The 228,246-nt window shown below is 46.8% G+C and carries 212 protein-coding genes, 1 other RNA gene, 3 pseudogenes, 1 riboswitch and 2 other annotated features; of the genes and pseudogenes, 43 read left to right on the forward strand and 173 right to left on the reverse strand.

All coding sequences use genetic code 11. The features are described from left to right. A pseudogene (locus QM657_RS06015) lies at positions 1-833 on the forward strand (collagen-like protein); the annotation flags it as partial. Positions 834-935: 102 nt separating this feature from the next. Here QM657_RS06015 and cls read toward each other — a convergent pair. Next, positions 936-2,486, reverse strand: coding sequence for a cardiolipin synthase (cls, locus tag QM657_RS06020; protein ID WP_415065680.1), 1,551 nt, complete (start codon positions 2,484-2,486; stop codon positions 936-938). Between the two features lie 192 nt (positions 2,487-2,678). On the opposite strand from cls, the gene QM657_RS06025 reads away from it, so the two are divergent. Next, positions 2,679-3,785, forward strand: a complete 1,107-nt coding sequence (locus tag QM657_RS06025) for a DUF362 domain-containing protein (protein ID WP_415065681.1) — start codon at positions 2,679-2,681, stop codon at positions 3,783-3,785. A gap of 56 nt (positions 3,786-3,841) precedes the next feature. Here QM657_RS06025 and QM657_RS06030 read toward each other — a convergent pair whose 3' ends face one another. The 6 genes from QM657_RS06030 to QM657_RS06055 all read right to left on the reverse strand — a co-directional run bounded on the left by QM657_RS06030 (position 3,842) and on the right by QM657_RS06055 (position 10,565). Further along, complete coding sequence (locus QM657_RS06030; protein WP_415065682.1) at positions 3,842-5,758, reverse strand: LTA synthase family protein; 1,917 nt, start codon at positions 5,756-5,758, stop codon at positions 3,842-3,844. A gap of 60 nt (positions 5,759-5,818) precedes the next feature. After that, entirely contained in the window at positions 5,819-6,283 is a 465-nt protein-coding gene (locus QM657_RS06035; protein WP_415065683.1) for a zinc-ribbon domain-containing protein, read from the reverse strand. Positions 6,284-6,355: 72 nt separating this feature from the next. Then, entirely contained in the window at positions 6,356-8,536 is a 2,181-nt protein-coding gene (locus tag QM657_RS06040; protein WP_415065684.1) for a DUF6449 domain-containing protein, read from the reverse strand. Further along, on the reverse strand, positions 8,511-9,410 hold the full coding sequence (locus tag QM657_RS06045) for an ABC transporter ATP-binding protein (protein WP_415065685.1): 900 nt from the start codon (positions 9,408-9,410) through the stop codon (positions 8,511-8,513). Before QM657_RS06045 ends, QM657_RS06040 begins: the two co-directional genes overlap by 26 nt. Further along, a complete protein-coding gene (locus QM657_RS06050) occupies positions 9,407-9,799 on the reverse strand; it encodes a GntR family transcriptional regulator (protein WP_415065686.1) in 393 nt (130 codons plus the stop codon). Before QM657_RS06050 ends, QM657_RS06045 begins: the two co-directional genes overlap by 4 nt. Positions 9,800-9,884: 85 nt before the next feature. After that, a complete protein-coding gene (locus QM657_RS06055) occupies positions 9,885-10,565 on the reverse strand; it encodes a DUF4397 domain-containing protein (protein ID WP_415065687.1) in 681 nt (226 codons plus the stop codon). A 350-nt stretch (positions 10,566-10,915) separates the two neighbouring features. On the opposite strand from QM657_RS06055, the gene QM657_RS06060 reads away from it, so the two are divergent. Together QM657_RS06060 and QM657_RS06065 are read left to right on the forward strand one after the other, a co-directional pair. Further along, positions 10,916-11,194, forward strand: a complete 279-nt coding sequence (locus QM657_RS06060; protein ID WP_415065688.1) for a zinc ribbon domain-containing protein — start codon at positions 10,916-10,918, stop codon at positions 11,192-11,194. Beyond that, positions 11,191-11,541, forward strand: a complete 351-nt coding sequence (locus QM657_RS06065) for a DUF2085 domain-containing protein (RefSeq protein ID WP_415065689.1) — start codon at positions 11,191-11,193, stop codon at positions 11,539-11,541. The genes QM657_RS06060 and QM657_RS06065 overlap by 4 nt, the downstream gene beginning before the upstream one ends. Positions 11,542-11,660: 119 nt before the next feature. Here the strand turns inward: QM657_RS06065 and nifJ are convergent, their stop codons facing one another. Further along, positions 11,661-15,200 (reverse strand): pyruvate:ferredoxin (flavodoxin) oxidoreductase, encoded by a 3,540-nt coding sequence (gene nifJ / locus QM657_RS06070; RefSeq protein ID WP_415065690.1) that lies wholly within the window; start codon positions 15,198-15,200, stop codon positions 11,661-11,663. Positions 15,201-15,402: 202 nt separating this feature from the next. Continuing rightward, positions 15,403-17,100 carry a VanW family protein gene (locus QM657_RS06075; RefSeq protein WP_415065691.1) on the reverse strand — a complete coding sequence of 566 codons (1,698 nt, stop codon included), beginning with the start codon at positions 17,098-17,100 and terminating at the stop codon, positions 15,403-15,405. 214 nt (positions 17,101-17,314) lie between these two features. Here QM657_RS06075 and QM657_RS06080 point away from each other — a divergent pair, with 214 nt between their 5' ends. Continuing rightward, positions 17,315-18,169, forward strand: a complete 855-nt coding sequence (locus QM657_RS06080; RefSeq protein ID WP_415065692.1) for a PHP domain-containing protein — start codon at positions 17,315-17,317, stop codon at positions 18,167-18,169. On the opposite strand, the gene hemB is transcribed toward QM657_RS06080, so the two are convergent. Continuing rightward, complete coding sequence (hemB, locus tag QM657_RS06085) at positions 18,170-19,153, reverse strand: porphobilinogen synthase (protein ID WP_415065693.1); 984 nt, start codon at positions 19,151-19,153, stop codon at positions 18,170-18,172. It lies immediately after the preceding gene. A gap of 134 nt (positions 19,154-19,287) precedes the next feature. Here hemB and QM657_RS06090 point away from each other — a divergent pair, with 134 nt between their 5' ends. Continuing rightward, on the forward strand, positions 19,288-19,542 hold the full coding sequence (locus tag QM657_RS06090; RefSeq protein WP_415065694.1) for a hypothetical protein: 255 nt from the start codon (positions 19,288-19,290) through the stop codon (positions 19,540-19,542). A gap of 160 nt (positions 19,543-19,702) precedes the next feature. On the opposite strand, the gene QM657_RS06095 is transcribed toward QM657_RS06090, so the two are convergent. Next, positions 19,703-20,740: a P1 family peptidase gene (locus QM657_RS06095; protein ID WP_415065695.1), complete on the reverse strand. Its 1,038-nt coding sequence runs from the start codon at positions 20,738-20,740 to the stop codon at positions 19,703-19,705. A gap of 110 nt (positions 20,741-20,850) precedes the next feature. Here QM657_RS06095 and QM657_RS06100 point away from each other — a divergent pair, with 110 nt between their 5' ends. After that, on the forward strand, positions 20,851-21,087 hold the full coding sequence (locus QM657_RS06100; RefSeq protein WP_158379126.1) for a polya polymerase: 237 nt from the start codon (positions 20,851-20,853) through the stop codon (positions 21,085-21,087). A gap of 52 nt (positions 21,088-21,139) precedes the next feature. Here the strand turns inward: QM657_RS06100 and QM657_RS06105 are convergent, their stop codons facing one another. Then, complete coding sequence (locus tag QM657_RS06105; RefSeq protein WP_415065696.1) at positions 21,140-22,291, reverse strand: AI-2E family transporter; 1,152 nt, start codon at positions 22,289-22,291, stop codon at positions 21,140-21,142. A 183-nt stretch (positions 22,292-22,474) separates the two neighbouring features. Between QM657_RS06105 and QM657_RS06110 the strand changes: the two genes are divergently transcribed. After that, on the forward strand, positions 22,475-22,729 hold the full coding sequence (locus QM657_RS06110; protein WP_415065697.1) for a chorion class high-cysteine HCB protein 13: 255 nt from the start codon (positions 22,475-22,477) through the stop codon (positions 22,727-22,729). A 56-nt stretch (positions 22,730-22,785) separates the two neighbouring features. Here QM657_RS06110 and QM657_RS06115 read toward each other — a convergent pair whose 3' ends face one another. After that, entirely contained in the window at positions 22,786-22,938 is a 153-nt protein-coding gene (locus QM657_RS06115; RefSeq protein WP_415065698.1) for a hypothetical protein, read from the reverse strand. Between the two features lie 76 nt (positions 22,939-23,014). Between QM657_RS06115 and QM657_RS06120 the strand changes: the two genes are divergently transcribed. Then, positions 23,015-23,551, forward strand: coding sequence for a hypothetical protein (locus QM657_RS06120; protein WP_415065699.1), 537 nt, complete (start codon positions 23,015-23,017; stop codon positions 23,549-23,551). A 53-nt stretch (positions 23,552-23,604) separates the two neighbouring features. After that, positions 23,605-23,892: a hypothetical protein gene (locus QM657_RS06125; RefSeq protein WP_415065700.1), complete on the forward strand. Its 288-nt coding sequence runs from the start codon at positions 23,605-23,607 to the stop codon at positions 23,890-23,892. A gap of 85 nt (positions 23,893-23,977) precedes the next feature. Here QM657_RS06125 and QM657_RS06130 read toward each other — a convergent pair whose 3' ends face one another. The 5 genes from QM657_RS06130 to QM657_RS06150 all read right to left on the reverse strand — a co-directional run bounded on the left by QM657_RS06130 (position 23,978) and on the right by QM657_RS06150 (position 32,756). Beyond that, the gene (locus QM657_RS06130; protein WP_415065701.1) at positions 23,978-25,309 is read right to left on the reverse strand and encodes a uracil-xanthine permease family protein; all 1,332 of its coding nucleotides are present in this window, start codon (positions 25,307-25,309) and stop codon (positions 23,978-23,980) included. Positions 25,310-25,661: 352 nt separating this feature from the next. Then, positions 25,662-28,076, reverse strand: a complete 2,415-nt coding sequence (gene leuS, locus QM657_RS06135; protein ID WP_415065702.1) for a leucine--tRNA ligase — start codon at positions 28,074-28,076, stop codon at positions 25,662-25,664. Positions 28,077-28,168: 92 nt separating this feature from the next. Continuing rightward, positions 28,169-28,421: a binding site (T-box leader), on the reverse strand. A 46-nt stretch (positions 28,422-28,467) separates the two neighbouring features. Then, positions 28,468-29,382 carry a type II CAAX prenyl endopeptidase Rce1 family protein gene (locus tag QM657_RS06140; RefSeq protein ID WP_415065703.1) on the reverse strand — a complete coding sequence of 305 codons (915 nt, stop codon included), beginning with the start codon at positions 29,380-29,382 and terminating at the stop codon, positions 28,468-28,470. A 141-nt stretch (positions 29,383-29,523) separates the two neighbouring features. Continuing rightward, complete coding sequence (locus QM657_RS06145; RefSeq protein WP_415065704.1) at positions 29,524-31,626, reverse strand: elongation factor G; 2,103 nt, start codon at positions 31,624-31,626, stop codon at positions 29,524-29,526. 212 nt (positions 31,627-31,838) lie between these two features. Further along, positions 31,839-32,756: an alpha/beta hydrolase gene (locus QM657_RS06150; protein WP_415065705.1), complete on the reverse strand. Its 918-nt coding sequence runs from the start codon at positions 32,754-32,756 to the stop codon at positions 31,839-31,841. 162 nt (positions 32,757-32,918) lie between these two features. Here QM657_RS06150 and QM657_RS06155 point away from each other — a divergent pair, with 162 nt between their 5' ends. From QM657_RS06155 to aroA, 4 genes are all read left to right on the forward strand, one after another. Next, positions 32,919-33,563 carry a TetR/AcrR family transcriptional regulator gene (locus QM657_RS06155; RefSeq protein WP_415065706.1) on the forward strand — a complete coding sequence of 215 codons (645 nt, stop codon included), beginning with the start codon at positions 32,919-32,921 and terminating at the stop codon, positions 33,561-33,563. 111 nt (positions 33,564-33,674) lie between these two features. After that, the gene (gene aroF, locus QM657_RS06160; protein ID WP_415065707.1) at positions 33,675-34,694 is read left to right on the forward strand and encodes a 3-deoxy-7-phosphoheptulonate synthase; all 1,020 of its coding nucleotides are present in this window, start codon (positions 33,675-33,677) and stop codon (positions 34,692-34,694) included. Then, positions 34,687-35,793 carry a prephenate dehydrogenase/arogenate dehydrogenase family protein gene (locus QM657_RS06165; protein WP_415065708.1) on the forward strand — a complete coding sequence of 369 codons (1,107 nt, stop codon included), beginning with the start codon at positions 34,687-34,689 and terminating at the stop codon, positions 35,791-35,793. Before aroF ends, QM657_RS06165 begins: the two co-directional genes overlap by 8 nt. 12 nt (positions 35,794-35,805) lie before the next feature. Then, positions 35,806-37,083, forward strand: coding sequence for a 3-phosphoshikimate 1-carboxyvinyltransferase (gene aroA / locus QM657_RS06170; RefSeq protein ID WP_415065709.1), 1,278 nt, complete (start codon positions 35,806-35,808; stop codon positions 37,081-37,083). A 136-nt stretch (positions 37,084-37,219) separates the two neighbouring features. On the opposite strand, the gene QM657_RS06175 is transcribed toward aroA, so the two are convergent. From QM657_RS06175 to QM657_RS06205, 7 genes are all read right to left on the reverse strand, one after another. Continuing rightward, complete coding sequence (locus QM657_RS06175; protein ID WP_415065710.1) at positions 37,220-38,566, reverse strand: L-fucose/L-arabinose isomerase family protein; 1,347 nt, start codon at positions 38,564-38,566, stop codon at positions 37,220-37,222. A gap of 66 nt (positions 38,567-38,632) precedes the next feature. Beyond that, complete coding sequence (locus QM657_RS06180) at positions 38,633-39,487, reverse strand: class II fructose-bisphosphate aldolase (protein ID WP_415065711.1); 855 nt, start codon at positions 39,485-39,487, stop codon at positions 38,633-38,635. 43 nt (positions 39,488-39,530) lie between these two features. Further along, positions 39,531-40,370, reverse strand: a complete 840-nt coding sequence (locus QM657_RS06185) for a carbohydrate ABC transporter permease (protein ID WP_415065712.1) — start codon at positions 40,368-40,370, stop codon at positions 39,531-39,533. A gap of 15 nt (positions 40,371-40,385) precedes the next feature. After that, the gene (locus QM657_RS06190; protein WP_415065713.1) at positions 40,386-41,282 is read right to left on the reverse strand and encodes a carbohydrate ABC transporter permease; all 897 of its coding nucleotides are present in this window, start codon (positions 41,280-41,282) and stop codon (positions 40,386-40,388) included. Between the two features lie 113 nt (positions 41,283-41,395). After that, complete coding sequence (locus tag QM657_RS06195) at positions 41,396-42,766, reverse strand: ABC transporter substrate-binding protein (RefSeq protein WP_415065714.1); 1,371 nt, start codon at positions 42,764-42,766, stop codon at positions 41,396-41,398. Positions 42,767-42,892: 126 nt separating this feature from the next. After that, a complete protein-coding gene (locus tag QM657_RS06200) occupies positions 42,893-44,326 on the reverse strand; it encodes a sulfatase-like hydrolase/transferase (RefSeq protein WP_415065715.1) in 1,434 nt (477 codons plus the stop codon). 108 nt (positions 44,327-44,434) lie between these two features. Beyond that, positions 44,435-45,445, reverse strand: a complete 1,011-nt coding sequence (locus QM657_RS06205) for a LacI family DNA-binding transcriptional regulator (RefSeq protein ID WP_415065716.1) — start codon at positions 45,443-45,445, stop codon at positions 44,435-44,437. Positions 45,446-45,948: 503 nt separating this feature from the next. On the opposite strand from QM657_RS06205, the gene QM657_RS06210 reads away from it, so the two are divergent. From QM657_RS06210 to QM657_RS06225, 4 genes are all read left to right on the forward strand, one after another. Beyond that, a complete protein-coding gene (locus tag QM657_RS06210) occupies positions 45,949-47,292 on the forward strand; it encodes an APC family permease (RefSeq protein ID WP_415065717.1) in 1,344 nt (447 codons plus the stop codon). 51 nt (positions 47,293-47,343) lie between these two features. After that, positions 47,344-47,582, forward strand: a binding site (T-box leader). 107 nt (positions 47,583-47,689) lie between these two features. Next, positions 47,690-48,778: an ABC transporter substrate-binding protein gene (locus QM657_RS06215; protein ID WP_415065718.1), complete on the forward strand. Its 1,089-nt coding sequence runs from the start codon at positions 47,690-47,692 to the stop codon at positions 48,776-48,778. Between the two features lie 23 nt (positions 48,779-48,801). Next, positions 48,802-49,686: an ABC transporter permease gene (locus QM657_RS06220; protein ID WP_415065719.1), complete on the forward strand. Its 885-nt coding sequence runs from the start codon at positions 48,802-48,804 to the stop codon at positions 49,684-49,686. Beyond that, the gene (locus QM657_RS06225) at positions 49,679-50,452 is read left to right on the forward strand and encodes an ABC transporter ATP-binding protein (protein ID WP_415065720.1); all 774 of its coding nucleotides are present in this window, start codon (positions 49,679-49,681) and stop codon (positions 50,450-50,452) included. The genes QM657_RS06220 and QM657_RS06225 overlap by 8 nt, the downstream gene beginning before the upstream one ends. A 74-nt stretch (positions 50,453-50,526) precedes the next feature. Here QM657_RS06225 and QM657_RS06230 read toward each other — a convergent pair whose 3' ends face one another. From QM657_RS06230 to QM657_RS06260, 7 genes are all read right to left on the reverse strand, one after another. Further along, positions 50,527-51,591: a LacI family DNA-binding transcriptional regulator gene (locus QM657_RS06230; protein ID WP_415065721.1), complete on the reverse strand. Its 1,065-nt coding sequence runs from the start codon at positions 51,589-51,591 to the stop codon at positions 50,527-50,529. Positions 51,592-51,702: 111 nt separating this feature from the next. After that, the gene (gene rbsK, locus QM657_RS06235; RefSeq protein WP_415065722.1) at positions 51,703-52,635 is read right to left on the reverse strand and encodes a ribokinase; all 933 of its coding nucleotides are present in this window, start codon (positions 52,633-52,635) and stop codon (positions 51,703-51,705) included. Further along, complete coding sequence (locus tag QM657_RS06240; protein ID WP_415065723.1) at positions 52,635-55,082, reverse strand: GH116 family glycosyl-hydrolase; 2,448 nt, start codon at positions 55,080-55,082, stop codon at positions 52,635-52,637. The genes rbsK and QM657_RS06240 overlap by 1 nt, the downstream gene beginning before the upstream one ends. Before the next feature lie 21 nt (positions 55,083-55,103). Next, positions 55,104-55,937, reverse strand: coding sequence for a carbohydrate ABC transporter permease (locus QM657_RS06245; protein WP_415065724.1), 834 nt, complete (start codon positions 55,935-55,937; stop codon positions 55,104-55,106). 11 nt (positions 55,938-55,948) lie between these two features. Beyond that, positions 55,949-56,818, reverse strand: a complete 870-nt coding sequence (locus tag QM657_RS06250) for a carbohydrate ABC transporter permease (RefSeq protein WP_415065725.1) — start codon at positions 56,816-56,818, stop codon at positions 55,949-55,951. A gap of 125 nt (positions 56,819-56,943) precedes the next feature. Further along, positions 56,944-58,242: an ABC transporter substrate-binding protein gene (locus QM657_RS06255; protein ID WP_415065726.1), complete on the reverse strand. Its 1,299-nt coding sequence runs from the start codon at positions 58,240-58,242 to the stop codon at positions 56,944-56,946. Positions 58,243-58,270: 28 nt separating this feature from the next. Continuing rightward, positions 58,271-59,122: a purine-nucleoside phosphorylase gene (locus tag QM657_RS06260; RefSeq protein ID WP_415065727.1), complete on the reverse strand. Its 852-nt coding sequence runs from the start codon at positions 59,120-59,122 to the stop codon at positions 58,271-58,273. A gap of 270 nt (positions 59,123-59,392) precedes the next feature. Here QM657_RS06260 and deoC point away from each other — a divergent pair, with 270 nt between their 5' ends. Beyond that, positions 59,393-60,055: a deoxyribose-phosphate aldolase gene (gene deoC, locus QM657_RS06265; protein WP_415065728.1), complete on the forward strand. Its 663-nt coding sequence runs from the start codon at positions 59,393-59,395 to the stop codon at positions 60,053-60,055. An 87-nt stretch (positions 60,056-60,142) separates the two neighbouring features. Here the strand turns inward: deoC and QM657_RS06270 are convergent, their stop codons facing one another. The 4 genes from QM657_RS06270 to QM657_RS06285 form a co-directional block, all read right to left on the reverse strand. Further along, positions 60,143-61,168: a sugar kinase gene (locus QM657_RS06270; RefSeq protein WP_415065729.1), complete on the reverse strand. Its 1,026-nt coding sequence runs from the start codon at positions 61,166-61,168 to the stop codon at positions 60,143-60,145. Between the two features lie 84 nt (positions 61,169-61,252). After that, positions 61,253-62,284: a PfkB family carbohydrate kinase gene (locus QM657_RS06275; protein ID WP_415065730.1), complete on the reverse strand. Its 1,032-nt coding sequence runs from the start codon at positions 62,282-62,284 to the stop codon at positions 61,253-61,255. An 83-nt stretch (positions 62,285-62,367) separates the two neighbouring features. Further along, the gene (locus QM657_RS06280; RefSeq protein ID WP_415065731.1) at positions 62,368-63,015 is read right to left on the reverse strand and encodes a bifunctional 2-keto-4-hydroxyglutarate aldolase/2-keto-3-deoxy-6-phosphogluconate aldolase; all 648 of its coding nucleotides are present in this window, start codon (positions 63,013-63,015) and stop codon (positions 62,368-62,370) included. A 108-nt stretch (positions 63,016-63,123) separates the two neighbouring features. Beyond that, positions 63,124-63,885, reverse strand: coding sequence for an IclR family transcriptional regulator (locus QM657_RS06285; protein ID WP_415065732.1), 762 nt, complete (start codon positions 63,883-63,885; stop codon positions 63,124-63,126). A 338-nt stretch (positions 63,886-64,223) separates the two neighbouring features. Between QM657_RS06285 and QM657_RS06290 the strand changes: the two genes are divergently transcribed. Continuing rightward, entirely contained in the window at positions 64,224-65,225 is a 1,002-nt protein-coding gene (locus QM657_RS06290; protein ID WP_415065733.1) for a LacI family DNA-binding transcriptional regulator, read from the forward strand. Between the two features lie 31 nt (positions 65,226-65,256). Continuing rightward, positions 65,257-66,654 (forward strand): glucuronate isomerase, encoded by a 1,398-nt coding sequence (gene uxaC / locus QM657_RS06295; protein ID WP_415065734.1) that lies wholly within the window; start codon positions 65,257-65,259, stop codon positions 66,652-66,654. A gap of 268 nt (positions 66,655-66,922) precedes the next feature. On the opposite strand, the gene QM657_RS06300 is transcribed toward uxaC, so the two are convergent. The 26 genes from QM657_RS06300 to QM657_RS06425 all read right to left on the reverse strand — a co-directional run bounded on the left by QM657_RS06300 (position 66,923) and on the right by QM657_RS06425 (position 95,320). Beyond that, positions 66,923-67,711 carry an RnfABCDGE type electron transport complex subunit B gene (locus QM657_RS06300; RefSeq protein WP_415065735.1) on the reverse strand — a complete coding sequence of 263 codons (789 nt, stop codon included), beginning with the start codon at positions 67,709-67,711 and terminating at the stop codon, positions 66,923-66,925. 53 nt (positions 67,712-67,764) lie between these two features. After that, positions 67,765-68,340 (reverse strand): electron transport complex subunit RsxA, encoded by a 576-nt coding sequence (gene rsxA / locus QM657_RS06305; RefSeq protein ID WP_415065736.1) that lies wholly within the window; start codon positions 68,338-68,340, stop codon positions 67,765-67,767. Between the two features lie 12 nt (positions 68,341-68,352). Next, entirely contained in the window at positions 68,353-69,048 is a 696-nt protein-coding gene (gene rsxE / locus QM657_RS06310) for an electron transport complex subunit RsxE (protein WP_415065737.1), read from the reverse strand. A gap of 11 nt (positions 69,049-69,059) precedes the next feature. Next, complete coding sequence (locus QM657_RS06315; RefSeq protein ID WP_415065738.1) at positions 69,060-69,674, reverse strand: RnfABCDGE type electron transport complex subunit G; 615 nt, start codon at positions 69,672-69,674, stop codon at positions 69,060-69,062. Position 69,675: 1 nt separating this feature from the next. Beyond that, on the reverse strand, positions 69,676-70,599 hold the full coding sequence (locus QM657_RS06320; RefSeq protein WP_415065739.1) for an RnfABCDGE type electron transport complex subunit D: 924 nt from the start codon (positions 70,597-70,599) through the stop codon (positions 69,676-69,678). Then, on the reverse strand, positions 70,596-71,936 hold the full coding sequence (gene rsxC / locus QM657_RS06325; protein WP_415065740.1) for an electron transport complex subunit RsxC: 1,341 nt from the start codon (positions 71,934-71,936) through the stop codon (positions 70,596-70,598). Before rsxC ends, QM657_RS06320 begins: the two co-directional genes overlap by 4 nt. A gap of 176 nt (positions 71,937-72,112) precedes the next feature. Then, positions 72,113-73,975, reverse strand: a complete 1,863-nt coding sequence (locus QM657_RS06330; RefSeq protein WP_415065741.1) for an ABC transporter ATP-binding protein — start codon at positions 73,973-73,975, stop codon at positions 72,113-72,115. Further along, positions 73,975-75,708, reverse strand: coding sequence for an ABC transporter ATP-binding protein (locus tag QM657_RS06335; RefSeq protein WP_415065742.1), 1,734 nt, complete (start codon positions 75,706-75,708; stop codon positions 73,975-73,977). Before QM657_RS06335 ends, QM657_RS06330 begins: the two co-directional genes overlap by 1 nt. 4 nt (positions 75,709-75,712) lie before the next feature. Further along, positions 75,713-76,225: a MarR family winged helix-turn-helix transcriptional regulator gene (locus QM657_RS06340; protein WP_415065743.1), complete on the reverse strand. Its 513-nt coding sequence runs from the start codon at positions 76,223-76,225 to the stop codon at positions 75,713-75,715. A 164-nt stretch (positions 76,226-76,389) separates the two neighbouring features. After that, positions 76,390-77,316: a M14 family metallopeptidase gene (locus tag QM657_RS06345; protein ID WP_415065744.1), complete on the reverse strand. Its 927-nt coding sequence runs from the start codon at positions 77,314-77,316 to the stop codon at positions 76,390-76,392. Next, the gene (locus QM657_RS06350; RefSeq protein ID WP_415065745.1) at positions 77,316-78,257 is read right to left on the reverse strand and encodes a M14 family metallopeptidase; all 942 of its coding nucleotides are present in this window, start codon (positions 78,255-78,257) and stop codon (positions 77,316-77,318) included. Before QM657_RS06350 ends, QM657_RS06345 begins: the two co-directional genes overlap by 1 nt. Beyond that, positions 78,254-79,045, reverse strand: a complete 792-nt coding sequence (locus QM657_RS06355) for a transglutaminase family protein (protein WP_415065901.1) — start codon at positions 79,043-79,045, stop codon at positions 78,254-78,256. Before QM657_RS06355 ends, QM657_RS06350 begins: the two co-directional genes overlap by 4 nt. A 10-nt stretch (positions 79,046-79,055) precedes the next feature. Beyond that, positions 79,056-79,724, reverse strand: a complete 669-nt coding sequence (locus QM657_RS06360; RefSeq protein WP_415065746.1) for an alpha-E domain-containing protein — start codon at positions 79,722-79,724, stop codon at positions 79,056-79,058. Then, positions 79,706-81,034 (reverse strand): circularly permuted type 2 ATP-grasp protein, encoded by a 1,329-nt coding sequence (locus tag QM657_RS06365; RefSeq protein ID WP_415065747.1) that lies wholly within the window; start codon positions 81,032-81,034, stop codon positions 79,706-79,708. Before QM657_RS06365 ends, QM657_RS06360 begins: the two co-directional genes overlap by 19 nt. A 108-nt stretch (positions 81,035-81,142) precedes the next feature. Next, positions 81,143-82,441: a LysM peptidoglycan-binding domain-containing protein gene (locus QM657_RS06370; protein WP_415065748.1), complete on the reverse strand. Its 1,299-nt coding sequence runs from the start codon at positions 82,439-82,441 to the stop codon at positions 81,143-81,145. Positions 82,442-82,707: 266 nt separating this feature from the next. Next, complete coding sequence (locus tag QM657_RS06375; protein ID WP_415065749.1) at positions 82,708-83,253, reverse strand: DUF4489 domain-containing protein; 546 nt, start codon at positions 83,251-83,253, stop codon at positions 82,708-82,710. A 190-nt stretch (positions 83,254-83,443) separates the two neighbouring features. Beyond that, positions 83,444-83,785: a transfer-messenger RNA gene (gene ssrA, locus QM657_RS06380) on the reverse strand. 85 nt (positions 83,786-83,870) lie between these two features. Then, positions 83,871-84,914, reverse strand: coding sequence for a ribonucleotide-diphosphate reductase subunit beta (locus QM657_RS06385; RefSeq protein ID WP_415065750.1), 1,044 nt, complete (start codon positions 84,912-84,914; stop codon positions 83,871-83,873). Positions 84,915-84,964: 50 nt separating this feature from the next. After that, positions 84,965-87,229: a ribonucleoside-diphosphate reductase subunit alpha gene (locus QM657_RS06390; protein WP_415065751.1), complete on the reverse strand. Its 2,265-nt coding sequence runs from the start codon at positions 87,227-87,229 to the stop codon at positions 84,965-84,967. 196 nt (positions 87,230-87,425) lie between these two features. Beyond that, positions 87,426-88,367 carry an ABC transporter permease gene (locus QM657_RS06395; protein WP_415065752.1) on the reverse strand — a complete coding sequence of 314 codons (942 nt, stop codon included), beginning with the start codon at positions 88,365-88,367 and terminating at the stop codon, positions 87,426-87,428. Between the two features lies 1 nt (position 88,368). Then, positions 88,369-89,400, reverse strand: a complete 1,032-nt coding sequence (locus QM657_RS06400; RefSeq protein ID WP_415065753.1) for an ABC transporter permease — start codon at positions 89,398-89,400, stop codon at positions 88,369-88,371. After that, complete coding sequence (locus QM657_RS06405) at positions 89,393-90,925, reverse strand: ABC transporter ATP-binding protein (protein ID WP_415065754.1); 1,533 nt, start codon at positions 90,923-90,925, stop codon at positions 89,393-89,395. The genes QM657_RS06400 and QM657_RS06405 overlap by 8 nt, the downstream gene beginning before the upstream one ends. Before the next feature lie 11 nt (positions 90,926-90,936). Next, positions 90,937-92,016 carry a BMP family protein gene (locus QM657_RS06410; protein WP_415065755.1) on the reverse strand — a complete coding sequence of 360 codons (1,080 nt, stop codon included), beginning with the start codon at positions 92,014-92,016 and terminating at the stop codon, positions 90,937-90,939. 42 nt (positions 92,017-92,058) lie between these two features. Beyond that, a complete protein-coding gene (locus QM657_RS06415; protein WP_415065756.1) occupies positions 92,059-92,817 on the reverse strand; it encodes a MerR family transcriptional regulator in 759 nt (252 codons plus the stop codon). A 36-nt stretch (positions 92,818-92,853) separates the two neighbouring features. Then, entirely contained in the window at positions 92,854-94,248 is a 1,395-nt protein-coding gene (locus QM657_RS06420; RefSeq protein WP_415065758.1) for an amidohydrolase, read from the reverse strand. 154 nt (positions 94,249-94,402) lie between these two features. Next, a complete protein-coding gene (locus QM657_RS06425) occupies positions 94,403-95,320 on the reverse strand; it encodes a tRNA dihydrouridine synthase (RefSeq protein WP_415065759.1) in 918 nt (305 codons plus the stop codon). 145 nt (positions 95,321-95,465) lie between these two features. Between QM657_RS06425 and QM657_RS06430 the strand changes: the two genes are divergently transcribed. After that, a complete protein-coding gene (locus QM657_RS06430) occupies positions 95,466-96,347 on the forward strand; it encodes an N-acetylmuramoyl-L-alanine amidase family protein (protein WP_415065760.1) in 882 nt (293 codons plus the stop codon). Between the two features lie 73 nt (positions 96,348-96,420). Beyond that, a complete protein-coding gene (locus QM657_RS06435) occupies positions 96,421-98,094 on the forward strand; it encodes a S8 family peptidase (protein ID WP_415065761.1) in 1,674 nt (557 codons plus the stop codon). Between the two features lie 84 nt (positions 98,095-98,178). Here QM657_RS06435 and rd read toward each other — a convergent pair whose 3' ends face one another. The 22 genes from rd to pepF all read right to left on the reverse strand — a co-directional run bounded on the left by rd (position 98,179) and on the right by pepF (position 119,790). Continuing rightward, a complete protein-coding gene (gene rd / locus QM657_RS06440; protein WP_415065762.1) occupies positions 98,179-98,340 on the reverse strand; it encodes a rubredoxin in 162 nt (53 codons plus the stop codon). Positions 98,341-98,433: 93 nt separating this feature from the next. Beyond that, positions 98,434-99,012, reverse strand: coding sequence for a 4Fe-4S binding protein (locus QM657_RS06445; protein WP_415065763.1), 579 nt, complete (start codon positions 99,010-99,012; stop codon positions 98,434-98,436). Further along, the gene (locus QM657_RS06450) at positions 99,002-99,232 is read right to left on the reverse strand and encodes a 4Fe-4S binding protein (RefSeq protein ID WP_415065765.1); all 231 of its coding nucleotides are present in this window, start codon (positions 99,230-99,232) and stop codon (positions 99,002-99,004) included. Before QM657_RS06450 ends, QM657_RS06445 begins: the two co-directional genes overlap by 11 nt. A gap of 78 nt (positions 99,233-99,310) precedes the next feature. Next, positions 99,311-100,927 (reverse strand): mannitol dehydrogenase family protein, encoded by a 1,617-nt coding sequence (locus QM657_RS06455; protein WP_415065766.1) that lies wholly within the window; start codon positions 100,925-100,927, stop codon positions 99,311-99,313. A 117-nt stretch (positions 100,928-101,044) separates the two neighbouring features. Beyond that, complete coding sequence (locus QM657_RS06460) at positions 101,045-101,719, reverse strand: GntR family transcriptional regulator (RefSeq protein ID WP_415065767.1); 675 nt, start codon at positions 101,717-101,719, stop codon at positions 101,045-101,047. A gap of 144 nt (positions 101,720-101,863) precedes the next feature. Next, positions 101,864-103,744 carry a DUF4914 family protein gene (locus QM657_RS06465; RefSeq protein WP_415065768.1) on the reverse strand — a complete coding sequence of 627 codons (1,881 nt, stop codon included), beginning with the start codon at positions 103,742-103,744 and terminating at the stop codon, positions 101,864-101,866. Positions 103,745-104,105: 361 nt separating this feature from the next. Continuing rightward, positions 104,106-105,392, reverse strand: a complete 1,287-nt coding sequence (gene purD / locus QM657_RS06470) for a phosphoribosylamine--glycine ligase (protein ID WP_415065902.1) — start codon at positions 105,390-105,392, stop codon at positions 104,106-104,108. Then, positions 105,389-105,991, reverse strand: a complete 603-nt coding sequence (purN, locus tag QM657_RS06475; RefSeq protein ID WP_415065769.1) for a phosphoribosylglycinamide formyltransferase — start codon at positions 105,989-105,991, stop codon at positions 105,389-105,391. The genes purD and purN overlap by 4 nt, the downstream gene beginning before the upstream one ends. After that, positions 105,985-107,010: a phosphoribosylformylglycinamidine cyclo-ligase gene (gene purM, locus QM657_RS06480; RefSeq protein WP_415065770.1), complete on the reverse strand. Its 1,026-nt coding sequence runs from the start codon at positions 107,008-107,010 to the stop codon at positions 105,985-105,987. Before purM ends, purN begins: the two co-directional genes overlap by 7 nt. Before the next feature lie 24 nt (positions 107,011-107,034). Next, the gene (gene purE, locus QM657_RS06485; RefSeq protein WP_415065772.1) at positions 107,035-107,553 is read right to left on the reverse strand and encodes a 5-(carboxyamino)imidazole ribonucleotide mutase; all 519 of its coding nucleotides are present in this window, start codon (positions 107,551-107,553) and stop codon (positions 107,035-107,037) included. A gap of 285 nt (positions 107,554-107,838) precedes the next feature. Then, a complete protein-coding gene (locus QM657_RS06490; RefSeq protein ID WP_415065774.1) occupies positions 107,839-109,647 on the reverse strand; it encodes a methyl-accepting chemotaxis protein in 1,809 nt (602 codons plus the stop codon). Between the two features lie 113 nt (positions 109,648-109,760). Next, positions 109,761-111,854 carry an aminopeptidase gene (locus QM657_RS06495; RefSeq protein WP_415065776.1) on the reverse strand — a complete coding sequence of 698 codons (2,094 nt, stop codon included), beginning with the start codon at positions 111,852-111,854 and terminating at the stop codon, positions 109,761-109,763. A 4-nt stretch (positions 111,855-111,858) separates the two neighbouring features. Continuing rightward, positions 111,859-112,176 (reverse strand): calcium:proton exchanger, encoded by a 318-nt coding sequence (locus tag QM657_RS06500; protein ID WP_415065777.1) that lies wholly within the window; start codon positions 112,174-112,176, stop codon positions 111,859-111,861. Beyond that, a complete protein-coding gene (locus QM657_RS06505) occupies positions 112,163-112,636 on the reverse strand; it encodes a VanZ family protein (RefSeq protein ID WP_415065778.1) in 474 nt (157 codons plus the stop codon). The genes QM657_RS06500 and QM657_RS06505 overlap by 14 nt, the downstream gene beginning before the upstream one ends. Before the next feature lie 92 nt (positions 112,637-112,728). After that, positions 112,729-112,878: a hypothetical protein gene (locus QM657_RS06510; RefSeq protein WP_415065779.1), complete on the reverse strand. Its 150-nt coding sequence runs from the start codon at positions 112,876-112,878 to the stop codon at positions 112,729-112,731. Positions 112,879-112,955: 77 nt separating this feature from the next. After that, positions 112,956-113,633 (reverse strand): orotate phosphoribosyltransferase, encoded by a 678-nt coding sequence (pyrE, locus tag QM657_RS06515; RefSeq protein WP_415065781.1) that lies wholly within the window; start codon positions 113,631-113,633, stop codon positions 112,956-112,958. 31 nt (positions 113,634-113,664) lie between these two features. Continuing rightward, a complete protein-coding gene (locus QM657_RS06520) occupies positions 113,665-114,567 on the reverse strand; it encodes a dihydroorotate dehydrogenase (protein ID WP_415065782.1) in 903 nt (300 codons plus the stop codon). Next, entirely contained in the window at positions 114,568-115,344 is a 777-nt protein-coding gene (locus QM657_RS06525; RefSeq protein ID WP_415065784.1) for a dihydroorotate dehydrogenase electron transfer subunit, read from the reverse strand. Between the two features lie 11 nt (positions 115,345-115,355). Continuing rightward, positions 115,356-116,273, reverse strand: a complete 918-nt coding sequence (gene pyrF / locus QM657_RS06530) for an orotidine-5'-phosphate decarboxylase (RefSeq protein WP_415065786.1) — start codon at positions 116,271-116,273, stop codon at positions 115,356-115,358. A 54-nt stretch (positions 116,274-116,327) separates the two neighbouring features. After that, positions 116,328-116,984 carry a YkgJ family cysteine cluster protein gene (locus tag QM657_RS06535; protein WP_415065787.1) on the reverse strand — a complete coding sequence of 219 codons (657 nt, stop codon included), beginning with the start codon at positions 116,982-116,984 and terminating at the stop codon, positions 116,328-116,330. Positions 116,985-117,151: 167 nt separating this feature from the next. Further along, on the reverse strand, positions 117,152-117,928 hold the full coding sequence (locus tag QM657_RS06540; RefSeq protein WP_415065788.1) for a nitroreductase family protein: 777 nt from the start codon (positions 117,926-117,928) through the stop codon (positions 117,152-117,154). 77 nt (positions 117,929-118,005) lie between these two features. Then, on the reverse strand, positions 118,006-119,790 hold the full coding sequence (gene pepF / locus QM657_RS06545; RefSeq protein ID WP_415065789.1) for an oligoendopeptidase F: 1,785 nt from the start codon (positions 119,788-119,790) through the stop codon (positions 118,006-118,008). A 162-nt stretch (positions 119,791-119,952) separates the two neighbouring features. Here pepF and QM657_RS06550 point away from each other — a divergent pair, with 162 nt between their 5' ends. Next, entirely contained in the window at positions 119,953-120,720 is a 768-nt protein-coding gene (locus tag QM657_RS06550) for a GNAT family N-acetyltransferase (protein WP_415065791.1), read from the forward strand. A gap of 160 nt (positions 120,721-120,880) precedes the next feature. Here the strand turns inward: QM657_RS06550 and QM657_RS06555 are convergent, their stop codons facing one another. From QM657_RS06555 to QM657_RS06580, 6 genes are all read right to left on the reverse strand, one after another. Beyond that, a complete protein-coding gene (locus QM657_RS06555) occupies positions 120,881-121,609 on the reverse strand; it encodes a YebC/PmpR family DNA-binding transcriptional regulator (protein ID WP_415065792.1) in 729 nt (242 codons plus the stop codon). A 151-nt stretch (positions 121,610-121,760) separates the two neighbouring features. After that, positions 121,761-123,149: a hemolysin family protein gene (locus QM657_RS06560; RefSeq protein ID WP_415065793.1), complete on the reverse strand. Its 1,389-nt coding sequence runs from the start codon at positions 123,147-123,149 to the stop codon at positions 121,761-121,763. 113 nt (positions 123,150-123,262) lie between these two features. Next, positions 123,263-123,610: a type II toxin-antitoxin system PemK/MazF family toxin gene (locus QM657_RS06565; RefSeq protein WP_158377333.1), complete on the reverse strand. Its 348-nt coding sequence runs from the start codon at positions 123,608-123,610 to the stop codon at positions 123,263-123,265. A 197-nt stretch (positions 123,611-123,807) separates the two neighbouring features. Next, positions 123,808-124,989 (reverse strand): alanine racemase, encoded by a 1,182-nt coding sequence (gene alr, locus QM657_RS06570; RefSeq protein WP_415065794.1) that lies wholly within the window; start codon positions 124,987-124,989, stop codon positions 123,808-123,810. Between the two features lie 4 nt (positions 124,990-124,993). Beyond that, positions 124,994-126,511, reverse strand: a complete 1,518-nt coding sequence (locus tag QM657_RS06575) for an NAD(P)H-hydrate dehydratase (protein WP_415065903.1) — start codon at positions 126,509-126,511, stop codon at positions 124,994-124,996. Between the two features lie 105 nt (positions 126,512-126,616). Further along, positions 126,617-127,291, reverse strand: a complete 675-nt coding sequence (locus QM657_RS06580; protein ID WP_415065796.1) for a redox-sensing transcriptional repressor Rex — start codon at positions 127,289-127,291, stop codon at positions 126,617-126,619. Between the two features lie 190 nt (positions 127,292-127,481). Between QM657_RS06580 and abc-f the strand changes: the two genes are divergently transcribed. Next, complete coding sequence (gene abc-f, locus QM657_RS06585; protein WP_415065797.1) at positions 127,482-129,395, forward strand: ribosomal protection-like ABC-F family protein; 1,914 nt, start codon at positions 127,482-127,484, stop codon at positions 129,393-129,395. Between the two features lie 83 nt (positions 129,396-129,478). Here abc-f and QM657_RS06590 read toward each other — a convergent pair whose 3' ends face one another. Both QM657_RS06590 and QM657_RS06595 read right to left on the reverse strand, forming a co-directional pair. Further along, positions 129,479-129,766: a YciI family protein gene (locus tag QM657_RS06590; protein ID WP_415065798.1), complete on the reverse strand. Its 288-nt coding sequence runs from the start codon at positions 129,764-129,766 to the stop codon at positions 129,479-129,481. A 212-nt stretch (positions 129,767-129,978) separates the two neighbouring features. Continuing rightward, positions 129,979-131,022 carry an N-acetylmuramoyl-L-alanine amidase family protein gene (locus tag QM657_RS06595; protein WP_415065799.1) on the reverse strand — a complete coding sequence of 348 codons (1,044 nt, stop codon included), beginning with the start codon at positions 131,020-131,022 and terminating at the stop codon, positions 129,979-129,981. Between the two features lie 166 nt (positions 131,023-131,188). On the opposite strand from QM657_RS06595, the gene QM657_RS06600 reads away from it, so the two are divergent. Further along, positions 131,189-131,413, forward strand: coding sequence for a hypothetical protein (locus tag QM657_RS06600; RefSeq protein WP_415065800.1), 225 nt, complete (start codon positions 131,189-131,191; stop codon positions 131,411-131,413). A 95-nt stretch (positions 131,414-131,508) separates the two neighbouring features. On the opposite strand, the gene QM657_RS06605 is transcribed toward QM657_RS06600, so the two are convergent. The 22 genes from QM657_RS06605 to typA all read right to left on the reverse strand — a co-directional run bounded on the left by QM657_RS06605 (position 131,509) and on the right by typA (position 155,455). Further along, a complete protein-coding gene (locus tag QM657_RS06605; protein ID WP_415065802.1) occupies positions 131,509-136,152 on the reverse strand; it encodes an S-layer homology domain-containing protein in 4,644 nt (1,547 codons plus the stop codon). Between the two features lie 336 nt (positions 136,153-136,488). After that, positions 136,489-137,382, reverse strand: a complete 894-nt coding sequence (gene murQ / locus QM657_RS06610) for an N-acetylmuramic acid 6-phosphate etherase (protein ID WP_415065803.1) — start codon at positions 137,380-137,382, stop codon at positions 136,489-136,491. A gap of 21 nt (positions 137,383-137,403) precedes the next feature. Next, positions 137,404-137,754 (reverse strand): PTS lactose/cellobiose transporter subunit IIA, encoded by a 351-nt coding sequence (locus QM657_RS06615; RefSeq protein ID WP_415065804.1) that lies wholly within the window; start codon positions 137,752-137,754, stop codon positions 137,404-137,406. Between the two features lie 24 nt (positions 137,755-137,778). After that, positions 137,779-138,087, reverse strand: coding sequence for a PTS sugar transporter subunit IIB (locus QM657_RS06620; protein WP_415065805.1), 309 nt, complete (start codon positions 138,085-138,087; stop codon positions 137,779-137,781). A gap of 19 nt (positions 138,088-138,106) precedes the next feature. Continuing rightward, positions 138,107-138,994 (reverse strand): N-acetylglucosamine kinase, encoded by an 888-nt coding sequence (locus QM657_RS06625; RefSeq protein WP_415065806.1) that lies wholly within the window; start codon positions 138,992-138,994, stop codon positions 138,107-138,109. Further along, positions 138,991-140,091, reverse strand: coding sequence for a DUF871 domain-containing protein (locus QM657_RS06630; RefSeq protein ID WP_415065807.1), 1,101 nt, complete (start codon positions 140,089-140,091; stop codon positions 138,991-138,993). Before QM657_RS06630 ends, QM657_RS06625 begins: the two co-directional genes overlap by 4 nt. Before the next feature lie 34 nt (positions 140,092-140,125). Then, positions 140,126-141,457: a PTS sugar transporter subunit IIC gene (locus QM657_RS06635; RefSeq protein ID WP_415065808.1), complete on the reverse strand. Its 1,332-nt coding sequence runs from the start codon at positions 141,455-141,457 to the stop codon at positions 140,126-140,128. A gap of 60 nt (positions 141,458-141,517) precedes the next feature. After that, complete coding sequence (locus QM657_RS06640) at positions 141,518-141,850, reverse strand: hypothetical protein (protein ID WP_415065809.1); 333 nt, start codon at positions 141,848-141,850, stop codon at positions 141,518-141,520. Positions 141,851-141,871: 21 nt separating this feature from the next. Further along, positions 141,872-142,708 (reverse strand): MurR/RpiR family transcriptional regulator, encoded by an 837-nt coding sequence (locus QM657_RS06645; RefSeq protein ID WP_415065810.1) that lies wholly within the window; start codon positions 142,706-142,708, stop codon positions 141,872-141,874. Positions 142,709-143,130: 422 nt separating this feature from the next. After that, positions 143,131-144,408: an adenylosuccinate synthase gene (locus QM657_RS06650; RefSeq protein ID WP_415065811.1), complete on the reverse strand. Its 1,278-nt coding sequence runs from the start codon at positions 144,406-144,408 to the stop codon at positions 143,131-143,133. A gap of 100 nt (positions 144,409-144,508) precedes the next feature. Continuing rightward, entirely contained in the window at positions 144,509-145,402 is an 894-nt protein-coding gene (locus QM657_RS06655; RefSeq protein WP_415065812.1) for a LysR family transcriptional regulator, read from the reverse strand. 68 nt (positions 145,403-145,470) lie between these two features. Then, entirely contained in the window at positions 145,471-146,901 is a 1,431-nt protein-coding gene (gene purB / locus QM657_RS06660) for an adenylosuccinate lyase (protein WP_415065813.1), read from the reverse strand. A 118-nt stretch (positions 146,902-147,019) separates the two neighbouring features. Beyond that, positions 147,020-148,462 carry an amidophosphoribosyltransferase gene (gene purF, locus QM657_RS06665; RefSeq protein WP_415065814.1) on the reverse strand — a complete coding sequence of 481 codons (1,443 nt, stop codon included), beginning with the start codon at positions 148,460-148,462 and terminating at the stop codon, positions 147,020-147,022. Positions 148,463-148,487: 25 nt separating this feature from the next. Next, on the reverse strand, positions 148,488-149,195 hold the full coding sequence (gene purC / locus QM657_RS06670; protein WP_415065815.1) for a phosphoribosylaminoimidazolesuccinocarboxamide synthase: 708 nt from the start codon (positions 149,193-149,195) through the stop codon (positions 148,488-148,490). Between the two features lie 146 nt (positions 149,196-149,341). Further along, a complete protein-coding gene (locus QM657_RS06675; protein WP_415065816.1) occupies positions 149,342-149,677 on the reverse strand; it encodes a hypothetical protein in 336 nt (111 codons plus the stop codon). A gap of 46 nt (positions 149,678-149,723) precedes the next feature. Then, on the reverse strand, positions 149,724-149,852 hold the full coding sequence (locus tag QM657_RS06680) for a hypothetical protein (RefSeq protein WP_415065817.1): 129 nt from the start codon (positions 149,850-149,852) through the stop codon (positions 149,724-149,726). Then, positions 149,853-150,119: a hypothetical protein gene (locus tag QM657_RS06685; RefSeq protein WP_415065818.1), complete on the reverse strand. Its 267-nt coding sequence runs from the start codon at positions 150,117-150,119 to the stop codon at positions 149,853-149,855. A 74-nt stretch (positions 150,120-150,193) separates the two neighbouring features. Continuing rightward, positions 150,194-150,952: a 4-hydroxy-tetrahydrodipicolinate reductase gene (dapB, locus tag QM657_RS06690; RefSeq protein ID WP_415065819.1), complete on the reverse strand. Its 759-nt coding sequence runs from the start codon at positions 150,950-150,952 to the stop codon at positions 150,194-150,196. A 29-nt stretch (positions 150,953-150,981) separates the two neighbouring features. Next, positions 150,982-151,866 (reverse strand): 4-hydroxy-tetrahydrodipicolinate synthase, encoded by an 885-nt coding sequence (gene dapA, locus QM657_RS06695; protein ID WP_415065820.1) that lies wholly within the window; start codon positions 151,864-151,866, stop codon positions 150,982-150,984. A gap of 109 nt (positions 151,867-151,975) precedes the next feature. After that, a riboswitch (Lysine riboswitch) is annotated at positions 151,976-152,150 on the reverse strand. A 29-nt stretch (positions 152,151-152,179) separates the two neighbouring features. Next, complete coding sequence (locus QM657_RS06700) at positions 152,180-152,683, reverse strand: cob(I)yrinic acid a,c-diamide adenosyltransferase (protein WP_415065821.1); 504 nt, start codon at positions 152,681-152,683, stop codon at positions 152,180-152,182. A 111-nt stretch (positions 152,684-152,794) separates the two neighbouring features. Beyond that, on the reverse strand, positions 152,795-153,424 hold the full coding sequence (locus tag QM657_RS06705; protein WP_415065823.1) for a single-stranded DNA-binding protein: 630 nt from the start codon (positions 153,422-153,424) through the stop codon (positions 152,795-152,797). A gap of 189 nt (positions 153,425-153,613) precedes the next feature. Beyond that, positions 153,614-155,455, reverse strand: coding sequence for a translational GTPase TypA (gene typA, locus QM657_RS06710; protein WP_415065824.1), 1,842 nt, complete (start codon positions 155,453-155,455; stop codon positions 153,614-153,616). Between the two features lie 130 nt (positions 155,456-155,585). Here typA and QM657_RS06715 point away from each other — a divergent pair, with 130 nt between their 5' ends. Beyond that, the gene (locus QM657_RS06715; RefSeq protein ID WP_415065825.1) at positions 155,586-156,707 is read left to right on the forward strand and encodes an Abi family protein; all 1,122 of its coding nucleotides are present in this window, start codon (positions 155,586-155,588) and stop codon (positions 156,705-156,707) included. A gap of 143 nt (positions 156,708-156,850) precedes the next feature. Here the strand turns inward: QM657_RS06715 and QM657_RS06720 are convergent, their stop codons facing one another. Next, on the reverse strand, positions 156,851-157,510 hold the full coding sequence (locus QM657_RS06720; RefSeq protein WP_415065904.1) for a YigZ family protein: 660 nt from the start codon (positions 157,508-157,510) through the stop codon (positions 156,851-156,853). Positions 157,511-157,700: 190 nt separating this feature from the next. Between QM657_RS06720 and QM657_RS06725 the strand changes: the two genes are divergently transcribed. After that, positions 157,701-160,364 (forward strand): transglycosylase domain-containing protein, encoded by a 2,664-nt coding sequence (locus tag QM657_RS06725; protein ID WP_415065826.1) that lies wholly within the window; start codon positions 157,701-157,703, stop codon positions 160,362-160,364. Positions 160,365-160,416: 52 nt separating this feature from the next. Here QM657_RS06725 and spoVAE read toward each other — a convergent pair whose 3' ends face one another. From spoVAE to QM657_RS06790, 13 genes are all read right to left on the reverse strand, one after another. Next, positions 160,417-160,773 (reverse strand): stage V sporulation protein AE, encoded by a 357-nt coding sequence (gene spoVAE, locus QM657_RS06730; RefSeq protein WP_415065827.1) that lies wholly within the window; start codon positions 160,771-160,773, stop codon positions 160,417-160,419. A 23-nt stretch (positions 160,774-160,796) separates the two neighbouring features. Next, positions 160,797-161,816 carry a stage V sporulation protein AD gene (spoVAD, locus tag QM657_RS06735; RefSeq protein WP_415065828.1) on the reverse strand — a complete coding sequence of 340 codons (1,020 nt, stop codon included), beginning with the start codon at positions 161,814-161,816 and terminating at the stop codon, positions 160,797-160,799. A 51-nt stretch (positions 161,817-161,867) separates the two neighbouring features. After that, entirely contained in the window at positions 161,868-162,320 is a 453-nt protein-coding gene (locus QM657_RS06740) for a SpoVA/SpoVAEb family sporulation membrane protein (protein WP_415065830.1), read from the reverse strand. Between the two features lie 33 nt (positions 162,321-162,353). Next, positions 162,354-162,782: a stage V sporulation protein AB gene (locus QM657_RS06745; RefSeq protein WP_415065831.1), complete on the reverse strand. Its 429-nt coding sequence runs from the start codon at positions 162,780-162,782 to the stop codon at positions 162,354-162,356. After that, the gene (locus QM657_RS06750; RefSeq protein ID WP_415065832.1) at positions 162,769-163,395 is read right to left on the reverse strand and encodes a stage V sporulation protein AA; all 627 of its coding nucleotides are present in this window, start codon (positions 163,393-163,395) and stop codon (positions 162,769-162,771) included. The genes QM657_RS06745 and QM657_RS06750 overlap by 14 nt, the downstream gene beginning before the upstream one ends. Further along, positions 163,392-163,553, reverse strand: a complete 162-nt coding sequence (locus tag QM657_RS06755) for a hypothetical protein (protein WP_415065833.1) — start codon at positions 163,551-163,553, stop codon at positions 163,392-163,394. The genes QM657_RS06750 and QM657_RS06755 overlap by 4 nt, the downstream gene beginning before the upstream one ends. Positions 163,554-163,621: 68 nt before the next feature. Next, positions 163,622-164,335, reverse strand: coding sequence for an RNA polymerase sporulation sigma factor SigF (sigF, locus tag QM657_RS06760; protein ID WP_415065834.1), 714 nt, complete (start codon positions 164,333-164,335; stop codon positions 163,622-163,624). Between the two features lie 5 nt (positions 164,336-164,340). Next, positions 164,341-164,775, reverse strand: coding sequence for an anti-sigma F factor (spoIIAB, locus tag QM657_RS06765; protein ID WP_415065835.1), 435 nt, complete (start codon positions 164,773-164,775; stop codon positions 164,341-164,343). 55 nt (positions 164,776-164,830) lie between these two features. Further along, positions 164,831-165,172 carry an STAS domain-containing protein gene (locus QM657_RS06770; protein WP_415065836.1) on the reverse strand — a complete coding sequence of 114 codons (342 nt, stop codon included), beginning with the start codon at positions 165,170-165,172 and terminating at the stop codon, positions 164,831-164,833. A gap of 182 nt (positions 165,173-165,354) precedes the next feature. Beyond that, entirely contained in the window at positions 165,355-166,671 is a 1,317-nt protein-coding gene (locus tag QM657_RS06775; RefSeq protein WP_415065837.1) for a tetratricopeptide repeat protein, read from the reverse strand. A gap of 11 nt (positions 166,672-166,682) precedes the next feature. Beyond that, positions 166,683-166,823 (reverse strand): hypothetical protein, encoded by a 141-nt coding sequence (locus tag QM657_RS06780; protein ID WP_333652567.1) that lies wholly within the window; start codon positions 166,821-166,823, stop codon positions 166,683-166,685. Further along, positions 166,816-168,141 (reverse strand): bifunctional folylpolyglutamate synthase/dihydrofolate synthase, encoded by a 1,326-nt coding sequence (locus QM657_RS06785; protein ID WP_415065838.1) that lies wholly within the window; start codon positions 168,139-168,141, stop codon positions 166,816-166,818. The genes QM657_RS06780 and QM657_RS06785 overlap by 8 nt, the downstream gene beginning before the upstream one ends. 222 nt (positions 168,142-168,363) lie before the next feature. Continuing rightward, positions 168,364-168,744, reverse strand: a complete 381-nt coding sequence (locus QM657_RS06790) for a RidA family protein (RefSeq protein WP_415065839.1) — start codon at positions 168,742-168,744, stop codon at positions 168,364-168,366. 236 nt (positions 168,745-168,980) lie between these two features. Between QM657_RS06790 and QM657_RS06795 the strand changes: the two genes are divergently transcribed. Beyond that, positions 168,981-169,595, forward strand: coding sequence for a DUF1836 domain-containing protein (locus QM657_RS06795; protein ID WP_415065840.1), 615 nt, complete (start codon positions 168,981-168,983; stop codon positions 169,593-169,595). Positions 169,596-169,640: 45 nt separating this feature from the next. Here QM657_RS06795 and QM657_RS06800 read toward each other — a convergent pair whose 3' ends face one another. Together QM657_RS06800 and QM657_RS06805 are read right to left on the reverse strand one after the other, a co-directional pair. Beyond that, entirely contained in the window at positions 169,641-169,946 is a 306-nt protein-coding gene (locus QM657_RS06800) for a YerC/YecD family TrpR-related protein (RefSeq protein WP_415065841.1), read from the reverse strand. A gap of 81 nt (positions 169,947-170,027) precedes the next feature. Next, positions 170,028-170,837 (reverse strand): Cof-type HAD-IIB family hydrolase, encoded by an 810-nt coding sequence (locus tag QM657_RS06805; protein WP_415065842.1) that lies wholly within the window; start codon positions 170,835-170,837, stop codon positions 170,028-170,030. 252 nt (positions 170,838-171,089) lie between these two features. Between QM657_RS06805 and QM657_RS06810 the strand changes: the two genes are divergently transcribed. Together QM657_RS06810 and QM657_RS06815 are read left to right on the forward strand one after the other, a co-directional pair. Further along, entirely contained in the window at positions 171,090-171,653 is a 564-nt protein-coding gene (locus tag QM657_RS06810) for an acetate uptake transporter (RefSeq protein ID WP_415065843.1), read from the forward strand. Positions 171,654-172,032: 379 nt separating this feature from the next. Beyond that, positions 172,033-172,845, forward strand: a pseudogene (locus QM657_RS06815) (ABC transporter substrate-binding protein); the annotation flags it as partial. A 77-nt stretch (positions 172,846-172,922) separates the two neighbouring features. Here the strand turns inward: QM657_RS06815 and QM657_RS06820 are convergent. The 6 genes from QM657_RS06820 to QM657_RS06845 form a co-directional block, all read right to left on the reverse strand. Continuing rightward, positions 172,923-174,623: a methyl-accepting chemotaxis protein gene (locus QM657_RS06820; RefSeq protein WP_415065844.1), complete on the reverse strand. Its 1,701-nt coding sequence runs from the start codon at positions 174,621-174,623 to the stop codon at positions 172,923-172,925. Between the two features lie 141 nt (positions 174,624-174,764). Further along, positions 174,765-176,609 carry a recombinase family protein gene (locus QM657_RS06825; RefSeq protein ID WP_415065845.1) on the reverse strand — a complete coding sequence of 615 codons (1,845 nt, stop codon included), beginning with the start codon at positions 176,607-176,609 and terminating at the stop codon, positions 174,765-174,767. A 23-nt stretch (positions 176,610-176,632) separates the two neighbouring features. Continuing rightward, complete coding sequence (locus tag QM657_RS06830; protein WP_415065846.1) at positions 176,633-176,797, reverse strand: hypothetical protein; 165 nt, start codon at positions 176,795-176,797, stop codon at positions 176,633-176,635. A gap of 158 nt (positions 176,798-176,955) precedes the next feature. Continuing rightward, positions 176,956-178,209, reverse strand: a complete 1,254-nt coding sequence (apgM, locus tag QM657_RS06835; RefSeq protein ID WP_415065847.1) for a 2,3-bisphosphoglycerate-independent phosphoglycerate mutase — start codon at positions 178,207-178,209, stop codon at positions 176,956-176,958. A 24-nt stretch (positions 178,210-178,233) separates the two neighbouring features. Continuing rightward, positions 178,234-178,971, reverse strand: coding sequence for a hypothetical protein (locus tag QM657_RS06840; RefSeq protein WP_415065849.1), 738 nt, complete (start codon positions 178,969-178,971; stop codon positions 178,234-178,236). 42 nt (positions 178,972-179,013) lie between these two features. Then, complete coding sequence (locus tag QM657_RS06845) at positions 179,014-180,501, reverse strand: SLC13 family permease (protein ID WP_415065850.1); 1,488 nt, start codon at positions 180,499-180,501, stop codon at positions 179,014-179,016. A 255-nt stretch (positions 180,502-180,756) separates the two neighbouring features. Between QM657_RS06845 and QM657_RS06850 the strand changes: the two genes are divergently transcribed. The 5 genes and pseudogenes from QM657_RS06850 (at position 180,757) to QM657_RS06870 (ending at position 186,561) form a co-directional block, all read left to right on the forward strand. Next, positions 180,757-181,656, forward strand: a complete 900-nt coding sequence (locus tag QM657_RS06850; protein WP_415065851.1) for a LysR family transcriptional regulator — start codon at positions 180,757-180,759, stop codon at positions 181,654-181,656. After that, positions 181,656-181,868 (forward strand): annotated as a pseudogene (locus QM657_RS06855) (ABC transporter substrate-binding protein); the annotation flags it as partial. The gene QM657_RS06850 and the pseudogene QM657_RS06855, both read left to right, overlap by 1 nt. Before the next feature lie 100 nt (positions 181,869-181,968). Next, positions 181,969-182,916 (forward strand): 2-hydroxyacid dehydrogenase, encoded by a 948-nt coding sequence (locus QM657_RS06860; protein ID WP_415065852.1) that lies wholly within the window; start codon positions 181,969-181,971, stop codon positions 182,914-182,916. Positions 182,917-183,049: 133 nt separating this feature from the next. Next, positions 183,050-184,780, forward strand: a complete 1,731-nt coding sequence (locus QM657_RS06865) for an ABC transporter ATP-binding protein (protein ID WP_415065853.1) — start codon at positions 183,050-183,052, stop codon at positions 184,778-184,780. Continuing rightward, positions 184,777-186,561 carry an ABC transporter ATP-binding protein gene (locus QM657_RS06870; protein ID WP_415065854.1) on the forward strand — a complete coding sequence of 595 codons (1,785 nt, stop codon included), beginning with the start codon at positions 184,777-184,779 and terminating at the stop codon, positions 186,559-186,561. Before QM657_RS06865 ends, QM657_RS06870 begins: the two co-directional genes overlap by 4 nt. 53 nt (positions 186,562-186,614) lie before the next feature. Here the strand turns inward: QM657_RS06870 and QM657_RS06875 are convergent, their stop codons facing one another. Next, positions 186,615-187,994, reverse strand: a complete 1,380-nt coding sequence (locus QM657_RS06875; RefSeq protein WP_415065855.1) for an MATE family efflux transporter — start codon at positions 187,992-187,994, stop codon at positions 186,615-186,617. A 240-nt stretch (positions 187,995-188,234) separates the two neighbouring features. Between QM657_RS06875 and putP the strand changes: the two genes are divergently transcribed. From putP to QM657_RS06890, 3 genes are all read left to right on the forward strand, one after another. Beyond that, complete coding sequence (gene putP, locus QM657_RS06880) at positions 188,235-189,794, forward strand: sodium/proline symporter PutP (RefSeq protein ID WP_415065856.1); 1,560 nt, start codon at positions 188,235-188,237, stop codon at positions 189,792-189,794. A gap of 126 nt (positions 189,795-189,920) precedes the next feature. After that, positions 189,921-191,594 (forward strand): S8 family peptidase, encoded by a 1,674-nt coding sequence (locus QM657_RS06885; RefSeq protein WP_415065857.1) that lies wholly within the window; start codon positions 189,921-189,923, stop codon positions 191,592-191,594. 61 nt (positions 191,595-191,655) lie between these two features. Next, positions 191,656-193,335 carry a S8 family peptidase gene (locus tag QM657_RS06890; protein WP_415065858.1) on the forward strand — a complete coding sequence of 560 codons (1,680 nt, stop codon included), beginning with the start codon at positions 191,656-191,658 and terminating at the stop codon, positions 193,333-193,335. Positions 193,336-193,409: 74 nt separating this feature from the next. Here QM657_RS06890 and QM657_RS06895 read toward each other — a convergent pair whose 3' ends face one another. The 5 genes from QM657_RS06895 to QM657_RS06915 form a co-directional block, all read right to left on the reverse strand. Then, entirely contained in the window at positions 193,410-195,101 is a 1,692-nt protein-coding gene (locus tag QM657_RS06895) for a sulfate adenylyltransferase subunit 1 (RefSeq protein ID WP_415065859.1), read from the reverse strand. Further along, positions 195,101-196,003, reverse strand: a complete 903-nt coding sequence (gene cysD, locus QM657_RS06900) for a sulfate adenylyltransferase subunit CysD (RefSeq protein ID WP_415065860.1) — start codon at positions 196,001-196,003, stop codon at positions 195,101-195,103. Before cysD ends, QM657_RS06895 begins: the two co-directional genes overlap by 1 nt. Positions 196,004-196,013: 10 nt before the next feature. After that, positions 196,014-196,325, reverse strand: a complete 312-nt coding sequence (locus tag QM657_RS06905) for a ferredoxin family protein (protein WP_415065861.1) — start codon at positions 196,323-196,325, stop codon at positions 196,014-196,016. After that, positions 196,309-198,006, reverse strand: coding sequence for an adenylyl-sulfate reductase subunit alpha (locus QM657_RS06910; protein ID WP_415065863.1), 1,698 nt, complete (start codon positions 198,004-198,006; stop codon positions 196,309-196,311). Before QM657_RS06910 ends, QM657_RS06905 begins: the two co-directional genes overlap by 17 nt. A gap of 200 nt (positions 198,007-198,206) precedes the next feature. Next, the gene (locus tag QM657_RS06915; protein ID WP_415065864.1) at positions 198,207-198,800 is read right to left on the reverse strand and encodes a lactate utilization protein; all 594 of its coding nucleotides are present in this window, start codon (positions 198,798-198,800) and stop codon (positions 198,207-198,209) included. Between the two features lie 226 nt (positions 198,801-199,026). Between QM657_RS06915 and QM657_RS06920 the strand changes: the two genes are divergently transcribed. Then, entirely contained in the window at positions 199,027-199,620 is a 594-nt protein-coding gene (locus QM657_RS06920) for a DJ-1/PfpI family protein (RefSeq protein WP_415065866.1), read from the forward strand. A 157-nt stretch (positions 199,621-199,777) separates the two neighbouring features. Here QM657_RS06920 and QM657_RS06925 read toward each other — a convergent pair whose 3' ends face one another. From QM657_RS06925 to cysT, 5 genes are read right to left on the reverse strand one after another with little or no spacing between them, the layout of a single operon-like run. After that, the gene (locus QM657_RS06925) at positions 199,778-200,314 is read right to left on the reverse strand and encodes a hypothetical protein (protein WP_415065867.1); all 537 of its coding nucleotides are present in this window, start codon (positions 200,312-200,314) and stop codon (positions 199,778-199,780) included. Positions 200,315-200,366: 52 nt separating this feature from the next. After that, on the reverse strand, positions 200,367-201,452 hold the full coding sequence (locus tag QM657_RS06930) for a sulfate ABC transporter substrate-binding protein (RefSeq protein WP_415065868.1): 1,086 nt from the start codon (positions 201,450-201,452) through the stop codon (positions 200,367-200,369). 34 nt (positions 201,453-201,486) lie between these two features. After that, positions 201,487-202,569, reverse strand: a complete 1,083-nt coding sequence (locus tag QM657_RS06935) for a sulfate/molybdate ABC transporter ATP-binding protein (RefSeq protein ID WP_415065869.1) — start codon at positions 202,567-202,569, stop codon at positions 201,487-201,489. Then, positions 202,553-203,389: a sulfate ABC transporter permease subunit CysW gene (gene cysW, locus QM657_RS06940; RefSeq protein WP_415065870.1), complete on the reverse strand. Its 837-nt coding sequence runs from the start codon at positions 203,387-203,389 to the stop codon at positions 202,553-202,555. The genes QM657_RS06935 and cysW overlap by 17 nt, the downstream gene beginning before the upstream one ends. A 19-nt stretch (positions 203,390-203,408) precedes the next feature. Next, positions 203,409-204,257, reverse strand: a complete 849-nt coding sequence (cysT, locus tag QM657_RS06945) for a sulfate ABC transporter permease subunit CysT (protein ID WP_415065871.1) — start codon at positions 204,255-204,257, stop codon at positions 203,409-203,411. Positions 204,258-204,507: 250 nt separating this feature from the next. On the opposite strand from cysT, the gene QM657_RS06950 reads away from it, so the two are divergent. Then, positions 204,508-205,374 carry a LysR family transcriptional regulator gene (locus QM657_RS06950; protein ID WP_415065872.1) on the forward strand — a complete coding sequence of 289 codons (867 nt, stop codon included), beginning with the start codon at positions 204,508-204,510 and terminating at the stop codon, positions 205,372-205,374. A 59-nt stretch (positions 205,375-205,433) separates the two neighbouring features. Here QM657_RS06950 and QM657_RS06955 read toward each other — a convergent pair whose 3' ends face one another. The 13 genes from QM657_RS06955 to QM657_RS07015 all read right to left on the reverse strand — a co-directional run bounded on the left by QM657_RS06955 (position 205,434) and on the right by QM657_RS07015 (position 214,737). Next, positions 205,434-205,850 (reverse strand): M67 family metallopeptidase, encoded by a 417-nt coding sequence (locus QM657_RS06955; protein WP_415065873.1) that lies wholly within the window; start codon positions 205,848-205,850, stop codon positions 205,434-205,436. 13 nt (positions 205,851-205,863) lie between these two features. After that, positions 205,864-206,670, reverse strand: coding sequence for a thiazole biosynthesis adenylyltransferase ThiF (thiF, locus tag QM657_RS06960; RefSeq protein ID WP_415065874.1), 807 nt, complete (start codon positions 206,668-206,670; stop codon positions 205,864-205,866). Further along, positions 206,670-206,879 (reverse strand): sulfur carrier protein ThiS, encoded by a 210-nt coding sequence (thiS, locus tag QM657_RS06965; RefSeq protein WP_415065875.1) that lies wholly within the window; start codon positions 206,877-206,879, stop codon positions 206,670-206,672. The genes thiF and thiS overlap by 1 nt, the downstream gene beginning before the upstream one ends. Before the next feature lie 23 nt (positions 206,880-206,902). Beyond that, positions 206,903-207,148 (reverse strand): sulfurtransferase TusA family protein, encoded by a 246-nt coding sequence (locus QM657_RS06970; protein WP_415065876.1) that lies wholly within the window; start codon positions 207,146-207,148, stop codon positions 206,903-206,905. Next, the gene (locus tag QM657_RS06975; RefSeq protein ID WP_415065877.1) at positions 207,141-208,004 is read right to left on the reverse strand and encodes a 4Fe-4S binding protein; all 864 of its coding nucleotides are present in this window, start codon (positions 208,002-208,004) and stop codon (positions 207,141-207,143) included. Before QM657_RS06975 ends, QM657_RS06970 begins: the two co-directional genes overlap by 8 nt. Before the next feature lie 3 nt (positions 208,005-208,007). Then, positions 208,008-209,246, reverse strand: coding sequence for an O-acetylhomoserine aminocarboxypropyltransferase/cysteine synthase family protein (locus QM657_RS06980; protein ID WP_415065878.1), 1,239 nt, complete (start codon positions 209,244-209,246; stop codon positions 208,008-208,010). A gap of 190 nt (positions 209,247-209,436) precedes the next feature. Further along, on the reverse strand, positions 209,437-210,384 hold the full coding sequence (locus QM657_RS06985; RefSeq protein WP_415065879.1) for a CAP domain-containing protein: 948 nt from the start codon (positions 210,382-210,384) through the stop codon (positions 209,437-209,439). A 315-nt stretch (positions 210,385-210,699) separates the two neighbouring features. Then, complete coding sequence (locus QM657_RS06990) at positions 210,700-211,131, reverse strand: RrF2 family transcriptional regulator (RefSeq protein ID WP_415065880.1); 432 nt, start codon at positions 211,129-211,131, stop codon at positions 210,700-210,702. A 103-nt stretch (positions 211,132-211,234) separates the two neighbouring features. Next, on the reverse strand, positions 211,235-212,395 hold the full coding sequence (locus QM657_RS06995; RefSeq protein ID WP_415065881.1) for a rhodanese-like domain-containing protein: 1,161 nt from the start codon (positions 212,393-212,395) through the stop codon (positions 211,235-211,237). A 4-nt stretch (positions 212,396-212,399) separates the two neighbouring features. Further along, complete coding sequence (locus QM657_RS07000; protein ID WP_415065882.1) at positions 212,400-213,170, reverse strand: ThiF family adenylyltransferase; 771 nt, start codon at positions 213,168-213,170, stop codon at positions 212,400-212,402. Between the two features lie 212 nt (positions 213,171-213,382). Beyond that, positions 213,383-213,931 (reverse strand): hemerythrin domain-containing protein, encoded by a 549-nt coding sequence (locus QM657_RS07005; protein ID WP_415065883.1) that lies wholly within the window; start codon positions 213,929-213,931, stop codon positions 213,383-213,385. Further along, positions 213,928-214,539 carry a hypothetical protein gene (locus QM657_RS07010; protein ID WP_415065884.1) on the reverse strand — a complete coding sequence of 204 codons (612 nt, stop codon included), beginning with the start codon at positions 214,537-214,539 and terminating at the stop codon, positions 213,928-213,930. Before QM657_RS07010 ends, QM657_RS07005 begins: the two co-directional genes overlap by 4 nt. A 15-nt stretch (positions 214,540-214,554) precedes the next feature. Further along, entirely contained in the window at positions 214,555-214,737 is a 183-nt protein-coding gene (locus QM657_RS07015; protein ID WP_415065885.1) for a DUF1858 domain-containing protein, read from the reverse strand. Positions 214,738-214,884: 147 nt separating this feature from the next. On the opposite strand from QM657_RS07015, the gene QM657_RS07020 reads away from it, so the two are divergent. Next, entirely contained in the window at positions 214,885-215,547 is a 663-nt protein-coding gene (locus QM657_RS07020; protein ID WP_415065886.1) for a Crp/Fnr family transcriptional regulator, read from the forward strand. A gap of 15 nt (positions 215,548-215,562) precedes the next feature. Here the strand turns inward: QM657_RS07020 and QM657_RS07025 are convergent, their stop codons facing one another. The 5 genes from QM657_RS07025 to QM657_RS07045 form a co-directional block, all read right to left on the reverse strand. Continuing rightward, entirely contained in the window at positions 215,563-216,948 is a 1,386-nt protein-coding gene (locus QM657_RS07025; protein WP_415065887.1) for an ATP-binding protein, read from the reverse strand. After that, positions 216,945-217,652 carry a response regulator transcription factor gene (locus QM657_RS07030; protein ID WP_415065888.1) on the reverse strand — a complete coding sequence of 236 codons (708 nt, stop codon included), beginning with the start codon at positions 217,650-217,652 and terminating at the stop codon, positions 216,945-216,947. The genes QM657_RS07025 and QM657_RS07030 overlap by 4 nt, the downstream gene beginning before the upstream one ends. A gap of 71 nt (positions 217,653-217,723) precedes the next feature. Continuing rightward, positions 217,724-217,933 (reverse strand): copper chaperone CopZ, encoded by a 210-nt coding sequence (gene copZ, locus QM657_RS07035; protein WP_333649900.1) that lies wholly within the window; start codon positions 217,931-217,933, stop codon positions 217,724-217,726. 39 nt (positions 217,934-217,972) lie between these two features. Continuing rightward, a complete protein-coding gene (locus QM657_RS07040; protein ID WP_415065889.1) occupies positions 217,973-218,698 on the reverse strand; it encodes a hypothetical protein in 726 nt (241 codons plus the stop codon). A gap of 10 nt (positions 218,699-218,708) precedes the next feature. Continuing rightward, complete coding sequence (locus QM657_RS07045; protein WP_415065890.1) at positions 218,709-221,180, reverse strand: heavy metal translocating P-type ATPase; 2,472 nt, start codon at positions 221,178-221,180, stop codon at positions 218,709-218,711. Positions 221,181-221,325: 145 nt separating this feature from the next. Here QM657_RS07045 and QM657_RS07050 point away from each other — a divergent pair, with 145 nt between their 5' ends. Then, positions 221,326-221,685: a winged helix-turn-helix transcriptional regulator gene (locus tag QM657_RS07050; protein WP_415065891.1), complete on the forward strand. Its 360-nt coding sequence runs from the start codon at positions 221,326-221,328 to the stop codon at positions 221,683-221,685. A gap of 15 nt (positions 221,686-221,700) precedes the next feature. Here QM657_RS07050 and QM657_RS07055 read toward each other — a convergent pair whose 3' ends face one another. From QM657_RS07055 to hcp, 8 genes are all read right to left on the reverse strand, one after another. Beyond that, entirely contained in the window at positions 221,701-222,258 is a 558-nt protein-coding gene (locus tag QM657_RS07055) for a DUF2318 domain-containing protein (RefSeq protein WP_415065892.1), read from the reverse strand. Positions 222,259-222,398: 140 nt separating this feature from the next. Next, positions 222,399-224,261 carry a sulfite exporter TauE/SafE family protein gene (locus QM657_RS07060; protein WP_415065893.1) on the reverse strand — a complete coding sequence of 621 codons (1,863 nt, stop codon included), beginning with the start codon at positions 224,259-224,261 and terminating at the stop codon, positions 222,399-222,401. A gap of 155 nt (positions 224,262-224,416) precedes the next feature. After that, positions 224,417-224,863, reverse strand: coding sequence for a chemotaxis protein CheX (locus QM657_RS07065; RefSeq protein ID WP_415065894.1), 447 nt, complete (start codon positions 224,861-224,863; stop codon positions 224,417-224,419). Continuing rightward, entirely contained in the window at positions 224,856-225,281 is a 426-nt protein-coding gene (locus QM657_RS07070) for a bacteriohemerythrin (protein WP_415065895.1), read from the reverse strand. The genes QM657_RS07065 and QM657_RS07070 overlap by 8 nt, the downstream gene beginning before the upstream one ends. A 5-nt stretch (positions 225,282-225,286) precedes the next feature. Next, positions 225,287-226,093 (reverse strand): shikimate kinase, encoded by an 807-nt coding sequence (locus tag QM657_RS07075; RefSeq protein ID WP_415065896.1) that lies wholly within the window; start codon positions 226,091-226,093, stop codon positions 225,287-225,289. Between the two features lie 121 nt (positions 226,094-226,214). Further along, positions 226,215-226,727: a dihydrofolate reductase family protein gene (locus tag QM657_RS07080; RefSeq protein WP_415065898.1), complete on the reverse strand. Its 513-nt coding sequence runs from the start codon at positions 226,725-226,727 to the stop codon at positions 226,215-226,217. Between the two features lie 171 nt (positions 226,728-226,898). Further along, a complete protein-coding gene (locus tag QM657_RS07085) occupies positions 226,899-227,087 on the reverse strand; it encodes a ferredoxin (protein WP_415065899.1) in 189 nt (62 codons plus the stop codon). Positions 227,088-227,315: 228 nt separating this feature from the next. Next, positions 227,316-228,246: hydroxylamine reductase (gene hcp, locus QM657_RS07090; protein WP_415065900.1), on the reverse strand; the 931-nt coding region annotated here is incomplete at its 5' end.

Below are 228,246 nucleotides of genomic sequence, written 5' to 3' on the forward strand. Positions count from 1 at the left end.
CACAAGGACCTGCCGGCGCAACTGGCGCTCAGGGACCGCAAGGACCTACCGGACCTACTGGCGCAACTGGTGCTACCGGCGCTACCGGCGCTACCGGCGCTCAGGGACCACAGGGACCCGAAGGACCACAAGGACCTGCCGGCGCAACTGGCGCTCAGGGACCGCAAGGACCTACCGGACCGACTGGTGCTACTGGCGCAACTGGTGCTACCGGCGCTCAGGGACCAATTGGACCGACTGGACCCACTGGTGCTACCGGCGCTCAGGGACCACAGGGTCTGCAGGGACCTGAAGGACCTACTGGCGCAACTGGTGCTACCGGTGCTCAGGGACCACAGGGACCAATCGGACCTACTGGACCTACCGGCGCTACCGGACCTCAGGGACCGCAAGGACCTATCGGACCTACCGGACCTACTGGACCTGCCGCACAGTTAAGAGGCATTCAGATTCAGCTTACAGGAGCTTCCAGTGTTGCAGACGACGGCATTGTAATGTTTAATACCATTTTAAATGACCAGAGCCTTAACATTGATTACAACCCTGCAACCGGTATCGTAACCCTCAGCGCAGAAAAGAATTACTATGTATATTGGTGGGTATCCACAGACGGAGCCGGCCCATCCACTTATGTGGAATTTACTCTGAGAGTAAATACCAGCGGCAACATCTCAGCAAGCTCACCTATCGTTACAGGACAGTTAAATGGAATGGCATTCATAACCATTGGAGCAGTTCCAGCTACCTTATCTCTGCTTAATACCACGGGATCAACTGTATCCTACGCTCAGGTTCCGATTATGGCCAGCATGGTAGTCATCGAAGCTAACTAAACAGCATTTGCAACGATAAAGCCTTGTTTCAGTAACAAGCATAAAAGGCCACAAAATATGCCGGAGGCACCCGCCTCCGGCATATTTTTTTCCTCTACCCATTTACATAAGCGGTGCAAACAGCCGCAAAGCTCTGCCTGCCAGCCTCTCCTGCCATGGGTAGTTTTTATAATCCTCTAAGGTAACCCTGCGACACTGAACCAGGGTATCCTGAAAATCCCGTTCCACATCCCGGACAGCCTCATTCCGGTATAGATAAACGCCGCATTCAAAGTGGAGAAAAAGGCTTCGGAAATCCATATTAACGGTTCCCACCACTGCCTTGCTGTCATCGCTTGTAAATACCTTTGCATGGACAAAGCCGGGTATATACTGATAAATCTGCACTCCCGCCCTGATCAGCTCCCCATAATAGGAAATAGCCAAAAAGAACGCATACTTCTTATCCGGTATGCGGGGCATGATAATGGCAGTTTCCACTCCCCGCTTGGCAGCAAAGGTGAGGGCCTGGATCATTTCATAATCCAACACCAGATAAGGCGTCATGATATGGACATAATTCCGGGCAGAATTGATCACATCAAGATAAACCTGCTTCCCCACTGTTTCCTGATCCAGAGGGCTGTCCCCATAGGGAATGACAAATCCATCCATATTCAGCTCCAGAGGGTAATAATATTCCGGGTCTCTTAAATACTTTCCGTAATCCTCTGTCTCCTTTTCAGAAATATTCCACATCTGCAAAAACATCATAGTAAAGCTGGTGACAGCCTCTCCTTTCAGCATGATCCCCGTATCTTTCCAGTGGCCAAACCGCACCTTCCTGTTTATGTATTCATCCGCTAAATTGATTCCGCCTGTAAACGCCGTATGCCCATCCACCACCAGGATTTTTCTATGGTCACGGTTGTTCTGATACGTAGTGAGAAGGGGGACAATCGGAGAAAATGTCTTTGCCTTGATGCCCTTTTCCTGCAATTCCTTAGGATAATCATAAGGAAGAAGGCTCAAAGAGCACATCCCGTCATACATAAACCGGACCTCCACTCCTTCCTTTGCCTTCCGCTCCAGAATTTCTAAAATCCCGTCCCACATCTCTCCCCGTTCTACAATAAAATACTCCATGAAGATGAACCGTTTTGCTCCTTCCAGCTCCTTCTTCATCTCATCAAACATGATTTCCCCCAATGGAAAATACTTTGCATTGGTACTTCCATAAACAGGGTAACTTCCCGAATTCTTAAGGTAAAAAGCCAGATTGGCACTCTGCCTGCTGATCCTTGACAGATTTTCCAAAACCTTGGGATTCTGGGCCAAATAGCCCTCCGTATGCTCCATGTTGGCCCTCAGCTTTTTATCAATCAGTTTTCCCAGAATCTGAAATTCCACAAACAGATAAAAAAGCGTTCCAAATACAGGCACGATTGCAATCGGCACCATCCACGCCAGTTTAAAACTGGGATTTTCCTCTTTGTTCAGAATATAAATGATCACAAGCGCACTGAGAAGAGTAAAACTTCCGTAAACATACACCATGTAGCGGCTTAAAAATCGGTAAGCGGCAACCAGAATCATCACCTGAACAGCAAGAGAAATGACAGCAAACGCCGTCCTGCCAAATATAATCCGCAGCATTCCCCTATTCCGTTTCATCCTTTGTACCTCCCATGATTCATTTGACTATCCTCTCCATTATACAGCCTGTCCTCCCTTATGGCAACACCCTGAGACCCGGACAGTCCCCTTCCTTCTCCTTTTCCCGAAATAAATCAGGACTTCTTGAATTTCCCAATGACTTCCAGTATAATGAAATAATAATAAATTTTATCAAAAGGAGAGCCCTTCATGGAAAAATCAAAGGTTTACTACACAAGCTTTCGTACTACCTTTCAGGAAAACCTTCCCCAGAAGCTGAAAAGGCTTATAAAAACCGCTGGTATGCTGGAAGAAATCGACTTCCAGAACAAATATGCCGCCATCAAAATCCACTTCGGAGAATTGGGAAACTTATCCTTCCTCCGCCCCAACTATGCCAAGGTGGTGGTCGATCTTGTAAAGGAACAGGGAGGAAAGCCATTTTTAACTGACTGCAACACCCTGTATGTGGGAAGCCGTAAAAATGCCCTGGATCATTTGGAAACCGCTTATGAAAACGGTTTTTCCCCATTTTCCACCGGCTGTCACGTTCTCATTGCCGACGGCTTAAAGGGAACCGATGAGATTCTGGTTCCCATTGACGGGGAATACATCAAAGAAGCAAAAATCGGACGGGCCATTATGGATGCCGATATCTTCATCTCTCTCAACCATTTTAAGGGCCATGAAAGCACCGGCTTTGGCGGCGCTTTAAAAAACATCGGAATGGGATGCGGCTCCAGGGCAGGAAAAATGGAAATGCACAACTCCGGAAAGCCTCACGTCATCGAAAGTCTCTGCATCGGCTGCCGTGCCTGCTATAAAAACTGTGCGCACAGCGCCATTACATTCGAAGAAAGAATCGCATACATCAACCATGACCGCTGCGTGGGATGCGGGCGCTGCATCGGTGTCTGTCCCGTGGATGCTGTGGAATCAGACTTTGATGAAGCCAATGACATCTTAAACTACAAGATCGCAGAATACTCCCAGGCCATTTTAAAGGACCGTCCAAACTTCCACATCAGCCTTGTTATGGATGTCTCTCCTTACTGCGACTGCCATGCGGAAAACGATATCCCCATCATCCCGGATGTGGGCATGTTTGCTTCTTTTGATCCTGTGGCCCTCGATATGGCCTGTGCAGACGCCGCAAACAGACAGCCTGTTATGGCCGGCAGCATACTGGAAAAACACGGAAGCCACCATCATGACCATTTTAAGGACACCCATCCGGACACCAACTGGATGTCTTCCATCGAACATGCGGTAAAAATCGGGCTCGGCAGCTCTGAGTATGAGCTGATCACCATATAAAAAGCATACAAAAAGGAGAAGGCGCACCGTATCAATGCCTTCTCCTTTTTCAGCCCTCACCCCGGCTTTTTTATGAAATACCCCTCGCTCTCTCCAAGGGGAACCTTGTCTCTCCCGATCTGCCATACGGAAATCTCCGAATCCAGCACCTTTTTTTCCGGAACAGCCTTGGCTATGATCAGCTCCGGCCAGACAAAGATGGTTTCCACTGCTTTCCCGTCAAGGCAGATTTTTGAATACGGAGTAAAATTCTCCCCGTAAACCAGCAGATTGGAATCATTATACACCGCCTGATCAATGGTAATATCGTCAATTCCCATCTTCAGATCCGTCGCCTCATAGGGATTTTCCCCTCCATAGACCTGACGTCCGCCGTATAAAATATCATATTCCAGGCTTTTCATATCTTCCAGATAGCTGTCCAGCCCATCACTGGAGTCGTGAAAATACTTCTGATGAAACCGCATCATGGTTCCCTCGTGGATGTCCGCCATGTCCAGAACGTGAGCGGCAATCTGATAAGCTTCCACATCCTTCTTTTCCAGAGGAAGATTCATATTGTTCCAGACCACGTATTCCGTCTGAAACAGGGAATTATTCTTCATCTCATCCTGGGACCATTCAAAGCCCGGCAAATGATCTCCGTACATCACCAGCACAATAGGCTCTTCTCTGGTCCTTAAAGTGTTCACAAGAGAACGGATAAACTGGTCCATTTCCCCGATCTGCTGACAGTAATATTCAAAATCAGGATACTTTCCATGCCCCTGTACGGATATGGTGTAAATGAAATCAGGGCCTGCGGTGGAGTCCAGCGCCTTGATGATCTCCCCCGTAAGAATCTTGTCCCTGCTCCATCCCGTGGGGTTGCGCTCCACATGATTCATATATTCAATCGGAGTGAAAGTGTCAAAGCCAAGCTGGGCAAACACCGTATTCCGGTCATAAAAAGTGGCCTCATTGTTGTGAATGGCATGAGCCTGATATCCGATGTTCTTTAAATCAAAGGCAACACTCTCACAGGAGGTCTTTTTCAGCACCGTCTTATAAGGGTACTCACCGGGACCGAAAAAGTCCAGATTCATTCCCGTAATGGATTCAAATTCCGTGTTTGCTGTTCCTGCCCCCACAGAAGGCACACTTAAATAGCCTCCCGGATAATTCTTCTGAAGCAAATGGAAAAATGGGATGGGATCATAATCAACCGGATTGTTTTTCCAAAGAGAGGGATCAAAAAAGGATTCCAACTGAATCATGATCACGTTAGGCTTTGTATCCTCAGATAAATCAAAGGTGTTTTCAGGAATCAGCTCCTCCTCCCGGATGACTTCCATGGTCTCGCTTCCATATCCCTCCGGCTTGGATATGCCTGTATTAAAAAGGGAGTTGGAAAAGCAGTAAGGAAATCCGTAGGTCTGGAAAGCATCCCCAATATTTCCGAAATGCACCGCCACCAGCCCTGTTTTCATGGCTCCCTCGGTCATTCCCAGCACCAGTACCGTACTGACCGCAATCAGCCCTATTCCGGCCCTGTAGCGTACCTTTTCCCTGGTCACCGGGGCAATGCGCCATAAGATGATCAGAAGGGCCCCGCAGCCGGCAAAGGCCGCCCCCAGGAATATGATCTGCAGCCACGTAAAATAAAGAGTAGCCATGCTGACCGCATATTTTATCAGCCGCAAGTCTGCCGCCGTAAAAGGAGTTGTCCGAAAAATCAGCAGAATGCCGTTTACGATTCCCATAAAAATCCACAAGAAGGAAACCGCAATACAGGAAAAAAATCTGCGCTTTGTGACAAACACCACCGTAAAAGTCAGCAGAATGATCATCGTATTCAGCAGAAAAACCAGGGGACTGCCCCATATATATGATCCCAGGCCAATCAAAGACTTCCTGGAGGCAAGCTCGATAAAAATATTTATCAGGAAAGAAAGGAGAGATATCCTTCCCAGCCATTTGATACACGAATCCATGATACGCTCCTTTAGGTCTGAAAGACCGGCTTTTCACAAGCCGGCCTTTCCATTAATGTCTTATTCTTCTGTAGATTCAAATACGTCTTCACTCACCGAATTAATCCCTGATGCAGCAGTCTCTTCCTCTGTAAAAACAGCTTCCTCTGCCTCCGCTTCCTGGGCAGACGCAGCTTCCTTTACAGGTGCACCGCATTTTCCGCAGAAAAGGGAATCCTTGGAAACCTTTGCTCCGCATTCTGCACAGAGGCGGGTTCCTTCACTTTGGGTCAGTTCAATCTCCAGAGCGGCAATTCTCTCCCGGCAGGCTCTGACCGCTTCATAAGCCTTCTTATATTCTTCTTCCGGCTCCTTGTTGCTTTCATAAAACAGCTTGCCAATGACTGCATAAGCTTCTTCCAGCTTGGTTTTCTCCCCGCTGATCTGAGTCTTTAGCTGTATGGTTTCCGTCAGCGCCTTTGCTTTTGTTGCAACCTCTTTGCCGGTATCACTAAGTGTCTTTCCCAGCCCTTCAAAAAATGCCATCCGTGATTCCTCCTTTGACTTATGCTCCTATTATTTTAACTTCATCAGAGGAAAAAGTCAATGAAAGACTGCTCACCCTTCGTTTTTTCTCTTCTCGATCTCCGCCTTCACATCCTCAGGCAGTGCATTTAACGGGACGCTGTAGCGGACCTCCTGGCCTCTTTCTCCGGCACCGGTCATGACTCCAAAGAGAGCCAAGTCCTCTTCCCGCCTCTCCCAGAACGGATTCATGGAAGAAAACTCTTCCACAACAGCCTGGGACATGATCCGGCTGATCTCTTCCTGGTCTGTAATGGCGATGACCTCAAAGCCTCTCTGGTTATAGCCGTAGCCGTCAGAGGTATACTGCACTCCGTCAATGCTGATCTGTCTTACATCACTCCAGTCCTTCCAGCCATCCGTATCGATTCCGCACTCCTTTAACAGGCCCAGGGTCTTTTGGAAAGAAGGATAGACAGGATAGTAACCCCTTGAGGCAACCTCGCTGTACTTCCAGGAAATCTGCAGCTCCTCCCTCTTTGTCTCCGCCTCTGCCTGAAGTTTTGTCATGAACTGAATGGTAGCTATGGGATTTTCCCTTTTCATGGTTTCTGCATCCAGGTTCTTTAGTTCCTCCTGATATGCAAGAAGCAATTGCTCGGTCATGGCCTTATCTGTACCGTTTCTGTCACGGCTGACGATGTTGGTCTGTCCGGCCCGGCTCAGTCTCACCCAGGCAGTATCTTCCTTTGTCTGGGAAAGGATGGGATAAACGGTCTGAATGAAGTCAGGATTTCCAAAAATATCATTAATCTCCTGCTCCGCCTCTTCCTGAGGCAGCCAGTAGGAGCGGTAAACGCTCTTTCCGTTCTTTAAATTGTATTTTACAGAAAACTGATATTCCCTGCCGTCTGTGTACGGCCTGTAGGAAGCATCGTTTCCATGGTTTAATTCCTGGTTTCTTGCCACTGCCTTTTTCACCAGAGACATGACAGCCTCTCTGTCCTGCAGCTTCATATTGTCTAAGATGTACTGTCCGGAATTCACATACTCCCAGTAATACTCTCCCAGTTCATCCTTTCTGGGCTCTCCATAGTCTACCCAGTAAAAGGCGTTATTGACATCAACGGCAACGGATTCAATGGCGTTCTCCGCCGGAATATACCTGTCATACCCAAAGAGATCATAGCGGAAACCGCAAAATATGACTGCTGCCAGGACTGCGGAAACCACCATCTGCTTCCAGTGGGAAAACAGCTTTCTGAAATCAAAGTGGTAAATAATTTCAATGACTCCGTGCGACACCACCATTCCGCAAAGCAGTCCGAACAGGGACCAGCCTGCGCTGGAGTGGAGGCTCCAGAAGAACACGCTTCCGCTTAAAGCCGATAAGATGACAATAGGAATCCTTATAATCGGCATACTGATCTTAAATGCCATGGCCTTTCCTGCTGCCTCCAGCCCTCTTTTTTTATAGAGCCAGAAGGAAAACAGTGCCAAAACCACGGTCACTGCCAGAACACCAAAAATCCTGGCCCCCTGATCTCCTGAGGGGTTGCCCCGGTACAACTGATCCACATTTGTTACAAACAGGACAAAGGGGGAGGTCTTATGCATCCATTTTGTCAGGAAATACCCGCCCCCGCCGTAGCTGGTACGGAAAAAGGTGTCAAAACACACTTCCAGAATCAGAATCACGCAGGAAGAATAAAAATTGAGCACCAGATTGCCCAGAATTCCCACCACCACATTTCCCGTCAGAACCATGGAGGTTACGGTGAGGGAATACATCATGGCATAGTGCAGGATAAAAAGCGCAAATCCCGTAAAAGCAGCTCCTGATATGGCCAGAGGAGAGACACCGCTTACAGCGGCAATTCCTATGGTAACCAGTAAATTCAGGCCATACACTGCCCCAGGAATCCAGATTCCCTGAAAATAGCTGACCCAGAACAAGTGCTTTCTGCTGACCGGAATCCCATGGTAAAAATCCACCTTCTGCCTGGAATGTAAGTAAGAGAAACAGCTCACTCCCATGATCAGCGACATGAGCATGAGAAAACCTGCCACCAGCGCATTTTGAAATCCCAACCAGTCATTTAAAGTCGATACAATATACTTATAGTCCATCTCTCTCTTGGAATAATTGCTGAGAAGCAGAGCAATTCTCACCGGGAAAGTGAAGAAAAACAGCAGAAAGGACAAAGCGATGGACCAATGGCGCCGTTTCCCGTCCTCCCGGAACAGATTAAAATATAAGCTTTTTGATGTCATATCCTGCCACCTCCGTCTCACTGATAAATATTTCTTCCAGGGATAATGGAATGATCTCGTAAAATACGGGTTCATAGGCTTCCATGATCTGTTCCACCTCGGCCCTGGTTCCCCTCGCCGTTATGGTATAGAGTCTTCCCCTCTCTTCCGTCTTAATCCTCTGCAAAAGCCCTAAATCCTCTGCACTCATGCCATCCTTTAAAACACACTGGATTTTGTGGATATTGAGCTTCATATCATCCAAATCCCTGGAAAGCAGGATTCCGCCCCTGTGAAGAAGGCCTACATGATCACAGATATCCTCCAGCTCTCTTAAGTTGTGGGAGGCAATGATGGGAGTCAAATTCCTCTCAGCCATATCATTGGCGAAGATGCTCTTCACCGCCTGCCGCATCACCGGGTCAAGGCCGTCAAAGGTCTCATCACAGAACAGGTAATCCGTATTGGCGCAAATGCCGCACAGGACGGAAAGCTGCTTTTTCATTCCCTTTGAAAAGGTGTGAATCTTCCTTCTCCCCTCCAGACCAAAGCTTTTCAAAAGCTTCTGAAAGCGTTCCTTGTCAAATGCCGGATACACCCTGCTGTAAAATTCCATCATATCCAGAGGTGAAGCATTATTAAAGTAATACTGGTCATCGGAAATGTAAAAGAAACGGCTCTTCACCTTGACATTCTCAAATATCGGTTCCCCGTCTATGACAGCACTGCCCTCATCCGGCTTTAAAATGCCGCTGAGCATTCTCAAAAAAGTGCTCTTTCCTGCCCCGTTGGTTCCAATGAGGCCAAATACGCTTCCATCCCTGATTTCCGCATTCACGTGGTCCACTGCCACAATATCATCAAAATTTTTCGTCAGATTTTCTGCTTTTATCATAGTCTCTCCTCCCCTGTCTGATTTTCCGGGCTGACCCATTCTTCTGCGACCCATGTATGGGCCTTATCTTCCGTCAGCCCTGCCCTTTTGGCTTCTAATATCCAGCTTCCCAGCTCTCTTTTCAGTTCACTGCTTTTTAATGCCCTGAGGGAACCGGCATCAGCCACAAAGCTTCCCCTTCCCTTTACCGAATAAATAAATCCCCGCCTCTCCAGCTCTGCATAAGCCCGCTGTATGGTGTTCGGATTAATGGAGAGATCTGTAGCCAGAGTCCGGACAGAAGGAAGCTGTACATCCTGTTCCAATACACCGCACAGAATAAGATCCTTCATCTTCTCTATAACCTGCTCGTAAATTGGTCTGCGGTCTTTGTAATCAAGCAGTATCATATTTCTCCTCCTATAATTGTATTAACACACTTAGTACACTTACTATAGCAGAAAACCTCTGATCTGTCAACCAGAGGCTTTGACTCTAATTTCTCCTGTCCTCCACAATTAATACGCGAAGGTCATCCTGGGCACTGCTCCCGTTAAAAACGTACAAGGTGTAAGAAGTATTTCCCCTTATATAAACATTGGAATTTAAAATGATATTCATGGAATAAACGTGACTGCTGTAAACGGAAACCATGTAATAACCGGTCAGGAGATATTCAAATCTGGTCAGTTCTCTGTACCCCACTGCCCGGAAGGTAAGACCGGAATTTAAAGAAACATTGATTCTGCGGTTGGTTATGGATAAGTTGCACACCCGAAAGCATCCCGTATGAATGCCTCCATTGCAGAATATATCCCTGATTTCCATCAAATCCAGGCCGAAATCCGTATTGATGAATGCAATAGTAACGGCTCCATCCACTGGCACACAGATCTGCTTCTCCAGATAGACATAGCCTGCTTCGTCGGATATGGACACCATCTGCAGCCCCGCGGAAACGCGTCCATAATCGCTCAGACCTCCAGGAACCAGCCCGCTCACTGCCAACTGGTCACCGACAGAAATAAAAAACGGATTATATCCCACAGTTGTATTGAGAAACCGGACAAGGCCGATTTGACTGGAGGCACAGTAATAACAGGGAATGACCTCCTTGGGGGATACGGTAATGATGGAAGTCATGGAATTTCCACCGGTTTCCATATTATTTTGCATACAAGACAACCTGCCCATACAATTCCTCTTTATGATGGTTATATAATAAGTTTATTCCAACATAACTGCCCAGTGCCTGTCTTGTTTTAAATACTATGTTCTTCTGAAAGATTAAGCCATTTCACCGTAAATGGCCTTATTTTGCAAAAAAGATAATAGTATTGTTTATTCATAAAATACAAAATCATATGCATTTATCTAAGTTTTTTTCAGTAAATAACAAAGTTTTTCTTTTTTTTCAAAATCTATAGACTTTTAATTCTAAATATGTCATACTACAGGGGTATTTGGAAGTTATATCAATTAATTCCTTAATTTAGTCATTTAATGTATATACGGAGGACAAAAATATGAATTGTAAAAATTGCGGACAAGAAATTGATAACAAAGCGGTGATCTGCCCTCATTGCGGGGTTTCCCAGGCAGTTGATTCCGGCGGTTTTGGCTGGAGCCTCTTAGGCTGCTGCATTCCACTGGCCGGTTTGATTTTATTTTTAATATGGAAAGACACGAAACCTAAATCAGCAAAAGCTGCCGGAATCGGCGCCCTGGTTTCCGTGGGACTTGTCATTGTATTTTATGTGTTAATATTTGCCCTGGGAATCGGTGCCTCTTTATACGGGGTATGATGAATTTTCTCTACCGGTCACTCCCTATTGTTTTCGGCTGCCATTGCAGAGCGGACCGTTCCTTTTTCTTTCATGGAAAGCAGTTTCCCATCTGTGCAAGATGCACCGGTGAATTGGCGGGAATGGTTATTGTAACCATTACATACGCGATTTACCGCCTTCCTATCCTATATGCCATAGGTTTTCTTATCCCGATGGCATTCGATGGAGGCCTTCAATTGCTCACTGCATATGAGAGCACGAACTTCAAAAGGTTTTTTACAGGTATTCTTTTCGGATACGGCTTCTTCGATCTTCTCATTATGAGCGCAGTTGCCACATACCGGTATGGATACAACTTTTTATAAAAGCGCATCCCTGACAGCTTCCTGCCAGAGATGCGCTTTTTCTTTTCCATATCCATTGCAGCATGAAAAACAGCCCCGGATGAAACCATCCGGGGCTGCATTTATGATATAAATATTAATTAGTCGTTGCCGTATAAGGTAACCAGCTTCTGAAGGTGATTGTATTTCTCCTCAGCATACTTCTTATTCAGAGCGAACAGTTCGGCTGCTCTCTCCGGATTCTTCATAGCAAGAGAAGCATAACGAACCTCACCCTTTAAGAACTCATCATAGTTGTCCAGGTTAGGAGCCTTGCTGTCTAAGGAGAATCTCTTCTCAGCATCAGGATTGAAGCGGAAGTTATTCCAGTAGCCGCACTCAACAGCCAGTTTCTCTTCTGTCTGAGCCTTGGACATACCCTTCTTGATACCATGGCTAATACATGGAGCATAAGCGATGATTAAGGATGGTCCCGGATAAGCCTCTGCCTCAGCAATTGCCTTAACAGTCTGAGCGTAATCAGCACCCATAGCGATCTGAGCTACATATACATAACCATAGCTCATAGCAATAGCTGCCAGATCCTTCTTCTTGGTATCCTTACCGCCAGCAGCAAACTGTGCAACAGCACCTGTATTGGTAGCCTTAGAAGACTGTCCGCCGGTGTTGGAATAGATCTCTGTATCAAATACCATGATGTTGATGTCTTTTCCGCTTGCCATAACGTGATCAAGACCGCCGAAACCGATATCATATGCCCAGCCGTCGCCGCCGAATATCCACTGAGACTTCTTAGCAAGGAAATCCTTATCCCTTACAATAGCCTTGCAGGTATCGCAGTCAGCACCTTCTAATGCTGCAATCAGCTTGTCTGTTGCAGAACCATTGGTTGCACCGATAGCAAAAGTATCCAAATACTCTTTGCAGGCAGCCTTTACTTCCTCAGAAGCCTGATCAGAGTTCATAACTTCCTCAACCTTAGCCTTTAAGCCGTTTCTTAAAGAAGTCTGAGCCAGAAGCATACCGTAACCGAACTCAGCATTGTCCTCGAATAAGGAGTTGGACCATGCAGGACCCTGTCCCTTTTCATTTACGGTGTAAGGTGTGGATGGTGCGGAGTTACCCCAGATGGAGGAACAGCCTGTAGCATTTGCAATATACATTCTGTCGCCGAACAACTGAGTGATCAATTTTGCGTAAGGTGTCTCGCCGCAGCCTGCACAAGCGCCTGAGAACTCAAGGAGAGGCTTCTTAAACTGGCTTCCCTTAACGCTGGACTCTTTAAATTTATCAATAACATCCTGCTTAATGGGCAGAGTCTGACCGAAGTCAAATTCTTTCTGCTTTGCAGCAGCGTTAGCTTCCATATCTACCATAACAAGTGCCTTCTCGCCCTTCTTTCCAGGACAAACGTTAGCACAGGAACCGCAGCCTGTACAGTCAAAGCCTGATACAGTGATGCTGAACTGATATGCCGGCATACCTGTCATAGCAAGAGTCTGCATTCCTTCCGGTTTTGCAGCAACTTCTTCTTCAGTCATAGCTAAAGGACGGATAACTGCATGCGGACATACATAAGAACAGAAGTTACACTGAATACAGTTGTCAGGATTCCAGCCTGGGATGGTAACTGCAATACCGCGCTTCTCGTATGCGGAGGAGCCGGATGGTGTGGAACCGTCAACGTAATCGGTGAATGCGGATACAGGAAGTGTATCACCCTGCTGAGCGCTTACCTTTGTCTGTACGTTATTGACAAAGTTCACTACATCGCTTCTGCCTTCGCCAACCAGCATATAATCCAGACCTTCGTCTTCGCAGTTCTTCCAGTTTTCCGGAATTTCGATCTTAACGATGTTCTTTGCGCCTGCGTCGATAGCAGCCCAGTTCTTCTTAACAATTTCTTCACCCTTACGTCCGTAGGTTGCCTGAGCAGCAGCCTTCATCAGTTCGTTTGCCTTTTCAGCAGGAATGATTCCGGTCAGCTCAAAGAATGCGGACTGAAGGATGGTGTTGATACGGGTAGCTCCCATTCCTGTCTCAATACCGATCTTCACACCGTCGATGGTGTAGAACTGAATATTGTGATCAGCAATGTACTTCTTAACCTGTCCTGGAAGATGCTTGTCAAGGCTTGCTGCATCCCATGGGCAGTTGAGCAGGAAGATTCCGCCGTCAACAAGTTCCTGAACCATGTTGTATTTACGGATATAAGCAGGGTTATGGCAAGCCACAAAGTTAGCGCGACGGATCAGGTAAGTGGACTTAATCCTCTCATGTCCGAAACGAAGGTGAGACATGGTAACACCGCCGGACTTCTTGGAGTCATAGTCAAAGTAAGCCTGAGCGTACATATCTGTGTTGTCACCGATGATCTTAATGGAGTTCTTGTTAGCGCCTACAGTACCGTCTGCACCGAGACCCCAGAACTTACAGTTTGTGGTTCCTTCTGGAGTGGTAACGATAGGATCGCCAGCATCAAGGGAAAGGTGGGTTACATCATCCACGATACCGATGGTGAACGGAGATTTCTCCTTGTTGTTGTAAACTGCTACGATCTGAGCAGGTGTGGTATCCTTGGAACCTAAACCGTAACGTCCGGTTAAGATCTTCACCTGGTCAAACTTGGTTCCTCTGAGGGCAGCAACGACATCCAGGTATAAAGGCTCGCCTAAAGAACCTGGCTCTTTTGTTCTGTCCAGTACGGAAATAGTCTTAACTGTATCAGGAATTGCATCAATAAGAGCTTCTGCACAGAATGGTCTGTAAAGACGAACCTTTACAACACCAACCTTCTGGCCTGCTGCAGTTAAGTAATCAATGGTCTCATCAATGGTCTCATTAACAGAACCCATGGAGATGATTACATGGTCTGCATCAGCAGCTCCGTAATAGTTAAACAGTTTATAGTCAGTACCGATCTTTGCGTTTACCTTGTCCATGTATTTCTGAACAACTGCCGGTAAAGCATCATAATAAGGGTTACATGCTTCTCTTGCTTGGAAGAAAATATCAGGGTTCTGAGCGGAACCTCTCTGGCATGGATGGTTTGGATTTAAAGCATGGCGGCGGAATGCATCCACAGCGTCCATGTTCACCATCTCTTTTAAATCTTCATAATCCCATGATTCGATCTTCTGAATCTCATGAGATGTACGGAAACCGTCGAAGAAGTTGATAAAAGGAACTTTTCCCTCTAATGCTGCCATATGAGCAACCGGAGTCAAGTCCATAACTTCCTGTACGCTGGATTCGCAAAGCATAGCGCAGCCGGTCTGACGGCATGCATATACGTCGGAATGGTCACCAAAGATAGACAAAGCATGGCTGGCAATGGCACGGGCGGATACGTTGATTACGCCTGGAAGCTGCTCGCCTGCGATCTTATAAAGGTTTGGGATCATAAGTAACAGACCCTGGGAAGCCGTGTAGGTGGTGGTCAGCGCACCTGCTGATAAGGACCCGTGTACTGCACCTGCTGCACCTGCCTCAGACTGCATCTCTGTAATCTGTACCGTCTGTCCGAAAATGTTGGTTCTTCCGTCTGTTGCCCACTCATCTGAAGCCTCTGCCATAGGTGAGGATGGGGTAATCGGATAAATAGCCGCTACATCAGTAAATGCGTATGACGCATGAGCTGCTGCATGGTTACCATCCATGGTTTTCATTTTTCTTGCCATTCTTGATTTCCTCCTGCAAATGTGAATAATATATCAATTAGTATTCCCTTTAGGGAAAGTGACCTGAGATTATTATAACAATTATTTAACAAAATGCAAATATTAAAACTGGAAAATTAAGTATTATTTTAAAAACAATCGAAGAAAAACAGGACCGGAGTCAATATTTGTCCGGTCCTGTCCGTTTTTCTCTCACAAACCCTTAAAATGGATTCGGCTGAATGATGGAATCCCCGCCGTCTTCTCCAGGCCCCTGGGGTACAGGAGTCGTTCCCTGATCCGGCTTTTCCGTCTCTTTTGGAACGGTTGTAATGCCGCCTGTCGTTTCATTATTACCAGGACCCGGTGCCTGAGTTCCTGAGGTCGGATTCTCTCCGCTGCCCTCAGAAGCGCCCTCTGACCCGTCTGTAGCCGGTATGACCACGCCTGACGTATTGCGCTTAATGGTAGCAGGCTTTCCGCGGTAAGTGCTGTTATGGAAGAATTCATCGCTCACCACGACTCCATCCTTTTTCGTAACGAGATTGGTCACCCAGCGGCTTCCCTTTGTTTCAGCCTTCTCTATATTCTCCACTCCAGCCTCTAAGGTCTGGTCCTCTTCATAAACCGGTGCCGGAGCAGCCAGCTCTCCCGTCTTCTTGGAAGACATGGAAAGGGTGATGCCATCTTCCAGGATAGGGATTCCCACGATGGAAATCTTCAGCTTCCTGTCTGCAAAGCTGGTTCTTATGGCAATGGCGCTGGAGGAATTGTTGACGAATTTCATGTCAGGTCCGCCAAAGCTCACCATGGCATCCTCTCCCGGAGTTACATAAGCGGGCTCATAGCTGTGGGCATGGCGTTCTGTCGTAGTCAGGCCTGCAAACACCACTGCATTGTACAGGGTGGAGGATACCTGACAGACACCGCCGCCCGGCTCCTCAACCAGCACACCGTTTAAATATGCGCCGGCTGGGCGGTAGCCCTTTGCAGGGGAACGCTCTCCCGTAGCATTATTAAAGGAAAATGTCTCTCCCGGCTGGAGAATCATTCCGTTTAAAGCACTGGAAGCCAGCTCAATGTTCTTGTTTCTGTCCTGGTTGGCTGTGGTGGTGGTGGTATAGGTTCCGATGACCTTATACATCTCCTTGGCCTGTGCCTCGCTGATCTTGGGAGCCACTTCATTGGCAGAAGCAGGAATCTCTGCAGTGAAATTCTTTGCCTTAAGCTGGGCCTGAATATCAGCCGCCAGCTTGTCCTGGTCAATGACAACTCCGTTTTTCTCTCCTGAGTAGACAAATGATCCGCTGGCCTTGTCAAAACCTGAGATGGAGCCGTTTTTCGGAGCCACATCCCACTTGGCTGCAATGGCCTGCACCTCGATCCGGACTGCGTCTTCCAGCCCTGTCATATCAAGGGTATAGCTTTCCTTGGCCTCACCTGTATAAATCTCCTCCAGCAGGCTTTTCACCTTGCTGTCCAGCAGATTTTTCAGTTCGTATTCTTCCTCTTTGTAGGTGACCTTCACCCCCCACTGGTATTGCTTTTCAATGGCGGTCCGGGCTTCTTCTCTGGACATTCCCGTAATGGAAATCCCGTCTACCGTAACCTCCTTCTGCAGCTCTGTTTCCAGAGTGGCAGATGTCTCTGCAGACCCCTCTTTGGCTTTTGTGGCTTCCAAATACTTTGAGGTAGCCATAACAAGAAATATGGCGGACGCAGCGAAAAGAAGTATCCTCACTACTCTGGTAACATTGTATTCAGGTCCTCTTTTTCTCCTTCTTCCTCTTTTGTTCGGCGAACCGCTGCTCCGGTAGGACTGCCCCTGTCTGCGGCTTGTCCCGGACTGGCTTCTTGAGCCTGACGTGCGGGAGGAGGAGGTTCTTACTGCGCTTCTTTGTCTGTCATTCACTTGACTCATCTATCTTCACCTTTTTACATGATTATGTGGTATTACATGGACTAGTATACCATATTTTGTGGGAAATTCCATTACGATTTTATGAATTTTTAAATCCGCACCTTTAGTTACGCTGAATTTTACAAAATATAAAGAATATGTTACTATGTTATTGCTAAACCTTTTCACAAAACAGTCTCCGGACTTCACTGAAAATTTTCTCCAGGAGGTTCTTATGAAATTCATCGATCTGCACGTTCATTCAAATGCTTCAGACGGCACTTATACGCCCTCCCAGGTAGTGGCTCTGGCTGTGGAAAAAGGGCTTTCAGCCATGGCTTTGACCGACCACGACACCATTTCCGGCATCCCGCAGGCTCAGGCGGCTGCTGCCGGCCTTCCTATTGAAATCATTCCGGGAATTGAGATTTCCTGTGTATACCAGGGAAAAGAAATCCATATTCTGGGACTGTACGTCAACCCTGATGATCAGGAGTTTCGCGCGGCAGCAGACGGCTTGAGAAACATCCGGGACAAGCGCAACGAAACCATGATGCTCCGGTTTCAGGAGGCGGGCATGGACTTAACTCTGGAAGAAATCCTGGAAAAAAATCCGGGAACCGTCATCACCAGAGCCCATATCGCCCGGCTCCTCATGGAAAAGGGCTACGTAAAAACCATGGATCAGGCCTTTCGCAAATACTTAGACCACGGAGGCCCCTACTGCCCTCCCAAGGAAGATATCACCCCTGAATACGCCATGAACATCCTTACCGGCTCCAAGGCCTCCCCTGTTCTTGCCCATCCGTACCAGTACCGGCTGGGTGATAAGAAAACAGAGGAACTGGTCTGCTATCTGACCTCCCTGGGCCTTCACGGCTTAGAGGTCTACCACTCCTCCAACAACCAGCACGAAAGCGGAAAGCTGAAGAAACTGGCCCTCCAATACGGCTTATTTCCCACGGGAGGGTCCGACTTTCACGGGGACAATAAGCCCGATATCTCCATCGGAAGCGGACGGGGCGGCCTGCGCATCACTTCCCTGCTCCTTGACGATATCAAAGAGTTCCGCCGGGAAAGAGGGCTTTGATCAGCCGATTTTCCCCTGGTCTATGCATGCGGCAAGCTCCATGGCATAATAGGTGATGAGAATATCCGCACCGGCCCGGTATATGCTGGCGGCTGATTCGCACATGATTTTCTCTTCATCAATGTAGCCGGCCTTTGCCGCTGCCTTTATCATGGCATATTCCCCGCTGACGCTGTATGCTGCCACCGGAAGGTCGTGACGGTCAGCCACCTCCCTGATGATATCCAGATAAGAAAGAGCGGGCTTTACCATCACGATATCAGCCCCTTCCCCGATATCCAGCTTCACTTCCTTTAAGGCCTCTTTCCGGTTGTGGTAATCCATCTGGTAGCTTTTCCGGTCTCCAAAAGCAGGAGCCGACCCGGCTGCCTCCCGGAACGGTCCGTAAAAGGCAGAGGCGTATTTGGCTGAATAAGCCATAACAGGAACTGTCTCAAACCCTGCTTCGTCAAGGGCCTGCCTCATGGCGCCGATCCGCCCGTCCATCATGTCAGAAGGAGCCACCATATGGGCTCCGGCTCTCACATGGGATAAGGCAATCCGGTTTAAATATTCCAGAGTCTTATCATTGTCCACATACTCTCCATCTAAGATTCCGCAGTGGCCGTGAGAGGTGTATTCACACATGCACACATCCGTGATCACGTATACAGACGGGTAATATTCCCTGATGCAGCGGACAGCCCGCTGAATAATCCCGTTTTCATCGTAAGCCTGGCTTCCGCAGCCGTCTTTATGAGCCGGAATCCCAAATAACAGGACCTTTTCCACGCCGGACGCCATCAGCCGGTCCATAATGAGGTCAAGCCGGTCCACACTGTAGCGGTACTGACCTTCCATGGAAGGGATTTCTTCCACAATCCCCTCGCCATCTATTACAAACAGAGGATAGATCAAAGACTCCTTGGAAATCCTGGTCTCCCGGACCATTTTCCTCAGAGAATCCGAAGTTCTCAGCCTTCTGGGCCTGTTTAATAGATTCATGTCCAAATCCCTCCTTTTTATTCCTGTCCTATTATACACCCTCTTTAAGAAGATTCAAGTAGTTCTTGCGGCAGAGGAAAAGATTGCTTATAATAGTACGTGTATTCAATCAATGAGAGATGAGGTGCTGTTTTATGGAAGAGATTTACCAGGCCATTGAAGAAACAATCCGGGCCGCCGGCTATGAAGGCCCCATAAAAGGGGAAGATATCTACGAGGAAATCTGCGACGAAATTGAGGACAAGGAGCCTGGCGCTTACGTGTTTATGTCTAAGAAGACAGATGACACCTTCTTTGAATATAAAATCCAGATATTTGAAGACCAGTTCAACTTGAGCGCCATCGATATCCACACCCCAAACCGGATTTTCCACGCAGACTTTGATTAACGATTCAGAAGTGCAGAACTATTCGTAGAACTTGTGCGTATGAGCTCGCTCATTAAGCATAAGTTATATGAATAGTTCTATAGGGCGGGACGCCCTCATGAATAATTTGGCAGTATTTTCGCCAAATTATGAATGGCACTGCTTCCTGTTATAAATGCCCCTACAACTTGGAAAGCCATAAGTCTGTCAGGGAATGCTTCACATTCCCCTTATACCCTGTCACGGTTTCTGCCATGGCAAGAGAATTGAGAACCGCTTCCTCCGTGGCCTCTGCTGCGGCCTGAAAGGCCGTTTCCAGAGAGCTTTCCTTGAGCACCCGGAGAGTCAGCAGTTCTTTTTCTGTTTCCTCCGGTATCCGGTTTGCCGTGGTAAAGCCGATGACAATATCACCGCTTCCATGGCCCAGGAAAGACCCTGTTCTGGAAAGACCCACTCCGGCCCTCTTTAATATCCTCTTTAGCTGCCTGTCAGAAACAGGCAGGTCTGTCGCCACAATGACCATAATGGAACCCCTGTCCAGGATAGCAGGCTCTGTCAGGGAGACGATTTCCTTTCCCACCGGCCTTCCATCGATTATGAGATTTTCCGTACTTCCGAAATTGGACTGAACCAGCACTCCAAGTGTATAAGTTTCTTCCCCGATTTCAAAGCTTCTGGAGGCAGAGCCGATTCCTCCCTTTAAACCAAAACAGACCGTGCCGCAGCCCGCACCTACGGCCCCTTCTTGAAAGTCCTTTTCCGCCGCCTTAACAGCACGCTTCACTTCCTCTGTTCCCACAGGCCTGTCCTGGATTCGGTTTAAAACAGAGTCATTGCACTCTCCCACCACCGGATTGACGGAGGTGACCTCCGCCCCTTCTCTGGCGCATTCTTCTATCATCAAATCCACCAGGGCATCGTGAACCTTACCCACATTCAAAGTATTGGTCAGGGCGATGGGCGTTTCCAGAGTTCCCAGCTCTTCGATCTGAACAAGTCCCTGACTCTTTCCAAATCCGTTTAGAACAACGGCTGCTGCCGTCAGCTTCGTTAAAAAAGGGTTGTCCCTACACGGAAGAATGACCGTCACCCCTGTTTTGTAATGTTCCGTGTCCAAAGTTTCATGCCCTACCAAAACACCCTCCACATCCGTAATTTTATTGAGAGGCCCCGGCGCCATATCTCCTATTTTAATGCCGTATTCCCGAATTCTTTTCATGATGTTTTCCTTTCTTTTTCTTTTTGATGTTGTAGGTCAGGCCAAACCTTGCTATAATAAAAATGTGTTAAATAACATTTTTTACCGTTTTCCCAAAGGAGGCTATTGATATGAAGGTTCAAAACATTACAGATGTAGAGAAGTTCTTTAAAGTCATTGAGCAGTGCAAAGGGACCGTTGAACTGGTTTCCACCGAGGGAGACCGCATCAATTTAAAGTCCAAGCTCAGCCAGTATCTCTCCATGGCTACCATTTTCTCCAACGGCATCATCAACGAGCTGGAGCTGGTTGCCCATGAACCGGAAGACATGGAACGTTTGATCAAGTACATGTATCAGGGTGAATAATGGCAAAGAGGACATTCTGAAGTTGAGTCTGATTTCAGAATGTCCTTTGTATTTACGGCTGTTTGACAGCCTTTTGTCTCTTCTGCTTCCTTCTGTTTTCCAGTCTCTTATTCACAACCTCCCGAAGCACCGCATACAGTACGGAACAGAGGGGGATGAATACCAGCATGCCCACAATTCCCAGGGCGCTGCCTCCTATGGTCACAGCCACCAAAACCCAGATAGAGGGAAGGCCTACCGAATTCCCGACCACGTGGGGATAAATTAAATTTCCTTCAATCTGCTGGAGCACCAGGAATATAATAAGGAATATAAGGGCATCAAGAGGCTTTACCATCAGCATCAAAAATGCTCCGATAGCCAGACCGATAAATGCTCCAAACATGGGGATCAGCGCAGTAAAAGCGATCAACACCCCGATGAGCAGGGCATAGGGCAGGCGGAATATTGACAAAGCCACAAAAAACATGGTTCCAAGGATCACTGCCTCCAGGCACTGGCCTGCAAGGAAATTGGAAAAAGTGTCATTGGTCAGCTTTAAAAGCTCCAGGGTCCGCTCCATAACCTCCTCCGGAAGAAAAGCCGCCATCAGCTTCTTGATCTGATGTGATAAGGTTTCCTTCTGAAGAAGAATATAAATGGCAAAAACAAGCCCGATTCCAAAAGTGGTCACGCCGCTGATGATGGACATGGCGGCTGATAAGGTAGAGGATAAGACTGACCCTGCACCGGTGGTGACAAAGCCCACCACCCTTTCCAGAAAGGACTTCCAGTCCACCTGGATGGTGTTGATATAATTGCCGATCTCCGGATTGGAGGCAAACATCTTCTCCGCCTCCTCCCTGACTCCTGCCAGAAAGGCCGGAATGCTGTTTTGCAGGCTTAAAACCGTATGGAAAAGCTCAGGCATTACCACAAAGGTGACTAAAAGCAGAATCCCGATCACCAGAATCAGGGTCAGGCAAAGGCTTAAGGGCCTGCGCAGCCTGCTGTCTTCCTTTAATGGAAGCATCTTTTCTATCCATTTCATAGGAACATTTAAAATAAAGGCCATAACGCCCCCTACGAGAAAAGGAGTGATGAGCCCAAACAGCCTCACACCGAGAGCCAGCACCCGGCTGTAGTTCCAGCCGATCACCACCGCTGCCACAGCAAATACGATGAGGCCCCTTATTTTTTTAATTGTACTGTCATTTAATTCCATTCTTGTCTCCTTTTATACTCCATTACGGATAAAACCGGTCCGATTTTCCCTTTTTCTTTCATTATACACAACTTCCGGATAAGTTCAATCACATGATTTCTAAAATTTTAGAAAAATGTGGAAACAGTGGCAAGCCAATATTCATACACTTACAGTGTAAACAATTTAATTGGAGGAACCAATATGAGTGATCTGGCAGCAACTAACTGTGGATGCGGATGTGACAGTGGAGGATGCGGCAACAGCGGATGCGGCGGAAATTTAATCTGGCTGATCCTGATCCTTTGCTTCTGTGGCGGCGGCAATGGCTTTGGCGGTAGTTGTAACAGCGGATGCGGCGGAAATGATGGCGGCAGTTGGATTTGGATCATCATTCTTCTGTTCTGCTGCGGTGGCCTTGGCAGTGGCAATAATTGCGGAAATAACTTCTGCTGCTAAACAGAACATAAAACAACGCCCGGTCCTATTATTGGACCGGGCGTTGTTTTTTCCTCTTACCGGCTCTGGCCTTTATCCACTCCCTGCCTCGCAAGGGAACCCTGGCCATTTCCGCCTCTCGTATCCGGCTTTTTGTTCTGCTTTCTCTTCAAACATTCCTCGTCAATTTCGTATACTGCGTTTCCATCTATAATCAATCGGCTTCTCATATCTTAATCACTCTCCTGTAATACTAATATATGCAGATGCATATATTGTCAACAAGAAAAGTAAGGATGTCATGCTATGAACAATGAACAAAATCTCCAGGCAAATGACCTGGATTCCCTCATCGGCGACAACCATCTCCAGATGATGAAGGCCGCCCTGCCTTATATGAGTGTTCCCCAGCAGCGCTCTTTCTCCTTTTTCATCAAATTCAACGAGCTTCGCCGCACAATCAACTTATTTGAAGGCGGAGAAGTTGCTGCCATGGGACTCTCTGCCCCCACGGAAAGGGAGCAGTCTGACTTTCCCATTGACATGCTGAACACCATCAAGCCCTTTGGAAGCCCGTCAGAACAGGACCTCATCGATCTCATGATCAATTTCATGCAGGGATTTAAGCTGGCAGGCGCTTTCTCCGATGCTGTCCCAGGCTCCACCATTCCCGTCCAGGCCCAGTCAGACGGACAAAACAGGTCTCAGAACCACCAGCGCCAGAACAACAATCCCTTTGGGCGGCTGTCCTTAGATCAGATCAAGAACTTCATGCCCCCGGAACAGCAGTCCCGTTTTGAGACCATGCAGCTTATGATGTCTGCCATGCAGCAGATGAGCTAAAAGGTTTTCCCTTCCCCATTTACATATCCGCAAAGAAAGGACGTATTAAACCCATGAATGCCAACTGGAAACAGGACCCCAGATTAAAAAAAATGAATCCTCAGAAGATTTCCCTTTTGACTGAATTCGCAAAGCGGGTGGAATCCGCTCCCAAGGACCAGCTCCTCCCGACCCTTCTCAGCTTAAATGCCGAAGCCAGCAAAAAGGGCATTCAGTTCAACGACGAGGAAACAGATCTTCTCATGTCCATCATGAGCGCCAACATGAATGAAAACGAAAAGAAGCGCATGGAAACGCTCCGCCTTCTTTCCCGAAATCTCTCCAGGCGGGGAAATAAATAAAAAAAGGCCATTGGAACCGTTTTATCTCCGGTTCCAATGGCCCTTTTTATTCCTGCACGGCGCTCATAAGCGCCTGTTTCTTAAATTATTCTGCTTCTGCATCATCTACCGGAACGATCATGTTCAGGAAGAAGGATACCAGGAAGGACAGAACGATTGGAGAAGCTCCGATGATATTCTGAATATCCTGTGATGCAAACTGAAGAGATCTGGATGCTGTGGTAATACCTACACCAAGTGCAAGGGAGATACCAACGATCATTCTGTTACGGTAGTTCATAGGCTGTTCTGTGATCAGCTGAATACCGGACATGGTGATAGCAGCGAATACTGTAACGGTAGCTCCTCCCAAAACTGGGTAAGGAATAGTTGTCATAACAGCTCCGAACTTAGGACAAAGACCTGCCACGATCATGATACATCCTACGATCAGGAATACTCTCTTTGCAACAACCTTTGTAGTTACGATAATACCTACGTTCTGGCTGTATGGGTCAGTTGGAAGACCGCCAACAACAGCTCCCAGCATACCGCAGATACCCTGGCCCATGATAGCTCCGCCGATTTCCCTGTCAGTAGCTTCTCTGTTAAAGCCGCCGATTGCAGTGGAGGAAACGTCACCAATGGTCTGTACTGCCTGTACAACGTACATAATGATCATTGCCATAATTGCTGAAGGATGGAATTCCAGACCCCAGTGAACAAAGCTTGGAAGTGCAACCCAGCCAGCGTTCTTAACACCTTCAAAGTTTACCATACCGCCAAATGCGATGGAAATGATGTAGCCTACTGCAATTCCGATTAACATACCGGATACTTTTATGTATCCTTTTCCAAATAAGTTACATGCAAGAGTAACTGCAAGAGTAATTACTGCAATAAGCCAGTATTTAGGCTCACCAAAGTTATCAGCCTTGGCATTTCCGCCAGCCATGTAGTTGATTGCGGTTCCGTATAGGGACAAACCAATACTCAGAACCACTGTACCGCTTACGATTGGTGGGAAGAACTTACGGATCTTACCCATAGCCAGACCAATGAAGATAGAAGCAAATGCTCCCACAAGCTGTGCTCCAAAGATGGCGCGGATACCGTAACTCATACCGATAGCTGTTAAAATAGGCATGTAAGCGAAAGCAACACCCATAACGTTAGGAAGTCCCATACCAAATCCCATAATCGGGAACAACTGAATCAAGGTAGTGATACCTCCAATGATCATAGCTGCCTGGGTTAAGAGAATCATCTCTTCCGGGGGAAGCTTTAAAAGATTGGCAATTAACATTGGTGGAGTGATGTTTCCTACCAGCATGGCCAGTACATGCTGCATGGCCTGGGGTGTCGCCGCTCCCCAGCTCGGTTTTCCGTCCAGTTGGAACAGTGACGCATCTGTACCCTTTACTGACTTAGCACTCATAATTTTTCTTTCCTTTCCTGTTCTTTAATAGAATGTTGATTTGAATATAAAAATTTTTCATGCTCCAATCCTCTCGTCGCTACTCACTACGCTCTTTTTGAAGACATACGTATATAATACAACATATTTGTTAAATTGTATAGTCTTTTTTTAATTTTTACAAATGCTTATTCTATTTTTACCACATTTTTTCCTGATGCGCTCGTATTTCCCTGTGACTCCGCACATAAAAAAGCGGCCCTGACCGGGCTTAAATACCCGATTAAGGCCACTTTTTACCGCCTGATTGTTATGAGTTTTTTACCAAATCTAAAAATTTTTTAGGTAAAAGTTTGTTAAAACTTACTCCCTGTTATTTACACACAATATTGACAATTCTGCCGGGAACGTAAATTTCTTTTACAATCGTCCCTGTCATCTTATCCTGAATCAGGGCTTTTCCTGCCTCAATAGCATCTTCCTTTGACACATCTGCCGGAAGCTTTACCACTGCCCTGGTCTTTCCGTTTACCTGGACTGCGATTTCCACTTCGTCATCCTTCATGGCCTCTTCGTCGCAAACAGGCCACTGGACATGGAATACAGAACCGCTGCCGCCAAGCTGCTGCCATAACTCTTCTCCGATATGAGGGGCAAACGGAGCCAGAAGAATCACAAACGTCTTTAAAGTCTCCTTATCGATGCCGCCTGCTCTCTTTGCCAGGTCGATCAGTTTGTTGTTATACTCCATAAATCCGGAAATAACCGTATTTAAGTTAAACTGGTTAAAGCGCTGGTCAATATCAAAAATCAGCTTGTTGCGGATGCGAAGCATTTCCTTATCAGGCTCAATGTCCTTTCCGCAGCTCTCTGTGGCCAGATTCCAGAAACGGCCAAGGAAACGGCTGACGCCTTCAATTCCCCTGTCATCCCACTCTGCATCTAACTCCGGCGGTCCTACGAAAAGCTCATACATACGGAGGGAATCACAGCCGTAATCCCGCACCAGCTCATCAGGGGAAACCACATTTCCCTTGGACTTGCTCATCTTGATGCCGTTCTTTCCGGTGATCATACCCTGGTTAAACAGTCTGGTAAAGGGCTCGTCAAAGTCCACAACGCCGATGTCATGCAGGAACTTGGTGTAAAAACGGGAATACAGAAGGTGAAGAACCGCATGCTCCACGCCGCCGATATACATATCTACAGGAAGATACTTGTCAGCCTTTTCCCTGGATACCAGTTCCTTGTCATTGTGGCTGTCCACATAGCGAAGGAAGTACCAGGAAGAACCGGCCCACTGAGGCATGGTGTTGGTCTCTCTCTTTGCAGCAGCGCCGCACACCGGGCAGGTGGTATTGACCCACTCCTCAATATCTGCCAGCGGAGATTCTCCTGTGCCTGTCGGCTGGTAGCTCTCTACCTCAGGCAGAGTGAGAGGAAGCTGATCCTCCGGAACGGGAACATTTCCGCAGTGAGGACAGTGAATGATGGGAATCGGCTCACCCCAGTAACGCTGTCTGGAGAACACCCAGTCACGCAGTTTGAAGTTGACGGTCTTCTTTCCAAGGCCTCTCTCTTCGATCATGGCAGGAGCTTCTTTTTTCAAAACAGCAGACTCCATACCGTTCCACTCACCGGAATTGATCATGATTCCGCTGGCATCGGTATAAGCCTCAGTCATATCTTCAATTTCTTTTCCATCCTTTGAAATAACCTGGACAATGGGGATGTTGAATTTCTTTGCGAACTCAAAGTCCCTGTCATCATGGGCAGGAACACACATGATGGCTCCTGTTCCGTAATCGGCAAGAACGTAGTCAGAAAGCCAGATAGGGGCCTTTTCTCCGCTTAAAGGATTGATGGCATAGCTTCCTGTAAATACGCCTGTTTTTTCCTTATCCTGAAGACGGTCCACGTTGGATTTCATGGAAGCGTCGTAAATATACTTTTCAACAGCTTCTTTATTCTCAGGTGTGGCAAGTCCTGCTGCAAGAGCGTGTTCCGGTGCCAGAACCATAAAGGTTGCACCGAATAAGGTGTCAGGCCTTGTGGTGTAAACCGTAATGGCCTCTTCTCTTCCGTCTACCTTAAAGTCCACCTCAGCTCCGTAGGATTTTCCAATCCACTCGGACTGCATCTTTTTAACCTTTTCCGGCCAGTCCAGCTTGTCAAGGTCATTTAATAAACGGTCAGCATAAGCTGTGATCTTTAACATCCACTGTCTTAAGTTCTTCTTTGTAACCGCAGTTCCACAGCGCTCGCAGCTTCCGTTTACTACCTCTTCGTTTGCCAGTCCTGTTTTACAGGAAGGGCACCAGTTGATAGGGAATTCCTTCTCATAGGCCAGTCCATTTTTAAACATCTGCACAAAAATCCACTGCGTCCATTTGTAAAAGCCCGGATCTGTGGTGTTGACTTCCATGTCCCAGTCATAAATAGCTGCGATCTCATGAATCTGACGCTTGATGTTAGCCACATTTTCTGCTGTGGACTTGGCCGGGTGAACGCCCATCTTGATGGCGTAATTCTCTGCCGGAAGTCCGAAAGCATCCCAGCCCATGGGATGAATCACGTAATTTCCCTTTAAAATCTGATACCGGCTCCAGACGTCGGAGATAACGTAACCTCTCCAGTGTCCCACGTGAAGACCGCTTCCTGACGGGTATGGGAACATGTCCAGACAGTAATACTTCGGTTTTGTTCCGTCGTCCACATTGATGGGATTCTTTTCCCAGTTCTCACGCCATTTCTTTTCAATGGAACTGTGATTGTATGATGCTGCCATAATAAAAATTTCCTCCTTCTGCAAAGGGTTTTCCCCTGTTTCAAATGCTGCGGATAAAACAAAAAGCGTCTCAAGCCATCACCAAGGGACAGCATAGAGACGCAGGATATACCGCGTGGTACCACTCTATTTCATACAATGTGTATGCTCTCGCTGGATATGCCAAAAAATGACAAATCCGCCCGCTGTAACGGCCGGGGCGCCGGCGGTGCCTACCCAGAAAGTGATCTTTCCTTCAGCATGCTACTCAAAGGCGAGTTCAGCCATCCTCTACAACCGGCTTTCACCAGCCGCCGGCTCTCTGCATGTTTCAGAACGCTTACTATTCCTCTTCAACGTATTTTTGCTAAATCCAAATGTAACATAATTGGCGAAAAGTGTCAACTGCATTTTACGAAATCTCCGAAATAAGGAAAGCCGCCGCTGCTGTCAGGAAAAATATCGCCATTCCCAGATTTAAAAACATGACACGAAAGCCGCCCCTTCCCCATATTTCCTTTATTCCGGGCTCAAAATGAAGCTTTTTCCGGCTGGTTAAGAACACGACCAGCCCCACCGCCGCTCCTCCCAGGATGAACAGGGAGTAAATGGCTGAAATCCACAAGGAACCCACCGCATGAAGGGCCACAAAAGAACCCATGAAATTGATCACCATATGAAACAGGATGGTATACCGAAGCTTTCCTGTCCTGATGTAAATATACCCAAAAACCAGCCCGATTCCAAAGGCATAAAAGAACTGGTAAAAATTCCCATGGCTCAGCCCGAAGATAAAACTCGACACCAGAATGGCCGCCTTATCCCCATACTGACGGATTCTGCCGATGAGCACCTTCCGGTAAAGAATTTCCTCAAACACGGGAGCCATGACCACCATGGTGGCAATAATGGACCAGCCGCTTAAATTTTCCAGAACCGCGGAAAGGGGATTGATCATAGGTTTGCCTGTAATGGCAGAAACCATACTCATCAGCCCCAGACTGATCAGGTTTCCGAAAAATAAAGCGCTGATACAGACAAAAAAACCGGCTGTCAGCATTTTAGCCCCGGCTTTTTCCTCTTGCGGTTCCTTAAAAACCGGCATATCCCTTACAACCAGGTAGGTGAGCCCTCCGCCCAGGCAGTAAACAGCCAGGGAAGAGGCAGGCACATACCAGTCCTTAAAGCTTATATCTATCCCAAAACGAAACAGCACTGCTGTCAATATGCTCATCTGAACCTGAAGGGCAAACGTCACAAGCAAAAAGATTGCATACCCGCCTCCGATTCTTGAAAATGTTTTCCACCCTTCTCTTCTGTCATCCACGATATTACCTCCTGTTTCTGACAGTTTAGCATAATTCAGATAAAAGCGCAATTCCCGGCGGGACAAGGGATGAGAAGAACAAAAGCCCGCCAACCGGATTTTACACCAGATGGCAGGCTTTCCTGTTTATTGACTGATTCCTTACACTTCTTCTCTGTCAACCTTGGAAGCTCTCTCTTCCACTTCCTTCTTCTGGACATCACCAGGAGCCAGCTCGTAGCGGCTGAATTCATATTCGTAAACGCCCATACCGCCGGTCATGGAGCGCAGGTCCGTATTATAGCCGAACAGCTCAGACATTGGCACGTCCGCTTCGATCACCTGTTTTCCGAAGTGATTGGAATTCATACCCAGAACGCGGCCTCTTCTGCGGTTTAAATCTCCCATAATATCGCCGGTGAATTTATCCGGCACAGTGACCTTTAAGGAAGCAATGGGCTCTAAGAGAACCGGGTTTGCATCCATAAAGCCCTTTTTAAAGGCCATGGTAGCTGCCATCTTAAATGCCAATTCAGAAGAGTCTACCGGATGGTAAGAACCGTCTGTCAAAGTGGCTTTTATGCCCACTACCGGATAAGCGGCCAAAGGTCCCTTTAAAACGCACTCTGCAATTCCCTTTTCAACTGCCGGGAAATAGTTTCTCGGAACAGCTCCGCCAAAAACATTTTCCTCAAAGACATAAGGAGTTTCCAGATCACCGGAGGGCTCAAAGGTCATCTTTACATCGCCGTACTGTCCGTGTCCGCCGGACTGCTTCTTATACTTGCCCTGAACCTCCACTTTCTTGCGGATGGTTTCCCGGAAAGCGAATTTAGGCTTGCTCAGTTCAACGTCTACTTTGTAGCGGTTTAACAGCTTGCTCACCACAACTTCCAACTGCTGGTCACCGATGGCGTATACGAGGGACTGACGGTTTTCGGAATCATTGAGGGTCTTTAAGGTTAAATCCTCTTCCATCAGCTTGGAAAGAGCATTGGAAACCTTGTCATCGTCGCCTTTTGTCTTGGTCTTATAGCGCATATATGTGTATGGAGTCGATATTTCCGGTTTATGGTATACGATGGGAGCGGAACGCATGGCAATGGTGTCCCCTGTCTGGGTCACATTCAGCTTGGATACGGCTCCGATGTCTCCGGCCTTTAATTCCGGAACTTCAATGACATCTTTTCCTCTTAACAGATAAACCTTTCCTACCTTCTCCTCAGTGTCCTTATTCACATTATAAATAGAGGAATCGGGTTTTAAAACACCGGTACAGATCTTCATCAGAGAATACTTTCCGATGAACGGGTCCACAACGGTCTTAAATACACGGGCAGATAAGGATACCTGATCGTTGTATTTGGCTGTAAAGCGCTCGCCTGTGGAAACATCCACGCCGATGCACTCATAGTGGTCAGGTGCCGGGAAATAAATGTCAATGGCCTGAAGCACCATCTTGGCGCCCTGGGCGTTTATTCCGGAACCCAGCATAACGGGAACAATATTTCCTTCTGTCACGTGTTCTCTAAGAGCAGCAGAAACCTCTTCCACTGTAAATTCATCTCCTGAGAAATAACGCTCCATATATTCTTCACTGGTCTCTGCCACTGCTTCCATAAGAGCTTCCCTGGCAATTCCTAAGTTTTTCTGGCTGTATTCAGGAATCTCGCATACTTCATAATCACTGTTGGTGGTGAAGCGCCTGCCTGCCATCTTTACCACATTGACAAAACCTACGAACTTTTCATTCTCACGAATGGGGAGGTGGAACGGCGCAATCTTTCTTCCGAATTCTTTTTCCAGCTTAAGCAGCAACTCACGGTAGCTTGCATGGTCGTCGTCCATATTTGTTACAAAGAAAAGTCTGGGCAGCCTGTACTTTTCGCAAAGCTCCCAAGCCTTATAAGTACCGACTTCAATTCCTGCCTTACAGTTTACTACGATTACTGCTGCATCCGCAACGCTGATGGCCTCTTCGACTTCTCCAACAAAATCAAAGTATCCGGGGGTATCCAGCAGATTGATTTTAATAGGACCTTCTTCTCCTTGAAACTCCAAGGGAATCAGGGAAGTGGAGATAGAGAACTGTCTCTTGATCTCTTCTTTGTCATAATCGCTGATGGTATTGCCATCGGTAACTTTTCCCATTCTGCTGATGGCTCCGGTCACTAATGCCATGGCCTCAGCCAGGGTAGTTTTACCGGCGCCTCCGTGCCCAAGTAAGGCAACGTTACGGATTTGTTTGGTTCCATACACGTTCATAAACATTCCTCCTGTTCGGTATTTAAGTCTATGAGGATATTTTACTAAAAATGTCTTATAATTGCAAGCAAAAGGTGCAATTTGCACAAACATTTTTCACATATTTTTCATGGTCACAGGCTTTATCGTGATAAAACGGGAATTCTCCTTTATAAAAAGCGGCTATGCGCTTTTCGTTGTCCAGAAATAGCGCATAGCCGCCTGTTAATAGATTAAAGATTTTCGTTATAGAAAGCTGTCAGCTTTTCCACTGCCCTGCGGACCGGTTCCGGCTGGTCGTATAAATCGTAGTGGCTCACGCCTTCCAAAACCAGAATGTCCTTTTTCTCAGAAGCTGCCTTCTCATAAAGCTCATGTCCATCCTTATAAGAACCGAAAGCTCCCTGCTTGTCGCCCACAATGATCTGCAAAGGCTGGGTCAGAAGCTTGTCAGCCAAATGGAAGGCGTCAAAAGCCATCATATGAGCGATGCTGATGAAATTCAGCTTGTTGGGGGAGTTGACGCACTGTCCTCTTGGGGTTGTATAATAGTCAACTGCTTCCACGATGTCGATGTCAGTAATGCCTGCCTGTTTCCTCTCCTCATCGTTTCTGGGAATCCAGTTTACGATCATGGCCTCTGCGCCCCGTGCCTCTGCCGTGCGCTGGCCTCCAACGGCTTCCAGAGTCTTCACAGCATCTCCTTCACGCTGTATGCGCCCGATATTAGCGCCTACAACCGTTCCTACTGCCTTGATCCTGCGTTCGGTCATAGCAGCATTGGCAGCGTATCCGCCGCCTGCGCAGACACCAAGAACACCGATCCGGTTCTCATCCACACAGTCAAGGGTGGTTAAGTAATCCACTGCGGAGCGGATATCCTCCACTCTTGCGGCAGGGTCTTCAATATAGCGGGGCTCTCCCTCGCTCTCTCCCTGATAAGAGGCATCAAATGCAATGGTTATAAAACCCTGTTCCGCCATCTTTTCCGCATAAATACCGGCTGTCTGCTCCTTACAGCTGCTTCCGGGATGGGCGCAGACAAGAGCCGGATATTTTTTACTCTCATCCATATCAGCCGGGAAACGGAGAACTCCTGCCACCTTTAATCCACGTGCATCAAACTTCACATCTTTTTTTGTAATTGCCATATTATTACCGCCTTTCTCATTTTCAAATAATACACTTGCGTGTTTTATTACTCTTGTGTATACTTATAATAAATGATGAGTGAGCACATTTCAATTACCACATTTCTGATTGTGTTGATAAATATACACAAATCAAAATTTGTGTATTAAAAAGGAGTTATTATGATGGAATCTAAAATTGACAAGAGAATTATAAAATCCCAGGCAGCCATTCAATCCACATTTTTAGAGATGCTGGCAGACAGGGGATTTGATGAGATTACGGTAAAGGACATCGCTGATAAAGCCAATATCAGCCGAAAAACCTTTTATCTTCACTATGTAGATAAGTATGACTTAATGGACCGGATCGTAGACCAGCGTTTAATGGATTTAAAGGATATCTGCGAATTAAAAAAGGATATGAAGTTTGTAGAGGGTACGGTCATCTGGTTCCAGTACTTTGAAAGGCACCAGGCTTTCTTTTCAGCCCTGTTTATGAGCCAGAGCACCACCTTATTCCGGAAGCGGCTGTTAGACTTTATGGCCGACCAGTTGATTCCCAAAATCAAAAAAGACAATGGCGGGGATTATGACCTGATACTGAAGAAGTTTTTAAGCATGGCCGTATTGGGCATCCTGGAGTCTTATTTCTTAAATGAGTTAGGGGATGATTTAGAGCAGGTGGCAAAACGGGTGGGAAGGCTGGTGGAACAAAATCTTCTGATGAACGCCCAGGAAATGCCTGCTGACCGGAATGAAATGAAAAAGGCCGCTGCTGCCAAAGAAGAGGAAAACACGGCAGAAGTTTTCAAGCTCCGCGCTTAAAACGTTGTGATTTACGTTAAAGTGTCAAAGTTTAACGTGCAAAAGCGTTGACAAGTACCCTTCCATCTATTACAATGAGGTTTATATATTTGCAAAAGAGAGGGAAAACACATGATCATTATTATGAAACCTAACGCTTCCAATGAAGCTGTTGGTAAAATAAAGAACTTAATCGAATCAAACGGCCTTCAGGTTCATTTATCAGAAGGAACGGAAGTTACCATCGTAGGCGTGGTAGGTGATAAGACGAAGCTGCAGGGCGCAAACATCGAGCTGATGGAGGGCGTTGACAAGATTGTTGCAGTCACGGAAACCTATAAGCTGGTGAACAAGAAATTTCACCCCGATGACACGGTAATCTCCATCGGAAATGCCAAAATCGGCCCAGGACATCTGACCATGATGGCCGGCCCATGTGCCATTGAAAATCACGACATGCTTATGGAAACCGCTTTTGCCGTAAAGAAAGCCGGTGCTCAGTTCCTGCGGGGCGGCGCTTACAAGCCAAGGACTTCTCCTTACGCATTTCAGGGCCTGGAGGAAGAGGGCTTAAAATTCATGCAGGAAGCCAGGGAAGCCACAGGCCTTAACATTGTATGTGAGGTCACCAGCTTAAAGTCCCTTGAAACTGCCGTTAAATACGTGGATATGATTCAGATCGGCGCCCGCAACATGCAGAACTTTGAGCTTTTAAAGGAAACCGGAAAAGCAGGCGTTCCTGTTCTCTTAAAGAGAGGTCTTTCCGCCACCATCGACGAATGGCTCAATTCAGCCGAATACATCGCCTCTGAGGGCAACACCAACATCGTTCTCTGTGAACGCGGTATCCGCACATACGAAACAGCTACCAGAAACACGCTGGACATCAGCGCAGTTCCTGTCATCCGCGCCAAGAGCCACCTTCCGGTCATCATCGACCCAAGCCACGCCACCGGAGTGAGGGCTTATATTGAACCCATTTCCAAGGCAGCCATAGCAGTAGGCGCTGACGGACTGATCGTGGAAGTTCACCCATGCCCTTCCTGTGCCTTGTCTGACGGCCCCCAGTCCCTGACCTTTGAGCAGTTTGACAGTCTGGTGGAAGAATTAAAGCCTTACGCCAGGCTTGCAGGGAGGACGCTGGATGAATGATAAGGAAAGCGCCGTAATTGCCTTTATCGGGCTTGGTCTCATTGGCGGCTCCATTGCCAGAGGGATCAAGCGGGAAAAACGGGATACAAAAATCATGGCCTACATGCGGAGCCGTTCCAGGCTCTTAAAGGCCCAGGAAGACGGAATTGTGGATGTGATTTTAGACGGAATCGGGGAAGAACTGCGGGAATGCGACCTGATCTTTCTCTGCACTCCCGTGGAATACAACGCAAAATATCTTTCTGATATAAAACCCTTTTTAAAGCCGGGTGCCATCATCACCGATGTAGGCAGCACAAAAACCGATATCCATGAGGAAGTCATCCGGCTTGGCATGGAAGGCTGCTTTGTCGGCGGCCATCCCATGGCTGGATCGGAAAAAACCGGATACGAAAATTCCACAGACCATCTGCTTGAAAACGCTTACTACATCATCACTCCCACTTCCTCTTCCACAGAGGAACAGGTGGAGCGGCTGGTGCAGATCGCCGAAATGATCGGCTCTCTCCCCCTTGTTCTGGACTACCATGAACACGACTTCGTCACCGCTGCCATCAGCCATCTTCCCCACATCGTAGCTTCCAGCCTCGTCAATCTGGTGAAGGATTCAGACAACGAAGATGGACTGATGAAACGGCTGGCAGCAGGAGGTTTTAAGGATATTACAAGGATCGCCTCCTCTTCACCGGAAATGTGGGAGCAGATCTGCATGACCAACAGCAGTAATCTGGCCGTGATCCTGGATCGGTACATCACCTCTTTAAGCCAGGTTCTGGCTGAGTTAAATGCAAAGGACAACAAATACATTTACCGGCTCTTTGAAACCTCCAGGGACTACCGCGACTCTTTCTCGGAAAAAGTGGCAGGCCCCATTGCGCCGGATTACTCTTTCACTGTGGATATGGCTGACGAGGTCGGCGCCATCTCCACTCTGGCCGTCATCCTGGCTGCAAAGGGAATCAGCATTAAAAACATCGGCATCAACCACAACCGGGAACATGGGGAAGGCACCCTGCGGATCGCATTTTATGACAGGGATACCATGGACAGGGCCTGGGAAGTGCTGGAGCGGTATCATTACGATTTAATTTCTAACTAAGAGAGGAACCTTATGAAATTCACAAAATCCTCCCCATTAAAGGGTGAGATAACCATACCCGGCGACAAGTCCATCTCCCACCGCAGCGTGATGTTCGGCGCCATCGCAAAGGGAACCACGGAAATCAGCCATTTCCTCCAGGGAGCTGACTGCCTTTCCACCATCTCCTGCTTTCAGAAAATGGGAATTGAGATAGAAAACAGCAACGACACCGTCATTGTCCACGGCAAAGGGCTTCGGGGACTGAAAAGACCGGACTCCATCCTGGATTGCGGAAACAGCGGAACCACCACCCGCCTGATTTCCGGCCTTTTAGCTGCCCAGGACTTTGACGTGACCTTAACCGGTGACGAATCCATTCAGAAACGTCCCATGAAGCGCATTATGGAGCCCTTATCCATGATGGGAGCCGATATAAGAAGCTTAAAAGACAATGGCTGCGCTCCCCTTTCCATAACAGGGAAAAAGCTTCACAGCATCCACTACACCAGCCCGGTGGCCTCGGCCCAGGTGAAATCCTGTATTCTCTTAGCGGGATTGTATGCAGAAGGTGAGACAAAGGTGACAGAGCCTTACGTGTCCAGAAACCACTCTGAAATCATGCTGAAATACTTTGGAGCCAGTGTGAGAACAGAGGGAACCACTGCCTGTATCACTCCTGCGCAGGAGCTTTACGGAAACAGGATTGTGGTTCCGGGAGATATTTCCTCCGCGGCTTTCTTTCTTGCAGCAGGACTTATGGTTCCAGGCTCGGAAATTCTGGTGAAAAATGTGGGCATCAATCCTACCCGCGACGGAATCATTCACGTTTGCAGGGATATGGGAGCTGATATCACCTTATTGGGAGTGAATACGGATTCAGGAGAGCCCACTGCCGACATTCTGGTGAAATCCGGCCCTCTTCACGGCATTACCATCGGCGGGGCCATTATTCCCACTCTCATTGACGAACTTCCCATGATCGCCGCCATGGCCTGCTTTGCAGAAGGAGAAACGGTGATTAAGGATGCAGCGGAATTAAAGGTGAAGGAATCCAACCGCATTGATATTATGGTAAGAAACTTATCCGCCATGGGAGCCGATGTTGTGGAAACAGAGGACGGTATGATCATTAAGGGCGGCAAGCCTCTTCACGGCGCTGTCATTGACAGCAGGCTGGACCACCGGATTGCCATGACCTTTGCAGTGACCGGGCTGTGCGCAGAAGGGGAAACCGAGATTCTGGGAGCGGAATGTGTCAATGTTTCTTATCCTGGATTTTATGAGGATTTGAAGAAGCTGAGTCTATAATTGGAAAAAGAAACAGAATAAGAAACGGCACCGTGATCTCGGAACACAAAAACAGACTGTGTTTAACGATCAGGGTGCCGTTTCCCTTTTTATTTCATAGATAATGTGGAGAGAATTATCTTTCTATTCTGCTATGTCACATCTCAATAACCGGTATATTTAACAGCTTACAGACTTCAATCATGGAATCTGCCACATCATCCCATACAACGCTGTAATGGTGGGGAATTCCTTCTTCCATAATGCGCTCCACAATTTTTCTTACAGGCTGATCAACTTTAATGTTAGCCATAACACCCTTTGTATAGCGGTCTCTGTCAATTGCAGTTCCCCTCAAAAGGAAGAGTTTATAAGAATCGTCGATATTGCAGAATCTTGCTATGGTCACTTTTCCTTCTTTCAGAGCCCCATAAAACGCTGTTCCCTGTCCTGCAAGAGGATGATTATTGATGGTGTATTCATGCTTCGCGTTTTTTAAAGAGGGCGCCGCATTTCCGCAGTGCCAGAAAGTCATCACATTTTCTTCTTCATCGATATTGATCATATCGGTAATAAAGGTGGGAAGTCCGGTGAGATAATTCTGCACAATCTGGGCAAGCTCCGCATCGATATCACCTTCGCAGCCTATGCTCATGCCTTCGTCTGCCAATCTGCCCAATACGGCGCACGGTGTAGTATGCAGATTTCCCATTTCGGGCCAGCATTTGATCGTGGCAAAATCATAGGACTGTCTTTTCATAAGCTCTTTTAAAGCGAGATACAATTTGGAATGATTCTCTAAATGCCCCTCCGGGAGCCTGCTCACATCGTATTCATTTTCCACGTTTTTCATATCTGCTTCATACGCATCTTTGGATATACGGTCCATCTCATCAAATACTGCTTTTAAATCCGTCTCTTCCATTCTGATTCCGAAGGTTCTGCGGATTAAGCTTTCGCTGAAGCTGGAATTATAAAAGGCCGTAGGACGATAGCCAAACAATCCCAATACCGTACCTTTTAACTTCTTTAATACGCTATAGGCAGTTATCAGATTTATAACTCTTGAAGCAGTTTCCGCTTCTTCCTTATCACCATAAATGGAATAGCATTTGCTGCCCAGTTTTTTCAGTGATGCCGAGTTCATGGTAATTGCCACCAGAGCATTGGCATACAATCTGTCATTTTTATCAAAAGCGGGCTCATGGGGCGCCCAGAGAATAATCGGCACCTCCAGGTTTTCTGCAAGGCAGGTCGGTATGTCGTCTCCGGTAAATGCCCCGTAAACCATAACAATAATATCGACTGCTTCTGCTTTAAACTGCTGTGAAATCTCATCAACTGCTTTCGATGAATCCCCCAAAGCTTTCGCCTTAATGAGATTTACGCCGGGCAGATTTTCCTCCAGCCATTCCCCATACTCTTTCATTCTCTTTTCCGGAAGCTCTCTGGGCCATCTGCCTGAAAGCGTTGTTATAAATCCTACATTGAGTTGTTTCTTCATAAGAGTCCCTCTTTTCCATTTACAAATCTGTTTTTATGTAGTTCTGATCAGTCTCATCCATTACTATTAAGCCTTTCCCTCTGAGCCCGCCAAACGGATAATAGCCTTTACATCTTCCGTCAATTTATCGTTGGCATATTGGGACAGCTTCCAGGAGTGTCCCTGGTGATCCAGATTTTTGAGTCCGTCAGCATAGTGTTCCACATACCGATACCGTATTTCCGTGCCGAAATTAATTTTAGCCACTCCCAGTTTGATCGCTTCTTTGATAATGCTCTCTGACATGCCGGTGCATCCGTGAAGTACCAGCGGTATATCTGTGAACTCTCTCACGGCTTTTAAAATATCGAGTTTGATATCCGGTTTGCCCCTATAATAGCCATGGGCATTTCCAATTCCAATTGCCAGGGTGTCAGGCTTGCATAGGGAGAGATACCTTCTGACTTCTTCCGGATCAGCCACATTTTTATTTTCCACTGCATTTCCTTCGCCGTCCAGCCGGGCGAGTTCTCCAATCTCCGCTTCCACAATAACGCCGTATTTTCCGGCTTCTGCAATCACTCTGTTTGTGAGCTCCACATTTTCTTCGATAGGTCTTGTGGAACCGTCAATCATGACAGAGGTAAAACCCAGCTCCAGTGCTTCTTTGCATATTTCATAGCTGTCTCCATGGTCTAAATGAATGGATACAGGCACCGACACTTTGCCGGCACACCATTTTGCCACTTCTACAAACCAGTCATTTCCCGAATATGCACCGGTAGATACGTAATGAGCTAATATAATAGGAGATTTCAGTTCTTCTGCTGCCCGGCAAATGGCCCATATGATATCATAATTTCCACCCTGTGTATTGATTGCGGGAATAGCATATCCATTCCGGCTTGCACATTCCAGATTTTCTTTATTGGTTACTAACATCTCTTTTTCCTTCTTTCCTATTCAATATTCTGCCCTATCTTACTCATCCTTTTACTGCCCCCTGTACCAACCCTTTTACAAGATGCTTTTGAAAGAAAAAGAATAGAAGTAACATTGGAATAATGCCAATCACTGAAATCGTATTAACGAGCGACCAGTCGTAAGACAATTCTCCTAAATACCGCACGGAAACGCCTGCTGAAAGAGTCCGGAGTGAATCCGTCTGGATCAGTGTGGTTGCATGCAGATAATCATCCCAGGTCATTAATAATGAATAAATGCCAACGGCAACAATGCCCGGCTTTATTAACGGTATGATGACGGAAAATAAGATTTTAAGCCTGCCGGCTCCGTCAATAAAAGCGGCCTCTTCCAGGACTCTCGGTATGCTGTCAAAAAAGCTGGCCATCAGCATGGTAGTAAACGGGATCATTGCCGCCGTTAATGCCATAATCAATCCCTGTCTCGTATTGATCAAGTGCATCTTTCCCATAAGCCCGTACAGGGAAATCATACGGCTTACCACCGGAAACATCTGGGCCGAAGTAAAAGCGGCTATGATCCACTTATTCCATTTAAAATGAAACCTTGACAAGGCATATCCGGATATAATCGCCATGCATGTCGTCAATACGGCGCAGGAACCTGATACAATAAAATTATTGATGTAATAGCGGAAGAAATATTGATCCTCTGTAAACAGCTTGATATATGCAGCGGCTGTGGGCAATTTCGGGAAAAACGTAGGAGGGAATTTATATGCCTCCATATTCTCTTTAAATGATGTCATCAAAACCCAATATAAAGGGAATAACAGAAATAATAAAATAAGTGCAATGACTGTATAGCGAATGACGGAAAACATGATCTGCTTCTTCTTCATATCTATTATCCCCTCCTATTCCATGTCAGTTTCTTTAAATACAGTATTAAATAGTATGACCACCAAAATCATCAGCAGCATCCATATGGTTGTAACTGCAGCTCCTGATCCAAGATTGTTGGATACGAATGCTTCCCTGTAGCTTAAAATCGCCAATGTGCTGGTTGCGTTATCAGGACCTCCGCCTGTCATCGTCCAGATCAGAGGAAACTGTTTAAAGTTTTCTATAATTGACATTGATGTTGTAACTTTAATGATGCTTTTCATATACGGTATTGTGATGTGAAAAAAGCGGTTTACGGAATTGGCCCCGTCTACGGTAGCTGCTTCCAGGGTTTCTTCCGGCACATTGGCAAGTCCTGATACCAGCAGCAATGCCGTGAGAGGAATCTGTTTCCACAAAGCGGCAATTGCGATTCCCCAAAGAGCTGTTGCCGGATTATTTAACATTGCAAAGTCTGTTATCTTGCCAAAGCTGAATATTCTCACCACATATTTCAACAGCCCATACTGAGGCTGATATATCCACATCCATATGAGACCGGATATAATGGTCGGTACAATCCAGGGCGCCATCATAATACTTCTGATAAACCTGGCCCCTCTTAAATTGGAATTTAACACTAAGGCCATGGCCATGCCGAGAATGAACTGGGCCAGTACCACCCCGCCGACAAATATGAATGTGGTTTCTATTGACGATAACAGTTTGCTGTTGGAAAAGAGCTTCATATAGTTGGCAAACTCATTCCATTTTCCCGGCGTTCCGGCAATAATATTTTTAATTCTGTAATCCTGGAAGCTTCTTACAACAGAATCCAAAACCGGGACTAAAATAAACATAACTGTAACTATGATAGACGGAGTCAGTAATGCCAGAGCAAACAGCCTATCTCTTGTGATCCTTTTCATGAATGGTGTACCTCTTTTCCACTAAATCTGAAAGCATTCCCTGAAACATATTCCAAAACCTGTCAATGATTTAGTTTGGCAGAGGATTTTGTTCCTCTGCCAAATAATAGTTCCTAATTACTCAATATACCCTCTGCTGCTGTTTTAAAATCACTAATGGCCTGGTCTACATCTTTATCATTAACCGTAACTGCCTGTGCCAATGCGGCTAATTCCAGGTTGAAATCATTGATAGCAGGAACATTGGTTGCGCTTCTTGCCGTATCGAGAGACTTAACAGCGCCTGCTAAAACAGGTGACTCAGTAATTCCCGGAATTTCGCTCAACGCCATCATGGAAGGATATCCAGGAGCAACATTCTGCAAATAAGGAATCAGAACATCTTCTGTGAGTAAGTACTGGATGAATAATTTGGTCGCTTCTACCTGAGCTTCCCCGTTATTGCCCATCATAAGAGTATGAGCCTGGATCAGGCTTTCTCCTGTTCCTTCTCCGCCGGCTAAAGGAGCTGCGGATGCAACAAAATCAATGGCCTCAGGATTGATGCTGCGAACGCCGTTAAATCCCCAGGACTGGTCATAGTACATTGCAAGCTGGCCTAATGCGAATAAGTTTCTCAAATCTTTTAATTTACTCACCTGAGGATTATAGCCCTTATCATCTATGTCCTTTAAGAATTCAAAGGTCTGCTTAAATCCGGGATTGTCAATGTCTAACTGTCCGTCATCGGTTAATGTGTAGCCGCCAAATCCGTATATTAAAGAAGTGAGACATGATCCGGATACGGCTACGGATGCGGTTGTCATTCCAAATGGATATACGGCATTGCCGTCTGCGGTCTTTAATTCAGCTAATTTAGGTGCGATTTCCAGCATTTCGTCTATGGTTGTGGGAGGATTTTCAGGGTCTAATCCGGCCTGCTCAAACAGAGCCTTGTTATACAGCATAATGAAAGGAGATGCGTACATCGGTATTCCGTGAGGAACTCCGTCAACCTTCATGGCATCCATCATGGATGGATATATCTGTGATAAATACTCTGCCGGAAATGCTTCTGTAACAGGCATTAAAATTCCTGCATCCGCCAGGGTTGAAATCCAGGAAGCTTCACCGAGAACTAAATCCACCTTTTCTCCGCCTCCGACCCAGGTAACAACCTGAGTTAACATCTGGCCATACTCAGCCGTCATGAACTCAACTGTAATATCAGGATATTTTTCTTCAAAGCCCTTTTTTGCATCATTCCAGAACTTATCATAGCCAGCTTCCAAAACTGCATAGTTTGCAAATTTAATTGTGACCGGTTCTTTAAACTCGTAGTTCTCACTTGTTTTGGTTGTTTCCGCTTGTGCTGCCTGTGTTGCTGCCTCTGTCTGAGGTGTGTCTTTTTTGGTTTCTTCTTTTGCGGAACCCCCACACGCTCCCAAAGATACGGTTAATACAAAGGTTAACAATAGTGCCAATACTTTTTTCATTTTACTCATTCTCGTCTTCTCCTTTTAAAAATTTTATTAAGCTCCCTATAGCCCCATTCAAGCTCCCGGCACCTTCTCCGAACCAAGAAAACGAATGTTTTTATAAGGTTAACTTTCATTTAAAACGGTAAAGCATTAATGAAAAGAATCTCTTGGAAATAAGGTTGTGTTTAAACCGGGAAATCTGGATATATTCCGGTGAGAATTGATTTTTTCTCCGGCTGACAGTTTATTTCCATCTACCATATGAGGGGAAGTTTTTTTCATGTTCTCTATCATGTTCCCCTTAAGCTTTTCCTTAACGGAGTTATATTCCGGCAAAGCCGCCAGATTATGCTGCTCTAATGGGTCACTTTTTAAATCAAATAACAGTTCCTCTCCTCCATACCAGGTCCACATGTATTTAAATTGTTTATCCATGAAGGCAAAATATTTGTCTTCACAATTTCCATAAAAATCTTTTTCACTTTCATCTTCTATATAATGAAGCAAATCATTTCCATCCAGGTCCTCAGGAGAATTAATTTTGCAGATAGATAAGACCGTAGGCATGATATCCGCTAAAGTGGTCAATTTATCGCACTGCAATCCGGCATATCTGGCGTCAGAGCTTCCAAATGCAGCAGGCGGCTTGATTAACAGGGGAATGTGGGAGGAACCTTCTAAAAAGTTGGTTTTTGCACACATATTGTGATCTCCCAATAAGTCCCCATGGTCTGAGGTGAATATGATCCAGGTGTTTTCCAGCAGATTTAATTCACGCATTCTTGCAAACAGCAGGCCTAAGTTATAATCAATCTGGGAAATGCATGCATAATACGCTCTCTTAATCTGCTTTTTCTGGGCTTTTGACATGCGCCATACGTTATTCAGTTGAAAAGTCGGTTTATAAAATCCCAGGGGTGCCGTATCCATATCAGCGGACCAGTCTCCCATGACAGGGTCCTGCATTTCAATTCCGTTGTATATCTCCCAAAAAGACAAATTAGGATCAAGGGGAGAATGGGGTTTTGTGAAGCTGGTCCATAAAAAGAAAGGTCTGGTAGGGTCTCTGTTTTCTATAAAATCCATGGACTTATCCACCGTCCAATGAGTCAGCGAGTCCGCTTCATTTTGGGTATTGATAAAGGGCTCCACTTCATTTTCACCGACTCCATGGTGCCGTGTGGAATATTTCCCGTATTTTCTCATCTCATTAAAATAATCCATGGGTAAGTCCGCATGTTCGATCCCGTAAGTGGCTCTCATAGGGAAAAAATGCAGTTTCCCCTCAGCTCTTGTCTGGTATCCGTTTTCCGTCAGCAATTTGGGAAACGTCACATGGTCCCGCATGGGTAAACAATCATTGTTATTTCCTGTCAACCCGTGTGTATAAGCTTCCTTGCCGGTCATAATGGTAGCTCTTGCAGGCATGCACACAGGACATGCGGAATAACATCTGTTAAAGGTTATTCCCTCATCCGCCAGCCAATTGAGATGGGGCGTAAATATTTCTTTATTGCCTAACGCATGAATGGTGTCAAATCTTTGCTGGTCCGTGGTAATAAGCAGTATATTGGGTCTTTCCATGTTTTTCTCCTTTTGATTTCCATCATCCCGATCCATGTCAACACGTGTGTATATCGCAGTCAAAATCCTGTTGTGTCATCAACAGGCATGAGTAATATTCATTTCATTTCAAGTGCTCTCTCTTAAAATGAGATTCGTTTTAAAAGATGCTTTTAAATCCTCTTCTCTTCCATCAATAATCCTTTGGAGCATATCGATTGCCGCATGGCTTATCTCTTCCTGCTGCATCTCCATGGTGGTCAGTTTGGGACTGCAAAATCTGCTGATTGAAGAATTGTCATATCCTATGACAGATACGTCTTCCGGAACTCTTAAATTCATTCTTTTCACTGCGGACATGGCCACACAGGCCAGCATATCGTTTCTGCCGAATATGCCGTCTACTTTCAGTCCATCCTGGATTCTTTTTATGATCTCCGCTTCCACTTCTTCCTCTGAATAACAGCCTGCTATAATCTGCTTCTCCGTAAACTCCAGTTCACTTTCACGCATCTGATCAACAAAGCCGCTGAGCCTTAAATCATCCATGGTGCTTTTCGTTCCCTTTGAACTGATTCTGTCAATATATAAAATATGCTTTCTGCCTTTTGCCGCCAGATGCTTCACACATTCCCGTGCACCGCTGTACAGCCCGGAATTAATAATCCCCACATTCTTGGGTATATTGTGATATCTCCGGTTCATAAAGAGGACTAACGGAATATTGGCATCGATGAACTGCTGCACGTATTCATCGGGAAAACTGGTAGAGCTTATGATAATGCCGTCATACTGCCGGCTGATTACCTGGGAAACAAACTCCTGTGAATTCCGGTTGGCACACAGGGATATCAAATACCCGTGGTTGTAGGCAAACTTATCCATATTGCTGACAATACGGCTGAAATATTCATTGGTTATCTGATCCGCGATAAAGATAATCTGGTTGCTCTGCTTGCCTTTTAAAGTCCTGGCCACATTATTGGGACGGTAATTCAGCTCCCTGATGGCAGACTCCACACGCTCTCTTTTGTCTCTGCTCACATATCTGTTATTATTAATCACATAAGATACGATCGTTTCGCTGACATTCGCATGCTTTGCAACATCAGCTCTTGTCACCCGCTTATTATTGATCATTATGTGCAATTCCCCCTCGTATCAACACGTATGTATACTATATTTTTCATTATAACACGTTGCTTTCATTTGTCAATATATTATTGCTATTGATAATAATTTTATTTTTTCATGAGTTTTCAAGGTATTTTTGTGCATTATTACATTTCCTTCAATGTATATCCCCTCTGTCCTGATACGTACTTGCCCAAGGCAGAATTACCGGGGCCCGATGCTCCGTATATGGGAATCGCACGTTTATCCATATTTTCCCACTTGAAAATTCCACTCCGTTAAGCTGCAAAAAAATTTAAAAAATAAAAAAATTTTACTGGATTAAATTTGACTTTATGATAAAATGAAATAGCTGACAAATTTCACAAATGCACACATCATTTCGACAGAAATTTGTTCACAAAAGCAATACCAGAATATCATAAAATCTGATTTGGGGGAATCGTTTTATGATCGGTAAAAAATAATAAGCAAAAAGACTTTATTGTACAAGGAGAAGGGGTCAAACTATGGAACCGAAGTTAGAGAAAAAATACGGACTTTTTACGGCCATTGCAATGGTTATCGGTATCGTTGTAGGCAGCGGTGTTTTCTTCAAGGCGGAGAAAATCCTCACTGCAACAGGCGGAAATTTAAAACAGGGAATTCTCGCATGGGTCATTGGCGGTGTGATTATGATTTCCTGCGCCTATACGTTTTCTGTTATGGCTACGAAATACCAATATGTCAACGGAATCGTGGATTACGCTGAGGCAGCCATGGGAAAAACCTATTCCTATTATGTGGGCTGGTTTATGGCGATGATCTACTATCCTACCATTACTTCTGTACTGGCATGGGTTTCAGCCCGGTATACCTGCGTTATCTTTGGATTTCCCATTACAGGCGGGGAGTGCATGACCATTGCCTGCCTTTACCTGATTTCCAGCTTTACCATAAATGCCTTATCTCCGGTTCTGGCCGGAAAGTTTCAGGTGAGCACCACCATTATCAAGCTGATTCCTCTCTTTTTAATGGCCATTGTGGGAACCTTTACCGGAGTTAAAAGCGGAATGACGGTATATAATTTCACCCATTACGTATCTCAAACCAGCTCCAACGGGCTGTTCACCGCCGTTGTTGCGGCATGCTTTGCTTATGAAGGCTGGATTATTGCCACCTGCATCAATGCTGAATTAGAGAATGCAAAGAAAAACCTTCCTCTGGCTTTGATCGTGGGAACCTTTATCACCATGTCCGCCTATATCCTCTATTACATCGGATTAGCCGGAACCATTGAAAATGAGGTGATGATGGCCGGAGGCGAATCCGGCGCCAAGCTGGCTTTCCAGACGGTTTTCACATCAGCAGGCGGCTCATTGTTATTCGTATTTGTCATCATTTCATGCCTTGGAACCTTAAACGGACTGATGCTTGGCTGTACCCGCGGAATTTATTCCCTTTCCGCCAGAGGCCTTGGCCCTGCGCCTAAAATTTTCGTCCAGGTGGACCCGGTGACAAATATGCCTGTTAACTCCGCAATTTTAGGGTTATTCCTCTGCGGACTCTGGCTGTTTTATTTTTACGGGGCGAACTTAACCTCCGGCTGGTTTGGCTTTTTCAGCTTTGATTCTTCAGAGCTGCCCATTATCACCATATATGCCCTGTATATCCCTATTTTCATTATGTTCATGGTAAAGAGCAGGGAACTGAGCTTTTTTAACCGGATATTTATGCCATGTCTGTCACTTGCAGGCAGCATATTCATGGTCGTTGCCGCCTGGTTTGCTCACGGAATGGCTGCGATAGCTTATCTGGGTGTATTTTCTGTTATCATGTTCCTTGGAGTCCTGACTTTGAAAAAGACAAAATAACTGTTGACAAATCCACTCAAACGTATTAATATACTGTTTAAATGAAATAAAAATAAACCGTTGAAAAAGAGTAGTAAGCTTTCCGGCAATATTTCAGAGAGCCGCCGTTGGTGGGAGTGCGGTATAGAGCAGATAGCTGAATGGACTTTTGAGGGCGGCCCTGAACGCATGTTAGGGGCTGACGGAAACCACAACCGTTATTTGGGTGGCATATATGTTAGTATATGAAAAAGTGGGCTTTTACCAAGTCAATTTGAGTGGCACCGCGGATTGTATAATTCGTCTCAAGTACGTTTCTTTGCGTACTTGAGACTTTTTTATTTGCGAAAACAAAAAGCCCAACTGACCCACCTGTCCTTTGTCCTGTCAACGGAAACCATTTTAGGAGGAGAACATTATGAAAAAATCAATGAAAACCCTGTTACTTGCAGCCCTCGCTGCTGCCGCACTCTCCGGCTGTGCTTCTAATCCGGCTCCGGAAAAAACGACGGAAGCTGCGTCTTCCCAGGCTTCTTCTGAAGCACAGAGCACTGAAAAAAGCGCTGAGAGTAAAACAGAAACGGAAGGAGCATCCTATACCGTAGGAATCGCCCAGTTCGCTGAGCACGGCTCCCTTGACAACTGCCGGGAAGGATTTTTGCAGGGACTTGCAGAAGAAGGAATTGAAGAAGGAAAGAATTTGACCGTTCTGTTTGGAAATGCCCAGGCTGACGGAGGAACTGCAAGCCAGATTATCACCGACTTCACTTCCAAAAAGGCTGATCTGATCTGTGCCATCGCTACCCCAATCGCTCAAGCCGCTTACGGTGCCACCAAGAACAGCGAACTCCCCGTTATCTTTACTGCAGTTACTGATCCAGTAGCCGCTGCACTGGCTAACGCAGACGGAACACCTGTCGGAGAGATCACTGGAACCAGCGATAAGCTTCCTGTAGAAAAGCAGTTGGAAATGATCCGCACTCTTCTTCCTGATGCAAAGACCATCGGTATTCTTTACAGCACCAGCGAAGTGAATTCAGAAACAGCGATCAAAGAATATAAGGCGGCAGCTCCTGCTTACGGTTTTGAGATCGTAGAAGGTCCTGTCACTTCCACTGCAGACATCCCACTGGCCGCTGACAGCATTTTAGAAAAAGTGGACTGTTTAAACAACTTAACAGATAACACGGTAGTGAGCTCCCTTCCTGTCATCTTAGACAAAGCTGCAAAGAAAAACATTCCTGTATTCGGCAGCGAAGTGGAACAGGTAAAGATCGGCTGTCTGGCTTCCATCGGACTTGACTATGTGGACTTAGGAAAGCAGACCGGAAAAATGGCTGCAAAGGTATTAAAGGGAGAAGCAAAAGCGAGCGAAATCAATTTTGAAGTGATCAAAGAAGCAGCTTTCTATGGAAATGCAAAGGTGGCAGAAAACCTTGGAATCACGCTGCCAGCCGAGCTGACTGACACTGCTGCTGAGATCTTCACTGATATTGCTCAGAAATAAACACATTTGGAGGAATTGCAATCATGTCAATCATACTCGGCGTTTTGGAAGAGGGCCTGATCTATGCCATCATGGCATTGGGCGTATACATCACCTATAAGATTCTGGATTTTCCCGATCTTTCCGTGGATGGAACCTTTCCTTTAGGGGGCGCAGTCACTGTGACTCTGATTCTGGCAAATGTGCACCCAACGGCAACGCTTTTTATCGCCTTTGCCATCGGTGCCCTGGCCGGATGCATCACCGGTTTAATCCATGTAAAGTTAAAGGTAAGGGATCTCTTGTCAGGTATCATTGTCATGACTGCACTCTACTCCGTCAACTTAAGGGTTGCCGGGAAGTCCAATGTTCCTATTTTTAACAGCAGCACTATTTTTGAAAACCCGTTTATTGACCGGATTTTTTCCGGGAACCTTGCAAATGTGAGCGCTGTGGTTATCTTAGCCGTCATCGTTCTCATTGTAAAATTTTTACTGGATCAGTATTTAAAGACCCGCTCCGGCTACCTGCTTCAAGCCGTAGGCGATAACGAAGCTCTCGTCACCTCTCTTGCCAAAGACAAGGGAATGGTGAAGATTCTCGGTCTGGCAATTGCAAACGGCCTGGCTGCTCTGGCTGGTTCTGTTTACTGCCAGCAAAAGGGATTCTTTGAAATCAGCATCGGTACGGGAACCATTGTTATCGGTCTGGCCAATGTAATCATAGGCACCAAGCTGTTTAAAAAGATTGGATTTGTAAAGACTACCACTGCTGTTGTTGCAGGCTCCATTATTTACAAAGGCTGTGTCTCCCTGGCTATTACCATGGGAATGAAACCATCGGATTTAAAGATGATCACTGCTGTTCTTCTTTTAGTCATTCTGGTACTCAGCAACGGAAGGGGAAAGAAGGTGAAGACCCATGCTTGAACTTCGGTCCATTAACAAATATTACAACCAGGGAACCGTCAATGAGATGTGCCTGTTTGACAATTTCAGCCTCACCATTGACAATGAGCAGTTCGTATCTGTGGTTGGAAGCAACGGATCAGGAAAGACCTCTATGCTGAACTTGATCTGCGGAAGCATTCCTTTAGACAGCGGCTCTATCCTGATTGGCGGCAGTGACATCACCAATATGCCGGAATTCAAACGCCAGCGCCGCATCGGCAGGGTTTACCAGAATCCGGCCATGGGCACCTGCCCCAGCATGACCATCTTACAGAATATGGCCCTGGCTGACACAAAGGGAAAGCCCTTTAATCTCCTCCCCGGAACCAACAAGCAGCGCATTGACTTTTACAGGGAACAGCTCCGCTCTCTGGGCCTTGGCCTGGAGGATAAGCTGCAGGTGAAGGTAGGAGTCCTCTCAGGCGGACAGAGGCAGGCAATGGCCCTTCTCATGTCCACCATGACTCCCATTGAATTCCTGATCTTAGATGAGCACACCGCTGCTCTCGATCCCAAGACTGCGGAGATCATCATGGAACTGACCGATAAGATCGTAAAGGAAAAGCATCTGACCACCATCATGGTCACTCACAACCTCCGTCATGCAGTGGAGTACGGAAACCGGCTTGTGATGATGCATCAGGGAACTGCCATCATTGACAAGGCAGGAAAAGAAAAAGAAAACCTCAATGTAGAGGATATCTTAGATAAGTTCAATGAAATAAGCATTGAATGCGGAAATTAAAAGTGAAATGCGGCAGGAAGCAGATAATAGCCAGACATGGAGTATATCCAGTCTGGCTATTATTTTTTTTGAGATTATTTTATTGAGCGCTTTTGCCATTGGGTTTCCTCATTCTCCCCAACTGCACCCATCCTCTCCGACCCTTTTAACAAAAGCTGGGACTGTAACACAACACGCTGGTAAGACCGCTGTTTTTCCTGAACAATACGGTCAAGCACAAGCTGCATGGCGATTGTACCCATCTCACTGATGGCACGGGATACTACCGTTATCTGATATCCTAAGACATCCAATAGTTCCACCTCATCAAATCCAACCAGGGAGATTTCATCCGGTATTCTTTTATTGTGGGTTCGAATTGCCTGAATACAGCCAAGAGTCATCAGGTTGTTGCATGAAAAAACGGCTGTCGGCGGGTCTTCTGATTCCATGAGCTCCATCATAACCTGATAACTCTTGTCCGTTTTAAAATCCCCATATGTGATATACTCCGGCGGCACCTGAACGCCCCAATCCCTCAAAGCATTCATATACCCTAACATGCGTTCACGGCCTGGAATCGTATCCTGCGGCCCGGCAACGATTGCAATCTTTCTATGCCCTTCCTGAAGAAGGCGTTCTGTTGCCTCGTACGAACTCCGAATATTATCAACAAATACGCCATCACAGCTGACGCCCTTCATCTCACGGTCAACAAACACCACCGGAACACCGGAGCTTTGTATGTTATTCAAGAGCTCTGCATTGGCGTCATACTGATCTGAAACAGGAGTCATGATGATTCCGCTGACCCGGTAAGAAATCATGTCCTGCAAAGCAGACATTTCCGAGGCCATATTATCATCTGTATTGTACAAAATAACCCGGTAGTCGTTTTGTTCCGCTAACTTGCTGGCAGCATAAAAAATCTTGCTGAAAAATGTATTGCATATATCAGGGACAATGACTCCAATGATCTTTACCCTGTTTTTTGATAAACTGCTGGCCATCAAGTTGGGTGTATAATCTAACTCTTCTATGGCATCGAGAACCCTTTTTCTGACCGAATCACTAAAATAACCTTTATTATTCATTACCCTTGATACTGTAGCTGACGACACATTTGCCCGAATAGCAACGTCTTTAATCGTATATCCCATTTGATTCCCCATTTCCAATAGATATTTCTTCCAGTATAACAAAAATTCTCTTTAATCTCCATCTATTTTCTAAAGAATCTTATCTTCCTTCCTCTTAAGCAAATGCTCCGGCTATTTTAAGTTGTGTTTAAAAATCCGGTCAATTTCTTCTTCATAAGGCATGCCCGGTGCCGTACCGTAGCGTGTGACAGCAATACCTGCCACCGTACTTCCATATCGAATTGCCTCAAAGAAATCCATTCCCCTTGAAAGAGCCGCTGCCAGTCCGCCTGAAAAAGCATCTCCGGCGCCGGTTGTATCAACCGGTGTACCGCATGTTACAATATCAAAGAACCGTTCTTCATTCCCATCATTGGCGTAGACGCCGTCACCGCCTAAGGTGATAACCACTTTTCCAATACCTTTTTCCAGTAATCTGGCCGCCGCTTTTTTAACGCCTTCCCGGTTCGATGTATCCACGCCGGTAAGTGTCTGCGCCTCCGTCTCGTTTGGAGTAATAATATCTACGCACTGCAGGTACTCATCTTCCAGATGCTGTGCCGGAGCAGGATTTAGTATGGTCATAATTCCGCCTTTTTTTGCATGCTTTAACAGCATCTTTACAGGCTCTAGATTCGTCTCTAACTGCAGCAGCAGAATATGGGATTGTTCCAGCTTCTTTAAGATCTCCTGCATTTCTTCATCCTTAAAATTCTCACATGCTCCGCCAACCACAACGATTTGATTTTGAGCCGTAGCTTCATCTACAATGATCAATGCAGCTCCTGTTTGATGCTCTTTATCTATTATGACTCCATCCGTGCACAGTCCTTCTTCTTTATAAAATTCAATGGCAGCCTTGCCAAGTGCATCTGCTCCCAATCTTGTGACAAATGTAACTTCTGCACCTGCCCGCTTTGCTGCAACCGCCTGATTGGAGCCTTTCCCTCCGGGACCCATTTTAAAGGACTTGCCTTTAATGGTTTCTCCTGCCACGGGAAATGTATCAGTACGGGCACAAATATCCGTAACATAGCTCCCAAAAACAAACACTGATTTTCTCATTATCCCCCATCCTCTCCTGCTGTCAAAACAGGTGCCAACTCAAGGCCTTCGCCGTCACCGTATAAAATTTCAATCCTCCGGTCCAGCCTGCCGCTGTCCGGATTTCTGTTCTGGCTGTAAAGTCCCCAACATTTTGCAGTGCTGAAAAAGCATGTATAATCCTCCGTCTCCACCTTTGGATTGAATGACACCTGTCCTTTTGTGAGATCAAATTGATAACCGGAAGACGCAAGCAGTAATCCCCAGCTTGCCATGGAACGCACATAATGGTTCCCGCATTCTACTTCATTCCATGGATTTCTCTTTATTCCGTCATGCCTGTCACGGACCGCCCGGACGATGGATAAAGCCTTATCAAATTCATTTTCATAGATCAAATGAGAGGCTACCTGATATTCAATTCCCGACCACACTTCATCACTATAAACAAAGGGGAAACGGGGCTTATCACCGCCTGGCCACGTGCACAGAATAAGACCTGCCTCATCATTTAAGGCATAAACCCGCTGGATGTTAAGATGCTCTGAAAGATCTGGCCGAAAATTGTACTTGTACACACTGTTTACAGCCTTTTTCACATGTTCTTTTGGAAGAACGTAACCAAGCCCGGCCACATGTGCCAGTTGCTGCCCCAATACCTGATCGGAAAGACAACCGTCATAATATTGATACTGGTATTTACCGTCATTCTCCAATTTCTGTATATAGAATTCTCCATTCCACAGCTCCAAATCCATTCGCTCAGATCCTTCTTTACGAGCTTTGCCATAACTCATGGCCCGTTCCTCGTCGCCCAGATAAGCGGCCATTTCTTCTCCTGCCTTTAAGGCCGCATAAAAGATGGAATTGGTCATGGATGTTTTTCCATAAAATTCAATATCATAAGTATTATGCTGCTGTGCATCAAAAACGTAATCCTTATCCTGATCCCACTTGACAAATGCGTATTCTAAGGCTTTTACTGCCTGATCCCACACTTCACGCAGGAAATCATCGTCACCAGACAGCTTCCAATCACGGTAAAGCTGGATAATTGTTCCCATTTGACCGTCTGCCGCCGGAGGAATTTTTGTAAACCGCGGATATCCAAACACCGTATTGGAACGGTATGCCATCTCCCCATCTTCACAGGTTTCCTTGAGAAATTGTGTCCGCCGCATATTGCGCTCCAAATCCGGAAACAGAAACGCCATGGTCTGCTGATAATTCCATACATGGCTGCAATTTCCCTCACAGCATCCCCGGTGGTCAAAGGAGCCCTCGAATCCCAAAAATGTTCCGTCTTCAATCCGGAAACAGGTTGTGCTTCGAAGCACTGTAATATTCGCCCCCATTGCGTCCAGCATAACTGCCGGCAGGGTTGTTTTATAAAGTGCCTCCCGAAACAGACTTGTCTCACCTTCCAAACGGCTCATGTTATCATGCAGGTAATCCGATACAGCCCATGCATCCTGAAATGCCGCAGCATAATAATTTTTTACGATTTTATCAGTCTCAGGGTCTTTGAACATATGACCTGACCACTGTGCCGGCCGGTTGGGGAAATACCATGTCAAAATAAACTCTACTTCCTTTGACTCCCCTGCCTCCAATTCAAAATCAATGCACAAAGAGCCTGTTCTCAATTTTGCACTTCCAAAACTTGGATTCGTAACATTGTCAAACTCCGGCCTGGACTCTTCCAGTACCCCCTGCTTTTCAAATTCATACCAAAAATCATGAGGACCATTCACCCAGGAACTCTTCACCCAGTTGGCTTTAACAGTTGTGTTTTCCTCAGACGTACTCACAAGGGCCATGCTTCCATTTTTTAAATGCTCTTTTGGGAGCTTGGGATTGGTCATATACAGACCCCGCATCCCCTTCTCCTCTTTATATTCGTTCTCTGGCTCTCCCTCAGTATCCAGTGCCCCAAACAAACCGTGTCCCTTAAATCCCACCGGATTGCTTATGGACCCGGCTAAAGAGACATGAACACGCTCCGGACTCCTATTGATTACTTTATAACGCAATACTGCTCCAGGAATACTGGAATCATCGCTGTTTAAAGGAATGAGCGGTGTGAATGCCGTCAAATTCACATCCACCGGCATTTTTTCATCCTTAAGCTCTACGATGCACTGGCTGACCTCTCCAGCCAGCCTGGCCTTTGCAAAATGCGGAATCCCGGCATTATCAAACGAATCAAAACCATGGGAACGCTCATAAGGAGGCTTTACCCTGGATTCCAGCACTCTTACCTTCGCATCCTCATCCCCTTGCTGAGTTCGAATCGCAAAAAATGTATAAGAGAGCTTATTCCCCACATTGGGCTCGTTAAAGATTTCCCAATCACACAACTGGCCCCGGCTGCCCACTGAAACATTTCCCGTTCCAATACCGCCTAACAGGAACTTGGCAGCCGTGGCATCATCATCATACCATATCCGTTTTTCCTCTATACTCATTTCCAATTTCCCTTTCTATTGCTATCCTTTCTCCGCCCCAGCCGTCATTCCGCTCATGACCTGCCTGTTTAAGAAAAAGAATATAATCAGTGTTGGCAGCACTGTGGCTGCAACTGCTGCAAATGTAAGCCCCCAATCACGCATTCCATAGCTATTCACAAAATCGTTAAGGCCAATGGGAATCGTCTTCATTTCACTGGTACTGAGAAACGTATTGGCAAACGTAAACTCATTCCAGATACCGATAAATTGGAAGATGGCTACCGTCACAATGGTATTTTTTGATAAGGGCAGTATAATGCTTAAATAAATCCTGAATGACCCGCCACCATCCATATACGCCGCCTCAATCAGGGAATTGGGGATTTGATCCATAAACGCAATGAATAAATACATGGAAATCGGCAGGGCAAACCCAAATTGCGGAAGAATTACCGCCCAATGGGTATTAATAAGACCAAGCTCGTTGTAAATTCTAAAAAGCGGTATCAATGCCACAAAAATCGGTATCATCAGACCCATCATAATATAATTCCGGACAAATGTACGCCCTTTAAACTCCATCTTTGACAAGGGATAGGAGGCAAGGGAACCCATGGTAACAATACCGATCAGGGAAATCACTGTTACAATGATACTGTTTTTAAAATAAACAGGAATCATTGAGTCAAAAATTGCCTTGTAATTATCAAATGTCACTTTCATGGGAAACGCATATGCCGGAAGATTGATCTGATCATCTGGTGTCTTGATACTCGTTAGAAATATCCAAAACAAAGGATATAACATGATTACCATTGCCATTGCCAGAACGAGCCACAACAATACATTTTTAAATACTTTTTTAACGTTCATTGGCTCCCTCCTTAATCTTTCTCTTTCTTTAACCGATCCAGTATCAGATACGCTCCAATACAAATGACCGACATCAGAACCGCAAGCGCACTGCCGTATCCGTAATCCATCATATTAAAGGCCCGTTTATATATAAAGATTGACATCAACTCCGTTGCATAGCCCGGACCGCCATTCGTCATAATATACGGACCGTCGAAAGCCTTAAGTGTCCCCACCAAAGCCAAAACAATAGAATTAATAATTACGCTTTTTATCATCGGAAGCTGCACATAAAACAGCGTCTTTATGCTGGCAGCGCCGTCAATGGATGCCGCCTCCAGAACTCCTGAATCAACAGAAATCAAAGCTGTGTAGAAAATTACCATATACAGGCCTGCAAAACGCATGGATTCTATAAAAGCCAAAATAAACAACGTGATATGCACATCTGATAAAAAGGCCATTTTAAGATTCTCTAACCCCACCGCTCCAAGGAGTGCATTGACAACTCCATCCGGATTAATTGAAAGAAATCTCCTAAAGGTCTGTGCCATAGCCATACTGGAAATGACAACCGGTGTGAATAATAAAACACGAACAATGTTGTTTCCTATCTTTATGCGGGAAACCAGGATCGCTAAGAACAACCCTCCGCCCACTTGACATACTGTGGCTGTCAATGCATAAAGAAACGTATTCTTAAGCACCTGGCCAATATTAGGGTCCTGGAACATTTTTATATAATTAGAAAATCCGGCAAAAGTCACATTGGAAAATCCCGTCCAATTGGAAAAACTTAAGTAGATGGACGTAAATATAGGTACAATTACCACTGTCGTAAATGCCGCCAGGGGCAAGGCAAGAAATAACCACGGGTCTTTCTTATTATGCAGATGCATAACATACCTCCTCTCTATAAACAGGTACTCTCGGAATCCGCATAATAAGAGCTTCCGAGAGTACCAGGGCATGTTTAAAAAATCATTGCCCCAATCTGCACACCCGCTTTGGGGCTGTGAGAAAATTACTGCTTATCTGCTTTCAGCGCTTCATCAAGACGGTTGCAGAATTCTTCGGGAGTAATTTCTCCCATTCCCAGATTCACCTGCTCTTTCAGCATGACCTCTGCCGGACCTGCATTCAGGCGCACATCCCAAGGCTTAAGAAACTTCTCAATATGGCTGCTGTCATCAAGCACGCTCTTCCAAAACTCGGATATCTCACCCTTGCCTGTATCAAATTCTGCCGCCGGTAAAACGTTATTTTCCCAGAAAGCCTTATCCGGATACTCCGCTAAAACAAACTTAAGGAAATCTTTCAATGTATCATCATACTTTTCAGCATTTACCATGGTTCCTGTTCCTGCATGGGAAATCATATCTGTTTCTGCTGTCACTGAATCAGGTAATGTGGGCATATTAAAATGACCGTATTCCGGTTTCACTTCACCTTTTTCATCCAAAAAGCTGTTAAACTGCCATGTGCCAATCAAGTACATGGCGGCATTTCCGGAAAGGAAGGTTTCTAAGGCATTGGAGTAATCGCTTGTGGCCCAGCCTGGCTGGAAATATTCCTTTCCTAAGGTGGCAACAAATTCTGCCGCTTCTTTACCTGGCTCGTCCGTCATTTTGGCATTGCCGGAGATGATGCCCTCTAAGAAATCATTTCCCGTCATTCTGAATGGAATCATGGCCAGGAATCTTGAAACATTCCAGCCAGGAAATACGGAAATCGGTGTATAGCCTGCATCTTTTAATTTCTTACATACATCCAAAAATTCTTCAAACGTTTCCGGCTCTTTTGTGATTCCGGCTTTTTCAAACATGGATTTATTGTACCAGAAATACTCCACGTTATTTTCCCAAGCCATCTCATACAATTTCCCATCAGACAAACGGGCATATTCCAAACCAACGGGAAGTGCCTTATCATATCCCAGCTCCTTATAAAGCTCATCAATGTCCACAAGCGCTCCAGCGCCGGCAATCTCTTTTCTTAACTGCTCCGGTACTCCGTCAATTAAATCAGGCATGGACTTGCTTGTTGCAAGAATCTGCACCTTTTGATTATAGCTTCCACGGTCAGAGATGCGTTCGAATTCTATCTTCACATCCGGATGTTGCTTCATATAATCCTCTGCAATTTCATCCATCGTTTTCCAGGAGGAACGGGTCGTCATCCAGGTGATGGTTCTTTTTCCGTCCTTTCCGTCTTTTGAACCGCTATCAACTGACTTTTGATTATTTGATCCACATGCTGTTAAAAAAATCATACTTGAACACATAACACCTGCTGCTACGCGTTTCCACATTTTATTTTTCATCCTATCAACCTCCAAAGTCAACATTATTTTATATTTTTTCTACTATCCCTTTTATTAATGCAATAAATTTCTCAGAAACCTGATTTCCCACTTCTATTACATCCTCATGGTTTGTTCCATCTGTCCCGTATATACAGGTCATATTCGTAATGCAGGAAATACCTAACGTATTTAAACCGCAATGACGTGCCACGATTGCCTCCGGAACAGTGGACATTCCCACTACATCCGCCCCTAATGCCATAAAGCCGCGAATTTCTGCTGCTGTTTCAAAGGTAGGCCCATGCCAATAACCATACACGCCTTTTTGTAACTTTTGACCGAGCTCTTTTGCCGTATTCTCCGCCAGCTTCACCAGCTCCGGTGTATAAGCCGCGCTCATATCGACAAAACGTTCACCGAATTCATCCAAGTTTCCGCCTCTTAACGGTGATGGACAGAAAAATGAAAGATGATCTTCAATGACCATTAAATCCCCAGGGGCAAAATGCTTGCTGACTGCTCCACAGGCATTGGTAAGAATAATTGTTTTGATGCCAAGCCTGTCAAGCACTCTTACCGGGAACGTAATTTCTGCGGTATCATAACCCTCGTAATAGTGAACCCGGCCCTGCATGGCAGCAATGCATTGCCCTCCAAGTTCTCCTATTAACAACCTGCCGGAATGCCCTGCAATGGTGGGCGTGGGAAAATGAGGAATATCCCCATACGGGATACTGGTGACCTCCTCAAGCTGTTCCGCAAGAGGTCCCAGCCCTGTTCCTAACACAATACCAATTTGCGGCTGCCTGGTTGTTTTGCTTTTGATGTATTGAACCGCCTCGTTAATCTTTGTAACCAATGATTCTTTATCTGCCATTAATTCTTTACTGCTTTTCATAATCTTCTCCTCTCTGTTTTATTCCATCGTTCTGAAATCAATATGTGTAATCGTTTACCTACTTCTGATTCTACTCATTAATCGCTAAAATGTCAATATAATTCTCATTTTCGTAAATTTTTTACAAGTTTTAATCTATTTATTTGTAATATTCGACGAATATTATTTTATCTCTATGCAATCGCTTACACATTTGTTATAATCGAAATTACAAGAAAGAATACATGGGTGTGAACTACAATGCACCTTATAAATTCAGGAGGATCAGCAATGAATCATGAAACCATTTTTTCACATGTGGATCACACCCTGCTGGCAGCCAATGCTGCTGCAGAAGACATTTTGAAACTTTGCCAGGAGGCGGTCAGATACAACATGGCCTCAGTCTGCATTCCACCCAGTTATATATCCCTGGCAAGAACAAACCATCCGAATCTGAATCTTTGCACCGTAATTGGATTCCCCCTGGGTTATTCCTCTACCAATGCCAAGGTACAGGAAATCAAAGATGCTTTAAAGGATGGGTGCAATGAATTTGATATGGTCATCAACATCTCCTGGGCAAAAAACGGGGAATTTGATAAGATTACGGAAGAAATCGCTGCTTTAAAAGACGCTGTGGGAGATAAGGTTTTGAAAGTTATCATTGAGACATGCTATTTGAATGAAGAGGAAAAGCTTGCGCTCTGCAAATGTGTCACTGATGCCAAAGCCGACTACATCAAAACCTCAACAGGCTTTGGCACTGCCGGAGCTGTCTTAGAAGACATTGCCTTATTTAAATCAGCTATCGGCCCCGCAGTTAAAATAAAAGCTGCAGGCGGAGTCCGCACCAAAGAAGACATGATAGCATTCTTAAGGGCCGGGTGTGACCGGATCGGCACCAGCGGAGCTATCAAGGCTCTGTCCGGCGAAACCATCGAAGGGTATTAGAGCAGTCAGTAAAATATCAGCCCGATTATAATGAGAGCACCTCTAAGCATTGGCTTAAAGGTGCTCTCTGTCATGAAAAATATGGTTCTATCTGCTCATTTCACTTTGGGGACCTGTGGTGTTATGATCCTTAATAATGGTATTGACTTCGCTTAAATCAGAGGTGGGAAGGTCTCCCGGTATGGTGTTCTTTAAAGCTGCAGTCGCATTGCCGTACTGGACAGCCTTCATGCAATCGCCTCCGCTGCTTAACAGGCCGTAAAGGGCGCCTGCGATATAAGCATCTCCGCTTCCGATCCGGTCCACAACGTCAATGTTGCGGTACGGTTCTTCCTCGTAGTACTCATCTTTAGAGGCATCATAGATCACGGAACCAAAGGTATGGCTCTTTGGACTGTGTACAATCCGCTGTGTGGAGGCTACAACGGAAATGGGATATTCCTCTGTAAATTTCTTCATCATTTCTTTAACTGTGCCCTCTTTCTTAAAGGTCAGTCTGGCCGTTTCTTCTGAGCAGAAGAAGATGTCCACATAGGGAAGAATCTGTTCAATGCATTCCCTGGCCTCTTCTCCGGTCCAGAGATTTCCCCGGAAATTCACATCAAAAGAAATGATAGTCCCCGTCTCCTTGAATTTCCTGATCATTTCAATGGCAGTACTTCTGGTGTTTTCACACAGAGCCAGCGTAATGCCCGTGGTGTGGAAACAGGTGGTCGCCTTATACATTTCCTCCGGGAAGGAAGAAGTGCTGATCTGAACAAAGGAGCTGTTCTTCCTGTCGTAAATGACTTTGGGCTTTCTCGGATATGCCCCGTATTCGTAATAGTAAAGCCCAAGCCTTGCATTGGAGCTGTCGTCGTAAACGAAGTAGTCATCGCTGATTCCGTAGGAACGGACTTTATTTTTCACGAAATTTCCTATGTCATTAGACGGAAGCTGGGTGACCACGCCGGTGTGAAGCCCCAGTAAAGAAGCGCCCACGGCAACGTTTAACTCAGCGCCGCCCACCTGCTTTTGAAAGGAATTTCCCCGGATCAGACGCTCCACTCCCTCCGGAGAGAGGCGCAAAAGCAGCTCTCCTAAGCTCAATAAATCAAAAGGTCTGTCAATCATTTTGAACTCACCTCCATCATTTTTAAAAACATCTCTTTTAAAAAAGGGAGTCATTGATCAATGACTCCCATCTCTTTTTATAAATTATCTCTGAACACGTCCGGAACCGTCGCCGCCTGCTAAGGTGTCTACGTCTTCTCTGGTTACTAAGTTGAAGTCTCCAGGAATGGTATGCTTTAATGCAGATGCTGCAACTGCAAACTCCAGAGCGCTCTTGAAGTCCTTGCCGTCAGCCAGACCGCAGATCACGCCTGCTGCGAAGGAATCTCCACCGCCTACGCGGTCAACGATAGGAGTCACGCGGTACTTCTTGGAGTGGTAGAATTCACGGGTAGCGCCATCCATGATGCATGCAGACCAGCCGTTGTCGGAAGCAGAAAAGCTTTCGCGCAAGGAGCTCACTACATATTTGAAGTTGAACTTGTCTACCATCTGGTTGAAGATGTCCACATAACCCTGTAATTCCAGCTCGCCGGAGGTTACGTCAGTGTTGCCTGGCTTGAAGCCGAGAACCTTCTCTGCATCCTCTTCGTTGCCGATGCACACGTCAACGTACTGCATCAAGTTTGTCATGACCTTCTGAGCCTTCTCAGAGGACCATAATTTTTTACGGAAGTTTAAGTCTACGGAAACAGTTACGCCGTGAGCCTTAGCTGCCTTTAAAGCTGCTTCGGTCAGTTCTGCTGCTGCATCGCTGACTGCCGGTGTAATTCCTGTGAAATGGAACCACTCTGCATCCTTGAAAATCTCATCGAAGTTGAATTCTGCAGCAGTTGCTGTAGCGATAGAGGAATTAGCTCTGTCGTATACAACAGCAGATGCTCTCATAGCGGAACCTGTCTCTAAGAAATAGATTCCAAGTCTTTCGCCGCTTCTTGCGATGTGCTTTGTTCCCACGTTGTATTTTCTCAAAGCTGCTACTGCACAGTCACCGATGGGGTTCTTCGGAATAGCTGTTACGAACTCCACGTCATGTCCGTAGTTTGCCAGAGAAACAGCCACGTTAGCTTCTCCTCCGCCGTAGTTTACATCAAACTCATCTGCCTGGATAAATTTTTCATTGTTTGGGGTGGATAATCTCAGCATGATTTCGCCCATTGTCACAAGTTTTCCCATTTTTATTCTCTCCTTAAAATTTATGATTATTTTAATTATTTTCCTGCCCCCAGGGGGTCCCTCTCTGCCGGCTCTGCCGTCATTCACCTTGCTGCTGCTACTGCTTCCACGAACTCTTTTGCCTTTGCGGTAACTGCTGCATAATCGCCGGTGCTGGCGCCCTTTGTCAGGCTGCTTCCTGTTCCAACAGCATAAGCGCCTGCCTTGATCCACTTGTCCACGTTGTCCACGTCAACACCGCCGGATGGCATGAAATCACCCTGAGGAAGAGGTCCTTTGAAGGAGCTGATGGCTGCAGGTCCTACCAAGTTGCCTGGGAATACCTTAATGACATCACAGCCGTACTCCAAAGCGGTAATAGCCTCGGTTGGGGTCAAAACGCCCGGAAGCATGGGGACTCTGTAGCGGTTGCAAAGTTTGATGGTCTCCACGTTGAGGCCTGGGCTAACCACATAGTTTGCGCCTGCAAGGATAACTGCCCTTGCTGTTTCCGGGTCCAGAACAGTGCCTGCGCCAATCACAACAGCAGGATTGTCTCTGTATTTTTCAGACATCTTAGAAATGAATTCAACAGGATTTCCCTGGTCCATGGTCATTGTGATCTCAATGAAATTGATTCCGCCTGCGATGATGGCATCCACTACCTTCTCGCCCTGCTCCAAGTTCTTTGCACGGACAACGGCAACCAGACAATCTTCTTTCATTCTTGCTAAAACCTGTTCTTTTTTCATGATTGTTCTCTCCTTCTCTCAAATTCGCATATACGAACTGTTTTCATATTTACGATTCTTATACTTGAAATATTAATCGTTTCCTGCCGTTTTGTCAATAAGTATTCCTCATATTTTTCCAAGAAATCCTAACAATCCGGAAACCTCCGCTGCCTTGTCCCAAACCAGCTTTCCAAGAGCTTCATAATCCTCCGATGGCTTATAGAGGCTGGAGACGCTGATGGCGCCTAACACGTTGCCATCCCGGTCAAAGACAGGTGCTCCCACACACTGCATGTGCTCCTCCATTTCCCTGGCATCAAAGGCATAGCCCCGCTCCCGCACCCGTTCCAGCTCGTCCAGAAGCTGTTCCCTGTTTTTGACGGTGCGCTCCGTATACTGGGTGAATTTGATCCTGCTGATCATCTTCTCTCTTTCCTCTTCGCTGCTGTAGGCTAAAATCACCTTTCCAAGGGACGTACAGTACATGGGATTTCTGGAGCCCACGGTGGCTGTGGTGATAATAGGGTTCTCCGGTTCAAACTTACATATGTATACAACGTGATGATCCGAGGGTATTCCAAAGAAAACCGTCTTTCCCACTTCTTTTGAAAATGCCTTAAGCACAGGCTCAATGGTTCCGATGAAATCCAGGTTATTGGTATAATTGACTCCAATCCGGTATGCCATCAGTCCGATGGTATAGTTCTGCTTCTGCCCCTTTGCCACATTTACCATGTTCATTTCGACCAGGGTCGTTACGATATCGTAGGCGCTGGTCTTTGGAAGGTCCAGCTTTTTGCAGATGTCATCGAGGGTGGCTCCCTCCGGTGACTGGGAAATCAGTTTTAAAATCTCTATAGTCCTTTGTGTCGTTCTGTTCAGTTTCATGGTCCTGCCTCCATTTCTTGGTATCAGTATACCCTTGAGGGCGGAAAAAAAGCAAGTTGAATTTCGTATATGCGAAAGAATATGGAGTATGGGGCTGCAGAGGCACCCTGCGGGTATACCGTTATGTCCAAATAGCATGGACAAAAAAGTGGAAGCACCCTGCGGGTATACCGTTATGTCCAAATAACGTGGACAAAAAAGTGGAAGCACCCTGCGGGTATACCACTATGTCCAAATAACGTGGACAAAAAAGTGGAAATCGGGGATTGTATTATTTGGTGTAATTATGTATAATAAACTGGATATGTAAATACTTACAATTTCGGGAGGTGATGTTGTTGAATATCTATGATGTTTCCGAACATGCCCGCGTATCCATTGCCACTGTTTCCAGAGTTATCAACGGAAATCCCAATGTCAGCGAGAAAACCAGGAAAAAAGTTCTTGCCGTCATGGACGAGCTTGGCTATACCCCAAATGTATTTGCCAGAAGCTTGGGGCTCAATACCATGAAGACCATTGGAATCATGTGCGCCGACTCCTCCGACCCATGGCTGGCGGAGGCCATCTACTACCTGGAAAAGGAATTGAGAGGCAACGGCTATGATTCCCTTCTCTGCTGCACCGGACATCTTCCTGAGACAAAAAAGAAGTATCTGGAGCTGCTCCGTTCCAAGCGGGTGGATGCGGTCATTTTGGCGGGTTCCCATTATATTGAAGAAAGACCTGAGGACAATGCTTACCTTCTGGAAGCAGCCAGGGATATTCCCATCATGCTGGTAAACGGATATCTGGAGGGAAAACAGATTTACAGCACGGTCTGCGACGACCACGCCGCCGTCTACGATGCGGCTTCCAGGCTGTACCGCTCCGGGCGGTCTTCGGTGCTCTATCTCTATTCCGGGAACTCCTACAGCAGCCTGCGCAAGCTTTCCGGATACAGGGAAGCTGTCAGTGATGCGGGCTTCATCCTGCAGGAGGAGCTTATGGCCCTCTGTCCCAAGGACCCTGACGCCGCCATGGAACTGCTGAACCAGCTTTCCCATTCCGGAATTTACTTTGACGCGGTTCTGGCCGCAGAGGACATTCTGGCAGTAGGGGCCATAAAATATGCCGGAAGGTCAGCCCTTAAGGTTCCGGAGGATTTGAGCATTATCGGATATAATAACTCGATTTTATCCCGCTGCACCACTCCTGAAATCACTTCTGTGGACAATAAGGCGGAGGCGCTCTGCATTTCCACTGTAAACACCCTGATGAAGGTGCTGGAAGGGGAAGAAACGGAAAAAAAGACCGTCATCACCACAGAGCTCATAAAACGCGGCACTACTAATTTTTAATCAATATATATCTTAAGGAGGATTCTCGAATATGAAACAGTTTATGGACAAAGACTTTCTACTGTCTACTGATGCAGCAAAAAACCTCTATCATACGTATGGGGAGAACATGCCCATCGTAGACTATCACTGCCACATCAATCCCCAGGAAATCTATGAAGACCGCAAATTTGATACCATCACCCAGGTGTGGTTAGGCGGAGATCATTACAAATGGCGTCAGATGCGCTCCAACGGCGTAGATGAAAAATACATTACCGGCGATGCTTCTGACCGTGAGAAATTCCAGAAATGGGCAGAAACCATGCCAAAGCTGATCGGAAATCCTCTTTACCACTGGAGCCACTTGGAGCTGCAGAGATATTTCGGCTACACCGGCTACTTAAACGGCGACACCGCTGAGGAAGTCTGGAACTTATGCAATGAAAAGCTTCATCAGGATTCCATGAGCGTCCGCAACATCATCAGAAAGTCCAACGTAACCGTGATCTGCACCACCGATGATCCGGCTGATTCCCTCGAATGGCACCAGAAAATTGCGGCTGATACTTCCTTTGAAATCAAGGTTCTTCCTGCCTGGAGACCGGACAAGGCCATGAACATTGAAAAACCGGATTTCGCCTCCTATATGGCAAAATTATCTGCTGTAAGCGGCGTGGAAATCAAGGATTTCGCCTCCTTAAAGACAGCATTAAAGAACCGCATGGAATTCTTTGCAAGCCAGGGATGCAGCGTATCCGACCACGCTCTTGAATATGTGATGTACGCTCCTGCCGATGAGGCAGAGCTTGAGACCATCTTTGCAAACGGACTGTCCGGCAAAGCAGTTTCCAGAGAAGATGAGTTGAAGTTTAAAACCGCATTCATGCTGTTTGCAGCAAAAGAATACAACCGCATGGGCTGGGTGATGCAGCTTCACTACGGATGCAAGCGTGACAACAACGCCCTGATGTATGAAAAACTGGGAGCTGACACCGGTTACGACTGCATCAACAACTACGCTCCTTCCGCACAGATGGCTGATTACTTAAATGCCTTAAGCGCAACCGATGAGATTCCAAAGACCATCATTTACTCTTTAAATCCCAACGACAACGCTTCCATCGGCACCATCTTAGGCTGCTTCCAGAGCAAGTTCCCCGGCAAAATCCAGCAGGGTTCCGCATGGTGGTTCAATGATCACAAAACCGGCATGACAGAGCAGATGACCTCCCTGGCAAACTTAGGCTGCCTTGGAAACTTCATCGGAATGCTCACAGACTCCAGAAGCTTCTTATCCTATACGAGACACGAATACTTCCGCAGAATCCTCTGCGAACTCATCGGCGGCTGGGTGGAAAACGGAGAATATCCGGATGATCAGAAGGCTCTGAAAGAGATTATTGAAGGAATTTCTTATAATAATGCAATGAATTACTTTGGATTCTAAATAACGATTCCGCCTATACCGGGCGTATCAGAAGAGGCAGGCCGCAATTGGCCTGCCTCTTCTGATACACCCGGTATAGTACAATGTACATTTATTTTTTTCTCCGATAACGGCTTCTTCTCAAAGAATTTTTCAAGACAGCCCATTTCTCACATTTGAACTCTCAGGACTCATATGTGATATTAAAAAAAGCCAGTACTTTGTTCATGACAAAATACCGGCTTTTTCAGATTTATTCTATGAGACTTCATTTATAAAAGTATCAATACTATACAATTACCTTTACCGGACATTTCTCCGCACATTTGCCGCAGTTGGTACACTTCTCATAATCAATGACAGCCACATTGTTATCCATGTGAATGGCATCGAATTCACACTGCTTGATGCACAGCGTACATGCAATACAGCCCACTTCACATTTGGCCTTTACTTCCCTGCCCTTGTCGTGGGAATTGCACTGAACCAGATGTCTGGAACGGTAAGGAACCAGGTCAATGAGATTGCTTGGACAGGCTGTCACACACTTGCCGCAGGCAACGCATTTCTCCTTATCCACCACCGCAACGCCGTCAACCACATGAATGGCGTCAAACTCGCAGGCTCTCACGCAGGTGCCGTAGCCCATACAGCCATAAGCACATGACTTTTCCGTGCCGCCCGGCGCTGCGGAAGCCATCCGGCAGTCCTGGGCGCCGTAGTACTTATACTTGGTCTTTGTCTTATCACAGGTTCCCTTGCACTTGACAAATGCGATCTTTTTATCCATGGCTCCGGCAGAAACGCCCATGATCTCACCGATCTGCTCGGCCACCGGCACACCGCCTACAGGACAGGCCCCCACCGGTGCCTGGCCGTCTGCTATGGCCTTTGCCAGAGCATCGCAGCCCGCATAGCCGCAGCCTCCGCAGTTGTTGCCTGGAAGCACCTCACGTATGAGAAGCTCTTTTTCATCCACTTCCACTTTAAACTTTTCACTGGCAATTCCTAAGAACACACCGATTAAAATTCCCAGAATGCCCACCACGGCCGCCGCATATAAAATATTTATTATCATTCTTCCTCTCCTCCTTATAAACCGGGTATTTCCGTTCCTTATATGTCAAGCGGTTAAATCAATCCGGAAAATCCGAAAAATGCAATTGCCATAAGGCCGGAGGTGATCAGAACAATGGGGGACCCTTTAAAGGAATGGGGAACGTCATTGTATTCAATTCTCTCACGGACGCCTGCCAGCATGATGATGGCAATGGTAAAGCCTACGGATATGCCCACGCCGTTGATCACGCTTTCCAGGATGTTATACGATTTCTGCACGTTGGTCAGTGCCACACCTAAAACGGCACAGTTGGTGGTGATGAGCGGCAGATATACGCCCAGCGCTTCATAAAGGGCTGGCATGGACTTCTTTAAAAACATCTCTACAAACTGCACCAGAGCCGCAATCACTAGAATAAATACGATAGTCTGTAAAAATTCCAGCCCCAGGTTCACTAAGATTCCCTTATAAATAACGCTGGTGGCAAAGGCCGCAATGGTAATAACAAAGATAACGGCTGCACCCATACCGGCAGAAGTCTTCACATTTTTGGAAACTCCAAGGAATGGACAAAGGCCTAAAAACTGGCTGAGCACCACGTTGTTAACAAGGGCTGCACCAATGGCAATCAATAATAATTCTTTCATCTATCCACCCTCCTATTCTTCTTTTCCTGAATCCGTCTTGCCCGCTGCCGCATTTGTGCTGCCGCAGGAAGCACAGTGTCCGCTGCACCCTTCGGAAGAATCCGGTCCGTTGGTTGCAGAAGGTGCCTTCAGCTTATTCTGAAGAGCGGTCAGGATGGCCAGGACAAAGAATGCTCCAGGTGCCAGAACAAAGATTGCGATGTGATAATCCTCCGGGATGATGACACGCCCGAACACTGCCCCTGCTCCCAAAATCTCACGGACAAAGCCGATGCAGGTGAGGGCCAGGGTAAAACCGAGTCCCATGCCGATTCCGTCAAAGGTGGAATCCATGACGCCGTTTTTAGAGGCATAAGACTCCGCACGGCCCAGGATGATACAGTTTACCACGATCAGGGGAATGTAAATTCCAAGAGCTGAATAAATGCTTGGAACGTAAGCCTGTAAAAGAAGCTGCACAATGGTGACCAGGGTCGCCACAATAACGATATAAGCCGGAATTCTCACCCGGTCCGGGATGATCTTTCTGAGAGCTGCAATGATCATATTGGAAAATAACAGTACCACAGTGGTGGAAAGCCCCATGCCCACACCATTGACGGCTGAAGTGGTAACAGCCAGGGTCGGACACATACCAAGCATCAGGACGAAGGTTGGGTTTTCTTTTACGATACCGTTAAATAAACGTTCTGTATATTTGTTGTTCATCTTCCCGCCTCCTACTGATTGATATAATTATGAACATAATAAAGTGCAGCATTGACCGCATTGGTCACTGCGCTTGAGGTAATGGTAGCACCGCTGATGGAATTGATCTCAGCATCTCCTGCGTTTCCGGATTTGACAACTTTCAGAGACTGGGCATTCTTTCCCGCGTACTGATTCTTAAATTCCGGCTCCGCTGCCTTTAAGCCCAGGCCCGGTGTATCGCTGATTTCAAGGAGTTCCACTCCGTTTATGGAGCCGTCTGCCTTGATTCCCACGGATAAACGGACAAGACCGCTGTAGCTGTCCTCCGAATAAGCGGTAAGCACATAACCCGTTTCATTTCCGCTTGCGTCAACTGCCTGGAAAACCTGGTCCACGCCCACTTTTCCAAACTGTCCGGAAAGCAGATCCGCATTGCAGCTTTCGATATCTGTCTCGGAACTGTCAATCGGCAGGAAATCAGCCGCTTCCTGAAATACCATCTTATAAGCCTTCAAGTTGGCCGCCTGATTGGCCTTTTCAATGGGTTCCTTGGTGATCTGGTAAGCTCCTCCCAGCAAAAATCCGGAAATCAGGGTAATGACAAATAAAACAATTGCATCCTTCATATATCCGCCGTTTTTCATATTACCTGCCCTCCTTTCCAAATGCTTTCGGAAGGGAAATCTTTTCAATCAAAGGCACTAAAATATTGCTGAAAATAATCGCGTAAGAGACTCCCTCTGCCGTACCGCCGTAAAGACGGAATACACCCGTTAAGATTCCAAGCAAAATTCCGAACATGATCTTTCCTTTTGCTGTAATAGGGCTGGTCACATAATCCGTAGCCATGAAAAAAGCTCCGAAGATAAGGCCGCCGCCCAGCAAATGAGCCAGTACATAATTTAAATCTTGCTGTCCGAAAATGAATACAAACACACCTAAGGTGAGGATATAGGCCGCCGGAATATAAATGGAAATCACCTTTCTAACCAGCATATAAGCCGCTCCGATTAAAAGAGCGATAATGGAAACCTCGCCGATGGTTCCCGGAGTCATTCCAATGAACATGGCTGGAAGGTCCACGGCCTCGCCTGCCTTTAATGCGGCAAGAGGTGTCGCGCTTACAACCGCATCTTCGTATGTAAAGGTGGTCATCTTCCCTGCAAAGGAAATGACGAGAAAACATCTTGCCGCAAGAGCCGGGTTCATGAAGTTCTGGCCCAGGCCGCCGTATAACTGTTTAACCACGATAATGGCAAAGACACCGCCCAGGAAGGGAATCCAAAGAGGAATGGCCGGAGGCATGTTAAGGCCCAGAATCATTCCCGTTACAAGAGCGCTTCCGTCACTGATTGTAACCGGCTTTCCCATGAGGGATTCAAATATGTATTCACTGAGAACACAGGATATGACACTGATCAGTAAAACCAGAGCCGCATTGATTCCAAACTGATATACACCGTAAGCAGAAGCCGGAATCATGGCAATCGCAACATCCAGCATGATGTTTTTTGTTGTCAGATGATTCCTGGTATGAGGTGATGTGGATACATTTAATAATTTACTCATGCTTTCTTCCCCTCCTGCGCTTTTCTTCTTGCCGCCATTGCCTGCTTGCGCATTTCTTTAAATGACTGGGTGAGAGGCAGTCTAGCCGGGCAGATATAGGAACAGCAGCCGCATTCACAGCACTCCATTCCGTCTAATTTCAAAAATCTCTCAAGATCAGACTGTTCCGCCGCCTTCATAAGCATCTGAGGCACAACACGGCCAGGACAGACTGTCACACACCGGCCGCAGCGGATGCAGGCGGAGGCAGGCACCTCTGCCACCTCGTCCTTTTCAAAGCAGAGTAAAGAAGAGGATGTCTTGGTAACCGGAACGTTGAAATCAAACAGCGCCTGCCCCATCATAGGACCTCCGGAAATCACCTTTTCCGGCTCTGTCTTAAATCCGCCGGAAGCCTCTATCAGCTCAGAGTAACTGGTTCCTGTTCTCACGTTGTAATTTTGGGGATTTGTTATGACGTCTCCTGTCACCGTTAAAATACGGCGGATCAAGGGCGTACTTTTTGCAACTGCATTGTAAATGGAAATAACGGTATCCACGTTGTCCACGATGCAGCCCACGTCAGCCGGAAGCATGGAGGAATTGATCTTCCTTCCCGTCACTCCGTAGATCAGAGGGCGCTCACCGCCTTGAGGATATTTAGTCTTTAAGGAAAATACCGTGATTCTGGGTTCATTCTTTACAAGTTCTGTGATTCGTTTAATGGCCTCCGGCTTATTGTCTTCAATTGCAATGACCCCCTTTGCATTTTCAAACAACTGAAGGATGATGCCGAGACCTCCAATCAGGCTTTCAGGCTCTTCCATCATCAGCCGGTAATCAGCGGTTAAATACGGCTCGCATTCCGCACCGTTGACAATGATGGTATCGATCTTTGAGTCTTCCTTTGGCGACACCTTCACATGGGTCGGAAAGCCTGCGCCTCCAAGTCCCACAATGCCCGCTTCCTTTATGATGCTGCGAATCTCTTCTTTTGATAAGGTTTTGGGGTCACGCTGAACGCCAAAGCCTTCTACCGCCTGATATTTCTCATCATTTTCAACGATGACAGACAGTACTTCCGTTCCGCCGACGGTCAATCTCGGTTCAACAGTTTTCACGGTTCCCGAAACAGAACTGATCACACAGGCAGAAATAAACCCTTCTGCTTCTCCGATCTTCTGACCGACCAAAACCTGATCACCGGCCGCCACCAATGATTTTGCCGATGCGCCGATATGCTGGGACAGGGGGAACACCAGCTCGCCTTTCGGCTGCAGCACCTGCACAGGTTTATTCTCCGACAGTTCTTTCCCTTCAAAGGGATGAATGCCGCCTTTAAATGTAGCTAAACCCATTTAACTAACCCTCTTTCTCTACAATTCTTTGTATCTCAGCAAAATTTCATAATTTTGCCATCTTGTTCAGTATACCATAATATATAATTGGAAACAATGAAAAATTAAACTTTGTATACAAAAACCCGCCCTTCTCCAAAGTCAGAGAAAGGCGGGTTTTCAGACAGAAAAATGGCTTAATCGAGTTCTGCCGCTCCTGTATAAAGCTGGTAATATCTGCCCTTTTGGCTCAGCAGATCATCGTGGTCTCCCCTCTCAATGATCTCCCCGTTTTCCAGCACCATAATGGCATTGGCATTGCGCACTGTGGAAAGGCGGTGGGCGATCACAAAGGTGGTCCTGTCAGCCATAAGGCGGTCCATACCCCTTTCAATATGCTTTTCCGTTCTGGTATCCACAGAGCTGGTGGCCTCGTCAAGAATCAGGACAGGTGCCTTTGAAACAGCCGCTCTGGCGATGTTTAAAAGCTGCCTCTGCCCCTGGCTTAAATTGGCTCCGTCGCCCTCCAGCACCGTATCAAAGCCCTTGGGAAGCTTCATGATAAAGGAGTAAGCCGACGCTGTTTTGGCCGCCTGGATGACCTCTTCGTCAGTGGCCTCCAGCCTTCCGTAGCGTATATTTTCCATTACAGTTCCCGTAAATAAATGAGTGTCCTGCAATACCATCGCCACATTGCGGCGGAGGTTTTCCCGTTTGATGGAACGGATATTCTGCCCGTCAATGGTGATCTCCCCTCCCTGAATATCGTAAAAACGGTTCAGCAGGTTGGTGATGGTGGTTTTTCCCGCTCCCGTAGAGCCTACAAAAGCGATCTTCTGCCCCGGCTTGGCATAGAGGCTGATATCCTTTAAGATCACCTTATCCGGATCATATCCAAAGGTCACATGATCGAGGCGCACATATCCGCTCATGGGGTCCAGCTCCACAGCATCTGCCTCATCCGCAGGTTCCGGCTCTTCATCCATAACGGCAAAAACCCGTTCCGCTCCTGCAAGGGCGGAGAAAACATTGCTCACCTGCATGGAAATCTCGTTGATGGGGCGGCTGAACTGACGGGAAAACATCAAAAACACGGTCAAACCGCCTACGTCAAAGCCCTTGAGCACACAGAGAAGACCTCCTATGCATGCGGTTAAAATATAGTTTAACTGGCTTAAATTGCCCATAACCGGCATCATGATTCCGCCGAAGAACTGGGCGTGAATCATCTGGTTTCTCAAGTCTTCATTGAGGATTTCAAATTCCTCTTCCGCCGTTTCTTCATGGCAGAAGACCTTTACCACCTTCTGTCCGCTGATGGTCTCTTCGATATAGCCGTTGACCGCTCCCAAAGAGCTTTGCTGAGCGGAAAAATATTTCTGGCTCTTCGATGCGATAAAGCCTCCTGCCCTTATCATAAGGGGAACCATGACCACAGTCACCAGGGTCAGCCAGATGTTGGTATAAAGCATCAGCACCAGGGTTCCCACAATGCTGAGGGCTCCGGTAAAGAGCTGGACCAGGGTGCTGCTTAACATCTGCCCGATCACATCCACGTCATTACTGAACCGGCTCATCAAGTCTCCGGTGTTGTTGGTATCATAAAATTTTACGGGCAGCTTCTGCACCTTGCCAAACAGATCATTTCTTATTTTCTGCAGGGAATTCTGGGCAACCGTCAGCATGATTCTGGTCTGGGCATAATTGCCTGCCACAGCCACCAGATATACGGCTGCCATAAGCATAAGGCCTCCTGCAAGGCCCGCCGCACTTCCTTTTCCTCCGTCAACGGGGGTAATGTAGCGGTTGATAATAGGCCGCAGCATATAAGAGCCTGCCAGGTTAAACAGGGTGCTGACAATGACACAGACAAATGCTGCTGCCATGGAAAGCCTGTATTCATTTAAATAGGACATAAGGCGGCGTATGGTGATTTTGGAATTCTTTGTAAGTGCTGCCTTTGCAGGCACTCCGCCCCCGCCCATTTTAGGCTGTTTTCCCGGTGCCAGATTCCTGCCGTAGCGCCTTTTTAAGCTTTCAATTTTCTTCTGGTCATCCATCAGGCGCTCACCTCCTTGTCTCTCTGGGAATAATAAATTTCCTGGTAAGGCGCGCAGGAATTCATAAGCTCTTCATGACATCCCATTCCCACAATCCGTCCATCCTCCAGGACCAGAATCTTATCCGCATGTTCCACAGACCCGATTCTCTGGGCAATGATAAATTTAGTCGTGTCCTTTAAGGAAGTCTCAAAGCACTGGCGGATTTTCGCTTCCGTAGCCGTATCAACGGCTGATGTGCTGTCATCTAAAATCAGGATTTTCGGCTTTTTTAACAGGGTTCTTGCAATGCAGAGCCTCTGCTTCTGGCCTCCGGATACATTGGAACCGCCATGGCCTAAATCCGTATTGTAACCTTCTTTAAAATTCGAAATAAACCCGTCTGCCTGGGCATTTTCCGCCATGAGAACGATTTCCTCCATAGAGGCGTCTTCTTCTCCCCAGCGGAGATTTTCTTCGATGGTTCCGGAAAAGAGCACATTTTTCTGAAGGACCATTCCCACTCCCTGACGGAGGTTTTTAAGAGAATAGTCTTTTACATCAATGCCATCCACCAGCACCTGACCCTGATCCGCATCGTAAAGGCGGGGAATCATCTGAACCAGTGAGGTTTTTCCGCTTCCGGTAGGGCCGATGATTCCGATGGTCTCTCCCGGCTCTGCGGTGAAGCTGATGCGGTCTAAAACCATTTCCTCTGTTCCCTTTGCATACTGGAAACAGACATCTTTAAACTCCACCTTTCCTCTTGTAACCTGGGCGGATTTCTGGACTGCGTCATCATCAGTCAAGTCGATTTCTGCATCCAAAACCTCTCTCACTCTCTTTAAAGAAGCCATTGCCCTGGATGCCTGTATGAATACCATGGACAGCAGCATTAAAGATATGAGAATCTGGACAATATAGGTGATAAAGGCCGTCAGGTCGCCTACCGGCATACTTCCGGCGATGATCAAGTTTCCTCCGTACCAGACCACAGCCAGGGTGGTCAGATTCATGGCCAGCATCATGATGGGCATGGTGGCAATTACCACCTTCATGGCATCAAGGCTTCCCTTCTTTAAATCCTGGTTGGTGTCCTGAAATTTCTCCATCTCATAATCTTCCCTGACAAAGGACTTGATGACCCGCACATTGGTCAAAGCCTCTTGTACGCCGGAATTCAGACGGTCTATTTTTTTCTGCATGGCTTCAAAACGGGGAAATGCCGTTTTTAAAATTAAAAATATGGCCAGGGTCAGAAGGGGAATGACTGCCAGCAGGATCAGCACGAGCTGTCCGTTGATCAGATATGCCATCACCAGGCCTCCCACCATCATTCCGGGTGCCCTAAACATCAGACGCAGGCTCATCATCAGCACGTTTTGAATCTGCTGAATATCGTTGGTCAGTCTGGTGACCAGTGATCCGGTGCTGAAATCGTCAATGTTCTGAAAGGAAAACTGCTGAACCTTATGAAATACAGCCTTTCTTAAATCAGTGCTGAAGCAGATGGAAGCTTTGGAAGAAAAATAAGAACCTCCGATTCCTCCTGCCGCCATCACAAAGGCAATGATCAGCATCCTTCCTCCTATTTTTAAAATATAGCCCATGTCCCTGACTGCCACTCCGTTGTTGATGATCATGGAGGTCAGCTTGGGAAGCATGATCTCTCCCAGCACCTCTGTCAGCATCAAAAGGGGTGCCAGAATAAATGCCCCTAAATAGGGCCTTATATATTCCCAATATCGTTTCAAGTAGTTAATCCTCTCTTTCTGTCGTCTCTCTTTCTGTCTTTTCCTCTTGAATCCGGGACAGGTTTTCATAAATCCGGTCCAGATACTCCTTCATAGTTTCCAATTCCTGATTGGAAAATCCATGAAACATCTGCTTTTCCACATTCTGAAAAAATTCCCGGCTGTTTCCCACCATATTCTTTCCCTTTTCTGTCAGGCAAAGCTGGTTCATCCGGTTATCCTCCTGATCCATGATCCGGGTGATATAGCCTCCCTTTTCCAGCTTTTTTACGGATACTGCTATGGTGGCTGTGGAAACATACAGGCGCTTTGCAATCTCTTTCTGGGAAACATTGGAATGGTCCGACAGCATCATGAGAATCTGGTGCTGGCTGCGGTACACCCCTGTCTCTTTCAGACGTTCATCGAGAATGCAGCGATGCAGCTTCATAATCCGCATGTACCACATCATGACGGTATGCTGAGGGGAAACATCCTTTTTAAAGTTTTCCCCTCCCCATGAACACGTTGGTTTCATTCAAACGACCTCTTTCTGTTAGTTTATTAATTATTAGCTAATTAACTATATCGCAGTATATCACTTTCTGTTTTTTCATGCAAGAGGAAAATTATGAAAATTAAAAAAAGAATGAAAGCCTTCACATGCAGCAGGCTTTACACTCTTTTTATCATATTCTCTTCTTACGAAAGCAGCAGCTTGATCACTGCCGTAGACCCATAAACCATAGGCCTGTCATGTTCAAAGAAAACGACTCCGTCCTCCGGCGCCCTCAACTCCTCCACCACACTTCCCTCGCAGGCGTCTAAAATCACCGCCAGAAGCTGTCCTTTATGAACCTGTTCCCTGGCCTGTACCATGCTCCTGTAAATACCGGACTTTTTCGGCCTCAAAGACAGCAGCTCCCGGTCTGAAAACACACGGGATTCAGGGCATTCTCCCGGTTTGTCCTCAATCATTTTATTGGCAGTCATAAAACGCAGGACGCTTTCCACCAGCTCGGCAGCGCTGTCCTCTTCGATTCTGTCCGTAGCAGTGCCATACAAACTAAATGCATCGGTTTCCCATATCTGCCAGTTGTAGTTGAGCGTGGCCGTATCATAGGGCTTCGGTATCTTTAAGACGATGTAAGGCAGGCCGAACTGGCGGGCCTTTTCCACGTTTTCATAGCCAGTCTTCATGATTCTCACATGAGGGCAGAAACGTCCCGGCATATAGAAAGAAGAAAACTGTATTCCGTTTTCATAGGCTGATATGATTTTAAACACACCGGCTGCGATCCTCTGCGTGGTCTCTCCCAGCCCGTAGCCTGGAAACATGCGGTTGATATCCGTGTTGTCTGTGGGCCAGAACCGTTTTTCAATATTCATGGAGCAGGGATTTAAGGAAGGAATCACCAGGATTTCCTTATCTTTTGCAAGCCTGTTTTCCGCCTCCAGCTCCTTTAACCGCTTGATCAACTGGGAGCACGTATAAATCTGCTGGTATTCATTTCCCCTCATGCTTCCTACAATGCACAGTGCCTTTTTCCCGCTTCCAAACCGGTATCCCCTGATGCGGAAATCATCCCGGTAAAGGGACGGAATAGTGAAAATAATTTCCTTTTCCATCAGCCGTCCTCCTCCTGCTTTAAGATTCTGGCGATGAGGGAGCCTTCATCCACCACCGGATACTCCCGGATGGTGAACAGCAATCCGGTACAGGGAGCGGTGATCTGTTCCATCTCTTCCCCGGTAAAGGGATTGAGAATCGCTCCTACCTCATCACCGAGATAAACTCTGCTCCCATGCTCCTGTTTCTTTAGAAAAATACCGGATACAGGCGCATTGATATAACATACATCCTCCGGTCCCTCTGAAAGAACAGGCTTTTTCACGGAAATCTCCTCCCCCTTCCAGATGTGAAGCTTCTGCATCAGATGGAAAATCCCTTCTGTCAACTGAGAAGCATAAGACGGGGTCAGGCGCATTCCCACTCCCATTTCCGCCACAAGGGTAGGGACTCCCAGGCTGTTCATGCTGTGGGCAAGAGTGGATTCCAAAACCGTATTGGCCCCGTGAACCCACACAAAATCCACGTTGGCCTCCATAGCCAGGGGAACCAGCTTGTCCTTGTGCAGCTCATTGATCCGTATCTGGGGCAGCTCGGTCAGATAGATATTGCTGGCATGAATGTCCAGGCATAGATCAGACCCCACCAAATCCTCCACGATCTCCATCGCTATGTACTCGGTAAAGGAACCATCCCTGGTTCCGGGGAAAATCCGGTTCATATCGAGATCAAAGCCCGGAATCCCCCTGGTAATGGAATCAAGCCCCATGGGATTGAGGGCCGGATACAAATCCACTGTTCCAAGAAGGTGTTCCGGGTTTTCCCTGATCTTTTTTGCCATCTGAAAGCAGACGAGCTGTCCCTCCAGCTCATCTCCATGAATTCCTGTCACAATGCTGATTCGCTTTCCGTTTCCCCCGTCAGTTGGACAGAAACGGCTTTTCTTTATTTCCAGTGTCTCATCCACCGGCAGCGGCACGCTGGCCACGGAAATGATCATGTCCCTTCACCTGCTTCCTCTACGGTCACGGACACGGTTTGCTGCTGATTTGCCGTCCCGGTAAAGACTCCCTGGTTCAGCAGACAGTCTCCATAGTCCCTGCCATGTGATATTTTAATATGATTTTCCAGTACCCGGACGCCGTTGGTGGGGTCCAGCCCGTACCAGCGGCCTTCCTGGGCCACCTCCACCCAGGCGTGGCTGAGTCCCTCCCCGATCAGCATTCCAGCCGCATAGCGGGCCTGTATCCCGGCCATGCGGCATAGGGAAATCATGATATGGGAATAGTCCTGGCACACGCCGCAGCCGATTTCCCAGGCTTTTTCTGCCGTGGTCGATATGCCTGTCTTTCCCGGAACGTAAACATAGGCCTCTCTCAAAGCGTTCATAATGCAGAGGCTTTTTTCCAGATTCCCTTCTTTTTGCGGAAGCTCTAAACCGGAAAAAAACTCTTTCAGCTTCTCTCCGGGAGCCGTATACCGGGTCTGTCCGGCATACATGCCCAGCCGGTAAGACGGCTGGGCCTCCACACTGCCTTCAAGTCCGGTTCTGACAGTTCCCTCTGCCACCACCTCAAATAATGTGTGAGGCTCTCTGGCCCTTCCGAAAAAATAAGTGTTTCCAAAGGAATCCCCGTTCATGGAGAGAAATTCCCTTGGCAGAATGCGGGCATCCTGCCTTATGATTTCCTGTCTTCCATCTGAGGGAGGAGTGCAGCGGACTGTAAAGCTGTGGTTTGTCACCGGACTGTCGAATTCGATTTTCAGATAGTACCGGTAATTCAGCATCTTCAACGTATTAGACCTCCAGTATTCCTTCAATTACCCGGACTATTTCAGGATAGTCCAGTTCCTGGGCCTCAATTAAACGGTCCAGTTTTCCGGGCACTTCTTCATTGTAATGAAGGCCGGTGCGGCTGATACGGCCATTTAAGCGGTGGACCTCCCTGACCATGTCCGGCTTTGGTGCCTTAAGGCGCCCGTATAAGTCAATCCGTTCCACCCGTTTTCCTATCTTAATGATGTTTCTCGTCTCCTCATCCTCGATCTGGTCATCGACGATTCCCCAGAAAGCGAGAATATCATCCAGAATGTTCTGAAACTCAATCATAGGGGCATCGCTGAGCGCCGCCTTGTTCAGCTCATAGACGGCCATCTGTATGTACGCCAGTGTCTCGCTGCCGATTTCTTCCCTTAGCTCTATGGCATTGTCATAGGCTTTCATCAAATTGCTGTAAATGGAGTCGGGATTTTCCTTTCCAAAAGGGTATTCCTGCCGGAATGCCTCTGCGGAAGCATAGATGTTGGGAATCGCAAGGGAATGGCAAAACTCATCATATCCTCCGGCCCCTTCCTCCAGCATGCTGTCAAATCTCTGACCGTACAGCTTTAAGGTTGTATAGACTCTCTCTGAATATCTGCCCAGCCAGTACAGCCGGTCTGTATTTTCTACTGATTTAGCACCCATGTGTCCTTAAATCCTCCTCCCTGAGATGAATTGACGATAAAGGAATCCGGATTTCTGGAAAAACGGGTCAGTCCGCTCTTCCACACCACCGGCTTTTCCGCCGTCAGTACAAAGGCCCTTAAATCGGCCTTTCGATCCACCAGTGCGCCCTTTTCCATAATAGGGAGGTCGCAGAAATCAATGACCTCCTGGGCAATGAAACGGCGTGGTTCCTTTTTTAAGAGTCGGATGAAGGAAGACTTTTGCTCTGCACTCATGCTGCTTCCAAATACGACACCGTATCCTCCGGCCTCTGCAACATCCTTTAATACCAGGCTGTCAAAGTGCTCCAGCACATATTTCATATCTTCTTCATAATAAGGCAGATAAGTAGGGGCATTGTGCAAAATAGGTTCTTCCCCCAGATAATAGCGGATCATCTTGGGAACAAAGTAGTAAATCCCCTTATCATCTGCAATTCCGTTTCCGGGGGTATTGACCAGGGCCACATTTCCCTTTCTGTAAATGTCAAACATATGGGGGATGCCGATGACCGAATCCCTGTTAAACGTCATGGGGTCCATGTATTCATCGGATATGCGGCGGTATACCGCTCCTACCTGTTCCTTCTTTCCGCTGTAATTGATGAAGTACAGCCTGTCATTTTCCACCTCTAAGTCATGGCAGGTGACAAGGGGAACCTGCATCCGCTCTGCAAGATAAGAATGCTCAAAATAAGCCGCATTATACCGTCCGGGAGTCAAAACCACAGTTAAGCCCCCTGTATTGACGTGATCCAGGGTCATTTTTAACAGGTCCGCATAATTGCGGTTGTCCGCCACGGAAATGTTTTGAAAGGTTCTGGGACTGCTCCTGCGGCATAAGCCTCTGGCGATCATGGGATAAGAGGCTCCGGAGGGCACCCGTAAATTATCCTCCAGAATGTACCACACCCCATCCTTTCCAAGGACCAGATCGATTCCTGATATATGGGAATAAACTCCCTTGGGAGGCACGATCCCTTCGCATTCAACCAGATAGCCGGAGGAGGCATAGATAAATTCTTCCGGCACCACCTTATCCTTTAATATCTTTTTTTCATTGTAGATATCCCTCAGGAACAGGTTTAAGGCAGTTACCCTCTGTTCCAGTCCCTTTTCCAGATAAGCAAATTCATCTTTCCCGATCACTCTGGGAATTGCATCGAAGGGGAAAAGCTGCTCCTGAAAGGTATTGTCCTTATAAATCCCAAATTTCACTCCATACCGGGCCAGAAGTCCATTAACCGTATCTGTCCGTTCAAATAGATCCATTCCTTCTCTTATCTCCATCGCCCTCACCTCACTGAACATTTGACTTGACAGCTAATCGAAAAAAAGGCGCTCTGCAGCCTCGCAGAACGCCTTTGTATCTTAGGGGATATTGTAGCGGATTTCTCTTTATCTGTCAACCCCTAGAACCTTCTCTATGTAATATTGAGTATTGGTAATTAACCATATTTGAGCATCAAATCTCATAACAGTCCAAATAGACACACCCCTTAAATCATGTTCGTCTACCAGCCCGATTCTTGCGGCAAAACTTCTTGCATCTTTGCTCCACACGATATGCAGTGTACCGTCAATATCCTCATAGTAGAAGTAAGCTGCCTGTGCAGCTTCATTATACTGGATTGGTATGCCGTTTTCCGATGCAATCCGCACCGCACTGTCGTAAGTTATGGCAGCGGCCTCTGTTGCTCCGGGAACATAGGGCAGTGTCCAGTCATAGCCCAGTGTGGTGACTCCCAGAAAAAGCTTTTCAGGCGGAATAATGCTGAGGGAATAATCCAGCAATTGTTTTAAGACATTAACCGGGAAGATTAAGCTGGGGTAGCTGTAAGACCTTGCCCATTCATAAGAAGAAAACATGATGGCATCCGCAAACCGGGATAATTTGGAATAGTCTATTCTGTCAAAAATCACATTGGGCGTATCAATATTGACAACCGGTGTTATGGTGATCACTACCCGGAAACCTTCTGCATGAAATATTGCGGCAGCTTTTTCCAAATATGCTGAAAAGGCATCTATATTATCATAGGTGATGGTTTCGGCATATATATTTATACCATAGAACCCTTTTGTTCTCATTATATCGAGAGCATTATAAATAAGGAGGTCCCGCACGGAAGGATTCGTCAAAATGTCATAGGTCACTTCGCGGCTGATAACCCCCTCTTCCGTAATGGTGGAGACAAACATCATGGGTGCCACACCGTATTCTTTCGCTGTCTGGATGATCTCCGTGTCGTCAGAAATGGAGATAATTTCTCCCTGGCTCGTAGCCCTGTAATTGAATATGGCTAAATAAGTGAGAAATGGGAGTGTCTTTTTTAAAACGGATTTTTCGATGTGAGGAAAGATATAACCGCTTGTGGCAATCGTCTTTGTTCTATCAGTTTCATAACTTATGACTATGGTTTCACCGATATACAAAATTTCTCTGTCGGAAAGATAGGGATTATTTCTCAATAATTCCATCGGTGTCGTATTATGCCGCTTTGCAATGCTCTCTAATGTATCTCCTTCTTGGACAGTGCAAAGGACTTCCGGCCTGACAATGACAATGGTTTGACCAACTGCCAGATTGTCAGGGTTTATAATTCCATTTTCTAAAACCAGTCTGTCTGCAGGAATATCGTAATGCTCCGATATGGAGTCTATGGTCTCACCGGGTTGAACAACGTGGATGATCATGGCTTCCCCCAATGATCTTATTGGTTCTATTATATGCTGATGGTATTCACTCATAACATGATATTATAAAATTATAAGTGTCTTAAAAGTTAAAATCCTTTTATTTCAAGCGTATAACGGCCTTTGCACGGAATGGACAAACGGGGTTGAACCGGTAAAGGCAAAGGGCTGAAAACATCAGGAAACACCGGAATTCTGTATGAATACAAAGATTCCCGGTGTTTTTGCTTTTCTTGAAAGGTTATTGTTTTTCCAGCCCTGGTGCATTACATATTATCCACAATAATTGCGGAAAGAGAAACATTGTTAATAACAGTAGAGCCTATTGTTTCATTGATATCCGGTAAAACACCTGTTACTGATGCAACAACGCTGTATACGCAGCATCCGTCATCGCAGATATCGCAGTCGCAGGAAAAGAAGCGGAAAGAATCGCTTTCAGTGACTTCTATCAGCCGTGAAAATGTCCAGACAGGTCCAACAGGAACAGGGACAAGCTGGCCTTTGCACTGTTTGAATATCTGGAAGTTAAGGGTAATGGCAGCCCCGGTTACCGCGATGCTGCCTGCAAAATCAAATTTAATGCAGGGTCCCCGGTAACCTTTTGTATTCACGTTTACAACCGCCAGAGTAAACGTAGTGCCAGTTAAAGTTGCTGCTGGAATCGTTACGCTGCCATGGCTGCCGCATTTTAAAGTTGTTCTATTGGGTTTAACGTATTTTCCGGTTTTTTCACATACGCATCTGCAATCGCAATCCTGAATTTCTTCGCCGCAGTCGCATTCACATGTTCTTATATCTTGGTCATTCATGAAACTGCCTCCATTATAAATATATAGAAAAATAGCATTTGTACAAAAAGATATACTCTATTATATTAGGGGAAAAAGGATATGCTACACTTAAGAATATACATTTGAAGACATGGCTTTGCCGATCTGAAATTATGGTTATCTAAATGGCGGGCAAAAAATAAAAGGCCTGGTATTTACCAGACCTTTAAAATGGAGCAGACGGGAGTTGAACCCGTGTCCAAAAACCAATTCCCTGTTCTTCTACTATCATAGTCAGTTCTTTGACATTCCCTCCACTGACCGGGAACTAACACCCTGACAGCTTCAGTAGCTTCATATTACGTCCATATGCTCAAAGCTTTGCACATGACGTTTCTCACATAGTCGATGCCGGGATCTTAAAGTGTGAGTGCTCTAAGGCCGACAAGCAGCTTACGCTGCTAATGCTAATTCGTTATTGTTAGCGTTTATATTTATTTTTGCCATTTGACGCATCGCATGCGGATAGCTTCACCAGCTGCATGACCCCTGTCGAAACCAGTACTGCCCCCGACTGGTGCTCATTTTTTGAGCATCCTCATGTTAGCACGAATGAAGCCGATTGTCAAGACCGGCCTTGGACCGCTTACAAAGCCTTACAGATCATCGATCAAAGCGCTGCTCTTTGCATATGCCGTGCTTCTGGCTTCAAAAAAATCAGTTTTTATCATATTGGCATTGCTGTACTGGCCGACCCAGGCCATGTTTTCCGGTTCTCTGTCATGGCCTTCGTAAATGCTCTCCCAGCCAAGGCTTGCGCACCGCAAATTTCCCAGATATTTAATATAATCGGTAATCATTTCCTTGGTCAGTCCCGGCACCTCATCGCCGATGGCATAGCATCCCCAGGCAATTTCCTGTTCGCAGCCTTCTTTTATCATGCTGCGGTAAATTTCCACCCGTTCCGCCGTGAAAAGCTCCGGCTCTTCCTTTTCCAGTTCCCTGACGATATTGCAAAACAGCCAGAGATGGGTGTTTTCATCCCGGTTGATGTAACGGATTTCCTGAGAAGAACCTGTCATCTTGTGATTTCTCCCCAGATTGTAAAAGAACATGAATCCGCTGTAAAAATATACCCCTTCCAAAATCACATTGGCTACCACTGTTTTCATAAAAGCAAAGGGGCTTTTATCCTTTTGGAATTCGTTGTACAGATTTCCGATAAAGGTGTTGCGGGCCAGCAGCTTGGAGTCATTTTTCCACTGGTACAGCACTTCGTTTCTGGTCTGAGGCTCACAGATGGTATCCAGCATATAGCTGTAACTCTGGCTGTGAACCGCTTCCTGAAAGGTCTGTATGGAAAGGCATAGATTGATTTCATTGGCAGTCACATATTCCCCGATGGCCGGCAGGTTGGCAGTCTGAATGCTGTCCAAAAACACCAGAAAGGAAAGAATCTTATCGTAAGCCCTCCGCTCAGAAGCGCTTAAAAGGGGATAGTCCTTTCTGTCCCTGCTTAAATTGATTTCTTCCGGTATCCAGAAATTATTCATGGCCTGACGGTACCAGTCGCTGACCCATTTGTATTTCATATTGTTAAAATCATTGAGATTTGTTGTATTTCCGTTGATCATCCGCCTCTCTCTCACATCAATCTCTCCGTCCGGATTAAAGAGAGGCCTCTTTTTTAATGGTTCCATATCTGTGTTCCTCCGCTCTCCTGCTTTTTATTTCTGCTGCCAGAAGTTTCTTAAGTGGAACATACCTGGCATTCTTCCACCTCCAGGCTTCTGGATCGGATATAATAAACGGTTTTTACGCCCTGCTCCCAGGCCAGGATATAAAGGCCCAGCACCTGACGCAGAGTATAATCATTGGTGATGTAAAGATTCATGCTCTGGGCCTGATCGATGTGGCGCTGCCGGACTCCTGCCGCACGGATGGACCACTTCTGGTCAATGAGATGGGCATTTTTATAAATCCAGAAGGTTTCCGGCGATAAATCGGGAGCCACTCTCGGCACCAGCCCATTCTTTTTTTCCTCCAGGTAATAGCGGTCCATAATGGGGTCTAATCCTGCCGTAGTCCCTGCAATCATGCTGGTGCTGCTGGTAGGGGCAATAGCTATGAGCCAGCCGTTTCTCATTCCCGATGAAGCCACCTTTTCGCGCAGCCTGTTCCACTCCTCAGAGGCATATCCCCTCTGTTCAAAATAGGCCCCTGTCTGCCAGTCGCTTCCTTCAAACTTCTCATAAGCGCCCTTTTCCGCAGCAAAATCACTGCTCGCTTCAATGGCCGCATAATTGATACTCTCAAATACCTGATCCGCAAGCTCCAGATGCTTCTCAGATTCCCAGGCAATCCCCTTCTTTGCCAGCATGTGATGATATCCGCTGACTCCAAGCCCTATAGGCCGGTAACGGAGATTGCTGACCTTTGCATAGGGGACGGGGAAAAAGTTTAAATCAATGACATTGTCCAGAGCCCTTACTGCACTCCGGGTCAGTGACTGGAGCTCTTCTTTATCCGTCACATCAATTTTTCCCAAAGAAAGGCTGGCTAAATTGCAGACGACAAAATCTCCCGGCTTTGTAACGGTGACCACCACGGTTTCCCCGTCAACAGTTTCCATACGCTGGTCCACCAGCTCCACGCCGCTCATATTCTGGGCGATTTCCGTGCAGAGGTTGCTGCAATAGATGATGCCGCTGTGCTTATTGGGATTTGCCTCATTGACAATATCCCGGTTAAAGGCAAAGGGCGTTCCCGTTTCCACAGCGCTTTTTAAGATCAGGCGCACCAAATCCTTAATGGAAACCACCCGCTTCTGAATCCGGTCATCTTTCACACACTCCAGATAACGTTCCTCCCACTCTGCCCCATAAGAGTCTTCCAAAGCCCAGCCCTTCACTGTTAAAATCTCATGAGGGCACATGAGATGCCAGTCGCCTTCCAGGCTCTCCTTTGCCCGCCTCCAAAACAGGTCCGGATAGCAGACTGCCGGAAAGACGTCATGAGCCTTCATCCGGTCATCTCCGTTGTTGGTCTTTAAATCCAGAAATTCCGGCAAGTCCTTATGCCAGGCATCTAAATACACCGCAACAGCTCCCTGGCGCACGCCAAGCTGGTCCACAGCCACTGCCGTGTCATTCGCCAGCTTGATCCAGCGGATCACGCCTCCTGCCGCACCCTGAAAGCCCCGGATAGAGCTTCCCGCCGCCCGCACCTTTCCAAAGTAAAGCCCCATGCCGCCTCCGAATTTACTGACTCTGGCAAAGCTGTCAATGCTCCGGTAAATTCCATCCAGGCTGTCCGGCACCGTATCAATAAAACAGGAAGAGAGCTGGTGATAAGGCTTTCTGGCATTTGACAGGGTCGGTGTGGCCATGGTCACCTTTAAGGTACTGAGCATGTCGTAAAACCGTTTTACCCACATATCCCGGTCTGCCCCTTCCTTCATGGCAAGGTGCATGGCAATTCCCAGATACATTTCCTGGGGCGTTTCCAAAGGGGCATTCCTGCGGCTTCGGATGACGTAGCGGTTAAGAAGCAGCTCCAGGCCGGAATAGTTGAAAAGATGATTTCTGGACCCGTCCATATATCCCTCATACCGGTCAATTTCTTCCTTTGTATAATGCTCCAGAATATACTCCCCATAGAGCCGTTCTTCTGTCAGATAACATATTTTATCATAAAAGCTCTTGAGCTGGCGCTGATCCAGCTCTGCTTTTAAATCCGTTTCAAAGCGAAGCATCAAAAGCCTTGCCCCTATATACTCCCAATCCGCCGCTTCCTGGGTCGTCAGCTCCACAGCGGCCTGCAAAAGAGCGTTAAACCTCTGAGAAAGGCTCATTTCTTCCTTGCAGAAGGATTTGAATTTCAAAAAAAGATGTCCCAGATCATAAGAGGGAGACGTCCACTCCTTCTGAATTTCCCCTAAGACATGCTCCAGCTCCGGCACTTCCTGAAAATACTCTGAAAATTCCCTGTCCCCCCGGTTTCCTTTGATGTCCATATATGCTCTCCCGTTTCTATAATCAATATCAATAACTGTTATTAAATACTGCTTGTAAAAATATACCACAACATATAGTTTATTTCAACTATGCAATCACAAAATGTTCCATTTTTTCTTTCTTCCTCCAAAAAAAGAAGGAAAGAGACAAAGGGAAATATCTGTCTGTTTCCTTCTTTTGTTATGGTAAATAAACCTATCTGGCACCCCTCACATAAGACTTTCCAAGGCCTTCCGGAGCGTGATTCTTCCCAATGGAGCCCAAAAGAGCAGCCAAAGTGATCAAATAAGGCAGCATGGACAGCGCCTGGGACGGAAGGGGAACGCCGATGGCCTGAAGACGAATCTGCAGGGCATTGGCAGAGCCGAATAAAAAGGCTGCGCCCAGCATTCCGGCGGGAACGTAACGCCCTAAAATCACCGCTGCCAATGCGATATATCCCCGGCCTGAGGTCATATTTTCAGAGAAATTTCCCACCTGGACCAAAACGAGATAAGCACCGCCCATGCCTCCCAGCACTCCATTTAAAATCATGGATATGTACTGGTACTTATGAACCGGTATCCCGGCTGCATCGGCAGAACGGGGATTTTCCCCAATGGCCGCAAAGGAGAGCCCTTTGTTGGTCCTTTTATAAAACCAGCTCACCGCCAGCACCAGGAAATACATGACATAAGTGAGGATATCCTGATGAAACAGAGCGCTTCCGATCAAGGGAATATCAGCCAGAATGGGAATTCTGATTCTGGAAAGAGGCTCAATCTGCTGATAGGATTGTCCTCCTGACATCAGTTTATACAGAAAGCTGGTGACGCCCATGATGAAGATATTAATGGCGATACCGCTGACCGACTGATCCTTTGACAGTTTTATAGACAAAATTCCATGAATCATGCTGACAGCAGCCCCTCCGGCCATGCCGCAGAGAAGCCCGATGAAAATATTTCCCGAAAAAAATGTGCCTGCAAAGGAGAAAAATGCTCCGGAAAGCATGACACCTTCCATTCCGATATTCAGTATGCCGCCTTTTTCCGAAATCGTCTCTCCCAGACCGGCATAGGCAAGGGGCACAGCCATACGCACAGCCGCCGAGAAAAATGCCGTAAGAAAGCCAACGGTAAATATCTGCTCCAACATCCTATCCCACCTCCCCTTTTTTCTTCCTGGAAAGCAGTTCTCTTCCCAGGATGAGAAGCACAACAAAGCCGATTAAAAAGTTGACGATTGCAGAGGGAATTCCCATCTGTCTTTGCATGGAGTTGGCTCCCACCTCCAAGGCTGCAAAGAGAATGGCAGCCACCAGCACGCCAACCGGGTGATTGGAAGCCAGAAGGGTGATTAAAATAGCCGTATAACCGCTTCCTCCTGAGATTCCCTCCAGCAGCTTTTTCTGAACACCTAAAACCTCCACACAGCCGGCGATTCCAGCCAGCCCTCCGCTTAAAACAGCGGAAAGGATGATGCTTCTTCCAACAGAGATGCCGCTGCAGGCTGCTGCCCGTTTATTAAAGCCCACCACCTTGAATTCATAGCCTGCCGTCGTCTTTTCCATGAGAAACCATACGAGAAACACAGCAGCCAGGGCTATGAAGATTCCCATATGAACTCTGGTGGGTTTTAAAAACCGAAGCAGAGTGACGGAAGGAGGTATCTTTTCAGACTGGGGAATGCTTCCCGCCGGGTCCATAAGAAAGGTACGGACTGCAATGCCCAGAATATCCATGGCAATGTAGTTCAGCATGATGGTAACGATGATCTCGGATATCCCAAGCTTCGCTTTTAAGGCAGCCGCAATCAGCGCCCATACTCCTCCGAATAAAAAGCCTGCAAGGATAGAGAGAACAATCCTCAAAATTCCCGGAAGCCCATCCGTGTACAATGCCACACAGGCCGATGCCAGAGCTCCCATATAAAACTGGCCTTCTGCACCGATATTAAAAAATCCTGTCCGGAAAGCCACCGAACATCCGAGGCCTGTGAGAATCAAAGGTGTGGCCTTTACAAACACTTCTCCAAAACCATTGATGTTGCCGAATATCCCGTTAAAGAACATCCTGCTGGCTGCTAAGGGATCAGCTCCCGACAAAATGACCAGAAGAGCTGCCATGGCAACCGAAATTGCCCCTGCTTTTGCCATTTCTGCTGCCTTTGTTTTTTTGCTGCTACTCATGGCTTATCTCCTTTCCAGTCACTCCGCCCATGTAAAGCCCTATTTCATTGACACTGGCTTCCTCTCTGCCCAGAATTCCGATGATCCTGCCTTCAAACATCACGGCGATCCTGTCGCTTAAGGACATGATCTCATCTAAGTCCGCTGAAATCAGCACCACGCTCTTTCCCTGTTCCTTCTGGCGTATCAAGGTGTTATGTACAAATTCCGAGGCTCCCATATCCAGTCCTCTGGTAGGCTGGCTGGCCACAATCAGGCTGGCCTCCTCCGATATCTCCCTGGACAGTATGACCTTTTGCTGGTTTCCTCCGCTCATGAGCCTGACAAGAGTCTTGATCCCGCTCCTTCCGGAAGTCTTGATCCCGTACTCTGCAAGGGCTTCCTCCGCCCGTTTTTCCGCTTTTTTGTAATCCAGCAGCCGGTTTCTGGAGAAAGGAAGGCGGTTGTAATTGCGAAGGATCAGGTTCTCCATGACAGTCATATCCATGACCAGACTGTCCCTGTGGCGGTCATCGGACACATAGGAAATCCCCCGGTTAAACCGTTCCCGCACGCAGAGCTTATCGAGACACTCCCCGTCAAAGGATACGTTTCCTTCTGTATGCCTGCGGATTCCCGTAATCACCTCGGCAAGCTCCTTCTGTCCATTTCCTTCCACTCCGGCAATGCCCAGTATTTCCCCTTTTTTAACGGTAAGGCTGATGCTGTCTAAAACCTTTTTTCCGCCGTGTTTTTTGGAAATGGAAACATCCTTAAGCTCCAGCGCAGTCTGGGGAAGAGGTTCTTTTCTCTCCTCCTTTTTAGGGGAAAGAGGTCTGCCGATCATAAATGCAGAAAGCTCTTCCGGCGTGGTATCCGCTGTGACCAGATTTTTTACCGCCTTTCCATCCCGGAGAATGGTGACCCTGTCGCTGATTGCCATAATTTCACTTAAGCGGTGGGTGATAATGATGATACCGTAGCCTTCTTCCTTTAAGCGCCTTAACACGCCGAAGAATTTTTCCGTCTCCTGCGGGGTTAAAACGCCCGTAGGTTCGTCGAGAATCAGAAGGTTTACATTGCGGTACAGTGCCTTTAAAATTTCCACCCTCTGCTGCTCTCCCACAGACAGACCATTGATCCTGTCTTCAGGGTCTACTAAAAGTCCGTATTTTTCTCCAAGTCTTTTAACCTCTTCCCCTGCCGTCTTCCGGTCCAGAACCGCCTTGCTGCTGCCCAGTCCCAGGATGATGTTATCAAGAACCGTCATTTTGTTCACAAGGGAAAAATGCTGATGGACCATGCCGATGCCATTAAAAATGGCATCGGCTGGGGACTGAAACCGGACTGATTTCCCCTTGTAGAGGATTTCTCCCCCGTCGGCTTGATAAATGCCGAACAATATGTTCATCAGCGTAGTCTTTCCGGCTCCATTTTCTCCAAGGAGAGCATGAATCTCCCCCTGTTCCACGGATAAGCACACATCTTCATTTGCACATACACCGGAAAATGCTTTTGTGATATGTTTCATCTCCAATAATGGCATAATACTGCTCCCTATCTCACCTTTGTATCACAGGGTACGGTAAACTGTCCTTCTGCAATGGCTGATATTGTTCTTTCGATCTCGTCCTTTAATTCCTGGGGCACTTCACCCTCTAAATCGTGGTAAGGCGCAATGCTGACCGCGTCTTCTCTCATGCCCAGGTTGTAGATTCCGCCTTCAAAGTTTCCGGCTGCAACGGTCTGGTAAGCAGTTTCAATGACATTTGGAATGTGATATACAGAAGAGGAAACCACAGTCTGAGGGGCCAGCCCGTTCTGATCGTAGGAATCTCCCGTAGCCAAAGCTCCGGCTTCCTTTGCTGCGTTGATCGCGCCTGTGCCGGACTCATTGGCACAGTGTCCGATTACATCCACGCCGTTGTCGATCATGGCCTGAGCTGCTTCTTTTCCAAGAGCTGTATCCGTAAAGGAACCTGTCCATGCGGTCTGAACTTCAATATCAGGATTGACAGACTTGGCTCCGTCTTCAAAGCCGTTCATGATCTTTACCAGGGAAGCGCCCTGGATAGGGCCTACAAAACCGACTTTGTTGCTCTTTGACAATCCGGCTGCCAGCATTCCCATGATGTAACCGCCTTCTTCGCACTTGGTCACGTAGGAAGCCACATTGTCAGCAGAGACCTCGCCCTCGGTTACAATGAACTTAGTATCCGGATACTGCTCTGCCACTTCTACGGCCGGATCACCGAACTCATAGCCATGGCCGATCACCACATCGTATCCGTTTGCAGCATAATCCGCAAATGCAGCTTCAATGTCATCAGGAGTTAAGTTTTCCGTATAGGAAATCTCACATCCATAGTCGGATTCTAAAACCTTCAATCCGTCATAAGCGGTCTGGCACCAGCCCATATCGTTGGCTGCGCCGGAAAGCAGAAGGGCTACCTTCAACGGTTGGGCCTCAGTAGCTGCCTTTGCAGTTTCAGCCTTTGCCGCCTCAGTCTTTGTCTCCGGTGCGCTTGTAGTACCTGCTGCTGCGCTCGTGTCTGCCGCCTTGCCGCAGCCCGCCAAAGCTGCTGCTGCCATAGAAGCCGTAAGAATTAATGCTGCTAACTTTTTCATGTTTCTCATCCTCATTTTCCTCTCTTGTTGTTCCTTTTGTTTATAGTTTATTTATTCCAATATCCGGATCTGAGACAGAGTAATGTAGTTGGAACTGTCATTCTCCACAAACTGATCCAGAATATTAAAATTAACGGTAAGGCCCTCCAATTTCAAATAAGGCCTGGAGTCTCGCAGGCGTTCCAGAGTCTGGGGAACCTTGTCATAGGAACCCAGATGGTAGCCGCACAAATAATCTCCTGCCGGGATTTTACGAATCTGATCCTCCCTCAAAAATTCCGGCAAAGGCCCTTTGGAAGGGTATAAATAAGCCCCGAAATACTTCAAACTGCCCTCATAAAAGGCGATGGTCGGGTAAAAGTAAAAGGAATTCTGCCGGTAAATCAGCTCTTCTTCTCCAATGGCGATGTAGGCCCGTTCCGGACAGTAGCGGATGGTGATCTGATCCGTCTGAATGTCCTTCAGCTCATCCTCAATAAAGGCAAGCTTCCTCTGAATGGCTTCGTCAATGGAAAACAACTCTTTCCACTGCCTGTGAAGCTCTTCGGAGCGCTTCTTTAAGGATTCCAGAGACGAATGAACATGCTGGGCTCTCCGCTTGGCGGTTATCTCCTCTAAAGAGTATCCAAGCTTTCGCATATAGCAAATGGTGGCCAGCTCATAAACCTGATCAAACTCGTACTTTCTCCTGCCGTTTTTTGGGTCCCTCTGCCTGGGGCTGAATATTCCAATGCTGTCATAATAATATAATGTCTGAATATTCAGCCCAAACAAAGAGCCCATTTCTCCTATGGATAGAAAATCCTTCAAACCGTTTTCCTCACCTTCTTAAAATAATAGAAGTTTTTATAAAAATATCCGAAACGCCTCATTCGGTTCCCGGATCACCTTATTGCAGACCGCTTCCCCCTCAAGGGCCAGCTTCTTTTCATCCACTCCGGTCAAAATGCCGTCTTTATAAACCACATTTCCATTGATCATGGTAAGCCATACGTTTCCTGTCAGGCCGACCCGTCCAAGGATATTTTTCGGATCGTGAACAGCTCCTGCCAGTTCCAGGGTTTCTGCATCGATCATAAATAAATCAGCAGCCTTTTCCGGCTCTAAAGAGCCCAGGTCCGGCCTTCCCAGAGTCTTTGCTCCGTTTATGGTGGCAATCTTTAACATGTCATAAGCTGACACACATCCGCCCCGGTCCTTTGTATGGTAGGACTGCATGAGGTAAGCCACCCGAAGGGCGTCAAGGAGGTTGGAACCGTCATTGGTGGCGGAACCGTCACATCCAAGGCTTAAAAGAATTCCCGCTTCCTGCATGGCCTTCATATCCAGAATAGGAAATCCGCCCAGAATTGCCGGTGTGGGACAATGGGAAATTCCTGTCTTTGTCTCAGCCAGTATGGAATATTCCTCAGGAAGGACTTCCCAGTTGTGGGCGTACCAGACATCTTCTCCGATAAAGCCGATGTCCCTGCACCACTCCAGGGTCCGTTTGCCGTAGCGGGCTATGATTCCTTCGTTTTCCCCTTCTCCCAGATGAGTGTGCATCCGCACTCCCATTTCCCTGGCTGCCGGCACCGTATCAATAAAGGTATCAGCGAGGCAGTTAATGGGCTGACAGGGAGCCATGACGATCTGGCTCATGGAATAAGGATTGGGGTCATGATAAAGGCGTACCAGCCTTTCGCAGTCCTTTAAAAATTCACTGGTTGTTTCAAGCATGTTATCCGGTATGGAACTGCCCTGACTCTGGGAAAGGGTATTGCTGCCCCGCCCTGCATGATAACGGATGCCCAACAGCTTTGCTGCCGCCATCTGCCTGTCCACCGGTTCCTTTCCGGTCTTCTTTGTATAGCAATACTGATGGTCAAAAGCTGTGGTACAGCCATGCTTGATGAGATCAGAAAAAGCTGTGAGAGTGGAATAGTAAATCACATCATTGTCAATGCACTGGAAAATCTGATAAATCTTATGTATCCAATCCATAACCGTCAGGTTTGGATAATCAATGGTGATCAGATTCCTTACAAAGGTCTGGAAAAAATGATGATGCGTATTAATCAGTCCCGGATACACAAACTTTCCTGTTCCGTCAATAATCTGGGCTCCTTCGCTGGAAAGCCCTTTTCCAATGGCAATGATCTTTGGACCTTCAATCAGAATATCCGTGTCCTTATATACATGATCCGATTGGTCACAGGTCACAATGGCCCTGGCATTTTTTATGAGAAGTTTAGAAGCCATGTTGTTCCTCCATTCATAATGCGGCAAACTGCCTTTTTCTCTAACCAGGATCATTGTATACCCTATACCAGCTATAGGTTCAAGTTAAAAATATTATCTTTTTGCAACTTCTTGTATTTTTTTGTAATCAATTTTCTTTCTTTTCATAAGATTTCTAAAATAACTGCCTGACTGCCTCCCGGTAATCGGATAAATGCTGGGATTTTTTGATTTTTTTAATCTGTTTTTCACTTCCTTCAAACAACTGGCTCATATAAGCCCATAACTCTTTCATCTTAAATAACACGTTTCTATCCCCCGATATGGTCTCTTCATACCCTGCCAAAACCTGATCATGAAAGGCCCAAAAGCGCTCCATTTCCATTTTCTTCCCTTCCTTTATCTCCCCCGCAAGTCCGGGATTGGCTATCAGCCCTCTTCCAAACATCACCTTGTCCACCTGGGGAAATGCCTTTGTAAACCGGTCATAGGCCTCAGACGTAAATAAATCCCCGTTATAGCACAGGGAATGGGCGCTGCCGGAAACAGCCTTTTCAAATGCATTCCAGTTGGGCTGGTTCTTATAATAATCCGTCTGGACCCTGGGATGGATGATCAGCTCCTTTAAGGGATATTTCTCATAGATTTCCAGAAGCCGCTCAAATTCCTCCGGGCTTTCCTTTCCGATTCTCGTCTTTACGGATATCTTCATATCCAGCGCCGAAAAAATCTGATCCAGAAATTGATCCAGCTCGTCCGGATAAGCCAGAAAGCCGGACCCCCTGTTCTTGGAAACCACTGTGCCGGAGGGACAGCCCAGGTTCAAATTCACCTCATCATAGCCATACGTTTTAATCTCTTCTGCCGCCCATATAAAATCTTCTCCCTTGTTGGTGAGAATCTGGGGAATGACAGAAAGCCCTTCATTGTGCTCAGGCAGGATATCGTTCTTCTCTCTGGAGGCCAGCTTCCTGTTCTGGGTCGGCACAATAAAGGGAGTCATATACACATCCATCTGGTCAAAAAATCTGCGGTGTGCATTCCGGTATACATATCCTGTAATTCCCTCCATGGGAGCGAAATAATATTTCATAAAATTCAGTCTCCTTATTTTTCATATTTCCTTTAGTTCGTTTATTTTATCACAAAGAGAAACAAATTGAAAGAAGGCCATTTACAGCGGGCAGCGAAAAATGTTATAATATATGGAAAAATGTCAGAATTCAGGAGGACACATCATGATACAGCTTAAAAACCTTTTGGGGGCCTTTGGCAGAACTCTTCTGCTGGCCGCTCTCCTTTCCGGCTCTTTCGTTTTTGCCGCACAGGCTGAAGAGGAAGTGGGACCGGCCTTTGCACCTCCCGTCACCAAAACCGTTGTGCCGGAAATCGGACCGGGCATGGGCCTTGGCGGACGCATGGTGGTGGTTCTGGACCCAGGGCACGGAAAGACAGAAGGTCATTATTCCGGATGCAGATTTGAATACGAAGGCGTCACCTATTACGAAGACTTAATCACCATGAAGATCGCAGGCTATACCAAAGCGTATTTAGAACAGCATACCGACTACAGGGTCTATCTGACAAAGGACAGCGCAGAAGTGACCGTTCCCCTGGATCAAAGAGCCGCCTTTGCAGCTTCTGTACAGGCAGATTTATTCGTAAGCCAGCATGTGGATTCCATACCGGGCAACGGAACAGAGCGGAATGCATACGGGGTCAGCTCCATGTCTCCGGCTGTCGGGCGCTACAACAATGAGATTGCCTGCCAGTCCCAGGAAGCCGCCAACACCATTTTAAGGCAGTTAAACGCCTTAGGCCTTCACAACCGGGGGCTGCTTTTAAAAGATTCCCAGAACGGAACCTTATATCCCGACGGAAGCACAGCCGACTATTACGCCATTCCCCGCTATTCCCAGATGTATGGCATCCGCGGCTTCATCATTGAACACGGCTATTTAAACCACACCAGCGATTTAACTTCATTTCTCTCCACGGAAGAGCATTACAGGGCTTTAGGCGAAGCAGATGCCAAAGGAATCATAGAGTATCTGGAAAAAGCCGGAAAAGCTCCCAGGCTCATAACAGAACAAACCGGACCGAAACCGGGCATGTCTTAACAATCATAATATCCTCCCTGCCGCATAAAATGTATTAATATGCTCTGTACTGATCCGACAGGGAGGACTGATTTTGGTAAAAGCACTGGATAATAATTACTACGATCTGATTATCAGCAATGTCTTAGTTCCTACCTACGATACAAGCGACAACATCACCTACTTAAATGATAGAAATTCCCTGCTACACCTTCCTGCCGGCAGCGTAAATCCCTGTGATTTAGGACGGCATTCTTACCATAGCTTCCCCACCCTCTATACCCTCAGTTCTTCTGTCAGCCTGGAAAAGTCCGGCGTCACGGCAGTGCAGTCAAACCCTGAGCTGGCATTGTTCGGCCAGGGCGTCTTAGTGGCTGTCATTGACACGGGAGTGGACTATCAGCATCAGGCATTCCGCAATCCGGACGGGACCTCCCGCATCTTCTCCATCTGGGACCAGACCGACCAGACCGGCACCATCCCTGACACCTTCACCTTTGGATCACAATATACCATGGAACAGATCAACGATGCCTTAAGCACGGAAAATCCCTCCTCCTTAATCCCCTTGACCGATACCAACGGCCACGGAACCGCCATAGCCAGCATTATGGCAGGAACCCCCAGCCAAGACGGCACCTTCAGCGGCGTTGTCCCCCAGGCCGAATACATCATCGTCAAGCTGAAAGAGGCAAAGGAAAATACAAAGAGGATTCATTTTGTTCCGTCCAATGTGCTCTGTTACCAGGAATCTGACATCATCCTCGGAATCCGCTACTCCCTGACCATCTCCGAGCAGGCAGGCCGTCCTGTGGTCATCTGCATAGCCTTATCCAGCAGCCAGGGAGGACATGACGGAAGAGGAACCACCAGCACCTACATCGATTATCTGGCTCTGCTTCCGGGAATCGGAATTTCCGTTGCAGCGGGAAATGAAGGAAATGACCAGAGGCATTACTTTAATTCCACCACCGCTCCCCCCTACTACAACGATATTGAGGTACGGGTGGGAAACGATGACAAGATGTTTGCCATGGAAATCTGGTCCTATTCTCCGGCAAGGCTTTCCATTGACGTATCCTCCCCCAACAGGGAGTCCACCCAGCCGGTTTTCCCCACCTTAAACCAGTGCAGACGATTCAGCTTCATCTTTAACCAGACCGTTGTCTATGTCAACAACATCATCTTTGAAGAGGAAACAGGGGACCAGCTCATCCTGCTGCGTTTTCAGAATCCCCTTCCCGGAATATGGTATTTAAGGGTGCAAAACCCGGAAAATGAGCCCTTTTCCTTCCACTGCTGGCTTCCATCGGGAGATATTATCACGAATGAAACCTTTTTCCTCAATTCAAACCCCAATACCACCGTCACCTCTCCCGGAAATGCGACCCATCAGTTGACCGTGGCCGCCTATAACCAGCTTAGCAACAGCATCTTAACCGAATCCGGCAGAGGCTATACCAGAATCGGCATCATCAAGCCGGACCTGGCAGCTCCCGGCTATCAGCTTCCCTGTGCAGCTCCAGGGAACCGGTACGCCACGGCAACAGGCACCGGAGCCGCCGCCGCGCACGCCGCCGGCATCGTTGCCATGGTTCTGGAATGGGCTATTGTGAAGGGGAATTATCCCCGTATGACGGGAAACAACATCAACCGCCTGTTAATCGGCGGAGCAAACCGGACCCAGGTCAATACATATCCCAACAATATCTGGGGATACGGTCAGATCGATGTAAACCAGTTGTTTGAACGATTTAACGGCCAGTGAATTTTCCACATCAAAAAACCTTCAGCCAGAGTAATCGCTTACTCCTGTCTGAAGGTCTTTTTATCAGGTAAAACATCCGGAATCTTATTCCACTGGAGAAAATCCGTCCTTGCCAACTCCGCAAAGTGGACAAACCCAATCCTCAGGTAAATCTTCAAATGATGTACCTGCTGCGATATCAGCATCAGAATCACCTACCTCTGGATCATAGATATATCCGCAGGCGTCACATACATACTTTGTCATCTCTATTCACCTCCTTTAAACTCCTGTGCTTTCTTTATAGCACATTATGCCATATTTATCAATAGTTTATGGAAAATCCTCTAATTATTCTCTCTATTTATTCTTTAGTTGACAAATTCCCTGAGTCATGGTTCCCATGGGGCAGTATACGCACCAGGACCTGGGCTTGTAAAGAACCATGGTGATCATGCCAAGAACCGTTGAGGTCAGCATCACGCTGTAAAATCCAAAGGCAAACTGGGCCATCCAGGGCTTTGGCGCCGCTTCGTTATAGGCGAAATGCCAGGGCAGGTTAAAGGTCCATAACAGTTTCACCATTTCGTTTAAACTGCCTGCTCCGGAAAAGACCATATATGTGGAAAAAAGCATATTTCCGAACATCACCATGAAAAATACCAAAAAGCCATACCGGAACCACCGGCTTCTGATGAATGCCGGTATATCCTTTTTTCTGGACAATTTCAGCTTATTTCCCAGAAGCTCAAAGAGCTGCCCTCTTCCGCAGTATTTGTTGCAGTAAGCCTTATTCCCTTTGACCATGGAAATGAGAAGGGGGGTAAAAAAACAAATGAGCCCCAGCCAGGCAAAAAGAATGTTAAAGAAGCCTAAAATCAAATAAATGGAGGACAGAATCCAAAGATAATCGTACCAGTATTTTTTCTTACCTTTCATTTATCCCTACCTCCATTTCCACAGTTTTTACTGTGATTACGGATGCCGGGCATGCCTTCGCACAAAGGCCGCATCCGATGCATGCGGCCATATCCACTACGGCGTGAATCCCTTTGGGAACGCTTATGGCTCCCTTGGGACACACCTTGATGCAGCAGCCGCAGGCCACGCAAAGTGATTCCTGGACTGATGCATATTTCTTACTTTTCTGAACTGCCATCACTGTTTCTACTCCTTTTTCGGGTGATTTTCTCAGCATTTATCATAGCAGTTTCAGTTTTTATTTTCCGTGACCGGGTCACATTGCCATATATTTCTTTAAGGTCTTTCTGACAGCTCCGGGGCCTTCCAGCATTTCGCAGAACATGGCTTCGATTTTCTCAGACAGGCCTGCCTCTACCAGATCAGTTCCAAAGAGAACAGAATTGGACAGAATTTCATTTAAAAAGCCCTTTTCCTGGGGAACTTCTCCCAGGCTGATTCCCTTTAACTGCTCCTTTAAAGCTTCCAGCATGGGATCGCTGCTGATTTCCATTTCAGTTCCTTCATCGTTGACGCCCAGAAGGTAACGGAGCCAGCCTGCAATAGCCAGAGGAATGGCTGTCAGACTGTTCACATCCAGGGAAACGTCAGCTAAATATGCCTTGATGGTCTCTCCAAAACGGATGGCCACCTTCTGGCTGGTATCTGTTGCGATTCGCTGAGGTGTGTCAGGAATAAAAGGATTAGGCAGACGGTAGTCAATGACCTCTTTTACAAATGCCTCCGGGCTTAAGATGCCGGGATCAGTTACCACAGGCATTCCCTCCTGATAGCCGATGCGCTCTACAAGGGCCTTTAAGTCCTCATCCTTCATTTCCGCAGCAATGCTGTTGTATCCAAGGACGCAGCCGTATACAGCCAAAGCTGTGTGCAGGGGATTTAAGCAGGTGGTCACCTTCATGCGTTCTGTCTGGTTTACCGTATCACGGTCTGTCAAGTACACTCCGGCTTTATCAAGTGCAGGACGGCCATTGGGGAAGCGGTCCTCCACCACCAGGTACTGAGGGATTTCAGCATTGACAAAGGGGGCGATATACGTGTTTCTGCTGGTGATGATGGGAGCCATTTCTTCGATTCCATCCTCTTCCAAAGCCTTCTGCACTTCCTCTGCGGGGCGGGGAGTGATCTTGTCGATCATGCTCCATGGGAAGGAAACGTGATCCTCATCCTCCACCCAGGTTAAAAAGCCTTCCGGTGCAAAGCCCTTTTCCACCCAGGCCTTTGCGATGGCGACGACGCTGCTCTTTAGCTTCTCGCCGTTATGGCTGCAGTTATCCATGCTGACAAGGGCCAGAGGGAAACGGCCTGCTTCGTATCTCTTAAGCAGAAGGGCTGCTACAATGCTCATGGCATGGCTGGCCTTTTCCGGGCCTTCCTGCATGTCCTTTTCAACCACCGGGAACAGTTCTCCCTTAAAGTTTGTGAGGGCATATCCTTTTTCCGTAATGGTAAAGCTGGCCATCTGAAGGGAAGGGTTTTCAAACACCCGTACCAGAGAACCGAATTCTTTTTCATCGTTCACATCGGCCTTTACTCCCTTTGCCACGCTGGCAATGACCTCTCTGTCCATGGTCCCGTCAGGCTTTAAGCCCACCATCATGGTCATGCTGTCGTGAGGAGTATATATTTTATCAATGATATCGAAGTCAAAGGTATCTGCTGCTATGATACCGCTTTTTTCCAGGCCTTCCTCTAAAAGGCGCTGCTGCAGCACTGCGATGAATCCTCGAAATATATTTCCCGCACCGAAATGCACCCATACCGGAGACTGTTCTGTTGCCTCTGTCATCTTCTCCCAGTCAAATTCCGGCAGCCTTACGAAAGCTGTGTTCCAGGCCTGTCTGTCTGTCAAGCAAGACCGATTTAATTTCATAAATAGATTCCTCCTTTAATTTCCTTTGTCCTTCTAGTATATAGCTAGTATACTAGTAGTTCAATTAATATTTTCGATAAATATTAATTGTTTTTTTAGACATATTGCACAAAAGTCTCATTTAAAATAACCTGGGTACTTTTCTCTCAAGGCTTCCTCATCAATTCTGTACCTGGACAAATGCTTTTCCATAAGAGCCTTGGCCTTATCGCTGTCCTGGGCAACGATGGCCTCCACAATGGCCTGATGGTCGGAAACCAGCTTAAGCTCCTTAACCGCCTCCAAAGACATGCTCCGTATCCGGTCAAAATGTATGGTAATGCTGTCCATAAGCTGATATACCTGATCCTTTCCGGTCATGTGAAACAGCATCTGGTGAAACTCGTTATCCAGCTCCAAAAGCCTTTCAGAGGAACGGTTTTCCATATAAAATTCCTGGAGCTTCACATTTTCCTGGAGCTTTAACAAATCCTCCTTTGACGGGGATTTGCAGGCCAGTTCAACTACCGCACATTCCAGAACATTTCTCATGAAACGGGCTTCTTCTATAATATCGTAGTCAATGAGGGCCACTGCGCTTCCCTTCTGCGGATAGATTTCCACAATCTTCACCTTTGAAAGCTCAATCAGGGCTTCCCTCACGGGCGTCCTGGAAAGATTCATTTCCGCTGAAAGCTCATTTTCACTCAGCATGCTTCCCGGAACCAGATCAAGGTGAATGATGTTATCCTTTAACATCCGAAGGGCATACTCCCGCCCTGTTTCTTTCAAAAGCCGCTCTGTCAGCCGCATATTTTACCCCTCTTTCCGATTCTCTTTTTAACTTTAGAATAAGTGATTTAAACACCTCTGTCAAGCACTAGTATGCAAGGCAGCAAAGGTCTCATACCAAAAAGGCCCGGCGGCAGATTGCCGCCAGACCTTTAAAATCTGGTATTAATATCTCATGGGTATGATTTCCAGATAATCCTGTACGGATGCGCCGTCTAAGAACATCTGAATGATCTTTCTTCCCATTGGGTCTAATTCTTCTGTATTATATTTCATAAGCTCCTGCCTGAAGAACTCAGTCAGAATCCTGGCTCCGGCATCGTAGCCTTCTTTGCCCACTTCCTGCTGGGTCTCAGGCCGTAAAAAGATTCTTCCGATATACTGGCCGTCGATCTTTAAGGAATCCAGACCAAAGCCTAAGAGGGGGCAGCGGGATTCCACCAGATGCTCTGGCTTGAATTTGGCGCTTCCTCTTCTGGCGATGTATTCCCTTGCAATCCACTGAGGCATAAAGCTGACGTAATATGCGCCGATGTGCTGGTTAGGGATCAGGACGTAACGGGTGCTGGTGGATTTGACAATCTGATCCAGAAGCAGATTCGCCTGTGTGACCATCTTACCGGTTGCAAAGGGCCAGTAGGAGCCAACGCCTTCGCTTTTCATTTCCAGGGAATCAATGATACTGGGGTTGTTAAATCCTCTCGGTGCCACCAGACGCCATAACCATGCCAGTGCAGGAGGCAGGATATGAAGGATTCCCATGATTCCATAGGAAGGGACTTCCTTTGTACAAGCAGGTGTTCTCACACCGAAGCTTCTCACATCCACTTCTACCGGATTATCAATGGCCTTTTCAATCAGCCTTCTGGGCAGGATGGCACGTGGGTTGGGGCAGCGCTTTCCGTTGCTGTCCAAGGTGTGTTCCCAGGGCAGACAGGTTGCGCCGGGCATTGCCTGTAAGTTTAAGAATACCAGCGGCTCCTTTGGATGAATCATCAGTTTTTCATACTGAGGAGAAGAGCCGTATACTTTCATGTTATCCACTCTTAAAAACCATGCGGATTCCGCATCCTTGACAACCAGCTTATTGCTGTCATTCTGCATCTTAGGGTGGCACAAAGCCATATCATCGGTGACTGGAATCAGATCACAAGTCTCATGGAGCACCAGATAATTCTTTTCACCTGTCACTGTGTTTTTGCCTATGAGAGAACGCCCATCCATCTCTTTGTGGATGTCTTCCAGCATCTCACTCTTTCCGCCTCCGGAAGCGCCTTCATGCATGATGACGATTTCGTTGTCGTAGGGGGTGATTACCTTTACGGTAGCCGCATGGGCAGTTACCCAGCCTTCTTCCTCTCCAATGTTGAGAAGAACTCCGTAAATGCCTTTTTTGGCACTGGGGCCTGGATAAAGATTATAGGCATAGAATTCATGAACGCCCTCCAGACGGTTGTGAATAACAATCTGCTTTCCGTCAAAATGGGTATGGCGGAAGGGAGGAGCCAGAAAGACAATCGCTCTTGGAGTGAAGTCAGAAGAAATTTCATCAATATTTAAAAAGCCCTGCAGATCAGCAAGACCTGCGGCAAAAAAGCCTGCATTTGCGGGAGCCAGGAGAATGGAATCGTATCCGTATTCAAGTCCGCCTGATTTAAAGGGAAAGAAAATAAGTTCCTGGTTCTTCAGCCAATCAAAGGTCTCGCCTCTTAAGATTTCAAAATCTGCGCCATAAACATCCTGGTATCTGGGCTTATCGGTAGGCCTGTGATCAGAAATCAGCAAACTGTCAGGATCACGTCTTCTCATGTAGTCTTCCATATAGTTGACCACGACACCATTTTTACACTTGGTTGCAATGGCCTCCAGTACGGTGCCTTTTCCCTCGACCTCATACTCGATACGGTACTCCATGTTCTCCGGATCGTTACCCATAGCCAGCAGTAACAGTTCTTCCCTTGTTTTTGGAACGATGACTCCCTTTGCATGGCTCAGGATATCCTGTACATACTCCGGCAAGTTCATCTTACGCAAACATTCTAGCATATTTTCCTCCGTTCTTGCGCACCTGTGATACGCATTTCTCTCATGTTCCCATTTTCATTGTATTGCATCACTTCGCTGCATATTCTGAGCCATGACATATAAAAAGCTGACATCCACGCAAATGGATATCAGCTTTTTTACAATGTATAATAAGTCCTGTTCTCGATGTCTTCCGGCACTATTTAACTCTGTAAAGCTCTACTGAGGGTTGCTGGTGGCCTGCCACTGGCAACTTAGCGATATCCTGTTGATGCCTTCCTGAACCTTTCCATGCCCTGCGGCCATTCAAAGATTTCCTTCATATTTATATGGCCCATTGTAGAATACAGTAGCATGAAAATGCTTCTGTGTCAATGACTTTTTACTCCTTACCGGCCCTTTCTCCGATCTCTCTGCCAATGTCCAGCCTCATATATTTATTTTTAAAAGAAACCCAGGCCGCTGCCTCATAGGCCTTGTCCCTGGCTTCTTTTAAATCCCTTCCCACTGCCGTCACTCCCAGCACTCTTCCTCCGCCGGTCACCACATTTCCACTGCCATCTGACTTACTGCCCGCATGAAAAACAAAATATCCATCCTTGTTCTTAAATGTCTCCAGCCCATTAATGGGATACCCCTTTTCATACTGCTCCGGATATCCATCCGATGCCAGAACCACGCAAACAGCGGCATTATCCTCAAACTGCAGATCGATCCGGTCTAACGTTCCGTCAATGCAGGCCTCAAAAACCTCCACAATGTCATTTTTCATCCGCGGAAGCACGACCTGGGTCTCCGGGTCTCCGAATCTGGCATTGTACTCCAGCACCTTCGGCCCATCCTCCGTCAGCATCAGTCCGAAAAATATGATCCCTTTAAATTCCCTTCCTTCCGCCTTCATGGCATCCACAGTGGCCTGATAAATGCGCTTCCTGCAAAATTCATCCACTTCCTCTGTGTAAAAAGGGCTTGGCGAAAAGGTTCCCATGCCTCCTGTATTAAGACCCTGATCCCCATCTTTTGCCCGCTTGTGATCCTGGGCAGAGGTCATGATTTTAACGGTCTTTCCATCCACAAAGGAAAGCACCGACACCTCCCGGCCCGTCATAAACTCCTCGGCCACAATCCGTTTTCCCGCAGAGCCGAACTGCTTATCAACCATCAGGGTTTTCACCCCGTTTACCGCCTCTTCCCTTGTATTGCAGATCAAAACGCCCTTTCCCAAAGCCAGGCCATCGGCCTTTAACACAATGGGCATTTTAGCTGTTTCCAGATATGCAAGAGCCGCCTCTGGTGAGTCAAAGACCTCATAAGAAGCCGTAGGAATCCCGTACTTTTTCATCACGTCCTTGGAAAATGATTTAGACCCTTCTAACAGGGCCGCAGCCTTGTTGGGGCCGAATACCCGAAATCCAGCCTCTTCCAGCGCATCCACCGCCCCAGCTACCAGCGGATCATCAGGCCCTACAACGATGAGGTCAATCTCCTTTTCCCTTGCAAAGGTTATCTGCCCTGAAAAGTCCATCACATCGATGTCCGCGCATTCTGCAATTTCCTCAATCCCCGCATTTCCGGGAGCACAGTATATATGGCTGACCTTAGGGCTTCTGGCGATCTTCCAGGCAATCGCATGCTCCCGCCCTCCGCCTCCTATGATGAGAACCTTCATTTTGTCTCCTCCTGTCTGTCCGCGATCATTGCAATCGCCTGGGGAAGTATCTGCCATTCCGCTTCCTCCATGACCCGCCTCTGCAAAGACTCCGGTGTATCCCCTTCACGGACCTCCACGGCCTTTTGCAAAATGATAGGGCCTGTATCCGTTCCCTCATCCACGCAGTGAACCGTAGCCCCCGTGATCTTCACTCCCCGCTCCAGAACTGCCTCATGAACCTTAAGCCCATAATATCCCTTACCGCAAAAAGAAGGAATCAGGGAAGGATGAATGTTGATGATCCGGTTTCTGTATTTTTGCACCATGGCCGGAGGAATGGTCACCAGAAATCCGGCCAGGACGATGAGGTCCAGCCCGTATTCATCCACCTTTTCAAGGAGAGCATGATAAAACGCTTCCCTTTCCTGAAAATCGCCGGGAGAAATGCAAAAAGCGTCAATTCCGTGATTTCTGGCCCGTTCCAGGGCATAGGCATTCGGATTGTTGCTGATGACCACCGTAACCTCTGCATTGGCTATCCGGCCGCACTCAATTGCATCCAGAACCGCCTGTAAATTGGTTCCCCCTCCGGAAACCAATACTCCGATCTTTAACATAAGGTTACGCCTTTCTCTCCGGACTCTGTATGCCCGATCACATAAGAAATATCACCTGCCTGGCGGATGGCTTCCATGGCCTCATGCACATCTGACGGATCAACAGCCAGCACCATCCCGATTCCCATGTTGTAGGTGTTGTACATCACCTGTTCCTCAATCCCGCCTTTTTCTGCCAAAAGCTTAAAAATTACAGGAATTTCATAGCTGTTTTTTTCCACCACAGCGCTGATTCCCTCCGGCAGCATCCGGGGGATATTTTCATAAAAGCCGCCGCCTGTAATATGGCTGCAGGCCTTGATCACAACGCCTCTCTCCTTTATGCTTTTTAAAGCCTTCACATAAATCCTGGTAGGGGTCATCAGCTCTTCTCCAAGAGTCTTTCCCAATCTGTCATAGTAAGTGTTTAACCCTTCTTCTGTCATATCAAACACCCTGCGCACCAGGGAATATCCATTGCTGTGAACGCCGGAGGAAGCCATGCCCACCAGCACATCCCCAGCCCTTAACCCGGCTCCTGTAATCAGGTTCTTTTCATCTGCCACGCCGACTGCAAAGCCTGCCAGGTCGTACTCGTCTTCCGGATAAAAGCCCGGCATCTCCGCTGTCTCCCCGCCGATCAAGGCGGCTCCTGCCTGTTTGCAGCCTTCTGCCACGCCCCTGACGATTTCGGCGATCCGTTCCGGATCATTTTTGCCGCAGGCAATGTAATCCAGGAAGAATAAAGGCTCGCCGCCTGCACAGGCGATGTCATTGACGCACATGGCCACGCAGTCGATTCCCACAGTATGATGCCTGTTCATTAAAAATCCAACCTTCAGCTTTGTTCCCACTCCGTCGGTTCCGGATAACAGTACAGGCTTTTCCATTTCCTTAAAGGCTGACATGGAAAATGCGCCTGAAAATCCTCCAAGCCCTCCGAGAACCTCCGGCCTCATGGTCTCCTGCACATGCTTTTTCATCAATTCCACCGATTTGTAACCTGCCTCAATGTCCACTCCGGCGTTCCTGTAATCCATCGTTTTTCCTCCGCTTCCCCTGTCTTACTTTTTCATCTGGGATAAATACTCCCGGTATCCTATTTCACTCAGCTTTTCAGCCTTTTTCATCACATCGTCCTTTAAATTTCCCCCGTATTTCTTCACTCTCTCCAGCAGCTCAAAATCACTGACAGCCAGCATCTTAGCGGCCAGGATTCCCGCATTGGTTCCCCCGTTAATGGCAACAGTGGCAACCGGAATGCCGGAGGGCATCTGCACAATGGAATAAAGAGAATCCACGCCGCCTAAATCCGACGTTTTCATGGGCACCCCGATCACCGGCATGGGAAACAGGGCCGCGCACATGCCCGGAAGGTGAGCCGCCTTGCCAGCGCCTGCAATGATGACCTTTATTCCCCTCGCCTCAGCCGTTTTAGCATACTCAAAGAACACATCCGGCTCCCTGTGGGCGGAAATTACAGTGATTTCAAATTCCACTCCCAGCGCCTCCAAAACCTCAGCCGCCTGAGCCATAACAGGCATATCGGAATCACTTCCCATTACAATCGACACGTTTGCCATAGTAAACTCTCCTTTTCCTCTCGCACGTTTCTTCAATTCATTATTATCAGCAGTATTTTTATATAAGCATATCTAATAAATATCTCTTATTAATTAATTATATCTTATCAATTATAATACTAGCTTTTTTCTGGCCCGTCAATCATTTTTTCTCAAATTTAATTCCTGTAAAAAACAAAAAACACGCTTTGATAAAAAATATATCAAAGCGCATTTCATGCATTAAAAGCTGTTATGTATGTTTCTGCTGCAAACCTTGTTCACAGAAATCTGAGGCTGAATCAATCAATACTTCCCGCCTCCAAAAGAAGAGGGTTCATCAAAATAAGATGGATCAATGTCTAAAACCGGTGTCTCCGTCATTGGCGTGTAATAAGGGGATGCTACAGACTTGCAGGTCTTTTCTTTTTTCTCCTCAACGCCGTGAAGGTTGAAACGGCTCAAAAGCCCCTTCATGATCTGAGCCTGTCCTGACAGTTCCTCACTGGCTGCAGCACTCTGTTCTGCGGTTGCGGAGTTGGTCTGGACAACGCTGGATATCTGGTCAATTCCAAGACTCACCTCATTAACTGCAGTGGCCTGTAAATCAGAAGCCATTGCAATGGATTCAATGATGATATTAACGAGCTGGCTGCTTTCCACCACAGCATGCATGGCCTTGGCAGTCTCAGCTGTAATTTTAGTTCCCTTTTCCACGGCCCTCATGCTTTCCTCAATCAAAGCAGTCGTATTCTTAGCCGCTTCTCCTGATTTGCTGGCAAGGTTGCGCACTTCATCAGCCACCACTGCAAAGCCTTTTCCGGCCTCACCTGCACGGGCAGCCTCTACAGCCGCATTCAAAGCCAGGATGTTGGTCTGGAAAGCGATGTCTTCAATGGTCTTTATGATCTTTCCGATCTCATTGGACTTATGGCTGATTTCTGTCATGGCCTGATTCATCTCATCCATCTTCTCATTGCTCTTTGCCACATTGTTGGCGGTTTCCTCGGAGGTTATGCGAGCCTCCTTGGCGCTCTGTGCATTGTTATTGATCTGATTTGAAATATCACTGATGGAAGCTGCCAGCTCCTGAATGGAGGAAGCCTGCTCTGTGGCACCCTGGGATAAGGTCTGGGCGCCGGAGGATACCTGGTCAGAACCGTTTGCCACTAAACCAGCGGACTCGCTGATGCGGTAAAGGGAATCGCTTAAATTATCCCTGAGCTTGCCCAGAGAAACCAGGATGGTTGAATAATCAAGGACATATTTTTCCGGGCAGCGGGAATTGAACTGGAATCTGCCCTCCGCCATCTCTCCTGTTAAATAAGTGATATCTTCAATGATGGTTCTGATATTGGAAATTGTATTCCGCATGCTGTCAGAAAGAAGGCCAAGCTCATCTCTGGACTGATAATTTAAGGAAACGTGAAGGCTTCCTTCTGCCATCTCCTTGGCTGCTTTTTCAATCTCCTTTATAGGAGTTACAATACGTTTTGTTAAGAAATAGGAAAAGCCTAAAGCCGTCAAAACAGCGATGATCTGGACAACCACTACCAGAAGCTGAAGAAATACCGCTTCTCTCTGGCTGTTCTTGAAATCAGCATCCGTAACCTGATCCACCTGACTGCCGATTTCAGTCAGACCGTCCCGGATCTTGGCAAGAGCAGGGTTGACGGAACCGAAGAACACTTCCGTGGCCTGGCGGCTCTTGTTCTGCCGTGCCAGCTCAAACACCTCATTTTTATAAATCTCCAGTTCTTTTATATCAGCTTCCAGTTTATCCAGAATGGCTTTATCGCCCTTGTACTTCTCCCGTAAAAACTGGATGCCTTTCATAAAATTTTCCACATTGGAATCTGCCGATTTAATATACTGCTCTGTGTCGTTTAAATCAGTGCTCAAAGTAGCATAAGCCATATTTTTGGCTGCCGCCTGAATCTCAAGCCTCATCTCCATCGCATTCAGCGCCACCTTATGCCCATTGCCGAAAAAATCCACCAGTCTTCCGTTGTTCTGCCTCAGCCCTATAATAGAAACACCTGAGACAATTAAAAATAGTACAAGGATAACTCCAAATGCTGCTGCAATTCTTTTGCCAATCTTTAAACCTTTCACACCAGTTCCTCCATATCCGTTCCTCTTTTGTAGGATCATTATTATAATATTTTATCGGCAAAAGCAACAATTTCATAAGCTAACCGATAAATTTCTTAAGATTCTGATCTTCCCTATACCCCTGACAAGGGAAGATTCAGTTCTTCAGTTCCTTTTAAAACAAATTTTCCATCCTCTATAATAGAAACCCTGCTTCCGTCAGGCCTGATGGTTTCAATGGAATCCAGCTCTGCATAGGGTATGGTAATATCCGTATGACAACTGAAATAAGCCTTTGACACATCCTCTTTTCTGAGAACAGAAACCTCATTATCCCTGGCAATGATCTCTTTTCCGTCAGGATTGTAAACAGGGCTGTCCTCTGCCCAGCTATAGCAGGTATCCCCCACTGCAAAGTGAGGCCCCATTTTCTCCACAATGAGAATGGGAAGCTTATCTAAAATCCCGAACCTTTGGGCCATAGCATAAGCCGTGGTATTGGTTCCTATGGCGAATTCGCCCATGGGAAGGGTGTCGTGATTTTTTAAAATCATCTGCTTGACAAGCGCCTTTCCTTCCTCCGGATTTTCAAAATTATCACAGCCGTAATCCTTGATCATTCCGTTTTCAAAGGTCATTATCAGGTTTTTAAACTGGAATTCCCCGATGTAAACCGTGCTGACGGACAGAGTTCCCTGGGTTCCTGTCAGCCTTGGAGAAGTGAACACCTCTCCAAGAGGGATATTCACATCAGCCACACAGTTTTCAAAATTGGTTTCCCTGTCCCTGTTGCCAATGGGATGAAGGGCCACTGTCAGTCTGGTCCGGTTCTCCCCTTTTCCCCTGATTTCCACATGTGAGGCTTCGTCCAGGGCATCGATGATGGACTGCTGGATTCCCTTATACTTTTCGTAATCCAGGGTGTTGATGGCAATGGTTTCCTCAAATATCTTTTCAAAGTCCTCTCCAATTTCCGGAACCGGGAATGCGATGATGGTAAAGCTGGTCTCATCTCCCGGCACATACTGCTTTAAGATTCTGGAGGATTCGTTGGACATCTCCACCGCCAGCTTTTCCTGCTTTAAATCCAGGCGGTTTGCCTCCGGTTTGTTCACAGGCTTAAAGCCCTCTTTTCCAAAGGTTTCCATGACAGCCGGACCTGCGTAAGCTGCGGCCAGTTCCTTATACTCTTCATAAGCCACCTTTAAGACAGCGGCTTTCCGGTCCTTAAACGCTTTATTCAAATAAATGGCCTCATCATAGCGGTGGTCATATTCGTACTGCCTGTTGGGGGAGGTGCTGTAATAGCCTGCCTTTCGCCCGGCATTGGTATTCACCGTCCACACGGCTGCCCGGCAGAGGATGATCTTAAGTCCAAGGGCTTCAAAATTCTCTATGGCATACTTCACCATGCGCTCAAAGCCCAGCTCATAGCGAATCTGCACCATTCCCTTTTTCTTTAAATCCCTTCCCATCACCTCAAAGCCCCTGCAATATCCCTCCGTATACGTATTGGCCATGAGGCGCACCGTTTCCTCAGGAAGAGAATTTAAAAAACTGGCTGTCTTAAGCTCTGAGTCGGAAATATACTCCCCAAAATAATACAGATATTTGAGATCGTTTAAATCGTAATTCTTTATGATATCCACTGCAAAAGAAAGAGACGGGTCAAGCCCTTCCCGGACCCGGTAGGAAACCGTGTGGTCCGTATAGTCACTGACAAACCAGTAAAGCACCTCTTTCACCGTTGAAACCTCAGGGATTTCGTCTTCAAACATGTTATAGATTTCAATGAAGGTTTCATTTAAAATGGTGATATCCTTCATCCTGTTTTCATGGACAAAGACGATATCTCCCCGTATTTCCTTATATAAATAAGAAAAAAGCCGTCCGTATCCCTCCCCCAGCCTCGCTGCCGCATAAGCCGGGTCTGCATAGCTTTTTTCGTACCCGCCCAGGGCCGCCTTGTGACCGGGCAGGATGTCCTCATAAAGCTTCCGGTTCCATTCCTTTAAAACTTCAATAGAAGCCTTCTTCTGGTCACCTGACTCTATAAACCGGAGATATTCTCCCATCATCCGGATAAAAGAAGCAGTTCTCACAAAATAATCCCGGAAAGGCTGGGGCACTGTCTCTTCTGATATGATCTGCCCGATCCGCTCCATGGACAAGTCGAAACGCTCCTTCATGCTTTCGTTTTCTTCCTGAAACATTATTCCATAATCCATTCCATTACCTCATTCCTATGATAATCAGCGCGATCCAACAGAGAACCAAAAATCCGCTGATTCCTATTCCTATTTTAGCCAGGATATATTTTTTGTCCTTTTCCAGAAAAGAAAAAAAACCGTAAACCAGAGAAACCAGAGAAACCACCAGACTGCAAAAAACTGCAGCAGCCGTGTTGAGCTGGCCTTCTCCCGCTGCCATCACCGATCCGGCAATTCCAAAAATCCCCAGAGCCAGCGCTCCTATGGCAAGGCCCAGGGAGAAATAACTTCTTCTGGCAAAGGATTTTCTGATATAAGACACTTTTTTACGCTTTGGCACGTCGTTTCCTCCTGACTCTTATGGTCTGTACTATTTTATACAGAATATAGCCCAGCAATCCACCCAAAGTGTTTAATATGATATCATCCACATCAAAGCTTCCCACTTTAAAAATAAGCTGGACAGTTTCCACGCAAAAGCTGAACAGAAAGCTTAACAAAACTGTGTTAAGCCAGATGCGGCTTCTGCGGCTGATGATGGGAAGAAAGAATCCGCAGGGCATAAATCCCACAATATTGCCTGCAATATTCAAAAGAAAGGACCTGATTCCAACCACGTGGCGGTAAACAATGAAACGCCTTATCTCTGTAAAGGGAACCAGGTTGTAAGCGTATTCTTCCTGAACATGTCTTCCCCTTCCAAAATAATCGGAGAAAAACAGAAAATACGCCAAAAAGATCAGGTAAAACACAAAAATTACCCAACCCATCTTCTGCCGTTTTGTTGTATTTTTAATCATAGCAGCTCCGTCTGTATATATTAAAAGGAAGGAAGTCCCGCCGGTTTATCAGGTTGAGGCCGGGCCTCCCTTGCCTTCATTAAGTAATGATCCTAAAAAATGATTTCAGACTTTCTCTTCAGCAAAGTCGCGCCTGTAATAATTGTCATGACTCCCGCAGCAATCCCCAGCACGACCATGGTGATTCCAGCGGCAAGGTTTAACGCACCTGCATTTCTCATTGTTTTATATACTCTTTCCATATAAAACCCTCCTTTTTATTAGCCATTTACCAAGATGTCAAAGCTTTGGTTTTCCCATTGACATTTCTCAGCCGGACTTATTTTACGCCGTAGATTTGGTAGTAGGCATCAATGGCCTCTTTGATTGTATCATCAATGATAATCTTCCCTTCACATTCCCGGTTATGCAGATGTTCAATAACTTCTGCCATGGAAACGATGGCGGCTGCCTTAAATCCGTACTTTTCCTGAATCTCATCCAATGCGCCCTTATCCCCTTTTCCCTTTTCCATGCGGTTTAAGGAAACCATAAGGCCTAAAATCTCCACATTTCCCTGGGCCTCAATGATGGGGAAAGTCTCTTCAATGGATTTTCCGGAGGTGGTCACATCTTCGATAATGACAACACGGTCTCCATCCTTGATCGGGCTTCCAAGAAGAATTCCCGCATCACCGCCGTGGTCCTTCTCCTCTTTTCTGTTTGAACAGTATTTGATTTCCTTGCCGTACAGCTCATGGAAAGCGATGGCAGTGGTCACGCTTAAGGGAATTCCCTTATAAGCCGGTCCGAACAACACATCAAAATCATCCCCGTAATTGTCATGGATAGCCTTTGCATAGTATTCTCCCAGCTTTTTAAGCTGTCCGCCTGTTACATAAGAACCTGCATTCATAAAAAACGGAGACTTTCTTCCGCTTTTTAATGTGAAATCTCCAAATTTCAGAACATTGCTTTCCACCATAAATTCGATAAATTCCTGCTTGTACTGTTCCATATTCTTATCCTCTCTATGCAATTATTGCTTTTTATCTCACCGCACCAATCAAATCTTTGATATCTTCCACCTGATATTTCTTCATATACGCCTCAATGCCGCTCACCACTTCTTCCGCCGCATAAGGGTTCCAGAAATTGACCGTTCCAACGGAAACAGCCGTAGCTCCTGCCAGAATGAACTCAATGGCATCCTCTGCATTGCGGATGCCTCCCATTCCGATAATGGGAATCTTCACAGCCTGGGCTGCCTGATACACCATGCGGATTGCAATGGGTTTTATGGCAGGACCGGACAAGCCTCCTGTTTTGTTGGCAAGGGCAAAGGTTCTGCGGTTTACGTCGATCTTCATGCCTGTTATGGTGTTGATGAGGGAAATAGCATCCGCTCCGCCTGCTTCTGCTGCCCTGGCCATTTCACCGATGTCCGTCACGTTGGGACTCAGCTTCATGATAATGGGCTGCTTTGCATGCTTTTTCACTTCTCTCGTTATTTCCTCTACGGACTGGCACTGCTGTCCGAAAGCGATTCCGCCTTCTTTTACGTTGGGGCAGGAAATATTGATCTCCAGCATATCCACCGGTTCCTGGCCCAGACGTTCTACCACGTCAATGTAATCCTCTGTGGTCCTTCCGCAGACGTTTACAATGATCTTCGTATCATACTGCTTTAAAAAAGGAATATCCCTCTTTGCAAACACTTCCATTCCCGGATTTTGAAGGCCTATGGCATTGAGCATTCCGCCGTAGGTTTCTGCAATTCGGGGAGTTGGGTTTCCCGGCCATGGCACGTTGGCTACACCTTTTGTAACCACTGCGCCCAGACGGTTTAAATCGATCATCTCGCTGTATTCTTCTCCGGAGCCAAAGGTGCCGGAGGCGGTCATTACCGGGTTTTTCAGTTCCACTCCGGCCAGATTCACTTTCGTATTCATCTAAAACTCCACCTCCTCAGCCTTAAATACAGGGCCATCCTTACAGATGCGCTTGTTGTGAACCATGGAATGATCGTCCACCTCTTTGGTCTTGCACACGCAGGCGAGACAGGCACCGATTCCACATGCCATCTTTTCCTCTAAGGAAAGATAACATTCAATTCCATGTTCCAGGGCATAAGCCTTTAAGGCCTTCAGCATGGGAGTGGGGCCGCAGGCAAAAATCACATCACCTTCTAAGCCGTTTTCCCGGATGGCATCCAGTACATTGCCCTTTGTTCCGGCGCTTCCGTCCTCTGTGGCAACGTAAGTAGCCCCATAGGGGTGAAATTCTTCATTTAAAAACAGGATATCCCTGTAGCCAAGCACCACCTGTTTTTCACAGGGCAGATGCTTTGCCAGCTCCAGCATGGGAGGAATTCCGATTCCGCCGCCGATTAAAAATGCTTTTCTTCCTTCCCTGCCTGCTTCCAAAGGAAATCCGTTTCCAAGAGACCCCATGATCTCAACCGTATCACCGGCCTTGTAATGGGAGAACTCTTCCGTTCCTTCTCCAACCACCCGGTACACCAGCCTTAAAAGGCCTTTTTCCTTATCTGTTTCACAAATGCTGATAGGACGGGGCAAAAGCTTTGCTCCGTCTTTTGGGAATACGTCAACAAACTGTCCCGGCTCTGCCTGGGCAGTGATTGTTTCTGTTTTAATCCACATGCTGTATACATCGTCTGCAAGCCGTGTCTGGCTTTCAACCAATGCTGTTTCCTTTATTTTCACCATTGCGCTTTCTCCTATAAAACTCTGTTGATATCAGCCACCATATCGATGACAGCCTGTCTGGAGGCTTCGCCGAAATGCTCCCCGCCAAACCGGGCATAGGCTTCTGTCTTATAAGCTGCAATGATTCCTCTTGAGGAGTTTACAATGGCTCCAAGGCCGTCCTCGTTAAAGCATGGTTTCAAATCCTCTGCCGTTCCGCCCTGTGCTCCGTATCCGGGAACCAGGAAATAGGTGTTTGGCATAAGCTTTCTGAGAATCCGGCTCATTTCCGGATAAGTAGCGCCCACAACTGCTCCCACATTGCTGTAGGTGCCATCCATGGACTCTGCGCCCCATTCCACTACCTTCTGGGCAACCAGTTCATACAGAGGTTTTCCGTCAATCAGCTTGTCCTGGAATTCACCGCTGGAGGGGTTGGAGGTCTTTACAAGAACGAAAAGTCCCCGATCTTCTTCCCTGCACACATCCACGAAAGGTTTTACTCCGTCGGTTCCCAGATATGGGTTCACTGTGAGAAATTCCGTACCAAAACCGGAGAAGGTATTGCTTCCCACTTTCACCTTCCCTAAATGTCCTACGGCATAAGCGGCTGAAGTGGAGCCGATATCTCCTCTTTTTGCGTCTCCGATGACCAGAAGTCCCTTTTCCTGACAGTAATTGACCGTTTTCACGTAAGCCTTAAGGCCCTCAATGCCGAACTGTTCGTACATGGCGATCTGAGGTTTTACAGACGGAATCAGATCATACACATGATCTACGATTTCTTTATTGAACTGCCAGATAGCTTCTGCAGCTCCTTCTAATGTCTCACCAAATTCATCAAATGCTTTTTTCGTCACATGCTCCGGTATATAATTTAACATTGGGTCCAAACCTACACAGATCGGTGCCTTTGTTGCCTGAATTTTTTCAATTAACTGCCTGATCATTGTCTCCTCCTTGGTTCTCCTGGTTCTTATTATTTTCTATTCTTACCAATTCTATCATAATAGGGAAGCGGCTTCAAGCCTTTTGCCAAACTGATCGTAAAAATCCTGGCTCCCGTCATAGGGCGTCAGATAAAACTGCTTCAGCACGTAAAGGCTCACCTGATTGGCAAAGGCCTGGTCCCCTTTTTCCTCTATTTTTCTTTCCAGTCCCTTTAAGAAAAAATGCCAGTCCCGCACAAAGGCTTCATAGCGCTTTGTATCAGGGGTATCGATCCATTTGCGCACCTTTACCTTGGTCCTGTTTTCCATTTTGCATTCGTGGACCTGGAGGAAATACCGGAAATCCTCATCCTCATAGACTCTTCCCAGGGGAAATAAACGGCAGATTCCAGGGCGGAAGCTGTGTATTTTACAGCGTCCCTCCTGATTTAAAAAACCGCACTTCTCCCCATCCCCTTTCATCCGGAGGTTTGGAAGGACAATGCCATCCACCACATTTAACTCCAGCTCTGTCCCAAGCAGTTCTTCCAGGGTGCAGGAAAGGTTCTGGGTTATGCGAAAGCAGTCCAGAGGGTCCAAAACAACGGACTCTCCCATACCCTGACAGCAGGCAAAACAGCCCTTGCAGTCGCCGCAGTCCGCCTTTACCATGTCATTGATTCCATATAATTTTCCGTCTGAAATCTCTTTTAAATCAACTTCCCGTTTCATGAATTCTTTTTCCCCACTTTTTATATAAAAATTTTCACATAAAGGGTTCTCTTTCAAAAACCCTCTATTAAAAGCTTCCTATTAAGAGAATCCGGCAGGAAAAAAGAGAAGACCGTATATACCCGCAAGCCTTCTCTTACTGTCCCGCCGCTTCAAACGGCTTTTCTTCATTTGTACTCTTTTATATACGCCGTAGTCACATATGTTCCGCTTTTATAAGACTTCTTCTCCATGCTTTCCTCTTTTTCCAGCCTTATGTTCATCCACATTTCCTCTGCCGCAATGGTCATATGGGAAAGCATGATGCCGATGCTCATTTCCCTCATGGACACGAAGGGGGAGGAGGGCAAAAATTCCCTGCAGCAAAACACATAGATTTTGTCATGATAAACGATAAAACGCCAGGGCTGGGTGTTCATGGCCGACGGGGCCAGACGGACAGCCTTTAAGATGTTTTTCATGGACTCTGCCACTTCCTCTTTGAACACGCACAGTTCTTTTAAAGGAAGCCTTTTTGCTGTGGCCGGGTCACGGTAAAGCAGGCCCTTGGGATATCCGAAGGCCACTGCGATGACCTGTTTCAGCCCTGAATCCTGATGGCCGGACTCAGGAAGCCTTGTATTCCCCAGATAACAGGTTCCAAGCCCCTTTCCCGTCATATACAAAAAGACAAATTCCAGAATATACCCGGCGTTGGTTAAGTACCCTTCCTTCTCCTCGGAATAAAATACCAGATAATAAGGCGCTTCCACCTTCCATAACCCCTTGACGGCAAGATGCCCATCCAGGTTTTCAACAATCTCCATCTTAACCGGAATATCCCCCTGAAGTCCGGAAACCTGGCTGCCGTAATAAAGGATATCCTTTAAAAGCTGTTCCGGAACTGGTTCTTTTTTAAATTTTCTGACCGATCTTCTTTTAAATATCATCTGATATAAATTCATCCTGAACTCCCCCCTTCTCTATCCTGCCCCCAAGGGGCCTCTCTCTGCCCTGAGAGCAAATTCACCTCGCAGGCTGATTAAATCAGCCTGCTCATCTCCTCCAAAAGCTCTGAAAATACAGCCAGCGCATCCGTCACCGGCCTTGCTGTTGACATGTCAACGCCGCACAGCTTTAAAAGGTCTATGGGAGTCATGGAATTTCCGCCGCTTAAGAACTCGTAATACCCCTTCAGCACTTTCTCATCTCCCGCTAAAATCTTACTGCTGATTGCAATGGCCGCCGAAAAGCCGGTGGCATACTGATACACATAAAACGGTGTGTAAAAATGAGGAATTCTGGACCACTCATAGTCAATTTCCCGGTCAACGATCATATCCGGGCCAAAGTATTCCTCATTGAGCCTGCGGTATATGCTGCAAAGTAAGTCTGCCGTAAGCACCTCACCTTTTCCAAGGCGGCGGTGAGTCTCTTCCTCAAATTCCGCAAACATGGCCTGGCGGTAAAGAGTTCCCCTAAAGCTATCCATAAAGTGATTCACAAGATAAGCTCTTTCCGCCTTATCCTCCGTGATTTCCAGAAGATGCCTGATGAGAAGGGCCTCGTTGCAGGTGGAAGCCACCTCAGCCACAAAAATCTTATAAGCCGCATCTACATAGTTCTGGTGTTTGTCGGAAAACCAGCTATGAAGGGCGTGCCCCATCTCATGAGCCAGGGTGAATACACTGTCCAGGGTTCCGTTGAAATTCAAAAGCACATAAGGATGGATTCCGTAAACACCCCAGGAATAAGCCCCGCTGCGCTTTCCTTCATTTTCGTACACATCGATCCAGCGGTTTTCAAAGCCCTCTTTCAGCAGAGACAAGTATTCTTCTCCCAAAGGCTTCAGCCCTTCTAAAACCATGGCCTTGGCTTCTTCAAAGGAGATTTTCTGCTCTTCTCTGGAAACCATGGGCACGTAAAGGTCATACATGTGCAGTTCTTCCACTCCGAGTGCTTTTTTCCGGATGGATACATACTGGTGAAGCAGGGGCAGATTTTCGTGAACCGCCTGTATGAGGTTGTCGTAAACCTCTTCCGGAATCTCATTCTCCCCAAGGGAATGGGCTCTGGCGGAAGGGTAATTCCTGGCCTGGGCATAAAAAGCCGCCCGTTTTAAATTAGAAGCAAAGGTAGCTGCCAGAGTATTTCCAAACTGCTTATAAACGCTGTACAAGCCTTCAAAAGCGGATTTACGGACCTCTCTGTCCTGCTTTTCCATCAATGCGATATAGTTTCCGTGGCTGATTCGGATGAGTTCCCTGTTCTCATTGAGAATCTCAGGAAATTTCACGTCAGCATTGTTGAACATATTAAAAATGTCGGAAGAGCCGGAAGTGGCGTCCATGGATTTTGCCAGCAGCGCTTCCATGGAGGCAGACAAGGTGTGCTCCTTCTTTTTTAAGATGATCTCAAAGGTTCTGTCATAGCGTTTCAGCTTTTCCGTCTCTTTGCGCAGACGGGACAAAGTCTCCTGCGGAATCTCCAAAATCTCAGGAACGATAAAGGACGACAGACCTGCCGTCTCATAGGAAAGGGCTCTGGCCCTTGAGGAAAACTCCTGGTATCTGGGATTGCCCGTATTCTCGTCGGATTTCTGCCTTCCATATACAAACAGGGTTTCTATTTTCAGGGATATTTCCTCATCAAATTCCAGACAAGAAAAAAGCATCTCGCCCGAATCCGCCAGATGTCCCTCATACTTTTTATAACCAGACAACGCCTGCTCTGTCTCACGGAACAAATTCTCCCAAGCTTCTTCAGACGGCAGAATGTCCGCCATATTCCAGGTATGGCAAACCGGTATTTCTTCTCTTTTTTTCAAATAAATCCCTCCACTCTTACACTTGTATTTATTCTATCACCCATACCTCAAAGAGACAATCAGCAATATGGAAAATATTTGGTTGAAATTTGATATTTTCTTGTATTATACTATTAGTCAGGGAAATACCCTTTCCAAAAATCACATCAGTCAGGAGCTGCCATGAACATCATCCGAACAGAGGCCCTTTGCGAATCGCAAAAAAATGACTTGCTCACACTGCAGAACATCTGCCAGGGCCACGACTCCATCTCTCTTACATTTCCTATGGAAGAAGGCTGGGTATACTACTTATTATACGACGAAGACCGTCTCTTATCCGCCTTATCCGCTTTTTTTAATGAAAACAGTGAATGGGAATGCTGCGCCTTCACCCTTCCTCAGCACAGGCGCCAGGGCTGCTTTACCATGCTTTTTGAAGAGCTTTTAAAGGAAACAGGAGAAAATGACTTAATTTTTTCTGTCCAGGAGAGTTGCCGTGATACGGTTTCCACTTTGGAGGCCATAGGAGCTACCTTCTGGTATCAGGAGCATATGATGAGCCTTTCTGCTTCTGATTTTTCCGGATCAGCACTGGTAAAAGGCTGCGATGCTCCGGAATCCATTTCCATCGTAAAAAAGCAAAGCTTTCCGGATGAACCGGTTCATTACGTGTTTCTTGCAGGAGAAAAGGCTGTGGGCTCCTGTTACCTGGATTCGAGGGAAAACAGCTCTTATTTTTACGGTTTTGAAATCCCGGAGAACCTGCGAAACCAGGGATATGGCCGGGCCTGTCTTTCCTTATTTTTAAATACTTATTTCCCACAGGCCGAGGCGGAAAATGAAGAAGCACTTTTTCTGCAGGTATCAGGCAAAAATGCGCCTGCCATAGCTTTATATAAGAAAGCAGGGTTTCAGATCACCGAAAGTTTATCGTATTATATCTATTAATCCTGTTACAGGATAAAAAGTTTTTCTCATTTTCACAAGACTTTTGTAATATTTGTCTCAATTATATAATAAAATACAGAATATGTCAAAACCTTCCCGAAATAGACAAAAAGTGAGGAACAGCCGCAATATAGCGGTCATTCCTCACTTCTTATTTTATTTATTCTTCCCAGTTATGATACGTGGCCTGAACATCGTCTTCCACATCGAGAAGGTCCAGGATTTTATTCATCTTCTTGACAGAATCTTCATCGGTCAGCTCCACCCAGGTCTGAGGAATCATGGTCACATCCGCTTCTACCATGGGTACGCCTGCAGCCTCCAGCGCTTCTCTTACCGCACTGAACTCATCCGGCCCTGTGACCACCTCATAGCTGTCTTCCTCTTCAGAAAAATCCTCTGCTCCGGCTTCTAAGGAAATCATCATCAGCTCATCAGGGTCCATCTCACATTCCTCTTTGTCAATGATGATCTGGCCTTTTCTGTCAAACATAAAGGAAACGCAGCCGGGAGTTCCCACATTGCCGCCGCCCTTGGTAAAGGCATTCTTCACATTGGCTGCTGTCCGGTTCTTGTTGTCTGTCAGCGTATCCACGATGATGGCGACCCCGTTAGGACCGTATCCTTCATATGTGATGGTCTCGTAATTGACACTTCCTGCATCACCGGCCGCCTTTTTAATGCCTCTGTCAATGGTATCATTGGGCATGTTGTTAGCTTTAGCTTTGGCAATTATATCACGGAGCTTGCTGTTGTTTGCAGGGTCTGGTCCGCCTTCTTTCACCGCTACCGCCAACTCTCTTCCGATGACAGTGAAAATCTTGCCTTTTGCAGCATCGTTTCTCTCTTTTTTGTGTTTAATATTTGCGAACTTTGAATGTCCTGACATTGTTTCCAACACTCCTTTTCTTTCTCTATTTCGTCCTTTTCATTTCTGAAAAATCAATATCTTTCTTATTCTAGCACTATTCTTTTCATCTGGCAAGAAAAAATAATGCACAGCGGCTTAAGCTCAAAAGAGCCCTGGCGCTGTGCAGAATTTAAATCTCTTCTTCCGAGGTCTTCTCCGAAAGTTCCTCTGTTTCTTCGGTTTCCTCCGGCTCTTCCTTCCATGCCCTGATGGACTGAATGATCTTATTTTCCACCTGAAGAATCTTAAAGCAGTATCCGAGAATGGACACCTCTGTTTCTTCTCCTTCCTGGGGAATCCTGTCCAGACGGGAGATCAAAAGGCCGTTTATGGTGTCATAGGAGTCGTAGTCCTCATCCTCAAACTCAATATCCAAAGCCTTTTCCACGTCCTCTAAAAGGGTCATGCCATTGATATAAAAGGAACCGTCATCAGAAAGAACGATGTATTCCTCGTCCACATCGTACTCATCTAAAATGTTGCCCACAATCTCTTCCAGAATGTCCTCCATGGTCACCACGCCTGCGGTCTGGCCGTATTCGTCTACAACCACCACCATGTGAATCTTCTCAGACTGCATTTCCTTAAATAAATCATTTAAGTTTCGGGTTTCGGGAATGAAATGGGCCTCTCTGAGAAGACCCGGGATTTCAGACAGAGAGCGGTCTTTGTTTTCTTCATGCTTTGCAGCAACCAAAGCGTCTCTCATGTGAAGGATTCCAATGATGTCATCCGCATCCTTTTTATAGACAGGATAACGGGAATTAAGACCTTCCTTCAAAATGAAATCCGCCGCCTCCAAAAGAGGCATCTCACAGTCCAAAGCTGCCAGGTTCTTTCTATTGGTCATGATATCACCGGCTTCTTTGTCATTTAACTCAAAGATGTTGGTGATCATCTCCGCTTCCCTGGCCTCTAATACACCCTGCTCATGGCCTTCGTTGACCATGGACATAATATCCTCTTCCGTAACGTTTTCACTGTCTGACACCATCTTAATGCCCATGAGTTTTAAAGCCAGGTAAGCCACAACATTGGCCAGCCAGGTCACGGGAAGAAGAGGGATCATGATGAGGGAAACCATGGGCTGCAGCCGGAATCCCCACTTTTCAGGGTTTTCTGCAGCACAGCGCTTGGGAATGATGATTCCAAAGCTGATGAGCACCACAATCATTCCGATCCAGATCAACACCATAAGAAGGAAAGAAAGGAGCTGGCTGGGAAACAGACCTCCCCTGGCCAGGATTTCTTCCACTTTTGCCGCTGGCTGTTCCAAAATAAATGCCCCGGTTATCATGCCTATTAAATTGGTAGTAATCTGGATGGTGTTGACAAACCGGGTGGGTCTGTTCACAATGCGCAGCAGTTTCCGGGCCTTTTCGCTTCCATCCTCCATCTGACGCTCTAAATCACCGGTGTTCACGTTTTGGATTGCTGCTCCAAACCCGTAAAACACTGCGTCTAACAGGATAAAAGCGACAAAAATAATCACGCGTAAAAGCGGATTGCCATCGTCCATTCTAAAAATCGACTCCTTTTATTCATTATCTTTCGTATTTTTTCATACAGCTATTTAAAAATATACCATTTTATCAGGGTTTCGTCAAGAAAGGAAGTTTCTCCGCCTGGCGGCTATGTATCCAGTTCCAGGCTCACCCGCAATGCACAATTCACTTCCTGCTGGAGTTCCTCATCAATATGGCAGATTTTTTCTTTCAGCCTCTGCTTATCGATCGTTCGTAACTGTTCCAATAAAATAACCGAATCCTTGATCATATCACATTTTTTTGTATCCAGCTCCACATGGGTAGGCAGTTTTGCCTTGTTCATTCTGGATGTAATGGCCGCACAGATTACGGTGGGGCTGTGCTTGTTGCCTATGTCATTTTGTATAATAAGGACCGGGCGGATGCCCCCTTGCTCCGAGCCAACAACTGGCCTTAAATCGGCATAATAAATGTCTCCACGTCTGATTATCACATTCTCACACTCCGTCAATTCATCATTGAACGGCTAACTTATTGATTTCCTTTAATAAGTTATGCCTAAGTCTAGTATTGACCTTCTTTGACTCGTGTATTCACTTAAGTTTTTCCGCCGCATAGTTTATTGTATGCGGCGAAGGCTCAATTCGCTATTGACTCACGGTATGAACGTGGATTTTGTTATCAGCTCTTTTAAAAGTCCTGAAAGCAGTCGTCAAAATAATCCTTGGTCCCAATGACCTGGCCGCTTTGTAAGTAAACTCTGGGGACCCGTTTGCCGATCCCGCAGATGATCTCATAGTGGAAGCCGCCGCCGGTTTGGGCCAAGTCCTCCACAGTGATTTTTTCCTCTCCCTGTCTTCCGATTAAAATCACCTCATCCTCTTCTTCTGCCTCAGGGATATCCGTCACATCCACCATAAACTGATCCATGCAGATCCGGCCCAGTATCCTGGCCCGCTTTCCCCTTATGAGCACCTCTCCTTTTCCGGAAAGATTTCTGGGATATCCGTCTCCGTAGCCTGCGGGAATGGTGGCAATCATCATTTCCCGGTCCGCCTGAAAGGTCCCTCCATAGCTGACGCAGTCTCCGGGGCCAATCTTTTTAATATAGGAGATCGAGCTTTTCAGCTCCATGGCAGGCTCCAGTTCTACCTTTTGCCTGCACACCTCATCAGAAGGATAGAGGCCGTACATGGCGATTCCGGCACGGACTAAGTGAAAGCCCGTGTTATCCATATCCAGGATTCCGGCGCTGTTTGAACAGTGAAGCAGGGGAACGGTGACTCCTCTTTGGGAAAGCATATCCACAAACTTCATATATTTTTCCACCTGCATCAGGGCGTGGCTTTTGTCCGTCTCATCTGCCTTTGCAAAATGGGTGAACAGCCCTTCTGCCCTGATTCCGGGCAGGGCGCATATTCTCGCTGCCTCTTCGGCTGCCTCTTCTGTCACCGGATATCCGATCCGGCTCATTCCCGTATCCACCACCAGATGCATGGAAGCCGTTTTTCCGGCTCTTACGGCTGCCGCCGAAAGGCTTTCTGCCTTTTTGATCTGAAAGATGGAGGGCATGATGTCGTATTCCAGCAGCATATCGTACTCTGCCGGGGGAACGGTTCCCAAAATCAGAATGGGCTTTGTAATTCTGTGATTGCGTAAAATTACCCCTTCTTCTGCCGTGGCTACCCCGTAGCCCCAGACGTAAGGCTCAATGGCCTTTGCCACCGGAACTGCTCCATGGCCGTATCCATCGCTTTTTACAACGCCCATGATCTCTGCCCCAGGGCCCAATTCCGCTTTCATGGCTTCTATATTATGCCGTATGGCATCCAGGTTTACTGTCTCGTAAATTCTGCCGTATGATTTTGTCATATCCCTACCTCATCTGCTTATCTAAGAAAATCATGTCTGTCAGCTCTCTGGCAAGAAGGCTGTGATCTCCCTGTCTTTCCCTCACCGCGTCACCGGCCCGGCCGTGAAGCCATATGCCAAGAGCGGCTGCCTCTGACTCCTCCAGGCCCTGAGCCAGAAGCCCGGCCACGATTCCAGTCAGCACGTCACCGGAACCGGCCTTTGCCATGGAGCTGTTTCCGCTTCCATTGACATAAGTCCTCTGGTCCTTTAAAGCTCCGATGGTCACCGCATCCTTTAAGATACAGGTGATTCCAAACCGGTCCGCGTATTCTCTGGCGGCAGGAATCAGACGCTGCTGCAGTTCCTCCACGGAACAGCCAAGCAGCCTTGCCATCTCTCCCATATGAGGAGTTATGATGATGTTTTCCGTAAAATAACCGGTTAGAGAAGAATTTTTTGCAATCACGCCCAATCCGTCCGCATCCAGCACAATGGGCACATAGGCATTGACCAAAACCTCTTCCACCAGATTTTTCACATACGCTTCCTGGCCGAGACCAGGCCCTAAAACAACGACGCTGGCCCATTCGCACTGCTTTTTCAGCAGCTCTTTAAAATCCTCTGTCTTATATTCCGCTTTCTGGGTGTCGTAAGAGGTGATGATGGCTTCTGGAAGTCCGGTCTGCAGGATCACCCGGTTCTCCTCAGGGGTAAAAATCCTCACCACACCGGCTCCTGTCCGGTAAGCTGCCAGGGCGCTTAAATAAGCTGCTCCGCTCATGTTCCGGGAGCCTGCCACGATCAGGACCTTTCCGAAGTCTCCTTTGTTTGAGTAAGCCGGGCGCCGGGGAACCAGACTTTCATCTCCCGGCTCATAGGTGAAGTATTCCGGTTTCAGGCGCATGAGGGCAGCTTCCGGGAAACCGATGTCAGCCACACAGACCCTGCCGCTGTACTCTCTGCCGGGATACACCATGGTTCCCATCTTTTCCCAGCCAAAGGTGACGGTCACATCCGCTTTTAATGCCATTCCCATCACTTTTCCGGTATTGGGGTGAATGCCTGAGGGAATATCCGCCGCCACCGTAAAGCCCGGCCTGCATTCAGTCACTGCATTCATGATTTCCCGGTAAACATCTGATACATCCCGGTCCAGTCCCACACCAAAAAGGGCATCCACCAGAATATCACAGCTTCCGGGACGAAAGTCAGCAAATTCCGTCATAGGAACCCCTGTATGTCGGGCTATGGAAATCTGGGTGAGAAATTCCGGGGTGCCTTTATCTTTTTTACCTGCCAGTATGATCAAAACCTCATATCCTTTTAAATGGAGCATCCGCCCTGCTGCCACTCCATCGGCTCCATTGTTTCCGCTTCCGCACAAGACCCATATCTGACCGGTCTTTTCAGCCCGGTTTAAAACCTCCTGCACAATTGCCAGCGCAGCCCGTTCCATAAGCACCATGGAGGGGATGCCCACCTCTTCTATGGTATAGCGGTCCACTTCCTTCATCTGTTCCCCTGTTACCAGATACCTCATATTTTTCCCGCCTTTCAGCCGTCCGGCAGGCGTAACCCTGCCGGGTTTCATGATTGAAATACCGGCAGCGAAGAGCCATTCCTCTTCATCTGCCGGCAGGATTTTTTAGTCTTTTTTCTCTTGCTTTTCTTCGTTTTCTTTTTTTTCATTGTCCTGCATACTGCATACCCTGTAAGATAAACGCATCAGGCTCTCCGACAAATGGACATTTTCCACCACTACATCCTCAGGCACATTTAAATCTGTGTGCGCAAAATTCCAGATGGCCTTGATTCCTGCGGATACAAGACGGTCTGCAATCTCCGGTGCCTTTGTCTTTGGAATGGTAAGAGCTGCAATCTGGACCTCATTTTCCTTTACAAAGGTCTCCAGATCATCCACGCTTCGAATTTCGACTCCCCGAACCACCAGGCCGATGAGGCGGGGATTCACGTCAAACATTCCCTTGATCAGAAAGCCCCTCTTTTCAAAATTCGTATAATTGGCAATGGCCTGTCCTAAATTGCCTGCGCCTATGATAATAACATTATGCTGTCTGTTGATTCCCAGGATATTTCCGATCTCCGTGTATAAATACTTCACATTGTAGCCATATCCCTGCTGGCCGAATCCGCCGAAATTATTCAAATCCTGACGAATCTGGGAAGCTGTAACCTTCATCCGGACGCTTAACTCATTGGAGGAAATACGTTCCACTCCATCTTCCATCAATTCTCCCAGATAACGGTAATACCTGGGAAGCCTGACGATCACTGCTTTTGAAATATCTTTTTCTGCCACATCTTCACCTACTTTAAAATTTAGAGTCTACTTTATATTATAGCCTGATGATAAAATATTGTCAAACGAGTTTTGCGACTGTGTCCTTGAAAAAACAAGAGACCTATATTATACTAGTCGTGTTGCCCTGTATATATTGGGCAAATCCGGCTTCTTACATAAGAAAACTATGCCCAGGAGGAAATAAGACATGATACTCTCATGCAGCAATATAAGCAAAGCATTTGGAAGCAACCAGGTCATCAAACACGCTTCCTTTCATATAGAAGACCACGAAAAGGCCGCCATCGTAGGAATCAACGGCGCGGGCAAGTCCACCCTCTTAAAAATCATCATCGGAGAACTGCCCCAGGATGAAGGGGAGGTGGTGATTTCCAAGGGAAAAACCATTGGCTATCTCTCCCAGCACCAGGATTTGTCCGGAGAACGGACGGTATACGAAGAGGTGCTGGAGGTCAAGCGCCCTGTTATGGAAATGGAAGCAAAGCTGCGGCAGTTAGAGCTGGACATGAAGCACGTGTCCGGAGAAGAGCTGGATTCCATGCTCTCCTCTTACAGCCGCTTAAACCATGAGTTTGAGCTGATCAACGGCTATGCCTACCAAAGTGAAGTGACCGGAGTTTTAAAGGGTCTGGGCTTTACGGAAGAAGAATTTAAAAAGCCTGTATCCGCCCTGTCAGGAGGCCAGAAAACCAGAGTTTCTTTGGGAAAACTGCTCCTCACCAAGCCTGATATCATCCTCCTTGATGAGCCTACCAACCATCTGGACATGGAATCCATCGCCTGGCTGGAAGGATACTTGATCAATTACGACGGAAGCGTCATCATCGTGGCCCATGACCGTTATTTTCTGGACCGGGTGGTCACCAAGATCGTGGAACTGGACAATGGGCTGATGGCCGTGTACCAGGGCAATTACACCGCTTACAGCGAAAAACGGGCCATGATCCGGGAAGCCAAGATGAAGGCCTATTTAAACCAGCAGCAGGAAATTAAGCACCAGGAAGAGGTCATCGCCAAATTAAAATCATTTAACCGGGAAAAATCCATTAAGCGGGCGGAAAGCCGTGAAAAGATGCTGGACAAGATCGAAGTTCTCGATAGACCTGCAGAGGTCAATGATGAGATGCGCATCCGCCTGGAACCTGATATCATCAGCGGAAATGATGTTCTCACTGTCAAAGGGCTGAAAAAAGCCTTTGGCCAGAACCTGCTCTTTGAAAACATAGGCTTTGAAATCAAGCGCGGGGAACGAATCGCCATCATCGGTGCAAACGGCACGGGAAAGACCACCATACTGAAGATTTTAAACAACTTACAGACGGCGGATGAAGGAGAAATCATTCTGGGTTCCAAGGTACATATTGGCTACTATGACCAGGAACATCAGGTGCTTCACATGGAAAAGACTTTATTTGACGAGCTTCAGGACACGTATCCAACCATGAACAACACCCAGATACGCAATATTCTGGCGGCCTTTCTCTTTACGGGAGATGATGTGTTCAAACGGGTCAAGGACTTAAGCGGCGGAGAACGGGGACGGGTTTCTCTGGCAAAGCTGATGCTCTCTGAGGCTAACTTCCTCATTCTGGATGAGCCTACCAACCATTTGGACATTACCTCAAAAGAAATTTTAGAGGATGCCCTGACCAATTATACGGGAACTGTCATCTATGTGTCCCATGACCGTTACTTCATCAACAAGACAGCCACCCGGATTCTGGACCTGACCAATCAGACCCTGGTTAACTATATCGGCAACTATGATTATTATCTGGAAAAAAGAGAATTGATGACTGGTTTATACGCCGCTCCCTCTCCCTCAGAGGAAGCACCTGTTCAGGAGGTTTCAGAGACCAAGCTGGACTGGAAAACCCAGAAAGAGGAACAGGCCCGTTTAAGAAAACGGCAGAATGAGCTGAAAAAGACAGAAGATGAAATTCACCTTCTGGAATCCAGAGGTATGGAAATTGATGAGATTTTAGGAAAAGAAGAGGTTTTCACCGATGTTTCTAAATTAATGGAACTGAGCAGGGAAAAAGGGGACATTGAGCAGAAACTGGAGGAACTTTATGAATTATGGGAAGAACTGGCGGAGTAAAGCCGGTTCTTCCCATTTGGGGATACTCATGTTATGTCCTGTTTACTGTTTCATATTTCCATAAGGACTCTATGAAAAGTTCTCTAGGACAATCCATAGTTATTTGATTTATTTGCAACTTCTATCGTTCTAATTTGATAAGTCTTATACCCAAGAAGAATGAAAGGGTCATTATTTGCAACCATAATTGCCTCTTCCAAACCAGTTGCATTGAATACTACCATTCCACCAGGATAGTCACTGAACGGACCGCATAGAACCAATACGCCTTTACCATCTAACTCTTTCAAATATTCCACATGTTTGAAGACAATATCTTTGTTCAACGGTTTTACATTTTCCATCAGATAAATAAATGCCATTGAAAACATCTCGCTTTCTAAAATGTACTAAAACATTAACAACAGTATATCATATACACATCATAAATTGCTTTAGCATATTAAGCCTTCTTTAATTCTCCTTTTCAAGGATAAATCGTCGTATCAAAGCTCAATCATTCGTAGTATTTTAATTGCTTTTATCTTTGAATTACTTCATTAAGTCCAGTGTTTATAAGGATATCCCGATTTTCATGCGGTTTTCATTTGAAGTAAATGATTCTGTTTAAAATTGCGGCTATTTCCGGAGACTCTTCCTCGATCTCAGCTCTGACGGAAGCGCTGCCCACATAGGCTGCTGCCAGCTTTCCGAAATAAAACTTTAAATCATCGGAGAAATAATCCGGTATGTAGACAAACTGCTCTAAATAAGCCTTTTCCATAAAGAGGTCCAGCCCATCCTGGTTTCCGGCTTTATAGCAGCCGGAGGCATAGCCGATATACTCTCCAAGAGCCTCTGTTAAGGCCTCCGGCCTGCATATCTTTATTTTTTTATAATTGGTATCCAGAACGTGAGTCACAAGGTATGTCCCGTTTCCCGTCATGGGGGCGGAAAAATACGTTTTATTCGGATAGTAGATGATCTCCCAGCCCTGGTCTATAAAGTGTTTCATCCACTTTCCCGGAATATTCTTAACGGCTTCTGTAATCCCATCCCTCACTTCAACAGGCTGGGTGCTGGTGTCCTTTTTCCCGGAAATCCGGATGTCATGCTCTCTGTCCCGTACACCGTTTTCATCCATATAGAAAAGACCCACATACCGGTTTGCCGCCAGTCTGCCGTCATTATAGAAGAAGTAACGCTTTCCCAGTATATTTTTATAGCCGGAAGAGGCCATTTCTCCTTTGTGGGAAAACCAGTACCAGTCTCCGTCCTTATCCTGATGCCAGCCCCTTCCTACTGTGCCGTCCTCATTAAAATAATACCATTTTTCCTCTTCCTCATCGTAAATCCAGCCAAGCTCCAGCTCCCCTGTTTCCCGGAAACAGTAGTTGATTCCCCTGATTTCGGTCCATTCCGTGGTGATGTATCCGTCTGAGTCAAAGTAATACCAGTATCCGTTGATCTTTTCCCAGCGGTTTTTCTTAAATTCCCCTTCCTGGTTGACGTATTTCCAACTGTAGGAATCCTCCTGCCACTGCCAGTCCGGCATTTCAGCCTGGGAGGGCGTTCCTTCTGCCCAGGAGGTCATAGCCCCTCCCAGACTGAGAATCACTCCTGCTGCTGCAATCCATATTCTATTCAAGGCTTTTCACCCCTTTCCGCCTGCTGATTCCTGTTATTTAAAAATTTTACTACACTTTGAGCAAAATGTACAGTTTTTCAAATTCCTTCTTCCCATCCATCTTTTGGTGGGTTATACTATTGACAAGCTTCATGATTGTTAAAAAGAAAGCGAGGTATCTGTTCCCATGAAATTAAAACGCCCTCTGGCAATTCTGGGACTGATTGTCATTTTGTCAATATACGTGATCGCTATTGTATCAGCTTTCAGCCATAGCCCCCAGGCTGCAACCTGGCTTATGGCGGCTGTTTTCTCTTCTGTTATCGTTCCTATTTTTTTCTATGCAGGAGGAATGGTTTATCGGATTTTGAAGAGAGAGTCTGGGAATAAAGGCTCTGACCCGAACCAGTAATATGACGTGAATCCATATGGCAAACAGGTACAAAAAGCAGAGCCGGACAGGAAGTTTTCCTGCCCGGCTCTGCTTTGCTTTGTCAGTATCTGCGTTTAATTTGTCTTTCTCACGCCGTTTTCATCCACTTCAAAACCGTCGATTCTGGTGTTTACAGCGAGAGTTCCGTCGGCATAAAAGTAATACCATTTGCTTTCAATCTGGAGCCACTTGCCGGATGCCATCAGGCCATCCTTTGTAAAATAGTACCATTTACCGCCGATATCCAGCCAGCCGATCAGGGTCTTACCGCCTTTGTAGTAAAACCACTGCCCGGCATCGTTCTGAGCCCAGCCTTGGGCGGTGGCCGGGTCAATAGTCAGCTTGACGTAGCGGTGGATCATGGAAGAAACCTCTCCGCGTGTGGCATTGGATTTCGGGTTAAACGCATTGCCGCTGCCGCCCATCACGATGCCCGCCTGCTGCATAGCTTTTACCGCTGTCTGGCAGGTACTGCCGATGCTGGAAGCGTCTGCATAAACAGCAGCTTCACGGGTTACCGGCAGCTTGTAGCCTGTGGCTTTTGCATAGTTTTCGAAAATGGCCGCAGCTTCCTCACGGGTGATTGCACGATCCGGGGCAAACTGCTGATTTCCTGCACCCTGCATGATGCCCTCTTTGTATGCCCATTCAATATAGGGGCGGTATTCACGATCAGTTTTTACATCGGTAAAGCTGTTCCCTGTATAAACCGTCACATCTACATCAGACATTCTGCCCAGGGCTGTTGCCAGCATTCCGCGGGTTATGGCAGTATTAGGCTCAAAAGTGGTTGCGCTAATGCCGGAAAGAAGCCCTCTGCCGACTACATAGTCAATGGCCTCCTTGCCCCAATGTGTTGCGGTATCGGTAAATTGAGCTCTTGGTGCCGTGTAGCCTATGCCATACAGTGAGAAATGTGTGGTGGTGAATATCACGCTTCCGCTATTGGCATCATAGGCCGAGCCTGCGATGCGGGAAGCATTGCCTGCTGCGTCCACATAAACTGCATACAGACTGCCCACTGATTCATTTCTGTCCGGTGTGTAGCGGACGGAAACTGTAACCGTACCGCCGCCGAAGCCTGAAACAGTATTGCCGCTGCCATAACTCACGGTCAGGTCATACACCGGCCTTGAGCCGATTATGGCCTGTGCTGAAGCGGAAAGGCTGGTATTGGGGGCCATAGTAATGCTGATTGTTCCATTGCTTTGTTTCTGGATTTCCTGCAAGGCTTTTAAGTCAAATGCAACCTTGACAGGGGCGCCGTTCAATACAAGGCTTGTTACTCCTGAGCCGACAAGGCTGTTCAGGGAATTTGAGGTCAGAGTTGCAGTCAGAGCGTTGGTTCCGTCTGGCATGGCGATATCCAGGGCAATGGCAGTTCCGTTTGATGTGCCGCCCTGTGCTTTTGCATCAGACTGAGCCTTTGCGATGGCATCTGTGATGGCCTTATCGGGAATTTCTGCAATGGCTGTACCGTTGGTTCCGGGAGTTGCTGTGACAGGGGTTGTTGCTGGGGTGGAAGCGGATGGAGGAGGTGCAGAAGTGCCGCGACTGCCGCCTGAACTGCCGCCCGAACCGCCTCCTGAATTTCCGCTGCCACCTGAGCCATCTGTGTTTCCGTCGTTATCATCTGACCCGCCGCCTGAATTTCCTCCGCCGCTATAGCTGAATACTGCAGAGATCGTATGATTGGCAGTTACATTGTTAAAGGTATAGCTGCTGATTACGCCTTGATTGACTCCATCTACCGTGACAGAGGCAATGCTGTAATTGCTGTTTGGCGAAATCACGAAGGTTTTGCTGGAACCGCCGTTCACGGTCTGTGTGCCGCTGGGCGAAATGCTGCCGCCATTGCCTGCGCTGGCTGTAATTGTGTAGGTGCCTGCCGGCACATCCTTATAGGCAGCTGTGACCGTTGCCGCATTTCCGGGCATGGTGTAGGCGGTGGTGGGATCGGAGGCGTTTGCAAGAGTACCTCCGCCATTGGTCAACACCCACTTGTCAAATACCTTGCCCGCTGGCGCCGCATCAGCCGTAATGGTAATTTTCGCATTTTCTGCATAGCTTCCGCCTCCTGTGCCGCCTGTTACGGTCAGCAAATAGGTGGGGATCGAAGCACCGTAGACAGTGATGGCGGCAGGGTCACTTATTAACTCCAGACAACCGGATGCCTTGAAGGAACAGTAATAGTAATATGTCCCCTCTGTCAAATCAGCAGGAATGGTATACGTACTGGTATCAGCGCCGGGGATGGGGGCGCCATAAAGCCAATAGGAGTCAGGTGTATCGGACACATACCACTGATATGTGACCGGATTTGAGTTACTGGCTGCAGCATTTACCGATAGGGTGCCGTTAATTGCCCCAACAGTGAAGGAGGTACTCTGCGGCTCCTGGCTGACGGTGATTCCATGCTGTGCGAATGCGTTGTTCGCTTCCTCCCAGAGGTAGGCGCCCTTTGTCAGACCTGATGATGATAAATTGGTGCCATAAGGGCCAACGGTCACTTCGTTGCTCGCTGTAAACGCATGACCCCAATCCCTGAATTTACCGGAAACGCTCTGAACTTTTGCGCCTTCATACAAGTAAATATAGCCTCCCGACATGCCCTTTAATGTGCCGGAGGTGATTTTCAGCGTGCTGCCCGGCACGGCATCAATCGCAGGCTCCAGGTTGGATGTGTCATTCACCTTTTTCCCTTGTTCCAGCGTCACGGTACCTCCGTTTATATGCAGCGTACCCTCTAATAAAATGCCGCTCGTACCATGATTTTTGATTTCCACCTCTCCGCCGGTATTGACCGTGCAGGTACGGTTCCTGTCAATTGCAATGGTGGTGCCCACGAGATCGCCCTCACCGGTAATTTTTGCGCCGTCGTTAATATTTAAGTTCCTGACGCAAAAGCCGTTTCCAGAGTTCTCTACACGAATATCGGAGAGATTCACTGTTCCATAGCTGACTGGCTCTTCATGATGTAAAGCGCGGACTGAGCCAATACGGTAGGTACCCATTCCAAATTCCAGCGTACCTCCGCCGTTTATTGTAAGGGTATAGTCGGCAGGAGTGTCCTTTGTACCAAAAAGAATACGTCCACTCTTATAGTTCAGGTAAGTAAAGCTAAGGACTTTTCCGGAAGGAACCCTGAGTTCGTGGTCTGCACCCATGTAAATTGCGTCTGTAACTTCAAAATTATCCCCTACCACAATGATTTCACTGTCATTGCCTTCCAGTGCAGCTTTCAATTCGAGGTAGGTAGTGACGGTTATGGTGGGGGCTGTGGTGGTTACCATTGCAACTGGGGTGCGCACGTCTTCCACCGGAGTGACTCCGCCTGTATACTCACGTCCCTCCACCGTCAGAGCGATTTCTGCCAGTGTGTCTATCGGTAACCAAAAGTACAGATTGCCGCCGTCATCGGTCACAACATCATTGATACCATAACCTGCAGGCGCTGTGATTTCCGTTACAGGTTCATTAGCGGGCAATCCTGTCAACTCGGCCAGTGCCAGTACTTTGCCGCTGTTTTGCGGGGAAACATCACTGTCACTGTTGATGCTGCCGCCGCTGATCGTTCTTGTTGATTCTGCATGCAATTTCTGAGGTGCATATACAGTTCCGCCGGAAATAGTAAGCTGCCCATCGGCATGAATGGAGAAGCCGGAGCCAGGTCCAGGAGTTTTAGCAGTAATGTTTCCGCCAGTGATTGTAATATCGCCGCCACTGTTCAGATCTGTATATATTGCGCTGACACCAATGTTTCCAGACTTCACTGTAACCGTGCCGCCGGAAAACGTAATATCTCCTGTGGCAATTATACCTGCTGCGCCTTTGCTCTCAACATTGAGACTTGTGGTGCTTCCCTCCACGTTGACCGAAGCGGCCTTAATGCATCCCAAAAAACTAGTTGCATTCACCGTACAGCCGTAGAAGGTAATATCGCCTTGAGTCGAAATAGCGGCTTCAAGATTATTAGAATTAACCGTGATATCGGCATTGCTGTCAAACAATAAATTCACATTACCTGGGGCCACAATCTGCTTGAATCCCCCGGTCCCAGTCAGCGTAAAAGTATTGCTCCCGTCACCTCCTATAACCGTAAGAATCTGGTTGTCACTATCGTATTCCCACATTGAACCGTTGACATCCCCTGATAACTGGCTGACATCCAGTGTGGTTTCATCACCACTCAGCGCACCTGCTCCCCGCAGGAACAGCTTCGCTTCCAATGCAGGAATCGTATTCACAATAATTTGAGGAGCACTCACATCCTCTGATACCGTTAACCCTTCCGGTAAGTCCAGAGCAGGAGTAAATACGTACTCTCCTGTGGCATTCTCATCATAGACCGGGTCAGCAGTCCAGTCAGACACCTGAACAGTGGTTTCCTTTGTTTCTTCCCATGTTTCCGGTTCCGATGCCTCGCTGTCTGTCGCGGTTTCATTGTCACTTTCATCGGATGCGATAACGGAAATGGTGGTTACAGTTACCGCCAGTTCATCCGGCAGATTCAACTCTTCCTCCGGTGTGCCGATTTCCACCGTCTGTCGCGACACCTCTTCATCCATTTCTGCAAAGGCGGTAATCGTTCCGCTTACGTTCAAAGACGTGCCGGAATCCGCCTCATCCCTTTCGGCAAAGGCTGTCATGGGCAGCATGGTAATTACCATACATAATGCCATGAACAAACTGCCGATTTGTTTCCATTTTCGTTTCATTTTCCTCATACCTCCATTTTAAGTGTTGTCTCCAAAGCCTGCATCGAAGATAATTTTTGCTTCAGCCATGCTCACTTACCCGCCATATGTTTTCCCTCTTTCCTATTTTTCCGTATCTCATATTGTGTGGGGGCATAAAAATACACCTTACATACTCATTGTAAGGTGCGGAATAAATTTTTCATATTGTACACTGTACATTTATTTTTCATTTACACGGGATTATCATGACCCATAAATAAAGTGCTCTTCATGATATTTCTGCATGAAGAACACTCCATTATTTTTTCTTATTCTCAACAAAAAGCGCTGTCAGAAACACCTTATACCTGCTGACTAATTTAATTCAATTGCTTTTCTGACAAAACCGTCACTCTGTTCCAATGCCTGTCTTGCCTCATCAGGCGGACAGCCTTTTAAAATGGAAACGATAGCGACCTTTACCTGATTATCCGCCTGTTTGATCGCCTCATCCGCTGTGTCGTAATCGACACCTGTGGCTTCCATTACGATTGTACGCCCGCGCTCCCTCAGCTTTTCATTGGTCATCAGCACATCTACCATAAGATTTTTATATGCCTTGCCGTTTAATATCATGGTGGCAGTGGAGATCATATTTAAAATTAATTTTTGTGCAGTGCCTGCCTTAAGCCTTGTGGACCCGGTCAGCACTTCACTGCCTGCATCCACCTCAATGGCGATGCCGGCCAGCTTTCCGATCTCAGAGTCTTTATTGCAGGCAATCGAAACCGTGTTGCATTCAACAGAATTGGCATACTCCAGAGCACCGATTACATAAGGAGTTCTTCCGCTGGCCGCAATACCGATTACCACATCATTTTTATTTAAACTGATATTTTTTAAATCTTCCTCCGCCAGTTCCTTAGAATCCTCTGCCCCTTCTACCGCTTTAAAGAACGCAGCATCCCCTCCTGCAATAATTCCAATGACTGAATCATGAAAAACACCAAAGGTGGGCACACATTCCACTGCATCCAATACACCTAATCTGCCGCTGGTGCCTGCGCCAATATAAATAATTCTGCCGCCTTTTTTATATTGGGCTGTGATACAGTCAACTGCCTTGGATATCTCGCCCAATGCCTCTGCGAGCGCCAAAGGCACGTTCCGGTCCTCTTCATTCATCAATCTGCAGATTTCATAGGCTGACATCACATCAATATTCGTTGTTCTGCTGTTTCTGAGCTCTGTTTTTAAATGTTCTAACATATATTTCTCCTTATTACGCCATCAAGCTTCCTGGTTCTGCACATTTTGAGAAAATGTCATCTTTTCATACACTCCTATCAGTTCAGAGGCCATCAGTTCAACAATTTCTGTACTTAACATCTGATCTTCTGCATGCATTAAAATCAGCGAAAAGGGAATATCTTCACCGCCGGCCTCTTTTTGAATCAGGCTGAAATGATGGGTATGGCTTTCCATATAGAGATCGCGGCCTTCCTTCATTTTTCCCCTGGCCTCTTCCACTCTTCCCTGTTTTACAAGGTTTATGGCCTCTATATACATACTCTTGGCTCCGCCCACTGCCGCAACAATCTGACAGGCGATAAGCTGGATTTCCTCTTTTATATGATCCATGTTCTTCTCCTTTCAGCTAACCCATTATTTCACAAATTCCTCATATCCTTTTAGGGCATCATTTAAAACATTCTCTCCATTGATCAGCCCGTAGTCACGCATATTGATGCATTGAATGAACTTCCCGGCCAACTCTTTCCTGATTGCCGCTTCACGAAACTTTATCTGTGGAGCCAGCAAAACAATGTCCGCTTCCGGGCCTAACTTGCCTGTGGTGGATTCCGCAAACGCTTCAATTTCATGCTCCATTCCCTTTGCCAGCGCTGCCTGGCGCATTTTAGTTACCAATAAAGAGGTTGACATTCCTCCTGAACAAAACAAGTAAATTTTCATAATAAATTCTCCGTTCTTTTTACGATTTACAAAAAGTTTCTTTTCCCAGCAGCACGGCTCCGGCACATGAATCGTATACGGGATGCTGCATAAGAATGCCTTGGCTTTCCAATGGCTTAAGGATTTTATCCCCTGCCCGGTATACTCCGCCGATGTAAGAGATCGGGACTTCCCGATCAAATAACTCTTTTAATGATTTGATGTAAACAGAGTGCTCCAGGGCGGCCTCCCGAAACAGCCGCTCTGCGGTCTGGCTTCCCGCCAGGCTGGCTTCATAGACCAAACCTGCCAGTTCAGCGGTTTTTGTCCGTACGGTTTGTACATGATCAAACATGACCCTGATTAAATCAGCAGGCTCTGACAGAGAATAATGTGCTGTAATCAAGTCAAATAAAACATCTTTTTCCATCATATCCTCTGACATCCTGGCATACATTTTCAGGGCTTTTTTCCCAATGTCATAGGCAGACCCTCCGTCATCAATCAAATAACCAAAACCGCCTCTTCTGTACCATTTTCCATTTTTATAAGCCACTGCAATAGAACCGGTCCCTGCGATCATGACAATTCCCTCTTTGCCGCCTAAAGCGCCAAATGCGGCAATCTGGGAATCATTGTGCAGAACGTACTTATGCTCTGCAGCGACATCTTTGATCACTTCTTCTATGTTCCGGCGTATCTCAGCCACTTCACCGTAACCTGCCAGGCCAAAGGAAAGAACGGTTTCATTGCTGGAATAATTTAACAGTCCGTTGATTCCCTGCTGCAGAATTTCTTTCATCCTGCCGTATCCGACCTGACCGAAGTGGCTGGTCCCCAATTCAATTTCTTTTATGGTATTTAAGTTCTCATCCGACAGACGAAACAGGGTCTTTGTCCCTCCGCCATCGATTCCGATATAATTCATTGAGCTTCATCCTCTGTAAATACAAACTTCTGCCAGGGTTTGATACAGTCGATTAAAAATACTTCCTGCCGGGAAATATGGCCGACCACATTGGACTTTCCGGAATTCTTCATTTCATTTGCCACAATCTGCAGCTCTCCGCAGTAATGCCCGTATTCGCTGCTTTCAATGACAATATCTCCCCGCTTAAGTATTTCAGGAGCGTGATGCACCGGAAATGCTTCCCCTTTATATTTCACACGGGGCTGAGTGGAGCGAATCAGATTTCCCGATATATCTCCCCGGTTAAAATGCAGCTCTTCCAAAACAATCTTTTTTTCCGTTTCTGTGATATCAGGTTCCAGGCACACGCTTAAATTGACCAGATTCAAATTGACCTTACTGATTCTTTCCAATTCCTCAGGGCTGGGATAACAGTTGGAAATAATGATATTATCTATTTGCCCCATTGCTATATAGTGTTTCATCTGTACATCAATGGGTAAGTTTCTATGTGCCTCTAACGTGGGAAGACCTTCCGTCACAGGCCAGGGCCCAAAGGTATCCCGGTTTTGGGAGGTGACAAACGCAGAGGTATTTAAACCGTACCTTTTAAAACGCTCTGTACATTTGTCAAAATGCTCCAAACTCAACCCACTGTAATTATGAGGGTAAAAATTATGGCAGCCAATCAGATAGTATGGATTGGGCTGATAATCCATGATCGTATCCAGATAATGTGTATCCTGGCTCATATTTAATTCCACTTTCAAGCCATACGGGTTGAAGGTCATAATGCTTTCTTCTGAACCGCTAAACCCTAAATCCAGGCGGATTCCATCTGCATTCAGTTCATGAAAAAAGGACAGGTCATTGTAGCTGATTCCAAAATTATGAAATACTTTAGGGCTGACATCCAATATCACCTCATATCCGCATTCTTTGGCAAAGGTATTAATTTCTTTAAACTCATCTATAATTTCTTCTTTTGCCTTTGTTACAGATAATAAACAGGAAAATATTCTGCTAAAACCGAGTTCACTCATTTTCTTAATGTAGTCAAGCACTTCCTGCTTATCACTCTTTTCGGGATAGATCGATATTCCCAGTTTCCTCATAATTTCCTCCATTCTGCCGCTTTAAGCGGTCTTATCAATGACTTTCCTTCTCTTCCGCTAAAAGCTTGGAATCGTACTTTATAAAAAATGGGTAGTAAATAACAATTGACAGGATAATCAACAAAATATTTAAAATAACTCCCCTGAAATCTCCTCCTGTTGCAATAAAGGCACCAATCGGCCCTGGAAGGGTCCATGGCGGCAATGCCACCAGTTTATTCACCATGCCGGTGCTGATTGCTATGTAAGCGATTGTGGCATTTGCTAAAGGTGCCAGAATAAATGGGGGGATTAAAATCGGATTTAATACGATTGGAGTACCGAAGATGATCGGTTCATTAATATTAAATACCGCAGGTAAAAAAACTGTTTTTCCCAAAGCTTTTCCAAACTCTGATTTGGAACGGAATGCCAGAAGAGCTGCCAGACCAATGGTTGCACCGGCTCCTCCAATCCAGATAAACCACTGGAAGAATGTTTCCGGAGCCACATTTGGAACGGCCTGCCCAGCGGCTAATGCTGCAGCGTTCTGTTCCTGTAAAATCAGCCATACCGGTCTTGCAAGAGCGCCTATGATGGAAACTCCATGGATTCCGAATGACCAGAATAACGTGATCAAAATAACCAGAAGCCATACGGAAAAAATAGAATCCGTAGCTGAAACCAGCGGTTTTACCACAATACTGATCAAACCGTGTACATCGATTTTCAGCCAGTAAACAATTGTGGAAACCAATAAGGTAACTAATAAAGTTGGCACAATTGCTTCAAAGGATCTGGCAACAGAAGGAGGTACTGAGTCGGGCATTTTAATGGTGATGTTATTTTTTGTCGTAAATCTGAGGATTTCCACTGAAATAATTCCGACAATCATGCCCACAAACAGTCCGGCAGAGCCCAGATTTGCCATCGGCGTCACAAAGCCCAGCCCTTTCTGGAGCATCACGGCACCTTCCGTACCTTTGTCCACAATAACGCGGATAGTCTCTCCGTCAACAATCCGTTCAATTGCCCAGACTTCTCCAACAATCTGGGGCATAATTGTCAGCAAGTATCCGATGGTGGCAATAATAGAACCGGAAACAGGGTCGAGATCGTATGACTTTGCCAGACTATGCCCTAATCCAATGACTGCATAGATCGACATAATAAACATGGTCATTCGATAAGGGAGCAGAATTGTTGCTGCATTTGCCTTTGCCCAAACAGCAATTCCCCAATCGGCCGGCAGAGGCGGGAATGCGATAATCAGGAAAAGGGAGCCGACCATAATCAATGGAAGGGTTGCCACAATACCGTCTCGTACTGCGCGGAGATAGCGGTTTTGCGAAAGCTTGATCATAACATTTGTAATTTTTTCTAACATAATGTCCTCCTAAATTTTTTTTATATTTTATTTGAAAATAAAATATTCTGATTCATTCAGTTAAATGAAATATTGATAAAATATCCAATAATAACTGATGGTAAAAAAAACCAAAAAGAAAATCAAAAACTGCACCATAAGACCTTTTGATACACCCTTTTTGCTGTCAACAAAGTTGCGCACATAGCAGATTCCCAGGCTGCCAAAAAGCGATGTACTCACTACTGTGGTTATCTTGCAGCCAATTCCAGCCAGATCAAGCAGGGCCGGTACCACCATTGTCCCGATCAGGCAGGTGAAAGCGAAGATCAAGGCGCCTTTTAAGCTGAACATTTTTATCGTATTATCCGGAACATGGAGGGGTTCCATTGACTTTTGCTTGGACTGCTTCAAATTATTCTCTCCTTTCTCTGTCTAGTTTTCTTTATTTACTACTTCATAGGTCTTATAAAGACTCTCAAAGGTTTTCTCATTGTAAAACAATCCATAGGTGTAAAAAAGAATGTCAACAATGTAAAAATGCATGATTCTGGAAGTGGTGGCGGTTGCACGGTATTCCTTCTCTAAGGATGCGGCTCCAAAGGAAATATCTGCGAGTTCTGACAGCGGAGTTTCCCCTACCCTGGTCAGGGCTATGATAGGCACTCCATTTTTCTTTGCAATTTCCGCAAGCTCAAGCATTTCTTTTTTTCTGCCGGAATAGGAAACCACAAAAAGCAAATCATTCTCTGTTAAATTTGATACTGCGATTTTTCTGCAGTCATTGTCATTGTAATGGACAACATCCTTTTGGATTCTCAATAATTTGCCCACCATATCCTGAGCCACAAAATCACTCACGCCGATTCCGGCACAGATGATTTTTCTGGATTTATTCAACAACTGGGCAGCCTTTAAGATGTCTTCCTGGTTCAGCATCGTAAACGTATCCTGAAAAGAAGCAATATTCTGGTTTAACAGCGCTTTCGCTATGTTATTTTTAAAATCCTCTGAATTGTCATAAAATGTTTTCTCATCGTAAACAGGGATTTCCTGTGATAATGCAATTTTAAGCTGAGCAAATCCATCAAATCCAAACTGCTTGCAAAACCGTGTGACCGCTGCCTGACTGACTCCGATTTCTTTAGCCAGCGCTTCGGCAGACATCCAGACAATATTTTGAACATTTTTAATCAGATACTGCGCAATTACTTTATTGTTTTTACTGAGATAATCTTTCTCCTGCTGAATGACATATAATAATCCTTCCATAGTTTACCTCCCAAACGTTTTTTATTTCGGTAACATCATCATAACACATGTGAATGGTTAATTCAATATGTTAAAAATAATGAATAATATATTTATTTTTGTATATAATGCATAAATTGCTGCCGTCCTGTTACAGTCCACTTTTTAAATTTCTGTACCGCAGATGCGGGAATGGTGCTTCTAAAAATTTAATTCTTTGTCATTCATGTGCCTGATCACATTTTACTTTTCTCGTTTTTGGGAGCAGGGAAATGAACAGGAGAGAAAATAAAAGGGCTGAGAATGAATGAAATATTCAAAAGTAAAAAAATAAGCAGGGCAACAGGACTATTAATCCCAATTGCTCTGCTTAAAAAGTTTCTCTTTTTCAGTTCATTCCCAAACGGATAAAAAACGGCTTTCCGGTGGGAAGGATACAAACTTTATTTCCGATATATAATCTCATCTCTCCCCGGACCATTGGACACCATGGTAATAGGAGTTTCCAGCTCTTTTTCAATGAATTCAATATAATTTCTGCAATTCTCCGGCAGGTCCTCATACTTCTTGATTCCCCTGATCTCACACTTCCAGCCCGGAAGAACGGTATACACCGGCTTTGCCTTATTAAGCTGTGTGGTGGTCGGGAAATCCTTTGTGACTTTTCCGTCAATCTCATATCCCACGCACACAGGAAGCTCATCTAAATATCCCAGAACATCGAGAACCGTAAGAGCCGCTTCTGTAGCGCCCTGAATCCGGCAGCCGTATCTGGAGGCAACTGCATCGAACCAGCCCATACGCCTTGGCCGTCCGGTGGTAGCGCCGTATTCTCCGCCGTCACCGCCCCGGCGTCTCAGTTCATCGGCTTCGTCTCCGAATATCTCGCTGACAAAGGCCCCCGCTCCCACTGCACTGGAATAAGCTTTAACAACCGTCGTAATATTTTTAATCTCATAAGGAGGAATTCCCGCTCCGATGGCTCCGTATGCAGCCAGTGTGGAGGAAGAAGTCACCATGGGATAAATTCCATGATCTGTGTCCTTTAAGGAGCCAAGCTGTCCCTCTAAAAGAATGGTTTTTCCTTCCTTGATGGCCTGATGAAGGTATGCGGATACATCGCATACATAAGGAGCCACCATGTCCCTGTATTCCCTAAGAGTATTAAGCAGCTCTTCCTGGTCAATGGCAGGCTTGTGGTAAAGGTGTTCCATCAGAATATTTTTCGTCTCACATACTCTGGCAATCTTTTCCTTTAACACTTCGTCATCAAAAAGCTCACTGACCTGAAAACCGATCTTGGCGTATTTATCAGAATAAAATGGTGCAATCCCTGATTTTGTGGAGCCAAAGGACTTCTTTCCAAGACGCTCCTCCTCATATTCATCGAATAAAATATGATAGGGCATCAGAATCTGGGCCCGGTCTGAAACCAGAACGTGGGGCTTGGGAACTCCCTTGCTCACCAGATCGTCAATTTCCTTGACAAGAAAAGGAATATTCAGTGCCACGCCGTTTCCGATGATGCTGGTGGTGTGATTATAGAATACGCCTGAAGGCAGAAGGTGAAGGGCAAATTTACCGTAATTGTTGATGATGGTATGCCCTGCATTGCTGCCTCCCTGATAGCGGATGATGATATCCGATTCCATTGCCAGCATGTCCGTGATCTTGCCTTTTCCTTCGTCGCCCCAGTTAGCTCCTACGATTGCTCTTACCATTTAATTGTTCCTCCTTCGAGTGAAAAGTAACTTTTACTGACCTATGATAACCCAAAGAGCGACATAAGTAAAATCAATATTATTTATATTATTCATAATTTCAGCTTATATCATTCATCATCAGCTTTAAAAGCCGGTTTCCAGCCGTGGACATGGGAAGCTTCTTATCTGTGACCAAAGAAAAATGCCGTCTTGGCATTTCCTCCCGGAATTTCAGCTCAATTAAGTTCCCCTTTTCCAGCTCCGCCTGGGCAAACTCCGACATCACGCACCCCACTCCCAGATTGCGCATGGCAAACTGAACGATCATGTCGCTGGTGGACAGCTCAAATTCCGGTTCCACAACCACGTTGTGAGAAGCCAGATAATCGTCCATAAAGATTCGTGTGCTGGTGGGTTTTTCCAGGAAAATGCAGGGAAGCTCTTTAAGAATCTCATATTCCAGCACCTTTCCTTCCAGGTGACGGAATTTTTCCCCTGCCACAAACACGTTCCTGATTTCCTTCACATCAGTGCTGACCACCTGATCCCTGGCTTCAAAGGGAGTGCTGACCACTCCGAAATCAATTTTACCCTGATACAAAAATCCGAGAGTCTCCGGGGTGGGACCATTGGAAACCGTCACCTTGATGCCGGGATAGAGCTCGTGAAACTGCTCCAGATAAGGCAGAAGATAAAACTGAAGGGTCATATCACTGGCCCCGATCCGCACCTCTCCCGTATCCAGGTCTCTCATCCGCTTTAGTACAGTTTCCCCATTCCAGATATTCTCTAAACCGGCTTTTACATAATCGTAAAAGACTTCCCCTTCCCTGGTCAGGCGGACTCCCTTAGGTGTCCTCAAAAAAAGCCTGCTGTCCAAAGACTGCTCCAACTGCCTGATGGTCTGGCTGACAGCCGGCTGGGAGATGCAGAGCTGGTCTGCGGCCAGGGTAATGCTCCCAAGACGGGCCACATGGTAAAACACCTTATAATATTCCAGATTGCCGTTCATGGTTCCTCCTGCTATCAAAATAAAAGGCAGGCAGACCTTTCAAAAACACAAAGTCTGCCCGCACAGCTTTACACGTTGATCTCTGCCTTCATCCCCAGAAATTCCCTGTTTTTCTCAAGAAGGGGGGTTACCTCTTCATCGAGATAAGCGGTGACCTGAGCCGGGGCACATCCCACATACTTTTTAGGGTCCATGCCCGCCTTTAATTCCTCCAGGGAAAGGTTAAAGGAGGAATCTGCTGCAATCAGCTCCAGCAAATTGTTATCCAGGCCTTTTTCCTTCACATTCCGCCCGGCTTCCATGGACAGCTCCCGGATTCTTTCATGGAGCTCCTGTCTGTCCCCTCCCGCCTTTACAGCGTCCATCATGATATTTTCCGTTGCCATAAAGGGAAGCTCGGCCATCAAATGCTTTTCAATGACCTTGGGATAAACCACAAGGCCATCCACCACATTCAAATAAAGGTCTAAAATACCGTCCACAGCCAAAAATCCTTCCGGCACGCTGAGGCGCTTATTGGCGGAATCGTCAAGAGTCCGTTCAAACCACTGGGTCGATGACACCAGCATGGGGTTCATCACATCTGCCATCACATAATTGGACAGGGAAGCCATCCTCTCGCTCCTCATGGGATTGCGTTTATAGGCCATGGCAGAAGAACCGATCTGATGCTTTTCAAAAGGCTCCTCCAACTCTTTTAAATGCTGCAAAAGGCGGATGTCATTGGAAAATTTATGGGCGCTCTGGGCAATGCCTGCCAGCACATTGACCACCCGGCTGTCCACTTTTCTGGAATAAGTCTGACCGGAAACCGGATAGCAGCCCGGAAAACCCATTTTTTCTGCAATCATATCATCAGCTTTTCTCACCTTGTCCATGTCGCCGTCAAACAGCTCTAAAAAACTGGCCTGTGTGCCTGTCGTTCCTTTAGAGCCTAAAAGGCGGATGGAACTCAGCAAATAATCCACATCTTCTAAATCCATCATCAGATCATGGAGCCAGAGTGTGGCCCTCTTTCCCACAGTGGTGGGCTGGGCAGGCTGGAAATGGGTAAAGGCCAGAGCAGGCAAGTCCTTATATTTATCGCAGAAACCGGCCAGCAGGCTGATGACGTTTAACAGCTTTCTGCGGACTAAGTTCAAGGCCTCTGTCATAATAATAATATCCGTATTATCTCCCACATAGCAGGAGGTGGCTCCTAAATGGATGATGCCCTTGGCCCCCGGACACTGGACACCGTATGCGTAGACATGGGACATCACATCGTGGCGGACCTCTTTTTCTCTCTGTCTTGCCACATCGTAATTGATCTCATCCTGATGGGCTTTTAATTCCCCGATCTGTTCTTCTGTAATAGGAAGGCCCAGTTCTCTTTCCGTTTCCGCCAGTGCGATCCACAGCTTTCTCCAGGTTTTAAACTTTTTATCCTGGGAAAAAATATACTGCATTTCCCGGCTGGCATAACGCTCTGAGAGCGGACTTTGATATCTGTCTGTCATCCTTTCCTATTCCTCCTTGGTTTTGATTTCCTGCTTATCATAGCATATTTTTCGATTCATGGGAAGAAAAAAGCGGGACTGCTTTCACAGCAATCCCCATTTTGCAGAGGCAACCCTCTTATCTTATGTATTCTCCCCGGATATCCTCCTTGGGAGGATTGATCGGATAATTTCCGCTGAAACAGGCCGTGCATATGGGGAGTCCCTCTGCCAGCTCGCTTAAACGCCCCAGTTTTAAGTAAGACAGGGAGTCGACTCCCAGCAGATCGCGGATTTCCTCCACGGTCCGGTTATGTGCAAGCAATTGCTCTTCATCAGGAATATCGGTTCCAAAGTAGCAGGGATGGAGAAATGGAGGCGCGCTGATCCGGACATGGACCTCTTTTGCTCCTGCTTCCCGGAGCATATTGACGATGATGGCGCTGGTGGTTCCACGCACAATGGAATCGTCAATCATGATCACCCGTTTCCCGGCCACCGCCTCCTTTAAAACATTCAGTTTAATCCTGACAGAAGATTCCCGGCTGCTCTGTTTGGGCCGTATAAATGTCCTTCCCACATAGGAGTTCTTCACAAAGGCCGTTCCATAAGGAATTCCGGATTGAAGGGAATAGCCGAGGGCTGCCCCATGGCCCGATTCCGGCACTCCCACCACAAGGTCGGCTTCAACCGGAGAATCCATGGCCAGAGCCCTTCCCGCACAAAGCCTGGAATGGTAGACGCTGACCCCGTCAAATACACTGTCAGGCCTTGCAAAATAGATGTATTCAAAGACGCACCTGGCTTCCTTTGATTTTTCCTCCGGGCAGAGGGTGGTATCGGAAGAAATGCCTTTTTTCGTAATGGTCACGATCTCACCCGGTCTCACATCCCGGACAAACTCAGCTCCAATGGTATCCAGCGCACAGCTTTCCGATGCCAGGATATAGGCATTATCCCGTTTTCCAATGCAGAGTGGTTTAAACCCAAAGGGGTCTCTGGCTCCGATCAGCTTTCTTGGGCTCATGATCACCAAACAATACGCTCCCACGATCTTTTTCATGGCATTGACTGCCGCCGCCTCTACGGAGTTGGTCTTCACCCGCTCCCTGGCGATGTGGTAAGCGATCACCTCTGAGTCAATGGTGGTCTGGAAAATAGCTCCGTTATACTCCAGTTCCCTGCGAAGCTCCGGCGCATTGACCAGATTTCCGTTATGGGCCATGGCCAGAGCGCCTTTCACGTAGTTGAGAACGAGAGGCTGGGCGTTTTCCCTGGTGCTGCTTCCGGCAGTGGAATAACGGACATGGCCCACTCCGATGTTGCCCTGAAGGCTTTCTATGATCTCCGGCGTAAAGACCTCATTGCACAGTCCCATCCCTTTGTATGCGTTTACCTTGCCTTTAGGGCCTTCCGTATCCGTGACTGCGATTCCGCAGCTCTCCTGCCCCCGATGCTGAAGTGCAAATAATCCGTAATAAATGGTGGAAGCCACTTCACCGCCGTCGCAGTCAAAAATCCCGAATACGCCGCACTCTTCACGAAGCTTTCCTTCTATATCGAAATCCAATCCTTGATTCATTTGATGTCTTCCTTCCCTGTGATGTTTACTGGATTCCCAGGCGGCTAAATACCTCCTCATAAGCATCCTCTGTACCGCCTAAGTCCCTGCGGAACCGGTCCTTGTCCAGCTTTTGTCTGGTGTCCTTATCCCACAGCCTGCAGGTGTCAGGAGATATCTCATCTGCCAGTATGACCTGGCCGTGATATCTGCCGAATTCTATTTTAAAATCAATTAAGTCAATGTTCAGCCCGTCAAAGTACTCTTTCAGCACATCATTGACGAGAAATGCGTACTCTGTCACAGCGTCAATCTCTTCCTGGGTGGCAAGGTCTAAAGCCAGTGCGTAATAGCTGTTGATAAAAGGATCGCCCAGATCATCGTTTTTATAGCTGAATTCAAGAGTCGGGCGGGAGAATTTGATGCCCTCTTCCATTCCCATCTTCTTAGCAAAGCTTCCGGCGGAATAATTTCTCACAATGACTTCAAGAGGAAGGATTTCCACTTTCTTCACCGCTGTTTCCCTGTCATTTAACTCCTGGATCAGATGGGTGGGAATGCCTTTTTCCTCCAGCTTCCGGAAAATAAAATTGGTCATCCGGTTGTTAATGGCCCCTTTTCCCGAAATGGTGCCTTTTTTTAGGCCGTTAAATGCCGTGGCGTCGTCTTTATAAGAAACAATCAATACATCCGGATCTTCGGTTTTGTAAACCTTCTTTGCTTTTCCCTCGTACAGCAGCTCTTTTTTCTCCATGGATTCCACCTGTCCTTTTCTCAACGGATTTATAAGTTTTCCAAATAAAACTACAGTATTTCAGTAGAAATTATAATACGTTGAAAATAGGATTGCAACTGGTTTTGTTATTATAAATACTTATGACCAAAACACGGTTCTGGTTCTCAATCCGGTTCCTGCAAGACCACCTGCTCCACCTTCTGCCACAGCTTTACAGTCCCTTCCTTCCAGTTTAAAGAAAATCCGTTTTCCCTGGTCTCCCCGGATTTCCGGTCTTCATGGCCTTCTTCAGAAACAGACCACGCCTCTTTTTCCACGGAAAAATATTTTTCAGACCAAAGGGCCAGCTCTTTTCCATAAATGGGCAGAATCAGGACAGCCTCCAAAAAAGCCATGAAAAGAAGACCTTTTCTGAGCCCGTTTTGGCTGTGTTTTTTGTATCCATGGGCCCAGCGCAGCTTTCTCCACGGTTTTTTCTTTCTGTTGTAATTTTCTGTCACAGTATTAAACCTCCCTGCCGTCACAGGCCGGATGTATGATAGAATATTAGGGGTAACGGGCCGAAATGCCGGCCTTTGAGCAATGCAGACATGCTTTTTTATTATTATATCCCATATCAAAAAAAGCTTCAAGCACGATCTCTGCCTGAAGCTCTTTTTTAATGCCATTTTCCATTTATGGGGCTTTTGTAGTGCTTTCCCCGGTTACCTTGTCAACGCCCTTTTTTACGTCCTCCACCACATCGTTTGTAACTCCTGTGCTGGCGGATTCATCAACTTTTACGTCGGCTTTTGTGGTAGCGGCAGCCGTGGTCTGAGTGGTTGCAGCGGTGGTTCCTGCTGCATTTGTTCCATTGTTATTTTTTGCAGTATTGCAGGCGGTTAACAATACCACTGACATAATGACAAAAAGAGCAAAAACATAAGACTTCATTCTTTTCATAATACATTCTCCTTTCATTTTCTATGATTAGTATGTGTAAAGGAGTGATGAATTATGGTGGAAATTTTTTGAAATTATGATTGAACCACGTCTTTCATGGTGTAAAGTCCCGGTGTTTTTCCTGCCAGGAATTTTGCCGCGGATACGGCTCCTTTTGCGAAAATCGCCTTGGAATAAGCGGTATGGTTAAAGGTGATCACCTCGTCGGCTCCTGCAAAAATCACATCATGCTCTCCCACGATGGTTCCGCCGCGGACAGACTGGATACCGATTTCCTTTTTATCTCTGGCTTCGGTCTTTGTGCTTCTGTCACATACGTAATGGTACTCATGGTCCATGGCTGCATTGATGGAATCAGCCAGGGCAAGGGCTGTCCCGCTGGGGGCATCCACTTTTTTATTGTGATGTTTTTCCACGATCTCAATGTCAAAGCCAGCTCCTGCAAGAACCTGGGCTGCTTCCTTCACCATCTTGATCAGCAGGTTGACTCCAAGGGACATGTTGGCAGAACGAAGAATGGCAACTTGTCCGGCAGCCTTGTATACCCTTTCATTCTGTTCCTCAGAAAGCCCTGTGGTGCATAACACCACAGGAACCTTCTCTCTTATGCTGTACTCCAAAAGGCCATCCACCGCCTTTGCAGAGGCAAAGTCCACAATCACATCAGCCTTGACATCGCAGGCTTCCAAAGACGGAAACACAGGATATGAATTCTGTCTGGTGTTGTTGGGGTCAATTCCCGCAACAATTACAATGTCTTCATCTTCTGCCGCAATCTGGGTGATGGTCTGGCCCATCGCCCCGTTACAGCCGTGCATTATCATCTTAATCATGTGTTCCTCCATGTGTATCGTTTTGAAAATTATAAAATTCCGTATTCCTTCATGGCTTTCTTTAAACGTTCCTGATTCTGGGGCTCCATCTCTGTAAGAGGAAGGCGCATCGGGCCTGCGTTCATTCCCATGAGGTTTAAAGCTGCTTTTACGGGAATGGGATTCACCTCGCAGAACAGAGCATTGATCAAAGGAATGGCAGCGATCTGAAGGCTGGCGCTTCTCTTTACATCTCCCTTAAAATAAGACTCACAGATCTCATGGGTCTGGGCGGGAGCGATGTTGGAGAGAACGGAAATCACGCCTTTTCCTCCCAATGAGAGAAGGGGTACGATCTGGTCGTCATTGCCGGAGTAAACATCAGCACATCCGTCGGAGAAATTCATCAGATCCGCGATGGCTGTAAAGTTTCCGCTGGCCTCCTTGACTCCCACAATGTTGGAAACGCTGCGGCACAAGTCTGCGATGGTTTCCGGTGCAATATTGATTCCGGTTCTTCCCGGTATATTATATAGAAGAATGGGAATTTTTACCTGGTCTGCAACTGCTTTAAAATGGGCTTTCAGTCCGTTCTGAGTAGCTTTATTATAATAAGGAGACACCAGAAGGAGTCCTTCTGCACCGTGTCTTTCCGCTTCTTTTGAAAGATAAACAGCAGTGTCTGTACAATTAGAGCCGGTTCCTGCAATGACCGGAACACGCTTTTTGGTCACTTCACAGACAAAGCGCACGACCTCCAAATGTTCCTCATGAGTCATAGTAGACGCTTCTCCGGTGGTGCCGCAGGCAATGATGGAGTCTGTTCCTCCCGCAATCTGGAACTCTACCAGCTCCTCCAGCTTCTCATAGTTTACTTCCCCATTTTCTTTAAATGGTGTGACAAGGGCCACACCTGCACCTTCAAAAATTGCCATTATATTATCCTCCTGATTCATTTTTTATACATATGAGCGAAACTGCCAAGAAAAACAGAGCTGGCGACAGGGCCAGCTCTTAAAGTTTCAGAATTAATGATATCGTCTTTCTTTAAGTAGCTCCCCATCCAGACGGATGACAGTCACATGGCTCTTAACCATATGCCCAGAATGAATATGTTCAGGCCATACCACTCTTCGGCGTCTCTTCCTTTCCTCTATCCTCCCCTGCACCTGATGCATCGGACAGCCTACTGATAAGCAACGCAACCTCTACTCTTATATTATGTATTATATCACCATACTAACATTATTATTTTGTGTTGTCAACTTTAAGATGGTCTATTTCCAGGATATTATCCACATAAGGCTCGATCTCTTTGGAAAATACCTTACCGGTCAATATGACGTCCATTTCCTCCACCTTAAACTGAAGCAGCCGGATCAGCTCCTCTGCTTCCACGATCTTCTGGTCCAAAAGTCCAAGGATTTCGTCCAGAATGAGAATGTCGCATTCTCCGGTGGATAAAACCTTTTTTGCAAAGTTTAATCCGTTGCGGATATTCATTCGCTCCTCTTCCTGCTGTTCCTTAGAAAGATCTTCAAAAAGACCGTCGGATTTCTCAAACCGGAATATCTTCATCTCCGGCTCCAGGCGTTTTAAAATATCCAGGGAACCCTTTCCTGGACAGCCCTTTAAAAACTGGATCATAATGACAGTTCTGTTCTTAGTCAGAGCCTCGATTCCCATGCCAAGGGCAGCCGTGGTCTTTCCCTTCCCTTTGCCGCATATAACCTGTATTGTACCTTTATTCATCCTATTGCACCTCATAAGAGCTTTAAAAGCGATCGTTTCCGTATTACTTCAGAGCCTGCTTATCGTATCATAACTTTAATAATTTTGCAACATTTTCTTAAGGAATTCAGGTTATACCTCGTCACACTCTAATTTGCTGACAGAAACCTCATAAGCAATTCTCTTCTCGCACTCGGTTTCACTCAGCTTTTTGGTGTATTCCCTGCTTTGGACCCTTCCCCACACCTTGACTCTGGTCCCTACTGAAAATCCGGAAGCATATCTGGCATTTCTTCCCCACGCAATGCAGGGTATGTAATCTGACTTACCATATGGGCGGTTTACCGCAAGAAGGAGGTCTGCAATTTCCCTTCCCAGGGGAGTTTTCCTGTAAATGGGAGCTTTGCATATATATCCATCCAGAAAAATTTGATTGGTTTTTGTATAATCGGTAAATTCTTCTATGAAATGAATTTCCCTTACAAAGATCGAAAGCACCAGGCGGTTTTTCGTCCCCTCATGACGGTTATAGGAACGGAACTGTCCGATGGCCTCAATGGTCAGGCCGTTGTAATCCCCATCCACATCAATCAGACGCTCTGAAATCATCAATGGTATGACATCTGCCTGTTCACTCAAGCGGTTAACTGCAATATCCACCATATAAAATCCTTCTCCAAATACCTCATGGCTAAAGGTGAAGCCGGAAATAATTTCTCCTATCACGCTTACTTTGTTGTTTTCAATCATTTTTTCTGACATTGTATTTCTCCTCTTCCTTCACTTAATTTGCCGCTGCAATATGCCTCACAGCTATTATTAAATTTATGTCCCAAAAACTTTTTCCATGATAAAAAACAATCCAAAAATATCGACAGGACCAGGCAGGCAAAAGGGGGAAAAGAAAAGAGAATACTGCTTTTTCAGCAGCATCCTCTTAAATATGTCAGATTATGACAGGGATTTTTTGTTGAGAGAAGACCTTTTTCTCATAGTCGGGTCTAAAATTTTCTTTCTGATTCTGAGACTGGTAGGGGTGATCTCCAAAAGCTCGTCTGTATCAATGAAGTCCAGGGACTGCTCTAAGCTCATTTCCTTTGGAGGAGTTAATTTTAAGGCCTCGTCAGCGCCTGAAGAACGGGTGTTGGTCAGCTTCTTCATTTTACAGACATTGATCTCAATGTCCTCTGCCTTTGGATTCTGGCCGATGACCATACCGGCATATACCTTTACTCCGGCTCCGATAAAGAGGATTCCTCTCTCCTGGGCATTGAATAAGCCGTAGGTGATGGATTCTCCTGACTCGTAAGCGATGAGGGAGCCTGTCTTTCTATAGGACAGTTCGCCCTTAAATGGTGCATAATCGTCAAAGGCGGTGTTCATGATACCATTTCCCTTTGTATCGGTCATGAACTCTCCTCTGTAGCCGATCAGACCTCTTGATGGAATGGAAAATTCCAGTCTGGTGTAGCCGCCGTTTGCAGGGCTCATGCCCTGAAGCTCGCCCTTACGGCTGGTCAGCTTCTGGATAACAGCTCCTGTAAATTCCTCCGGAACATCGATATAAGCGATTTCCATTGGCTCCAGCTTGCGGTTTCTCTCGTCAAATTTATAGAGAACCTCTGCCTTGCTGACTGCAAATTCAAAGCCCTCTCTTCTCATGTTTTCAATGAGAACGGATAAATGAAGCTCGCCTCGTCCGGAAACCTTAAAGCACTCTGCAGCGTCAGTTTCCTCCACACGAAGGCTTACGTCAGTGTTAAGTTCCCTAAACAGACGCTCTCTTAAGTGGCGGGAGGTGACAAACTTTCCTTCCTGGCCTGCAAGAGGGCTGTCATTTACCATGAAATTCATGGCAATGGTGGGCTCTGATATCTTCTGGAACGGAATTGCTTCCGGATTTTCTACGGAACATAACGTATCGCCGATGTGGATATCAGCAATACCGGAAATAGCGACTATGGAACCTATGGAAGCTTCCTGAATCTCCCTTTTGTTAAGGCCTTCATATTCGTACAGTTTTCCCACTTTTACCTTGCGGGATTTGCCGGGCTCATGATGGTTTACGATGACGCATTCCTGGTTTACCCTGATATTTCCGTTGTCCACCTTGCCTACGCCGATTCGTCCCACGTATTCGTTGTAGTCAATGGTGCTGATCAAAAGCTGGGTGGACGCTTCCGGATCGCCTTCCGGTGCCGGGATGTGGTCGATGATGGTCTGGAATAAAGGAGCCATGTCCGTTTCCTCGTCATCAAGTCCCATCTTTGCAAAGCCGCTTCTGGCGGAAGCATAGACAAAGGGGCAGTCAAGCTGCTCTTCGCTGGCGTCCATATCCATAAGAAGTTCTAAAACCTCTTCTTCTACTTCTTCCGGCCTTGCTTCGGGACGGTCTATTTTATTGATACAGGTCACGACAGACAAGCCCAGATCGAGAGCCTTTCTGAGAACGAATTTCGTCTGTGGCATAACTCCCTCGTAAGCGTCTACTACCAGGATTACGCCGTTTACCATCTTTAAGACACGTTCCACCTCTCCGCCGAAATCCGCATGGCCGGGGGTGTCAATGATGTTGATCTTGGTATCGCCAAAATGAACCGCTGTATTCTTGGATAAGATGGTGATTCCTCTCTCACGCTCAATATCATTGGAGTCCATCACACGCTCCATCACTTCCTGGTTCTCCCGGAAAATGCCGCTCTGCTTTAACAGGGCATCCACCAATGTGGTTTTACCGTGATCAACGTGGGCAATGATTGCCACATTTCTTATGTCTTCTCTTTTCATCTTCATAGATTGTGCTCTTCTTTCTTTATTAAACAATTATGGCTCGGCCAAACCGGCTCCCATATCATAAAAAACTAAGGACCATATCTGCCCTTAGTTTCATCAGCATTATAACAATTAGTTAGTATATCATCCTATGTTTAATATTGCAAGATTTTTTTCTTGTTTTTTCGACAAAAACAAAATTTATAATATAGTATTTTTCCCTTGTTTCTGTCAGCTAATTGTACTATACTATTGGCATTACAACTCTATATACAGAAGGATTATGACAAACATGGATTTTAAATCGACAGATGCTTTAATGCAGCACCTTAGAGATAATGGAATTGCTATATCCGGAAGTTCCCAAAGACAACAGTTGATCAACACTGGTTATTTTCACGGATACAAAGGATATCGTTTCTTTTTTTCTTCGGCAAACCGGCTGCCTTTCACCTCTTATCATGAAATATACTCCACCATACAATATGATACAAAGCTAAAATCCCTTTTATACGGAAAGATCATGTTTATAGAAACCGCTTTAAAAAATATTGCACTTAACACAATCATGTCTGAAATCAATTCCAGCAGTATTTACGATATGTACGAAAAAGTCGTCAGCAGCTACAAAAACTCTCCGGCTGAAACCTCAAATGATATAAAAAAGCGGTGTCAAAATGCCAAACTAAAGTTACAGTCTTCCATACAAAATGCCATTTCTTTTTCATATCAGAAAGAAAACCCCAAAATAACACATTTTTATAACAATATTAACTATAGTGAAGTTCCGCTATGGGCTGTCTTTGAAATTCTGACCATGGGGGATTTCGGCCATTTGTTGTCCTGTCTGACTCAGGATATGCGAAAGAAAATCTCCCGGCAGATCGGTATTAATACAGCCAGTGATACAAATTGTGAACTGCTGTACAAATACGTTTATGCTTTAAAAGACTTAAGAAACGCCATTGCGCACAATGACGTTGTTTACGATGTTCGTTTTCGTAAGTTTGACGCTTCCAGGCCGATGCGGCAATGTCTGATATTAGAAATGGGACTGCCCTATATTAATTTTAAAACCATTGGAGATTATATCATCCTCATCTGTTATTATTTGAAAATACTGAAAGTGCCCCAGGCTGAGATAAAGGCTTTTATCCGGGAATTTGAAGAGATTACAGCAGAATATAAACAATCCGTAAACTCAAATGTCGTTTCTGCTGCCGTTCACCCGGACTCAGCTTCGCGTATGGCGATCTTAAAAGATTACATATAGGACTTGCATATTTTATCCCGATATAGTATATTATAGACATCAATTGGGGTATGTATTTGCGGATACATACTTGGAGGAGCCAGAGAAATCCGGCTCCTCTTTCTTTATGCAATCTGTTTTTAACACATGGCAAAACAGTCAGATTATTCTTCCGGAAACAAAAGCACCTCTTTCTCAACCACCCCATAATACACATCTTCCAGCTTGACAACTTCCGCCTGCCCCCCGGTTATATCTGCAATCTCCGTCTGGATTTTCCCCGCCTTCTCCTGGGGAACCAGGATGGTCAGTTCTACTTTGTCCGTATACCCGCTCCCTAAGACGGTAATCCCTTCCTGGGCCAGCATGTACTGGATTTTTCCGATTCCGTTATAATCTGCGGTGAGAGAAAATGTCTCTCCCGGCTCGACAGTTAAGACAACAGAGGACTTAAGTCCCTCCTGGGCAGCTCCTGAATAAGCCCTCACCAGGCCTCCTGTCCCAAGGAGGGTTCCTCCGAAATATCTCGTCACCACCACACAGGCGCCCACAACGCCCTCTCCCTCCAGCACATCGAGAATGGGCCTTCCTGCGGTCTGGGCCGGTTCTCCGTCATCGCTGCAGCGCTTGTGCTCCCCCTTTTTTCCTATGACCCAGGCATAGCAGTGGTGTCTGGCATCCCAGTAGGTTTTCCTCATTTCCTCAATAAATGCCAGGGCCTCCTCCTCTGTTTTCACAGGCCTGGTGCAGGCAATGAAACGGGATTTCTTTTCTGTTACCTCTCCGGTCCCTCCCTGGTATAAAATTTTATAGGAACTTCTCATAAATTTCCTCATTTCTTCCTCATCAATATGGTTTCCATTATATCGGAAAACACAGGCTCAGGCAAGTCCATGTATATTTCTCACATTTTTCTCCAAAATTTAAGAAAGAAGGTCTTTTAAAAGGCAAAAATGGTAAGTGTTGAATTGAAAGGCAATGTTTGGTATAATGAACCGATAAAGGAGGTTTCTTATGAACTACGGCAAACAATCGGTAGAAAAAAAGCTCCGGACCGCCAATTCAAAAACGAGAAAATATTCTGCCAAGGTTTTTCTTGCTTTTTTAAAAAGCTTATTCGTGCTGTTCCTGCTCTGCGGCATCCTGGCCGCCAGCATCGGATTCGGCATGTTTAAAGGAATCATAGACAACGCTCCTGAAGTGGACATTGCCACCATCGTACCCAATGAATATGCCACAACCGTTTATGACAGCGCAGGAAATGTGACGGAAACTCTGGTTACCGCAGGGTCCAACAGGGAGGAGGCCACCTATGAGGAGCTTCCCAAGAACCTGGTCAATGCCTTTGTGTCCTACGAAGATTCCAGGTTCTGGCAGCACAATGGAATTGATCCCCGCTCCATCATGCGGGCTGTCAGGGGCGTGCTGACAGGCGATTCCTCCGCAGGAGGAGGCAGTACCATAACCCAGCAGCTCATTAAAAACAGCGTCTTTGGGGGCGGTATGGAAAAAAGCTTTGGGGAACGGCTGGAGAGAAAGCTGCAGGAATGGTTCCTGGCTGTCAAGCTGGATGGAATCATGTCCAAGGAACAGATCATCACCAATTATTTAAATACCATCAACTTGGGCAATAACTCCCTTGGCGTCAAGGTAGCTGCCAGAAGGTACTTTAATAAGGAAATATCCGACCTGACCTTATCCGAATGTGCGGTTCTTGCAGGCATCACCCAAAACCCCACCAAATTCAATCCCATCACCGGGCAAAAGGCCAACTCAGACAAGCAGAAGGTAATCCTTCAATATATGCACGATCAGGGATATATTTCCAGTGAGGAAGAAGACGAAGCTCTGGCTGACGATGTCTACTCCAGAATTCAGAACGTGGATATCGTCACCAAGGAAACCTCCACCCCTTACAGCTATTTTACAGACGAGCTGGTGGAACAGGTCAAGGAAGCCATGAAGGAACAGCTTGGCTATACGGATACTCAGGCACACAACATGCTTTACAGCGGCGGCTTATCCATCTATACCACCCAGGACCCCCATATTCAGGCCATTGTGGACGAAGAGGTAGGCAACCCCTTAAACTACACAGCAGCCAGATATTCCATCGAATACAGGCTTTCCGTGACTCACAAGGACGGAAACACGGTCCACTATTCCGAAGAGAGTTTAAAGCGCTATCACGCGGACATCGGTGATTCGGGATACGACGGCTTATACGATTCAGAAGAAGAGATTCAAAATGATATCAACGGATATAAAGCCTCCATCATACAGGAGGGGGACACTGTTCTGGGAGAAAGGCTTCAAAAGACCTTACAGCCTCAGGCCTCCTTTGTAATCATGGACCAGAAGACCGGTCAGGTAAAAGCCATAAGCGGAGGGCGGGGCGAAAAGACTGCCAGCCTCACCTTAAACCGGGCCACCAATACCCTGCGCCAGCCCGGCTCTACCTTTAAGATCATAACGTCATTTGCCCCTGCCATTGACACCGGCAGCGCCACCCTGGGAACGGTTTATTACGATTCCGTCTACACCATCGGAAACAAAACCTTTTCCAACTGGTATAAATCGGGATATCAGGGCTACTCCTCCATAAGGGACGGAATCATTTATTCCATGAACATTGTGGCTGTCCGCTGCCTGATGGAAACCGTAACGCCTCAGCTCGGTGTGGAGTACGCCAGGAACTTTGGAATCACTTCCTTAAAGGACACGGACTACAATCCGGCCCTTGCACTTGGAGGAATTACAGACGGCGTTTCCAACTTAGAGCTGACAAGCTCCTATGCCACCATTGCAAACGGCGGGGTATATACAAAGCCCACATTTTTCACCAGAATCCTGGACCATGACGGAAAGATTTTAATCGACAACACGCCGGAAACCCACAGGGTTTTAAAGGATTCCACCGCATTTTTGCTGACTGATGCCATGGCAGACTCCATGGAAAGCAGCAGGAAATTTTCCCAGGGGAATTCAGGCCCCAGCTCCACCAGTACGGCCGCCAACATTCCCGGCATGTCAAACGCCGGAAAAAGCGGTACTACCACCGGCAACAATGACATCTGGTTTGTAGGTTTTACGCCTTACTATACTGCCGGAATCTGGGCAGGCTATGACAACAACCAGAAGCTGACAAGCCAAAACGGCGGAACCTCCTTCCACAAGGTATTATGGAAAAAAATCATGTCCAGAGTCCACGAAGGCATGTCAGATCCGGGCTTTCCGGCTCCGGAGAGCATAGAGACTGCCGATATATGCAGAAAATCAGGCAAACTGGCTGTTTCAGGAGTCTGCAACCACGATCCCAGAGGCAATGCCATCTATACCGAATACTTTGCAAGGGGAACAGTCCCCACAGACGTGTGCAACATTCACGTCCGCGCCACTGTCTGCTCCGTATCACACCGTCTTCCAACGCCTTACTGTCCGGAGAGGACCACAGCCGTCTTCCTGGTGCTTCCGCCTGGAGAAGAGGGCGCAACCGATGATTCCGCATTTGCAATGCCGGGCTACTGCACCATCCATTCTGCCAATTCCGTCATCATCCCTCCGGGAAATGACACGGATTCACCGGACAGCAATAACGGTCCGGGGTATGGGCCGGGATATGGACCTCCGGGTTCAGGCATCGGAGCCCCAGGGCAATGGCCTGGACCGGGATATTAAAAAACAAAAAAAGAGAGCCTGCTGTTATTTGACGACAGCAGGCTTTTTCTTGTTAACTTTTCATTTTCGGTTTAAACAGGACGGAACCCAGGTAGCCAAAAATCAGGGCTCCTGATATTCCCACGGCGCTGGCGGTGAAGCCTCCCTTAAAAACGCCTAAAAGCCCGTCTTCTCCCATGCTCTTCCACACGCCTTTCCAAAGGGTGTTTCCAAAGCCCAGAAGGGGAACGGTGGCTCCTGCTCCCGCCCATTCTGCAAAGGGATCGTAAAGCCCCAAAGCGCCCAGAATGCTTCCGGTCACCACCAGAAGAACCATGATGCGTCCGGGCATCAGCTTGGTGTTATCCATCAATATCTGAACCAGCACGCAGATTCCGCCTCCCACTAAAAATGCTCTCACGTATTCCATAAAAGTCTCCTTTCTTCTCCTCGCTATAAGTTTCCCAGATTTTCAATGACCACTCCATGAGCAATGCCCGGTATGGTCTCTCCCTCGTTATAGCTGGTGGTGGAAAGCAGGGCGCCTGTAGGCACATACAAAACCCTCTTCCACGTCCCATCCTGTACCTTGGGAAGAATGTAGGAGCAAAGGGTGGAGGCCGCACAGCCGCAGCCGCTTCCTCCTGCATGGGTATCCTGAGACTCCGGATCAAATATCTCAATGCCGCAGTCCATATGCTGCTTTTCTATATCATGTCCCTTGTTCTTCATAAAATCCAGCAAAATGGTTCGTCCCACCTGGCCTAAATCTCCGGTGATGATTTTGTCATAATACGATTCATCCACCTGAAAATCTTCAAAATTCCTCTGTATGGTGTGGAAAGCTGCCGGTGCCATGGCTGCTCCCATGTTCATGGAATCCCTGGCGCCCATATCCACCATCCGCCCTGTGGTGATGCCTGTAACGGCTGCAATCCCTTCTTTCCTGGATTTTGAGAGAATGACCGCACCGCAGCCCGTCACTGTCCAGGAAGCGGAGAAGGGCCTCTGGTTTCCGTATCCCAAAGGAAAGCGGAACTGTTTTTCCGCTGTTGCAAAATGGCTGGAAGCCATGGCCAGGATCTTGTCCGCATAGCCGCCGGCAACTGCCATTGCGCCCAGATTCAGGGCCTCTCCCATGGTGGAGCAGGCACCGAATAAGCCAAACAGGGGAATTTCCAAATCCACCGTTCCAAAGGAGGTGGCAATGAGCTGGCCCAGCAAGTCCCCGGCAAATAAGTAACGGATATCCTTTTTCCGGATATTTCCTTTTTCAATCACCAGGTCTGCCGTCTGTTTTTGCAGGGCGCTTTCCGCCTTTTCCCAGGTGTCGGCCCCAAACATGTCATCCTGCTCCACCACGTCAAACATTTTTCCAAGAGGGCCTTCGCCTTCCTTTTTTCCAACAATCGAGGCCATGCTTTCTATGACCGGAGGTTCTTTAAATTTAACACTGGCTTTTCCTATCTGCATTTTTCTCTCTCCATTTCCATGAAGTCCGGAAGCCGGACAGTTGAGTTCTTTCTACAGTATCCCAAACGCCTTTAACACGTATGCGATGATTCCAAGTATCCAGGAGCTTAAAATCCCATACAGGATGACAGGGCCTGCAATGGTAAATATCTTACAGCCGATGCCGAATACCTGGCCCTCTGCCTTAAATTCCACTGCCGGAGCCACCACGGAATTGGCAAATCCGGTGATGGGAACCAGGGCTCCCGCTCCTCCGAATTTCACAATTTTCGGATAGATGTTTAATCCTGTCAGCAGGACGCTGGCTGCGATTAAAACCAGGGTGGTCCAGGCAGAAGCCGTCTCTTTTTCCAGTCCTGTGTTCATGAGTAAAACAGTGATAACCTGTCCTGCGGTGCAGATGATCCCGCCCACAAAAAATGCCTTGATCATTCCCGGCCACCGCTTGTGGACCGGAGTCACCTGTTTTACATAGGCTTCATACGCTTTTTTGTCTATTTCCATTATGTTCCTCCATTCTGTAAGTTCTGTTCTGCTTTACTGTCCAAAATTTTCCACGAAAAATATGAGAGACCCGATCAGCTTTCCGATTCCCAGGGAGAGAATGATATACTGCAGTCCCACTCCCAGATTGAGCCTGCGGCTGATGACCGGAAGGGCTTTTAAAGTCTCCGCAAGGGACATGACAAGGCAGCCCACAAAGATTCCAACGGCTGTCCCGTAAACGCCCAAAAACAAGTTTCCCCCAAATCCCAGAGGGATTTCATAAATATCCCATATATTTCCCAAAACGCCGCCCAGGATGATCAGAGTCTCATACAGCAGAATATGCTGCCTTGTCCCGGTCTTTCCTATGAGCCTGGGAAACACGCCTATCATGGCTAAGAAAGCAAAAACGCCGGCTGCTATAATGCCGCCAGCGCTGAGCCCTATTAAAACAAGAAGCACTTGTTTAGGAAACATCAATATCCGACTCCTTTCTTCCTTCATTCTGAATCAGGGTCTTGCTGACATTGTCCTCGTAAAGCCGCATTTCTACTTCCAAAGGCGTTGGATCGGTATTGATCTTGAGCTTTGCGAAATGATTAAAGAATCCCACGATTCCAAGGGCCAGTCCAATGGAATAGCTGACCTCTAAAACCGTAAATCCGCTGGACTCCTGTTTCATGATGATCCGGTAAATTTCCTTGAAAACATCGGTGGCATTCACGTCATTATTAAAGGTCATGATGGCGAAAGAGGCCCCGCAGAAACAGATGATGCATACGAAAATGGTCTTGGTCCACTGCCAGACCCAATTGGGTTTTTTAGCCTTGTGGTAGTCGATGATATAATCCACTTTCCCCACATTATTGACCTGAAGAGTGGAGTCCATTTCCATCATCTTCTTTATCACATCCAAAGCGCTTTCTATATACCTTTTGTTTTTGTCTGAGTGAATGGTCTTAATTCGCAGAGCATTGCACTTGTTCATAATGGCGGAATCGTCGCAGTAAACATCTGCCACATCCTTTAGCTGAATCTCCTTATGATGGACCTCTGTAATCTCACTGATATTTAAATAAACGGTCTTGCTCATGAAACCATCCTCCAGGTTTCGGACAGGCTTCTCACAAGGGTTCCTTCTTTTTCTCCTCCGTCGGGCATGACGGCAATCAGATACCAGATAGCAGCCGCAGCCGCGATCAGGCCTAAAACAAGAAGCGCCATCACAAGCTTATGTTTCATGGATTCCATAGGTGCTCACATCCTTTATTTTGGTTTTCAAGAGTAGTATGAGCTGTATGGTTTTTTTTATTCTTTTTCTATAATTTTTCGCGCATTTGCTTTAAAATCTTTTTTTCCAGTCTGGATACCTGAACCTGGGAAATTCCCAGCTTTGCGGCGATCTGGCTCTGGGTTTCATTGTAATAATAACGCCTTATGATGATTTCCCTGTCCTTATCCTCCAGCCCGGTCAAAAGCTCCCGCAGCACCATCTGGTTTAATAAGTCCTCCTGGGCAGAATTTTCTTCTTCGATTTTATCAATGAGCAAAAGGCTGTTTTCATCGTTGTTATTGACAGAACGGTATAAGGATTCCACCTCTGCCCCTGCTTCTATAGAGGCGGCCACTTCTTCCTTGCTGGCCCCGATCTCTCCGGCGATCTCCTCCACCGTGGGCTCCCTGCCTAAACGGTATATCAGCTCTTCCCTGACATTTTTTACCCTTAAACCCATTTCCTTAATGGAACGGCTGACTTTGATCATGCCGTCATCTCTTAAAAACCGTTTGATCTCTCCTGTTATCATGGGAACCGCATAGGTGGAAAATTTCACTTCATAGGACAGATCAAATTTGTCGATGGCCTTCATAAGACCGATGGTCCCGATCTGAAATAAATCCTCCGGGTCATAGCCTCTCCCTGTAAATCTGCGGACAATGCTCCAGACAAGACCGAAATTATCGGTCACCAGCTTATCCCTTGCCGCTTTATCTCCTTCGTGAGCCATTTCTATCAATCTCATGGTCTCATCCATAAGGCTCACCTGTTAATCTTCTTTTTCATGGTCACGGCGGTTCCTTTTCCCGGCGCCGAATTCACTTCCACCTCATCCATAAAGGCTTCCATAAAGGAAAATCCCATACCGGACCGCTCCCCGTCGGGATCGGTGGTATACATGGGCTCCATGGCCTTTTTAATGTCAGGGATGCCGATTCCGTCGTCTCTGACGGACACGGTCAGCTCCCGGCCATCGATGCCGATCTCCAGGTAAATGATTCCTCCTCTTCCCTGATATCCATGGATGACAGCATTGGTCACTGCCTCAGACACGGCTGTTTTTACGTCATCCACCTCCTCTAAGGTAGGGTTTAGCCTGGTCATAAAGACTGCTACTGCCACTCTGGCAAACTCCTCATTCTTTGACAGGGCCTCTAATTCCATTTTCAGAATTTCTGGTTTATTCTGTTCTGACATACGTTCCTCCTCACCCCCCAGGGGGTCCTCTCTCTGCCCTCTGGGCGAATTCACCTTAACCTGTGACTGCAGTTTCCTTTGAGTCATATAGTTTCATTAATTTTAAAATGCCTCCCATTTTCAGAATGCGGAGCACCTGGGCGCCTGCGCCGTAGATGGCTACGGTTCCCCCGCTTAAGGCCATCTGCTTATACCGGTTCAATAAAATGCCGATTCCCGAAGAATCCATAAACCTGGTGTCTGAAAAATCAAATACAATGCGCCTGATATAATTTTCAGAAAGGATCAAATCCGTTTCATACTTCAGTCCTGCACAATTATGGTGATCCAGCTCTTTGGGCAGGTGGACGATCAAAGCATGTCCTTCCGCCTCATATGTAAAATGCGGCTGATTCATATATACTCCTCCATTCCTTGGCAAATCTATAAAAAAAGACACCACAAAAAAGATTTCTCTTCTGTAGTGTCTTCGTTTAGAGGAAGTTCGATTCGCCTGCGCTCATCGAACAACAATTTACTCGTCGTACCCTTTGGGTAAAGTTCAGTCTGAGCTTCGCTTGACTTCTCTAAGTAAATTTGTCAAAATCCCCGTTCTGTTTTTGCTTTGGCAGATAGTTCTTCGTCTTTGCTGTTGTTTATAATATCGGAAAACAGCCCGTTGGCCTGTTCCTTTTCTCCCATTGCCTTGTAAATGGCGGCTGTTTTGAATTTGGCCTGCCAGCTCTTTTGATCTAACTCAATGCATTTTAAGTAATAGACAAGGGCAGTCTGGGGATCTCCCGTTTCTGCTGCCTTATCTCCAAGCCCTTCTAAAACGGCCATGCCATTATCCGCTATATCCTCTCTGATTTCCCCGATGACTGCCTGGGTATCAGAGGAGGTGATGAGCTCCGGCTTTAAACCGGCATATATGCGGACTGCCAGAGGAAAGTCATCCTTTTTATAAGCCTGAAGGATTCCGATGACTGCCTGGTACTGGGCCAGAACGCTGTCCGAGTCATTGGTCAAAGAAGCCAGAGAATCCTCTGCCGTCTTTTTCTCTCCCTCAATGGCCTGAAGCTGCTTTTCCAGGCCCTCCGCCTTTTGGTTGGCCTGACTCAGTTCTTCGCTGTATTTTAACATCTCCCGGTTGTGGCCTGCATTGATGGCCTTTGTATTGGCGGGCATAACAAAGAAAAAGATGACCGCAGCTCCCAGCAAAAGTCCTGCAAGGATGTAGCCCACCGCCTGATCTCTGGTGTTCTCCCGGTAGCTGGGCGGTATGATGACATCGTCATCTTCCATCTGCCTGTGGGAAACCACGTTTTTCAGTTTTTTCTTTTCCGATTCCTTTTCGTTCTTGGGGACGCAGCCGCCGGTCTTGACCAGGGACTTGTACCAAAGGGCTTTGGGATTGTTCCGGTCGATCTGGAGCACCTTGCTGATGGCTTTTCCGGCCTTCTGGCAGTCACCTCTGGAAATGCTCAAAAGGGCCAGTAAAAGCTGAGCCTTCACATAGTTTGGCTGGCTTTCCACCACCTTGTGAAGCTGGAGGATGGCCAGGTCTTCACTTCCGCTCTGAGCGTAGACGAGAGCCTGGTTAAACCGTCTGACTCCCCGGCGGGCCGCCTCCATGGCGCCTTTTTTTCTCTGTATTTCACCCAGGTAATAATCGGCGCGGTTTGCCTCCGGCTGGAGGTTCATGCTGATTACCCACTGGACAAGGGCGTCGCCTACTTCTCCCATTTCATAATAAATGAGTCCCAGAAGATTTCTGGCATCCGTCATATATTTATTGAAATGAAGGCTCTTTTTCAAACAGTCCGCCGCTCCTGACAAATCCCGGAGCCTGGCCCGTTCCAGACCCATGTTATAATAGCTGTTTGCGATTACCCTGGTTTTTCTTTCATAATCCATACTTTAACCGCCTATTCCCTGCTGACTTCTTTTATCAGATTCATCATCAGATCATTCATATCCGTCAGGTCACTTCTCACGATGGCATCTTCTATGGCATCAACTTCCAGGCTTGGCCTGTAATCATTGATCTCAGCTTCAAAATCAATCATATCCGTTCCTCCTTAAAACCTCTTTTATCTCACCCATTAAGTAAAGGGAACCAACGCAAAACAGCAGATGCCCTTCATCCTTTTTATGAAGCATATACGAAACAGCTTCCTCCACTGTCTGAAACCCTTTCACATCACAGCCGCAGAAACTCTGAAATTCCTCAAGCAGAACTTCCGTTTCCAGGCCCCTTTCTGAATCAATATGAGCCACCGCTCCCTCATCGAGAGGAAGGGCCTTCGCAATCTCTTTTATCATCTGTCTGTGATCCTTGTCGGAAACAGAAGAAAACAGGATATTGGCTCTCTTCCCCCTTGCGGCGCAAAGTCCGGCTGCCGCCCTGGCAAAAGCCTCTGTTCCTCCGGGATTATGGGCCCCGTCGAGAAATACTCCGGGAAGTACCTCTTCCATCCTGCCCGGCCAGTACATGCCTGCAATTCCTTCCTTTATCTGCTCCCGGCTGATTCTGCCCCTTAAGGCTTCATGGGACTGTACCGCTTCCAGAGTCCGGAATGAGAGAAATGCATTCATCACCTGATATTCGGCAGCAGAAGGAACGAAAACTTCCATGCTGTCTTCCCCAATTCCCTGAAATCTGGCCTTCCAGCCCTTGTCCTCATATCCGGTTATCTCATAACCCTGCCTGTCCGCCTCATAAAAAGGGGAGCAAAGCTCCACTGCTCTTTTTCGGATGACATCAGCGGCTGTGGGGTCATTTCCGTCAAAGACGACGGGAATTCCCTTCTTTATGATTCCGGCTTTTTCTGCTGCAATCTTTTCTATGGTATCACCTAAATATTCCACATGATCCAGGCTGATAGAAGTAATCACCGACACCATCGGATGGCGTATGACATTGGTGGTGTCAAGCCTTCCTCCCAGCCCGGTTTCCAGGATCACAATATCCATTTTTTCCTTATGGAACATATCCATTGCCATATAAAACAGAAACTCAAAGTAAGATGGGTGGCAGTATCCCCTCTCCATCATCTTTTCAGAAAGTGCTCTGACCGTCTGACAGCTCTCTTCAAAAGTCTTCTCAGGCACCATATCTCCATTGAAGCTAAAACGCTCCCTGATGTCGATTAGGTGGGGGGAAGTAAACGTCCCTGTCCTGAATCCGGCCTTTATGAAAACAGACTGGAGAAATGCACACACTGATCCCTTTCCATTGGTTCCTGCCACATGAATGATGTTCATATGCTCATCCGGCTCTCCCATCTCGGCAAGAAACCGGCGAATATCCTCCAGAGAATTTTTCTTTCTGGTCCACATGGGAATCCGTCCCAGATATTCTTTTGCACTTTCATAAACATTCATCGCAAACGTACCAGCTTCCATGGTTAAATTAACTGTCCGGAAAGCCTTAAAGCGAACCGAACTTCCTTTTATTATAATATATGTCCGTCAATATGCAACCCATTTCTTTCGCAAAAAGTCCTTTATTTCTACAAGACATTTTGACAGAGGGGGTATTTTAAAAAGGGAGGCCGGCACTTAAACGCACCGTTCTCCCTTGTCATTCATATATAAAACCGATTATCAGCCGCAGTATGCAATGGCTTCGATTTCTACCAGAGCGCCCTTTGGAAGTGCTGCCACTTCAAATGCTGCTCTTGCAGGGCAGTCGCCTTCGAAGAAGGTTGCATAAACTTCGTTCATTGCTGCAAAATCACTGATGTTCTTTAATAAAACAGTGGTCTTAACAACATTTGCCATGGTTAAGCCTTCGCTCTCTAAAATGGCCTGAACGTTTGTTAAAGACTGCTTTGTCTGGGAAGCTGCATCATCGCCTGCAAATGCTCCTGTTGCAGGATCAATTGGAAGCTGGCCGGATACGAATACATAATCTCCTCCGCGGATTGCCTGAGAATATGGGCCGATTGCTGCCGGTGCTTTTTCTGTAGCTAATACTTTCTTCATAATATTATCTCCTTTCATCTTGTCCGATGTGTTTTTGGATGTCATTTTTTATTAATTCTATATTAATAGATTAGCACACATTGATCAAATGTCAAGAAACTTTTTAAGGTGTCCTAAAAAAAATTCAGCACTTTAAAAACTTTTACCTCTTGTCATCTGGTATTGAATACTATATAATATGATGAAGGGATACGATCCCTTATGTACAGCATGGGCGGTGCAGAATGGAGGAACATATGAAGACCAATAACGAAAGATTGCGGGATATATTAAAGCATCTGGAAACCTTAGATTATATCAGTCCGGAAGCCATCCCTGACATTGATTTATATATGGATCAGGTCACCACTTTTATGGATGAACACTTAAAAGGCACCAAGCGCCATCCGGAAGATAAAATCCTGACCAAAACCATGATTAACAATTATGCTAAGAATAATCTGCTTCCGGCTCCCAGCAAAAAGAAATATTCCAAGGAACACATCCTTCTTCTGGTTTTTATCTATTATTTTAAAAATATGCTTTCCTTCCACGACATTGAACAGCTCTTCCGCCCCATTACGGAAAAGCACTTCAATTCCCCGGAGGAACTGCCTTTAGAAGAAGTTTACAGGGAGATTTTTTCCTGGACAAAAGACGGCATGGACCGGATCAAAAAAGACATTGTCCGGAAATACCAGGATACGAGCCAGACCTTTGCCGATAAAGGGCTGGAGGGAGAGGATTTGGAGTATCTCCGCCTGTTCGCCTGGATCTGCGAGCTTTCCTTTGATGTTTATGTAAAAAAACAGGTGGTGGAACAGATCATCGACGACTTGAGGGAAGCAGAACCCATAAAAAAGAAAAAATAAGTAAAACAGAGGGCATGCACCGGATTCCGGTATCTGCCCTCTGCTTTATTTTTCTTCTTTTTTCTCGTCTTCCAGCCGTTTAAACACCATATCGTATCCGTCGTTTCCGTAATTCAAGGAACGGTTCACCCGGCTGATGGTGGCTGTAGAAGCTCCTGTTTTTTCCGCAATTTCCAGATAAGTGCGGCCTTCCCGCAGCATCTTGGCTACCTCGTACCTTTGAGATAAGCTCAGCAGCTCATTGACCGTACACACATCCTCAAAGAACGTATAACACTCCTCCGGTGTTTTTAAGGTTAAAACAGCTTCAAACAGATGATCTACGGCATCTGTCTTGATCTTTTTATTCATAGTATTTCGATCCCCTTTTACTTCCTTTTGCAACTAAGGGAATTTTAACATATTAAAGTTGTAAAGTCTACAAAAAAGATATTACGTAAGCATAAATTTTTCTACCACATGGGCGATGCCGTCGTCGTTGTTGGAGAGAGTCACATAATCAGCCGCCGTCTTTACCGGAAGAACTGCATTTTCCATGGCAACGCCAAGTCCTGCATACTTGATCATGGATAAGTCATTGTAGCCGTCTCCGCAGGCGATCATCTCCTCCCGGCTCATGCCAAGCCTTGAAAGAAGGCGCTCCAGGCTTGCCGCCTTGTCAATCCCTTTGGGGAGAATCTCCAGGAAATACGGCTCTGAGCGGTAAACGCTGTAATCCCTGCCCAAGGCTGCCTTCACCTTTGGCTCTACCATGGCAAGGTAATCGCCGTCTTCCAGCATCAGAAACTTTTCAACGGGAAACTGCACATAGGACTCCATATCGCTGATTTCTTTTATTTCCAGCTTGTTGATGGCTGATTCCTTTCCCACATATTCATCTGCTCCATTGGGGGTGATGATCTGCTCATTCTCATAGGTGAGGATATTCACTCCGTGATCCCTGGCCATGCGGATGATCCTGGCGTTGGAGGATACCGGCAATTCCCTTGCAAAGATTGTTTCTCTCGTTTTGCAGTCAATGATGCGGCCTCCATTAAAGGAAAGAATATATCCCCCTGACTGGTCAAGCTCCAGCTCTCTGGCTAAAGGCATCACACCATAGGTGGGCCGTCCGGAGGCCAGCACGATAATCCCGCCCTGAGCTTTTAGCTCAAAAAGCATTTCTTTTGTACGAGGCGTTATCTCCTTGTTCCTATTCGTTAAGGTTCCATCCAAATCCAGTACAATCATCCGGTAGTTCATTATTGCTTACTCTCCTGCTTCTGTAAATTTAAATTGAAGTTCTGTTTGCCCTCAAACAGCTTATCTGTCACTCTCTGACAACTGATTCGCCTTACTTTTATATATAGTATACATTATGATCAAATTCCCCACAAGCAAAATTAAAAACTGCCCAAAATTGGGGCGTTACAGCCGTTTCATTTTTCCTTGCTTTATTGTGTCACCTATGCTAATATTGGAAAGGTTTAAATGCACATACATACTGGAGGAAATATGAGCAACGAAAAACAACTTAATACAATTGCCAATCCTGGGCCCCTTGGACTTTTAGGTTTTGGAATGACAACCATTCTTCTTAATCTCCACAATGCAGGAATTATACCGCTTTCCATCGTTATAGTAGCTATGGGATTCGCTCTCGGCGGTGCAGCACAGATAATCGCGGGAGTCATGGAATTTAAGAAAAATAATTTATTTGGAGCCACTGCTTTTACAGCCTATGGATTTTTCTGGTGGTCCCTCATCGTAATCTGGAATAACCCATTCAAGGGGATAGAAAGTGCCGATGAAAAAAGTATGGGATTCTATCTGCTGCTTTGGGGAATCTTCACACTTTTCATGTTCATAGGAACATTGAAACACAACCGTGCATCACAGGTCGTATTCCTGTCCTTAACAGCATTATTTTTCCTTCTGGCAATCGGTGATTTCACTGGTATCCACGCAATCAAAATACTTGCAGGATACACTGGAATATTCTGCGGTGCCTCTGCAGTCTATAACTCAGCGGCTCAGATCCTTAACAACGAATTTAACAAAACAGTTCTTCCTTTATAATTCCAGGTACTTACGGTACTTAAACGCCCCTATCCCTCATTCACGAGGAGATCAGGGGTTTCTTTTTTTTACTTTCAGTCCCGATGACATCAAAAGATATTCCCCAAAATACACTATAATAATTGCAGATTTATGGGCTTAAAGCCCCATGAAATGATCTGGAGGTGCAGTTTGAAACAAACAATCGCCTTATTTTTGACAATTCTCATACTATTTGTATGTCTGACAAGCTGCAGGGTTGGACACAGAAAATGGATAAGACCGCTTTTCTTCTCTATTCCTTCCATGACTATAGAATCACAAAATTTTCAAAGACAAAGTACCTTCCTTTATTCCCATAATAAAATGTAGTATTAAGAATCTCTATAAAGGAGGATTTATGAGAAAAGCCTATCACTTTTTTCTGGCAGCAGTACTGGCCGGGGTGTCGCTGCTCAGTCTCGCTGCCTGCGGTTCCAAGACGAAAACGGCAGACTTGACTCCAGTCACACTGAATGAAGTGGCCCACTCTATTTTTTATGCACCCCAATATGCGGCCATTGAGCTGGGGTATTTTAAAGACGAGGGCATCGATTTGACCCTGGTCAACGGAGCAGGAGCCGACAAGGTTATGACCGCCCTCATATCCGGTGACGCTGATATCGGATTTATGGGCTCTGAAGCCAGCATCTATACTTATGCAAACGGTGCGGAAGACTATGCCGTAAACTTTGCCCAGTTGACCCAGCGGGCAGGAAACTTTCTCGTGGGAAGGGATGCCCAGCCTGAGTTTCAATGGGCTGATTTAAAGGGAAAGAAGGTAATCGGAGGAAGAGCAGGCGGAATGCCTCAGATGGTATTTGAGTATATCTTAAAGAAAAACGGCATTGACCCTGTCGCAGATTTGACCATTGACCAGAGCATCAGCTTTGGCCTCACTGCTGCTGCATTTACCAGCAATGATGCGAATTATACTGTCGAATTTGAGCCGTTCGCTACCGGACTTGAAAAAGAAGGCAGCGGCCACGTGGTAGCTTCCCTGGGCGTTGATTCCGGTTATGTGCCTTATACGGCATACAGTGCAAAGAAAAGCTATATGGAGAAGAATCCGGAAACCATACAGAAATTTACCAACGCCATTCAAAAGGGACTGGAATACGTCAATTCCCATTCTTCGGAAGAGATCGCAAAAGTGATTCAGCCCCAGTTTAAGAACCGGGGCTGCAAAATGACAGGGATGCCAAACCGGAGCTGTATCATTCCCATGGCAGCCGGTTAATATTGTTCAATTTACAATTCACAAGTCGAATCAGGATCGTTTTCCTGGGGCTTGCAGGAATATACGGTTCCGGCTGTTTCCCCGCCTTTGAGCCTGAACTGCTCGACCTTTTCCAGTAACACAGACGCACGGGAAGACATCTCCACACTGGTGGCGGAGTTTTCTTCTGCTGTGGCTGCATTTGACTGAACCACGGCGGAAACCTGATTCAGTCCCTCCCTGATCTGGTCAATGGCAATGGCCTGTCCTTCTGAAACCTCTCTGATTCTGGAAATATTCTCAATGACCTTCACAGTATCGGCCTCTGCTCCTTCTAAAATCTCCGCTGTCTGTGCCGCAATCCGCACACCATCCTCCACCATTCCGGCAGATGTTCCGATCAATTCCGCTGTTTGACGGGCAGCCTCTGCGGATTTTCCGGCCAAGTTGCGGACTTCATCGGCAACAACCGCAAAACCTTTTCCTGCATCTCCGGCACGGGCGGCTTCAATCGCAGCATTTAAAGCCAAAATATTGGTCTGGAAGGCAATGTCTTCAATTACCTTTGTAATGCTGGCTATTCTGTCAGAAGCATTCCCGATATTTCCCATGGCCTCAGTCAACTGCTTCATATGCTGGTTTCCTGTATCCATCCGCTTGCCTGCCTGCTGAAGCTGTTCTGTGGTGGCGGTCACCTGCTCTGCGTTTTCTTCTGCCTGTCGGGCCAGCTCTGCAATGGAAGCACTGAGCTCCTCTACCGCTGCTGCCTGCTGGGTGGAACCGGAAGCGAGAACCTGGGCTCCGTCAGAAACCTGTCCTGCACCGGCACTGACCTGGTCAGCCGTGATGCTGATGATCTTCATGATTTCATTGGTATTATCGATCATATGGTTGATGGCGCTGTTCACACCGTCATGTTCGCTGCGCACCGCAAGGAAAACATCATAATTTCGTTCAGCCAGCTCCTTGAGCACAGAGGCCTGCACCTTCATGCATCTGGTCAGCCTTAAGAAAGACTGGCCCAATCGTCCGATTTCATCGTCAATATTGTAATCAATTTCCACATCCAAAACGCCTATGGCCACGGTTTCGGCGCATTGGGTTATTTTCTGGATCGGCTCCATAATCGACCTGGTAATGCGCAGGGAGAGCACAAGGCCTGCCCCTACTGCCACAATAAGGAAGAGGATGATCAGCCAGATAACGCCAGTTTGAACGGCGGCAATCGTCTCCATCTTCTCATTGAGAAGAACGGCATACCGTTCTTCAATCTGGCCGATGAGGGAAATGGTCTCATTGGTGCGGGGCAGGATATTTTCCTGGAAAGTATTCATTGCCTCCTGGTTCTTTCCCGCTTTTATAAGGGCATTGATCTGCTCTGCTTCATTATGTATATAGTCGTGAGGCCCCTTTACCTCATTAAATAAACGAATCAGCTCCTGATCGTTGGTTTTAGAAGAGTCACTTGCCAGCCATTTTCCCAAAGCGCAGGCTGTCGGATCTGTAGCTCCTGTAAAATCTGAACCAGTGCTCACCGTCATTGTCAGGGAATGACGCCATTCATAGTGCGCAGACAGAACATTGGCCGCGTCTGCATAAGATTGGCGGATTGCCTCCTGCTGCCGGGATAAATGACTGATCCACTGGGTCGATACCAGACCTATGATTCCTAAAATCCAGCCAATCACCGCAATAACCGCAAATCCTCCCATAATTCTCGAACGAAGTTTCATAAAAAGTTCTCCTCCCCATGTGTTTTACTGAATATCTTTTGTGTTTTTTATTGCATATATTGTTATTTTATTATATAAAATATAAATTGCAACATTTTTCGACAATAAATTTTATCAATATGGGAAAATCATAACTTTTTTTTATGTTTTCACTGACCAGGAGCGTCCAGACCCCCGGCCCCTCACCTCTATTTTCCCTTCTTTTTTAAGGTCTGCCACTCTTTCAAATGCAGTCCGCTCTCCCAGACCCAGTTCTTTTGCCATCTGCTTTAAGCTGATCCTGGGATTTTTCTCAATCATACGGCAAACCAGTTCTTTGGAATGATCGATGGCTGTACTGCTGTATTTAAGCTTATGCGGGCTGAATGGAACCTCCATGGAATACTCATGATTTCCGGACAGATCATTTCCATATCTTATCCCCCTCAACTGCTGCTGATCAAAAACAAGTTTTAAGCAGTCCTTATATACCGCTATATATTTTACAGAATCCATTAAGGTAAAAGCTGCAGCCTCTTCGATTCCGCCATGTTTTAAAGATTCTTCTATCTCTTTCAGTCGTTTTTCCATTTTACAGATCATATTTCTTCCATCTTCCAGCTCTTTTAAATGGATTTCCATCTGATTTTTCTCTTCCTTCAGTTTTAATTCCATCTGCTCATAATTATCGTCAGAAATCTTTCCATCCAGATATTTTTCCAGTAATACTTCCTGTCTTTTAGAAACCGCCTGTATTCTTTTTTGTAAGCCGGCTTCCGTTTCCTCTCCTGCTGTCTCCCCAAGAATCTTTTCCACCACTGACATGGTTTCTGCGATAAGCGTCTGTCTGTCAGGCAGTTGTTCAAACGGTTCTCTTACCTCTGTTCCTAAAATATCAATCAGGAAATCCTCATCAACAGAAGGGCCGTCGCATCCTTTTCCTATGTCCGCATTCCTGGAAGAAGAATTTGTACTGCGTCCAAATTTAAGATATGTGCTGCATTTCCACTGCAAAACCTGGGTTGATTTACGGTATCTCCTGGATTTATAGTACGGTTTCCCGCAAATTCCGCATATCAGCTTTCCGGAAAAATTGTACTTTCCTTTGTTTCTCCCCTGCCTGTCAGTTGTTTTATCGTCATTTCCTGTTTGGACACGGCTATCCATCAGGGCATTGGCCTTTTCCCAGTCCTCCCTTGAAATAATGGCCGGAACTGCATTTTCTTTTACGAGCCATTGATCGGGGGGGATATGGACCGCGGACTTTGTATTGAAATCAAATTTCACTTTATTCATAATCATGGTTCCCATAACCAGAGGATTGCGGATGATCCGCCTGATTGTGCCTTCTCCTATTTCATTTCCCTGGCGGTTTCGATATCCATGACCATACAAAAGCTTTCCAATCGCTCTCACCCCGTATCCTTCCCTGCAATAGTCAAATATCAGACGTATCATTTCTGCCTCTTCCTCTACAATGACAATTTTCTTTTTCCCATCTGCCTGAACCTCTTTTTTATAGCCGTAAGTGCGGCTGCCAAGCATCATCACTTCCCCCCGCTCCTGGCGTTTGGCATGGGCATTGGACAGCTTTTTGGACAGTTCCCTGGAATATTCCTCTGCTAAAATGGCTTTAATTCCGATTACAATTTTATCATCGGGCTTATAATAGGTCCTGTCCAGATAAAAATACAGCTTAATGTCATTTTTAATAATCAAGTCCAACAGGAGGTAAAAATCGAGGATATTCCGGTTCATCCGGTCCAGTGATTTCGTGACTATCACGTCAAACTCCCGTTCCTCTATCCGGGAGACCATGCGCAGATATTCTTTTCTCGTGCTGGTGGTTCCGGTCCGGCCCTCATCGATAAACTTATCGACCAGATCAAACCCCAAGTGCTCTACAGATTCTTCTGCTTCTGCGATCTGCTTATCCAATGAATCAATCTGTGCGTCACTGCTTGTGGAAACCCGGCAGTAAATGACGGCTCGGAGTCTGGGCTGCATACATATCCCCTCTTAAATCTTTCTTATTTCTTTATCATCTCATCAAATTTCTTTTTTTCCCTTATATCTATAAGCCCCTGGCGAAAAAGGAAGGCGCCGATCTGCTTCATCACCTGTTCTTTCTGTATTAACGGATACCGTTCCGTTTTCCCGGCGTTTTCACTGGAATTATCATCAAAATCAGGCATGACTGACTCCCGTGCCTTTTTCCTAATTATATTCTCTGAATTATTTTGCCATGACAGGTCATAGCCCTGTGCGGAGACCGGACAACAGATAAGAGCCATTTCCCGCATTGAAAATGCAGAAAACAGCTCTTAATAAATTCAGTGAAAATTATGCGGGATTAAGCCCCTCTTTTTTTAGAAAATCCCATCAAATCCATTTGCAGGGCAAATATATCCCTTGCTTTCAGATTTTGCAGGGCGCCTTCCATAAAATAGGCTTCTCCTGCCATTTCAACCTTATCCCGCCTGACATCCGGCCCCCAAATAATGGTTGGCACTCCGTCTCCGGTATGGTCTTTCGCTTCACACGGAGTGGAATGATCTGCGGTAAAAGCGATGTAACAACGGTCCTTTTCAATGTGATTCATAATATATCCCATCATGCCGTCAATCTCTTCAATAATCCGGACTTTTTCCAAGGGCTGATTGTCATGGCCTGCCAGATCGGTTCCCTTGACATGGATGACGACCCAGTCGTAGCCTTCCCCGATAGCCTCTACGGCCTTTTGGGCTTTTCCCATGTAGTCGGTGGTAAAGCCTCCGGTAAAGGAATCCTGCACATAGTAATCAAAGCCCACCAGACCGGCAATTCCTCCCACGGTAATGTCTCCCGCAATACAGAGCGCCCGGATTCCCGTCTTTTTTGCCGTGCTGGGTATGGCGCTTAACTGCCCAGGCCCTCTCGTTAAGATCACATTGGCCGGCAAAAGCCCGTTCCTGATCCGTTCCTGGTTGACCGGATGATCTTTTAAGATATCAGAGGCCTTTTTTGTAAATTCCCACAGGTTTTCCGCTGTTTTAAGAGCTTCTTCGCACTGGGGATTTTCCGGATGAGGAACCACCAGCCTGACTCCTTCATTGGCAGTTCCCACGTCTGTGGGCACAATGGCGGCAGACAGCCCCTTTCCCCGAAGAACAACCGCAACCCGGTGCTCCGTCAGCTCTTTTACAAGAACCAGGGTGCCGTCTTCAAGGCACATGCCGGATAACGCTTTCGCCAGTTCTGCCGTTCCGTCTTTAATTCGTCCGGCTCTCCGGTCAATGACTATGTTTTCTTCATCAACGGTTCCAAAATTCCCGCGAAAAGCCACATCCCCTTCCTTCATCTCTATCCCCGCGCTTAAAGCCTCCAGCGGTCCTCTGCCGGGATAATACTTGTCGGAATCGCAGCCAAAGATTTCCATATGGCCCACATCAGTGCCGACGGGAATCCCCGGTGCGATTGGGTATACATTTCCTGTGCTGCCTTCCCTTGCCAGGCAGTCCAGATTAGGGGTATAGGCGTATTCCAAAGGGGTCATACCGTTTAACACCTTGATTGGTCTATCTCCCAGACCATCAGAAATGATTAATATTCCCTGTCTTTTTCTCATATATCAGCACTCCTTTTTTTTCGATTATTTTTTGACCGGCTTTTTAAGCAGATCTAAATTGCGGTACATATACCCAGCCGACAGAACAGCAATAATGACCCAAAGAAAAATTGCGGAACTGCTTTTGCGAACGAATACATTAATTGCAAGCTTGGATTCCTTGCCCGGTGCAACTTCCCCGAAATCGTAGCCTCCAAATGTATACCCATCTTCACTGGTAATGGTGTAAGGCTTTTTATCAGAGTAATCTACGATACTAAGAAGCTCTTTTTCCTTAGGAACGGCAATTTTCATGATATAGGAATCGATGGTCAGAGGGGTGTTATTCTTAGTCTTAAAAGAAAATGTCATCGCGTTGCCGGGGTAAGTATCACCCAAATCCGCCTCTTCACCTTCATAGAAACCTTCGCCCCGCAAAACCACCTGGAAAGAAACCTCTGCTTCCTTTTCATTGAATACTGCCAGATGATAAACCTGGTCTCCGTCTGTTCTTTCTTCGATATGATCTGATGCCAGCGTGCCTGAAGTGGCTGTTACGGATTCTACCTCTGTCTTCTTCCACATAGGAAAGCTGACTTCTCCGGAGGCATTTGTTTTGGCATTTATAATTTGAGTGATGACTGCGTCTTTTCCCTCCGGCGTTATCCTGTCCTCCAGGGAAGAGACTTTGCCATCATCACCTGCATAGGCAGCCTGCGCCGCTGCCAATGTGACAAACAGACTTAAACACAGAATATATGAGATTTTTTTCATTGCTTTCATACTTTTTTCTTCCTTTCTATTAATATCTGCAAGTAAATGAAGCTATACAAGACCGATGACTCTAAACCATGTCAGGGAAGCGATGATCATAAGACCCCATTTAGCTAACAGCACCAGCGAACTATAGAGCATTTGTTCCAGTACATTGAAAAAACCGGTATTATAATAGATTAAGTTAACCTTGCTGTGAGGCGGTAAGGTGATGGTATCGGAAATACAGAATGCAGCCGGAAGAGCCAGGGCTACCGGATTGACTCCGGTTGCGTTTGCAATACCGATGATAGTTGGAATAAGTATAATGGTTCTCACTGTTTTGGATGTAAATATAAAGTGGCTGAAGCTGGCAATGAGCATGATGATGGCAAATATTACAGTAAAGCTCATATTTTCTATGCCTAAGTGGGCGAACAGGGAGTTAAGTCCCCAGGCTGCCACACCTGTTTCATCCAATGCCACACCGGCTGCATAAGCTCCGCAGGCAAAAATTAACAGGTTCCAGGATATCTTTGCCTCTTTCCATTGCAGTATGCCGATGTAAGGAAGGAAGAAAAGTCCTGCTGATAAAACAGCCACCATAACAAGGCTGAGCTGGAAACCGAATATACGAATCTGGTTGGTGTCGAGGGCCCATAAAGCGATGGTGATTGCAAAGATGATCAGAGCTTTCTTTTCTACCAGGCTCATCTTTCCAAGATTTTTCTGTTCTTCTTTCAAAAGACCTAAATCCACTTTAGCATCAGAAGCAGGAATCTTAAAGAGAAGCTTTCCTATAAAGAAAGATGCCAGCAGCGTTAAGATTGTCACCGGAGCAGACGCGATGAACCAGTAGGACCATGAAATATTTTGTCCCGTCAAATCCTTAATAAAGCCAATAGCCATAATCTGGGCACTGGTGGCGGTTACAATAGCACATGTGGACAGGTTGTTGGATTGAATTCCCTGGATAGCCAAAAGTTTTCCCAGATTATTTTTAGGATCGTTAATGGTGCTTCCAAAGGCTTGAATCACCAGCATAACGATTGGGAACATCATGGCTGCACGGGCAGTTGTGGAAGGAACTACAAAAGCGATCAGGAAGTTGGTGCCTATCAAGAGCAACAGGATGCTGTTTACACTCTTGCCGAACCTGGTTATCAGGTTTAGCGCCAGCCTCTTTGCAAGGCCGCTTTTTTCCATACCTGAGGCGATGATGAAAGCGGTAAAGGTCAGCCAGATAACCTCATACCCCAGCACTCCCATCGCCTTCTCTTCTTCCCATATACCCAAAATGGGAAGGGCTACAATGACCAGCAGGGAAACCGCATAGTTAGGCAGGCTTTCTGCTACCCACAGAATCAGGGCCGTTAAAAATACTCCCAAAGCCATCTTTCCTGCATAAGACAGCCCTACGGGTACAGGGGTGGAATAGAAAAGTCCGAATACAATCAATGCGATGGGCAGTCCGAAAAACTGCATTTTTAATTCAAATGGACTTTTGACTTTCTTTACTTTTACCTCCTGTTTTGACAATGTTGATTTTACTTCACTCATGGAAATGTCTCCTTTCTTAACAATGTCTTATTGTAGCTTTAGTGTAAAATTTTTATCAAAAAAAGTACAACGATAGATTTTTATATAAATTTAATTATTAGAAAAGAAACTGGTAAGAAATAGGTATTTTTATAAATTAATTTTATAGCTTTATATATAATGCACTTTAAACCAGGAATACTTTGACACTGATTTGTAAATTTGATATAATCTCCATAAATTTATTTTATGGGAAAACATGAAAGGAGAACAATTATGAATCTGGAAACCTTGGAAACCTTTCTCAAAGTCGCCGGAAATCACAGTTTTACTCAGACGGCCTCAGAGATGTTCTGTTCCCAGGCAGCGATTTCCATACGCATGAAAAGCCTTGAAAAACATTTTAGGACCGAGTTATTTGAACGGGATAATAACCGGATCGGTTTGACAAAAGAGGGAAAACTGCTGCTCCCTTATGTGAAAACGGTCATGGAAACCATGAGAAGCGCAGAAAAGGAAATTTACGCTTCCCAGAACTTAAAGGACCAGGAAATCCGTTTTGCCTGTTCCAGCACCCCAGGAACGTATATCTTTCCTCCCATCATTTACTCATTTACCGCCAAGTATCCGTCTGTGAACATCGTCAATCATGTGGAGTACACGCAGAATGTATTTGAAGATATTGAATCCAAAGCTTTCCCATTGGGATTTGTAAGCCAGCCTTTTCCGCCTCAGAAAGAAGGGCTTTTATATGAGGAATTATGGGACGATCCCCTGGTCTTTTGTGCCTCTGCGGAAAATCCCTTGAGCCAGAAGGATGAAGTCACATTGGAGGACCTGGCAAAAGAGAATCTGATGACCACCAACCCCCGCTCCTCTATTATAAAGTATTTATCCCTTGCCGGCGGCTTAAATTTTCCGAAAGAGAACATCCAGGCCATCGGCAATATCGAAGGCGTTAAAAAATGTGTGGTGGACAATAAGGGAATCGGAATCCTGTCGTCTCTTGCCATTGAAACAGAACGGAAATACGGGGTGATCAAGGTGTTAAGGGTCAATCCTCCCTTAAATCTCACCAGGAAGATTTATGCGGTTTTTCATAAGGATCAGCCCCTGTCCTTTCCTGAGGAAATCTTTCTTGATTTTGTAAAGAATTATGTGGCAGCCTTATCATAATGCATCCTGGTTTCAAAGAAACCGACGCAGCCACCATTGCCACCATCATCGAGCGCTACAAATCCCAGGATACCTGGAAGGGTGACACTGTGTTTGAGAAAGAGAGCTTTGAGCTTCTGGAAAATATTCTGGAGGAATCAGGACAGTTAAAAGAGAGGGTTCCCTATGAGGACCTGGTCGTAACCACTTATGCTGAAAAGGCTGCCAAGTAAATCCTGCCTTTTTTAATCCTCCCATCAGTGGTATAATGGAAATTGCAGGGCTGCATCCGCTTGCGGCCCTGCAATTTTATACATGATTGGAGTGACGTTTATGAATATCGTACTTTTAGAATCCCTGGGAATTCCGGACAGCCTTTTAAATGAATGCGCAAAGCCCTTGATCGAAGCCGGGCACAGCTTTACCGCCTGCCAAAAAAGCACAGATCCCACGGTCCAGATGGAACAGGCCGCCAAGGCAGATGTGATCATGATTGCCAACATGCCTTTATCGGGACAGGTTATTTCCGCCTGTGAACATTTAAAATTCATTGATATCGCCTTTACGGGAGTGGACCACGTAGATTTAGAGGCAGCAAAGGCAAAAGGAGTGAAGATCAGCAATGCTGCCGGATATTCCACGGAAGCAGTGGCCGAGCTGACCCTCTGCATGATGCTTTCCCTCCTTCGCAACGTTCCCCAGGTGGAAGCTAAGTGCAGGGAAGGAAAGACAAAAGACGGTCTCGTAGGCTGTGAGCTCATGGGAAAGACAGTGGGCATCATCGGGGCCGGAGCCATCGGCACGAGGGTGGGACAGCTTTGTAACGCCTTTGGCTGCAAAGTATTGGGATACAAGCGCAGTCTGAAAGGAAATGAACCGTCCTTTATGGAGTTTGTCACCCTTGATGAGCTCTTATCCCGTTCCGACATCGTCAGCCTTCACTGTCCTTTAAATGAGGAGTCCCGCCATTTGATCAATGAAAACACCATTGCAAAGATGAAAAAGGGAGCTTACCTCATCAATCAGGCCAGAGGTCCGGTAGTGGATTCTCAGGCTCTTGCAAAGGCCCTCAATGAGGAATATCTATCCGGAGCCGGAATCGACGTATTTGAGACAGAACCGCCTCTCGACCCGTCCCACCCCCTGCTCCAGAGTAAAAATACCCTGGTCACTCCTCATGTCGCCTTTGCCTCGGCAGAGTCCATGGAGACCCGCGCGCGAATCGTATTTGACAACATCTTTAAATGGATGGAAGGACACCAGGCAAATGTGATCCTTTAATCCCCCTCTTTCTAAAAGAGCCTTGACCCAATTTCAAATTTGTTGTAAACTAATTGATGGTTTAGCCGAACAGTGCCAACGCTTCCGGGCGTGTGGTGCTGTTCTTTTCTAAAGAAAGATTGAGGTACAGATAATGAAACTGATTTTGAGCTATACATGGAGGTATAAGAAATATCTTCTTCTCAGCATTTTAGGAGTGGGTGGATTTGTTTTGATTCAAATGGGCGTTCCCACCCTGCTTAAATACATCATCAACGATGCACTTTTAGGGGATAAGCCGGACCTGCTTTGGAAGATTGCGCTGGTCATGCTGATCATCGTCATTGTGGGCCTGGGCGGGGAGCTGTGCATGGCCTATGCCAATACCCGCATTGCCACCAATGTCATACGGGATATCCGCAACGACATGTTCATTAAGACACAGCAGTTTTCTCACGGAGAATTTGACCAGTTCAGCGTGTCTTCCCTGATCACAAGCACCACCAGCGACGCCTACCAGATCATGATTTTCGTCCAGTCCATGCTGCGCAGCGCCATCATTACCCCTGTTATGACTGCCAGCGGATTCACTTTAATCTTGAACAACAATCCGCAGATGTTCTGGATCATATTGATGGCCCTTCCCCTGCTGGGCGGCGGCGTTTACTTAATCAGCCACACTTCACGCCCTTATTCCGAGGCCCAGCAAAAGGCCCTGGATAAAATCAACTTAAACCTGCGGGAAGGCTTATCAGGGCTTCGGGTCATCCGGGCCTTTGGCAATGAAAATTTCCAGGCAGAGCGCTTTGATGAAGTGAACCAGGAATACTGCGGCGTTTCCAAGAAGGTATTCCGCATCGTATCCTTTGCCCAGCCCGGATTCTATCTGATCTTTAACGCCATGATCGTCATTATCCTCTGGGTCGGCAGCCGTGCCATCGGACAGGGTACTTTAGATGTGGGAACCTTAAACGCTTCCATTGACTATGTGTTCCACATCCTGTTTTCCTTCCTGATGCTGGCCGTGCTCTTTATCATGTACCCCAGAGCCTCCGTATCTGCCCAGCGGATCAGCCGTGTTTTAGAAAGCACCCCGGCCATTTCAGAAAACCTGGAAAACGGCGTGACCGAAACCAGCGAAAAAGGAACCCTCCGGTTTGAACATGTGACCTTTGCCTATGCAGAGTCAGATCAGCCGGTGATTAAAAATGTCAGCTTTACCGCAGAGGCAGGACAGACAGTGGCATTTATCGGCAGTACAGGAAGCGGAAAATCCACCTTAATCCAGTTAATTCCCCGCATGTACGATGTGTCAGAGGGAAAAATACTAGTGGACGGCGTCGATGTGCGGGATTACAATATCCACACTCTGCGCCAGAAAATCGGATTTATTCCACAAAAAGCCCAGCTCTTTACCGGAACGATTGCACAAAACTTAAGGCTCGGCAGACCGGATGCGAGCCAGGAGGATTTGGAAAAAGCGGCTGAGATCGCCCAGGCCAAAGACTTCATATCACAGAAGGAAGGCGGCTATGAGGAAATGCTCAGCGAGAGCGGAAGCAATCTCTCCGGCGGCCAGCGCCAGCGCCTTGCCATTGCAAGGGCTATTGTGAAGAATCCGGAAATCTACATTTTTGACGATTCCTTTTCTGCCCTGGATTATATGACTGACTTACAGCTTCGAACCCGCCTTCGACAGGAAATCACTGATGCAACCATCCTGATCGTGGCACAGAGGATCGGAACCATCCGCCATGCCGATAAGATCATCGTGCTGAACGAGGGCGAGGTGGTGGCAGAAGGCCGTCACGAGGAACTGCTTCGCAGCTGCGGCGTTTACCGGGATATTGCCGTTTCACAGCTTTCTGAGGAGGAATTGAGATGAACAAAACACAACTGAAAAAAATAGGCCGCCTCATACAGGTCTGTATGAGTGCCGACAAATACATGTTTATCTTACCTGTTGTATTTACGGCACTGGGCAGCATTCTCGGCGCCCTCAATCCCTTTCTCATCGGACTTGCCATTACAGAACTGAGCCGCAACATTAAGGATATCGCAAACGGGGTGGCCGGTGCGGCGGTTAATTACTCTTACATTGTATTCATCGCCGTCTGCCTGACCGTATCGGCCCTTGCGCGCCAGACCATGACCTATACTTCCAGCTATTTACTGGCAGGAGGCGTTCAAAACAGCTTTAAAGACCTTCGCACCCGCATCAGCCAGAAGATGAACCGTCTGCCGGTGTCTTACTTTGACAGCCACCAGCAGGGAACCGTGCTCAATACAGTGACCAATGACGTGGACACTGTCTCCAATGCGGTGCAGCAAAGCCTTTTAAACATGGTGTATTCCATCACCAGCATCATATCCACGTTTGTCATGATGCTCTACATTTCCCTTCCCTTAGGGTTACTGTCCATGGTGATGATTCCGACTGCCCTCTTCATCTCCCGCTATATGATGAAGCGCTCCCAAAATGAATTCTTAAATATGCAGAACACTCTGGCTGAATTAAACGGATATATCCAGGAGCGGTACACGGGCTTTTCCGTTGTCAAGCTTTACAATTCGGAACAGGATACCATTGAGAAGTTTCAGGAAATCAACAGGCGGATGAACAAGGCCGGATTTCGGGCCAACTTCACTTCTTCCCTGATCGCTCCCATTATGGAGCTCTTAATCAACCTCACCTACGTGATCATGGTGCTGCTGACGGGATATGCGGTGCTGCTCTCCGGAATGGCTTTAGGCAGCATGCAGGCCTTTGTGCAGTATATCTGGATCGTTTATGAGCCCATGGGACAGTTGACTCAGCTCGCACCGGCAGTTCAAAGCGCTACCGCTTCCATGGAACGGATCGTCAACTTCCTGGAGGAGCCTGAAGAGAACCAGGAGCTTCGCCCGATTGAAGCCCTGGACACAGACCAGTACAGCGGACAGGTGGAATTTTCCAAAGCCCGTTTTTCCTATACCAAGAATAAACCTCTCATCAAAGACTTTTCCCTCACGACAAAACCGGGGGAGAAAATCGCCATTGTGGGTGCCACCGGAGCCGGAAAAACCACCATCATCAACCTGCTGATGCGGTTTTACGATGTGGACGGCGGAGATATCCGCATAGACGGGGAAAGCATTTACGATATGAGCCGCAGTGCGGAGCGTTCCCTGTTTGGCATGGTGCTGCAGGATGCATGGCTTTACCACGCCACCATTGCGGAAAATATCCGCTTTGGAAGGCTCGATGCCACTGATGAGGAGGTCATACAGGCGGCTAAGGATGCCAATGTCCACCACTTCATTCAGACCATGCCCGGCGGGTATCAGATGATGATCAATGAGGAGGGAAGCAACGTTTCCCTAGGCCAGAAGCAGCTTTTAACCATTGCCAGGGCTCTGCTCGCCAATCCCCGCATTCTGATTCTGGACGAGGCCACCAGCAGTGTGGACACCCGTCTGGAAATGCTGATCCAGGCTGCCATGAAGCATGCCATGAAAGGGCGCACCAGCTTTGTCATCGCACACCGCCTCTCCACCATTAAGGATGCGGACCAGATTCTGGTCATGAATGACGGCGACATCGTGGAACAGGGAACCCACCAGGAGCTTTTAGAATTAAAGGGAACGTACGAAAAATTATACAACAGCCAGTTTGCAGAGGGCTGAAACGAAAAACACCGGTTGATCCTTTCAAAGATCTCCGGTGTTTTTGTACGCTCTCATTCCGTTACAATGTTCTCCAGCCAAATTCCTTTTTTCAGAAGCACATAGCCTATGGCACATTTGATCAGCTCCGCCGACTGGCAGATGAAATAAACCGCAATCGTAGGAATCCCTGTAACCCTGTTTAAAAAATATGCCGCAGGAATGCTGATCACCCAGACAAACACGCTGTCAAATAAAAAGGTGATCACGGTTTTTCCTCCTGAACGCAGGGTAAAGTAGCTGGCATGGGTGAACGCGTTCAGCGGCATACAGATTGCAGAAATCAGTATGAAGCCGCTTGCCAGGTCCTTTACCTCCTGGCTGGTCTTATAAATAGAAGGGAATAAAGGTGCGATGACCGCCATAACCGCTCCGATCACGAGACAGCTTGCCACGGAAAAAAATATCATCTTTCCTGCGCTGTCCTTCGCCTCTTTCATCTTTCCCGCCCCCAAAAGCTGCCCTACCACCACTGCCACAGAGCTGCCCAGAGACATGAATACAATATTAAATATGTTGGAAACCGTGCTGGAAATATTCAGCCCTGCAATTACTTCAAGACCCCTTATGGAGTAGCACTGCATGATGACCGCCATCCCTCCTGCCCACAGGGCCTCATTGATCATAAGAGGGGCACCTGTCCGGACGATCTGTTTCACCAGCCTCATGGGAATGAGAAGGCTTTTATATGCTCCCTTTGCAAAGGGATTTTCACCGGCATGGGCGTGGACCCAGAAAGTGATGATCCCGCATTCCACAAACTTGGCAATCACTGTGGCGATGGCCGCTCCCTGGACTCCCAATACAGGAGCGCCGAATTTTCCAAAAATCAAAATGTAATTCAATCCCCCGTTGACAAATACAGCCGCACTGGAGGCTGCCATGGGGATTACGGTTTTTCCCATCTCCCTGAGACTGCTGGCGTATGCCTGGGAAATTGCAAAAGGCACCAGCCCTGCCATCATGATCACCAGATACTGTTTTCCATAGCCCAGAGTGTCCTCAATGCTCCCTCCTGCTTTTCCATCGTGGAGATATAAGGAAATCAGCCCTGTCTGAAAGCTGTATAAAACAGAGATTCCGATGAGGGACATGAGAATGCAGAAAATGATCTTAAACCGGAAGGAGTTTCTCACCCCTTCATAATCCCCGTTCCCGTAAAACTGGGTTCCGAATATGCTGGCTCCTGAAACGATTCCAAAGATGCAAAGATTGTATACAAAGATCAACTGGTTGACAATGGCAACCCCTGACATCTGCTCCGTTCCCACCTGGCCGACCATAATATTATCCAGAAGATTGACGAAATTCGTGATTCCGCTCTGTATTATGACAGGAACCGCCAGCATCAATATCATCTTATAAAAACTTTTGTCTCCAATATATCTTTTCATAATCCCTCCGCTGTTTTTACTGCCTCCCGGCACCATACTCCGGCAAATTATATCACAGTTTCCCCCTTCTTTATATAGAAACCGGGAATAAATTTTTTATTTTTTTCCAAAAACATGCAATATATGCGCTCCACTTCCTCATATTTGGCTTGCTATTTTAACAAATTCCAGTTATAGTAAATACCATATTAAAAAAAGATGTCACTTTTAACATCAATACAAAGAGGGGAGAATAAAATTATGAATTCAGATACCTTGCAAATCTTAATTGCGATGACCGCCTACATGGCTGTTGTTATTGGAATCGGAGTTGTATTTGCCCGAAGAGCCAACCAAAGCTCAGAGGATTATTTTCTGGGAGGACGCAGCCTGGGTCCGTGGGTGGCAGCAATGAGTGCTGAAGCCTCTGATATGTCAGGCTGGCTGCTGATGGGCCTTCCCGGCGTGGCTTACTGGTCCGGTCTTGCCGATGCTTCCTGGACGGCTATCGGCCTTGCCGCAGGAACCTACTTAAACTGGCTCATCGTTTCCAAACGCCTGCGCCGTTACAGCGTAAAGGCAGGAAACTCCATCACTTTGCCTGAATTTTTCTCCAACCGTTTCCATGAAGAGAAAAAGGTGATCATGACCATATCAGCTCTTTTCATCCTGGTATTTTTCACCGTCTATGCGGCAAGCTGCCTTGTAACCTGCGGAAAGCTGTTTTCCACCTTATTTGGTGCCTCCTATGTCTCCATGATGATTCTGGGAGCCGTATTCGTTCTGGTTTACACCATTTTAGGCGGATTTCTCGCTGAAAGCGCTTCTGATTTTATGCAGGCCATCGTTATGATAGTGGCCCTGACTATTATCGTGGTCACCGGCACATATGCCGCAGGCGGGCTGGATGCCGTGGTGGAAAATGCCAAAAGCATTCCGGGCTTTTTCCAGTTCTTCGGAATTTCCACTCCCAAAGTGGATGCAGGCGGAATACAGATCGTTGAAAACTCCAGGCCGATGTTTGGAGAAGCTGCAAATTACAGCCTGATCACCATACTTTCCTCTATGGCATGGGGTCTTGGATATTTCGGTATGCCTCAGGTTCTGCTGCGCTTTATGGCCATCCGGTCTGAGCACGAGCTCACAGATTCCCGCCGCATTGCAACCGTATGGGTTCTCATTTCCTTAACCGTTGCCGTATTCATCGGAATCGTGGGCAGAGCCCTGTATCCCACTGGCCTTTCCACCGCTTCAGAGGCTGAAAACGTATTCATTCTCCTCTCCACCAGCCTGCTTCCGCCCCTTCTTGCGGGCTTTGTCATGGCCGGTATTCTGGCTGCCACCATCAGCTCCTCAGATTCCTATCTGCTGATTGCAGCCTCCGCAGTATCAAAGAACATTTACCAGGGCATCTTTAAGAAAAATGCCGGTGACAAGGAAGTTATGAATGTTTCCCGTATCACCCTCCTGCTGGTTACCGCCATTGCCATCTTCATTGCAATGGATGAAAAGAGCGTTATCTTCACCATCGTATCCTTTGCCTGGGCCGGTTTTGGCGCCACCTTCGGTCCTCTGATGCTGTTCTCCCTCTTCTGGAAGCGCATCAACCATACCGGAGCCGTTGCAGGCATGGTCGGAGGCGGCTGTATGGTGTTCATCTGGAAGCTTTTAGTCCGTCCTATGGGCGGCGCCTGGAACATCTATGAGCTCCTTCCCGCATTTCTCTTCTCCTGCGTTCTCATCGTGGCAGTATCACTTCTCACTGCACCGCCTTCTGAGAAGCTTCAGGCAGAATTTGAAGAGGTCAATAAAAATATATGATAACCGAATGGCTGCAGCCTTGCCTGCGGCCATTTTTTTGTTCTCTTTTCCTGGCTCATAATAGGGACTCTGCTGCATATGATAAAATAAATGCTCCGCTCATATCTGGATCGGGAGGCTGAAATTTTGGAAAAAGTGCTGGATAACAATTATTATGATCTGATTATTAATAATGTCTCCATCCCCTCCTATGACACCGGAGATAACATTACCATGCTCAATTTCAGGCATTCCCTGCTGCACATTCCTGTGGAAGACGGGGACCCCTGCGTTCTGGGCCAGTATCCCTATCACAGCTTTCCAACTCTTTACACTCCCACCGCCACCATCAGTATTGAAAAATCAGGCATCGGCACGGTTCAGAGAAATCCCTTCTTAAACCTTCGGGGCCGGGGCGTTCTCATCGGCATCATTGACACTGGAATCGACTACAGCCATCAGGCTTTTTTAAATAATGACGGCACCACCCGAATCCTTTCCATATGGGACCAGTCCGTACAGACAGGCGTACCTCCGGAAGGGTTTACCTTTGGCTCCGAATACGCAAGGGAATCCATCAACATCGCCTTAAGGTCCGACAATCCCTTAGCCACGGTTCCAACCACCGACCCTGTGGGGCACGGAACCGCCATTGCCAGCATTGCCGCAGGAAGGCCCAATCTGGAAATGGACTTCTCCGGCATTGTTCCGGAATCCGAGCTGGTTGTGGTAAAGCTAAAGGATGCGAAGCAAAGCTTAAAAGCCATATCTTTTGTGCCGGAGGACGCCCTTTGTTATCAGGAATCGGATATTATACTGGGAGTCCGTTACTTAGAAGACTTTGCCCTTTCCATAAGCCGCCCTCTCGTCATCTGCATTGCCATGGGAAGCAGCCAGGGAGGCCATGACGGAAGCAGCGCTTTGAGCAATTATTTGAACTTCTCCGCCAGACTGCCGGGAATCGGTGTTTCCGTTTCAGCGGGAAATGAAGGCAACAGCCGCAGGCACTATTTCAACAACACCACTGTTCCCCCTTATTACAATGATTTTGAACTGCGAATCGGAGAAACGGATAAGGTGTTTTTTATGGAAATCTGGCCCTATGCCCTGGCCCGGCTCTCCATTGACATCTCCTCTCCCAACCGGGAATCCACCCAGCAGATATTTCCGGCCATCGGGGAATGCAGGATGTTCACCTTCATCTTCACTCCCACCAGAATCTGGGTGAATAACTTTATTTTTGAAGAAGAGACCGGGGACCAGCTCATATTGCTGCGTTTTCAGAACCCCCTTCCCGGAATCTGGAGAATCCGGGCCAGAAGCATGGAAGAGGAGCCTCTTTCCTTTCACGCCTGGCTCCCCTCCGGAGACCTGCTTTCCAATGATACCTTTTTCTTAAGCTCCAGTCCGGATACCACCATCACTTCTCCGGGAAACGGCATCAACCAGCTTACGGTCACCGCCTACAACCAGTTTAACGACGGCATCCTTGCCGAATCCAGCAGGGGCTACACCAGAAACGGCCTGGTAAAGCCTGACATTGCCGCTCCAGGCTACCAGATTCCCTGCGCCCTTCCCGGAAACCGGTACGGCACATTAACCGGAACCGGAGCCGCGGCAGCCCATGCAGCCGGAGGCATTGCCATGATCCTGGAATGGGCCATTCCCAGAGGAAATTACACCTCCATGACAGGCTACGATGTCAACAGCCTCATCATCCGGGGAGCGAGACGGACCACTCCCAATGTTTATCCCAACAATATATGGGGATACGGGCAATTGGACATTAACAATCTGTTCCAGAGGCTTACCAATATTTAACTGATTTTCTGCATAAGATGTACCATTACTTCATCAGGCAGAATAGACAGGAGGCTTCATTTTGAGCAAGATACTGGACAATAATTATTACGACCTGATCATCAGCAACATTTCAATTCCCTCCTATGACACCGGTGACAATATCACACCCATGACAGAGCGCCATTCCCTTCTTCACGTGCCGGGAACCGGTGAGGAGCTGTGCGACTTAGGGGCCCGCCCTTATCACACATTCCCTTCCCTCTACACCATGGAATCCACCATAAGCATTGAAAGCTCCGGCATCGGAACTGTCCAGCGAAATCCCTTTCTAAGCCTGTACGGGGCAGGAATTATGGTGGGCATCATTGACACGGGCGTGGACTACCGGCACAGGGCTTTCAGGGCCTCTGGAGGAGCCACCCGGATTTACTCCATATGGGACCAGGCAGATCAAAGCGGCACCATTCCGGAGGGCTTCACCTTTGGAAGCGAGTACACCCAGGAGATGATCAATGAGGCTTTGTCATCAGAAGACCCCCTTTCCATCGTCCCTTCTGTCGATACAAATGGACACGGAACCGCTATGGCAAGCATTCTGGCAGGAAGTCCTGATCTGGAACAGGGCTTTTCCGGCGTCGTGCCCCAGGCCCAGTTGGCTGTTGTCAAGCTGAAGGAGGCAAAGGAAAATCTGAAAAGTATTTTTTCCATCCGAAGTGATGCGGTCTGTTTTGCGGAGTCGGATATTGTTTTTGCCGTACGCTACTTAATGTCCGCAGCCGTCCGGGCAGGCAGGCCTTTGGTCATCTGCATTGCCCTGGGAAGCAGCCAGGGAGGCCATGACGGACGAGGCTTTTTAAGCAGTTACTTAACCTACATCGTACAGCTTCCGGGAATCGGCGTTACCGTATCCGCAGGAAATGAAGGAAACAAGGGAAGGCACTACTTTAACAACACCTCATCGCCTCCTTTTTACCATAACTTTGAACTGAGAATCGGGGAAAACGACAAGCAGTTCTGGATGGAAATCTGGCCCTATGCTCCCGGAAGAATCTCCATCGACATTTCCACTCCAAACAGGGAATCCACCCAGAGGGTTTTTCCCTCCATCAGTGAATGCAGAAAATTCAGCTTTATTTTCACCCAGAGCGTGGTCTGGGTCAATAACATTATATTTGAAGAGGAAACAGGGGATCAGCTCATCCTCATCCGTTTCCTCAATCCCATACCCGGAGTCTGGTATTTACGGGCCCAGAGCCTGGAAGATGAGCCCTTTTCCTTTCACTGCTGGCTGCCAAACGGGGATTTGATTTCAGATGAGACCTTTTTCTTAAATCCAAACCCGGACACCACCTTGACCTCTCCCGGAAACGGCTCACACCAGTTGACGGTCACGGCTTACAACCAGTTCAACAACAGCATCCTCCTGGAATCCAGCCGGGGATATACGAGAAACGGCCTGGTAAAGCCCGATGTGGCTGCTCCCGGATACCAGATTCCCTGCGCAGTTTCCGGCCCTGGAAACCGCTACGGAACGGCAACAGGCACCGGAGCCGCCTCCGCCCATGCGGCAGGCGTGGTTGCCATGGTGATGGAATGGGCGGTTCCCAGAGGCAACTACCCCTCCATGACAGGCAATAACATCAACCGTCTCATCATAAGAGGGGCAAGGCGCAGGCCTGAAGAGACGTATCCGAACAATGTATGGGGGTATGGACAGTTGGAGGTGAATAACCTCTTTGAACGGCTTGCAAACATCTGACAGAAAATCAAAATGCGCCTTGATGGCTTCCTGCCTGTCAAGACGCATTTCTTTATACGACTGTTTTGGTTATTTTAAATCACCCAGAAATTTTCATTGCACACAATTCTGCGGTAGGTTTCAAATTTGGACCACTTGTTGTAAAACGCAATTCTGGTCTCCTTTTCCACGGCTTTATAGCCTTCCAAAAATTCTTTAAGCTCCTCTTCTGTCCCGATCTTTAAGGCAAATCCCCTCTCATCGAGAACAGGAAGGCCGCCGAATTCGTAAGAGTCAAGTCTTATGATATCCCGCACCTTCCGGCTGCGGATTAAAATTGCGGCAGAATCCTCAGGGGAAATGATATCAAAATAGTCGGGATAACGGAAGCTGTCTCCTTCCACGGGAACGGAGTCCCCCACATGGTAGGTGGTTTCCTTCGTCTTCTGCCTGGATAAAAAGGCATTTTCCAGGTTAAAGTAAAACTCCTCAAAAATATATCCCTTGGCCTTGATTCCATCCTTTTCAAAGTAAGGCTTTTCTCCCTCTGTTTCCACCTGCTCCACCACGCCGCAGGCAGAGGTCATATGGGTGATCCGGTCAATGAGGATCAATTCCCCAAGGGTTTTATTTCTCTTAAATTCATCCACCACGATTTTTTCCGTAAATTCCAGGTCACAGAAAATGATCTCATTCTTTGTGATCTCATCCGCCGTCAAATGGCTTCCGGAATTCACATCAATCTTATATTCCACCCTGCTGATGACTGCCGGTATCATCTTGGTTCCCAGCTTCACAAGATAATCTTTTCCCGCCTGCAGCGGTTCATCATCCATCCAGAGAAGGGTTGCTTTGATATTTTTGGCAGCAGGAAGCTCTCCTGTGTCGGAAAGCACACATCCCCGGCTCACATCCACCTCCCGGTCAAGCTGGATGGTGACGGCCTGGCCTGCAAAGGCTTCCTCTGACTCCTTATCCCCTACCAGAATGCTTTTTATGGATGCGGTTTCATTGCTTGGAAGGGTAACCACCTTCTGCCCCACAACCGCTTTTCCCGATTCCACCTGGCCCTGAAAGCCTCTGAACTCGTGGCTTGGGCGGCACACTCTCTGTACCGGCAGATAAAAACCGGTAACCGTTTCTGTCTCAGAAACATCCACCTGCTCCAAATAAGTCAGCAGAGCTTCCCCCTGATACCAGGGAATGTTCTCAGACTTCTTCGTCACATTATCGCCTTCCGTTGCGCTGACGGGAATGATTTTCACGCTTTTTAAGGACAGTTCTTCCGACAGAGCCAGAACATCCTTTTCTATTTCCCGGAAGCGCTCCTGGCTGTAGCCGACTAAATCCATCTTGTTGACGGCAAATACAAAGTGATTGATTCCCATTAAAGAACAGATTCTGGAATGGCGTCTCGTCTGAACCAGAACGCCCTGCTTCGCATCGATGAGGATGATGGCAAGCTGGGCAAAGGAAGCGCCTACAGCCATATTTCTGGTGTATTCTTCATGGCCCGGCGTATCGGCAACAATAAAGCTCCGGCTGTCTGTGGTGAAGTAGCGGTAAGCCACATCAATGGTGATTCCCTGTTCCCGCTCCGCCATAAGGCCGTCTAAAAGCAGGGAGTAGTCGATTTCTCCGCCTCTGGAGCCCACCTTGCTGTCCAGCAAAAGGGCCTTTTCCTGATCTGCATATAAGAGCTTGGAGTCATACAGAATGTGGCCGATGAGCGTGGACTTTCCGTCATCTACACTGCCGCAGGTGATAAATTTAAGCAATCCGTTCATTAGAAATACCCCTCTCTCTTTCTCTTTTCCATACTGGCCGCCCCGCCGTCCTTGTCAATGACCCGGCTGGTCCGTTCCGATTCCACGGAGCTTAAGGTTTCCTCAATGATTTCATCTAAGGTGTCAGCCTCTGACAGCACGCCTCCGGAAAGGGGATAACAGCCCAGAGTGCGGAATCGTACCTTTTTCAGCTCAGGAACTTCTCCCGGCTTTAATCTCATGCGGTCATCATCCACCATGATGATGTCATTATCCCGGTAAACCACGGGACGCTCTGCTGCAAAATATAAGGGGACAATGGGGATGTTCTCCTGCTTGATATACTGCCAGATGTCCTTTTCCGTCCAGTTGGAAATGGGGAACACCCGGATGCTCTCTCCCTTGTAAATCTCCGTATTATAAAGCTTCCACATTTCCGGCCTCTGGTTTTTGGGGTCCCAGGCGTGAGAGGCGTTTCGGAAAGAGAAAATCCGCTCCTTTGCCCGGCTCTTTTCCTCATCCCGTCTTCCGCCGCCAAATGCCGCCGTAAAGCCGTATTTGTTTAAAGCCTGCTTTAACGCCTGTGTCTTCATAATATCAGTGTAAGCGGAACCGTGGTCAAAGGGATTGATGCCTTTTTCCACTCCGTCTTCATTTATGTACTCCAGAAGGTCAATGCCAAGTTCTTCTGCCGTTCTGTCCCGGAATTCGATCATCTCCTTAAATTTCCAGGTGGTGTTTACATGGAGAAAAGGAAAGGGCGGTTTTTCCGGATAAAATGCCTTTAATGCCAGGTGAAGCATGACGGAGCTGTCTTTTCCTATGGAATACAGCATCACTGGCTTCTCACACTGGGCCGCAACCTCTCTGATAATATAAATCGCCTCTGCTTCAAGCTCATCAAGATGGGATAATTCACTCATAATAATCCTCCTAATACTTATTTGAATTTTTGCTGTTTACATCAATAACCATGACAGTGCCGTCGTTTTTCGTGATATTCCAGTGAAGAATATCCCCTTCATAAGAAACGTTCATGGTTCCCCCGTTTCCGCCGATGTCGGCCCCTAAGTAAAACTCGATGGCACCCGCCCTGCATTCCTTGACGCAGGAGACGCAGCCCCAGCAGTCCCTGGGGTATTTCACAAAGGCTTTGCTGTCTCTTTCTTTTATCAGGCTTCCCGGACAGACGGATATGCACTGAAAACACCCCACACACTTGTTTTCATCAATTCTGATGCTCATACTCTGCCCCCTTTACAATGCTTTTTAAACTCAGACGGAGTTCCCCATCCACAAGCCTTGAATTCACGTATCCGAAATACTCCTCACGCGGCTCCCGGTGATCCAGGTTTTCATTAAAGGAATGCCATCTCGTTTCTTTTCTGTAAAGCAGATGGGCGATCACGGACCGGCACACCTCCAGCCGCTCTCTCAGTTCGTATACGAACATCAGCTCATGCGTATCGGTGGCGTTCATATGCTCTGCCAGTTTCAGCAGCAGGGTGATATTCTCATCTGCCAGCCTTAACTGCTTTTCGTTAAACTGGTAATTGACGGAGATTCCGCCTGCATACTCATCCATGACCTTTTGCATGGCTTCTTCCAGGGCTTCCTGGGAGAACCGGGGCAGCGGATTGTTTAATACGGTTTCATACTCTTTTATCTTTTCCTCTGCATACCGGCCGGCAGCATCGGGAAATTCTCTTTGGACCCGTTCTTTTCCCAGCTTTTCGATCATATCCAGAGCCGCGATCTCCCCCTCTGCAAGGGCACCTGTCACGTATTTCTGAGGACAGCCTCCGGCCACATCACCTGCTGCATACAGCCCCTCGACTGTGGTTTCCCGGCTGGTGTTGACCCAGTAGCCGCTGGCCGTGTGTCCGCCTACAATATAAGGTTCGGTTCCTGCGATCTCCACATCTTCTTCACCCGGATTCTTTCCGCTTTCAATCCACCTTAAGGTCTGACTGGGAGCCATGTTTAAATAGGCTTTTAAAAGCTCTTCATCCTTTTCACGGCTGATTCCGCTGGTCTGCAGATAACACGGCCCGTTTCCGAGCTGGTTTTCTTTTACGGTTCCGTAAACTCGCTCGCTTGTGGTGCACCCATATCTTTCTTCATAAACCTCTCCCCTGGAATTGATCTGCTTTGCCCCTACTCCCTGGGCAATGGTTCCAGTGGGAGCGATGGTGTCCTTGCACCGCAGGGCAATGAACCGCATCTCAAAGGAAGTCATCTCCGCTCCTGCCCGGATTCCCATGGCATATCCGGCTCCGGTGTTAAAGGGAGGATACCACATCTTATGGCGGGAAAAGCCGGGGTTGTTAGGTTTATACAAGCCGGCTGCCCCTCCGGTGGAAACCAAAACCGCCCTGGCCCGGATTTCATAGGCTGTGTCTTCCGTCATATGAAAGCCTACGGCCCCTTCCACCCGGTTGTCATGAACCAGCAAATCCGTTATATTCACATTGTTTAAAACCGTCACATTCTTTGCGGCTTCAACGGCCTTTGCCAGAATCGGCTTGAAGTTTTCACCGTTGATCTTGATATTCCGGTTTCCTCTTGCCACATACCTTCCTTTTTCGTCCTTTAATATCACCAGCCCCAGCTTTTCCATCTCAGCAGTCACCTGGTTAAACCGGCGAGCCGCCGATAAAAGGAGGTCATGCCTGACGATTCCGCCCGCATCCTTTGCCGCATAATCCGCATAATCCTGAGGGGTCCTTCCCTCCACAATGTAAGCGTTGATGGCGTTGACACCGGCTGCAAGACAGCCGCTTCTTTTGATATTGGCCTTCTCAGCAATGACCACCTTTAAATCCGAATTTCTGCTGAGTGTCAGGGCCCCGTAGCAGCCTGCTGTTCCGCCGCCTATGATGAGCACATCTGCGGTGACGATCTCATGTTTTATTTTCTTACTCATGTTCACTCCCCTGCTTTCACGTCCTGTTGATTTTGTGTATTGCTATTTTATCCATATTAACATAGTTTGTCAATATGTTTATATGTTATTAGCTGAAAAGTTATTTGAGAACAGGAAAAAAGTAATTCAGGAAAATGGCGGAAGTGAATACAAAAAGACAAAAAAAAGAGGCAGTGCCAGCCTCTTTTTCATATTAAAACCTACAATCCCATTTCCTGATCCACAAAGATGATTTCACATTTCATGCCCAGGGGCACACGCTCAATAACAGAAATAATGCGGCAAATCCTATGAGGGCTGTTGCAGTCATAGCACTTATCCCCCTTGGCCGCACAAGGAGTCTTGGCATTCAGCCTTTTAGCATTTTGGGGAGCAGCCACATTTTTACAGCGGAAATAGGCATCGCTGATATTTGGAGTGATCTTATTTTTCCCCACAACATAATAACAGATCTCAGGGCCAAAGGAGGTCATGGCAACCCGGTTGCCCGTTCCGTCAATGTTGACGATCTCACCTGACTCCGTCACCGCATTTGCGCTGGTTATGTAAATATTCCCGCAGTTAGCCAGGCGCCGCACCGCCATGCCGGGAACCTTGTTGTGCCATACCACAGCATTTTTTTGCTGCAAGGCTTCAAACAGCCCCATTTCCTTAAGGGTCACGCTTCCTCCAAATCCTATGGTCTGGTGTTCCAGAGTATTTACAAGATAATTGCAGGCTTCTTCTTTTGTGGAAAAAAGCTGTGTTGAAAATCCATGTTTTTCAAAATTCTGTCTTACTGTTGAATATTCCATTATTTTCTCCCTATCCCCATTGTTTTAAAGGAAATTATACTGCACAATCCAAGTTTATTCAACAGTGACGGGCATTAAAATGGGACGCCGGCAATAACCGGTATTATCATGAAAGAGAAGTTTGAAACTTAAAGCCAGGGAAGGAGGCCATGCTGTCCTGTTACCTCTATTGACACGGTTTATGGTATTTTATATAATGAATAAAAAACAAATAGGAGGCTTTTAGATGACTCATCTGAATATACTGTTATTCGACCAGTTTGAAACCATCGATGCTTTTGGGCCGGCGCAGATAATGGGACGCCTGCCGGAACACTATAAAGTAAACTGTTTTTCCATGCAAGGCGGGCCGGTTACCAGTTGGCACGGAGTTCAGGTTAATACCATGCCTGCATCCGAAATTGATAAAAACGGTATTTTGCTGATTCCCGGCACATCAGAAATGCCTCTTTATTTAGAAAACCAGAGCTTTCTTACTCAATTAAAAGACCTTGCCGAAGCAGCACCCCATGTGCTCACGGTGTGCACCGGTTCGTTCCTGCTGGCCCTCACCTCCCTGCTCAATGGGCGCTCGGCCACAACGAACAAAATGGCCATCGAGTTTGCTGCCAAGGCTTGCCCTGACACACAGTGGATACGTAAGGCGCGTTGGGTTGTCGACGGAAAATATTATACCTCTTCGGGCGTTTCAGCAGGCATGGACATGGCGATGGGCTTTATCCACGACATTAACGGTCCTGAACTCGCAGAGCAGGCTGCCATTGAAAGCGAATATATCTGGAATAAGGATAAGTCTTTTGACCCTTTTGCCCGCAGTTAATATAATCGGATAAACGCTATTTTTACAGCAGTATCCCCAGGCAGGAAATCGATAAACGGTTTCCTGCTTTTTTTGCGAAGCCAGAAAAGACCGCCAATGGCGAAAGCGCCACGGCGGTCCATGCAATTAAAATAAAACATAAGTCAGAGCCGGATATTTAAACCACAATCAGATCATCTTCATGGATCATATACTCCATAAGTACGTATATCCCGGCCCAAAAAACAGCATCATACTTTTCCGCACATTCAAAGCAAGCAGGCTTCAGGGAAAAAAACGGAGTGATGCTCCCCAACTGGATATCATTGCACGTGATGATTAAGCTGCGGTCACTTTTTCGCTGAATAACCCAAAGGCCGCCGGGCGTCTCCACATCCAGCTTTTCAACCTGGGGAAGTTTTAACACACAAGGAAGCTGCTTTGCAGATTTCTGTTTCTTTGTAAAAGAAAGGGCTGCGGTTACTATGGGAACGGCATCTTTATAGATGATATACTTTTTAGAATCAGTATACTCCCCATCCCCGCCGCCTGTAGAAACGTTTACAATGTCTGTGGTAAAAATAACATTTCCCTGGGCATCACTGATCTTCTTAGCCGCTCCCATGAACGTTTGACTGCTGATCTTTGCTGCTGTTTTGCCCTCCTCGTTTACCAGACTCCAGGCAAAACACCCCTTTCGTATTCGCAGTTTCATAAAGCTTTCCTCCCTGATATTACGGCCCGCGTCTTGAGCATATCCTGTGAAGCTATTTTACCTCATAAATGCTGTCAAACAACCCGCCGTCTACAAAGTGTTTTGCCATGGTTTCACTCCAGCCGCCAAAGTGGCTGATATCTGTCAGATTAACATTGGTGATAATCCACTTTCCGTCAGTGGGAAGTTCTGCAATTGTATTGCTCTCTGCCGCATATTTATAGCTGTTCAATATATCCTGATTGGACGGACGGTAGTAATTTTCTGCTTCAAGTTTCTGTGCTTCGTCGGAATACAGATAACTTAAGTACTCCGTTGCAACCTCTCTCGTTCCCCGCTTATCTACAACCTCATCTACAATTGCAACTGTCGGCTGGCAAAGGATCGATACAGACGGAACCACAATTTCATAGGAACCGGGAGCTTCCTTTAATGACAGAAATGCCTCATTTTCCCATGCAAGAAGTACATCTCCCTGCCCGTTTTCCGTAAAGGTTGTTGTTGACCCTCTTGCCCCGGAATCGAGTACCAGCACATTTCCATACAGTTTCCTGATATTTTCAACAATCTGGTCCTCAGACAATCCCTGATTCTCAAAGTAATACCATGCTGCAAGGTAGTTCCATCTGGCGCCGCCTGAAGTTTTCGGGTTTGGAGTGATTACACCTACCCCTTCCTCCAGCAAATCATCCCAGTCCTGAATGTTCTTTGGATTCCCTTTTCTCACCAGAAAAACAATGGTTGATGTATACGGGGAGCTGTCTAAATCAAACTCGCCTGTATAACCGGATTCAATTAACCCCGCATCTGCAATCGCATCGATATCGCCTTCAAGGGCCAGGGTAACCACATCTGCTGCAAGGCCATTGGCAACCTCAAGCGCCTGTTTGCCGGAGCCGCCATGAGACTGAACAATATCCACTTCCTGCCCTGTCTTGTCTTTCCAGTATGATGCAAACAACTCATTATAGGAGACGTACAGTTCTCTGGTCGGGTCATACGATACATTGGTGATCTCAACCGCCTCCTGTTTATCTGCTGACCCTGTATCCCCCGCAGTATTTTGCGATGCGTTGCAGCCTGCAAGGCTGAAACTCAGCACTCCAATTAATAAAGCTGACACCAGACTTTTTTTCATAAACTTCTCCTTCTTTCTGCGCATTGCGCTGATGTTAAATAATTACCGATTCCTCTGCCTCTATGTTGGCGTTCCAGACAGGCCGGACAAGACCAGCCTCTTCATATGTAAATGCACGGAAGACGCAGACATTCACTTTCTCCCCCTTCACGATTGGAACCGCTTCAATCTGCCGTGTTCCCTTCAGTACGTGGTCATGGACTCTCACTGTCAGTTCGATCTCTTTTCCTCTGAACAATATTCGTTCAATGATGCCCTCTTCCACCGAAGAACTGTATTTCACGCGTTCCGACAGTTTCGTGACTGCAACATTTTCCGGACGAAGGATTGCATGAGCGGAATCCGGCATCTGTTCAAATCCTTTCAGTTGATTGATCCGCCCGATCTTCGTTGGCTGCCCCATAAACTCAGCGGCAAAGGCTGTTCTTGGATTCCGGTAGATTTCCTGGGGAGAACCGATCTGCTCGACCCTGCCCATATTGGTTATGATGATTTCATCTGCCACCTCAATGGCCTCTTCCTGATCATGAGTAACGAAAATACTGGTTATCCCCACCTTATCGATCATTTCACGAAGCCAGCTTCGCAGCTCCTGTCTCACTTTCGCATCAATGGCTGCAAACGGTTCATCAAGGAGTAAAACAGCAGGATTGGGAGCAAGGGCTCTCGCAAATGCAACTCTCTGGCGCTGTCCTCCTGACAATTGGTTGGGATATCTTTTTTCCAATCCTTTTAGACCGACCAATTCTATCAATTCCTCTACACGGGACTTGATTCTTTCCTTTTCCCATTTATTTACCTTGAGCCCGAAGGCGATGTTGTCAAACACGGTCTTATAGCGAAACAGGGCATAATTCTGAAACACAAACCCAATTCCCCGCTTACTCGCCTCCACATCGTTGACCAGCTTGCCGCCAATGTAGATATCCCCGGAATCCGCAGTCTCAAGGCCTGCGATCATCCGCAGGATCGTGGTCTTTCCGCTTCCGCTTGGGCCTAACAGTGCCACTAACCTGCCTTTTTTTATGTCAAAACTGACATCATCGGAAGCTTTGTATTCTCCAAAGAACTTGTTGATATTTCTCAGTTTAATATAATTTTCATTCTGGTTTTCCATTTTCAGCACTTCCCTTTCCCTTATCTTCCAATATGCTGCGCAAAATCAAAATAACAACGGCCATAAATACGAGAATGGCTGACACCGCAAATGCACCTGTAAAATCGTAACCCTGGTAAAGCAGTTCAATGTACAGCGGCATGGTGTTTGTTTTCCCCCTTAAGTGCCCCGATAAAACAGACACAGCTCCAAACTCTCCCATCGCTCTTGCAGCACAGAGTACAATTCCGTATAATAAAGCCCATTTAATATGAGGCAGTGTAATTCCAAAGAAAATGGTAAACCCGTTTGCCCCCATCAAAGCTGCGGCCTCTTCTTCATCCGTACCGATTGAGTTCAAGACCGGAATGATTTCTCTGGAAACAAAGGGAAATGTGACAAAAATGGTCGCCAGCACAATGCCCGGAACCGCAAATATAATTGCAATATCAGCTTTCTGTAAAATTGGATATAACACGCTCTGCCGCCCAAATGTCAGCACATAGATTAAACCTGCAATGATCGGGGATACTGTGAGCGGAAGGTCAATTAATGTTGAAAGCACTTTTTTTCCGTGAAACTGGAACCGTGTGATACACCATGATGCAAACAGCCCGAATATTACATTCGTACCCAAAGTGATCAGCGTTACTTTGACAGTCAATCCAATTGCCTTAAGAGCGTATTTGTCTTTTACCGTACTGCCGAATGCCGGTATTCCTGCACTGAATGCTGTGGCCATTACATAGATGAGGGGCAGAATCAGCATTGTCACAAGAAATACGGCACTGATTCCAATGAAAAACCATTTGACCGGCCCACTGTTTTTTCTGATTTCCATGATCGCTTCTCCTTACGTTTTATGAGATACCGCTGATGATTTTTGAAGTCCTGCTTTGCAAGAGAGCATTCACAAACAGAATGACAAAAGCTACAAGCAGCATGACAAGGGCGATTGATGTAGCGCTGGCATAGTCATATTCCTGTAATTCCGACATGATCATAAGCGGTGCGATTTCCGTCTTATAAGGCTGATTTCCTGCAATGAAAACGACACTGCCATATTCGCCTAAGCCTCTTGCAAAAGATAAGGTAAATCCGCCGATCAGAGCCGGGAGAATTTCCGGAAAAATCACATGCATCATGGTCTGCCTTGGGTTAGCGCCTAAAATATTTGCAGCTTCCTCATACTGTATATCAATCTTCTCCAGCACCGGCTGAACCGCTCTTACAACAAACGGGATTCCGATAAACACCAACGCTGCCGTTATCCCGATCCTTGTATACGCAATCTTAATTCCAAACTGATCAAAAAAGCTTCCAATCCACCCGTTAGAGGTCGTTAAGTGAGTGAGGGAAATACCTGCTACTGCGGTTGGCAGTGCAAATGGCAGCTCGATGATTCCATTCATGATCTTTTTACCTGGGAACTCATATCGCACCAGCACCCACGCCATGATCATGCCCATAACTGCATCAATCACTGCGGCGATAAAAGCCGTCTTAAAACTCACGTAATAACTGGATAGAACTCTTGGCCTTGTAACTACCTGAACAAATTCCGAAAAAGATAAATTTGCAGAAAAAATCACCAGAGAGCAGAGGGGAATCAATACGATAAATCCCAGCATGGCAGCTGTAATTCCAAGTGATATCCCAAATCCCGGTATTACCCTTTTCTTCTTTCTTTTCTTTGTAACATTTTTCATCTCACCGGCTCCTCTTTTAAAATAAATTTCAATACTCACACACATTGTTTAAATGCTCCAGACCCCCAAAGCTTATATTTGCTGTGATATCTGGCATTGTAATTCCTATATACATATTTGTAAAGTATGTTATTGTGTTTTTCTACGGTATGTGGTAGAATTCATTTATATATTTCATATGAAGTATATTTTTTTCTTTATATATCATATATATCCTCAATGTTTATATGTATAAATTCAGGAGGCTTCTATGTCAATTAAAACATTGATTATTTTCGTTACCGTATACAAGGAGGAAAGCATCACCACTGCCGCCAAAAAGCTGGATTTAAGCCAGCCTGCTGTCAGTGCTGCCATCAAGGAACTGGAAAAACGCTACCATGTGAAGCTCTTTGAACGCATGGGCCGGGGCATACAAAAGACAAATGAAGCCCATCATTTATACGAATACGCTTCCCATATAACCGCTCTTTATCAGGAAATGGACAGCGACTTTAAAAAGCAGAAACACCCCTCTCCCCTTCGGATCGGAGCCAGCATCAGCATCGGTACGTGTCTGATGCCGGAATACATAAAAAAATACATGGAAGCATTTCACGCTCCCATGCCCTATATCAAAATCGACAGCTCAGATATCATTGAAAAAATGCTGCTGGAAAACAATCTGGACTTAGCCTTAATTGAAGGTTCTATCCATTCCGACAAGATCATGGCAGAGTCCTTCACAAGGGACCGGCTGATCCTGGTCTGCAGCCCCCTCCATCCTCTGGCCTCCAAGGGGACAGTGACTCTTGATGATTTAAGGGAGGAACCTTTCCTTCTCCGGGAAAAAAACAGCGGAACCAGAGAGCTGGCAGAATCCACTCTCATGGTGCGGGACTTCGTCTTAAAGCCGGTCCTGGAAAGCACCAGTACAACAGCCATCATCAACGGAGTCACGGCTAATCTGGGAATATCCATTCTCCCGGAGCGCATGCTGACAGGACACATTCAACGAGGCAGCCTGATTCCCTTAAAAATTAATGGAATCGAATTCAAGCGGGAATGCCGCATCATCTACCATCAGAATAAATACTTAAATCCTGATATCATTAACTTTATTGAACTGATAAAGTAATCTTCCATCAAAATAAAACCGGGCGCTAAAGGCAGGAGAAATGCTTTTAGCGCCCGGTTTTATTCTATCATTCTAATTTCATTTTTACTCACGTTTTTGTCCTTGTCAATGTGAAATGCATTAAGAACAGGATGCTCCTCATCCATCAGCGACAGAATCAGATATTCACTGGCGGAGTCATAAGCAAGCCGCTTATCCTCCTCCGATGGCCTGGAAGGGGATTCCGGATGGGAGTGGAAGTTGCCCAGCAGCTCCAGACCTTCTTTACGGGCATCTTTTACGGCAGCAAACTGCTCTTTGGGGTCCATGGAAAAATGGTCCCTGCTCTCATCCACATTGGTGAGCAGATATACTTTCTCAACGGTCTTTGTCTCCCCATCGATCCTGCCTGCAATCAGACCGCATGCCTCATTGGGAAGCCCTTCCCTGCAATGCTTTAATATCCTGTCAAAATCTTCTTTTTTCAGTATCAGCATACGTCCCCCATTTCTACAGCTTTAACTCGCATTCCGCCTGCTCATAATCAATCAGCTCCGTGATCTCTGGATTTTCTCCGCATACAGCACAGTTGTGGTCTGCCGGAAGCTTTACAGTGCGAAACTGCATTTTCAGGGCATCATAAGTCATCAGCCTTCCAGTCAGCAAGTCTCCTTTTCCTATGATGTATTTCACAGCCTCCATGGCCTGAAGGCTTCCAATCACGCCTCCCATGGCTCCGATCACTCCCGCCTGCTTACAGGTGGGAACCGCATCCTTTGGAGGAGGATTCTTAAATACGCAGCGGTAGCAGGGGCCTTCTCCCGGCACATACGTCATAAGCTGTCCCTGAAACCGGATGATTCCTGCATGGGAAAATGGCTTTTTCGCCATGACACAGGCATCATTGATCAGGAACTTGGCCGGAAAATTATCGGTTCCGTCAATAATAAAATCATAGTCCTTTATTAAATCCATGATGTTTTCAGAGGTCACAAAAGTGCGGTATGTATGGACCGTAACTTCAGGGTTAATGGCTTCCATGGTCTCTGCGGCAGACTTCACTTTTGCCTTCCCGATGTCTGCGGTGGTGTGTATGACCTGGCGCTGAAGGTTTGATAAATCCACCTCATCAGCGTCAGCAATACCGATGGTGCCCACTCCTGCTGCCGCCAGGTACATGGCTGCAGGCGCACCGAGGCCCCCGGCTCCAATGATCAGCACCTTTGATTCCAGAAGCTTTTTCTGCCCCTTTGCTCCCACTTCCTTTAAAATGATATGGCGGGAATAGCGTTCCAGTTGCTCGTTGGTAAATGCCATTAAAAAGCTCCTCCCCCCATGAAATATAAAAATTCCACTTCATCGCCGCTTTTTAAGACCGTTAACTCAAACCGGCCTCTTTCCAGGAACTCATCATTTAAAGTAACAGTCACATACTCCGGATTCTCCACATCCTCCAGACTGATTAAATCCGCAATTGTAATTCCCTCTTCAAATTCCTTTTTATTTCCTGCTACCGTAATCTTCATCTCAATTTCTCCCTTTCGCTCAATCAATCCTCAACCTTTTGAACCACTAATGTATAAGTATCATCCTCATTGGGGGACAGCTTTAAAATCTTATGTCCCTCTTCCTTTATGCTTCTTGGCACATTCTGAACCGCTTCCCCGTCATTTAAGCGGATGGAAAGAATCTGTCCGTCATCCAGCTCCTCCAGTGCAACCTTGGCCTTTACAAATGTTACAGGGCAAACCACATCTGTAATGTCCACAGTGTCATTGATCTCATAGTCAGCCATAATATGCCTCCTCCATTTTCTTAATAAATTCCTCTTCTCCTATCCGGTCTATGGTAAATTTAAACCGTTCCCCGGATTTTCCGTGTTCATCAAAGAACCCGATGGCAGCATCCGTTATCTTAAAAAGCTGTTCCTCTGAAGTCACAAGAGGCAGGGGGGAAAATCCCTTGCTGATGTGATTGCCGAAAAGCCCGCCAAAAGAGACAATATAACCAGGCTTTGTATCCCATGCATCCGTGGGACATGACTTGGCACATCTTCCGCAGTCATTGCACTTATCGTAGTCCACAGCGACAATTTTATCCTTGATCGTAATGGCCTTTTCCCGGCACACCTTTTCACAGACTCCGCAGAAAATGCATTTCTCCGGAATCCACTCCACATGAAGAGCGCCCTTGATTCCCACGTCATTTTCCTCTGCCTTAAGGCAGTTGTTCTGGCAGCCTGTGACGCCGAACTTGAATTTGTGGGGAAGTTCCCTGCCGAAGTACTTTTCATTCAGCTTCACCGCAATGTCATAGGTATCCACATTTCCGCTGGGGCAGATCTGATCCCCCTGACAGGCAGTTATGGTCCTGACTCTGGGTCCGCAGATACCGGGCCTGCATCCGCCCTCTGCCAAATCCGCCTGCACTGCGTCCACATCATCCAGCTTAATAAAGGGAATCTCCACGCTTTGACGTGATGTGAGGTGAACATGCCCGTCTCCGTACTTTTCCGCCACTTCTGCAATGGTCTTTAAGTTTTCAGCGGTCAAATGACCCCCTACTACCTGAATTCTCAAGGAAAAGTTGTTCTTCTGCTTCTGGCGCATAAATCCGCCTTTTTTTAAGGTGCTGTAATCCACTTTAGCCATATATCATTCTCCCTCTATCGCCTGTTTAAAATCGGCTTTTAAATCTTCAATGTCTTCAATACCTACGCTGATTCTGATCAGATCATCAAACACTCCTGACGCCGCCTTTTCCTGTGGTGTACAAAAAAGGCTGATGGTGGAAGCCGGATGAATGACCAGAGTTTTGGTGTCACCTACATTGGACACCAGAATGGGAAGTTTCAGACGGTTCATGATTTCAAATGCCCGTTCTCTGGAGCCTGCCCGCAGGGTGATAATTCCTCCATATCCGTGGCTGAACTGTTCTTTTGCCAGATGGTAATAAGGGCTGTTTGGAAGGCCCGGATAATTGACGGCAATTTCCGGGGCAAGCTGCTGTAAATAAAGAGCCAGCTCCAGAGCATTTTTACAGTGCCGTTCCATTCGAAGTCCTAAGGTTTCAAGGCCCAGGCAGTTTAAAAAAGCGTTTTGAGGGGAGAGACAGGCCCCCATGTTGCGAAACAGACCTTTTCTCAGCTTTGCAATATAGGCCATCTTTCCGAGTTTGATGTAATCCGCCATCCCCGGATACATTTCCCTGGTCCAGCGGTAAGTGCCCCCATCCGTCAGAATGCCGCTGATGGCATCGCTGTTTCCGTTTATGTACTTGGAGGAAGAATTGACCACAATATCGGCTCCCAGGGCAAGAGTTCTAATGAGGTAAGGGGTCGCTGTGGTGTTATCCATGATGAGAGGCAGGTTATGACGATGAACCGCATCTGCCAAAGCGGAAATATCCGTTACATCCAGCTTGGGATTTCCGATGGTTTCTGCAAAAACGAGACGTGTTCGTTCATTGATCTGCTCCTCAAAGGACTGGGGTGAATTTTCCCTGGCATACCGGGTCTTGATTCCAAAAGCTTCAAAATCCCGGAATAAGTCAATGGTTCCTCCGTACAAACCGGGGGCTGCGACAATTTCATCCCCTGCCTGCAATATGTTTAGAAATGCATTGGACAGAGCCGCCATACCGGAGGCACACGCCACGCTTCCGATTCCTCCCTCCAGCATAGTCACCTTCTTTTCAAAGGCCTCAATGGTGGGATTGTTGATTCTCGTATAGGAATAGCCAAATGCCTTGTTTTCAAAAATACGCTCCAGCTCCTCTGCGCTTTCATGGCAGAATGCGCTGGACTGGTAAATCGGAACCAGGGTAGAACCGGTAGACGGGTCTTTGCCTCCTGCTTCATGTAAAAGAGCCGTATTAAAACCAAAACTTTTCATCTCTGTCTCCCATCCTTTGTCTTACGACTTTTTATCTATTTATTCTTTTGCATATCCTTATATTACTTTTGTTAACATACTTTGTCAATATGTTTATATGTATTAAGTGAAAAATTTGCAAAATAAAAATGACCCAAACCAACTGGGCTGACTGGCAGCTGGTTTGAATCATTTTTATGAGGTTAAGTAATTAGTATGTAAACAACTGTACCCAGTACTGAGTTCCAGAACCGTTCTGAACGTTTCCTACTCCAATGTGGGTGTAGCTTTTATTCATGATATTTGCCCGGTGTCCTGGGCTGTTCATCCATGCATTTACCACTTCCTTAGGAGTCTGCTGTCCCCATGCGATGTTTTCTCCTGCTCCCTTAAAGTCTGCTCCCTGCTCCTTTAAAGCGGTTGAGAAGGAACTGCCGTTTGGACGGGTGTGGTCAAATTTGGACTGGATTTCTCTTGCTCTTACATCCGCAGCTTTCTCCACGTTAGGATCAATGGTCAGAGGAGCCAGGCTTTCTTTTGCCCTTTCTGCGTTTACAAGGTCAACAACCTGCTGGGTGTAGGTTTTGTTCTCTGTGGTATCATTGGAGCCGGAACCGTTGTTGCTTCCTGAGCCATTGTTGCTGCCGGAACCGTTACTTCCTGATCCGTTATTGCTTCCAGAACCGTTATTTCCTGATCCGTTATCGCTTCCGGAACCATTATTCCCTGAGCCATTGTTGCTTCCGGAACCATTATTCCCTGAACCATTATTGCTTCCAGAACCATTATTCCCTGCGCCATTGTTGCTTCCGGAACCATTGTTGCTTCCAGAACCATTATTCCCAGAACCATTATTGCTTCCGGAACCATTATTCCCTGAGCCATTGTTGCTTCCAGAACCATTATTATTCCCAGGATATTTCGGGAAGTTAGGTTTTGTAGAACTTCCATTTCCCAGCAAGTCCGCACATTTTTCATCAATTCCAAACTGTCTCAGCTTTGCTTTCAAATCCTGGATGTTGCTTCCGTTAATTGTTACAACATTATTTCTTCCCGTGTTGCATTGACCAAAGTATCTGGTCACCGCCGCATTGGCTGTAAGCGGTATCATGCTTGTTAAAGTAAGTGTGATCATCCCAAGTGCTGCTAATTTTTTCAATTCTTTCGTCTCCTTTACTTTATTACAAATATGTTACGTTTCTGTTACAAGACATATCATAACACTCTTTTTTCCATTTTTCCAGTGGAAAAAGGTGGAAATTTGTCACAAAAACGATTTTTATTTTTCTGCATTTATAAAAGACAGCCTTTAACCCCGCTGAAATCCGCTGCAAGCCCACTTTTGCCCTCTGTTTTTAAAGGGCATGACTGTATACATGCTATCTCATTTGTCAATATTTGTCAATTTCTTTTTTATGTAAACAAACTTAACAGGGCAGAGGTCTCAAAAGCCCTCTGCCCTGTCTTCTAAACGCTATATGACATAATTATCGATATATTCATCCTTTTTCGCCAGATCTGCAATGGTTATCCCGTCAAAATAATCATTGACCAGCTTGCTTAAGCCTTCCCACATCTGCAGGGTCCGGCAGTAAGAAGCCCTCTCACAGCTATTGACTTCCCCCTCCAGACAGGAGACAGGTGCAAGGGAACCTTCCGTAAGCCGTAAAATGCTGCCCACCGTATAATCCTCCGGATCTCTGGCCAGCTTGTAGCCGCCGCCCTTTCCCCTTAAGGACACCAGCAGATTATTCTTACTTAACACCGATACAATGGATTCCAAATATTTTTCCGATATTTCCTGCCTTTCCGCAATATCCATCAACGTGATGAACTCCCCGGTATTATGTTCAGCCAGATCAATCATAAGCCTGATGGCATAGCGGCCTTTTGTTGAAATTTTCATAAGATATAACCTCCATACCTATAATTTACCACAAGGTTAATATGTTTATCAAGCACTATTTACAAGTAAAAAGACCGAAACTCCGGCTTATATAAGAATTCTATTATGTTTCCAAATCGTACCGGTCAAGGAAGTGGTGAACCGTTCCTTTTTTCTTATAAGCAATGATGGTATCCAGATTCACGTTCTCCACACTTTTAAAGATATTTCCTTCAATATACGGATTGACCTCTTTTAACTGCCTGATCAAATCCTTGATTTCCGTCCTTTTGGAGACCGCACTTCCGTCGACACGGCAGGAGGTACACGTATCCGTAAAACGGCAGGCGCACTGAATGAAATAGAGGCTGTTGTAATCCCTCCATTTCTTAATATCATCCTCCCGGATTAAGTACATGGGCCGAATCAGCTCCATCCCTTCAAAATTGGTGCTGTGAAGCTTAGGCATCATGGTCTGAATCTGGGCCCCGTACATCATGCCCATGAGTATGGTTTCAATGACATCGTCATAGTGGTGCCCAAGGGCAATCTTGTTGCACCCCAGCTCCTTTGCCTTGTTGTACAAATGTCCCCGCCTCATTCTGGCGCATAAGTAGCATGGAGACTTCTCCACATCGTAGACAGCCTCAAAGATATCGGACTCAAACACAGTGACGGGAATCCCCATCAGCTTCGCATTATTTTCAATCACCTGGCGGTTGGTTTCATTATACCCAGGGTCCATCACAAGGAATACCAGGTCAAAGGAAAACTTGTTATGCCGCCTCAGCTCCTGAAACAGCTTTGCCATCAGCATGGAATCCTTTCCGCCTGAGATGCAGACAGCGATCTTATCATTTTCCTTCACCAGCTCATACTGGTTGATGGCCTTTGTAAAACGGCTGAATAACTGCTTGTGGAATTTCTTCTGGATGCTCTTTTCAATGTTTTCCTGCCTCTCGCTTCCCTGGTCCTCTTTTTCCATGGCACCAAGAAGCCACTGGCCGTAGCCGCCCTCCAGATGATAAACGTCATAGCCCCGTTCCAGCAGAGCCTCTGCCGCCTCTTCGCTGACAATTCCCTTTAAACAGTACAGGATGATCTTCTTGTCCATGGGAAGAGAATTCTCCCCGTTTAACAGCGCTTCCATCTCTATATTAACAGACCCCGGTATGAATCCATGGCTGTAAGAGGACTGATCCCTCACATCCACCAGCATATAATCCTCAGGGTCCATTTCCTTCATCTCTTCCAGTGTCAGACTGAGCCTTCGTCCTTCAGACATAGGATTACCTCCCTTCTTTTTCCGTCCGGGATAAATCCTTGATCACTTCCCCGGCTATAATAAGCCCTGCCACTGAAGGCACAAAGGCCACGCTTCCGGGAATATCCCTCCGGTCCGTACATTTATGCTGCGCTCCCGGCGGGCAGATGCAGTTGGTCCTGCAGCTGATGGACATATCCTCCAAAGGCCTTACAGGCTTTTCCGTAGAGTACACCACCTTAAGCTTTTTCACTCCGCGCTTTTTTAACTCTCTTCTCATCACCTTTGCCAGAGGGCACATGGTGGTCTTATAAATATCCGCTACCTGGAATTTAGTGGGGTCCAGCTTATTTCCCGCTCCCATGCAGCTTATGACCGGAACTCCGGCTTCCTTTGCCCGCATGATCAGCTCCAGCTTTGCGGTCACCGTATCCACCGCATCCACCACGTAATCATAATTTTTAAAATCAAACTCATCGGCATTTTCCGGTAAGTAAAAGCACTGGCGCATCTCCACCTCTGCCTTTGGATTGATCTCCAAAATCCGGTCCTTCATCACTTCCACCTTGTACTTGCCTACGGTCTTTCTGGTGGCTATGAGCTGCCTGTTTAAATTGGTCAGGCACACCTTATCGTCATCTACTAAAACAAAGGAGCCCACACCGCTTCTCACCAGGGCCTCCACCACATATCCGCCCACGCCGCCGATGCCAAAGACAGCAACTCTGGCACCTGCCAGCCTGTCCATGGACTCCTCTCCCAGCAGCATCTGGGTCCTTGAAAATTGATTTAACAATGGAATTCTACCTCTTTCTCAATTTTGTATCCTGATGAATCAGGGGGTATGCAGGCATGTCCCCTTGATTCACAAACTCAAGGTTGAAAGAAGCTTTTCTTTCAACCTTGCACAGTAATCATTATACTTCGAAATGCCTGTTTGGGCAATTCATTTTTACAAATCTCTCAACGGACAAAACGGCCTGCTTTAAACAGACCGTCTCATTCCAGTTATTTCACCTTTTCACGAATCCAGGTTTCATATTTATTCTGCACGCCGTCTTCTCTTGCCTGCTTTTCAAAGGCTTCTGTCTCTGCATCCACAGCCTTCAATATATCCTCAGAAAGCTCCCGCGCTGCAAAAGTATAGGCAACACCGTCTTCCTTCTCAATATGGCGCTTTAACAGTGCGCCGTAGCCGATTGCATTGGAAATGATATCCAGCTTAGGCTCTGTTCCCGGATTTTTCTCGTATTCATCAATGGCTTTTTCAAGCTCGGAAAGATGAAGCCGCCCTAAGTCATGCTCTACAAGCATACCGTTTCGGATCAGCTTATCCGCAACCGGTCCCATGTTCTCTAACATAACCCGGAATAAAATCTTTTCCTCTTTGCCATGGTGATGCTTATCGGCATAATTTCTTCCGAATTCAATGCATTCCCGCAAAAGAGGTCCGTCTACCGGCTCTCCCTCTAAAATCCCGGCACAGATCTTTCTCATAAAGCCGGTGAAAGCCAAAATATTCTCATGCTCTTTTACCAATAAGTCTATTCCATTCATACGCGTCTCCTCAATTCATATGACTGATCTTCAGCCTGTCCAAACTCTACAGATGTGCCTTCAAAAATTCCTCTGATAAGCGCTTCCCGCAAGGTGTAGTAGTTGCTCACATCTCCGTTCACCTGCTGCCAGTAAGCGCCGTGGATATCCTGGGTCTGTCTCCACACCAGCTTATCCTCTGTTTCCTCTGTCAGAGCATTGACTCTGTCACAAGGCATACCGTTTAACAAGGTGTTTTCCAGGTAATCATAGGCATTTCTGACGGTAAGCTCTCCGTTTACAGAAAGCTTTCTTCCGAATTCACTGATGGCAGCCTCGATTTCAGCCAGCCTGTCCGGATTTTCCTTCACCAGTTCTGTGACCGCATAGGCCATTCTGCCTTCCACAAGGCTGACCTTTTCCTGAAGCCAGCCGTGGATGTTTCCTGTGTCAATTAAATCCTCTAAATTTCCCTGGGGAAATGCTCCGTACTGTTCATCTGCCCTGGCTCTCAAGCCCTGGCTGTATCCTTTTTCTTCTGCAAGGTCCAAAATCACGTCAACCATTGCATTCTGAATTTGTATTTTATTATATAACCAATTGTGTATCGGTCCTAAAAATGCGCTCATTTCATTCCCCTTATCTTACTGATTTAATTTCTCCAGAACGGACTCTGCATCAATTCCGTGTACCATACATGCCTCTGCCAATGTCTCCATCTGGGAAGACGGACATCCAAGACAGTGCATACCGATGCTCATTAAAACCTCTGCTGAATCGGGGTTGATTCTTAAAATTTCTCCAATGGTCATTTCTCTCGTTATCATATAATGTTCCTCCTGTTTTCTATTAAGATTATTTATAAAGTATGAAATTTTCTTACTTGCCTTTCTGAGCATATTATAATATAATAATTACATCTTTTCTGTTGTTATTACAACATTTCAAAAAATAATTTGGAAGGATGGATAAAAATGGATGAATATTTGCCGGTATTAAAGAAATCAAGCCTGTTTTCCGGAGTCAGCCAGGAAGAAATACAGTCCATGCTGAAATGCCTTTCAGCCCGGACGAAACATTATAAAAAAGATGAATTCATCATAAGAAGCGGGGATTACATCCGTTCCATCGGAATGGTTCTCTCCGGAACCGCCCTGATCATCCAGGAGGATTTCTGGGGCAGACGGACCATCATTTCCGAAGTGACGCCCGGCTTTATCTTTGCCGAAACATACGCCTGCCTGGCCTCCATTCCCATAGAAATGAGCGTGGTCGCTGATTCCGAATGCGACGTGGTATTTCTGGACTACAATAAGATCATGACCGTATGCACCTCGGCATGCGGCTACCACACCAAGCTGGTGCAAAACTTCCTGACAGCCATTGCCGGAAAAAACATGGCTCTGACAAAGAAGATGCAGCACATGTCCCAGAAGACCATCAGGGAAAAGCTGCTCTCCTACCTTTCCACCGAGTCCTTAAAAAGCGGGACATCTTCCTTTGATATCCCCTTTAACAGGCAGCAGCTTGCAGACTATCTCTCCATAGACCGCAGCGCCCTGTCAAATGAGCTGAGCAAGCTCCAGGCAGAGGGCCTTTTAAGCTATAAGAAAAACCGTTTCACCCTGCTGGAATAAGAGGCCTTCTGCCTCTTATTTTCCTTTGGGAAGGCTTACGGTAAAGCAGCTTCCCTCTTCCTCTTTGCTTTCCACCGTCACAGTGCCTCCGTGGGCCGTCACAATGGATTTTACAATAGCCAGTCCAATGCCTGCGCCTCCCGATTTCCGGTTCCTGGATTTATCGGTTCTGTAAAATCGCTCAAACACCAGAGGCAGTTCCTTTTGAGGAATGCCGATTCCCGTATCCCTCACCTCTATGATTCCAAGGTCCTTTGTCTGGGATACGCAAATTCCGATGGAGCCGCCTGTCCCCGTATACTTAATGGCATTGGAAATCAGATTGGCAGCCACCTGGCTCAACCGGTTTTTGTCTCCCTCCACGAAAACACTCTCCCCTTCCACAGACAGGGTTAAACCCTTCTTGGTGATTTCCCCGTTCATTGCATCGGACACGGTGCGCATCATATCCAGTAAGTCCAGGGAGGATTTATTCAGGTTCAAAATTTCTCCTTCCACCTTTTCAAGCTGCTCCAAATCCGCCACCAGGGTTCCCAGGCGCTTAACCTCTTCATGGCAGCTTTTTAACCGCTCTGTTGTGGGCTCCCAAAGACCTTCCACCATGGCCTCCAAATGGGACCCAAGGGCAGTCAGCGGAGTCCTCAGCTCATGGGCCACGTCTGCGGTCATCTGCTTTCGCAGATTTTCCTGGTCGCTCAAAGCGCTGGATAAATGGTTGATGGCACCAGCCAGCTCGTCAAGCTCCCGTATTCTCGTTCCCGGCTCAAACCGTATCTGATAATTGCCCTTTGATATCTGGGTTGCAATGTAAGCCGTCTTTGTCACCGGCCTGGATATCCGTCTGGCTATGAAGCTTCCCACCACAACGGAACAGATGCTGGAAAGCACGCCGATGACCAGAAGGACCTTGTTCATCACATTGATAAAATTAAAGTCAGCCTCATTCATGAAAAACGGCCCGTAATACTTGATGGAAAGAGAACCTACCCGCTTTCCGCCGTTTACGATATCATACGTATTTTCCACCAGACCCACATCGGATTTGCGTTCCTTCATGCGGGTGGATATCTCATCCATAATCTGTCCGCAAAGGCTCATATCGTGGTTTTCCGCATCCCACACCATAGCGCCTGACTCGTCGTAAAGCTTTAAAATATATCCGTCATACAGGGCATTCATGCCGAGAGCATGGACGTACTCCGGCCTCCAGTTCCGCTTAAAGGAATCATACTGGCTGCTGAAATCATGGACAATATTTTCTCTGCGCTCCCGTCCTAAGTTGGTGATGTACTTTTCAAATTCCCGGTTGATAAACCAGTTGGAAAGCAGACCGATCAGGGAAATGGTGACCAGAAGAATCAAAAGGATGGACAAAGACAACTGCTTTCTTAAGCTTCTCATCCGCCATCCCCTCCAAACTTATATCCCAGGCCGGGAATGGTCAGCACGTAGACCGGATTTTTCGGGTCATCCTCCAGCTTTTTCCTTATGTTCTTAATGTGGCTGTCGATAGCTCTGTCGTAGCCTGCAAAGCCTTTGTCAAGGGCCGCTTCAATCAGCTCCTCCCTGGTAAAAACCTTTCCCGGATACTTAATGAGCACAGATAAGATTTTCAGTTCGCTGGGAGTCAATGTTAAGCTTACCCCCTTTTTCCTGACTTCATTCTTTTCAAAATCCACCATTAAATCCCCGTCTCTCCAGGAATTTCTTTTGGTCAAGGGCACCAGATCACTTTCCGTCCGCCGAAGAACAGCTTCCACTCTGGCATACAGCTCCTTTAAGCCAAAGGGCTTTAAGATATAGTCATCGGCTCCGAGCCCCAGCCCTTCCACAATATCGCTTTCATCCACCCTGGCTGTCAGCATGATAATGGGAACGCGGGATTTTTTCCTGATGGTCCTGCACACCTCCTGTCCGGAAATGCCGGGCATCATCAGATCTAAAATAATGAGAGAGATATTCTCCGAATCAAATATATCCAGGGCCTTCTGGCCGTTTTCAGCGGGGAAAGCACGAAAGCCCTTGCTTTCCAGAAGCAGACAGACCACCTCCAAAATCTTGGGCTCGTCATCCACAACCAGCACATTTTTGATGTTTTTAAGCATTTCGCACCTCCAGAATCTATGAATGAAAAGCGAAAAGCGGGAGCCGCCTTTTTGGCGGTTCCCGTCTTCTTTTACTCCACTACGTCGTAACCCTGATCCTCAATCTCGGACTTAATGGTTTCAACAGATGCTTCATCAGGATCATGGTCAACCGTTACGGTTCCTGCTCCCAAGTCCACGGACACGCCGGATACTCCGGCAATCGCCCCTACTGCACCTGAAACTGCCTTAACGCAATGCTCACAAGACATTCCATCTACCTTTATTACTGATTTAGCCATTTTCAACTACCTCCATGATTATATATTATTTTAAGGAAATCAATCCAAAGAAACTGGTTTTAAAAACTTATAGGAATCTGTGCTCTTTCCGCTGTGGCTGGCACCGTGAACGACGGCATACTTCCAGCCTTCCACCTTTTCAGGATCAACGCCTGCGGCGATGAGCGGCCCCGGGTTTAAAACGAATACCAGGTCTTTATCCTGAGCTTCCTTTGTTGCCATGTTCATTTCCAAGTCATTGGCCCATTCCACGCCGTTTCCATGGCCGATTCCGACGCCGTAATGGTCGCCGCTCATATGGTAGCTGACTGCGCTGCGGTGATTTTCAACGATCTGGCCGTAAGCCTCAAGGGCCGTAGGCTCGGCCTCATAGACCAAAACCTCATCTCCAAGCTCACTGCCTACCACCAGCTTCTCATCGGCTACGGTATAGCTCTCCGGAAGTTTTGCAGTATCAAGCCCTGCAGCCAGAAATGGCTTTGCATCAACTTCCAGCATCAAATCGTAACGGGGGCTTTTGCTGTAATCCTGGCTCCAGACAAAGCGTGCGCTTTTATCCGGGGCTGACAAGGACCAGCCTGCATTCGTTTCGTCTGCTTCCAACTGACCGGAAGCTGCTTCCAACATCCGGCCAAAGGACCGGAAGGAACCCTGGCCGATTACGTCCAGATCTCCATTTACTTTATTCAGTACAGTCACCATGATCACAGCCACTACAAGGACTGCCCCGGCGATTCCTGCAATTAATTTTGTATTATTCTTCATGCGCTCACCTCTATTTCATACTTGGTTTGAATCTCTTAAGCCTCAATGCATTCGTCAAAACGGAAACAGAGCTTAAGCTCATGGCTGCCGCCGCAAACATGGGGTTTAAAAGAGGACCGCCAAAGAGATGTAAAAATCCGGCTGCGATGGGGATTCCGATTACGTTATAGCCAAATGCCCAGAAAAGATTCTGTTTGATGTTGCGGATGGTGTGCTTGCTCAAATCAATGGCCGTAGGCACATCCATTAAGTCAGACCGCATGAGAACGATGTCAGCCGATTCCATGGCCACATCCGTACCGGAGCCAATGGCAATTCCGATATCAGCCTGTGCCAGTGCAGGAGCGTCGTTGATTCCGTCTCCGACCATGGCCACCTTGCGTCCGCCTGTCTGAAGCTTTTTCACCTCATTGGACTTATCCTGGGGAAGAACCTCAGCCAGAACCCGATCAATGCCGACCTGTTTTGCAATGGCTGCTGCGGTTTTCTTATTATCACCTGTGATCATAGCCACTTCAATGCCCATCTTGTGAAGCCTGTCAATGGCTCTGCGGCTGGATTCCTTCACCACGTCTGCAACGGCCACAATTCCGGCCAGTCTGCCGTCAACCGCCACATACATGGGTGTCTTTCCTTCTTCTGCCAGACGGTCTGAGGTTTCCTCCATTCCTTCCAGAGAAATCTCTCTCTCATCCATCAGCTTTCTGTTTCCGGCAAGAACCACCTGGCCGTCGATCTTCGCTTCAATTCCCCGTCCTGTCAGGGATTCAAAGGTCTCTGTCGCCAGTATGGCAAGCCCTTCTCCTTCTGCTCCGTGGACAATGGCCTGACCCAGAGGGTGCTCAGACCCTTTTTCTGCGGAAGCCGTAAGCTGCAAAAGCCTATCTCTTAAAATGCCTTCTGTGGTCAGCACATCGGTAACCGTAGGCTTTCCTTCTGTAATCGTACCTGTTTTATCGAATACAATGGTGTTGATTTTATGAGCTGATTCAAGAGCCTCGCCGCCCTTGATGAGAATGCCGTTTTCAGCACCTTTTCCCGTACCCACCATAATGGCCGTAGGAGTTGCAAGGCCGAGGGCACACGGGCAGGCAATAACCAGCACGGAAATAAATATGGTCAGGGCAAACTTTAAATCGCCTCCCGTTCCAAAGTACCAGGCCGCACCGGCAGCCAGTGCAATGACGCACACCACCGGCACGAAATAACCGGAAACAATATCAGCCATCTGGGCGATAGGGGCTTTGGAGCCCTGTGCATCTTCCACCAGCTTGATGATCTGGGCAAGTGCCGTATCGCTGCCGATTTTTTCAGCTTTAAACTGAATGGCGCCTGTTGTATTTAAGGAAGCGGCGTACACTTTATCGCCTTCCTTTTTATCCACCGGCATGCTCTCACCTGTCAGCATGGATTCGTCAATGGCCGTATGGCCGGTTAAAACGGTTCCATCCACCGGGATTTTATCGCCGGGCTTTACTACAATTATATCTCCGATTTCCACTTCGTCAATGGGTATTTCTTTTTCCACCCCATTCTCCAGAATGAGGGCTGTCTTCGGTGCAAGGCCCATCAGTTTTTTAATGGCCTCGCTGGTTCTGCCCTTTGAAACAGCCTCTAAAGACTTTCCAAGAAGGATCAGGGTGATGATCACGCCTGCTGACTCAAAATAAAGGGCTTCCACTGCCATAAAATGGCCGTCTGCGATCTGATATAAGTTGTAAATACTGTATAAAACAGCGGCTGTGGTTCCGATTGCGATTAAGGAATCCATGTTAGGGCTTCTCTGGATCAGAGCCTTAAAGCCCACGGTATAGAACCGATATCCCACCGCAATGACCGGAGCCACCAAAAGAAGCTGTGTTACGGCGAATACCAGGGGATACTGCATGTGGTTCAAAGCCTCCGGGAAAGGCAGGGTGACAAATGGAACCATAGGCGCCATGGCAATGTAAAGGAGAGGCAGGGAAAAAACAGCGGAGATAATGAATTTAGTCCAAAGGGTCTTGATCTCCCTCTGCTTGCGCTCCCGGTCCTCATCGGCTGCATCTGCCTTGTCAACCTCCAAAGCCTTGTATCCGGCCTTTTCAATGGCTCCCTTAATGGCTGAGAGCCGTACCTTCTGGGGATCATAAGTAACGGTTGCCTTTTCTGTCGCGAAATTGACGGAAGCTTCCTGCACTCCTTCCATCTTTCCTACCACCTTGCCGATACGCTGGGCGCAGGCGGCACACGTCATTCCTCCTATGGGAATGGTCACTGTGGTATTTTCAGACCGTTCTACCACCTGGTAGCCGATCTTTTCCACCTTTTCCTTGATCTGGTCCAGCTTTACAACGCTGCTGTCATATTCCACAAACAGCTTTTCGCTGGCCAGATTCACATTAGCCTGCTCAATGCCCGGAAGCTTGCGCACAACCTTTTCAATTCTCTGGGCACAGGCTGCGCAGGTCATTCCCCGTATGTCTAACATTTGACTTTCCATATATTTCACCTCACGATTATTTTTTAGGGAGTCTCTTGATATTTATCAGTTCCTATGATACTATTATGACATTAATTTCGTTTTTTGCAAGTATGCACTTTTTTGTATTATAGTACCCAAAATGATACTATAGGAGGACAATTCCATGCACGATAACTGTACCGGTGTTAACTGCCCCGTAGACGCTACCTTAGATATGATAGGAGGAAAATACAAAGCTCTCATCCTCTGGCACTTAATTGACCGCACCCTGCGGTTTGGAGAACTTCGAAAGCTCATCCCTCAGGCCACCCCCAAGATGCTGACCCAGCAGCTTCGGGAACTGGAGGAGGACAATCTGATCATACGCACCGTATATCCGGTGGTTCCCCCCAAGGTAGAGTACCGGCTTTCTGAGCTGGGAACCAGCATCCAGCCCATTTTAGAGGCCATGTACAAATGGGGAGCAGATTACTTAAGCCAGAATGGCATTTCCGTAAGCTGCTCCATGAAATTTCCCGGCTGATACAGACAGCCTCAGTTATGATATTTTCCAGTTCTCAAATATTTTATAAGATTCTTTCAGAAAATCATAGGAGATCGTGATGGATTCGTCTGTCACGGTCTTATCTTCATCAAAAATAGGCCATGGGTTACAGCCCCCTGCTTCCACCTCTACCCGGCTCATGGGGAAACGGTTTCCGCAGTTCTGGCATACCAGAACATTTCCATCCTGCACATAATACCCTCTTCCCGAACCGTAGCAGATCTGGCAGGTGTTAAAGGCCGTGCGCAGGCTTCCGTCAGGAGCCTGAACCGCTACCACTTCCATAAGAGTTCCGTCCACCTCTACCGGATAGAAGCTGGCTGTCTCTGAAATGCCGCTTACAGGAATCACGAGATTCTCTCCCTCTGCAATGACCTGGGCCTTGTCTGAGGAAGCTCCTGCTCCTTCAGACTTACCCTTGGAGCCGCAGGCCGTCAAAGCAAATGCCGCCATCATGGCCGCTGCAAAAAGTCCTGCATAAGCCATATGGTTTTTCTTTTTCAGGCCCGTTTTCCCGCCTTTTTCCGTCTTATTTAAAAACTTCTGAATCATCTTAATATACCTCCTGCGCATCAATGCTATTCATCCTTATCTGATTTCTTTCCCATAAAAAACATGGCTGCTATCATGGCAAATGCCGGCAGAATACAGTGCCAATGGCTCAATAATAATTCCATAAATGTCTCCTCCTCTTACTGGCAGCAAGAACCGCCGCCTGATCCCTGAAAGGTCTCTTCAGGCCAGATCATGGTCTGGAAACTGCCGACTTCTTTTTTAATGGCATCCAAATCCATTGTTTCAATATCATCCACAACCTTGATGTATCCGTAGAACTTGTTATCCCCTGTGGAGAAATCAAAGCTGTCCGTAGGAGTGAGGTAAAGGAGGTTTTCCCCCTTTTCCAGGAAAAGCTGAGTGCTGAAGGCAGGAACAAGAAGATCCAGGCCGTAATCGGATTCTGTGGTGTTGTCCACAATGGCCCACTCTACATCCATGCCGGTTTCCACCACTGCAACGGCAGGCTTAAAGCCTTCATCTGTATATTCCAGGGTGATTTTCTGGACTTCGTTTCCGTATCCATCCTCGCCCTTTTCTGCAATAACCACGTCTTCCACCGGAATCTGATATCCTGCGGGGGTTGGTGTCTGCGGGTCGTATTCCTTTAACGGGTTTTCTTCCGTTGCGCCTGCTTCCCCTTCTTCCGTCACGTAGATGCTGGCGCGGATCATTCCCATCCAGCAGCTATAGCGGACCTTTCCCGGTTTATCAGGCGTAAATTCAATGACATTTTCCCCAGTCTTAAAGGTGTATTCAATTCCATAGTCCCGGATGAACATCCGGTTGTTGCAGCCGTTGATGCTTCCCTGGGGCGCATCGATGATCCATTTCACCGGAATGCCTGCCTGAACCGTAATATTGGGGTATTTTCCAGGAGAAAGTGTGCTGTTGACCACCTGAACTCCGTCTTCTATTTTAACATTTTCTCCGCTTTCCTGCTGGTCACCGCCGGTTCCGCTTTCTCCGGCTAAAAATGCAGGACCTTCAAACCCGGCCAAACTGACGCCCTGGGAAAACATGGACATTCCAAGGACCACCACCAAAACCGCGCCTGCTGTCATAATCCGTCCTGCAAACTTCTTTCCAAGAACTGTGGAAAGGGCTCCCAAACCGAACATCAGAGGAACTGTTCCTAAACTGAATAAAAACATGGACAGTGCGCCTGAAAAGGGGTTTCCCGTAGACAGGGCATAAATCTGCATGGCCTGCAAAGGTCCGCAGGGCATGAATCCGTTTAACAGGCCCACGATCAGAGGGCTGTTGCTTTTGGATTTCTCCCTGTTGATCTTTCCGGCAAAGACTCTGGGCATTCTGGGATTGAACTTCCGAAGCCAGGGGAAAATCCCCAGCATGTTGATTCCCATAATCACCATAAAGATTCCGGCAACCAGCTTCAACACGCCCTGTAGGGTGTTGGAAAAGGTGACGACTGAGCCGAGCATTCCCACTAAAAAACCAACTGCCGTATAAGAGATCACACGTCCCAGATTATAGAGAAAGGTTGGGCGAAGGGCGGAAAAACGTCCCTGCTCCCCATTTCCTTCCTCCACCTTTGGCATACACTGGGAAAGGTTGATTCCTCCGCACATTGCCACGCAATGAACCGAGGTGACCAGACCGATGACAAACAGCATTCCATAGCCCATGTTTGCCTCAGCAAGCTGGCTTGGAGCCAGGAGATTTAAAAATCCGAACTGTTCCAGTATCATGTACAGGGAAATGATAATCAAAACCAGCCCAATGGCCCGGCTGGAACCGGATTCCTGCTTTTCTTTTCCCTCCAGCACCGTGTAATCCAGCTTTTCAATCAGCTCCACAATGCTTTTATAGGAAATAATATCTGTGTCATAAGTGATGGTAGCTGTTCCTGCGTTATAACTCACTTCCGCATGTTCGATTCCCGCAGTATTTTTCAATTTTTTTTCGATCTTATTTTGACAGCTGACACAGGTCATACCGCCGATACGCAATTTTTTGGTTTTCAGACCAGAGCCCATGACCTATCCTCCTTTTCGTTTCTGAACCCAAGAATAACAGGAGAATTTGTAAAAGTTGTGGAGATGAATGTTTTTTTCAATTATTTCCATAAATAAAAACACGTCCCATCCCCTTTTTATTTCGGATGCAGACGTGCTTCATTGATTTTACGCTATTATTCTCCGGGATTAAACCGGATATCCAGATAAACCTCACCTATGGATGTAACCACGCAACAGGCTGTGCGGATCGCATACTCTTCCCCTTCATCAGGAGTTTTCATCACCGGAGGAAGGATGTCACATGTCAAATCTTCTCCCGCCAGAAGTGTGACCACATTTCCGCTGATGATGTTGGCAATCTCTGATACTGCGGAGGTGACAAATTCATCCACTTCGTCAAATTCCATTCCGCTCATGGAATTGACAAGGCCAAAAGCCGTCTCATGAGGAAGGCGGTAAATCACCTCTCCCTTCAAATCTCCGGTAAAGCCTATGGAAACATCCAGTTCTCTTTCGCAGTCAAAGCACTCTGCCGGCTGGCTGGAAACATCTGTAAGGTCCAGCATCAACTGGAATACATTGCGGGTAGCCTCTAAAAATGGGTTGTATAGATCAGTCATGATCAGCCACCCCCTTTTCAATGGCATAAGTGGCGATGCGCTGGTCCTCTGCCGCAACGTGGTTGATGAGCCAGGCCATCAGCTTACCTGCAAACCGCTGCATGAGCTGCTCCTCATAACCGCTGCTTTCATATTCACGGGTAACCGTAAGGACGAAACTCACCATATCATTATGTATTCTTCTGTGTTCCTCGCTGCCCGGATAACCGATTTTCTCCTGATACTCCTCTTCGTCCCTGAAATGCTCCACCACATAAGAATTCATAAATGCCAGAGTTTCATTGACCTGTTCTACCTTCTCCTCCCAGGAGGAAGAAGAACGAAGCACCTGCATAAATGCTTCCACACGCTGAAACAGTTCCTTGTGCTGCTCATCAATCAGCGGAACGCCTAACTCATATTTTTCTTTCCAAAGCATAATCGTTATTTCCTTTCTCTTTCGTTTTCTGCTTCCGCTTCAAGCCGGACCAGGGATGCAGCCACTTCTATACAGATCTGCTGCACGCTTTTACGGTCTGTTTCAACGGTAATATCGGCCGCCCTTTCATAATAGGAGGCACGTTTATCTATGAGCCCTTTTATGAATTCCACATTCATATTTCCATTTAAAATGGGCCGCTCATCACTGTACTTCACCCGCTCTAAAACTGTCTCAGGGCTGGCTGTCAGCAGCACAATACGGCTGCTCTTTTTTAAGTTCTTCACATTTTCATCCCGGATCACCGCACCGCCTCCGCAGGTAATAATGGTCCGGCGGCAGTTTTGCAGGCTGATAATGGCATTGCTTTCACAATCGCGGAAATACGCCTCCCCATGCTGCGCAAATATATCCTTAATGGCCATCTTCTGTTCCTGCACGATCATGGCGTCCACATCGGCTTCCTTCATGGAGAGCATGTCCTTCAAATACTTGGAGACTGTGCTTTTGCCTGTACCCATAAATCCGATCAGGGCAATATTGCAGTCAAGCAGGCTCTTTCCCTGGACGGACTTTTCCGCTTTTCTCACCTGTTTAAAAATCTTTCTCAATTCCTCTTCATAGACGTGGCCTTTTATATCATCGGGCAGGAAGTCATGGAAAGGGTCCTCTTCCTGGGAAAAGACAGGAAGCCCGTGTGCCTTTTTATATTCCACAAGCTCTGCTGTGCAGTCCAGCTTTTTTTCCAAAAGCTTAAGCAATTCCCTGCTGATGCAGTCCAGATCATCCTTGATCTCACTCAGTTCTCTCATCTCTTGTCTCCGTTTTTTGTTTTATACACTCAATTCCATTTGTTCTTTCCATTATACCTACATGAGAGACGGATTGTAAAGCAATACTTTCCTATCCTGTCTTAAAAGCTGTGTTTTATTCTCAACGCCTGCAGTAAACCAGTTCTGCAAACGGCCCATACTTTTTCACTTCCTTTAAGGAAAACCTCTTTAACGCTTCCTTCTGTGAAAACAGGGGAATTCCATCCCCCAGCAATACAGGGGCAATCTGTATGATCATGTGATCCACCATATCCCGGTCCAGCAAAGGAGCCAGGATTGTGTTTCCTCCCACAATCCAGACATTTTTATCTCTTTCAATGACTTTGACAAACTCGGCCACATCCGCGCTTACAGGAATAAATTCTTTCAAAGATAAGCTTTTATCGTGTGTAAACACATAGTTTTCAGTGGTCGGATAAAAGCTGCCGGCATTCTCCATACGTTCAATCTCATGAAATGTCCGTTTCCCCATAATGGTGACATCCATGCTTTTATAGAAGCTTTCATAATCCGTTTCCTCCACCCCGCCGGTCTGATGAAGCCAGTCCAGACCATGGTTTTTATCCGCAAGATAACCGTCCATTGTTATGCATCCGTAAAAAAATACACTCATTCTCTGACCCCCATTCCTCTTCCTGTATAAAACAGCATTCTATCCTGTTATTTTACCATTAATCCCCGCACTTTTCCAGATATTCTTTTACAGGATATCCCTGCCGGTCAAATGTAAAAACGCCTCCGTCCAGGCCGATATTCCGCTCAGACGAAGGCGCCGCCTTCTCAATTATTCTACTGTGATTACGGAAACAGGACATCCATCCTGCGCTTCCACTGCTGAATCTTCTGCCTCTGCAGGAACTTCATCAACGTAAACCTCTGCCGGACCGTCATCTGCCATGCGGAATACTTCCGGACATACAGATGCGCATAAACCGCATTCAATACAGCCATCTCTGTCAACTACTGCTTTCATACTGATATCTCCTTTCACCTTGTTTGCCCATGTTTCCTGGGCATAATGGTACACCAAGGGTGCTTTTTACCATATCTTCCGGGCCATCGTTTTTACAGCCTGAAATTCATTTTTATTATGATCTGGTTTTTTGTAAATTATTCCAAAACATCTCATCTTATGTTTTTATCACAAAGGCCCGCCCAGGCATAAAGCACTGAACGGACCTTTGACAGATGATTTAATTAATTATGCAGTGAATAATGCAATGTCATCCTCAACGGTTCCAATGCCTGCGATGCCGAAGGTTTCCACAAGAACATTAGCAACATTTGGAGATAAGAATCCCGGTAATGTCGGTCCTAAGTGGATGTTCTTCACGCCTAAGGAAAGCAGTGCTAAAAGCACGATAACTGCCTTCTGCTCATACCATGCGATGTTGTAAACGATAGGAAGATCGTTAACGCTTTCAACACCGAATACTTCTTTCAGCTTCAGCGCGATAACTGCTAAGGAGTAGGAGTCATTACACTGTCCTGCGTCGAGAACTCTTGGAATGCCGCCGATATCGCCAAGACCGAGCTTGTTGTATCTGTACTTTGCACAGCCTGCTGTTAAGATAACAGTATCATCTGGAAGCTGTTTTGCAAACTCTGTATAGTAATCTCTGGATTTCATTCTTCCGTCGCAGCCTGCCATAACGAAGAATTTCTTGATAGCGCCGGATTTTACTGCGTCAACTACCTTATCAGCCAGTGCAAGTACCTGATTGTGTGCGAAACCGCCTACGATGCTGCCTGTTTCGATCTCATCAGGAGACTGAAGTGTCTTTGCCATTTCAATGATAGCGGAGAAATCCTTCTTGCCGTTCTCATCAGCAACGATGTGCGGACATCCTGGGAAGCCTGATGCACCTGTTGTGAAGATTCTGGTTCCAACCTCAGGAGTCTTTGGAGGAACGATACAGTTGGTTGTGAAAAGGATTGGGCCGTGGAAGGACTCAAACTCGCCAACCTGCATCCACCAGGAGTTGCCGTAGTTTCCTACGAAGTTGTCGTATTTCTTAAATGCCGGATAGTAGTGAGCCGGAAGCATCTCGCCGTGAGTATAAACATCAACTCCGGTTCCCTGTGTCTGCTCTAAAAGCTGTTCCATATCAGTTAAATCATGACCGGAAATC

This window comes from Lacrimispora sp. (assembly GCF_047605665.1).
In the GTDB taxonomy this organism is placed as follows: domain Bacteria; phylum Bacillota; class Clostridia; order Lachnospirales; family Lachnospiraceae; genus Lacrimispora.

Coding starts and splice junctions, on each gene's coding strand:
- QM657_RS06995 (WP_415065881.1), bottom strand. CDS start 212,395: ATGTCTGAAGGACGAAGGCTCAGTCTGACACTGGAAGAGATGAAGGAA.
- QM657_RS06270 (WP_415065729.1), bottom strand. CDS start 61,168: ATGATTGACAGACCTTTTGATTTATTGAGCTTAGGAGAGCTGCTTTTG.
- spoIIAB (WP_415065835.1), bottom strand. CDS start 164,775: ATGTCAGAACAGAATAAACCAGAAATTCTGAAAATGGAATTAGAGGCC.
- QM657_RS07005 (WP_415065883.1), bottom strand. CDS start 213,931: ATGAATGGAATAGACTTATTGGTAAAAGAGCATGAGAATATTTTGGCT.
- QM657_RS06210 (WP_415065717.1), top strand. CDS start 45,949: ATGGAACCGAAGTTAGAGAAAAAATACGGACTTTTTACGGCCATTGCA.
- QM657_RS06860 (WP_415065852.1), top strand. CDS start 181,969: ATGAATATCGTACTTTTAGAATCCCTGGGAATTCCGGACAGCCTTTTA.
- QM657_RS07040 (WP_415065889.1), bottom strand. CDS start 218,698: ATGAAGAATAATACAAAATTAATTGCAGGAATCGCCGGGGCAGTCCTT.
- QM657_RS06285 (WP_415065732.1), bottom strand. CDS start 63,885: ATGAAACTGAACAGAACGACACAAAGGACTATAGAGATTTTAAAACTG.
- QM657_RS06925 (WP_415065867.1), bottom strand. CDS start 200,314: ATGAAACTGCGAATACGAAAGGGGTGTTTTGCCTGGAGTCTGGTAAAC.
- QM657_RS06755 (WP_415065833.1), bottom strand. CDS start 163,553: ATGGAATCCATGAAACATAAGCTTGTGATGGCGCTTCTTGTTTTAGGC.
- QM657_RS06895 (WP_415065859.1), bottom strand. CDS start 195,101: ATGAACGGATTGCTTAAATTTATCACCTGCGGCAGTGTAGATGACGGA.
- QM657_RS06165 (WP_415065708.1), top strand. CDS start 34,687: ATGAATGATAAGGAAAGCGCCGTAATTGCCTTTATCGGGCTTGGTCTC.
- QM657_RS07075 (WP_415065896.1), bottom strand. CDS start 226,093: ATGAGAGAACTGAGTGAGATCAAGGATGATCTGGACTGCATCAGCAGG.
- cysW (WP_415065870.1), bottom strand. CDS start 203,389: ATGGAAATCAGAAAAAACAGTGGGCCGGTCAAATGGTTTTTCATTGGA.
- QM657_RS06725 (WP_415065826.1), top strand. CDS start 157,701: ATGAACTACGGCAAACAATCGGTAGAAAAAAAGCTCCGGACCGCCAAT.
- QM657_RS06120 (WP_415065699.1), top strand. CDS start 23,015: ATGAACAATGAACAAAATCTCCAGGCAAATGACCTGGATTCCCTCATC.
- deoC (WP_415065728.1), top strand. CDS start 59,393: ATGAATCATGAAACCATTTTTTCACATGTGGATCACACCCTGCTGGCA.
- aroF (WP_415065707.1), top strand. CDS start 33,675: ATGATCATTATTATGAAACCTAACGCTTCCAATGAAGCTGTTGGTAAA.
- QM657_RS06455 (WP_415065766.1), bottom strand. CDS start 100,927: ATGAAATTAAATCGGTCTTGCTTGACAGACAGACAGGCCTGGAACACA.
- QM657_RS06825 (WP_415065845.1), bottom strand. CDS start 176,609: ATGCAGCCCAGACTCCGAGCCGTCATTTACTGCCGGGTTTCCACAAGC.
- QM657_RS06175 (WP_415065710.1), bottom strand. CDS start 38,566: ATGAAGAAACAACTCAATGTAGGATTTATAACAACGCTTTCAGGCAGA.
- purC (WP_415065815.1), bottom strand. CDS start 149,195: ATGGAGAAAAAAGAGCTGCTGTACGAGGGAAAAGCAAAGAAGGTTTAC.
- QM657_RS06550 (WP_415065791.1), top strand. CDS start 119,953: ATGAACATCATCCGAACAGAGGCCCTTTGCGAATCGCAAAAAAATGAC.
- QM657_RS06345 (WP_415065744.1), bottom strand. CDS start 77,316: ATGGAAAAGGAAATTATTTTCACTATTCCGTCCCTTTACCGGGATGAT.
- QM657_RS06720 (WP_415065904.1), bottom strand. CDS start 157,510: ATGAGAAGTTCCTATAAAATTTTATACCAGGGAGGGACCGGAGAGGTA.
- QM657_RS06645 (WP_415065810.1), bottom strand. CDS start 142,708: ATGGAAGGATTATTATATGTCATTCAGCAGGAGAAAGATTATCTCAGT.
- nifJ (WP_415065690.1), bottom strand. CDS start 15,200: ATGGCAAGAAAAATGAAAACCATGGATGGTAACCATGCAGCAGCTCAT.
- QM657_RS07070 (WP_415065895.1), bottom strand. CDS start 225,281: ATGCTTTGGAAAGAAAAATATGAGTTAGGCGTTCCGCTGATTGATGAG.
- rd (WP_415065762.1), bottom strand. CDS start 98,340: ATGACAAAGTATGTATGTGACGCCTGCGGATATATCTATGATCCAGAG.
- QM657_RS06540 (WP_415065788.1), bottom strand. CDS start 117,928: ATGAATTTATATCAGATGATATTTAAAAGAAGATCGGTCAGAAAATTT.
- QM657_RS06405 (WP_415065754.1), bottom strand. CDS start 90,925: ATGCCATTATTGGAGATGAAACATATCACAAAAGCATTTTCCGGTGTA.
- QM657_RS06600 (WP_415065800.1), top strand. CDS start 131,189: ATGAAATTAAAACGCCCTCTGGCAATTCTGGGACTGATTGTCATTTTG.
- QM657_RS06205 (WP_415065716.1), bottom strand. CDS start 45,445: ATGATCAATAATAAGCGGGTGACAAGAGCTGATGTTGCAAAGCATGCG.
- QM657_RS06030 (WP_415065682.1), bottom strand. CDS start 5,758: ATGGATTCGTGTATCAAATGGCTGGGAAGGATATCTCTCCTTTCTTTC.
- alr (WP_415065794.1), bottom strand. CDS start 124,989: ATGACAAAATCATACGGCAGAATTTACGAGACAGTAAACCTGGATGCC.
- QM657_RS06750 (WP_415065832.1), bottom strand. CDS start 163,395: ATGAGCAAGACCGTTTATTTAAATATCAGTGAGATTACAGAGGTCCAT.
- QM657_RS06555 (WP_415065792.1), bottom strand. CDS start 121,609: ATGTCAGGACATTCAAAGTTCGCAAATATTAAACACAAAAAAGAGAGA.
- QM657_RS06410 (WP_415065755.1), bottom strand. CDS start 92,016: ATGAGAAACATGAAAAAGTTAGCAGCATTAATTCTTACGGCTTCTATG.
- QM657_RS06630 (WP_415065807.1), bottom strand. CDS start 140,091: ATGAGGAAACTGGGAATATCGATCTATCCCGAAAAGAGTGATAAGCAG.
- QM657_RS06535 (WP_415065787.1), bottom strand. CDS start 116,984: ATGAAACGGGAAGTTGATTTAAAAGAGATTTCAGACGGAAAATTATAT.
- QM657_RS06830 (WP_415065846.1), bottom strand. CDS start 176,797: ATGCCTGATTTTGATGATAATTCCAGTGAAAACGCCGGGAAAACGGAA.
- QM657_RS06655 (WP_415065812.1), bottom strand. CDS start 145,402: ATGAACGGCAATCTGGAATATTATAAGGTGTTTTACCATGTGGCCCGT.
- QM657_RS06095 (WP_415065695.1), bottom strand. CDS start 20,740: ATGAAAAGAATTCGGGAATACGGCATTAAAATAGGAGATATGGCGCCG.
- QM657_RS06970 (WP_415065876.1), bottom strand. CDS start 207,148: ATGGCTGACTATGAGATCAATGACACTGTGGACATTACAGATGTGGTT.
- QM657_RS06245 (WP_415065724.1), bottom strand. CDS start 55,937: ATGAACGTTAAAAAAGTATTTAAAAATGTATTGTTGTGGCTCGTTCTG.
- QM657_RS07055 (WP_415065892.1), bottom strand. CDS start 222,258: ATGATTCAGAAGTTTTTAAATAAGACGGAAAAAGGCGGGAAAACGGGC.
- QM657_RS06865 (WP_415065853.1), top strand. CDS start 183,050: ATGAAACTGATTTTGAGCTATACATGGAGGTATAAGAAATATCTTCTT.
- QM657_RS06700 (WP_415065821.1), bottom strand. CDS start 152,683: ATGAATAAAGGTACAATACAGGTTATATGCGGCAAAGGGAAGGGAAAG.
- QM657_RS06785 (WP_415065838.1), bottom strand. CDS start 168,141: ATGAATGTTTATGAAAGTGCAAAAGAATATCTGGGACGGATTCCCATG.
- QM657_RS06255 (WP_415065726.1), bottom strand. CDS start 58,242: ATGAAAAATAAAATGTGGAAACGCGTAGCAGCAGGTGTTATGTGTTCA.
- spoVAE (WP_415065827.1), bottom strand. CDS start 160,773: ATGGAATACGTGAGAGCATTTTTAGTGGGAGGCGGAATCTGCGTGCTG.
- QM657_RS06840 (WP_415065849.1), bottom strand. CDS start 178,971: ATGAAAGCAATGAAAAAAATCTCATATATTCTGTGTTTAAGTCTGTTT.
- QM657_RS06080 (WP_415065692.1), top strand. CDS start 17,315: ATGAAATTCATCGATCTGCACGTTCATTCAAATGCTTCAGACGGCACT.
- QM657_RS06090 (WP_415065694.1), top strand. CDS start 19,288: ATGGAAGAGATTTACCAGGCCATTGAAGAAACAATCCGGGCCGCCGGC.
- QM657_RS06445 (WP_415065763.1), bottom strand. CDS start 99,012: ATGAAAGGTAAGAAAAAATACTGGTACGATTATCTTTGGATTCTGTCC.
- QM657_RS06130 (WP_415065701.1), bottom strand. CDS start 25,309: ATGAGTGCTAAGTCAGTAAAGGGTACAGATGCGTCACTGTTCCAACTG.
- QM657_RS06195 (WP_415065714.1), bottom strand. CDS start 42,766: ATGAGTAAAATGAAAAAAGTATTGGCACTATTGTTAACCTTTGTATTA.
- QM657_RS06575 (WP_415065903.1), bottom strand. CDS start 126,511: ATGAGGTATCTGGTAACAGGGGAACAGATGAAGGAAGTGGACCGCTAT.
- purM (WP_415065770.1), bottom strand. CDS start 107,010: ATGGATTACAGGAACGCCGGAGTGGACATTGAGGCAGGTTACAAATCG.
- QM657_RS06915 (WP_415065864.1), bottom strand. CDS start 198,800: ATGGAATATTCAACAGTAAGACAGAATTTTGAAAAACATGGATTTTCA.
- purD (WP_415065902.1), bottom strand. CDS start 105,392: ATGAAGGTTCTCATCATAGGAGGCGGAGGGCGGGAGCATGCGATTGCC.
- QM657_RS06315 (WP_415065738.1), bottom strand. CDS start 69,674: ATGAAAAACGGCGGATATATGAAGGATGCAATTGTTTTATTTGTCATT.
- QM657_RS07030 (WP_415065888.1), bottom strand. CDS start 217,652: ATGCTTAAAAACATCAAAAATGTGCTGGTTGTGGATGACGAGCCCAAG.
- QM657_RS06980 (WP_415065878.1), bottom strand. CDS start 209,246: ATGAAAAGTTTTGGTTTTAATACGGCTCTTTTACATGAAGCAGGAGGC.
- QM657_RS06615 (WP_415065804.1), bottom strand. CDS start 137,754: ATGGATCATATAAAAGAGGAAATCCAGCTTATCGCCTGTCAGATTGTT.
- rbsK (WP_415065722.1), bottom strand. CDS start 52,635: ATGAGAAAATCAGTGTTTGTTTTTGGGAGCTATGTTACGGATATTTGT.
- QM657_RS06225 (WP_415065720.1), top strand. CDS start 49,679: ATGCTTGAACTTCGGTCCATTAACAAATATTACAACCAGGGAACCGTC.
- QM657_RS06650 (WP_415065811.1), bottom strand. CDS start 144,408: ATGGTAAGAGCAATCGTAGGAGCTAACTGGGGCGACGAAGGAAAAGGC.
- purN (WP_415065769.1), bottom strand. CDS start 105,991: ATGTTAAAGATCGGAGTATTGGTTTCCGGAGGGGGAACCAATTTACAG.
- QM657_RS06955 (WP_415065873.1), bottom strand. CDS start 205,850: ATGCTGATACTGAAAAAAGAAGATTTTGACAGGATATTAAAGCATTGC.
- QM657_RS06040 (WP_415065684.1), bottom strand. CDS start 8,536: ATGACATCAAAAAGCTTATATTTTAATCTGTTCCGGGAGGACGGGAAA.
- abc-f (WP_415065797.1), top strand. CDS start 127,482: ATGATACTCTCATGCAGCAATATAAGCAAAGCATTTGGAAGCAACCAG.
- QM657_RS06845 (WP_415065850.1), bottom strand. CDS start 180,501: ATGAGTGAAGTAAAATCAACATTGTCAAAACAGGAGGTAAAAGTAAAG.
- QM657_RS07080 (WP_415065898.1), bottom strand. CDS start 226,727: ATGAGTGTATTTTTTTACGGATGCATAACAATGGACGGTTATCTTGCG.
- QM657_RS06420 (WP_415065758.1), bottom strand. CDS start 94,248: ATGGCTTCTAAACTTCTCATAAAAAATGCCAGGGCCATTGTGACCTGT.
- QM657_RS06155 (WP_415065706.1), top strand. CDS start 32,919: ATGATGGAATCTAAAATTGACAAGAGAATTATAAAATCCCAGGCAGCC.
- copZ (WP_333649900.1), bottom strand. CDS start 217,933: ATGGCTAAATCAGTAATAAAGGTAGATGGAATGTCTTGTGAGCATTGC.
- QM657_RS06715 (WP_415065825.1), top strand. CDS start 155,586: ATGTTTAATATTGCAAGATTTTTTTCTTGTTTTTTCGACAAAAACAAA.
- QM657_RS06260 (WP_415065727.1), bottom strand. CDS start 59,122: ATGAAAAGCAGTAAAGAATTAATGGCAGATAAAGAATCATTGGTTACA.
- QM657_RS06110 (WP_415065697.1), top strand. CDS start 22,475: ATGAGTGATCTGGCAGCAACTAACTGTGGATGCGGATGTGACAGTGGA.
- QM657_RS06625 (WP_415065806.1), bottom strand. CDS start 138,994: ATGAATTATATCGGAATCGATGGCGGAGGGACAAAGACCCTGTTTCGT.
- typA (WP_415065824.1), bottom strand. CDS start 155,455: ATGAAGATGAAAAGAGAAGACATAAGAAATGTGGCAATCATTGCCCAC.
- QM657_RS06590 (WP_415065798.1), bottom strand. CDS start 129,766: ATGTTTTCAATGGCATTTATTTATCTGATGGAAAATGTAAAACCGTTG.
- QM657_RS07060 (WP_415065893.1), bottom strand. CDS start 224,261: ATGGGCTCTGGTCTGAAAACCAAAAAATTGCGTATCGGCGGTATGACC.
- QM657_RS06505 (WP_415065778.1), bottom strand. CDS start 112,636: ATGATTAAAAATACAACAAAACGGCAGAAGATGGGTTGGGTAATTTTT.
- QM657_RS06400 (WP_415065753.1), bottom strand. CDS start 89,400: ATGAGTAGCAGCAAAAAAACAAAGGCAGCAGAAATGGCAAAAGCAGGG.
- murQ (WP_415065803.1), bottom strand. CDS start 137,382: ATGTTAGAACATTTAAAAACAGAGCTCAGAAACAGCAGAACAACGAAT.
- QM657_RS06525 (WP_415065784.1), bottom strand. CDS start 115,344: ATGGTGAAAATAAAGGAAACAGCATTGGTTGAAAGCCAGACACGGCTT.
- QM657_RS06875 (WP_415065855.1), bottom strand. CDS start 187,994: ATGAAAAGATATATTGGAGACAAAAGTTTTTATAAGATGATATTGATG.
- QM657_RS06770 (WP_415065836.1), bottom strand. CDS start 165,172: ATGAATCAGCCGCATTTTACATATGAGGCGGAAGGACATGCTTTGATC.
- cls (WP_415065680.1), bottom strand. CDS start 2,486: ATGAAACGGAATAGGGGAATGCTGCGGATTATATTTGGCAGGACGGCG.
- QM657_RS06145 (WP_415065704.1), bottom strand. CDS start 31,626: ATGAACGTGTATGGAACCAAACAAATCCGTAACGTTGCCTTACTTGGG.
- QM657_RS06050 (WP_415065686.1), bottom strand. CDS start 9,799: ATGATACTGCTTGATTACAAAGACCGCAGACCAATTTACGAGCAGGTT.
- QM657_RS07020 (WP_415065886.1), top strand. CDS start 214,885: ATGGATGAATATTTGCCGGTATTAAAGAAATCAAGCCTGTTTTCCGGA.
- QM657_RS06055 (WP_415065687.1), bottom strand. CDS start 10,565: ATGCAAAATAATATGGAAACCGGTGGAAATTCCATGACTTCCATCATT.
- sigF (WP_415065834.1), bottom strand. CDS start 164,335: ATGGATGAGACCATGAGATTGATAGAAATGGCTCACGAAGGAGATAAA.
- QM657_RS06425 (WP_415065759.1), bottom strand. CDS start 95,320: ATGAAATATTATTTCGCTCCCATGGAGGGAATTACAGGATATGTATAC.
- QM657_RS06520 (WP_415065782.1), bottom strand. CDS start 114,567: ATGAATACGAAAGTGAATCTGGCCGGAGTGGAACTGAAAAACCCGGTA.
- QM657_RS06060 (WP_415065688.1), top strand. CDS start 10,916: ATGAATTGTAAAAATTGCGGACAAGAAATTGATAACAAAGCGGTGATC.
- QM657_RS06905 (WP_415065861.1), bottom strand. CDS start 196,325: ATGAGCATCAGAATTGATGAAAACAAGTGTGTGGGGTGTTTTCAGTGC.
- QM657_RS06355 (WP_415065901.1), bottom strand. CDS start 79,045: ATGCTGAATTACCGGTACTATCTGAAAATCGAATTCGACAGTCCGGTG.
- QM657_RS06275 (WP_415065730.1), bottom strand. CDS start 62,284: ATGGGAAAACTTGTGACAATGGGCGAAATCATGCTGAGATTATCCACC.
- QM657_RS06935 (WP_415065869.1), bottom strand. CDS start 202,569: ATGGAAAACCAGAATGAAAATTATATTAAACTGAGAAATATCAACAAG.
- QM657_RS06065 (WP_415065689.1), top strand. CDS start 11,191: ATGATGAATTTTCTCTACCGGTCACTCCCTATTGTTTTCGGCTGCCAT.
- QM657_RS06220 (WP_415065719.1), top strand. CDS start 48,802: ATGTCAATCATACTCGGCGTTTTGGAAGAGGGCCTGATCTATGCCATC.
- QM657_RS06460 (WP_415065767.1), bottom strand. CDS start 101,719: ATGCGGCTGACAGAGCGGCTTTTGAAAGAAACAGGGCGGGAGTATGCC.
- QM657_RS06740 (WP_415065830.1), bottom strand. CDS start 162,320: ATGGAAATAGACAAAAAAGCGTATGAAGCCTATGTAAAACAGGTGACT.
- purB (WP_415065813.1), bottom strand. CDS start 146,901: ATGACAGACAGATATCAAAGTCCGCTCTCAGAGCGTTATGCCAGCCGG.
- QM657_RS06800 (WP_415065841.1), bottom strand. CDS start 169,946: ATGAATAAAAAGATCAAGACAGATGCCGTAGATCATCTGTTTGAAGCT.
- QM657_RS06280 (WP_415065731.1), bottom strand. CDS start 63,015: ATGAAAAAAGAACAGGTTTTAGCAAGAATGAAAGAAGATTGTCTGGTT.
- QM657_RS06115 (WP_415065698.1), bottom strand. CDS start 22,938: ATGAGAAGCCGATTGATTATAGATGGAAACGCAGTATACGAAATTGAC.
- QM657_RS06510 (WP_415065779.1), bottom strand. CDS start 112,878: ATGGAAAGAGTATATAAAACAATGAGAAATGCAGGTGCGTTAAACCTT.
- QM657_RS06370 (WP_415065748.1), bottom strand. CDS start 82,441: ATGATCATCCACGTTGTTCAACCCGGTGAGACCATAGACTCCATATCG.
- QM657_RS06240 (WP_415065723.1), bottom strand. CDS start 55,082: ATGAGTATAGAGGAAAAACGGATATGGTATGATGATGATGCCACGGCT.
- QM657_RS06850 (WP_415065851.1), top strand. CDS start 180,757: ATGAATCTGGAAACCTTGGAAACCTTTCTCAAAGTCGCCGGAAATCAC.
- QM657_RS07045 (WP_415065890.1), bottom strand. CDS start 221,180: ATGGAAAGTCAAATGTTAGACATACGGGGAATGACCTGCGCAGCCTGT.
- QM657_RS06250 (WP_415065725.1), bottom strand. CDS start 56,818: ATGCATCTGCATAATAAGAAAGACCCGTGGTTATTTCTTGCCTTGCCC.
- QM657_RS06180 (WP_415065711.1), bottom strand. CDS start 39,487: ATGTTAGTAACCAATAAAGAAAATCTGGAATGTGCAAGCCGGAATGGA.
- QM657_RS07025 (WP_415065887.1), bottom strand. CDS start 216,948: ATGAGAAGCTTAAGAAAGCAGTTGTCTTTGTCCATCCTTTTGATTCTT.
- QM657_RS06795 (WP_415065840.1), top strand. CDS start 168,981: ATGAAGACCAATAACGAAAGATTGCGGGATATATTAAAGCATCTGGAA.
- QM657_RS06685 (WP_415065818.1), bottom strand. CDS start 150,119: ATGAAAAGAATGAAGTCTTATGTTTTTGCTCTTTTTGTCATTATGTCA.
- QM657_RS06385 (WP_415065750.1), bottom strand. CDS start 84,914: ATGGAACCATTAAAAAAGAGGCCTCTCTTTAATCCGGACGGAGAGATT.
- purF (WP_415065814.1), bottom strand. CDS start 148,462: ATGAATCAAGGATTGGATTTCGATATAGAAGGAAAGCTTCGTGAAGAG.
- rsxC (WP_415065740.1), bottom strand. CDS start 71,936: ATGGGTTTAGCTACATTTAAAGGCGGCATTCATCCCTTTGAAGGGAAA.
- QM657_RS06810 (WP_415065843.1), top strand. CDS start 171,090: ATGAGCAACGAAAAACAACTTAATACAATTGCCAATCCTGGGCCCCTT.
- QM657_RS06150 (WP_415065705.1), bottom strand. CDS start 32,756: ATGGCAATTACAAAAAAAGATGTGAAGTTTGATGCACGTGGATTAAAG.
- pyrF (WP_415065786.1), bottom strand. CDS start 116,273: ATGATCAGGCAGTTAATTGAAAAAATTCAGGCAACAAAGGCACCGATC.
- QM657_RS06320 (WP_415065739.1), bottom strand. CDS start 70,599: ATGAGTAAATTATTAAATGTATCCACATCACCTCATACCAGGAATCAT.
- QM657_RS06820 (WP_415065844.1), bottom strand. CDS start 174,623: ATGAAACTTCGTTCGAGAATTATGGGAGGATTTGCGGTTATTGCGGTG.
- uxaC (WP_415065734.1), top strand. CDS start 65,257: ATGAAACAGTTTATGGACAAAGACTTTCTACTGTCTACTGATGCAGCA.
- QM657_RS06330 (WP_415065741.1), bottom strand. CDS start 73,975: ATGGATGACCAGAAGAAAATTGAAAGCTTAAAAAGGCGCTACGGCAGG.
- apgM (WP_415065847.1), bottom strand. CDS start 178,209: ATGAGAAAAAGACAGGGAATATTAATCATTTCTGATGGTCTGGGAGAT.
- QM657_RS06350 (WP_415065745.1), bottom strand. CDS start 78,257: ATGATCATTTCCGTGGCCAGCGTGCCGCTGCCGGTGGATGAGACACTG.
- pyrE (WP_415065781.1), bottom strand. CDS start 113,633: ATGGAACAGTACAAGCAGGAATTTATCGAATTTATGGTGGAAAGCAAT.
- QM657_RS06300 (WP_415065735.1), bottom strand. CDS start 67,711: ATGATAATAAATATTTTATATGCGGCGGCCGTGGTGGGCATTCTGGGA.
- QM657_RS06920 (WP_415065866.1), top strand. CDS start 199,027: ATGACTCATCTGAATATACTGTTATTCGACCAGTTTGAAACCATCGAT.
- QM657_RS06035 (WP_415065683.1), bottom strand. CDS start 6,283: ATGGCATTTTTTGAAGGGCTGGGAAAGACACTTAGTGATACCGGCAAA.
- QM657_RS06680 (WP_415065817.1), bottom strand. CDS start 149,852: ATGGAAAATGGCATTAAAAAAGAGCTTCAGGCAGAGATCGTGCTTGAA.
- hemB (WP_415065693.1), bottom strand. CDS start 19,153: ATGAATCTATTAAACAGGCCCAGAAGGCTGAGAACTTCGGATTCTCTG.
- QM657_RS06340 (WP_415065743.1), bottom strand. CDS start 76,225: ATGAAACCAACGTGTTCATGGGGAGGGGAAAACTTTAAAAAGGATGTT.
- QM657_RS07015 (WP_415065885.1), bottom strand. CDS start 214,737: ATGATAACGAGAGAAATGACCATTGGAGAAATTTTAAGAATCAACCCC.
- QM657_RS06375 (WP_415065749.1), bottom strand. CDS start 83,253: ATGAATGACCAAGATATAAGAACATGTGAATGCGACTGCGGCGAAGAA.
- QM657_RS06045 (WP_415065685.1), bottom strand. CDS start 9,410: ATGATAAAAGCAGAAAATCTGACGAAAAATTTTGATGATATTGTGGCA.
- QM657_RS07010 (WP_415065884.1), bottom strand. CDS start 214,539: ATGAGCGCATTTTTAGGACCGATACACAATTGGTTATATAATAAAATA.
- purE (WP_415065772.1), bottom strand. CDS start 107,553: ATGGCAAACGTGTCGATTGTAATGGGAAGTGATTCCGATATGCCTGTT.
- QM657_RS06395 (WP_415065752.1), bottom strand. CDS start 88,367: ATGTTGGAGCAGATATTTACCGTTGGCTTTCTTACGGCATTTTTCTCG.
- leuS (WP_415065702.1), bottom strand. CDS start 28,076: ATGGCAGCATCATACAATCACAGTTCCATTGAAAAGAAATGGCGTGAG.
- rsxA (WP_415065736.1), bottom strand. CDS start 68,340: ATGAAAGAATTATTATTGATTGCCATTGGTGCAGCCCTTGTTAACAAC.
- QM657_RS06805 (WP_415065842.1), bottom strand. CDS start 170,837: ATGAACTACCGGATGATTGTACTGGATTTGGATGGAACCTTAACGAAT.
- QM657_RS06200 (WP_415065715.1), bottom strand. CDS start 44,326: ATGGAAAGACCCAATATACTGCTTATTACCACGGACCAGCAAAGATTT.
- putP (WP_415065856.1), top strand. CDS start 188,235: ATGAATTCAGATACCTTGCAAATCTTAATTGCGATGACCGCCTACATG.
- QM657_RS06975 (WP_415065877.1), bottom strand. CDS start 208,004: ATGGCTAAAGTGGATTACAGCACCTTAAAAAAAGGCGGATTTATGCGC.
- QM657_RS06465 (WP_415065768.1), bottom strand. CDS start 103,744: ATGCTAGAATGTTTGCGTAAGATGAACTTGCCGGAGTATGTACAGGAT.
- aroA (WP_415065709.1), top strand. CDS start 35,806: ATGAAATTCACAAAATCCTCCCCATTAAAGGGTGAGATAACCATACCC.
- QM657_RS06185 (WP_415065712.1), bottom strand. CDS start 40,370: ATGAAGAAGAAGCAGATCATGTTTTCCGTCATTCGCTATACAGTCATT.
- thiS (WP_415065875.1), bottom strand. CDS start 206,879: ATGAAGATTACGGTAGCAGGAAATAAAAAGGAATTTGAAGAGGGAATT.
- QM657_RS06635 (WP_415065808.1), bottom strand. CDS start 141,457: ATGTTAGAAAAAATTACAAATGTTATGATCAAGCTTTCGCAAAACCGC.
- QM657_RS06430 (WP_415065760.1), top strand. CDS start 95,466: ATGATACAGCTTAAAAACCTTTTGGGGGCCTTTGGCAGAACTCTTCTG.
- QM657_RS06125 (WP_415065700.1), top strand. CDS start 23,605: ATGAATGCCAACTGGAAACAGGACCCCAGATTAAAAAAAATGAATCCT.
- QM657_RS06775 (WP_415065837.1), bottom strand. CDS start 166,671: ATGGATTATGAAAGAAAAACCAGGGTAATCGCAAACAGCTATTATAAC.
- QM657_RS06495 (WP_415065776.1), bottom strand. CDS start 111,854: ATGGATTATGGAATAATGTTTCAGGAAGAAAACGAAAGCATGAAGGAG.
- QM657_RS06605 (WP_415065802.1), bottom strand. CDS start 136,152: ATGAAACGAAAATGGAAACAAATCGGCAGTTTGTTCATGGCATTATGT.
- spoVAD (WP_415065828.1), bottom strand. CDS start 161,816: ATGCAGATAGGAAAAGCCAGTGTTAAATTTAAAGAACCTCCGGTCATA.
- QM657_RS06190 (WP_415065713.1), bottom strand. CDS start 41,282: ATGAAAAGGATCACAAGAGATAGGCTGTTTGCTCTGGCATTACTGACT.
- QM657_RS06365 (WP_415065747.1), bottom strand. CDS start 81,034: ATGGAGATAAGAGAAGGAATGGATCTATTTGAACGGACAGATACGGTT.
- QM657_RS06990 (WP_415065880.1), bottom strand. CDS start 211,131: ATGAAAATTTCAACAAAAGGCCGCTATGCCATCAGGCTTATGATTGAT.
- QM657_RS06780 (WP_333652567.1), bottom strand. CDS start 166,823: ATGATTGATTTTGAAGCTGAGATCAATGATTACAGGCCAAGCCTGGAA.
- QM657_RS06105 (WP_415065696.1), bottom strand. CDS start 22,291: ATGGAATTAAATGACAGTACAATTAAAAAAATAAGGGGCCTCATCGTA.
- QM657_RS06560 (WP_415065793.1), bottom strand. CDS start 123,149: ATGGACGATGGCAATCCGCTTTTACGCGTGATTATTTTTGTCGCTTTT.
- cysD (WP_415065860.1), bottom strand. CDS start 196,003: ATGAGTGAATTATCCCATCTTGATGAGCTTGAAGCAGAGGCGATTTAT.
- QM657_RS06950 (WP_415065872.1), top strand. CDS start 204,508: ATGTCAATTAAAACATTGATTATTTTCGTTACCGTATACAAGGAGGAA.
- QM657_RS06870 (WP_415065854.1), top strand. CDS start 184,777: ATGAACAAAACACAACTGAAAAAAATAGGCCGCCTCATACAGGTCTGT.
- QM657_RS06215 (WP_415065718.1), top strand. CDS start 47,690: ATGAAAAAATCAATGAAAACCCTGTTACTTGCAGCCCTCGCTGCTGCC.
- cysT (WP_415065871.1), bottom strand. CDS start 204,257: ATGAAAAATGTTACAAAGAAAAGAAAGAAGAAAAGGGTAATACCGGGA.
- QM657_RS06910 (WP_415065863.1), bottom strand. CDS start 198,006: ATGAGTAAGAAAATAAAACATGAGATCGTCACCGCAGATGTGCTCATC.
- QM657_RS06790 (WP_415065839.1), bottom strand. CDS start 168,744: ATGAAGAAAGTATTAGCTACAGAAAAAGCACCGGCAGCAATCGGCCCA.
- QM657_RS07050 (WP_415065891.1), top strand. CDS start 221,326: ATGCACGATAACTGTACCGGTGTTAACTGCCCCGTAGACGCTACCTTA.
- QM657_RS06075 (WP_415065691.1), bottom strand. CDS start 17,100: ATGAGTCAAGTGAATGACAGACAAAGAAGCGCAGTAAGAACCTCCTCC.
- QM657_RS06620 (WP_415065805.1), bottom strand. CDS start 138,087: ATGAAAATTTACTTGTTTTGTTCAGGAGGAATGTCAACCTCTTTATTG.
- QM657_RS06100 (WP_158379126.1), top strand. CDS start 20,851: ATGAAGGTTCAAAACATTACAGATGTAGAGAAGTTCTTTAAAGTCATT.
- QM657_RS06450 (WP_415065765.1), bottom strand. CDS start 99,232: ATGGCAGTTCAGAAAAGTAAGAAATATGCATCAGTCCAGGAATCACTT.
- thiF (WP_415065874.1), bottom strand. CDS start 206,670: ATGGCATTTACCAACGAGCAACTGGAACGCTATTCCCGCCATATCATT.
- QM657_RS07085 (WP_415065899.1), bottom strand. CDS start 227,087: ATGAAAGCAGTAGTTGACAGAGATGGCTGTATTGAATGCGGTTTATGC.
- QM657_RS06230 (WP_415065721.1), bottom strand. CDS start 51,591: ATGGGATATACGATTAAAGACGTTGCTATTCGGGCAAATGTGTCGTCA.
- dapB (WP_415065819.1), bottom strand. CDS start 150,952: ATGATTAAGATGATAATGCACGGCTGTAACGGGGCGATGGGCCAGACC.
- QM657_RS06390 (WP_415065751.1), bottom strand. CDS start 87,229: ATGGACATCAAAGGAAACCGGGGGGACAGGGAATTTTCAGAGTATTTT.
- QM657_RS06705 (WP_415065823.1), bottom strand. CDS start 153,424: ATGTCAGAAAAAATGATTGAAAACAACAAAGTAAGCGTGATAGGAGAA.
- dapA (WP_415065820.1), bottom strand. CDS start 151,866: ATGGCAATTTTTGAAGGTGCAGGTGTGGCCCTTGTCACACCATTTAAA.
- QM657_RS06360 (WP_415065746.1), bottom strand. CDS start 79,724: ATGGGTGCTAAATCAGTAGAAAATACAGACCGGCTGTACTGGCTGGGC.
- QM657_RS07065 (WP_415065894.1), bottom strand. CDS start 224,863: ATGACTGATCTATACAACCCATTTTTAGAGGCTACCCGCAATGTATTC.
- rsxE (WP_415065737.1), bottom strand. CDS start 69,048: ATGAACAACAAATATACAGAACGTTTATTTAACGGTATCGTAAAAGAA.
- QM657_RS06025 (WP_415065681.1), top strand. CDS start 2,679: ATGGAAAAATCAAAGGTTTACTACACAAGCTTTCGTACTACCTTTCAG.
- QM657_RS06930 (WP_415065868.1), bottom strand. CDS start 201,452: ATGAAAAAAAGTCTGGTGTCAGCTTTATTAATTGGAGTGCTGAGTTTC.